The 230,686-nt window shown below is 48.6% G+C and carries 151 protein-coding genes, 4 tRNA genes, 1 pseudogene and 3 riboswitches (2 of these 159 only partly in view); of the genes and pseudogenes, 61 read left to right on the plus strand and 95 right to left on the minus strand.

What is annotated here, in order from left to right:
• The 3 genes in view from L6466_RS10985 to L6466_RS10995 are tightly spaced (at most 16 nt apart) and all read left to right on the plus strand, a layout consistent with a single transcriptional unit that may run on beyond the window.
• Positions 1-439, plus strand: partial view of a M6 family metalloprotease domain-containing protein gene (locus L6466_RS10985; protein WP_237812959.1) — the end only. Its footprint begins 1,769 nt before the window's first position; the window shows 439 of its 2,208 coding nt (coding positions 1,770-2,208); the start codon falls outside the window, past its left edge; the stop codon is at positions 437-439.
• Positions 440-455: 16 nt separating this feature from the next.
• Positions 456-1,265: an N-acetylmuramic acid 6-phosphate etherase gene (murQ, locus tag L6466_RS10990; RefSeq protein ID WP_237812961.1), complete on the plus strand. Its 810-nt coding sequence runs from the start codon at positions 456-458 to the stop codon at positions 1,263-1,265.
• A 4-nt stretch (positions 1,266-1,269) separates the two neighbouring features.
• Complete coding sequence (locus L6466_RS10995; RefSeq protein WP_237812963.1) at positions 1,270-1,797, plus strand: STM3941 family protein; 528 nt, start codon at positions 1,270-1,272, stop codon at positions 1,795-1,797.
• Between the two features lie 192 nt (positions 1,798-1,989).
• Here L6466_RS10995 and L6466_RS11000 read toward each other — a convergent pair whose 3' ends face one another.
• From L6466_RS11000 to L6466_RS11040, 9 genes are all read right to left on the minus strand, one after another.
• Positions 1,990-3,012, minus strand: coding sequence for an ORF6N domain-containing protein (locus tag L6466_RS11000; RefSeq protein ID WP_237812964.1), 1,023 nt, complete (start codon positions 3,010-3,012; stop codon positions 1,990-1,992).
• A 69-nt stretch (positions 3,013-3,081) separates the two neighbouring features.
• Positions 3,082-3,432: an MmcQ/YjbR family DNA-binding protein gene (locus L6466_RS11005; protein WP_237802880.1), complete on the minus strand. Its 351-nt coding sequence runs from the start codon at positions 3,430-3,432 to the stop codon at positions 3,082-3,084.
• Positions 3,429-4,724, minus strand: coding sequence for a hypothetical protein (locus tag L6466_RS11010; protein WP_237812966.1), 1,296 nt, complete (start codon positions 4,722-4,724; stop codon positions 3,429-3,431). Before L6466_RS11010 ends, L6466_RS11005 begins: the two co-directional genes overlap by 4 nt.
• A 420-nt stretch (positions 4,725-5,144) precedes the next feature.
• Positions 5,145-6,062, minus strand: coding sequence for a hypothetical protein (locus L6466_RS11015; RefSeq protein WP_237812968.1), 918 nt, complete (start codon positions 6,060-6,062; stop codon positions 5,145-5,147).
• Between the two features lie 163 nt (positions 6,063-6,225).
• Positions 6,226-7,809 (minus strand): glycoside hydrolase family 32 protein, encoded by a 1,584-nt coding sequence (locus tag L6466_RS11020; protein ID WP_091815136.1) that lies wholly within the window; start codon positions 7,807-7,809, stop codon positions 6,226-6,228.
• A 70-nt stretch (positions 7,810-7,879) separates the two neighbouring features.
• The gene (locus tag L6466_RS11025) at positions 7,880-9,289 is read right to left on the minus strand and encodes a DUF4960 domain-containing protein (protein ID WP_237795077.1); all 1,410 of its coding nucleotides are present in this window, start codon (positions 9,287-9,289) and stop codon (positions 7,880-7,882) included.
• Between the two features lie 23 nt (positions 9,290-9,312).
• On the minus strand, positions 9,313-11,073 hold the full coding sequence (locus L6466_RS11030; RefSeq protein ID WP_237812972.1) for a RagB/SusD family nutrient uptake outer membrane protein: 1,761 nt from the start codon (positions 11,071-11,073) through the stop codon (positions 9,313-9,315).
• 30 nt (positions 11,074-11,103) lie between these two features.
• Positions 11,104-14,223 carry a SusC/RagA family TonB-linked outer membrane protein gene (locus tag L6466_RS11035; protein ID WP_237812973.1) on the minus strand — a complete coding sequence of 1,040 codons (3,120 nt, stop codon included), beginning with the start codon at positions 14,221-14,223 and terminating at the stop codon, positions 11,104-11,106.
• Positions 14,224-14,391: 168 nt separating this feature from the next.
• Complete coding sequence (locus L6466_RS11040; RefSeq protein ID WP_237812974.1) at positions 14,392-15,936, minus strand: AraC family transcriptional regulator; 1,545 nt, start codon at positions 15,934-15,936, stop codon at positions 14,392-14,394.
• A 186-nt stretch (positions 15,937-16,122) separates the two neighbouring features.
• On the opposite strand from L6466_RS11040, the gene L6466_RS11045 reads away from it, so the two are divergent.
• The 3 genes from L6466_RS11045 (at position 16,123) to L6466_RS11055 (ending at position 19,900) form a co-directional block, all read left to right on the plus strand.
• Positions 16,123-17,784: a glycoside hydrolase family 32 protein gene (locus L6466_RS11045; RefSeq protein ID WP_091815150.1), complete on the plus strand. Its 1,662-nt coding sequence runs from the start codon at positions 16,123-16,125 to the stop codon at positions 17,782-17,784.
• Between the two features lie 63 nt (positions 17,785-17,847).
• A complete protein-coding gene (locus L6466_RS11050) occupies positions 17,848-19,011 on the plus strand; it encodes an MFS transporter (protein WP_091852344.1) in 1,164 nt (387 codons plus the stop codon).
• Positions 19,012-19,015: 4 nt separating this feature from the next.
• A complete protein-coding gene (locus L6466_RS11055) occupies positions 19,016-19,900 on the plus strand; it encodes a carbohydrate kinase family protein (protein ID WP_091815155.1) in 885 nt (294 codons plus the stop codon).
• 516 nt (positions 19,901-20,416) lie between these two features.
• On the opposite strand, the gene L6466_RS11060 is transcribed toward L6466_RS11055, so the two are convergent.
• From L6466_RS11060 to L6466_RS11070, 3 genes are all read right to left on the minus strand, one after another.
• On the minus strand, positions 20,417-20,734 hold the full coding sequence (locus L6466_RS11060) for a heavy metal-binding domain-containing protein (RefSeq protein WP_237802868.1): 318 nt from the start codon (positions 20,732-20,734) through the stop codon (positions 20,417-20,419).
• Positions 20,735-20,826: 92 nt separating this feature from the next.
• Positions 20,827-21,843, minus strand: coding sequence for a DUF4435 domain-containing protein (locus L6466_RS11065; RefSeq protein ID WP_237795062.1), 1,017 nt, complete (start codon positions 21,841-21,843; stop codon positions 20,827-20,829).
• Positions 21,836-22,678, minus strand: coding sequence for an AAA family ATPase (locus tag L6466_RS11070; protein WP_237795061.1), 843 nt, complete (start codon positions 22,676-22,678; stop codon positions 21,836-21,838). Before L6466_RS11070 ends, L6466_RS11065 begins: the two co-directional genes overlap by 8 nt.
• Positions 22,679-22,855: 177 nt before the next feature.
• Here L6466_RS11070 and L6466_RS11075 point away from each other — a divergent pair.
• Positions 22,856-22,929 (plus strand) — tRNA-Val (locus tag L6466_RS11075).
• A gap of 122 nt (positions 22,930-23,051) precedes the next feature.
• Here the strand turns inward: L6466_RS11075 and L6466_RS11080 are convergent.
• The 7 genes from L6466_RS11080 to L6466_RS11110 form a co-directional block, all read right to left on the minus strand.
• Positions 23,052-25,112, minus strand: coding sequence for a TlpA family protein disulfide reductase (locus tag L6466_RS11080; RefSeq protein WP_237802867.1), 2,061 nt, complete (start codon positions 25,110-25,112; stop codon positions 23,052-23,054).
• Positions 25,113-25,125: 13 nt separating this feature from the next.
• Positions 25,126-26,220, minus strand: a complete 1,095-nt coding sequence (locus L6466_RS11085) for a peroxiredoxin family protein (RefSeq protein ID WP_237795057.1) — start codon at positions 26,218-26,220, stop codon at positions 25,126-25,128.
• Between the two features lie 9 nt (positions 26,221-26,229).
• Complete coding sequence (locus L6466_RS11090; protein WP_237795055.1) at positions 26,230-27,456, minus strand: hypothetical protein; 1,227 nt, start codon at positions 27,454-27,456, stop codon at positions 26,230-26,232.
• 25 nt (positions 27,457-27,481) lie between these two features.
• On the minus strand, positions 27,482-28,099 hold the full coding sequence (locus L6466_RS11095) for a hypothetical protein (protein WP_237795054.1): 618 nt from the start codon (positions 28,097-28,099) through the stop codon (positions 27,482-27,484).
• Positions 28,086-28,643, minus strand: coding sequence for an RNA polymerase sigma factor (locus L6466_RS11100; protein ID WP_091852324.1), 558 nt, complete (start codon positions 28,641-28,643; stop codon positions 28,086-28,088). The genes L6466_RS11095 and L6466_RS11100 overlap by 14 nt, the downstream gene beginning before the upstream one ends.
• A 152-nt stretch (positions 28,644-28,795) precedes the next feature.
• Positions 28,796-29,395, minus strand: coding sequence for a BamJ family beta-barrel-assembly machinery protein (gene bamJ, locus L6466_RS11105; RefSeq protein WP_237802866.1), 600 nt, complete (start codon positions 29,393-29,395; stop codon positions 28,796-28,798).
• The gene (locus tag L6466_RS11110; protein WP_237802865.1) at positions 29,396-30,937 is read right to left on the minus strand and encodes a glycine--tRNA ligase; all 1,542 of its coding nucleotides are present in this window, start codon (positions 30,935-30,937) and stop codon (positions 29,396-29,398) included.
• 337 nt (positions 30,938-31,274) lie between these two features.
• Here L6466_RS11110 and L6466_RS11115 point away from each other — a divergent pair, with 337 nt between their 5' ends.
• From L6466_RS11115 to cbiD, 21 genes are all read left to right on the plus strand, one after another.
• On the plus strand, positions 31,275-34,208 hold the full coding sequence (locus tag L6466_RS11115) for a hypothetical protein (RefSeq protein ID WP_237802864.1): 2,934 nt from the start codon (positions 31,275-31,277) through the stop codon (positions 34,206-34,208).
• A 118-nt stretch (positions 34,209-34,326) separates the two neighbouring features.
• Positions 34,327-37,038 (plus strand): DNA gyrase/topoisomerase IV subunit A, encoded by a 2,712-nt coding sequence (locus L6466_RS11120; protein ID WP_237802862.1) that lies wholly within the window; start codon positions 34,327-34,329, stop codon positions 37,036-37,038.
• 3 nt (positions 37,039-37,041) lie between these two features.
• Positions 37,042-37,797 (plus strand): DUF3316 domain-containing protein, encoded by a 756-nt coding sequence (locus L6466_RS11125; protein WP_237802861.1) that lies wholly within the window; start codon positions 37,042-37,044, stop codon positions 37,795-37,797.
• Between the two features lie 3 nt (positions 37,798-37,800).
• Positions 37,801-38,805: a S41 family peptidase gene (locus L6466_RS11130; protein ID WP_237802860.1), complete on the plus strand. Its 1,005-nt coding sequence runs from the start codon at positions 37,801-37,803 to the stop codon at positions 38,803-38,805.
• A 605-nt stretch (positions 38,806-39,410) separates the two neighbouring features.
• Positions 39,411-39,595: riboswitch (cobalamin riboswitch) on the minus strand.
• 67 nt (positions 39,596-39,662) lie between these two features.
• A riboswitch (cobalamin riboswitch) is annotated at positions 39,663-39,850 on the plus strand.
• Positions 39,851-39,894: 44 nt separating this feature from the next.
• A complete protein-coding gene (locus L6466_RS11135; RefSeq protein ID WP_237812975.1) occupies positions 39,895-42,042 on the plus strand; it encodes a TonB-dependent receptor plug domain-containing protein in 2,148 nt (715 codons plus the stop codon).
• Between the two features lie 35 nt (positions 42,043-42,077).
• Positions 42,078-43,343: a hypothetical protein gene (locus L6466_RS11140; protein WP_237812976.1), complete on the plus strand. Its 1,266-nt coding sequence runs from the start codon at positions 42,078-42,080 to the stop codon at positions 43,341-43,343.
• Between the two features lie 5 nt (positions 43,344-43,348).
• Positions 43,349-44,047, plus strand: coding sequence for a precorrin-2 C(20)-methyltransferase (locus L6466_RS11145; protein WP_237812977.1), 699 nt, complete (start codon positions 43,349-43,351; stop codon positions 44,045-44,047).
• A gap of 33 nt (positions 44,048-44,080) precedes the next feature.
• Positions 44,081-45,337, plus strand: a complete 1,257-nt coding sequence (locus tag L6466_RS11150) for a cobyrinic acid a,c-diamide synthase CobB (protein ID WP_237802856.1) — start codon at positions 44,081-44,083, stop codon at positions 45,335-45,337.
• Positions 45,334-46,803, plus strand: coding sequence for a cobyric acid synthase (locus tag L6466_RS11155; protein ID WP_237812979.1), 1,470 nt, complete (start codon positions 45,334-45,336; stop codon positions 46,801-46,803). Before L6466_RS11150 ends, L6466_RS11155 begins: the two co-directional genes overlap by 4 nt.
• On the plus strand, positions 46,796-47,770 hold the full coding sequence (locus tag L6466_RS11160; RefSeq protein WP_237802853.1) for an aminotransferase class I/II-fold pyridoxal phosphate-dependent enzyme: 975 nt from the start codon (positions 46,796-46,798) through the stop codon (positions 47,768-47,770). The genes L6466_RS11155 and L6466_RS11160 overlap by 8 nt, the downstream gene beginning before the upstream one ends.
• On the plus strand, positions 47,763-48,680 hold the full coding sequence (cbiB, locus tag L6466_RS11165) for an adenosylcobinamide-phosphate synthase CbiB (RefSeq protein ID WP_237812981.1): 918 nt from the start codon (positions 47,763-47,765) through the stop codon (positions 48,678-48,680). The genes L6466_RS11160 and cbiB overlap by 8 nt, the downstream gene beginning before the upstream one ends.
• 12 nt (positions 48,681-48,692) lie before the next feature.
• Positions 48,693-50,108 (plus strand): precorrin-3B C(17)-methyltransferase, encoded by a 1,416-nt coding sequence (gene cobJ, locus L6466_RS11170; protein WP_237812982.1) that lies wholly within the window; start codon positions 48,693-48,695, stop codon positions 50,106-50,108.
• Positions 50,109-50,232: 124 nt separating this feature from the next.
• Positions 50,233-50,796: a DUF4252 domain-containing protein gene (locus tag L6466_RS11175; RefSeq protein WP_237812983.1), complete on the plus strand. Its 564-nt coding sequence runs from the start codon at positions 50,233-50,235 to the stop codon at positions 50,794-50,796.
• Positions 50,797-50,812: 16 nt separating this feature from the next.
• Positions 50,813-51,625, plus strand: a complete 813-nt coding sequence (locus tag L6466_RS11180; protein ID WP_237802849.1) for a hypothetical protein — start codon at positions 50,813-50,815, stop codon at positions 51,623-51,625.
• Positions 51,626-51,628: 3 nt separating this feature from the next.
• Positions 51,629-52,141, plus strand: a complete 513-nt coding sequence (locus L6466_RS11185; RefSeq protein WP_237802848.1) for an RNA polymerase sigma factor — start codon at positions 51,629-51,631, stop codon at positions 52,139-52,141.
• Positions 52,129-52,548, plus strand: a complete 420-nt coding sequence (locus L6466_RS11190; protein ID WP_237802847.1) for a hypothetical protein — start codon at positions 52,129-52,131, stop codon at positions 52,546-52,548. The genes L6466_RS11185 and L6466_RS11190 overlap by 13 nt, the downstream gene beginning before the upstream one ends.
• Positions 52,529-52,999: a DUF4252 domain-containing protein gene (locus L6466_RS11195; protein WP_237802846.1), complete on the plus strand. Its 471-nt coding sequence runs from the start codon at positions 52,529-52,531 to the stop codon at positions 52,997-52,999. Before L6466_RS11190 ends, L6466_RS11195 begins: the two co-directional genes overlap by 20 nt.
• Before the next feature lie 6 nt (positions 53,000-53,005).
• Positions 53,006-54,325, plus strand: coding sequence for a precorrin-6y C5,15-methyltransferase (decarboxylating) subunit CbiE (gene cbiE / locus L6466_RS11200; RefSeq protein WP_237802845.1), 1,320 nt, complete (start codon positions 53,006-53,008; stop codon positions 54,323-54,325).
• Positions 54,322-55,458: a hypothetical protein gene (locus L6466_RS11205; RefSeq protein ID WP_237802844.1), complete on the plus strand. Its 1,137-nt coding sequence runs from the start codon at positions 54,322-54,324 to the stop codon at positions 55,456-55,458. The genes cbiE and L6466_RS11205 overlap by 4 nt, the downstream gene beginning before the upstream one ends.
• A complete protein-coding gene (cobM, locus tag L6466_RS11210) occupies positions 55,455-57,233 on the plus strand; it encodes a precorrin-4 C(11)-methyltransferase (RefSeq protein ID WP_237812984.1) in 1,779 nt (592 codons plus the stop codon). Before L6466_RS11205 ends, cobM begins: the two co-directional genes overlap by 4 nt.
• Positions 57,234-57,252: 19 nt before the next feature.
• Entirely contained in the window at positions 57,253-59,070 is a 1,818-nt protein-coding gene (gene cbiD / locus L6466_RS11215) for a cobalt-precorrin-5B (C(1))-methyltransferase CbiD (protein WP_237802841.1), read from the plus strand.
• On the opposite strand, the gene L6466_RS11220 is transcribed toward cbiD, so the two are convergent.
• Both L6466_RS11220 and L6466_RS11225 read right to left on the minus strand, forming a co-directional pair.
• Positions 59,027-60,049, minus strand: coding sequence for an iron ABC transporter permease (locus L6466_RS11220; RefSeq protein WP_091815248.1), 1,023 nt, complete (start codon positions 60,047-60,049; stop codon positions 59,027-59,029). The genes cbiD and L6466_RS11220 overlap by 44 nt on opposite strands.
• Positions 60,046-61,221: an ABC transporter substrate-binding protein gene (locus L6466_RS11225; protein WP_237812985.1), complete on the minus strand. Its 1,176-nt coding sequence runs from the start codon at positions 61,219-61,221 to the stop codon at positions 60,046-60,048. Before L6466_RS11225 ends, L6466_RS11220 begins: the two co-directional genes overlap by 4 nt.
• A gap of 113 nt (positions 61,222-61,334) precedes the next feature.
• Here L6466_RS11225 and L6466_RS11230 point away from each other — a divergent pair.
• Positions 61,335-61,416, plus strand: a tRNA-Leu gene (locus L6466_RS11230).
• Between the two features lie 48 nt (positions 61,417-61,464).
• On the opposite strand, the gene L6466_RS11235 is transcribed toward L6466_RS11230, so the two are convergent.
• The 4 genes from L6466_RS11235 to L6466_RS11250 all read right to left on the minus strand — a co-directional run bounded on the left by L6466_RS11235 (position 61,465) and on the right by L6466_RS11250 (position 65,288).
• A complete protein-coding gene (locus tag L6466_RS11235) occupies positions 61,465-62,151 on the minus strand; it encodes an SIMPL domain-containing protein (protein WP_176756924.1) in 687 nt (228 codons plus the stop codon).
• Between the two features lie 35 nt (positions 62,152-62,186).
• A complete protein-coding gene (locus L6466_RS11240; protein WP_237802839.1) occupies positions 62,187-63,299 on the minus strand; it encodes a hypothetical protein in 1,113 nt (370 codons plus the stop codon).
• Between the two features lie 34 nt (positions 63,300-63,333).
• Positions 63,334-64,095, minus strand: coding sequence for a heavy-metal-associated domain-containing protein (locus tag L6466_RS11245; RefSeq protein ID WP_237794966.1), 762 nt, complete (start codon positions 64,093-64,095; stop codon positions 63,334-63,336).
• A gap of 179 nt (positions 64,096-64,274) precedes the next feature.
• Entirely contained in the window at positions 64,275-65,288 is a 1,014-nt protein-coding gene (locus L6466_RS11250; protein WP_091852251.1) for an aspartate-semialdehyde dehydrogenase, read from the minus strand.
• Positions 65,289-65,379: 91 nt separating this feature from the next.
• Here L6466_RS11250 and L6466_RS11255 point away from each other — a divergent pair, with 91 nt between their 5' ends.
• Genes L6466_RS11255 through L6466_RS11265 form a run of 3 tightly spaced genes read left to right on the plus strand, consistent with a single transcriptional unit; the run spans position 65,380 to position 69,170 of the window.
• A complete protein-coding gene (locus L6466_RS11255) occupies positions 65,380-67,527 on the plus strand; it encodes a cation:proton antiporter (protein ID WP_237794956.1) in 2,148 nt (715 codons plus the stop codon).
• A gap of 48 nt (positions 67,528-67,575) precedes the next feature.
• The gene (locus L6466_RS11260; RefSeq protein WP_091852246.1) at positions 67,576-68,259 is read left to right on the plus strand and encodes an ABC transporter ATP-binding protein; all 684 of its coding nucleotides are present in this window, start codon (positions 67,576-67,578) and stop codon (positions 68,257-68,259) included.
• Between the two features lie 14 nt (positions 68,260-68,273).
• The gene (locus L6466_RS11265) at positions 68,274-69,170 is read left to right on the plus strand and encodes a CvfB family protein (protein ID WP_091815269.1); all 897 of its coding nucleotides are present in this window, start codon (positions 68,274-68,276) and stop codon (positions 69,168-69,170) included.
• Between the two features lie 41 nt (positions 69,171-69,211).
• On the opposite strand, the gene asnS is transcribed toward L6466_RS11265, so the two are convergent.
• The 17 genes from asnS to lptB all read right to left on the minus strand — a co-directional run bounded on the left by asnS (position 69,212) and on the right by lptB (position 93,195).
• A complete protein-coding gene (gene asnS / locus L6466_RS11270; RefSeq protein ID WP_091815272.1) occupies positions 69,212-70,651 on the minus strand; it encodes an asparagine--tRNA ligase in 1,440 nt (479 codons plus the stop codon).
• 20 nt (positions 70,652-70,671) lie between these two features.
• Positions 70,672-72,057 (minus strand): pseudouridine synthase, encoded by a 1,386-nt coding sequence (locus L6466_RS11275; RefSeq protein WP_091815275.1) that lies wholly within the window; start codon positions 72,055-72,057, stop codon positions 70,672-70,674.
• 81 nt (positions 72,058-72,138) lie between these two features.
• The gene (purB, locus tag L6466_RS11280; RefSeq protein WP_091815279.1) at positions 72,139-73,485 is read right to left on the minus strand and encodes an adenylosuccinate lyase; all 1,347 of its coding nucleotides are present in this window, start codon (positions 73,483-73,485) and stop codon (positions 72,139-72,141) included.
• Between the two features lie 156 nt (positions 73,486-73,641).
• Positions 73,642-73,716, minus strand: a tRNA-Val gene (locus L6466_RS11285).
• Between the two features lie 227 nt (positions 73,717-73,943).
• Positions 73,944-75,080, minus strand: a complete 1,137-nt coding sequence (locus L6466_RS11290; RefSeq protein ID WP_237802838.1) for an OmpA family protein — start codon at positions 75,078-75,080, stop codon at positions 73,944-73,946.
• Positions 75,081-75,244: 164 nt separating this feature from the next.
• A complete protein-coding gene (gene mutL, locus L6466_RS11295) occupies positions 75,245-77,092 on the minus strand; it encodes a DNA mismatch repair endonuclease MutL (protein ID WP_237802837.1) in 1,848 nt (615 codons plus the stop codon).
• A complete protein-coding gene (locus L6466_RS11300; RefSeq protein WP_091815289.1) occupies positions 77,089-78,744 on the minus strand; it encodes an OstA-like protein in 1,656 nt (551 codons plus the stop codon). The genes mutL and L6466_RS11300 overlap by 4 nt, the downstream gene beginning before the upstream one ends.
• Positions 78,725-80,125, minus strand: a complete 1,401-nt coding sequence (locus tag L6466_RS11305) for a peptidylprolyl isomerase (RefSeq protein ID WP_237802836.1) — start codon at positions 80,123-80,125, stop codon at positions 78,725-78,727. Before L6466_RS11305 ends, L6466_RS11300 begins: the two co-directional genes overlap by 20 nt.
• Positions 80,125-81,543 (minus strand): peptidylprolyl isomerase, encoded by a 1,419-nt coding sequence (locus tag L6466_RS11310; RefSeq protein ID WP_237802835.1) that lies wholly within the window; start codon positions 81,541-81,543, stop codon positions 80,125-80,127. The genes L6466_RS11305 and L6466_RS11310 overlap by 1 nt, the downstream gene beginning before the upstream one ends.
• 10 nt (positions 81,544-81,553) lie before the next feature.
• Positions 81,554-83,035: an IMP dehydrogenase gene (gene guaB, locus L6466_RS11315; protein ID WP_091815299.1), complete on the minus strand. Its 1,482-nt coding sequence runs from the start codon at positions 83,033-83,035 to the stop codon at positions 81,554-81,556.
• 160 nt (positions 83,036-83,195) lie between these two features.
• Positions 83,196-84,710, minus strand: a complete 1,515-nt coding sequence (locus L6466_RS11320; protein ID WP_237802834.1) for a TolB family protein — start codon at positions 84,708-84,710, stop codon at positions 83,196-83,198.
• 40 nt (positions 84,711-84,750) lie between these two features.
• Positions 84,751-86,526, minus strand: a complete 1,776-nt coding sequence (locus tag L6466_RS11325; RefSeq protein WP_237802832.1) for a DUF6057 family protein — start codon at positions 86,524-86,526, stop codon at positions 84,751-84,753.
• Positions 86,527-86,652: 126 nt separating this feature from the next.
• Positions 86,653-88,839 (minus strand): DNA helicase RecQ, encoded by a 2,187-nt coding sequence (gene recQ, locus L6466_RS11330; protein ID WP_237802830.1) that lies wholly within the window; start codon positions 88,837-88,839, stop codon positions 86,653-86,655.
• A gap of 18 nt (positions 88,840-88,857) precedes the next feature.
• Complete coding sequence (clpX, locus tag L6466_RS11335) at positions 88,858-90,105, minus strand: ATP-dependent Clp protease ATP-binding subunit ClpX (RefSeq protein ID WP_237802829.1); 1,248 nt, start codon at positions 90,103-90,105, stop codon at positions 88,858-88,860.
• Between the two features lie 57 nt (positions 90,106-90,162).
• Positions 90,163-90,825, minus strand: coding sequence for an ATP-dependent Clp endopeptidase proteolytic subunit ClpP (clpP, locus tag L6466_RS11340; protein ID WP_237794925.1), 663 nt, complete (start codon positions 90,823-90,825; stop codon positions 90,163-90,165).
• Between the two features lie 106 nt (positions 90,826-90,931).
• Positions 90,932-92,290: a trigger factor gene (tig, locus tag L6466_RS11345; RefSeq protein WP_237794922.1), complete on the minus strand. Its 1,359-nt coding sequence runs from the start codon at positions 92,288-92,290 to the stop codon at positions 90,932-90,934.
• A 116-nt stretch (positions 92,291-92,406) separates the two neighbouring features.
• The gene (gene lptB / locus L6466_RS11350; RefSeq protein ID WP_091815321.1) at positions 92,407-93,195 is read right to left on the minus strand and encodes an LPS export ABC transporter ATP-binding protein; all 789 of its coding nucleotides are present in this window, start codon (positions 93,193-93,195) and stop codon (positions 92,407-92,409) included.
• A gap of 112 nt (positions 93,196-93,307) precedes the next feature.
• On the opposite strand from lptB, the gene L6466_RS11355 reads away from it, so the two are divergent.
• From L6466_RS11355 to L6466_RS11365, 3 genes are all read left to right on the plus strand, one after another.
• A complete protein-coding gene (locus tag L6466_RS11355; protein WP_091815325.1) occupies positions 93,308-94,054 on the plus strand; it encodes an MlaE family ABC transporter permease in 747 nt (248 codons plus the stop codon).
• Positions 94,051-94,818: an ABC transporter ATP-binding protein gene (locus tag L6466_RS11360; RefSeq protein WP_237802828.1), complete on the plus strand. Its 768-nt coding sequence runs from the start codon at positions 94,051-94,053 to the stop codon at positions 94,816-94,818. The genes L6466_RS11355 and L6466_RS11360 overlap by 4 nt, the downstream gene beginning before the upstream one ends.
• 80 nt (positions 94,819-94,898) lie before the next feature.
• Positions 94,899-95,540 (plus strand): cytidylate kinase-like family protein, encoded by a 642-nt coding sequence (locus tag L6466_RS11365; protein ID WP_237802827.1) that lies wholly within the window; start codon positions 94,899-94,901, stop codon positions 95,538-95,540.
• Positions 95,541-95,999: 459 nt separating this feature from the next.
• Here L6466_RS11365 and L6466_RS11370 read toward each other — a convergent pair whose 3' ends face one another.
• The 30 genes and pseudogenes from L6466_RS11370 to L6466_RS11515 all read right to left on the minus strand — a co-directional run bounded on the left by L6466_RS11370 (position 96,000) and on the right by L6466_RS11515 (position 157,420).
• On the minus strand, positions 96,000-97,352 hold the full coding sequence (locus tag L6466_RS11370; RefSeq protein WP_237802826.1) for a leucine-rich repeat domain-containing protein: 1,353 nt from the start codon (positions 97,350-97,352) through the stop codon (positions 96,000-96,002).
• Between the two features lie 550 nt (positions 97,353-97,902).
• Positions 97,903-99,405 (minus strand): leucine-rich repeat domain-containing protein, encoded by a 1,503-nt coding sequence (locus L6466_RS11375; protein WP_237802825.1) that lies wholly within the window; start codon positions 99,403-99,405, stop codon positions 97,903-97,905.
• A 111-nt stretch (positions 99,406-99,516) separates the two neighbouring features.
• On the minus strand, positions 99,517-100,269 hold the full coding sequence (locus tag L6466_RS11380) for a hypothetical protein (protein WP_237802823.1): 753 nt from the start codon (positions 100,267-100,269) through the stop codon (positions 99,517-99,519).
• Positions 100,270-100,324: 55 nt separating this feature from the next.
• The gene (locus tag L6466_RS11385; protein WP_237802821.1) at positions 100,325-101,959 is read right to left on the minus strand and encodes an O-antigen ligase family protein; all 1,635 of its coding nucleotides are present in this window, start codon (positions 101,957-101,959) and stop codon (positions 100,325-100,327) included.
• Positions 101,931-104,645 (minus strand): RICIN domain-containing protein, encoded by a 2,715-nt coding sequence (locus L6466_RS11390; protein ID WP_237802819.1) that lies wholly within the window; start codon positions 104,643-104,645, stop codon positions 101,931-101,933. The genes L6466_RS11385 and L6466_RS11390 overlap by 29 nt, the downstream gene beginning before the upstream one ends.
• A 133-nt stretch (positions 104,646-104,778) precedes the next feature.
• Positions 104,779-105,162: a hypothetical protein gene (locus tag L6466_RS11395; protein ID WP_237802817.1), complete on the minus strand. Its 384-nt coding sequence runs from the start codon at positions 105,160-105,162 to the stop codon at positions 104,779-104,781.
• Between the two features lie 117 nt (positions 105,163-105,279).
• The gene (locus tag L6466_RS11400) at positions 105,280-106,866 is read right to left on the minus strand and encodes a hypothetical protein (RefSeq protein WP_237802815.1); all 1,587 of its coding nucleotides are present in this window, start codon (positions 106,864-106,866) and stop codon (positions 105,280-105,282) included.
• A 1,090-nt stretch (positions 106,867-107,956) separates the two neighbouring features.
• Complete coding sequence (locus L6466_RS11405) at positions 107,957-110,035, minus strand: bifunctional carbohydrate acetyl esterase/feruloyl esterase (protein ID WP_237802811.1); 2,079 nt, start codon at positions 110,033-110,035, stop codon at positions 107,957-107,959.
• A gap of 29 nt (positions 110,036-110,064) precedes the next feature.
• Positions 110,065-111,465 carry a sialate O-acetylesterase gene (locus L6466_RS11410; protein ID WP_237802809.1) on the minus strand — a complete coding sequence of 467 codons (1,401 nt, stop codon included), beginning with the start codon at positions 111,463-111,465 and terminating at the stop codon, positions 110,065-110,067.
• A 69-nt stretch (positions 111,466-111,534) separates the two neighbouring features.
• A complete protein-coding gene (locus tag L6466_RS11415) occupies positions 111,535-112,986 on the minus strand; it encodes a family 43 glycosylhydrolase (RefSeq protein ID WP_431356522.1) in 1,452 nt (483 codons plus the stop codon).
• Positions 112,981-114,744 (minus strand): annotated as a pseudogene (locus L6466_RS11420) (glycoside hydrolase family 97 protein); the annotation flags it as partial. The pseudogene L6466_RS11420 and the gene L6466_RS11415, both read right to left, overlap by 6 nt.
• A gap of 4 nt (positions 114,745-114,748) precedes the next feature.
• Positions 114,749-117,298 (minus strand): endo-1,4-beta-xylanase, encoded by a 2,550-nt coding sequence (locus L6466_RS11425; RefSeq protein ID WP_237802807.1) that lies wholly within the window; start codon positions 117,296-117,298, stop codon positions 114,749-114,751.
• A gap of 107 nt (positions 117,299-117,405) precedes the next feature.
• Entirely contained in the window at positions 117,406-119,619 is a 2,214-nt protein-coding gene (locus L6466_RS11430; RefSeq protein WP_237802805.1) for a glycoside hydrolase family 43 protein, read from the minus strand.
• Positions 119,616-122,033, minus strand: coding sequence for a glycoside hydrolase family 31 protein (locus tag L6466_RS11435; RefSeq protein WP_237802803.1), 2,418 nt, complete (start codon positions 122,031-122,033; stop codon positions 119,616-119,618). The genes L6466_RS11430 and L6466_RS11435 overlap by 4 nt, the downstream gene beginning before the upstream one ends.
• A 32-nt stretch (positions 122,034-122,065) precedes the next feature.
• Entirely contained in the window at positions 122,066-124,042 is a 1,977-nt protein-coding gene (locus tag L6466_RS11440) for a glycoside hydrolase family 97 protein (protein WP_237802801.1), read from the minus strand.
• A gap of 2 nt (positions 124,043-124,044) precedes the next feature.
• Positions 124,045-127,725, minus strand: coding sequence for a family 43 glycosylhydrolase (locus L6466_RS11445; protein ID WP_237802800.1), 3,681 nt, complete (start codon positions 127,723-127,725; stop codon positions 124,045-124,047).
• Between the two features lie 30 nt (positions 127,726-127,755).
• Positions 127,756-129,375, minus strand: coding sequence for a glycoside hydrolase family 43 protein (locus L6466_RS11450; RefSeq protein ID WP_237802799.1), 1,620 nt, complete (start codon positions 129,373-129,375; stop codon positions 127,756-127,758).
• A gap of 168 nt (positions 129,376-129,543) precedes the next feature.
• Positions 129,544-133,389 carry a hypothetical protein gene (locus L6466_RS11455; RefSeq protein WP_237802798.1) on the minus strand — a complete coding sequence of 1,282 codons (3,846 nt, stop codon included), beginning with the start codon at positions 133,387-133,389 and terminating at the stop codon, positions 129,544-129,546.
• A 250-nt stretch (positions 133,390-133,639) separates the two neighbouring features.
• Positions 133,640-137,566 (minus strand): hybrid sensor histidine kinase/response regulator transcription factor, encoded by a 3,927-nt coding sequence (locus tag L6466_RS11460; protein ID WP_237802797.1) that lies wholly within the window; start codon positions 137,564-137,566, stop codon positions 133,640-133,642.
• Positions 137,567-138,006: 440 nt separating this feature from the next.
• Positions 138,007-139,722 (minus strand): RagB/SusD family nutrient uptake outer membrane protein, encoded by a 1,716-nt coding sequence (locus L6466_RS11465; protein WP_237802796.1) that lies wholly within the window; start codon positions 139,720-139,722, stop codon positions 138,007-138,009.
• A 37-nt stretch (positions 139,723-139,759) separates the two neighbouring features.
• Positions 139,760-142,975, minus strand: a complete 3,216-nt coding sequence (locus L6466_RS11470; RefSeq protein WP_237794862.1) for a SusC/RagA family TonB-linked outer membrane protein — start codon at positions 142,973-142,975, stop codon at positions 139,760-139,762.
• Between the two features lie 20 nt (positions 142,976-142,995).
• Complete coding sequence (locus L6466_RS11475) at positions 142,996-144,621, minus strand: hypothetical protein (protein WP_237802795.1); 1,626 nt, start codon at positions 144,619-144,621, stop codon at positions 142,996-142,998.
• A 30-nt stretch (positions 144,622-144,651) separates the two neighbouring features.
• Positions 144,652-146,634, minus strand: a complete 1,983-nt coding sequence (locus L6466_RS11480; RefSeq protein WP_237802793.1) for a fasciclin domain-containing protein — start codon at positions 146,632-146,634, stop codon at positions 144,652-144,654.
• A gap of 40 nt (positions 146,635-146,674) precedes the next feature.
• On the minus strand, positions 146,675-148,381 hold the full coding sequence (locus tag L6466_RS11485; protein ID WP_237802791.1) for a RagB/SusD family nutrient uptake outer membrane protein: 1,707 nt from the start codon (positions 148,379-148,381) through the stop codon (positions 146,675-146,677).
• Positions 148,382-148,401: 20 nt separating this feature from the next.
• Positions 148,402-151,713, minus strand: a complete 3,312-nt coding sequence (locus tag L6466_RS11490; RefSeq protein ID WP_237802789.1) for a SusC/RagA family TonB-linked outer membrane protein — start codon at positions 151,711-151,713, stop codon at positions 148,402-148,404.
• A gap of 14 nt (positions 151,714-151,727) precedes the next feature.
• On the minus strand, positions 151,728-154,391 hold the full coding sequence (locus tag L6466_RS11495) for a fasciclin domain-containing protein (RefSeq protein ID WP_237802788.1): 2,664 nt from the start codon (positions 154,389-154,391) through the stop codon (positions 151,728-151,730).
• A 361-nt stretch (positions 154,392-154,752) separates the two neighbouring features.
• A tRNA-Ser gene (locus L6466_RS11500) sits at positions 154,753-154,840 on the minus strand.
• A gap of 30 nt (positions 154,841-154,870) precedes the next feature.
• On the minus strand, positions 154,871-155,668 hold the full coding sequence (locus tag L6466_RS11505) for a TatD family hydrolase (protein WP_255780056.1): 798 nt from the start codon (positions 155,666-155,668) through the stop codon (positions 154,871-154,873).
• A 66-nt stretch (positions 155,669-155,734) separates the two neighbouring features.
• Positions 155,735-156,709 (minus strand): polyprenyl synthetase family protein, encoded by a 975-nt coding sequence (locus L6466_RS11510; protein ID WP_091853464.1) that lies wholly within the window; start codon positions 156,707-156,709, stop codon positions 155,735-155,737.
• A gap of 21 nt (positions 156,710-156,730) precedes the next feature.
• Positions 156,731-157,420, minus strand: a complete 690-nt coding sequence (locus L6466_RS11515; protein ID WP_091814303.1) for an energy transducer TonB — start codon at positions 157,418-157,420, stop codon at positions 156,731-156,733.
• A 120-nt stretch (positions 157,421-157,540) separates the two neighbouring features.
• On the opposite strand from L6466_RS11515, the gene porQ reads away from it, so the two are divergent.
• From porQ to L6466_RS11530, 3 genes are read left to right on the plus strand one after another with little or no spacing between them, the layout of a single operon-like run.
• Complete coding sequence (gene porQ, locus L6466_RS11520; protein WP_091853462.1) at positions 157,541-158,488, plus strand: type IX secretion system protein PorQ; 948 nt, start codon at positions 157,541-157,543, stop codon at positions 158,486-158,488.
• 50 nt (positions 158,489-158,538) lie between these two features.
• Entirely contained in the window at positions 158,539-159,222 is a 684-nt protein-coding gene (cmk, locus tag L6466_RS11525; RefSeq protein WP_237802787.1) for a (d)CMP kinase, read from the plus strand.
• A gap of 53 nt (positions 159,223-159,275) precedes the next feature.
• Positions 159,276-160,466 carry a transposase gene (locus L6466_RS11530; protein WP_237802786.1) on the plus strand — a complete coding sequence of 397 codons (1,191 nt, stop codon included), beginning with the start codon at positions 159,276-159,278 and terminating at the stop codon, positions 160,464-160,466.
• A 4-nt stretch (positions 160,467-160,470) separates the two neighbouring features.
• Here L6466_RS11530 and L6466_RS11535 read toward each other — a convergent pair whose 3' ends face one another.
• From L6466_RS11535 to L6466_RS11555, 5 genes are read right to left on the minus strand one after another with little or no spacing between them, the layout of a single operon-like run.
• On the minus strand, positions 160,471-162,675 hold the full coding sequence (locus tag L6466_RS11535) for a S8 family serine peptidase (protein ID WP_237802785.1): 2,205 nt from the start codon (positions 162,673-162,675) through the stop codon (positions 160,471-160,473).
• A 17-nt stretch (positions 162,676-162,692) separates the two neighbouring features.
• Entirely contained in the window at positions 162,693-163,553 is an 861-nt protein-coding gene (locus L6466_RS11540) for a 4-hydroxy-3-methylbut-2-enyl diphosphate reductase (protein ID WP_237794830.1), read from the minus strand.
• Positions 163,554-163,555: 2 nt separating this feature from the next.
• Positions 163,556-164,677, minus strand: a complete 1,122-nt coding sequence (gene meaB, locus L6466_RS11545; protein WP_237802784.1) for a methylmalonyl Co-A mutase-associated GTPase MeaB — start codon at positions 164,675-164,677, stop codon at positions 163,556-163,558.
• Between the two features lie 16 nt (positions 164,678-164,693).
• Positions 164,694-165,755 (minus strand): DUF1573 domain-containing protein, encoded by a 1,062-nt coding sequence (locus L6466_RS11550; RefSeq protein WP_237802782.1) that lies wholly within the window; start codon positions 165,753-165,755, stop codon positions 164,694-164,696.
• Entirely contained in the window at positions 165,752-171,283 is a 5,532-nt protein-coding gene (locus L6466_RS11555) for an alpha-2-macroglobulin family protein (RefSeq protein ID WP_237802781.1), read from the minus strand. The genes L6466_RS11550 and L6466_RS11555 overlap by 4 nt, the downstream gene beginning before the upstream one ends.
• A gap of 210 nt (positions 171,284-171,493) precedes the next feature.
• Here L6466_RS11555 and clpB point away from each other — a divergent pair, with 210 nt between their 5' ends.
• The 9 genes from clpB (at position 171,494) to thiD (ending at position 180,825) form a co-directional block, all read left to right on the plus strand.
• Entirely contained in the window at positions 171,494-174,040 is a 2,547-nt protein-coding gene (clpB, locus tag L6466_RS11560; RefSeq protein WP_237802780.1) for an ATP-dependent chaperone ClpB, read from the plus strand.
• Positions 174,041-174,271: 231 nt separating this feature from the next.
• Positions 174,272-174,374, plus strand: a riboswitch (TPP riboswitch).
• On the plus strand, positions 174,361-174,558 hold the full coding sequence (gene thiS, locus L6466_RS11565) for a sulfur carrier protein ThiS (RefSeq protein WP_091814326.1): 198 nt from the start codon (positions 174,361-174,363) through the stop codon (positions 174,556-174,558). It overlaps the preceding riboswitch by 14 nt.
• Positions 174,559-174,563: 5 nt before the next feature.
• Entirely contained in the window at positions 174,564-175,184 is a 621-nt protein-coding gene (locus L6466_RS11570; protein ID WP_237802779.1) for a thiamine phosphate synthase, read from the plus strand.
• Positions 175,177-175,950 carry a thiazole synthase gene (locus tag L6466_RS11575; protein WP_091814331.1) on the plus strand — a complete coding sequence of 258 codons (774 nt, stop codon included), beginning with the start codon at positions 175,177-175,179 and terminating at the stop codon, positions 175,948-175,950. Before L6466_RS11570 ends, L6466_RS11575 begins: the two co-directional genes overlap by 8 nt.
• A gap of 27 nt (positions 175,951-175,977) precedes the next feature.
• Positions 175,978-177,564, plus strand: a complete 1,587-nt coding sequence (thiC, locus tag L6466_RS11580) for a phosphomethylpyrimidine synthase ThiC (protein ID WP_237802778.1) — start codon at positions 175,978-175,980, stop codon at positions 177,562-177,564.
• A 48-nt stretch (positions 177,565-177,612) separates the two neighbouring features.
• Positions 177,613-178,413 (plus strand): HesA/MoeB/ThiF family protein, encoded by an 801-nt coding sequence (locus tag L6466_RS11585; protein ID WP_237802777.1) that lies wholly within the window; start codon positions 177,613-177,615, stop codon positions 178,411-178,413.
• Between the two features lie 5 nt (positions 178,414-178,418).
• Positions 178,419-179,552: a 2-iminoacetate synthase ThiH gene (gene thiH / locus L6466_RS11590; protein WP_237802776.1), complete on the plus strand. Its 1,134-nt coding sequence runs from the start codon at positions 178,419-178,421 to the stop codon at positions 179,550-179,552.
• Positions 179,549-180,085, plus strand: a complete 537-nt coding sequence (locus tag L6466_RS11595; RefSeq protein WP_237802775.1) for a thiamine phosphate synthase — start codon at positions 179,549-179,551, stop codon at positions 180,083-180,085. Before thiH ends, L6466_RS11595 begins: the two co-directional genes overlap by 4 nt.
• A complete protein-coding gene (gene thiD / locus L6466_RS11600; protein ID WP_237802774.1) occupies positions 180,076-180,825 on the plus strand; it encodes a bifunctional hydroxymethylpyrimidine kinase/phosphomethylpyrimidine kinase in 750 nt (249 codons plus the stop codon). Before L6466_RS11595 ends, thiD begins: the two co-directional genes overlap by 10 nt.
• On the opposite strand, the gene L6466_RS11605 is transcribed toward thiD, so the two are convergent.
• The 5 genes from L6466_RS11605 to L6466_RS11625 all read right to left on the minus strand — a co-directional run bounded on the left by L6466_RS11605 (position 180,812) and on the right by L6466_RS11625 (position 183,920).
• Positions 180,812-181,678 (minus strand): DUF4886 domain-containing protein, encoded by an 867-nt coding sequence (locus L6466_RS11605; RefSeq protein ID WP_237802773.1) that lies wholly within the window; start codon positions 181,676-181,678, stop codon positions 180,812-180,814. The two genes, thiD and L6466_RS11605, sit on opposite strands and share 14 nt — an antisense overlap.
• Before the next feature lie 168 nt (positions 181,679-181,846).
• Positions 181,847-182,341 (minus strand): DUF6169 family protein, encoded by a 495-nt coding sequence (locus tag L6466_RS11610; protein WP_237802772.1) that lies wholly within the window; start codon positions 182,339-182,341, stop codon positions 181,847-181,849.
• Positions 182,338-182,514, minus strand: coding sequence for a hypothetical protein (locus L6466_RS11615; RefSeq protein ID WP_237802771.1), 177 nt, complete (start codon positions 182,512-182,514; stop codon positions 182,338-182,340). Before L6466_RS11615 ends, L6466_RS11610 begins: the two co-directional genes overlap by 4 nt.
• Positions 182,515-182,587: 73 nt before the next feature.
• Positions 182,588-183,511, minus strand: coding sequence for a helix-turn-helix domain-containing protein (locus tag L6466_RS11620; protein WP_237802770.1), 924 nt, complete (start codon positions 183,509-183,511; stop codon positions 182,588-182,590).
• Between the two features lie 94 nt (positions 183,512-183,605).
• A complete protein-coding gene (locus L6466_RS11625; protein ID WP_237802769.1) occupies positions 183,606-183,920 on the minus strand; it encodes a hypothetical protein in 315 nt (104 codons plus the stop codon).
• A gap of 104 nt (positions 183,921-184,024) precedes the next feature.
• Here L6466_RS11625 and L6466_RS11630 point away from each other — a divergent pair, with 104 nt between their 5' ends.
• From L6466_RS11630 to L6466_RS11665, 8 genes are all read left to right on the plus strand, one after another.
• Positions 184,025-184,243, plus strand: coding sequence for a hypothetical protein (locus tag L6466_RS11630; RefSeq protein WP_237802768.1), 219 nt, complete (start codon positions 184,025-184,027; stop codon positions 184,241-184,243).
• 123 nt (positions 184,244-184,366) lie between these two features.
• Positions 184,367-185,110 (plus strand): hypothetical protein, encoded by a 744-nt coding sequence (locus L6466_RS11635; RefSeq protein ID WP_237802767.1) that lies wholly within the window; start codon positions 184,367-184,369, stop codon positions 185,108-185,110.
• Between the two features lie 48 nt (positions 185,111-185,158).
• Entirely contained in the window at positions 185,159-185,944 is a 786-nt protein-coding gene (locus L6466_RS11640; protein WP_237802766.1) for a hypothetical protein, read from the plus strand.
• 431 nt (positions 185,945-186,375) lie between these two features.
• Positions 186,376-187,944 carry a hypothetical protein gene (locus L6466_RS11645; protein ID WP_237802765.1) on the plus strand — a complete coding sequence of 523 codons (1,569 nt, stop codon included), beginning with the start codon at positions 186,376-186,378 and terminating at the stop codon, positions 187,942-187,944.
• A 658-nt stretch (positions 187,945-188,602) separates the two neighbouring features.
• Positions 188,603-189,562 (plus strand): hypothetical protein, encoded by a 960-nt coding sequence (locus L6466_RS11650; RefSeq protein WP_237802764.1) that lies wholly within the window; start codon positions 188,603-188,605, stop codon positions 189,560-189,562.
• A gap of 56 nt (positions 189,563-189,618) precedes the next feature.
• Positions 189,619-191,454, plus strand: a complete 1,836-nt coding sequence (locus L6466_RS11655) for an Lcl domain-containing protein (protein ID WP_237802763.1) — start codon at positions 189,619-189,621, stop codon at positions 191,452-191,454.
• 56 nt (positions 191,455-191,510) lie between these two features.
• Positions 191,511-192,929: a hypothetical protein gene (locus L6466_RS11660; RefSeq protein ID WP_237802762.1), complete on the plus strand. Its 1,419-nt coding sequence runs from the start codon at positions 191,511-191,513 to the stop codon at positions 192,927-192,929.
• Positions 192,930-193,119: 190 nt separating this feature from the next.
• Positions 193,120-195,237 carry an MBG domain-containing protein gene (locus L6466_RS11665; RefSeq protein ID WP_237802761.1) on the plus strand — a complete coding sequence of 706 codons (2,118 nt, stop codon included), beginning with the start codon at positions 193,120-193,122 and terminating at the stop codon, positions 195,235-195,237.
• 164 nt (positions 195,238-195,401) lie between these two features.
• On the opposite strand, the gene L6466_RS11670 is transcribed toward L6466_RS11665, so the two are convergent.
• Positions 195,402-196,307, minus strand: a complete 906-nt coding sequence (locus L6466_RS11670; protein WP_091850807.1) for an Abi family protein — start codon at positions 196,305-196,307, stop codon at positions 195,402-195,404.
• Positions 196,308-196,469: 162 nt separating this feature from the next.
• Positions 196,470-196,991: a TlpA family protein disulfide reductase gene (locus L6466_RS11675; protein WP_091850810.1), complete on the minus strand. Its 522-nt coding sequence runs from the start codon at positions 196,989-196,991 to the stop codon at positions 196,470-196,472.
• Between the two features lie 109 nt (positions 196,992-197,100).
• Here L6466_RS11675 and L6466_RS11680 point away from each other — a divergent pair, with 109 nt between their 5' ends.
• Positions 197,101-198,291, plus strand: a complete 1,191-nt coding sequence (locus tag L6466_RS11680; protein WP_237802760.1) for a phosphotransferase — start codon at positions 197,101-197,103, stop codon at positions 198,289-198,291.
• A 116-nt stretch (positions 198,292-198,407) separates the two neighbouring features.
• Here the strand turns inward: L6466_RS11680 and L6466_RS11685 are convergent, their stop codons facing one another.
• Positions 198,408-199,259, minus strand: coding sequence for an OmpA family protein (locus L6466_RS11685; protein WP_091850816.1), 852 nt, complete (start codon positions 199,257-199,259; stop codon positions 198,408-198,410).
• A gap of 310 nt (positions 199,260-199,569) precedes the next feature.
• On the opposite strand from L6466_RS11685, the gene der reads away from it, so the two are divergent.
• Both der and L6466_RS11695 read left to right on the plus strand, forming a co-directional pair.
• Positions 199,570-200,883 carry a ribosome biogenesis GTPase Der gene (gene der / locus L6466_RS11690; RefSeq protein WP_091814410.1) on the plus strand — a complete coding sequence of 438 codons (1,314 nt, stop codon included), beginning with the start codon at positions 199,570-199,572 and terminating at the stop codon, positions 200,881-200,883.
• The gene (locus tag L6466_RS11695; RefSeq protein WP_237794763.1) at positions 200,883-201,284 is read left to right on the plus strand and encodes a hypothetical protein; all 402 of its coding nucleotides are present in this window, start codon (positions 200,883-200,885) and stop codon (positions 201,282-201,284) included. The genes der and L6466_RS11695 overlap by 1 nt, the downstream gene beginning before the upstream one ends.
• A gap of 314 nt (positions 201,285-201,598) precedes the next feature.
• Here the strand turns inward: L6466_RS11695 and L6466_RS11700 are convergent, their stop codons facing one another.
• Entirely contained in the window at positions 201,599-203,572 is a 1,974-nt protein-coding gene (locus L6466_RS11700; RefSeq protein ID WP_431356497.1) for a glycoside hydrolase family 43 protein, read from the minus strand.
• 1,067 nt (positions 203,573-204,639) lie between these two features.
• On the opposite strand from L6466_RS11700, the gene L6466_RS11705 reads away from it, so the two are divergent.
• From L6466_RS11705 to L6466_RS11715, 3 genes are read left to right on the plus strand one after another with little or no spacing between them, the layout of a single operon-like run.
• A complete protein-coding gene (locus L6466_RS11705) occupies positions 204,640-205,914 on the plus strand; it encodes a glycosyltransferase family 4 protein (protein WP_237802759.1) in 1,275 nt (424 codons plus the stop codon).
• Entirely contained in the window at positions 205,911-206,696 is a 786-nt protein-coding gene (locus L6466_RS11710; protein WP_237802758.1) for a glycosyltransferase family 2 protein, read from the plus strand. The genes L6466_RS11705 and L6466_RS11710 overlap by 4 nt, the downstream gene beginning before the upstream one ends.
• 47 nt (positions 206,697-206,743) lie before the next feature.
• Positions 206,744-209,212 (plus strand): 4-alpha-glucanotransferase, encoded by a 2,469-nt coding sequence (locus L6466_RS11715; protein WP_237802757.1) that lies wholly within the window; start codon positions 206,744-206,746, stop codon positions 209,210-209,212.
• Here L6466_RS11715 and L6466_RS11720 read toward each other — a convergent pair.
• The 9 genes from L6466_RS11720 to L6466_RS11760 form a co-directional block, all read right to left on the minus strand.
• Positions 209,145-210,209 (minus strand): glycoside hydrolase family 43 protein, encoded by a 1,065-nt coding sequence (locus L6466_RS11720; protein ID WP_237803584.1) that lies wholly within the window; start codon positions 210,207-210,209, stop codon positions 209,145-209,147. The two genes, L6466_RS11715 and L6466_RS11720, sit on opposite strands and share 68 nt — an antisense overlap.
• Positions 210,210-210,335: 126 nt before the next feature.
• Positions 210,336-212,609: a COG1470 family protein gene (locus L6466_RS11725; RefSeq protein WP_237812986.1), complete on the minus strand. Its 2,274-nt coding sequence runs from the start codon at positions 212,607-212,609 to the stop codon at positions 210,336-210,338.
• A gap of 103 nt (positions 212,610-212,712) precedes the next feature.
• The gene (locus L6466_RS11730) at positions 212,713-220,281 is read right to left on the minus strand and encodes a hypothetical protein (protein ID WP_237802755.1); all 7,569 of its coding nucleotides are present in this window, start codon (positions 220,279-220,281) and stop codon (positions 212,713-212,715) included.
• Positions 220,282-220,554: 273 nt separating this feature from the next.
• The gene (locus tag L6466_RS11735; RefSeq protein WP_237794752.1) at positions 220,555-220,920 is read right to left on the minus strand and encodes a LytTR family DNA-binding domain-containing protein; all 366 of its coding nucleotides are present in this window, start codon (positions 220,918-220,920) and stop codon (positions 220,555-220,557) included.
• A gap of 100 nt (positions 220,921-221,020) precedes the next feature.
• Positions 221,021-222,952 (minus strand): fimbrillin family protein, encoded by a 1,932-nt coding sequence (locus L6466_RS11740; protein ID WP_237802754.1) that lies wholly within the window; start codon positions 222,950-222,952, stop codon positions 221,021-221,023.
• Entirely contained in the window at positions 222,949-223,992 is a 1,044-nt protein-coding gene (locus L6466_RS11745) for a fimbrillin family protein (protein WP_237802753.1), read from the minus strand. The genes L6466_RS11740 and L6466_RS11745 overlap by 4 nt, the downstream gene beginning before the upstream one ends.
• Positions 223,993-224,005: 13 nt before the next feature.
• Positions 224,006-226,621 carry a hypothetical protein gene (locus L6466_RS11750; RefSeq protein WP_237802752.1) on the minus strand — a complete coding sequence of 872 codons (2,616 nt, stop codon included), beginning with the start codon at positions 226,619-226,621 and terminating at the stop codon, positions 224,006-224,008.
• Positions 226,622-226,624: 3 nt separating this feature from the next.
• Complete coding sequence (locus L6466_RS11755; protein ID WP_237802751.1) at positions 226,625-228,289, minus strand: hypothetical protein; 1,665 nt, start codon at positions 228,287-228,289, stop codon at positions 226,625-226,627.
• 18 nt (positions 228,290-228,307) lie between these two features.
• Positions 228,308-230,686, minus strand: partial view of a fimbrillin family protein gene (locus tag L6466_RS11760; RefSeq protein ID WP_237802750.1) — the 3' portion only. The gene runs 336 nt beyond the window's last position; the window shows 2,379 of its 2,715 coding nt (coding positions 337-2,715); its start codon lies off the right edge, out of view; the stop codon is at positions 228,308-228,310.

Raw genomic sequence — 230,686 nt, forward strand, 5'->3', positions numbered from 1 at the left:
TACAAAGTTGACATTCTACTCTCACTGCAACGGTGGCAATGCTAAGCCAAAAGTTGCCCCCGTCTATATCATAGAAGTAAGCAGCGATGGCGGCAACACTTGGAACACAATCTTCGATGTACTCAAAGACTATCCACGTGACGAGCAAGGCAATACCGTCAAGGTACTGACATACACAAAGATTACGCTCGACCTCACCCCATATAGTTCTGAACATATGAAGATACGCTTCAACTGTTACGACACCACCAACGAGGGTCTGCAGTACTGGTGGCAGATTGACGATGTAGAGATTACGGGGGCAGCTGATGCTACTGGCATCACGCTAACCTCCACCACCCGTCAGTCAGCACCCATCTACGACCTGCAGGGACGCCGTCTCAGCAAGAAGCCGTCCAAGGGTGCCTATGTGAGCAATGGAAAGATATACCTGAGATAACTATTTCATATCAGCAATGAAGATAGAAAATAAAATCACCGAACAGCCTTCACGCTACGATCACCTGGAACAGATGTCGGTAGCTGAGTTGCTCCAACATATCAACGAAGAGGATATGCTGGTGGCAGAGGCTGTACACAAGGCTATGCCGCAGATTCAGGCTTTGGTGGAAGCTATTGAGCCAAGGATGAAACGCGGAGGCCGACTCTTCTATGTGGGCGCAGGCACCAGCGGCCGACTGGGTGTGCTCGATGCCAGCGAACTGCCTCCTACCTTTGGTGTGCCTGAAGACTGGGTGATTGGACTCATTGCTGGTGGCGACAAGGCGTTACGCCACGCCGTAGAAAACGCTGAAGATATTGCTGAACAAGGTTGGAAGGACCTCGCGTCTTTCCAGCCTACAGCAGACGACACCGTGATAGGCATTGCCGCTTCCGGCACCACGCCTTATGTCATAGGTGCCGTTCGTGAAGCCCGTCAGCACGGACTGCTTACCGGTTGCATCACCAGCAATCCAGAAACGCCCCTTGCCTCGGCTGTTGCTTTTCCCATTGAGACGATTGTAGGCCCTGAGTTCGTCACAGGCTCCAGTCGCATGAAAAGTGGCACGGCCCAGAAGATGGTGCTTAACATGATTTCCACCACGCTGATGATACGCATGGGACGTGTAGAGGGGAATCGTATGGTGAAGATGCAACTCACAAATGCCAAGCTCGTGGATCGCGGCACCCGCATGATTCAGGAGTCGCTTGGCATCTCCTATGAAGAAGCCGAACGCCGTCTGCTGGAGGCAGGCAGCGTGGATGACGTATTAAACAATAAATAAGAACATGCAAGAAATCAAGATTTATCATTCTGTCTGGAGAACGCTCCTCCTTACCCTTGTCTGTGCCGCGTTTGTAGCTATGGCCTTCATGATGATAGCCCATCCGTCATCAAGTCGCTGGAATCCCATATTCTTGCAGGTGGTAGGAGTTATAGGCATCCTATTCTTCGGATTCGGTCTCATTGTCATACCTTCTATGATGATCAGAGAGCGGATAACCGGTCAGGCCTATATCACCATCACGGACAAGAGTTTCATTGTTCGTGGTTCAAAAGCGTTTATAACTAATTTTTCAGATGTTGAGGCCTTTGAGATCGTGGAAATAGGAAAACAAAAGTGTATTTCCATTCATTACAAACCTAATATCGAGATTCAGAAACTGGAGGATGCCAGTTTTCTGGAGCGTCTCGCCCGTAGATTTAATACCAATCTTACAGGTGCCCAGGAACATCTGACGACTACAGGTACAAACATAAAAACAGAAGAACTGTTCGAGATACTGAACGAGCGACTGAACAATTCCCGTAATTAAGATGCCTTGTAAGATATTTTTAATATCCCTAAAATCCCCCAAAAACACCCCTAAAATTTTGAGTTAACTAAAATCATGATTTGATTTAACTCGATTGATGATTTTAGTTAACTCAAACGATTAAATTAGTTAACTGGCCATTTTTAAGGCCCGTTTTTTGTTTACTTTTTTGTTTACTTGATCTCATGGTCGTTACTTCAATAATTGCAATACAGTTTCTGGCGACACCTCCATCTTCGTAACAGCACACATGCCTGCGCCCATATCCTTCACGCTGGCACCAAGCAGATAGACATCATCGTCGATAATCAGAAATCTATCATGGTTCCTTTGTGGCAATTGTATGAACTTTATTTCACGATACTGCTCATTATGCTTCTTCAGATCCACCATGAACGGCTCGTAATAGCGGCTATAAATCATAGCTTCCACATCATCAGCTCGCTTATCCAAAAGCGAAAGCACTCGATCGTCTACATAGTTATCTATCAGCACTATGCGCTGCTTAGCACTCCTCACCAAGTCAGATACGTACGTCCACGCATCCCACACGCAACCAGTGGCAAATATCTGTTCTGGCAAAAGCTTGGGCGATTGTTTGTCCATCCTGTCGAAAAGCACATCCATCTTCTGGTCTGTTTCAAACTGGTGTTTTTCCAATTGCGCTATACGCATCAGAATACCTGCATTCTGAACCATAAAACGTCGCATAGCCACGAAAGCATTCATAATAGTAATGCTCCTTTCTATAGCAATTTTACTATGCACAACGCTTGAAAGTTGTCCTATTCCCTGCTCTGTAAAAGCATAAGGTAAGGTGGGACGAAACTTCAAAGACTGGAGGTGGTCACAATTTGCAACCACCTCGCCAACTTCTTCTTTTGTCAATTCAAAACGAAAAGACTCAGGAAACCTTTCAATATTACGCTTTGCCTGTTGATTAAGACGTTTTGTCGTTACTCCATAAAGCCTTGCAATATCTTGGTCTATAAGCACTTGCTCGCCTCTGACTGTAACTATTAGCTTTTCAATGTCGTATTGACTGAGATTAGTTTCTTGCAGGTTATCACAATTTGCAACAACCTCTTCAGGGTGATCACCGCTCGGCCCTACGGGACGCTTGTCCAAACAAGAATTTGCAACCACCTCCTTGGACTGGTCGCATTTTGCGACCGGTTCCTTTTTATTTTTCTTCTTATTTGTATTGTTTACCATTGATTAATCTATTTTCAAGTGCAAAAGCTGAAAGACTGGCCACAGTCAAAAATAAGGATAATAACAGTTTCATATCTTTTTTTTCGTATATTTCGCCTTGACTACCTTGTATGAGTTTCGAGTCAGTTCCTTCAGCAGATCATCAGGGGCTGTCGTTGGATTAATGCCTATCCAGTATTTGGGTGATTCGTTGTACGGGTTCCCGATACACTCATACTGTGCCTTAAGATCTTCAATGCGTTCTGGCTGGCATTTCAGCGAGATAACGGAGAAATCATTGCAATCGAAGAATGAGAACATGTGTCCTGCTACGTAAAACACCAATACTCCCTCTCCGTTCTTGAACTTCTGGAAAGGAAGTTTCTCTTCTATGTCTTCGCCTAACGACAGGCAGAACTCACGATAGTCTTCTATGTTCATTTCTGCTTAGCATTTCGATAATCGGCAATGGGGGCTATCTGTAGCGGATGACGGTCTGGAATCTCGTAAGTCAGCCCCTGCTGATGCAGCTCGTCGAGGAACGTATCAAGATATACATCGGTTGCAAAACGCTGCATGAAACTGATGCTGAAAACACCTGCGGCAGCACTTACTTCCACTACAATCATATAGGCAGAGTCTGTCTCTGTGCGCATCTCCCTGACATATTGTTCGGCAGCACCCAGACGGGCCTTCCCCACATAACTGAACATACACGAACCGTACTGCTGACTCAGTTGGTTTGTCGGAGCAAAGGCCTGATAGCGGGCTTGAAGCGTGGGCAGTTGTTCCACCCTTTCCATCCGGTCTTGGGTCTGCCAGAAATAGTCTTGCAGGTTGTCTGGATAAGTCTGCTCGGCTATCATCTTGCGGAAAGCTGCTATCTGAGTATCAAAGTCCGCCTGCTGCATATCTTGCCCCAGTGGCAGGAACAGTCCGCCTACTTGTGAATGGTGTGCCGCAGTGGTTCCGAGTGTCTTTCTCAAATCAACTGCTACTGTAACGGTTGGTGCCAGAGGCGCACTCTCTGGATGCAGACGGGCGATGGCTCTTGCCAGAAGCAGGGTTAGGAAAGAAGTAGGCGTGGCACCGCATGCCCGCACACGCTTCATCATCTGCTCCTCAGAGATGCGTATCTGTACCACTTCTTTCTTATCAGAAAGGGGTACGATGGCATCGGTGGCCAGATTGATAACCTTGGGACGCTCGGGCAGCTGCTGCGGGTGGATGCTCGTTGGTCTTGGCAGTGTGGCAGGATCTGTCCATTCTGCCTCGTCGATGATGTCACCTGCCACCCAGACTCCTGCAGGGTCTAACTCACTATCGTAGCGTCGCCGGCAGTATTCATAGAGCAATGTCCGGAGGATGCGATAGGCGGCAGTCCCGTCGATGAGCGCATGAAAGAAATCCAATGCCACGCAATCGTCCCACCATGAAAAAGCCATCAGATGTTCGTTGGCTTCTTCACTGCACAAACATACCGGCTGACGGCTGTTGGTTACTTTCCAGGGCAGTGGATTGTCATGGTAAACATAATGTTCGCTGCCGTCAGCATCGCGTTCGACACCAAGTTTGACACACAGGTAAGGGTATCTCGTCTGTACTGCTGCCACTGCTTCTTCGAGCAGATGCCTATCCACATCATCTTTCATCTGAAGAACGATGCGCACCGTCATAGGGTACTCGTCATCGGCCCTATTCAAGTAGAAACGCTCAATATATAATCTCTGCATCGGTCGGTTTAGATTTGTCAAAGTCTATTTGCTCTGCATGAACAGCCAGTCGCGAACTGCGGCAATTCACTCCTACTGCCAGCAAAAACATTACTTTCTTCATATTCTTAATCCCTGCATCATAGCCGTCCCTTATCAAGGGGCTCTAAACTACCAAGACCTTTTTACTTAAACGATGTTGCAAAATTAGTCATTTCTGATAAATTCTGAGGTTTTATGAGTAATTTTGTGGCTGTTTTTGAGAATAATTAAGGTATGCCGGAGCAGCAGCGGACAAGTACATAGGGGACGGGTGAGTGTCCCCAGGTGTTCTAAAAACTGCTCTGGCAATAAAAAACCGCCCGCAGTCTCTATAGACGCGGGCGGCACACTAACTAACTAACAATCTTTTCATCAAAAAAAACTACTAACCAATCCTAACTATTTAACAATAACCTTCTTTCCATTGACGATATACAGGCCTTTAGCAGGATGAGCAACGCGCTGACCAGCGATGTTGAAGTACTGGCTGTTGGCAGTTTGCTCTTGGCTCTTTGCTACATTGGCAATGCCAGTAGCATCGGTACGGATGACGATGCCAGGACACTTAGTCTGAATGGCTGTCCAGTCCTCGTCCCAACGGCCAGCTTCTGAGACGTCGAGAACTGTAGCTGTAGAAGCCAGTTTCTTAGCCAGCAGAGCATAGTCGTCGTAAGCCTCCGGATGCCAGTCGCCATCCCATGTACACTGATAGGTACCCTTGCCAATGACACCAGTCACCTTGACTTCACCTGTCAGCGAATTGTCGGCACATGCAAGAATACCCTTGCCATTCACCATCGTACCCTCAAATTTTATATCATCGACATAGAAGGTTTTACCTTCACCTTGAGGCGTCTTTTCAAAAGGCCAGATAGCCAGCACATTATTACCATTATCCGTAACCTTTTCGTTGTCAGGACCGGCAGCGAACTCATAAACCATAACTTGCCATCCGTCACCACCATTGTACCATGCTATACGCTCAGCATTATAGGCACCATCCTTACCCTCAAGCTGTACCAGCACATTGTGTGCATCAGTCATTTTCAGGCGCATGGTCAAACGGCGCAGTGCCTTGAAGTCTACATCGCCAACAGGCAGTGCTGCGTTGTGGTGCTCGTCGTTCCAGCCACCAGGGTTAGCCTTCAGCGTGAACTTCATTATCTTGTTGCCATCTTCTTCTACTACAGTAGGATCTGCACGGTTCCAGAAACCACCGTCCGAACCGACTTCCTTGTCCGTTCCGTCCCAGAGAACTACCTGTGCGTTACAAACTGTTGCTGCGAAGAGCATTGCGAGTAAAAATACTTTTTTCATAAGCGTTGTTGTTTTAGAATTAATATTGTTTTTGGTTGCTGCAAAATTAGTATCAAAATACAATAAGTACTATCAATAATGTTACATAGAATAAGAAAAAACGTTCAGGGTAACATTTTTACGCTACCTTGAACGTTTTTTCTTATTTGTCGCAAATAATCTCTTACTGCTGACTGATCTTCAAGTCGCTAATGGTGATGTTACCACCATAGTTGTTGATGCTCCAGCAGTTTTTCTGGATGCCATAGATGCGGTTGGTGTAGCAGACGTTGTCGTTGATGTACATCACACAAACGGAGTTGTCGGTGTAGATATCAATCTGATAGGTATTATCCTCAGGACGTGGAACCTCGTAGCCATCAATTGCCTCGATGAAGCCCTTGCCTTCCTCGCCCTCCTGCTCGAAGTTCACCTTGCGCTTTTCGCCACCGGCCTCGGGGTTTACCATCAGCGTATAGTACTTCTTGGCATCGACACTGCGAACCAGCGAGATGCCGAATCTGTCGGCATTGCCTTCGGTCTTCACCGTCATGCTGATGTGGTTGTGATAACCCAGTCGGCCGAACATCACATAGGCGCCTTCGCCAGTGAGCTGACTATTGGCGTAACCATTGCTAGCCACCACCTGAAGCGCCTGCTGCTTGTTGTACTTGGCTGCCATGGCAGGCACCTCGCCGAGTGAGATGGTACCGTCTTCGTGCTGGATAATCTTGTGGCAAACCAGCGCACCACCCCAGTTTGGCTCGCCGCCAGCACCCACATTGACATTCTTGGCATCGATATCTGCGCCAGAACGGTATGGGCACCATCCCCAAATATAACGGTCGGTGCCGTTTGAGGCCGTCTTGCCGGCATAGAAACCACGACTGTCGAGCACGCCTTCCTTATAGTCGGGCCACACCTTGGGGTCGTTGAGGCAAGTCTTCAGCTCGTCCCAGCTCTTGGCCTTGACATACTTCACCTTGCGGCTCCAGTTGACTGCCTGTCCCTCGCTGAACACGAGATACCACCAGTCGCCCATCTTAAACACATCGGGGCATTCGCACATGCGCTCCCACACCATGTTGAACTGACCGACGTGCTCCCAGTTCTTCATATCGGCAGACTTGAAGTCGGCGAACTTGGGATCGCCACCGTAGGAAGGTTTGGTAGAGATGACCATGTGATAGAGACCGTCGTCGGCCACGAAGATCTGTGGGTCGCGGAAGTCCCAGCCAGAATAGCCATAGTCGGAACCATGGAGCTGCCAAAGATTGTCGCGCGTCCAGGTCTTGAAGTCGGGTGATGTGGCACGCATTACCACCTGGCGATCCTTACAGTCGGCGTTCTCGCCAGTGTAGTAAATATAGTACAGACCTTCACTCTCGTTATAATAACAGCAGCCAGTGCCAAGCGCAGCATCCTGCTGATAGTCGTTGCTACCTACTGCCAGCACCTCGCCAATCGACTGATAGTTACATCCATCGGTGGTCTGAACGCCCCAATAGGGGTGGAAACAATACTTGGCATTGTCATCATAGTCTTGCAGATAGAGCACCTTGAAGTTGCCTGCCTTCTGGTCGTAGAACGGCATGGGGTCGCCTACGCGTCCAAGTGCGGGCTTAAAGTAGGTCAAAAAAGCATCTTCGTCAACAGGCGAATAACGCTCTTCGCTGCTATTCCAGTCCTTGCCGGGATCGCCTACAATCTTGTCGTCAGAGCAGGAAAAGAGTGCAATGGCCGCCAAGCAAAAACTCATCACTGTCATTGTGTGGGACAATTTATTTATGCTTTTAGTGTTCATATTGTTCTATTATATAAGGTTAGACAGTTATTGATTATTCACCGGTGAGATAATGATAGGCATTCATCAGAATCTTGCCCATGTTCTCATGGTAAACAGAGGTATAGTCGGTGGGAGAATACCAGTCGAGCAGACCGGCACCGAAACAGATGATACCACCCTTTCCGAAATTGCCATCGTAATTCTTCAACTCCCAAGAGGATATCTCGTTGCCATGTCCGGTCAGGCGACGAGCCTTACCACCAGTCACTTCGTCGAACTTCTGATAGAGGGCTTCGTCGGAAACGCCGTCCCAATGATACTGAGATGCTGAGTTACAGATGGTGTAATCCTTATCAAGCGTGTAAATGGCTTCGGGATTGGCAGGGTTGACAACAAGTCCTTGCCACAAAGCATGGTTCTTGTCGAAGACAGGCAACGTCCAGGGATCATCCCCCATCTGTGGACCACCTTCGCCATTGCCACCCCAACAGTTGTTAGGACAACCGTCTTGTGGCATAGCACCTAACGCTGCTGCCAGGTTAACACCCATGCGCTGCAGCACGAAAGCGCCACCCTTCTTCCAGTATTCCTTCAGTTTTGGCAGAGCATCCATGGCACTCTTCTCGCCTCCCTCAAATCCAGAGAAGGAGGTATAAGCACCTGTCTGGCGATGGAAGAAGATGAACTTACACTCGTCCAGCAGACCGTCGAAGTTGGCAATCTGTTCCCAAGAGACATAAGCCGAGCCCTGAATATTGCTGGTCAGCCATTTGGCAGCAGCCTTCTCTTCGTCTTTCAGTTCATCGACATTAGCTGCGTTGCCTGCGAAGATGGCTACAGGTTTATCGATCAGCACGATCTTCACGGTATATGTATTAGTAGCCGTACCATCGTTCAGCGTGAGCTGGAACGGATTGTTCGGATCGCTAAAATCGGCGGTCGAACCGCTGGCCGGGAAACTGACAGCATCCTCGCTATTATCTACAGTGAAGGAAGCATTGCTCAGGTCGATGCCACTGATGCCCAGCACATAGACGGTGATGGTTTTGTCTTCTTCGTTGATGGCACCTTTGATGCCTGAAAGGTAGAAGTTATAGAGCTTGGCCTCGTCATTGCGCACGGCAATGCGATATTCCATCATCAGGTCGCCATTGGTGATGCGCAAGGTCTGGTCGGCTTCCACATTGATATGGTCGCCCTGCTTGATATTGCTGGATGCTCCTGGCGAAACAATCATGCTGGTGACAACCATGTCGTTCTTAGCGGTAAAATCGACGGGCACCTTCACTTTGATCAACTTGGTGGCCATGTCGATGGTTGCTTCGTACTGGTCGTTAAGCACGAACTTCTGCACCAGACAATCGCCACCGACGCTGAGACTGCCTGTATGATCGTCTGAGCAGGCAGCAAACCCGCAGGCAACCATCAGTGCACAGATGATATTAAATATTTTAGTCTTCATAATATTCAGTTTAAATGTTCTTATTACCAATTACCACAGTTCTGAGTGTACTTTCCATTAGAGGCAGCCATCTGCTCGTGAGGCACAGGCAGGTATTCGTTCTTGTCGGCCACGAATTGTGCACCTTCAAGGAATTTGGCACTTTTGCTCTCGGTGGCATAGAAGTTATTGATCACGCTGGCTGCTTCGCCCCAACGCACTAAGTCGAAGAAGCGCTCGCACTCCATAGCCAGTTCCAGACGACGTTCCATCTTGACAATACTCAATGTCTTGGCTTTGTCGTAAGTGCCTTCGTAGGGCTTCACATTGTAACGTACGTTCAGCGTACTGGGATAGTTGGCCACAACACTGCTTGACTGCATGCTCTTGGCGCGATTGCGCAGCTTGTTCACCAGCTGAATAGCCTCGCCAGTCCGGTTCAGTTGTGCCAGTGCCTCTGCACGCATCAGCAGCACGTCGGCATAGCGGAACACGATGCGGTTCATTGATGTGGCCCACTGGTTGTCTGCATTGAAGATGTACTTATCTGTCAGGTCGGGGTCAACGCACTGCTTGAGGGAGATGAAATTGCCATAGTTGCCATTAGAACGACTCCAAGGCTTGCCCTCACCAATGGTAAGTTTGGGACTGGGATTGAACATAAACTGTGTACCGGGCATGCCCACGGTGATAAAGAGTCGTGGATCAACAGTCTGGCTGTTGCCGACGGTCTTGCCTACAAGCACAGCATAGTCTGTGGCATTAGCCTCATCAAACATGGGATGGCCCTCGAAGTCGGTCTTGTAGGCATTCACCAAATTGTGTGAGGGCTTGTAGAAGTCGCAACCGCCCAGGATACCTTCAAGCTCAGGTGGAATCAGACGGTTTGAGAAGTTCAGGTTACCGTAGTTCGTACCGTCGTTCTTTGAATACTGAATGGCCCAGATGCTCTCCTTGCCATTCTCGTAGGCTTCTTCAGGACGGAAGTTGTTGTGCAGGTCGCCCTCAAGGTCGTAGCCACGATACAGGGTGAGCTCGGTGTATTCCACCACTTTCTTCAGGTCGTCCTCATTGATGCTGGTTACCTGATTGCTGTTGGCATCGTCCTGGCGGTAGGCCTTGTAGAGATAAGCCTTGGCGAGGAAGGCAGCGGCAGCAGACTTGTTGGGGCGACCTTTGTCGGCCTGCGTCTGAGGCAGATGCTCGTAGGCGTAGTTCAAGTCCTCGATGATCTGCATCCAACCTTCGTCGTTGGTGTATTCGGTATTTGAGATATTCTTAATATCTTCTTCCTCCAGATTAGGCTTGTTGACAAAAGGAATCTTCTTGAACAAGCGCTTCAGCTGGAAGTGACCGTAGGCACGCAGGAAGCGCATCTCTGCTATGTGCTCCTGAACGGCTGCATCGTCCTGATTGCCATTCGACAGCACATTAAGACAAAGATTAACGCGCGACAAATACTTATAGAGTCTGGTCCAGATGGAACTGAAGTTCCAGTCGGTGGTCATCACACCGGTACATAGCTCCAGGTTATGGAAAGGAGTACCATCAGAATGGTCGGCACCACCAACATATGCATCGTCCGAGCGCGTGTCGTAGTTCCACAAGGAGAACGAGGCGTTCATATCCTCGATGGTTACCAGTCCGGCATATGCAGAGGTAAGGATGTTGTCTGCGTTAGCAGGATCCTTTGCTTGTTCCTCGGTCAGTGTAGCCTGTGGCAGTTGGTCGTCGAGGAAGTCAGAGCAAGAAGTTAAACCACCAAGCGCACAACATGCGAAAAATGCTTTATATATAGTCTTCATAATTATCATATTTCGATTGTCTGTTATCAATTAAAACGATACATTCATGCCGAATGTGAGGTTGAGAGGGATTGGATAGCCGAAGCCAGGATTCTCAGGATCGACACCCGTGAACTTGCTGCTCTTGATGGTCAGCAGGTTCTGGGCTGAAGCATAAAGACGTACACGTTCCATCTTCAACTTGTTGACAAGAGACTTGGGCAGGTTGTAGCCCAGCTGAATGGTACGAAGCTTAGCAAATGAGCCATCCTCTATGTAATATGAAGACAGACGGCCTTCGTTGGCAACATCTCTGGTGCTCAGCGCAGGGATATCGCTACCAGGATTGGCAGGGCTCCATGCGTCAAGTACTCGGGTGCCCTTATTCAAATAGGGAAGGTTCACCTTATCATAAGTATTGGTCCAGAAATCGGTCTGGGTCTTATAGTCGTAGCAGTTGACATCAACGCCCTGAACGCCCTGCCAGAACATGGACAGGTCCCAATCCTTATACTGCAGATAGATGTTCAGACCCCAGGTAAAGTCGGGTGTGGGGTCGTAGATCCATGCCTGGTCGCTCTCGTTGATAGTGCCGTCCTTAACCACATCGAGATAGCGAATACGGCCCAGTCCGGCAGCCTCCTGAGAGGCGTGGTTATTGATTTCTTCCTGCGTGCGGAACAAACCGTCTGCCACATAGCCAACCTCTGAATACATGGGGTGACCGATGATGCTGAACACGCCATTGCCACCGTAGGTACCGGCAGCAGCGACGGTCTCTGGCAGTTTCGTTACTTCGTTGGTGTACTTACTGATGTTTCCGGTGATGTCCCAAGAGAAGCCGTTGGCCTGTTTATGACGATAGCCCAACGAGAACTCCCAACCTACGTTCTTCACCTCGCCGGCATTGATCCACTGCGAAGAACCTTCACCCTGTGTGCCAAGTCCTTTCATCTCGACGAGGATGTCTGTCGTTTTCTTATTGAACCAATCAAACGAACCGTAAATCTCATTACCTTTCAATGCAAAGTCCAAACCGATGTTATGCTGCGTGGTGGTTTCCCATTTGATATTCTCGTTGCCAATCTGCTTGCGGATATAACCACTGGGGAGGTTGGTGCCACCATTGCTTCCGGTGATGTCGTAAACGGTGCCGGCAGGGGCCTCACCATTCCACAACTCGGTGGTAACGACGGGTGCATACATGGTGAACCGGGCTGTATTCGAGATTTCCTGGTTACCAGTCATACCCCAAGAATAACGTACCTTCAAATCATCGAGCCAACTTCTGGTGCCTTCCATGAATTTCTCCTGAGTGATACGCCAACCAGCTGATGCAGAGGGGAAGGTACCGTATCGGTTGTTCTTACCAAAACGGCTTGAACCATCGCGACGCAAGGTGAAAGATGCCATGTAAGTATCATTATAGGTATAGTTGGCTTTTCCGAAGAAAGAAACCAGCGAGAAGCCACCACCTGAGCCTTCGGCCACCTGACGACCAGAGCCTGCTGTGGGCCACATATAATCGGTAGTGAGTACTGCCATGCCATAGCGACGGGCATTACTCCAGTTGTCGTCCGTGCGGTTCAACTCTATACCAATCATTGCGTCTGCACGATGCTTGCCAATCTCCAAATTATAAGTAGCAATGGCATTCCACATCCAGCGCTGGGCATGCTCCTGACGCATCTCAGCAGCGGTCTCGGAGTTGGCAATCTTACCATTAGCCACGGGATACTGGAAATTGCGCTGTTGCTTCTGACTGTAGTCCAAGCCGACGGTAGAACGAATCATGAAGTTCTTAAACGGCGTAATGCTGATGTGGGCATCACCAAAGATACGCCACATCGTATATTCGTTGTCTTTCGTTCTTGAAAGCATACTCAGGGGATTCTCACGCTCTGGGAATGCTTCCACGGGCTGAGCGTACTCACCATTTTCGGCGTAGATGGGGAAATTGGGACTGAACTGCAAGGCGTTTCTGAGAATATCGCCAGGAGCATCGGTTCCCTTGGTGCGGTTCAGGGTAAAGTTCTCACCAATCGTTACAATGCCATCTAGCAACTTATATTCGGTATTGGCACGTGCCGACAGACGACTGAACTCTGACTCTTTGATCGTACCTTTATTATCGTAATAGCCCATAGAGAAGAACGAGCTACCCTTCTCCGAACCACTGCTCACAGAGAGGTTGTACTGCTGAACGATGCCTGTGCGAGTGACCTCGTCAAACCAGTCGGTGTCGCCAGCGTGCACTGTGCCGTTGGCGTCCAGATAGTTGTCCATGGTCACGCCATAGAGCTGCGGATGACCGTTCTGATCGTATCCCCAGTCAAAGTTATAGCCCACAATATTATTATTGGGATTCTTGCCATCGTTGATGTTTGCCTGCCAAAGTGCCTGACCAAACTGGCGGGCATTGAGGGTCTCAATCTTATGAGCGTAGAAAGAAGCAGCGACACTACCGTCAAAATCTACTCTCACCTTTCCTTCCTTGCCGCGCTTGGTCGTGATGATAATCACACCATTGGCAGCACGCGAACCATAGATAGAAGCCGAAGCGGCATCCTTCAGAACCTGAATAGACTCGATATCATTGCCGTTCAGCTCGTGCATGCCCGACTTGGTGGGCACACCATCTATAATATATAAAGGATCATTGTTGTTCAACGTACCCAAACCACGGATACGTACCGTGGCAGCTCCTGATGGATTACCATCGGCAGAGATGTTCATGCCCGGTACACGACCTTGCAGAGCCTTCATCGGGTTATTTTCATTCTGCTTGGCTATCTCGTCAATACTCACCGTTGAGATGGCACCTGTCAGATCAGCCTTGCGCTGGGTGGTATAACCCGTCACCACCACCTCCTGCAGCACTTTGTCATCGGGTTGCAATTGCACCTTCATACCGTTCTGCGCAGGAACATCCTGCGTCTGGTAGCCGACATAAGAGATGGAAAGGATAGCACCCGCCTTGACTTTAATCTTGAAGTTACCGACTAAGTCGGTCACCGTGCCATTGGCCGTGCCTTTCTCCTTCACCGTAGCTCCGATAACTCCGTCGCCGAAATCATCGATCACCGTTCCCGTAATCTCTGTTTGCGCGTACATTAAAGTACTCAGCATCAGAGTCAGGAAACTCAAAAACACTCGTTTCGATTGTTTCATTTGCTTTACGTTTTTAGTTAATACTCTCGTTTTAGATTCTGACGCAAAAGTAGTAATGATATAGTTATTGGTATGAAAAATATCGTTCATCCCATTCAAAAATTGTTGCAATGTAACAAAATTACAATGGAATGAACGAATAATCTTAGTATTACAAATATTTCCGTGCTATTTCCGGACGTCGCCAGGCACCATGCCGTACTCCTCTTTGAAACATTTGGAGAAGTAGCTGGGGGCAGTGAATCCGACAGCGTATGCCACCTCGCTGACACTCTTGTCGGTGGTGATCAGCATCTGATAGGCGCGCTTCAAGCGCGTGGTGCGCAGCAGTTCTACGGGTGAGGAACCGGTTATCGTCTTAATCTTACGATAGAGCTGTACACGACTGAGGCTCATCTCTGCTGCCAGGTCGTCGACACTGACCTCGCTATCTTCCATGCGAGCCTCAACGACCTCGCGGAACCGTGCCAGGAAGGCACTTTCGGCAACGACGGACGATTTCTCGTCTGCCGGGCTGTCTGCTGTCTGCTCCTTTGTTTCGTCAGCAACAGGTGCTGGCTCTATCTCCATATTCCACAGGGTACTGACGACACGCTCTTGCTGTAACTTCACGTTACGGAGATGATACAGATAGAACAACACGATGGTTACCACCAAGAGCAGAATGACACCCATCGACATCCAGTTGACGACATGCTGCGTAGCTAACTCTTTCAGATAGGTGTCTGCCCTGCTATGCAACTGGTCGAGATACTCAGCCTGGTGCATCATCTCTTCGCTTTGCATCAACAGCACCTTAGCATTGTCGCGAGTAACCAGTGCTGACTGCAGAAGAGCTTCCTTCTCGTAGGGTTTGCCTTCAAGGATGTTGATAGCCAACTCTATGATTTTGTCACCATGGGTAGGATAGATATAGGAAGCATCCAGGATGCTGTCGCGTACCAGACGGATGCCGCCATCTTCACCAGGCAGACCGTCAATGCCACAGTAGAGTGGCTGATGGCTGTCAGCTGTTAGCTGTTGGCTTTCTTGCAAGGCACGACGGGCCCCCATGGCCATGCGGTCGTTCTGACCAAAGACAAAGTCGATATGGTCCAGATTGCCAGGATAGGCTTTCACGGCCTTGACGGCACTCTCCTCTGTCCAGTCGCCTTGCAGGGTTGCAACGACAGTGATGTCTGGGTAATTCTTCAGGGCATCAGCGAAACCGTTGTGGCGCTCGATGGCTGGTGACGAGCCCTTGAGTCCCATGATTTCCATGACACGTCCTTTGCCATGCAGTCGACTGGCGATGTATTCACCCATGATGCGCCCCATCTCGTAGTTGTCGGCACTGATGAATGACGTATATTTCTGTGAATTGGTCTTTCGTTCAAAGACAATAACAGGAATGCCCTTATCGTAGGCGCGGTCGATGGCTGACGAGATGGTTTTCAGCTGGTTGGGAGCAACAATCAGCAGGTCAATGCCGCTGTCCACCAGCGAGTCTATCTGTTGTACCTGACGCTCGTCGCTATCGTGGGCTGCAGCAAAACGCAGCTCTACATTTTCCTGACAATAGGCTCCCATACGCAGCTCGGCATTCTGCTTCTCACGCCAGATATCTGCCGAACACTGAGATACACCTATTATATAATGAGGTTTAGGGTTGGCACATCCTAATATAGTCAGTAGCAACGCCAACAGCAAAGCCCCCAAAAGTTGTTTATGCATCATTTTAGAATTGTATTAACAGGTTTTGTTGGCAAAAATACGAAAAAAAATAGAAAATACGTTCATTGTCTGTCTTTTTTGTTGCAATGAACGTTTTTTATTAGCTTTTGTATCATAATTTATAGGAGCAAAAAGAGAAATCATGTATATTTGCAACAGATTTCTACACTAAAACATCAAACGACAATGAAGAAAAGATTTTTACTGACACTGATGACTGTCATGCTAACCTGTACGGTTGGAGCACAGGTGAAGCCTATCGTGCTGGGCGACAAGCACGCCATGTTGAAAATGGAGCAAAGCTCCCGCTATCTGCTATTGCCTGTACAGGAAACGGAAGACATCGCAGCCATCGCCGTGTTAGACAACTATAATAATATGGTACAACGCCTCAACGTGAAGCTGGCCGTTGACCGCGTAGACTATTATGTGCCTTACGAACTGAAGGGTGCTTGTCTGTTGGATATCGAATTCCACGGAGACCGCCGCCAGAAGGGCGCTGTGGGTGAGTTTGCTTGCTGGCGAGAGATGAAGTACTCCAATACTTTCGACACTCAGAACCGTGAGCACTTCCGTCCTGTCTACCACCATACCCCTCTCTATGGTTGGATGAACGATCCCAACGGAATGTTTTACAAGGACGGTGTGTGGCACCTCTACTACCAGTATAATCCTTACGGCAGTCAGTGGGAGAATATGACATGGGGGCACAGTACCTCGAAGGACTTAATACACTGGGAGGCTCAGCCACTGGCTATCGAGGCCGACTGGTTAGGTTCTATCTTCAGCGGCTCGTGTGTAACGAACGGCAGCGAGGTGGTGGCTTTCTACACCTCTGCAGGTCATCATCAAACACAATCCATGGCGGTATCAAAGGATGGCGGCCGCACCTTTAAGAAGTATAGCGGCAATCCTATCCTGACGACCAGCGACATTGCCGACTTCCGCGACCCCAAAGCATTCTGGAACGAGGATGCCAAGATGTGGAACCTCATCCTGGCTGCAGGCCAGGAGATGCGCATCTACTCGTCAAAGGACTTGAAGGCATGGAAGTATGAGTCGTCGTTTGGCAAGGAGTATGGCAACCACAGTGGTGTGTGGGAGTGTCCTGACCTGTTCAAGATAGACAACAAGTGGGTGCTCATCTGCAACATCAATCCTGGTGGCCCCTTTGGCGGTAGTGCTACGCAATATTTCGTAGGACAGTTCGATGGTCACAAGTTCACGTGCGAGTCGATGCCGAAGGTGACGAAGTGGCTGGACTACGGCAAAGACCACTATGCTACGGTGTCGTTCTACAATGCACCCGACAACCGCCGCACGGTACTGGCATGGATGTCCAACTGGCAGTATGCCAACCAAGTACCCACCAAGCAGTTCCGCTCAGCCAACTCCATACCCCGCGACCTAGGACTGTTCCGTCATGGTGAAGAGACTTACGTCAGCGTAATACCTTCCAAGGAGATGCTGGCCGTGCGTGGCGCAAAGATAAAGAATCCTACCGAGGCCTGCGAGATTCTCATCGACACAAAGAGCCAGACGGAGATAGTACTCTCCAACAACAAGGGCGAGAAGGTGACGATGAAATACGACGGCCAACAGCAGACGTTTATGATGGAGCGTGTGAAGAGTGGCGACGTCAGCTTCAGCGAGGCATTCCCTGCTGTGACGGTAGCCCCAACGTTTGGCACCGTCAAACAACTGCGCATCTTCATCGACCGCTGCAGCATCGAGGTGTTTGATGCAGAGGGCAAGATGGCTATGACCAACTTGGTATTCCCGTCAGAGCCCTACAACACCCTCAAGGTGAAAGGTGGAAAGGCTACGATCTATCAAGTTAAGAATTAAAAATTAAGAGTTAAGAAAGATAGTGAAGAGCTAACAGCTAAGAATTGATAATTATAAAATATTATGACTAAGCAAAACAAAACAATTTACCTGATTCCCGTGATGCTCTGCTTCTTCTGCATGGGCTTCGTGGACTTGGTGGGCATTGCCTCCAACTATGTAAAAGAAGACCTCGCACTGAGCGACTCGGTAGCCAACGTACTGCCATCGCTAGTATTCTTCTGGTTCCTCATCTTCAGCGTACCCACGGGCATGCTAATGAACAAGATTGGTCGTAAGAAGACTGTACTGCTGTCACTGGGGGTGACTGTCGTGTCGCTACTCTTGCCACTGTTTGGCGAGACGTTTACACTGATGCTTATCGCCTTCTCACTGCTGGGCATCGGCAACGCACTGATGCAGACCTCGCTGAACCCGCTGGTATCAACGGTGATGGGTGGCGGCAACCTGGCAGCAACGCTGACCTTCGGTCAGTTCATCAAGGCTATTGCCTCCTTCTCGGCACCTTATCTGGCTATGTGGGGCGCTACACTGGTCATTCCTGAGTTCGGACTGAACTGGCGCGTGCTCTTCGGCATCTTCTTCGTGGTGGGCATCCTGTCTACGGTGCTGCTCTTCGTAACACCTATCGAGGAGCCACCCATTGAGGGCAGGCCGTCGACCTTTGTAGAGTGTTTCAAACTGCTGGGAACACCTATCGTCCTCTTATCGTTCTTGGGAATCATGTGTCATGTGGGTATTGACGTAGGTACTAACACTACCGCACCGAAGATTCTGATGGAGCGCCTGGGAATGACGCTCAACGAGGCGGCATTTGCCACAAGTCTGTACTTCATCTTCCGTACTCTGGGCTGTCTGACGGGTTCGTTCTTCCTCCGCGTGCTGAAGATGCGCACCTTCTTCACCATCTCTATCGCCATGATGGCCCTGTCGATGTGCGGACTGTTCGTCGGCACTGAGCAGTGGATGCTCTATACTGCCATAGCCCTGGTGGGTTACGGCAACTCGAATGTCTTCTCCATGTGTTTCGCTACCGCTTTGGAGTCGATGCCTGAGAAACAGAACGAGGTGAGCGGTCTGATGATAATGGGACTGTTTGGTGGCACCATCTTCCCGCTGCTGATGGGCTTCATGAGCGACGCTATGGGACAGGCAGGAGCCGTGTTGGTCATGGCTGTTGGCGTCATCTACCTCTTTACGTATATCAAACAATTAAAAACCGCATAAGACAATGGAACAGAAACGATTTGTAGTAGGTCTCGGTGAGGCTTTATGGGATGTTCTTCCCGAAGGTAAGAAACTGGGTGGTGCACCCGCCAACTTTGCCTATCATGCTGGACAGTTTGGACTGCCGACAGTAGCTATCAGTGCCTTGGGTCAAGACGATTTGGCAGAAGAAACCATCGAAGCACTGAAGGAACATCACTTAAATTACCTGATGCCACGCGTGGCCTATCCTACCGGTACAGTACAGGTTACGCTATCAGGCGATGGCATTCCTGCCTATGAGATCAAGGAGAATGTGGCATGGGACAACATTCCCTACACACCAGAAATTGCAGAGATTGCCCGTCAGTGCCGTGCCGTTTGTTTCGGTTCGCTGGCTCAGCGCAATGTCACTTCATGGGCTACCATCCGCCAGTTCCTTGACAACACGCCAGAGGACTGCCTGAAGATTTTCGATATCAATCTGCGCCAGCAGTTCTATACCAAGGATGTCATTGAGGAGTCGCTGAAGCGCTGCAACATCCTGAAGATTAACGATGAAGAATTGGTTGTCATCAAGCGCATGTATGGCTATGACGATCTGGATATGCGTGGCATCTGCGAGAAGATGCTGGCAGAATATAAGCTGAAGATGCTGGTTCTGACGTGTGGCACCAATGGCTCGTACGTCTTTGCGCCTGGTCTGACGTCTTTCCAGGAGACGCCGAAGGTGACCGTTGCTGACACGGTAGGTGCTGGCGACTCGTTCACGGGCTCGTTCTGCGCAGCCATCCTCAACGGCAAACCCTTAGAGGCTGCTCACCGCATAGCTGTAGAGGTCAGTGCCTATGTCTGCACACAGAATGGCGCTATGCCCAAATACCCTGACACGCTGATTGCCAAGATATAACACATCAGTTCTAAACGACAGTCTGTCCTTTGAAGGTGACACCTTCCTGGGACAGATTTTAGGGAAAATAATTGCTTTTTTAAAAAAACGTTTCACTTTCACACCCAATGCTGGGAGTACATAGGGGACGGGTGAGTGTCTCGCTCCGATGTAAGAAGGAAGATGTCTGAGGGCTGAGGGCTGAGGGCTAATTTACCTAGAAACAAAAACGATATTACTGACTTTCAATCTGCCTTGTATATGATAGCAAGAAAATACTCTAGAGAATTATTCCCTGTATAACTAAGTTGCAAATGCTATATCACTTAGTAAGGACAAAATTCTCTAGAGAATTTCTTTATTACTTTACTGTTAAAAATGCTTTAGCCTGCTCTTAGGCAGCAATCACTCTGCTCCTAGGCTGCAATCACTCTGCTCCTAGGCTGCTCCGTGGAGCACTCACGAACGAGGCTAGAAGCAGGCTGCAGTATGGCTAAAACGAGGGAAGTACGGTTGATGAGAGCAAGGTGAAAAACATTAAATAACCACGGCTGTGCCGCTGGTGGCAACCATCAGCATAGAACCTGTAGAACCTATCGTCTCATAATCAATGTCGATGCCCACGATGGCATTGGCACCCATAGCCTGAGCACGCTGCATCATTTCACGCATTGATGTTTCCTTTGCCTCCTGAAGCACCTGCTCATAACTGGCAGCACGTCCGCCAACGATGTCACGTATGCCAGCAAAGAAATCCTTCACGAAGTTAGCACCAATAATCGTTTCACCAGTCACCACACCCTTGTATTCGCGGATGGTCTGACCTTCAATCTGTGGAGTTGTTGTTAGTATCATAATCGTATTCTTTAATTAGTTTCTATACATTAGACGTCCAGATGATGCAAAAAATTTCATCTTTTGTCATTTATTTCAAAAATGTGACACAGTTACTCTGTTGCCTCGCTGCTTTGGGGCTTTCCCAAGAAATCAGCTATGTCATCTTGCAACTGCAAGAACAGAGGACAGTGCTGATAGCCTACATTTTTCTTGAGCATTGACTTGACATCCTGCTGCGAGTTCTCGTAGCACGACATCTCATTGCGCTTCTGAGTGCGATGAGCCTGAGAATAGTATATCTCGTTCTGACGCTCCTGACGCAGGATATTACACACCTTGGTAAGGATAGGACTGACAACCGTATCAAAAAGATGATGGCCCTGCACATAGAGATAGGTAGTCTGAGGCGTGACGCCTAGAGCCTGGATATCATTCTTCACCTTCAGGTAAGCCTCCTTATTATTGGGATACTGGCGTTGCAGTTCACGTATCTTGGTACCCACCTTACGACGGATATTGGCAATGGACACACCCGGATTCTGAACCGTGAAGCCACCTGGGTCGATGACACGATTGAAATCAGACAGGGAGAAGCGTCCGTGATGCCCTGTGCGATAAGCCCAGACAGACCAGACAAAGAGCGGGAAACAGGCCTCGCTGAACTGGCGGAAATAGTCCTCGAAGTCAAAGATACGATGGTCATTGAGCGTCACAGCCACACAGACATCATGCAGCGAGGGCGCATAGCACTGGTAGTTCTCGATGGCATAGACATAGGTATGGAATACGTAAGGACTATTGATGACACGGCGCGACTGTTCCGTGGCGCCCTGCATCAGGTAGTCGAAGTCGGCATCCACACAGGCTATCATATCAGGCCCCACATGTTCGCCCACAAAATTCATCAGCACCGACTTCTTGCCTCGCGTCAGGTTCATCTTCGAAGGCAGCATCACCTCGAAATAGCGTTTCTCGTTCTCGAAACGACTGAGCACCGTACGCCAGAAATAGATATCATCATAGCTCTCGACATAAGCCACGATTCTACGTCGCGCCGACTTACCCCTCAAGGCATTGGCCGCCTCGAAGTAACGACTATCTATATTGTCTATCAGCCGGTTAGCCATTGACAGTAATCTCGCTCACTTCAGTTACACGATCTGCCCAACCGTTCATCACCACGGCAGGCGAATGGGTGGTCATGATAATCTGCACATTAGGATTCAGCTCCATGACCAGGTCAATCAACCGTTTCTGCCACTCCAGGTGCAGACTTACCTCTGGCTCGTCCATAAAGAGGACATAAGGCTGATCGTCCTGCACCAGGACGGTGAGCAGGATGGCCAGCATCTGCTTCTCGCCACTCGACAACTGATAAGGCACCAACACCTCGCCAATCTGCGTGAAGCGAATCTCGTTCTCTGTACGGACGATACGCTTGCCCGTCTCAGCAAAGAGTTCATCGACCATATCCTGGAAGCGCGTCTTCTTCTGCGACAGCTGCTGGGCCGCATCCGCATGCCCCTGCTGCAGCTGTTCGATGATACGATTGCCTATATTTACCTGATAATCCAGATATTTGCGTTGCAGATTATAGAGCTGGATATCGAGCAGCGAGCCGCCTCCTACCCCAGCCAAGGCAGTCAAGGCCTGACGCACGAAGCCATCGCTCTCCGTAAATGCCTGTGACAGATTCGAGTCAAGAGAACGAATCATATCATAGCGAATCCACTTGCATTCATCGGGCATCACTTCCAGACGGACACCCTTCAGCATGTGACTGGGAAACTCGCCACCAGCAGCAAGTCCCTTCACCACCTTATTCAGGATGGTGCTCTTACCAACGCCATTGATGCCACTCAGGATATTCACATGCGGATCCAGTTCCCACACGATGTGCTTCTTACCACTCCACAGCGAATCAATCTCAATCTTCTTGATATAATCTGCGTACTTCTGCATAGTCTTCAGATTTTTAATTATGTCGCAAATATACAACTATTTTCCGATACAGGCTCTATCAGCGCACAGATTTTTCTCAAAGAAATGTTAAATATCTTATTCAACGCGAAAAATCTCAAACCTCAAACCTCAAATCTCAATTTAAATTCGTACCTTTGCACCCGCTTTAGAAAAAAGGTCGGCATAGCTCAGTTGGTTAGAGTATCACCTTGACATGGTGGGGGTCCTTGGTTCGAATCCAAGTGTCGACACAAAACAAATCTCCAAGTCGTTGAAAAATCAACAATTTGGAGATTTTTCTTTTCCTGTTTTGGCGTCGTTTTGGCGTGATAAAAGATGAAAGTTTGACATAAAGTGATTGGGGCACGAATTGTTATTTGAGTTTCTCTTTTAGCCTTTGAAGTTTGTAATCGAAGTAGTCATATCCATCTATGCGGAGGTCGTCACGGACACGGCGGCAGTCGGGGGTAATGGTTTCGTAGTGAGGAATGCCGTTGAAGCGAAACAACTCTTGCAGGCGGGTGAAGTCGGCATTGGTTACACAGACGGTCTCTTCATTAGATAACCATTCGGCCACGTACTGCTTGTAGGCGTCGCTGCCATCGGCAGTGCGCTCCCCAGCAATGAATATAAGTTTCACATCGTCGCGTTTGGCTATCTCGGCACGTAGTTCCTTACTTGCTTGGATAGCACCACGGCAAGGGCCGCAACTCATACCCCAGAAGTCAATCATCAGAATCTTGCCTGGATATTTGGTGCAGAGTGAGCGGATAAGGTCGGCCATCGGCGCGTCAGGGAGGGGCGTAGCGAGGTTGGTCTGCGACTTCTTATAGGCACAGAACTGCTCGGCCTTCTGGTGGATATAGGGGTTGGTGAAGGTTGCGAGATAGAGCGACAGCATCTTGTTGCGTGTAGGCCAGTTCTCTATATATTCCTTTTTTCTAGCTTCGGTAATAGTCGTGTCATTGGGTTGCCATTGATTCAGAATTTCATCGTCAGCCCAGTTATCGAAGTCTGACAGCATATCCTTGTAGGCGCACAGCTGCACCATCATATTGTCCTTGTCAGTTCCCATAAGGTCGCGGAGGGCTGAGAGGTAGTTGCTGAGAGCTGCGGAGTAGTTCTTAAAGTTTGTCTCCATGCCGCCGTTCTCGTCCATAAGCCCCTTGTACTGGCGGTTTCTGACATAATTGGCAAACTGAATGTGGTTGAGCGTAAAGTGGAAATCCTGATTCGCGAGAAGCAGCGGATTATCAAAGTCGATGCGGTGCAGCGGGTAGTAGTTCTTGGCGTCGTAAATCTTCTCGTACTCCACGCTGTCAAGTATCTCTTCGCTCCATTTTCCGTCTCGCTCCTCATATTTTACCAAGTCACTTGCATAGTTGTCGACGTATGACAAATAACGTTCTATGAAGTTCGCCTGTATGTCGGCCAGTGCCAGTTGCATCTCCATCGGCGTGTAATGCTCGCGGCGGCTCACCGTCTGTAGGCGGTACATTGCATTCTGCCAGACGCTTTCGGCCTGGCTGTTAGCATCCTCCAACTTACCTTTAAAAGAAGAAAGCGGTCTGAATACATCGCTGTAGTCGTCGGTGTGCAACCACCGCTCCACGTCGTGGCTGCTGCCGCTGTTATAGACGCAAACGTACCTACCTTGATTGTCTTTCTTGACGGTGATGTCAATGGTCTCGCCCGGACGGGCGAAGAATGGAATTTCGTCGAACTGTGTTTTCGCTTCCTTGGTCCAGAACAGTTGCCGGAAGGGATAGCTGATTTTGAACTTCTTGCAGAATGTACCGTCGGGTGCAATGTTGAGTACCTGCACGGCATCCTCCTTTTCGAACTCATCCTCGTAGTAGCAGTGCAGCATGTCAAATCCTAACTGTTCAGCGTTGAAGTCCTCAATGCGCCCTTTAATAGTAATCGTGTCGGATTTAAACCAATCCTGTGGCACCGTCCACGGATTAGCGTCGGCGAGTTCCTGCATCGTTGGGAATTTGATTTTGTATTTCTTGTCGTGGATGCCTAACAGTTTGAATGCCCCAGAGCCATCGCCCTCGATGAAGTCGAATATCTGTATCTTCTTCGGTAATGGCGCGAAATGCATGGTAAACTCGGTGATTCCACTCTCTGGTGACTGCACCCATGTGTTGAGTTTCAGTCCCTCGGCAGAGTGCAACGGGTAGCGGTTGCCGTCCTCGTCCATGAGATAGGATGATGAGACAAATTGGAAACTCTGTCCCTTGGAGTACTCCATTGTGAAATGTACTGTGGTTGCTGTGTCTCTGAATATAACTTCGCGAGCTTTCAGCTCACCGTTCGCCACATTCACGCAGGCCATTGCCACGGGGTTCTTGATGGTCTTGAATGTCTTTGCCTGCCCCGCCAATGCGACGATAGCGAGGAGGATGGTGATGATGGTTTGCTTGTTCATTGTTCGATTTGGTTTATTTGTTGTTGGGGAAAATCTCTTCGAGCTTCGCTTTCAGTTCTTCTACACTGTTTGGCACGGCGATGATGGTGCCGTCGCGGTCGATGAGGAATAGGGCACTGTTTTGAGTGCCGTGCTTATGGAATACGCCGAACTCATCGTCAAGGTCAACGAGACAGGGCCAGGGGAAGGCGTGACGCTCGATGGCCTTGCGCATGGCATCGGTGGACTTGAATTCGTGAGCAAGGCTGAACACGTTCAGACCACGATTGCGGTATTCGTTGTAGATAGGGATGATGTCACAAGCGTCACGGATGCAGGGCGAGCACCATGAGGCCCAGCAGATGACGAGCGTCAACTTGCCCTTGTAGTATTCAGAGGCGCAGACTTGCTGGCCGTCCATTGTGCGCACATCGTAGTCATTGTACTTTCGCCCGCAAATCTGATAACCCACAGCCTCTTGCTTGGCGATACGCTGATGCACGGGGTGGTCAGGATAGAGCGTGGTGTATTGGCGGTGGTAAATGTCAAGCATAGCGGCAAGGCCCGTGTCATTGAAATGAAAGCCCTTGAGCTGCCCGTCGAGTTCGAACAGGAAACCGAGCATCGGGTGGGCTTTGTAGTAGTCGAGCGTCCATTCGTGGTATTCGTTCTCCAGTTCCGCCATCTTCTGCTTGTCGTTCTCGTCCAGTTTCTCATAGGCAGACATGAACTTCTCTTCGGCAGCTTGCTCCCTAGCGTGCCACGCCTGATACTCCTTGCCTGTGGATTGGATGTCGAATTTGTCGCCGTCGAGCTGGATGGTCACGGTCGCGCCGCCCTCCACGAAAAACTCTCCTGAGCGGAGGGTCATGCCCTTCTCCATCACCTCGCCGAAGTCCACGATGTGCCATCGCTCTATCTGTGCGTCCTCCACGTCGCACTCAAAGCGTCCGTTCTTTAACACGGGTCGTAACGTACTGTCCTTCGGGTCTTCACCGTCGCGGTATATCCTCAGTTCTACGGACGTTGTCCCTTCGGCCACCGTGCCAATGACGTGACACCTCACTTGCCCCTGCCCCGCCATTGCAGCGAGGGCGAGGAGGATGGTGATGATGGTTTGCTTGTTCATTGTTCTGCTTTAGTCGATGGGCTCGTATTGTCTGGTTTGAGTGAAGCGATGGCCGGAGGTGCTGTTCCTTGCCTGCTTGGGTGTCAGGGCCTTCATCCTTTTCTTGTCATAGACCACCTTGCCATTCTTCCAACTCTTCAGGATGAGCCACTCCATGGGCACTATCATGTCGCCCGTTCCCTCGACGACGACGATGTTGAACTCCTGGTCGTCGATGCAGTGAAGATAGATGTGGTAGAAGCCCAAAGCTCTACGGTAGTCGAGATTCTCGAACAGTTCGCTCATGGTTCTAAGTCCGTAAGTGGTGTGGGGCATAAATCGGAAGCAGATGCCTGGATTGTCCTCTAAGAACGCCCATGTCGTCTGTATCAGTTGGCTTAGCACCGAGTCGGCCAGTGCCCTGGAATGCATGGTATAGACGGTTCCCTTCGTCTCGCTCTTTGGCTGCAGGGGAGTGAGCGTTTTTTGGTGAATGACGAAGTCGTCGTTGTCATTCCATTTCACCTCTTTGAAAGTATAGGTGGTATCGCAATAGACATTGAACTGGCGGGTGGCGATGCCCTGCTGTTTTAGGATGGGCTGGAGCAAGGACGTGTAGGCCGCTTTATTGAAGGGCACCAACTCCTTCATCTGCCTACCCACGCTGTCGGGCGTGTACTCATAGCTGAAAAAACCTAACCCCTTGGGTATCCATGGGTTCTCGTTGTTGCCAGCCATAGGGTCATAGCGGAAGGTGATGATTTCGGGCGCACCGTCATACAGCACCTCTCTTTGGCGCTGCCAAGTCTTGAGGGTGTCGCCACTCTCATATTCTCCTAACGCGATGGTATAGCGCACACTGTCCACCCCGCCCCGGTGGTATTCCCATGTGTAGCTCTCCGTGGCGTCGTCGGTGATCGACTTACAGGTATTGCGTACAGCATTGTATATCCCGTTTGTCCGCTCGTTCTGCTCCTTTCGGATGCTGTCTATCTTAAGGTTCTGAGCGTCCTTTTTGGGGTCACCCGTAGGTGGCGTGGGCTGGAAGTCGTTCATCAGTCGGCAGGTGATGTGGACCGTCTTGTGGAGTCTCCCGTGGTAGTCATAGGAAACTTGTGCGCTGCCTCCCAGCGCCTGCACTACGCTCACAAGACTATCGATCTTCGGATTGCCTTGCATGCGCTCCTGAAGCGTCCCCTGAGCCATCGTGCTAAGGGCAATGAATGTGGCACAAAGTGTAAATGCGATTTTTTTCATATCTTGTTCGTCATTTAGTTACAAATTAATACTCCTCGTTATTGATTGCCATTTCCACTTGCTGGGTCATATGTTTACCGCGTTGGCGGATTTCTCTGGTCATCTTTTGGAAGTCGGTTTGAAGGCTGCCGTTTATTTGTACTGCCATTTCCATACGTCTCATTTCCTCAGCGATGGCTTTTTCCGCAAGTTCTGTTGCATCCATGAACTCAGGCTCTAGTGTGCTTTCTGTCGTTTCTGCTTTCGCCATGTAGTGTTTCGATGGTTTGGACATGTGAAGAATCTCTTTCACCCTTTTCACCGTGTCAGCCATCTCCTTACTTTCTTTCTTCTCCTGCGGAAGAGTCTCTACTTCCTTAGTCCCTGTTTGTGGACTGACAATCGTGGTGTCTGTTTGTACCACAAGGTTGTTTCCTTCATCATTTTGATTATTGGTAACGATGCCTAAAGAGATAAGCAGCAGGACACTGGCGGCTGCGGCTATTGCCGATGCGATGTAGAGCCTGATACGTCGTGCAGGCTTAGGCTGCTCAGTGGGTAAGTCTGGCAGACTGTCCATGATACGGTCAGTCCATTCGTCAGGGTTGCTGACGTCGGGCTGCTGCCCCTGCAATCCATTCAATATGTCGTCAATCTTCTTCATATCCTAAATCCTTTAGTCGTTTACGAATTGTCTGTCGGGCCACGTAGAGGTTACTCTTTATCTGTCGGGCATCCATGCCGGTAATCTGTTCTGCTTCCTCAGATGACAGTCCTTCCAGTTGGCAGAGCGTGAAGACCAGACGCTGCTTCTCGCTCAGTCCCTCAGCCAGTATCCTCACGATTGCCACCCACTCGCTGTTCTCGAGGATACGCTGGTTGTCATCATCAGAGGCAAACTGTCGCAACACGGTCATGTCTTCCGGCAGGGCAGCGACTTTCTTCACGGCTTTGAGCCTATTGAGACACAGTCGGGAGGCGATGGTGTAAAGCCACGAGGCGAAAGGCTGCTGTGGATTGTAGCTTCTGATAGCCGTCCAAGCCCGTACAAACGTATCCTGCACCACGTCCTTGGCTTCCTCCTCATCTGCCAGCATCTTCAGCGCAAGCGAGAACAGCATGCGCTGATAGGTCTGCACCACCCATCGGAAAGCGGCCTTGTCGCCGCCCTGGCATCGTGTGAGAATATCGTCCTCTATCTGTATCATTGTTTGTAGGTCCTTCTATTATAGCATACAACCAAGAAAGGCAAAAGTCAAAAAGAAAACGTAATATTTTTTGGTTTAGTCTATGGAAGTGCAAGAAAAAAAGGCAGTCACCAAGTAAAGTGATTGCCTTTTTCTTTTATCTCATATATGAATTACCTCCAAGGCTTCATAGCCTCACCAACAGGAGAAAAATCAAGCAGGGTCAGGTCGAACACCAGGACGCTGTAGCCAGGAATGGTGCTATAGTCCGATGTGCCATAGCCTAACTCACTGGGGATATAGACACGCCAGTAGTCGCCCTTATGCATATTCTGCAAAGCCGTGGCATAGCCTAAGATAGTATTCGACACCGCCTGGCGTTTTGTATAGGCGGTCTTGACAGAATACTCGCCAAAGACTGTACTGTCAAAGATAAAGCCCTTAGGATAAGACTTCGAGGGGATCAGGCGTCCACGATAGACCACGCGGACAGAATCCGTATAGATTGGCATCTCCGTACCTTCTCCATTTGAAATCTTCTTCACATAGATATAGTCAGAAGCTGCACCTTCCGTGTTAGGATCAAGAGAGAACAACTTAATGCGTTGCCAGTTAGACTGCTTCAGCGAGTCATTGGCCAAAGAAGCAAGGAACTGCTCGTTGCGATTCTTCCAGTTAGCGTACTCTTCCTCCTCAGAAGCCTCCTCGCTGCATGACGACAGGCCTACAAGACCTATCGCCATAGCGAAAAGATATAGGATATACTTTTTCATTTACTGCAATTTTTTCAGCAGAGAAGCAATGCTCACCTTATCTTCGATAATGCTGTTCAGATCGCTGATGTTCACGCGCTCCTGCTCCATGGTGTCGCGGAAGCGCAGCGTAACCTTGCCATCAACGAGCGAGTCGTGGTCGACGGTGACGCAGTATGGTGTACCAATAGCGTCCTGACGGCGATAGCGCTTACCGATAGAGTCCTTCTCGTCATACTGGCAGGCGAAGTGATACTTCAGCTGGTCAATAATCTCACGAGCCTTCTCGGGCAGACCGTCCTTCTTCACCAGTGGCATCACAGCACACTTGACAGGTGCCAGAGCGGCAGGCAGACGCAGTACGGTACGTGTCTCGCCATTCTCCAGCTTCTCCTCGTCAAAGGCATGGCACATGATGCTCAGGAACATACGGTCAACACCAATAGATGTCTCGATGACATACGGAGTGTAGCTCTCGTTGGTCTGAGGATCAAAGTACTTGATGCTCTTGCCAGAGTATTTCTCATGCTGTGAGAGGTCGAAGTTGGTACGAGAGTGAATACCCTCTACCTCCTTGAAGCCAAACGGCATCTTGAACTCGATATCAGTAGCAGCGTTAGCATAGTGAGCCAACTTTTCGTGGTCGTGGAAACGATAGTTCTCAGCGCCGAAGCCCAGTGCCAGGTGCCACTTCATACGGGTCTCCTTCCACTTGGGGAACCACTCCAGCTCCGTACCAGGCTGGACGAAGAACTGCATCTCCATCTGCTCGAACTCACGCATACGGAAGATGAACTGGCGAGCCACAATCTCGTTACGGAAAGCCTTACCGATCTGAGCGATACCAAAAGGAATCTTCATACGACCAGTCTTCTGTACGTTCAGGTAGTTCACAAAGATACCCTGAGCCGTCTCAGGACGCAGATAAACCTTCATTGAACCATCGGCACTGGCACCCATCTCCGTAGAGAACATCAGGTTGAACTGACGCACATCGGTCCAGTTCTTGGTACCACTGATGGGGTCCACGATTTCCTCATCAAGGATAATCTGCTTCAGAGCCTCCAGGTCTGGTCCCTGCATGGCAGCAGCATAGCGTGCGTGCAGGTTGTCGCGCTTCTCCTTAGCTTCCTTCACGCGCTCGCTGGTCTCCATATATTTTGCCTCGTCGAAAGAGTCGCCAAAGCGCTTGCGGGCCTTCTCTACCTCTTTCTGAATCTTCTCGTCGTATTTGGCAATCTGATCCTCGATCAGCACGTCAGCACGATAGCGCTTCTTTGAGTCGCGGTTGTCAATCAAGGGATCGTTGAAAGCATCCACGTGACCAGAAGCCTTCCATATTGTCGGGTGCATAAAGATGGCGCTGTCGATACCCACGATATTCTCGTGCAACATCGTCATAGCCTTCCACCAATACTGCTTAATGTTATTCTTCAACTCCACACCGTTCTGACCATAGTCGTAAACGGCTCCTAAGCCATCGTAAATCTCACTTGAGGGGAATACAAAACCATATTCCTTACAGTGCGATACAATCTTCTTAAATACGTCTTCTTGTGCCATAATTATTTGAAATTTCTAGAAATCTGCGTGCAAAGGTACAATATTTTGAGGAGTTAAAGGGATAACAAGTAGTTAAAGGGAGTTAAAGGGCTCAAAAAAGCCGTCAATAAGCCTCACCATCCTCACCTTCCCAATCCCAGAGACTATAAAACATCTTCATCACCACCAATCACCATACGTGCATTGGCACCATTAGGCAATGTTATAAATTTCTATAAATTTGGTTGCAAAAATACAAAATTATTTATAAAACTATGTTTTTTCATAATTAAAAGTGTATATTTGCAACTGTTTTTACAATATATAACTAAAATCAATAAACTAAAATCACATCAGCATGAAGAAAAACTACGCTAAACAGGCATTGCTGGCTTTGGCTCTTGTTACCTCAGTTTCAGCATCTGCCATTGAGTTTCCTGCCATCGGTGGAGCACCAGAGGATGGGAAGGTTTACATTTTGACAAGTCGTTCTAATCCCTCTAATTTTTGGACACGCACATCGTGGGACGGTGCATTCTATCTACAGCCCTACAATGCAGACAACATCAAGAATTCAGCTTTCAAGGCAGTTAAGAACGACGACAACACATGGTCGTTTACGATTGACGTCGATTCCAAAGGCGAAAATGAAGAGACAATCACCACCACTTATTTCGTGGGTATTCCAAGTGGCACAGACAACCTGAATGCCAACCTTGAGGAACCCGTGAAATGGGAAGTGACAGAAGGCGATTATCCCGGTTTCTACAAGTTGAAAGCTGGCGAGGGTCAAGGCAACGAAAAGACCATTGGCGGCTATCTGCACCTGAACAACGGCAATGAGTTTGCTGTTATCTCTGAGAGTTCCAACTACTGGTTCCCCGACTACTATGGAGGTGTTCAGAAGAACGAATACGATGAGCCTATTACAGATGAAAACGGCTACTTACCCGTACCACTGAACACCATTTCCCAGAACTGGGCTTTCGTTGAGACTACCACCAATCTGGCATCATTCAACCAAAAGGTTCGACTTTATTCACTTCTACAAGGCATTGAGGATAACTACCTTGAGGATGATATGTACAAAGAGGGCTTCCAAAATGCCATCAACGCTGCCCTGCCCTACTACCAGAAAGCAGAGTTTGACGAGACAGACTATGAGACCGCAGCAGCCATCATCAAACATTACACCGATCTTTATGATGAAATTCAGAAAGCCCTTGAGTTGCTGGGTAACGACAACGATGCCACCTTTACAGATGCTATCAACAACGCAGTAAGCAGCTTCAACAATGCCAATGTCGACCTCGATGCAGCAGTCAGCACGCTGAAGGCCGCCGAAGAGGCCTATGCCAAGGGCTCTGGCGATCTGACTGTCCTGGGAACAAACATGAGCTTCGAGGATCTGTCGGCACAAAATGGTTCACAGAGTTCAGGCATTGCTGCGCCTCCCACAGGATGGAACGTTTTTATCAAAGGTAAACAGGTAACCACAGTTGACGAGATAAAAGCTGCTGGCATTACCGCCTGGCATGGTGTGAACGATGACTCTGAAGGCGAAACCAAAGACGGAAATCTAGCTTTCGGAATCTGGAATGGCGGTATTCCGGAATACGAAATCTCACAGACCATCAGCGGATTGGAGAACGGAACATACATTGTTAGGGCCGCCCTGATGGTAGGCGCTAACGGCAGTGGCTCACGCCGTACCACACAGCGCATATTCGGTAACCTAAACTCTACCTACTTCGCATCTCAAGACGAATATGATGAGACACGCTTAGACCAGTCTGAGGTGTACCGTTTTGCAGAACTGGTAGAGCCTATTACCGACCGTCAGATGCAAGAGATGAGCGTCGAGGCACTGGTCTACGACGGCACCTTAACCTTCGGAGTGCGCACTAATGGTGACTATGCTGCAGCATTGCGCGACAATGGCAACGGCGCTGGTGGCGACGGATGGTTCAAAGTTGACAACTTCCGCATTGAAAAGACAGAATTCTCGTCCGACAATGCTGTTGCCATCTACGTACATTTCGCTGAAGCTCTGGAACAACTTCTCAGCAACAAGATGGGGACCTCGATTTACAAAGAAGCAAGAAATATACTGGAACAATACGAAATCGACAACAAAAGCACATTAGAGCAGATTATCACAGCTTTCACAGCCATCAAGAACATCTATGCCGAAGCAAAACGTTCTGCCGATGTGTATAGTGAGTTAAAAGCCGCTCTTGTGAAGAGTGAAGAGAACCTTAAGATCTATGAACATAGCGCAAGCGCTAACAGTTTTGAGGATCTCTTTTATGACATTTATGACATCTACGAGGATGGCAATGCCAACGAAGAGCAAATCAAGGCTTGTATCAAGCAATTGGAAGACGGCATTGAACAACTCAAAGCCACAGCTATCGCATTGGGTGATATCACGTTTGTTCTGAAAAACCCGAGTTTCGAGGATTTGAGTAACCAGAACGACATCCCAGACAGTGGTGCACAGAACGCTCCTAAGGGATGGAACCTATATGTTGACGGTGAGGCTGCCCAAACCGTAAGCGGCGGATGGTGCGCTATCAACAAGGGAGATAATATCAGTGTCACCCTTGACAACGGCACAGAAGCAACAAAGCAACCCACTGATGGCGAGTATCTTTGGGGCATCTGGAATGAAAACATACCTGAGGTAGAACTCAGTCAGACGTTTATGAATATGCCTCCAGGTACCTACACACTGAAAGCCGACGTGATGGTTGAATACAACTGGGCCAACGACAACACCACCACACAGCGTATCTTCGCCAACAACTGCGTACAGATGTGGGGCACGCCTGAAGCTTATAGCGAACTGAATATGCCTGCCGACGCAATCAATGCCGCTGAGTTAACTTATGCCGGATATACTTGCACAAACGGCTTGATGGGTGATGCTAATTCTTCTCTGCTTCATCCTATGTCAGTAACGTTTGGCGTAGGTCCCGACAGTACGATGACCATCGGTTTCCGCACCAACGGTATCAATATTAATGGTGTGAAGAACGGTGAGGATGACCCCAACGGCGACGGCAACCTTCGCGGCCAGGGATGGTTCAAGGTCGACAACTTCCGCTTGAGCTACGACAGCGAGGAGATTCCCACCAGCATTGCTTATATCAGAGAGAAGACCGTTACTACATCTGAAATCTACGACATCAACGGTATGCGCCAGACAAAACTCCGCAAAGGCATTAACATTGTCCGCTTGCCTCAGGCCGATGGCTCTCTGAAGATAAAGAAAGTGATTATCAAGTAATACGTGGAAGCTTCCTACGAGGCTTTTCTTAAAAAAAAACTGAATATCTCGGCATTTTGCGAAGATATTCAGTTTTTTTTTTGTACTTTTGCAGACAAACTGAAAACCATAATACACAATGGACGACGAAAAGAAAGACGACGAATTGATTGAAATTAATGACGAAGAGCAAGGGTCAGAGGGTCACTCTGATTACAAGCCCGTGAACCGTTTCGACGCTTCGGTGGTGCATCACCTGAGCGGTATGTATCAGAATTGGTTCCTGGATTATGCCTCGTATGTTATTCTGGAGCGTGCCGTGCCTCATATCGAGGACGGACTGAAACCTGTGCAGCGCCGTATCCTTCACTCAATGAAGCGTATGGACGACGGACGCTACAACAAGGTGGCCAACATCGTGGGTCACACCATGCAGTTTCACCCTCACGGTGATGCCTCTATTGGTGATGCCCTGGTGCAGCTGGGCCAGAAAGACCTGCTGGTTGACACGCAGGGTAACTGGGGTAACATCCTGACAGGCGACCGTGCCGCTGCTCCGCGATATATCGAGGCACGCTTGTCTAAGTTTGCCTTGGACACGGTGTTTAATCCCAAGACCACCGAGTGGCAGCTCAGTTACGACGGACGTAACAAGGAGCCTATCACGCTCCCTGTGAAATTCCCGTTGTTGCTATCGCAAGGTGCCGAAGGTATCGCCGTAGGTTTGTCGTCTAAGATCCTGCCACATAACTTCTGTGAAATCTGCGATGCAGCTATCAATTACCTGCATGGCGAGGAGTTCCATCTCTACCCTGACTTCCAGACGGGTGGCAGCATCGACGTATCAAAATACAATGACGGACAGCGTGGTGGCGTGGTCAAGGTTCGTGCCAAGATTGAGAAACTGGACCAGAAGACACTGGTCATCCGCGAACTGCCTTTCACCAAGACCGTGTCAACGCTTTGCGAAAGCATCACCAAAGCCATTGAGAAGGGTAAGATCAAGGCACGTCGTGTGGACGACCTGACATCGGCCGAAGTAGAGATATTGGTACATCTGGCTCCTGGTGTCAGCAGCGACAAGACCATCGATGCCCTGTATGCCTTCACGGATTGTGAGATTAACATCTCGCCCAACTGCTGTGTCATCAAAGATGATAAGCCTCAGTTCCTGACGGTGAGCGATGTGCTTATCCATAGCGTAGAGCGCACCAAGGACCTGATTCGTCAGGAACTGGAGATTCGCAAGAACGAACTGCTGGAGCAGTATCATTTCTGCTCTTTGGAAAAGATATTCATCGAAGAACGTATCTATAAGGACAAGAAATTCGAGGAGGCGCCCAACGTAGATAAGGTTTGTGAGCATATCGACAACCGACTCACGCCTTTCTATCCACAGTTGGTACGTGAGGTGACGAAAGACGATATCCTGCGCCTGCTGGAAATCAAGATGCAGCGCATCCTGAAGTTCAACAAGGAGAAGGCCGACGAACTGATGGCCCGTATCAAGGCCGAGATAGAGGAGATAGACCGCGACCTGGCTAACTTGGTAGAGGTAACGGCTTCATGGTTCCAGTTCCTGAAGGATAAATACGGAAAGACTCACCCACGACTCACGGAGATCCGCAATTTCGACACCATTGAGGCAAGCAAGGTGGCAGAAGCCAACCAGAAGCTCTACATCAACCGTAGCGAGGGTTTCATCGGAACGGGACTGAAGAAAGACGAGTTTGTATGCAACTGTTCTGACATCGACGATATCATCATCTTCTATCGTGACGGTAAGTTCAAGGTGGTGCGTGTAGCTGAAAAGCTCTTCGTAGGCAAGAACATCATCTGGCTGGGTGTGTTCAAGAAGAACGACAAGCGTACTATCTATAATATGATATACCGCGACGGAAAGGTGGGCACATGCTATATCAAGCGTTTCAACGTGACGGGTATCACACGCGACCGTGAGGTAGACCTGACAATGGGTACACCTGGCACACGCGTGCTCTACTTCACAGCCAACCCCAATGGTGAGGCCGAGGTCATCAAGGTGACGCTTGATGCCGCCGTGCTCAATGACCATCCTCGCATGAGTCTGTTCCTGGAGCGCTCGTTTGCCTCTATCGACATCAAGGGACGTACCTCTAAGGGTAATATCCTGACGAAGTTCCCCGTACATCGCATCACGCTAAAGAGTCAGGGACACTCCACGCTGGGTGGTCGCAAGGTATGGTTCGACCCAGACGTGAACCGCCTGAACTACGATGAGCACGGCAGACTGTTGGGTGAGTTCTTTGATGAAGACCAAATATTGGTTGTACTGAAGAACGGCGAGTTCTATCTGACCAACTTTGACCTGAACAACCACTACGAGGAGAATATCCTGCGCATCGAGAAGTTTAATGCCGACAAAGTATGGACCTGCGTACTTTTTGATGCCGACAATCAGGGCTATCCCTACCTGAAACGCTTCCAAATGGAGGCTACCAAACGAAAGCAGAACTATCTGGGCGAGAATGCACAATCACAGTTGGTACTGCTCACAGATGTAGTTTACCCACGTATTCAGGTGAACTATGGTGGTGCTGACGAGTTCCGTGGTTCAGAGGAGATTGATGCCGAGCAGTTTATTGCCGTCAAGGGCTTCAAAGCCAAGGGTAAGCGTATCAGTACCTATCAGATAGAGAGTATCGTAGAACTGGAGCCTACAAGATTCCCTGAAGAGCCAGAGGCTTCTGAAAATACAGACAATCAGGAAACCCAGGAAGAGCAAGACCTCGATCCGGATGCAGGTAAGAGTCAGCAGCAGGTTGTTGACGAAATGACGGGTCAGCTCAGGCTCTTTGATGATGAAGCGTAAGTAATGAATGTCAGGGGTTTCGTATTAGGTATTGCCTGCTGGGCATTGGGTGTTGGCTATGCCAATGCCCAAAGCAGTTACCAGGTTGGTATGGGTACGACCCACATTCTGGATACCTACCTGACACAAGAGAAATTCAAAGGCACAGGCCTGACATTCCTCAATGTCAACGAGCATGCCAAGCCTGATGCCAACTGGTCAACCATTTGGCAGCATCAGATAAACCTCTCGCATGTAAAAGACCGTTCAGAGGATTGTTCCGAACTGGAAGGTATCTACAACCTCTACATCGGTAGGTATCGCGCCTGGCATCTGCTTGACAATCGACTGAGACTACAGGCAGGTGTACTTGGTGACTTCGGACTGGGCTTTATCTACAACACCAAGAACTCAAATAACCCTGCTCAGGCCCGACTGGGGCTGCAGGCACGCCCGTCAGGTATTGCCACCTACAACATCAGCCGGTTCATATTCCGCTATGAACTGGACCTTCCCCTTGCGGGCATCGTATTCAGTCCTAACTACGGACAGTCGTACTACGAGATTTTCTCCTTGGGAAACTACGACCACAACGTTGTGCCAACCACATTTATTTCTGCACCTTCTTTTCGTCAGCAGTTTACTGTAGCTTGGCAATTCAACAAGAGAACGGCTCTGACTCTGGGGTATCTGGGCGACTATCAGCAACTGCAAGTCAACAACCTGAAGCAGCATGTTTACTCACATCGCCTCATGATAGGCATTGCCAAAGGATTCTAACGTATGCGAAAACTCTTGTATATACTCTGTTTGATACCGCTCTTCATTTCCTGCGTTGACGAAGAGGAGTTTGCCGACACACCCCAGGGCAACATGGAAGCTCTGTGGAAGATTATCGACGAGCATTACTGTTTCCTAGAATATAAACAACAGGAATACGGATTGAACTGGGATGCCGTACATGAGAAATACAAAGAGCGCGTAAAAGGAAAACTGACAAGGAAACAGCAGTTTGAAGTGCTATGCGACATGTTGGGCGAACTGCGCGACGGACATGTCAACCTCAGTGCAGCCCACGACTTCGGGCGCTATTGGTCATGGTTCGAGGACTACCCCACCAACTTCAGCGATACGTTGTTACGACGCTATATGGGTACCGACTATCAGATTGCCTCCGGTATCTCCTATAAGATACTGGACGACAACATCGGCTATATCCGCTACGAGAGTTTCAACGACCCCATAGGCGAGGGCAACCTGAACGAGGCTTTGTCGCACATGATTCTTTGCAGGGGCCTCATCATTGACATCAGGAGCAACGGTGGCGGCATGTTGACCAATGCCGAGAAACTGGCAGCACGCTTCTGTCAGGAGAAAACGCTCGTGGGCTACTATCAGCATAAGACCGGCCCCGGGCATCAGGATTTCTCCGACAAGGAGGCACGCTATCTGGAGCCATCAGCCAATGTACGCTGGAACAAGCCCGCTGTCGTACTGACCAACCGTCGTGTGTATAGCGCAGCCAACGAGTTTGCGGTCTATATGAAGACGCTTCCCAATGTCCGTCTGGTAGGTGATCATACAGGCGGTGGCGCAGGCATGCCCTTCAGCAGCAGCCTGCCATGTGGATGGAGCGTCAGGTTCTCAGCAGTACCTATGTATGATGCGCAGGGAGAATCTGCGGAATTTGGTATTGAGCCCGACTATAACGTCCAGCAAACTGATGAGGATTTTGCGAAGGGAAAAGATACGCTGATAGAGTTTGCCCGCCAGTTACTAGTCCAATAAAAGCACGCCTTGCAATTGATTTAAGTCACTATAACAGGCTTTTCTTACCGAAAAGTAGAACAAATTCTTGCCCACATCAAGAAAAAGTGATACTTTTGCAGTCTCAAACAAAGGATAACAGATTATTGATGCGCCTCTGACAAAGGGTCAGATGGATTTAAAAGAAAGGAAATGAAAATGAAAAAGATTGCAAAGAAGATGGTAAAGACCATCACAAAGAATTGGAACGAAGCAAATGAATTAATTGCAAGAGGTTCTATCTACAGTCTGTAAAAGACTGCCCCCCCAAAAAAGAAACATTAAAAGATAAAAAGGAATCGGGCCGAAAGCATCACTGCTTTTCGGCCCGAGTTCGTTGTAAAAATATATTATAGTTGATTATGTTATCTTAGTAATCCCAAAAGGAAGAATCCTGATATCATTAATTGCCTCATCAGCATCTTATTTTTACCTTAAAAAAGAGGACGTGCTATCTCCCGACAGGACGGCCTCCGTTTGAACTTATATAATAATACACGTATACACGTACAATGAAGGCCTGCGCCCTCGTTGATTCTACAAAAAACAAAACTTGCGTCGCACGCCCTTACATCGAGAGCATTTGACTTTTCTTCCTGTAAAAGGCTGGTCTTCAGACTTTCCTCCGCTCCCAAGCGCCTTCTCGTCCAAACGGGCAATGGCATGCTTGCTTAGGAGTCATAATGGAGTTCACTGCTGCGGGACAGTCGGAGATTCACACTCCAGTTCCCAATTAATCGCGGCTAAGCGAACCTTTCAGGGCAGTGTCACGTATGACATTGCGGGTGCAAAGATACAACTTTTTTTGAAAACCAAACATTATTTCAGGAAAAAGTTCGTATATTTGCACCCGATTTGGTGATTTCCCCGTGATCCACGGGGGAAGAGAGGGAATCAGGTGAAAGACCTGAACAGTGCCCGCTACTGTAATCTCCATTATGAAAAGCCTAAGATATCCACTGAGGCAATCGGGAAGGAAGGCTTTTTTGGAGAGAGTCAGGAAACCTGCCAGTCATTACGAACATTGACACGAACGCCCCGGGAATAGGGTTTCGGAAGAAAGTTAAGAAAGTGAGAAGAAAGAAACTATTGCTGATGCTTGCACTGTGGCTTATGGTCGCAGCGGTTTCCTTTGCCCAAAAGTCACGAAAGAACGCGATGCGCGACTCCGTGACACTTGACAACGTTACCGTTTTGGGTAAGAGCAAGACACAGCAACTGCGCGAAGGGGCTCTTACCGTGAATGCCATCGACGTACGTTCGATGATAAGCAGTATCAGCAACCTGAACAGTCTGATTGACCATACAGCAGGTGTGAAGATACGCGAGGAAGGTGGACTGGGCAGCGACTTCGACCTGAGCATCAACGGAATGTCTGGCAATGCCGTGAGATACTTCATCGATGGTGTGCCTCTCGACACAAAAGGCTCTGGCGTCACACTGGCCAATCTGCCCATCAGTATGATTGACCGTGTAGAGATATATAAAGGTGTAGTACCTACGTGGCTCAGTAGCGATGCCTTGGGAGGAGCCGTCAACGTGGTGACTAATCGCAAGAAGACCAATTACCTCGATGCGTCGTATGGCATGGGTTCCTTTCACACCCATAAAGCCGACCTCAACGCGCAGTATATCTTCAGGAACGGACTGACCATCCGCCCTACCCTTGGCGTCAACTACTCGAAGAACGACTATACGATGAAGGGTGTGGAACTTTGGGACGAGACGGCACGAAAGTTCCTGCCACAAGACCGCAAGCGTTTTCACGATGCCTACCTTTCATTGTTAGGACAGGTGGAAGTGGGCTTTACGGATAAATGGTGGACAGACGAGTTCTTTGTCAGCGCATCATACCATCAGACCGACAAAGAACTGCAGACAGGACAGGTGCAGACACGTGTCATCGGTATGGCAGATAAACAGACAAAAGCCTGGAGCGTTGGCGCCCGCTATCAGAAACGCGCGTTCCTGTTGGAAGGTCTCAATGCCAACTTCTCGTTCTCTCACACCTGGGACCATTCTATCACCACAGATACCGCCCACCGCCAGTACGACTGGAACGGCGACTATATAGTCAGCGGACATAACGAGTTGAACGGCAGAAACTTCAAACGGAGGCATATTAAGCGACCCATGACGAATGCGCGAGCCGAACTGAACTACCTATTCTCTGACGAACACATGCTGAACATCAGTTATGCGCTGTATCGTACAGGAAACAACCGCTGGGATGATGTGGACCAGGAGTTTGAGCCTGCCAATGATGTACTGGCCAAGCATATCATCGGACTGGCCTATAACCAGTCGTTAATGCAAGGGCGGTGGTACAACACCTTCTTTGTGAAAGACTATATCAATTATCTGTCAGTAGAACAGACAGACCTGGCTTTTCTGACCAACTCGCGAGACGTGGCAGGTTCCAACACCCAGAACAACATTGGTGGAGGCATAGGCAGCCGATTTGAAATTATCAGACCATTAGCCATCAAAGCCAGCTATGAACATAGCGTTCGACTGCCCCTGGCAAGAGAACTTTTGGGCAACGGTACTACTATCTACGCCAATATGGCATTAAAGCCTGAGTGTAGCGACAACCTAAACCTAGGTCTCTTTGGTACTTTGCAATACGGACAACACACCTTTTACTATGAAGCCAATGGCTTTCTGCGATTTGTGGACAACTATATCCAACCACAAATAGCCGAGAAAGAAGGTATGATGCAATACACCAACGAACCTGCCGTGCATATCAAAGGTATTGAGGGAGAGGTGCGTTACAACTGGGATAAGCGTCTGCAGATAGTGGGCAACATGAGTTGGCAAGATGCGCGCAACCGTCAGGAATACCTGACTAACGGGCAGCCCAATGCCACCTTCAACAATCGCGTGCCCAATCGTCCTTGGCTGTTCGCATCGACAGAAGCCCACTACTCGTTCTTCGACCTTTTCCAAGAAAAAGACCACCTGACCGTGAGTGCCGACTATCAATGGGTCCATTGGTTCTTCTTGTCGTGGGAAGCTTACGGCAGCAAGAGTACCAAAGCCCGCATTCCGACAAAGAATACCATAGGTGCTAATATCACCTATTCATGGTGCCGCAACAGATATAGCGTCTCGATAGACTGCGACAATCTGTTTGATGCAACGACCTACGACAACTACAAGTTGCAGAGACCTGGTCGCACTCTGTTCGCCAAGTTCAGGCTATTATTACAATAAACAATATAACAACTAATTTAAATTCAAAAGACAAAATGAAAAAACTAAGTTTCCTTCATTCGCTGATGGCAGTACTGATGATCACCGCTGCCTTTACAGCATGTTCTGAAGATGATGACAACGACACTTCCGGCTCATCAAAAGGTGCCCACTACGACCTGACTATTACAGTAGGAAAGCATGGTGGTATGGCAAAAACAGAGACCCACGTAACACTGAGCGTGGCTTCGCTGAGCGACCCCGACACAACTATCACGTTCGACGGCAAGGGTGTTGAGATTACCGACTACACAATTGAAAGCATCTACGACGACGAGTTCATGTATCAGGTGCCCTCTTCAATGGACCGTTTCTCTAAACTGCAGTTGAAGAACAACAATCTGACTGTCGTTCAGGAACAGAAGTTCGACAAGAACACCTACACACCACGTAACTACACCCACGCATGGCTAGACAAGAACACCCTGCTCATCATGTCAACAACAGAAGATCACACCAAGGTGATTTGGACGAAGTTGAACGTCAAGGACATGAGCATCATTAATGAGGGAACAGTGGACGGCATCAAAGTGGCCGAAGGCTATAACGTGCTGTCAACCAGCGGTCTGCTAGCCTATCGTAAGAGCGACAAAAAACTGTTCTACTTCTACAACAACAAGGGCTTGACCAGCGGAAGCAACAAGAGCACCAACGAACCCTTCTTCCGCATTGCCGTCATCAATCCTGAGACGATGGCCGTTGAGCAGGAGATTATCAACAGTGAGGCTGCTCAGATGCAGGGTTCTGCTTACGGCGAACTGCTCCAGGACTTCATCTTCTTTGATAAGGACGACAACCTCTATCTTACCGCCTTCAGCACCAAGAGCAAGAAGAACTACGGTCAGCTGCTGCGCATCAAGAATGGAGAGTACGACTTCGAAAAGGGTTACAACGCATTCCCCGACACCAAAGGTAAGATCCTGACCATTCAGTATCTGGGTGGCAACAAGGCACTTGTCTACTCTGGCGACAACGCAGTGGGCACAGGTATTCAGGATGTAGCATACTATTATTCTATCGTAGACCTCGACACCAAACAGGCCACCCGACTGCAGTATAACGGTGAGGATATCGCCTATAGCGCAGGCAGCTTCTCTCAGCGCTCTGTCTATAACGCCAAGGAGAACAAGGCCTACTTCGGTGTGAGCAACGATACAGAGAACCGTATCTATATCTACGATGTGGCTACTGGCAACGTGAGCCTTGGTTCAAAACTGGCCACCGGCGTTTATTTCGACCAGATCCGTTTCTTTGAAAAATAAGACGTATGACGCCAATCACTTTCCTATCGCTAGGCCCCGGCGAGCCTGAGTTGCTGACCATCAAAGCCCTGAAAACTTTGAAGGATGCTGATGTAGTGATGGTGCCTGCTACAAGGAATAATGAAGGAATATTGAAATCACGTGCCACAGACATTATCAGCGAGTGGCATTTAGAAAACCGTTTGATGGTCTATGAGCTACCTATGCTCAAAGACCGTCAAGCGGTATCTTTGGTTTATGACAGCATCTTTGCCGATTGCGTCAGGCTCTATCATGAAGGGCAACGCATCGTGGTGGCTGTTGAAGGCGACGTAAGCATCTATGCCTCTATCCATTATGTGATGGAACGCTTAGAGGAAGCAAGTATTCCTGTGGTACAATCGGCTGGCATCCCTTCGTTTATTGCCGCTGCAGCCTCAGCTGGACTCTCGCTTATCAGTCAGCAACAGCGACTCACCATTCTGCCTGGCGATGCTGACGCAGAGATGCTCCACCAGCTATTGAGCAGCAACCATGTGGTTGTCGTGATGAAACTATCACAATGTCAGGAGGCCGTGAAAGATTTTCTGCGTCGGAACCCACAAACAACTTGTCATTATTTCGAGAATGTAGGCACTCCCGAAGCCTACCATACCTCATTGTCTGACGAGATTTTGTCTCGTCATATTCCCTATTTCTCACTTTGCGTCATCTATCCTGCCTGATTTCGCAAAAAACTTTGTACCTTTGTCACCTGTATGAAGTCGGCATTTCTCATAGCAGCACCAACCAGCGGCAGTGGTAAGACGACCATTGCACGCGGCCTGATGGCTCTTCTCACACAGAAGGGCTATAGCGTGCAACCCTTCAAATGCGGACCCGACTATATAGACACGAAATTTCACAAGGCCGTATGTGGTCGCCCGAGCATCAACCTGGACTCCTTCATGGCAACCCCTGAGCATATCCACGACCTCTTTGAGCATTATGGCAAAGGGGCTGATGTATGTATCGTAGAGGGGATGATGGGACTCTTTGATGGTTACGACCGTGACAAAGGTTCTTCAGCAGAGATTGCCAGCATACTGCGACTACCCGTCATTCTGGTTGTCGATGCCAAGAGTGCTGCCTACTCTATGGCACCACTGCTGCAAGGCTTCATCAACTTCCGAAAGGACGTGCATATCGCAGGTGTGATATTCAACAAGGTGGGGTCATCAAGACATTTTGAGATGCTCCGTCAGGTATGCGACGATTTGCAGATTACCTGTTTTGGCTATCTTCCAAAAAAAAGTTCGCTGGAGCAAGGCTCACGCTACCTGGGACTGGACTTCTCTGAAAAAACAGAAAACGAGGAACTCATCAACTTGATAGAGTCACATATCGATTGGAAAAGCATCTGTTCCTCGTTAGTCCGAGAGCGACGGACTGTGCGTCCGAAGGCGACGGACTGTGCGTCCGAAGGCGACGGACTGAAAGTGAGCTGCGCACTCAATGCAGAAAGTTTCAGTTTCATTTATCAGGAAATCATCGACTCATTTGCCTCCGTCAGTTTCTTTGACCCAGAAAAAGACATACCCTCGCTGGAAGGTATCGACCTGCTCTATCTGCCAGGCGGCTACCCAGAGAAACATGTAGAAGCCTTAGTCAGGAACGAAGCCTGCAGAAAGGCAATCAGAGACTATGCTGAACAGGGAGGACGCATCATTGCGGAGTGCGGAGGGATGATGTACCTCTGTGAAAAAATTATCACCGACGAGGGTGAATATCCCATGTGCGGTGTTTTACCCTACACCATCACAGCACGCAAGGCAGACCGCAAATTATCCTTGGGTTATCGCCGCTTTATGCTCGACGGTCAGGAATATCGTGGACACGAATTCCATTACACCCAATTCGTAGAAGCACCAGAAAGCATCACGCAGGTCTATAATGCCAAAGGTGAACCAGTGCCAACGCCCATATTCAGATATAAAAACGTATTAGCCAGTTATACACATCTCTATCAAATATGAAACAAGCTCTCCACCCCATCATGTTCGCAGGTACAGGTAGCGATGTAGGCAAAAGCATCGTTGCAGCAGCATTCTGTCGCATATTCAAGCAGGATGGCTACGAGCCTGCACCCTTTAAGGCACAGAACATGGCGCTGAACTCATACGCCACGCCAGAGGGGCTGGAGATTGGACGTGCCCAGGCCGTACAGGCTGAGGCAGCAGGCATTCCCTGTCATACGGACATGAACCCGCTATTGCTGAAGCCCCAAAGTGACCACACCTCGCAGGTCATTCTTAATGGGCGTCCCATCGGCAATAAGGATGCGTACGATTATTGGCGTCCCACCCAAAAATCGCCCATTAATCCCACTAAGCCCAACACCCCCATCGACTTCCAATCAGAGGTCCATGCCGCTTTCGACCGTCTTGCCTCACGCTATAACCCTATCGTGATGGAGGGCGCAGGCAGTATTGCAGAGATAAACCTGAAGGACAGGGACCTGGTCAACATGTCGATGGCTCGCCATGCCAAGGCAGATGTCATCTTAGTAGGCGATATCGACCGAGGCGGTGTCTTCGCCAGCGTCTATGGCAGCATCATGCTTCAGTCGTCAGAGGACCGTAAACTTATCAAGGGTGTTATCATCAATAAGTTCAGGGGCGACATGCGTCTCTTCGATGAAGGCAGAAAGATGTTGGAAGACATCTGTGGGGTGCCAGTACTTGGTGTTATACCTTATTATAAGGACATCTATATCGAGGAGGAAGACAGCGTCAGTCTGGAGAAGAAACGCAAGCAACTGGCAGAGGGAAAGGTAAACATCGCCGTCGTCCTGCTACGCCATATCAGCAACTATACCGATTTCGACACGCTGGAGCGCGACCCACGTGTCAACCTCTTCTATACCAACAACACGCAAGACATCAGTCAGGCGGACATCATCATCCTGCCTGGCACGAAGTCAACCCTCGACGACCTTATGGAACTGCGTCGCAACGGATGTGCGCAGGCTATCCAGCGGGCCCATCGCGACGGAAAGATGGTCATCGGCATCTGCGGAGGTTATCAGATGTTGGGTCAGTCTATCGACGACCCGGAAGGTATAGAAGGTGACATCAAGCATCTGCCAGGACTTGGTCTGCTGCCTATCCACACCACCATGGGAGCTGACAAGACCACGAAGCAGGTCACGTTCCAATTCGACGGACAGACATGTCAGGGCTATGAGATTCATCAGGGTGTCAGCGATACCGATGAGGCCATCCTGCAGTCCGGCCATTGCATCGGCACCTACATCCACGGCTTCCTCGACAATGCAGCAGTTATTGAGTATGTGTTAAGAGGTAAGAAGTTAGAGGGAAGAGGTGAGAGGGCTGTTTCTTATCGCGATTTCAAGGAGCAGCAGTACGACAAATTGGCTGAGCACGTACGTCAGCATGTAGATATAGAACGCATCTATCAAATACTCTCAAGCAATGATTAAAGGACACGGTGACGATATATATGAGTATGAAGGCATCAAGAGCGACTTTTCGTCGAACATCTGCCAGAATCCAGCTGCCTGCCAGGCAGTAACAGACTATCTGTCAAAACGCCCAGAGTTGTTAGCGCATTATCCAGAGCCTGAGGCATGGTCACTGGAAGAAAAACTCGCTGAGCGTGAAAACGTCAGTCCTGAGAATATTATCGTCACCAGTGGTGCTACTGAGGCCATCTACCTTATAGCCCAGACTTTCCGCTATCAGCCGCACATACCGCAGCCAACATTCAGCGAATATGCCGATGCCTGCAAAATATTCTCCCCTTACACAAAGAGTAAGAATAGTATCTGGATATGCAATCCCAATAACCCCACAGGACTCATGCTTTCTACTGGGAAGCTGGATGACGCTCTGTTTTATTTTAATCTGGTCGTCATAGATCAATCGTACGAACACTACACCACCCAACCTCTCTTGACAGCAGCAGAAGCCATCAGGAGAAAGAAAATTATCCTGCTGCACTCCATGACAAAGACATACGCTGTACCAGGACTACGCTTAGGCTATATTGTTACTTCGAGGCAGTTGGCTGAAAAATTGCGAAAGAACCTGCGCCCATGGAGTGTATCCTCATTAGCTATTGAGGCTGGTAAGTTCCTGCTTCAGCATGACGAACTCATCTGTCGGCCCAACCTTGCAGAAGCTCAACGATTACGAGATATGCTCAGTCATATTGAAGGTATAAGTGTTGAAGCTACTCAGACCAATTTCATGCTCTGCCGCCTAGAAAAAGCTTCAGCTCATGACCTTAAAGAGTATCTGGCTCGTGAGCATCATATTCTCATTCGCGACTGTTCCAACTTCGAAGGTCTAACACCCAGCCATTTCCGCGTAGCATCACAGACACCTTCTGAGAATGATGCACTTGTAGATGTCATCAACCAATATATCGCATCAAGAAATGGATAACTGGATGATTGCCATATTGCCCCTGCTCCTCGGTTGGTTCCTCGACCTAATCTTTGGCGACCCAAGCAGACTGCCCCACCCCATTGTGTGGTTCGGCAAAGCCATCGCTTTTTTTGAACACAGACTGAACAAAGGTCATCATCGTAAACTTAAGGGAGCCGTTACGGCATTACTCCTTATTGCAATGACCTATGCCATAGGTCTGATTATCAATTGTCAATTATCAATTATCAATTTCATCCTCGTCTTTTTCTGCCTGGCCGGCACCACCCTCATCCGTGAAGTACGAGAAGTATTCCTGGCTGTGGATCGTTCTCTGGAAGAAGGCAGACAACAGGTGGCTCGTATCGTGGGACGCGACACCACAGAATTGTCGGCACAGGAGGTAAGAACGGCTGCTTTGGAAACACTCGCAGAGAACCTGAGCGACGGTGTCATCGCCCCTCTGTTCTGGTTTGCCATCCTTGGCGTTCCAGGCATGTTAACCTATAAGATGATTAACACCCTCGACTCGATGATTGGGTATAAGACAGAACGGTATAAGGACTTTGGCTGCTGGGCTGCCCATATCGACGATGTCGCCAACTATATCCCAGCCCGACTGACGGCACTTTTAATGGCAATCGCATCACCCCGGAAAGGCTTGCTCCGCTTCATCTGGAGAAACGGACGACGTCACGCCTCACCTAACAGCGGATACCCTGAAGCCGCCCTTGCAGGCATCCTGAATTGTCGTTTCGGAGGCCCCCACTATTACTTCGGACAACTCTTCCCCAAACCTTATATCGGCGAGAACGAGCGCGAACTGACCACCGCCGACATGAAGCATGCCGTTCGCATCAACCGCATCGCTGAGGTACTGATGGTTTTTCTCGTTATGATATGCCTCATTCTCAAAAATATTCTCTAACTTTGCAGCAGTATGAAGAAGATTATTATTGCAGGCTTAGGACCTGGTAGCCCAGAAGATATGACACCCGCTGTGATGGAGGCCGTGAAAGAAGCTGACATTGTGGTAGGCTATAAATACTATTTCCAGTTCATCAAACCATTCATCAAGCCTGAATGCGAATGCATTGACACAGGTATGAAGAAAGAACGCGAACGAGCTGAGATGGCATTTAAGCTGGCAGAGCAGGGAAATACTGTTGTCGTTATTTCAAGTGGCGACGCAGGTATCTACGGCATGGCCCCACTCATCTACGAAATGCAGCGAAATCGCGCAGCCAGCGGTTCCCCCGCTGACATCGAAGTAGTGTCTCTCCCTGGTATCTCCGCCTTTCAGAAAGCAGCATCCCTGCTTGGCGCCCCCATCGGGCATGACCTCTGTATCATTTCCCTTTCAGACCTCATGACACCGTGGGCCGTGATTGAACGCCGTATCAAGGCAGCTGCCGTGGGCGATTTCGTCACCGCCATCTATAACCCTAAGTCGCATGGTCGCTATTGGCAGCTATACCGTCTGCAAGAGCTTTTCCTACAGGAACGCAGTGCCGGCACACCCGTAGGCTATGTACGCCAGGCAGGACGTGAAGAACAGGAAGTGAAACTCACCACCCTCAGCGAGTTAGACCCTGAGGACATCGATATGTTTACCGTTGTACTGATTGGTAATTCCCAGTCATATATCAACGACGGGAAATTCATCACGCCTCGCGGCTACTATCGTGAGGAGAAGCAGGAGGACATAAAGCCCGGTCAGTCTATCATGATGGAAAGTTTCCGAACGATACGTTCCGAGATGCAGCATCCTGATGTGCCTGCATGGCGTCTATGGCCGTTGCTACACGCCATTCATACGACGGTAGACTTCGGCATGGAAGAGTGTCTTTGGATGGACGACCGTGCTACGGAGATATTATATAATAAGGTGGTTGACGGCAGTCTGAAACATATTGTCACCGACGTCACAATGGCTGCAAGCGGTATCCGTAAGGGTGCTTTGGAGCGACTGGGCATCGAGGTGCATTGTTACATCAACGACCCTCGTTCCAAGCAGATGGCAGACGAGAAAGGCATCACCCGCAGTCAGGCTTGCATGCAACTGGCAGCGGAGGAATATCCCGAGGCGCTCTATGTGGTAGGCAATGCGCCAACGGCACTTTTCGAGATTTGCGACTTGGTGCGTAAAGGCAAGATGCATCCCGTGGGAATCATTGCGGCACCAGTCGGTTTTGTGCATGTTTGCGAAAGTAAACATGCCGTCAAGACATTGAAGCAGATACCCAAGATGATTGTCGAGGGCCGCAAGGGCGGAAGCAATCTTGCCGCCACACTCTGCAACGCCATTCTGACCTTTGATGATGCCGCCCAACTGAAGCCTGGACGTGACCTGTAGAAAAAAACAAAAAAATATCAACTTCTTTGTAACAAGTTCTATGAAATACCCGTATGTATGATTAGAAGGGTCAATCAAAGAGGCCTTAAACATTAAAGATTAACAATTAAAAATTAAAAGAATTATGAAGTATTCATCTAAGACATTCAATCCTTTGAAGAGTATGAAGAAGTTGGCCATCTGCGTCATGTTGGTTCTCGTTTGCATCAATGCCAATGCTGAGTGCAAAGATTTCGACAAACTGGCTAAGATGGAAGGCGTGGAGTTCACACACATTAATAAAGATATCGTAAAACAAGCTTTTGAATCTGGCGAAGGCCTTCACCTTGGAGAAGCCATTAACATTGATGACGAAGATGGCATGATTCTTAAAAAAATAGCTGATGTCAAAGTGTTCAGACGCGAAGGAGCAGACAATATTGAATCGTTCAAGAAAGCAGCTCTGAAGGTGCTGAAAAGCAAGAAATGGAACTCACTGATGGATACGAAAAATGATGAAGGACAGATCGTAAAAATATATCAGGCAAAGAAAGGAGAACAATTCACAAACGTTGTACTGGCAATTCAAGATGGTGAAGCTGTACTGGTTGTCATCGACGGCACATTAGACCTGGCCAAGATGTTTAATGGAGGCTATGACGACGAAGAGGATGATGAGGATGAAGACGAAGAAGAAGATGAGGACTAATCCAAAAAGATGATATATGAAACAGGTTCTTTTATCAATCATGATGCTGCTCTGCGTAGGGAATGCCTTCGGGCAGACACCTGCCAAGTTGATAGAGAAATACAAGGCTGTGCCTGGTGCGGTGTATGAGAATACGACAAATGAGAGTCTCAAGGATCTTGAGAAGGGGGATACCATCCTGTCTGCCGATGAAATCGCCAAACTGAAGAAACACTTCAAGAAGAGCGAACAGGTGCAAATCCAGAATGTCAGCGAGGAACAGTTGGCAGAAATCAACAAGGACATCAAAGCCCTGAAGAACTACGAACTGCTGTTCGAAACAGTCCGCAACGCTGGCTCTAAGAGTTTAGGAGATTCTGCTAATGTGGTTAAGCAAATGATTTCTGATTTCCTGAATCCAACTGTCAAGATGCGATGCTACGGCAAGGTGGACGGCAAGATGGTCAGCGACCTGCTGATACGCCTCGACATTTGGAACACGGTAGCGCTCTCGTATATAGACACCAAGATCGACAGGGACGTCTGGATGAAGTTGCAGGAAAGAAGTAGTTTTTCTACTAGCGATGACGATGATGACGATGATGATAGCAGTGTGGACATGAAGGAGACCCTCAAAGATGTCGAAAAAGGTAACGTCCTCATTGTCATCAATGGCGAAGAGCATCCTGAACTTCACTCGACAAAGGAAGCTGAAGAATATATGAGACAGCAACAAATCTCGTTCAACAACCAGAATTGGATTGTGGGCAAAGCTGTCAAGGAGAAATATCCACATACTAAGAAGAACGTGGTGATAGAATTCTCTCGCAATGATAAAGAGCAGAAATAGCCAATGGACGCACGGGAGTTCAAACAGCGGTACATGCCCCATCATCAGGTGCTCTATCGGGTAGCCTATCACCTGACGGGCAATGAACAGGACGCCGAAGACCTGCTTCAGGACCTATACCTGAAACTCTGGCAGAAGCGCGACGACCTGCCCGATGAGGCGATGAAGGAAGCTTATCTCGTGACAATGATACGACATCTGTTCGTAGATCAACGGCGATTGAAACACCTGGATGCCTCGGCAGAACTGAAGAATGAGGACGGGCCACCCGATGAACGGAATCTCGATTATCAGATAGACGCCAGAGACGAGGCTCAAAAGATGGAGGGACTCATCAGTCAACTGCCTGAAAGGGAGGCACGAATCATTCAGATGCACCTGATGGACGACCGCTCATACGAGGAGATAGAGCAAGACACAGGACTCTCGCAAGGCAATATCCGCATCATCGTGATGCGAACAAAAAAGAAACTTAAGCAACAATTTCAAAATATCACGAAGACATGGACGAACTGAATCTGAAAACGTTAGAACAAATACCCATTCCCGAAGGATTGGAAGAGCGTCTGTCGGCTAAGATTGACGAATGGGAAAAAGAAGAGAAACAGCAGAAAGCCCAGCGCCGCACGCTGCGCCCCAACATTTTGCGCTATACGGCAGCAGCCGCCTGCATCGTCTTTGTCTTAGGAGTAGGCATACACCTGCTGAGTCAGGACAAATACATGAACCTGGCCGAACAGGATACTTACCAAGATCCGCTGCTGGCACAACAGGAGGCTCAGAAAGCCCTCACCCTGCTGGCCGTCAATCTGAACAAAGGCATGGGACAGTTGAAAAAAGCAAAGGCCCTGAGCGACAAGACGGAAAAAACATTCAACGAACAATTAAAGGTATTGAAACGATATGAAACAGACAATCATTAAGGCCCTCCTCTGCGTGGTGGTGACTCTGTGCAGCCTCAACGCCAGTGCTCAAGTCAAGGCATTCGAAAAATATGCCGACATGAAGAATGTCACGTATGTGTTCATCTCGAAATTTATGCTCGGCATGGCAGGCAAGAACACTGATTTCTCTGTACCTGGCATCAATGCGAAGTCTTTAAGCAATAAGCTCTCTGGCATCCAGATTATCACTACTGAGAACAAGAGTGCCCTGACAAAGCTAAAGAACGACGTCAAGGGTATCATCGCAAAAGACAAATATGAGCTGATGATGCAGATAAACGAGGACGACAGTAAAGTTAATATCTACCACCATATAGGTAAACAACAGTCAGCAGTCATCATGCTTATAGAGGAAGATAACGAACTGGTTACGATGGTCTTCTCGGGCAAGTTCACATTAGAAGACGTGATGAAGATGACCCAAAATTAGGATAGAATGGAGCAAGCGAGATTTGTCATCATTGGCATTACAGATCATCCGGCACCATGGTTTCCGCCAGAGGTGCTGGATGTTATACGTCATGGAAAAATCTTCTCAGGCGGCAAACGGCATCACGACATCGTGGCGTCATTGCTGCCTGAGGGTGCAGAATGGATCGACATCACCGTGCCGCTGGATACTGTATTTGAAGCCTATCACCATGCCGCTCACTTCTCCGAGGGGGCTCCCATCGTCGTCTTCGCCAGTGGCGACCCGCTTTTCTTTGGGTTCGCCAATACTGTCAAGCGAAAGATGCCTGACGCAGAGATAGTGGTCTATCCCACTTTCAACTCCCTGCAACTCCTCGCTCATCGTCTTGTAATGCCCTATCACGACATGCGCATCGTATCCTTGACAGGACGTCCCTGGCCAGAGTTCGACCGCGCTCTCATAGAGCGGGCAGAGAAGATTGGCATCCTGACCGACAAGGAGCATACACCTGCCGCTATCGCACAACGAATGCTGGAGTATGGCTACAGGGACTACATCATGCATATCGGCGAGCACCTGGGCAACCCGCAACAGGAGAAGGTTAGTACACTCACTCTTGAGGAGGCATCCCAGCGCGAATTTACCATGCCTAACTGCGTGATTCTCTGCGGAAAAACCGCAGAGCACACGAGGACCTTCGGTATTCCTGATGCCAGTTTCTCCCTCCTTGACGGTCGCGAGAAGATGATTACCAAGATGCCCATCCGTCTTCTGACCCTTCAGGCTCTCGACCTGCCCCATCGCCACGTTCTATGGGATATCGGTGCCTGCACGGGCAGCATCAGTATCGAGGCCCGCCTACTGTTCCCGCATCTTCAGATTGAAGCTTTCGAGATCCGTCCTGAATGTGAAGCCATCATCCAGGAAAACGCCCGCCGCTTTGGTGCTCCAGGCATCAACATCCATATCGGCGACTTCCTCGATGCCACCACTCCTGCCACCACTCCTGCCACCACTCCTGCCACCACTCCCATCGTATCTCCGATGGGTTCTCCGATGAGTTCTCCGATGAGTTCCCCGATGGGTTCTCCCGATGCAGTATTCATCGGCGGACATGGTGGTCACCTCAAGGAGATTATGGAAAAGGTGCTGACGGTACTTACAGATAACGGCATCATCGTCTTCAACAGCGTCACCTCTCCTAAAGTTCCCACCAATAGTCGTGCTCTATGGGACGAGGCCTGCCAAGACCTCGGACTCCAACAAGGGCGCCCCCTTCATATTCAACTCAACGACTATAATCCAATAGAGATACTAACAGCATTTAAATCAAATAAACTATGAAACAAGACATCGCCATCTATACCCTGACTTCCGAACTGCATGACGAGAAAGCTGTGACAACGATGACAACGGCTTTCCTTGAGAGTCTGGGAATAGAGTATCAGCTGAAAGGCACCGACTATAGCGACTATGGCAGTCACGCCCTCAACCTGATATATGTCCGCACTGGCGGCACCGAAGGAATCTTCCGTCGTCTGCTCCCTGAGTTACAAAACAAGAGTCAGCGTCCGTTCTACCTGCTGACATCTGGCAAGAGTAATTCACTCGCAGCCTCTATGGAGATTCTGTCTTTCCTGCGTCAAAACGACATCTGTGGTGAGATTATCCATGGCGACAGCGATTATATCACCCGTCGTATCCATCTGTTATCGAAGGTTGAAGAAGCCAAAAAGAAACTTTGCGGAACCCGTCTGGGTATCATCGGTGAACCTTCTGACTGGCTGATTTCCAGTCACGCAGACAGAGCAAAGGTAAAGGAGATGTTAGGAATAGAACTGATAGACATCCCCATGCAGGAACTGCTTGATGAAATTGGCGACACAAAGCAAATATACGAGTCACTGAAGGTACTCATCAACAGATACCAGTTGCAAGGATTTACCCTAAGATGCTTTGACCTGCTCACCACCGTAAAGGATACTGGCTGCATGGCTTTAGCCAAGCTGAACAGCGAGGGTTATGTAGCTGGTTGCGAGGGCGACGTCCCCGCCATGCTATCCATGATGATTGTCCGCTCATTGTTGGACATCTCCGGCTTCCAAGCCAACCCCTCACGTATCAATCCAGAGACCGGCGAGATGCTCTTTGCTCATTGCACCATACCTCTTGACATGGTAGAGCATTATGAACTCGATACCCATTTCGAGTCGGGCATTGGAACAGGCATACGTGGCTATATGAAAGAAGGTCCCGTCACCATCTTCAAGGTCGCAGGCAACCTCTCACGCTCTTTCATCGCCGAAGGTGAACTAGTCCGTAATGAGGCCAAGCCAGACCTCTGTCGCACCCAACAGGTGATACGACTCTCAGACAAGAGTCTCACCACCAGTTATTTTCTCACGAATCCAATAGGCAACCATCATATCATCATGCCTGGCCACTGCAAACAACTCTTAGAACACCTACTTAAATGAACAAAATAGCTATCATACAAATCAATGAGGCTGGTGAACCGATTACCACCCGCCTGCAAAAGAAATACCCCAAAGCCGAGATTATCAGTCGCGATTCCGTAGGGAGCAACTGGAAGGCATTCGACGCCTTCGTCTTCATCGGAGCCATGGGCATCTGCGTGCGAACCATTGCCCCGCTTATTGAGGACAAGCACAATGACCCTGCCGTGGTATGTATCGACAGTTTCGGTCAACATGTCATCGCTGTGCTATCCGGACATATAGGCGGGGCGAACGACCTGACACGAGACATCAGTGCTGCAATCGGTGGACAAGAGGTTATCACCACCCAGAGCGACAATGCAGGACTGTGGGCTCTCGACACATTTGAGAAACGTTTTAACTGGCCTATTGCCAGTGACATAGCAGACATGAACGACTGTATTTTTACATTTGTCAACCGTAAGCCTACAGCCTTACTACTTGAAATGCGTGACGAAGGCACCGACTATCTTGAACAGACCAAACCCGACCACGTGACCATCATCAATGATATCAGTGAAGCCGACCCGCAGAAATACGAACTTCTCATCATCGTATCTCCCTTCATCCACAAAACTCCCAACAACATGCTCGAACTGCATTTCGTACCAATGGTGGGGACAATAGGTTTTGGATTGGCTCATCACCCTGACAACTTCGAGTGCATCTACGACGAGATTGATGAAGCCCTTGCACAGCGCGGCATTTTGCCCTGTACCTATCGCTATTGCACCATCGACGTCAAAAAGGATGAAGAATTCTGTGAATTACTCAGAGAGGAATACAACGAAGAAGTCGAATTCTTTACAGCCGAGGAACTTGCTGCCATCAAGGTGCCTACCCCCAGTGCCACCGTCGAAAAACATGTAGGCACTCCAAGCGTGTGCGAAGCAGCAGCAATCTTAGGCTCCAATCATGGACAACTCATCATTCCAAAGATCAAAGGTAAGAATTGGACGGCGGCTTTAGCCATCGACGAGAAATATCTTAGGCATAAACAGGGCCACATCGAGATTGTCGGTGCCGGACCTGGCGACCCCGATCTGGTTAGCGTGCGCGGACGAAAGATGCTGGAACGTGCCGACCTGATTCTTTACGCTGGTTCGCTGGTGCCTAAGGCATTGACGGAATGTCATAAGCCAGGTGCCGTGGTGCGCTCGTCTGCCGATATGAACCTTGAAGAACAATGTGCCCTGATGAAGGAGCACTATGATAAGGGACACTCCATCGTTCGTCTGCATACGGGCGACCCCTGCATCTTCGGTGCCATACAGGAGCAGATGGCCTTCTTCGATGCCAACAATATGCACTATCATATCACCCCAGGTATCAGCAGTTTTTTGGCTGCAGCCGCAGAACTTAGGAGCCAGTTCACCATTCCTGAAAGGACGCAAACCATCATTCTGACCCGCGGCGAGGGGCGCACACCCATGCCTGAGAAGGAGCAGCTGCACCTCTTAGCAAAAAGCCAGAGCACCATGTGCATATTCCTCTCGGCCGCCATCGTGGACGACGTGCAAAAGGAGTTACTGCAGGAATACCCGGAGGATACCCCCGTGGCCGCCTGCTATCACCTGACGTGGCCCGACCAGAAAATCTATCGCGGAGTATTGAAAGATCTTGCGAAAATCGTGCACGACAATCACCTGACACTTACCACCATGCTCGTCGTCGGTGAGGCCATCGATAACCGTCAGGGACTATCGGAGTTATACAACAAGCATTTTACTCATTTATTTAGGAAAGGTAACTGAGCATCTTCTTCGTGCAGACATGATACTAATATTTGGAGGGACAACAGAAGGACGCAAAGCTGCAGAGGTGCTCGAAGAGAGCGGCTCAGCATTCTATTATAGTACAAAAACGGGCGAACAAGACATCACGCTCCATCATGGTACAGTCATCAGCGGTGCGATGGACAAGAAGACGATAACGGCGTTTGTCAGCAAGCACGAGATACGTCTGATTATAGATGCCGCCCATCCGTTTGCCTCTAAGTTACACGAAACGATAGGCAAAGTTTCCGCCGACTTACAAATACCCGTTGTGCGCTACGAGCGTATCTATCCGCCACGCGATTCCGACATCACATGGATTGACGACTACAGCGACCTCGACTATATACTCCCCTCCCTCAGCAGGGAGGGGCAGGGAGTGGGTCGGCTCCTCGCAACAACAGGCGTACAGAGCATCGGCAAGCTGAAACATCTGGAAGCTGAAGGGATAAAGGTCATTTATCGCATTCTTAACCGCGAAAGCAGCATCGTACTGGCTCACCAGCAAGGCGCCTCAGACAACCAGCTTTGCTATTACGATGACGGTGATATGCCCATTGCTGATACCATCCTGATGAAAGAGAGCGGTATCAGTGGTGGATTCATTGAGAAAGTAAATGAAGCACGTAGAAAAAACATGCGTATTATCGCCATCAAACGACCGGAGGGCTTCATGGCTCATGGGCTATGGTTCATGGTTAACGGTCCGCACGGACTAAGGAGAATGGTGGAAAAACTTCTGCCGGAGTTTTTCCCGCTGCACAGCGGACTAACCACAGGAACATGCGCCACAGCAGCCACCATCGCCGCCACCATTCGTCTCGTCAAAGGTGAGACACCTGCCGAGGTGCCCGTCCTGCTGCCCGATGGCGAGACCATCAACGTGTCCGTTGGTTATGCCGACGGCTACGCCTACTGCATCAAGGAGGCTGGCGATGACCCCGACGTTACAGACGGCATAGAGGTCCGCGCCAGTTGCCTACCCTACAGACCCACCCCCAGCCCCTCCCTGAATGGAGGGGAGTGGTTAGTCATTGAGGGCGGCGAGGGCATCGGTCGCTTCACCCTGCCTGGGTTTGATTTTCCCGTAGGCGAGCCTGCCATCAACAAGGGCCCGCGCGAGATGATTCGTCAGAACCTAGACAGTCTATTCACTCCCCTCCATTCAGGGAGGGGCTGGGGGTGGGTCTGTAGGCTTTCTGTCCCTGGCGGCGCCGAAATAGCCCGTCGTACCTTCAACCCGCGCCTTGGCATCGAGGGCGGTATCAGCATCATCGGTGTCAGCGGCATCGTCAAACCCTTCAGTGAAGAAGCTTTCATCGACAGTATCCGCAAGTGCATGACGGTAGCCAAAGCCAGCGGTTCCGACCGCGTGGTCATCAACAGCGGTGCCAAGAGTGAGCGCTTCCTCAAGGCCCTCTACCCCAGCCTGCCCCAACAAGCCTTTGTGCAATACGGAAACTATATCGGTGAGACGCTGCACATGGCCGCAGAGCTCACCATCCCCAACATCACCCTGGGCGTCATGCTGGGTAAAGCCATCAAACTGGCAGAAGGACAACTAGACACCCATAGTCGTAAAAGTACAATGAATATAGGCTTCATTCAGGAAATGCTGAACGAAGCCCATATAGAGATTTCTCTGGATAATATCACACTGGCAAGGGAGTTATGGGAAAGGATTCCTGAAGACCAGCTTCCGACCTTCTGCGATGTTGTCATCAGTCACTGTGAGACGTATTGCAGGCCCCTGCTACCCAACGGCAACCTCATCATCCTTCTGATTTCCGACGACGGAACAATACACTCGCGATGATAGGCGCACCCACCAGTGCCGTGACGGAATTAACGGGCAGGGCACCCTCGAATCCCGGCATACGCGCAATCAGGTTGCACAACAACGCCAATGCGGCACCAGCCAACATGGTGGCAGGCATCAGCACACGATGATCACTGGTACGGAAGATGGCACGCGCCAAATGGGGAACAGCCAATCCTATAAACATCACAGGACCGCAATAAGCCGTAACGATAGCCACAAGCGTGCCCGAGCATACAATCAGGAGCAGACGGGTACGACGGATATCCAGTCCCAAGTTACTGGCATAGGCATCGCCCAACATATACAGGTTCATGGCCTTCACAGTGAGCATACTCAACGGCAACAGGATACACATCAGTATCACGAAAAGCATCATCTGATCGCCAGACACACGGGCAAAGGAACCTAAGCCCCATACCACATAAGCACGGATATCCTCCTCGGCCGAGAAAAACTTCAGTACACCGATGATGGCTGTAGCCAGATAGCCAATCATCACACCAATAATCAGCAACGTCACACTGCTTCTCACCTTGGTTGCTACCCAAAGGATGAGACCCATCACAGCCAGGGCGCCAACAATTGCAGCTATACTGATAGCCACATCTCCCATGTAACCCAGTCGGCTCAAGGCTACGCCCCCAAGTGAACCAGACAGCAGTACCACACATGCTACGCCCAACGAGGCGCCATTGCTGATACCCAGCACCGAAGGGCCTGCCAGCGGATTGCGGAACACCGTCTGCATCTGCAGACCACTCACCGCCAATCCAGCACCTGCCACCAAAGCCGTCAAAGCTTGCGGCACACGCGAGGAGAATATAATATTTGTCCATATCTCATTGTCACCACCTCCCAGCAATATACGGCATACCTCTATCATGGGGATACGCACCGTACCCAACAGCAGGTTGAGCACGAAGAACAACACGATACTCAGCAGCAGGATAAGCAACAACAACGGACGTCTCATTTCAGCATACGATAAAAAGTCGGTTCATAGTCAGCAGGCATCAATTCCGGATGGAAAATAGCCACCAGGTCACTCAGCAACACATCAGGCATCACAGGCGACTTCTCATAATAGGGTGTCTGCTTCATGTTGCAATATATCACTTTCTTATCCTTGAAAGCCTTAAACAATTCATTACGAGGTTCACTGGCCTTCAGGGCATCATAGGAGAAGTCGCCCTCGTAACTATTCAGAATGCGCCAATAGTCAGCATTGGCAGCAGCGGCATACATCTCCTCAAACTCAATATTCACGCCGCCCGTATCATCATTGTCAAAGACATACCGTGCACCGGCGTCACGGAAAATCTGAGCCAGCGAGTTCTTACCTCCCACAGCATACCAGTTGCCGCCGTGCATCTCACCACTGAAAACAGTTGGAGAACCTTCCCCAGCACCTCCCTGTGAGGGATGGGAGTTATTTGCTACCTTCTCTTTCAAGTCGTTGTAACGATGTTCGATGCCGGCGAAGATTGAATCAGCCTCATGTTCCTTACCAATAAACAGTCCCACAAAACGAATCCATTCTGCCTGTCCTAGCGGGGTCAGTTCCTTATATCCCAGATGCGGAATAAGCGTGATACCCGTCTCCTTGATGGCATCATAGCCCCCACGCTTGAAGGGCGAGATAAAGATAACCTCCGGGTGAGCCGCAAGAATCAGTTCTGTGTCAAAGTTGCCCTCCATACCAATCTTCACCATGCGTCCATCCTTCACACGCTGACGAATATCCCGATTGAAGAGATTCTTCGTACCCGTGATGCCCCGTACAACATCAAGCGCATCAAGAGCCGTAAAGTTAGACAACTGCAACATGGTCATGACAAGTGTACGTTCAATGGGCACTTCCACTTTCGTATAGCCCTCCGGGACCTCGACATCCATACCCTTATCAACCAATGCAAAGTGATAACTCACAGGCATTTTTTCTTCATCATCCTGTGGGTCTGCCACATCAATCAGGCGGACGCCATTGTCAAGAACCTTGACGGAATAACCCTTTGCATAGCGGGGGGCCGCGCCCAGAGAATCTGCCTCCGTCAGTGCCAAGCCATTGGCACTATTCTTTCCACCGCCACAAGAAGAGGCGATGAGGGCAAAAACAATCACCAAAAAGGAAATATACGCTTTCATTATCATCAGTTTTTACAGAGCGCAAAGATACAACTTTTTTATGAATAATTTGGCTATCTCGACAAAAAGTATTACTTTTGCAGCCGCAAATACCACAAACACCACGAAAAAAAGCGCCTGTGGCGGAATTGGTAGACGCGCTAGACTTAGGATCTAGTGTCTCGCGACGTGCAGGTTCGAGTCCTGTCAGGCGCACAGAACAAAAAGAAAAAGGAATGTCACGGTGACATTCCTTTTTTCTTATTAGTCGTCGAGCGAGTAAGTAACCGTTGTTACCACACGGATTTTCTTGATATACGGTGTATTCTCATCACGGTTCTCAATTTCAAACTGTCCCTGACCAGCGGTCTGAATCTTTCCAAGTTTCGATTCACTGGCCTCAGCAAACTGCTCGGCCGTCTTCTGTGCATTCTTGATAGCCTCAGACATCATCTCGGGTTTCATCTGCTGGAACGAAGCATACTCATAGTTAGGATAGCTGCTATCGAGTGCCACGCCCTGCTTCAGCAGTTCTGCCTGCTTGAAGATAGCCTTATTCACAGCCTCAACTTTTGTCGTAGCCACCGTAATCGTTGTGTTGACGATATAGCGGAAAGGCTTCTGGTTATCGCCCCACTCACGAGCTTCAAGGTCTGATACAGAGGGCGGGTTCACCGTAATCTCACTTTCCTCCAAACCATTCTGTTTCAGGAAAGCCTTAATCTTACCGGCCTGCACATTGATACGTTCATAGAGCGTAGGCAGATCGTTGCCCGTTTCCTTGGTGCTGATACTCCACGTCACCTTATCTGCAGGCACCTCACGCTCAGCCAGACCCTTTACTGTGACCTTACGGTCTTTGTTGGTGAAATTGTCGATACCGGCCTTCACACACCATCCCATCACCATCACGCCGATGGCCAGGATAATAGATTCTTTTACTCTTCCCATAATATGATTAATTTTTATGGTCTGAAAGTGGTGAGTTATTTCATCACCACTTTCTTACCGTTGACGATATTCAAGCCTTTCTTCAACTTGTTCATACGAACGCCCTGCAAAGAATAGATATCTTCTGCAGACGAAGCCTCTGAAGGAATAGCCGAGATGGCGTTAACTGCATGGTAGTCACTAATCTTATTACCAGCCCACGATATCCATTTCTTGTCTTCAGTTTCCCATGTCCAGTTGCCAAAGAAGTGAGTGTCGGCACCATTGATGGTCAGATAGACCTCGTCTTTCGACTCCAGGTTGACATCAGTTGACTCATCACAGTTGCGCTCGAATCCCACCTTCTCGCCATTAGCAATGAAACGGTAATGATAACGCAATGCGTTATTCTTCATAGGAATGGTATTCACGCCAGCCTTCTCACCACCATTCAGTCCATTACTGTTAATCTGCTCGTAATAGCCAGCAGACAATACAAAATCATAGGTACCATCATAGGCCATCAACACCAAGGCCGTATTCTTATTCATAATATAGGTCTTGTCTGCCTCAGCACCATCATAATAGCCATAGGCTATAGTAGCGCCTTTTGCAGCGTTATAGTTTGAATTCACTCTGGCAGCCACAACATCTTTTGGTACCACATAGCAACTGGCAATATGGAATCCACGATAGCCATTCTTTATCTCCAAAGAAAGGGCACCATGAACTTCTGCTAATGAGAAGTGGGCATCGGTAACTGTTTTCGCCTCATAATCAGAAGCATATTGGGGATTTGCCGAATTTCCATAAGCATGCCCCGTGGTGCCATAGGTCAGACTAATCAGCAGATCCTTAGTATTCGTCAGATCTGTTAAATCCAGCTGTCCTAAGATCTGCCAACTATATGCCACGAATTCACCAGTAGCATCGCCAAAAAGGGCAGCACACTCATCACCACTATTCATCGTCTTTGAACCATCAACACCCAGTCCTTTCAGATCAGCTTTCACCCAGACCGTCTGAGCATTGGCAGTCAGTAACTCTTTCTGCGCATTCAGTTCACTCACAGTGAAGGGATTCTCTTTTGTTCCGTCGCCAGCCATCACGGATGTCGACACAAAAATTGTTGCAGCCACGAAGGCCATCATTCTCTTTGTTAATTTCATTTCTATCGTTTTTTTTTTTCGTTTTTCTGAATCATTATTTCTCGTCACACTCATGGGCAGGCGGCACCACGATATCAATGCCTGCGGCCTTGATGTCGGCAGCAAGTTTATCGGCAGTGGTCTCATCGGTGAAATAGGTCACGGCAAGCGCGTTCTGCCGGCTGTTGACATTGGCATCCTCTACCCCATCCACGATGATAACTTCATCTATCGTAGCCTGATTCACCTGACTGGCAGGGATATTATAATAGGCATAGGCCACCTTTGGACCACTGTAGTAATTCACTGGTGTGAAACCCAGTTCACCCAAAGCCCGACGAATCTCGCCCTTACTGGTACGATTGGCATCATAGCGCACAAAAACATACTGCTTGTCCAGATGAGGAGCCATACTGTCGATGCCAACCATCGTCTGCAGACGCTGACTGATGCGATTATAGCAGTTCTGACAATGCATATCAGCAATACGCAGGCCCATGCCACGAATGATGGTATCATTGGGACTGTAAGAAGAGGCCTTATAACGACCCGTGGCAGCCAGACGAGCTTGAATACTGTCTACGCAGGTCTGCGCACGGTCATAAGCGATAGTAGCCGTACGACGTTCAATATTGAAGGATACACCCTCAATACCAGGCAGTTTCTTCACCACATTCTTCACTTTATGCGCACACTCTTCACAGCGCATTCCCTTGACGCGCACTGTAATAGAGTCAGTCTGCGCCATCAAGTTACTGTTTATCAATAAAAGGAAAGCAATCTGGAAAAGCGTCCTCATAAACGTATTAGTCTTCATATATAAAAATCGTATTAAATTAAAATGCATTCTGCGGCGGCAAAGTTACGAAATCTTTTTCTATTCCACAATACTCAGTATCAAGTATTTCGATTTTATTGTCTTATTTTACCATAAATAAACTGCGTACTCTCCTTGTTTCTGAGAGCACGCAGTTCTATGGAAATAATTGGAAATGCTTACTTCACATTACCAACCTTAATCAGATACTCACCAATCTGGACTGCATTCAGGGCAGCACCCTTACGGATCTGGTCGCCAGAAAGCCAGAAGGTCAGTCCGTTCTCGTCAGAGATATCCTTACGTACACGACCTACATAGACATCATCCTTACCTGCTGTCTCAAGAGGCATGGGGTAAACGAGGTTAGCAGGATCGTCAACCAAAGTACAGCCAGGAGCTGCAGCGATAGCCTTCTGTGCCTCCTCTACACTGAGAGGACGCTCGGTCTCAATCCATACAGACTCAGAGTGAGAGCGCAAAGAAGATACACGAACACATGTAGCCGAGCACTTAGCATCGGTATGCATAATCTTCTGTGTCTCGTTGTACATCTTCATCTCCTCCTTGGTATAGCCATTGGGCTGGAACACGTCAATCTGAGGAATCACGTTATATGCCAACTGATGGGGGAACTTCTTGATGGTCTTCACCTCACCGCCCTCAACGATTTCCTTGTACTGCTGCTGTAATTCAGCCATAGCAGCGGCACCTGCACCTGAAGCACTCTGATAAGAAGAAACATGGATGCGCTTGATGTGGCTGAGGTTCTCCAAAGGCTGCAGTACGACAACCATCATAATCGTTGTGCAGTTAGGATTGGCAATAATGCCACGGGGACGCTTCAGGGCATCCTCTGCATTACACTCGGGCACAACCAAGGGTACGTCATCGTCCATACGGAAAGCGCTTGAGTTGTCAATCATCACACAGCCATACTTGGTGATATCCTCGGCAAACTCCTTACTTGTACCAGCACCGGCAGAGGTGAAGGCGATATCGATGTCCTTAAAGTCATCATTGTGCTGAAGAAGTTTCACTGTCAATTCCTTGCCACGGAAGGTATATTTGGTGCCTGCAGAACGCTCAGAACCAAACAACACCAATTCATCCATCGGGAAATTTCTCTCGTCGAGCAGTCTCAAGAACTCCTGCCCTACTGCGCCTGAGGCGCCAACAATTGCTACTTTCATATCACTCAAGTTTAAAATTGGGTGCAAATTTACAACTTTTCCGCCAATTATGTATCAAATTGACAGAAAATTTTGTACCTTTGCCAACAAAATGGAAGCACAAATCAAGATAGAGCCACTCATACAAGACCCAACCATGATATTTTTCGTGGTGCTGCTCATCATTCTCTTCGCGCCTATCGTGATGAGTAAGTTGCGCATCCCGCATATCATTGGCATGGTACTGGCAGGTGTGCTGATAGGTGAATACGGGTTCAACCTATTGTCACGCGACACGTCGTTTGAGGTTTTCGGACAGGTAGGACTCTATTACATTATGTTCCTTGCCGGTCTTGAGATGGACCTGGAAAGTATCAAGAAAAACTCCAACCGACTGGTCATCTTCGGACTTCTCACTTGTTTTGTACCACTAATCCTGACCTATGTGATGTCAATCAGCATCCTGGGCTATAGCGGACGGGCTTCATTCCTCTTAGGATGTATCATGGCGTCAAACACGCTGGTGGCCTACCCTATCATCGGGCGTTATGGCCTGCAGCGCAACTCCAGCGTAATGCTCAGCGTAGGTTCTTCCATGCTGTCGCTTTTCCTGGCACTGGTCATGTTAGCAGGACTGGTAGGTACATTCAGCGAGGATAGCGGGTGGCTGTTCTGGTTGCTGTTTGTGGCAAAATTTGCCGCCTTCTGTGCAGGCAGCATTCTGATTATCCCCCGTCTGACGCGCTATTTTCTGCGCCGCTATAGTGATGCGGTAATGCAGTATATCTTCGTCATGGCTGTGATGTTCATCAGTGCAGCACTGTCGGCACTCATCGGACTGGAGGGCATCTTTGGTGCTTTCTTCTCCGGATTGATTATCAACAGATACATCCCTCATGTATCACCCTTGATGAATCGTATCGAGTTCATCGGTAATGCCATCTTTATCCCCTATTTCCTGATTGGCGTAGGTATGCTTATCAACCTGCAGTCGTTGGCTGACGGTCTGGAGGTCTGGGGTATCATGTTCCTCATAGCGTTCTTCGGCACATTCGGAAAAGCATTGGCTGCATACATCTCAGCACTGATGTTCCGTCTGACGAAATCGGAGGGAAAAATGATGTTTGGACTGACATCTGCACATGCTGCCGGTGCCATCGCGATGGTGATGGTAGGTCGCAGACTGATGGTTGACGCAAACGTGGCATTGGCTGATGATCATATGCTGAATGGTGTAGTCATCATGATATTGGTCACTTGTATCATCTCAACACTGACTACAGAACGGGCTTCGCAAGAAATAACGGTGAGTAACTACGCTCCACCCTTGCAAGGAGGGGCCGGAGACGGGGCTGCATCTGATGATGAACGTATCATGGTATGCGTGAAATATCCTGAGATTGCACCGCAACTGCTGGAGTTGGCTCTTCTCACCCGCAACCAGAAACTGAAGCGTGAACTCGTAGCTCTCAATGTGGTGTATGACGGCGAGGGCAGCATTCAAGAACGGGAGAAGGGCATTCGGCTTTTGGAAAAACTGCAGCATCAGGCCAGCGCTTCAGAAGTGCAGGTACAGACGCAGGTCAGACTGGCCACTAACATCGCCAACGGCATCAAGCACGCCTTCCGCGAGAGTGGTTGTTCTGAGGTAGTCATGGGTATGCACGTCCATACTGAGGTAAGCAGCAAGTTCTGGGGTGAGTTCATACAGAGTCTCTACAATGGTCTGAACCGTCAGATTCTTCTTATGCGATTCACCCAGCCGCTCAGTACCCTTCGCCAGATTCAGGTAGCCGTACCAAGCAGGGCGGAATATGAGCCTGGCTTCCATCGCTGGCTGGAACGTCTGTGCCGGTTTGCTGGCCAGTTGGATTGTCGCATTCAGTTTCATGGCCGCAATGAATCCATGGAACTGATTCAGCAGTACATCAATAGTCAGCATCCCAACGTACGTGCCAAGTACACCTATATGGCACACTGGAATGAACTGCCTCAACTGGCCAGTCATATCGGTCCCGACAACTTGTTGGTAGTAGTTACAGCCCGTAAGGGAACCATCAGTTACAAGAACGCGCTCGACCGTCTGCCGGATGAGTTGACGAAATATTTCTCGGGTACAAATCTCATGATTATCTTCCCCGACCAGTATGGTAATACGAAGGAAGAGAAGATGAGCTTCACCGAGGCTCAGCACCATGAGGAGAATAGTATCTATGATACATTGCTACGCTGGATACACAAATCCAACAAAGCCCATTAAGCTCATCATCCCCATTAGACCCATTAGACCCATTAGACCCATAATAAAATGATAGACATAAAGAATATAACCAAGAGTTTCGGCTCATTACAGGTGCTAAAAGGCATCGACCTCCATATCGACAAAGGAGAGGTGGTAAGTATTGTAGGCCCCAGCGGTGCCGGAAAGACCACCCTGCTGCAAATCATCGGCACATTGGATAAACCAGATACTGGTTCTGTATGTGTCGATGGCATCGACACCACCGCCCTTTCCCAAAAAGCCCTTGCCGATTTCCGCAATCGTCACTTAGGCTTTGTGTTTCAGTTTCATCAATTGCTGCCTGAATTCACGGCTATCGAGAATATCATGATTCCAGCCTATATCGCTGGCACATCCAATAAGGCTGCCAAGGAGCGTGCTAAGGAACTGCTACAGTTCATGGGACTCACGGATCGTGCAAACCACAAGCCCAACGAGCTCTCCGGTGGTGAGAAGCAGCGTGTAGCCGTAGCCCGCGCCCTGGTGAACAGTCCTGCCGTCATCTTGGCTGACGAGCCCAGTGGTTCTCTTGACACAAAGAACAAGGAGGAGCTGCACCAGCTCTTCTTCGACCTACGTGATAAATTCGGCCAGACCTTCGTCATCGTCACACATGACGAACAACTGGCCACCATCACAGACCGCACGATTCACATGCGTGACGGTCTTCTGGATATACCTGTGGTCAGCGATCTTTCCGCTGACATATAATAAACATCTATTCTATGATAAAACTAGGAGATTACAACACACTTACAGCTATTCGCCGCGCCGACCAGGGCTTTTACCTGGAAGGTGACGAACGTAGCGGCGATATCCTGCTTCCCAACCGTTATGTGCCCGATGGTTTAGCCATCGGAAAAGAAATTGAAGTCTTCGTCTATCTCGACCAGGACGAACGCCTCATTGCCACCACAGAAAAACCTGCCGCCAAGGTGGGCGAGTTTGCCTGTCTGGAAGTAGCATGGATTAACCAATACGGCGCCTTCTTGAAATGGGGACTGATGAAAGACCTCTTCTGTCCTTTCCGTGAGCAGAAACAGCGCATGGAGGTTGGCAAGCATTATATCGTCTTTGTAAAAGAGGATGAAGAGTCGCATCGCCTGATGGCTACCGCAAAAGTGGAGCGTTATTTGGAACCTGCACCTGCCTCGACCAACGCCAGCACATCCAGTACTACTGATACTATACCCGTCGGGTCTGCTGTCGGGTCTCCCCTCAAGCACGGCGACACCTGCGATTGTCTCATCTGGCAGAAAACCGACCTTGGTTTCAAGACCATCATTAATAACCGCTATCAAGGTCAGATATATGACAACCAGATTTTCCAGCCGCTGCACACAGGCGACCGTCTTACGGCTTATATTGACCATGTGCGTCAGGACGGTAAGATTGACGTCACCTTGCAGCCTACCGGTCGTCAACACACGCTCGACTTTGCCGAAGTGCTCCTGCGCTATCTCTACGAGAACGACGGGCACTGCGACTTAGGCGATAAGAGCGATGCCGAACTAATCTACGACCGTTTCAAGGTATCAAAGAAAGCCTACAAAAAAGCCATCGGTGACCTGTATCGCCGACGCCTCATCGTGATAGAGGAAAATGGTATTCGCCTAGCATAAACGAAAAAGCCTCGCCAGTTGGCGAGGCTTTCATATTTAATTTAGAATTCTGCACTCTTCGGTGTACGTGGGAAAGGAATCACGTCACGAATGTTCTGCATACCTGTTACGAACAGGATGAGACGCTCGAAACCGAGACCGAAACCGGCGTGAGGGCAAGAACCCCAACGGCGGGTATCGATGTACCACCAGAGGTGTGTCTGATCCATCTCGCGGCGCTCAATCTCGCCCATCAACTTATCGTAGCTCTCCTCACGAACAGAACCACCAATAATCTCACCAATCTGTGGGAACAGCACGTCGGTACCCTGCATTGTAGGACCAGGAGCAATAGCACCCTTATAACCTACAGAACCACCATCAGTTGTATCCTGATTCTGCTTCATGTAGAATGACTTGAAGGCACGTGGGTAGTCAGTCATGATAACAGGCTTCTTGAAGTGCTCCTCAACGAGGTAGCGCTCGTGCTCAGAAGCAAGGTCATCACCCCAGTTGCAGGGGAACTCAAACTTCTTACCGTTCTTGATAGCCTCCTGCAGGATATTGATACCCTCAGTGTAAGGCAAGCGAACGAAGGTCTCCTTCAGTACGCCCTGCAGACGCTCGATAAGAGTCTTATCAATCATCTTATTGAGGAACTCAAGGTCATCTTTACAGTTATCCAGTGCCCACTTCACACAATACTTGATGAAGTCCTCTTCGAGGTCCATCAGCTCCTCCTGGTCGAGGAAAGCAACCTCAGGCTCTACCATCCAGAACTCAGCCAAGTGACGAGGCGTGTTACTGTTCTCTGCACGGAACGTAGGACCAAAGGTATAGATTGCGCCAAGAGCAGTAGCACCAAGCTCACCTTCCAGCTGACCAGACACCGTCAGAGAGGTCTGCTCACCAAAGAAGTCATCATCATAGATAATCTTTCCCTGTTCGTCCTTCTTCAGGTCATAGAGATTCTTGGTCGTTACCTGGAACATATTTCCTGCACCCTCACAGTCAGAAGCAGTAATCAGAGGTGTATGGAAATAATAGAAGCCATGCTCATGGAAATAGGTATGGATAGCCATTGCCATGTTATGACGGATACGCATCACAGCGCCAAAGGTATTGGTACGCAGACGCATATGGGCATTCTTACGCATAGCCTCAAAGCTCTGACCCTTCTTCTGCATAGGATAGTCATTGCCGCAGAGACCATAAACCACCAGATTGGTAGCCTGAATCTCACTGCTCTGACCTGCGCCCTGGCTCTCCACCAGTGTACCTTCTGCACAGATACAAGCACCTGTCGTGATATCCTTCAACAGTTGCTCATCAAACTTTGTGGGGTCCACCACAATCTGCACGTTATTGATGGTAGAACCATCGTTCAGTGCAATAAAGTCGACAGCCTTGGAAGAGCGGTGCGTACGCACCCAGCCCTTCACACAGACTTCTTTTCCATATTCTGTGCTTTTCAGCACATCTATTACCTTTATTCTTTTCATTGTCAATTATCAATTGTCAATTATTCATATGATCCCATGCGCAGACGGTCAACCTCTTCCTCTGTGAGGTAACGCCAGTCACCGCGACGCAGGTTCTTCTTGGTCAGACCGGCAAACTGTACGCGGTCAAGCTTCAATACCTTATAACCGAAGCTCTCGAAGATACGACGTACGATACGGTTCTTGCCAGAATGGATCTCAATGCCCACCTGCTTTTTGTCCACGGGATCAGCATATTCGATAGCGTCTGCCTTGATCTCGCCGTCATCAAGTGTGATACCCTCTGCAATCTGCTGCAAATCATGAGCAGTTACGTTGCGATCCAGGTACACATGATAGATCTTCTTCTTCAGGAACTTAGGATGAGTCAGCTTAGAAGCCATATCACCATCGTTGGTGAGCAGCAACACGCCAGTGGTATTGCGGTCCAGACGACCAACAGGATAGATACGCTCAGGACAAGCATTCTTCACAAGATCCATCACAGTCTTGCGCTGCTGAGGATCGTCACTGGTGGTCACATAGTCCTTGGGCTTATTAAGCAATACATACACCTTCTTCTCGAGCAATACGGGATCATCGTGGAACTTCACCACATCAGTGCGCATTACCTTGGTTCCCAATTCGGTAACTACCTCACCGTTAACGGTAACCACACCAGCCTGGATGAACTCATCAGCCTCACGACGGCTGCATACACCAGCATTAGCAAGGAACTTATTCAGACGGATAGGCTCCGTAGGATCGTAGTTCTGCTCCTTGTACTCAATACGTTTCTTCATGGAGTACTTTGCATTGGGATCATAATCGGCTGTACGCTGACGGAAGCCACCCTGAGGGCGCTGACCATAACCGCCACGCTGCTGATAACCGCCCTGCTGAGGACGCTGGCCATAACCGCCACGCTGCTGGTAACCACCCTGCTGAGAACGCTGACCATAACCGCCACGCTGCTGATAACCGCCCTGCTGAGGACGCTGGCCATAACCGCCACGCTGCTGGTAGCCACCCTGACGAGACTGATATCCCTGCTGGTCATCACCCTCCTGATTGTAACGAGGACGATAGCCACCCTGCTGGGGGCGCTGCTGGTAACCACCCTGCTGACGAGACTGGTAGCCACCACCATTGTTATTATAGTTATTTGTACGGGGACGATAACTACGCTGAGGTGCCTGACTCTGCAGACCTGCACCAAAGCCTTCTGGACGGAAGCCGCCCTCATCATCCTGACTGTGCTTGTTAAAACTTGGGCGCTCGAAGTTTGAGTTAACTGGGCGCTGACCCGTGTGAATACGTGGACGTGGTGAACGTCCTACCGGGCGATACTCTTTCTGGTAACCCTCACGGCTAGCAGCATTTTCCGTGAACTGCTGTTCGTCTTTCTTTTCGTTTTCAAAATCCATAATTCTCAAAAAATTCTAATGTTCTTAATGTTTCTTTCTCCGTCACACGACGTTAAAATAATGATTATATAAAAAAGTTAGTTAAACTCCAGTATAGTTCCAGGGAGTGATAGCCATCAACTCCTCCTTCACCTCATCACTGACCTCAAGGGTCTGGATGAAATCATGGATGGTCTTCTCATCCATCTTTTTATTAGTACGTGTCAAAGCCTTCAGCGTCTCATAAGGATTAGGATAGGCTTCGCGACGCAGGATAGTCTGAATCGCTTCTGCCACGACTGCCCATGTATTTTCAAGATCCTCGTGCAGTTTATCCTCATTCAGGATCAGCTTACGAAGTCCCTTCAGCGTACTCTGGAAAGCAATGAGCGAGTGTCCCATAGGTACACCGACATTACGCAGTACGGTAGAGTCGGTCAGGTCTCGCTGCAAACGACTTACAGGCAACTTCTGTGCCAGGAATCCCAGCACGGCATTAGCCATACCCAGGTTACCTTCTGAATTCTCATAATCGATGGGGTTCACCTTGTGAGGCATAGCGCTTGAACCTACCTCACCAGCCTTAATCTTCTGCTTGAAGTAATCCATTGAGATGTACATCCAGAAGTCACGATCCAAGTCGATGATGATGGTATTAATACGACGCATAGCATCAAAAATAGCAGCCAGCCAGTCGTAGTTGGAAATCTGTGTAGTATACTGCTCACGCTCCAATCCCAGTTTCTCGCTTACAAAACGATTACCGAACTCACGCCAGTCGTACTGGGGATAAGCCACATGGTGTGCATTGTAGTTACCTGTAGCACCGCCGAACTTTGCCGTCACGGGCACTTCCTTCAACGAGCGCAACTGTTCCTCAAGACGATAAACATAAACCATAATCTCCTTACCCAGGCGAGTAGGAGAAGCAGGCTGTCCATGCGTCTTGGCCAACATAGCCACACCTTTCCATTCCTCAGCATAGTCGTGCAACTGCTCAATGAGCTCTTCCAACAGGGGTACATAAACCTGCTCAATAGCTTCCTTAACAGAAAGGGGCACACTGGTATTGTTGATATCCTGAGAAGTTAAACCAAAATGAATGAACTCCTTGTATTTCTCAAAGCCGCCCATCTTATCCAGGCATTCTTTGATAAAATACTCCACAGCCTTTACATCATGGTTAGTAATCGCCTCAATATCCTTTACGCGCTGCGCATCTGCAGGCGTAAACTGGCGATAGATGTCACGCATGGCTTCAAATCGGTCATGATTGAAATCCTGAAGTTGGGGCAAGGGTAACTCGCAGAGTGCAATAAAATATTCAATCTCTACACGCACACGGTATCTCACCAACGCATACTCTGAAAAATACTCACTCAGCGGCTCTGTCTTCCCGCGATAGCGACCATCTATAGGCGAGATGGCCGTCAATAAGTTTAGTTCCATTTTTACTATCTAGATAATATACTCTTCAATTGAGGTTGCAAAGTTACAAAAAAGTTGAGAATTAAGAGTTAAGATTTAAAAGTTTTTTAGCGCAACAGATGTTTTTATGTTTTTTAAACAGAAAAAGGTTCTGAATTTCTTCAGAACCTTTTCTTGTGGGCGTTGACGGATTCGAACCGCCGACCCTCTGCTTGTAAGGCAGATGCTCTAAACCAACTGAGCTAAACGCCCTTTTTTGAACCGTTGTAACTTTGAGTGTTATCTTGTTCTTTTAAGCGAGTGCAAAGGTACGGACTTTTTTTGAAACCACCAAATATTTTTCGAACTTTTTTCAAATTTTCTCGAAAAAATTGCAGAAAGGGCTTATTTAGCCCCAAAAAAGGGGGGTAAAAGGGCAAAAAAAAAGACCGGTAAGCAAAAACTCACCGGTCATTTATTAATTTCGTTTTTAAGATCAATTACTTAATCTCAACAGTAGCACGACGGTTGTAAGAGATAGGAGTCAGGTCAGCAACGCCACCCTTAGCAACAATCTCAATGTTGTCACGGCTTACACCCATCTTAACCAACTCGTTAGCAACAGCCTCAGCACGCTTCTGGCTCAGCTTCTGGTTGTAAGAAGCGCTACCAGTCTTGCTATCAGCATAACCAGTTACAACGAACTTAGCATCCTTGTTAGTCTCAGTCATAGCCTTCACGTTCTGCAGATCCTTGCGAGAAGCGATCTTAGACTTACCAATGTTGAAGAATACAGATACAGGAGCTGTAGCAACTTCCTTCACAGTAACAGTCTTAGCCTCGGGGCACTTGTGGTTCTTGATCAGGTTGTTCAGACGATCGTTCTCAGCATTTGCATCAGCGAGCTGTGCATTGAGAGCGTCGAGCTGGCTCTGATGAAGAGCGTTGATAGCGTCAACATCGGGAACCTTGTTCCAAGTAGCCTTACCCAGATTGTAGGTCAAACCGATTTCGAGGTTCAGGTCACGATCCTTAGACTTGGGAGAACGTGTGCTTGCGTTTGCAATTGCATTACCGTCGAAGTCAGGCTCATGCATACCGAATGACAGATCGAGGTTCAGAGCGAACTTACGGCTCAGGCGGAATTCGTTCAGCAAACCAGCCTGCAGACCCATAGCATAAGAATTGTAAGTCATGTTACGACCAATACCACCACCAAGATAAGGAATGAAATTCCAAACACGGTCAGGATTGTAACCACACAGCATATTGCTCAAGTTGAACAATACCTGCTCGTTAGCCTGCCAGTACTTGCTAGCATTTGCCTTCTTGTCATCACCGTTTACAGTGCGACCCCAAACGCCGTTAACCTTTGTACGGAGACCGAGACCTGGAGTAAACCATTTACCGATAGCCACAGAAGCACCCAGGTTGTTACGGAAACCCTTCAGAGGGCTATTAGAAAGATTAAGATTATTTTCCTGGCTGCTATAGAAAGCAGTTCCAGCAACATTAGCCTGAATGAACCAGTTGCTCCAGAAAGAATTGGTAGCAACACTGTACTTTTCAGTTGTTTCCTGTGCCATTCCAGCAACAGATACGCTAGCAAGAGCCAGCACCATTAAAAACTTTTTCATACAATTTTTAATTTATAAATGAAAATTTAAATTCAAATTTGCTGCAAAAGTAGAAATTTTTTTTATAACCTCCAACAAAAATAGCAAAGAAAATGCATTTTATGTATAAAAAAAGTTCAAAAAAAGCCTTTTTCGTCGATTTTTGGGGAGTTTTTTCAAAATTATCATCCTAGAGATGCCTCTATTTCCTTTTGGGGCAATATATAGAGGATTGAGCGCCCATCTGGTGTATAGTTCACATTGGAACAAGAAAATAGATCATTCACCAGCAACTCCATCTCCTCATTACTCAACACCTGCCCTTGAGGAATAGCCGCATGTCGGGCCAGACTCAAAGCCAAAGCAGAATGTATTTCCTCCACATCACTACATCCCTTCTCTATGGCATCTGCCACCACCTGTCGTATCAGCCGGTCTGGACTAAGTCCCTCCAGTCCTGCCGGAATACCATTAATGACGTAGCTTCCACCTCCCAGAGAGTTGATATCAAACCCCATCGTCAACAAATCAGGCATAAACTTATCAACCATCACACTATCAGCCATGGAGAACTCCATAACCTCAGGAAACAGGACACGCTGTGTATTGGCTGTTTTCTGGCGGAACTGCTCCATATAACGCTCGTAACGTATACGGATATCAGCGCGCTGCTGGTCAATAATCATAAGACCAGACTTCACTGCCGTCATGATATAGCATCCCTTGAACTGGTAATGAACAGGAGATTTCTCTGAAATAAGTGTTTCACGTTCTTGTGCGGGTTCCTCTACTGGAAAGAGGTTCTCCTCTGCATAAGAAGGAATCTCCCTTGGCTCATATAGTTTCTCCCAGTCCTTCGCCACGCCACCTTCACGATAGAATGACGGTTCCCTGTATGATGAAGAGTTAGCAGAAGACTGTTTCTCGAAAGGATTAAAGTTGGGATTATACGAAACTTTAGGCAGTTCTATCGAGTCACGCTGCGGATCAAACACAGGGATATCCGGTTTACCCTCCGTATCAAAGTCAATAGTAGGCACATCACAGAATTTGCCGATAGCATCTTTCACGCCAGCCTGCAGAATCTGCCAGATACTCTGTTCGTTCTCAAACTTAATCTCTGTTTTCGTAGGATGGATATTCACATCGATATCAGCAGGATCCACTTCGAAATAGATAAAGTACGGCACTTGCATACCCACGGGCACCAATCGTTCGAAGGCGCCACATACCGCTTTATGGAAATAGGCATGTTTCATATAACGGCCGTTGACAAAGAAGTACTCATAACCAGCCTTCTTACGGGCTGCCTCTGGTTTTCCTACAAATCCAGAGATACGGCATAGTGACGTATCGACCTCTACAGGCAACAAGTCATGACTGGTCTTTTTGCCAAACACATCAGCAATACGCTGACGCAGATGACACGCCCTCAGGTTCATCAGTTCCTGTCCATTGCTGTACAGAATAAAATGGATATCCGGATATACCAGTACAATACGTTCGAAAGCCGTCAGGATATTATTCAGTTCCGTAGCGTTCGTCTTCAGGAATTTCCTTCGTGCCGGAACATTGAAGAACAAGTTCTCAACTTTGAAATTACAGCCGACAGGACATGCTACCGGTTCCTGGCTCACCACCTTTGAACCCTGCAGAGTCAGATGCGTTCCAATATCCTCGCCTGCCATACGTGTAGTCAACTCCACCACCGACACTGCGGCAATAGAAGGAAGAGCCTCACCACGGAAGCCCATCGTATGAAGCGCAAAGAGATCATCAGCCTGCCGGATCTTCGATGTCGCATGTCGTTCGAAAGCCAAACGGGCATCCGTCTCCGACATACCACAGCCATCATCAATGACCTGAATAGACGTACGTCCTGCATCAACGACCAGCACACGAATCGTCTTTGCCCCAGCATCCACAGCATTCTCTACCAGCTCCTTTATTACAGAAGCGGGTCGCTGGATTACCTCACCGGCAGCAATCTGGTTTGCCACCGAATCCGGCAGTAGTTGTATCACATCACTCATAATGCTAATGTTTTCTTTTCCTGGGTCATTTCACCTTTGCGTCGAGTAGGTCTGATTTCCGTTCCCGGTTTCTTCGGGCGCCAATCAAAGATATCATCTTTTGACATAGGCCTCACATAGTCAAACCAGTTGAAGCCTTCAAGGAACCGTTTCTCTGGTGGTATCTGCGTCATCGGATACATAATACCGTTAGCTTTGGGCGTCCATATACTGCTTAGTTTCTTCTTTTCCATGATAAGACGCATCTTCGATGTTTCCATTCTGACGAGTCCCTCATAGGTACTATCCGACTCATTCACCGGATAATAAGCCACCAGCACATTATCGACAGCCTGTCCCTCGTGCATTTCTCCATTTTGGAAGAAAGCAAACATCTCATTCGACGACACCTGGTTATACATCTTATCCTCCGGCAGTTTCTCTATGGAGAATGCCTGGTTGATAACATGTGCCCTATCCACGACAGAGTCCTTCATAAAGACCTGCACCATCTCGCCCAGCAACTGCTGATTGACATTCCAGAGGATAGGATCGGTGTACATCGTCATACAAGAGTCCTTTGAATTATACACCAGAGAGTCACAGACGGCCTGTATATCAATACGGTACGCGCGTACCTTATTATAACCATGCATCACACGATACACAGAATCAGTATCAATGTTATACGTAAACACCTTGAAAGTATCGGCATGCATGTAAAGCGTATCTTTCTGGGAATACTCCAGCGCCACCACACTATCCGTAGACATAGCATAGCCATTCAAGTCATCATAATAGCCATAGTTACAGCGCATGCCATTCTTATTCACTGAATCATTATAGATGACTTTCCTGAAAGCCTCGCTGACACCTGTGATACCATCATACCAGATACTGTCGGCCACAATAGTACGTCCTTCATTCCGCACCCTCGACCTGTTCAACAGCTCCGCTTGTTTCTTTGCTGTGTTATAATACCCCAGTTCCGAGTAGATATGACTCTTACCAGAGACGATATCCGACGGTCCAACGATATTAGCCAGCTTGCTTCGCGTGTTATACACCAGCGTATCAGTGGTCAGCGTAGAGTTACCATCCACCAGTTTGACCTTATCCATAAAGAAAGCATCCTTCGAATCAGTATGATATTCCCCATGCCAGGAAGTCAGCGTAGCCGTCTTATCCACAATTTTTCCGCCTTCATCATAATAGCCCATATTATCATTACGGTCGAAATAAAGCGTATCGGTATAAAGCGTTGTAGCCCGGTTACGGAGCACCACCTGCTTGCCACTGTCAAAGACCTTTGCGACCAGCAGTTTATTGTCACCGTCATAAAAGCCATAGTCACCAGTCAGCGAGAGGGTATCCCCCTGCACCATCTTCACATGCCCCCAGGCTTCAAAAGAATTACTTTGCTCAAAATAGTTGGCACTGTCGCAATACAGGTGGGCACCGTCATGCTCAAACTCCACCTGTCCGCGCAGCACCTGAGCATTATTATTCTTCCAAATATCAAAAAACAACTCATCGGCATGTACCAGGTACACCCTACTCTTCTCCGTTTTCTTCTTTGGAGTTGACGACGCTGCGCCATACACGACAAGGCATAGCGCACACAGAAGCACCAAACTGATGCTTCTGCGACTCTTACCTAATCCAACCTTCATATTCAAACTTGCAGTTGCGATAGTCATCACTGACGTGCACGTAGGTATTCTTTATCTTATTGACCACCCAGTCGTGCAACACCTTTTCGCGCCTTTTTTCCATCACGATATCCTTCATCACCTGGAAGTCCTCCGTGATAGTAGCCTTGTGTCCTTCCGTTCGGCTTTTCAACTTAGCGATGACACATACCGTCTTTCCCTGATCATTAATCATCGAGAACGCTTTCGACACATCACCCACCTGCATGCCATCCACGACACGTGCCACTTCAGAAGGCAGATCCTGCATCTGGAAGCGTGAGGTCTGTCCACGTTCCGAACGGTTAAACATCAAACCGCGGTTATTACGTGTATCCTTATCGTCAGAGAAAATCGTTGCAGCATCCTCGAAATTGAAGGTTCCTACATACAAGCCCTCCAATTGTTTGGGAGTCTCGCCATTACGGATATAATCCGCTATCGTATCAAGGAAGGCGATAGACGCATTGACAGCCGAATCCGAGACAACTGGTTTACGTAAGATATGACGAACCTTGATCTTATCGCCACGCTTATCAACCAACTGAATGATATGGAAACCGAATTCCGACTCCACTATCTTCGAAATCTTCTTAGGATCGGTCAGGTTAAAGGCCACTGCAGCAAAGGCAGGGTCAAGCATACCACGCCCCGTATAATCCAGTTCACCACCAGCACGACGCGAGCCGGGATCCTCAGAATACAGACGTGCCAATGTCTGGAAAGACGTCTCACCTTTATTGATACGATCCGTATAGTCACGCAGTTCATCCTTCACGCGGTTAATCTCCTCTATGGAGATTCGTGGCGTATTGGCAATAATCTGCACTTCCACCTCCGTGGGAACAAAAGGCACACTGTCAGCAGGCAACTCTCTAAAATAGCGACGCACCTCGGCAGGAGTCACATTGATATCCTTCACCAGTTTCTCCTTCATGCGCTGAATCAGCATCTGATCACGCAAGTCATCATGCATAGACTGACGTATCTGACTAAGACTCTGCTTTTTGTACTCCTCCAGTTTCTCGCGGGAGCCAGTCTGCTGAATCATATAATCAATACGCTGTTCTATATTAGAAGCGATCTCATTCTCAGTCACAGAGATACTGTCAATAGCTGCCTGATGCAGGAACAGTTTCTGTACAGCCAACTGTTCTGGGATAGCACAGTCAGGATCACCATTCCAGCGGATGCCCTCCATAGCAGCCTGGATACGAGTTACCTCCACCTCACTCTTTAAGATGGCCTCATCACCTACGACCCAGATGACCTCATCGACAACCGAGCCAATGCTGTCACGCTTATCGGCATAGGCCGAAGCAACAGCTACCAGCGACAGGAGTATAACAAAATATTTTTTCATCAATGCTTATTGACTGTTTTCAACACCTCTTCCTTGACTTCAAAAGCATATCTCTTACGCAGTTGAGCCACCCATTCCTTTTCCAGTGCCTCCTGATAATCAGCCACCACAAGACCACGCACATCGGTGTAGTCCTCCGGACCTTTCTTCAGCACCTTTCCATAAACAGCATCAAAGGGATAATCCTTCACCTTTGTCACAGTGGTATCCTTCTTAAACACCGCACTATCTACAAGCGCATTATCACCCTGTTTGAAGATACCTTTCTCTACACGGATACGAATCACAGAGTCAGCATTAAAGGTGGTACGCAGCGCCTCAGCCCACTTATCAAAAGGCAGTTTCTTCACGCAGTCAGCCACAGCTTTCACATCTTCCTTCACCTTCACATGATAAGCCATACCCTTGTAGCGAGGCTTGTCCCATGCATATTTCTTCTTATTCTTCTTGAAGAAACTAGCCAGTCCGGCCTCATCCTTAGCAGCCTTATCCCAAACCAGGTTATTGCTGATTTCATAAAGCAGCAGTCCGTCGTGATACTCCTGAATCAGGTATTTCATCTCCATATCCTGAGCCGACAGTTCTGCAGCCTTCTCATCCAGAAGCTCAGCTTCCGACTTATTCGTGCTCTTCACCAGTTCTCCAATCTTCTGCTCAGCAATCTGATCACGCATATTGCGCTGTTCGATGAACTTCAGAATGGCATCATGATGGAATTCGAAAGGCTCCAGCATCTTACGCTCCTTCATCAGGATGATGTGGTAGCCATAAGGTGACTGTACGATACCCGACATCTCACCTGGCTGCAAAGCATAAGCAGCATCTTCAAACTCCTTTACCAGCTGACCATGCTGTACAAAAGGCAGCAGACCACCCTGACGGGCAGAACCCGGGTCTTGTGACACCTTCTTAGCCAGTTCTGCAAAGTCAGCGCCATCTTTCAGAGCCTTATACACAGAGTCGATACGCACCTTGGCAGCATCCCACTCCGCCTGCGGTGCCTGTTGGTTGGCACGCAACAGGATATGGGCACACTGAATCAGTCCGTCTGGACCAATCTGCTCTACTGTCTGGTCGTAAATCTTACGAGCCTCTTTCTCGACATCAGCATCAGTCACAAAAGCGGGGCGTACCTGCTGGTTACGATACTGTGCAAACTCGTCCTTGAACGACTGCAGCGTATCATACTTTGCGTCAAGAGCAGCACAGACCTTCAATTTATAATTTATAAAGAGGTCCACATACTCCTCGATATTCTTCTTATCGATAACGCCCTCGGAGTTATTCTTGTTATACGAATATTCGAATTCCGAACGAAGCACAGGCTCTCCGTTCACAATCATGATTACAGGATCATCCGTCTGTGCACTCACAGAGGCACAAGCCAACAATCCGGCAAAAAGCATTTTCAGTTTCATATTTTTAGTTTCAATCGTTTGGTCTTGAATAGTTGGGAGCCTCGCTCGTGATAGTAATATCATGAGGATGACTCTCCATCACACCTGCATTTGTAATACGAGTGAATTTAGCGTCATGCAGCTTTTCGATAGAAGCGGCACCACAGTAACCCATACCTGAACGCAAGCCACCGGTCAACTGATAGATAACCTCCTGCACCGTTCCTTTGTAAGGCACACGACCGGCGATACCCTCTGGCACCAGTTTCTTCACATCCTTTGTATCAGCCTGGAAGTAGCGGTCCTTTGAACCGTGTTCCATAGCCTCAAGAGAACCCATGCCACGATAGCTCTTGAACTTACGGCCGTTATAGATAATGGTATCACCAGGACTCTCCTCGGTACCTGCCACCAGTGAACCAATCATGACGCATGAGCCACCTGCTGCCAATGCCTTGACAATATCACCAGAATAGCGCAAGCCACCATCAGCGATAAGGGGCACACCAGTACCCTTCAGGGCAGAGTATACATCATACACGGCGCTCAGCTGAGGTACACCGACACCAGCTACCACACGTGTTGTGCAGATAGAGCCCGGACCGATACCTACCTTCACTGCGTCTGCGCCATTCTCTACGAGCATACGGGCTGCAGCACCAGTAGCAATATTGCCTACTACGATGTCAATATCCTTAAAGGCATTCTTTGCTTCCTTCAACTTGTCAATCACACCCTTTGAGTGACCGTGAGCCGTATCGATGACAATCGCATCAGCACCAGCGTTCACCAGAGCCTGCATACGGTCCAGCGTATCCACAGTAACGCCGACACCGGCAGCTACACGCAGACGTCCCTTCTCATCCTTACAAGCCATGGGCTTATCCTTTGCCTTGGTAATATCCTTATAGGTAATCAGACCTACTAGGCGGTTATCCTTGTCCACAACGGGCAGTTTCTCAATCTTATTCTCCTGCAGAATCTTTGCAGCAGCAGCCAGGTCCGTCTGCTGATGTGTGGTCACCAGGTTCTCCTTTGACATCACATCATCCACGGGACGATCCAGACGACGTTCAAAACGCAGGTCACGGTTGGTCACGATACCTACCAGGTGATTATCCTCATCAACTACTGGGATACCACCAATATGATATTCTGCCATAATATCCAGAGCCTGTCCTACGGTAGAACCACGACGAATCGTTACGGGGTCATAGATCATACCATTCTCTGCACGCTTTACAATAGCCACTTCACGTGCCTGGTTCTCTATCGACATATTCTTATGAATCACGCCGATACCACCTTCACGGGCAATTGCAATTGCCATCTGGCTCTCTGTAACGGTGTCCATAGCAGCCGTCACAAAGGGGACATTCAACACGATGTTACGAGAGAAGCGTGTCTGCAACTCTACCGTTTTTGGCAATACTTCTGAATAAGCGGGAATCAACAGGACGTCGTCGAAAGTGAGGCCGTCCATCACAATCTTATCTGCAATAAATGATGACATAATTTTGGTACCTTAAATTTTTATTGCGTGCAAAGATACTCATTTTTTCCGACATAGCGAGTATTTTGCGACCTTTTTCTTGCATAATTTAACTTTCGCAAGTGCCATTTAACAGAGGACCGGCAGGAGTTCCCAGAGTGCGGAGGCAACAGGCAACAGGCTATTGCAGTCGTTGCACGTATTTCACGGGCTCTCCCTCACCCTTCAAGATATCCGCAAAGGTGTGCGGGTCAATATTCACAGGACCATACATAAACTCCGGGATATTATAACTGCGCAACAGCTGTCTGTGGTAGTCGGGATCTTCCTGAGGCAACTCAAAAGGCTTCCCCCACTTACCGTCCTTACTCATGTGTGCAATGAAAGGTCGCGTAAAGGTACCGTCATCCCTACGACTGCTAAACACCAGCCATCGGCCGTTGCTCGACCATGAATGGTAACTCTCCGTATCATCACTATTGATCCCTTTTATCGGATGAGCGGTTGCCAATTGTCCACTATTCACCTTTTCCCTTAAATCCATTATCCACAGGTCGGCCTCATGATGCCAGATATGGAAGTAGCCATATTCCGACATGGTGAAGACCAGCCATCGGCCATCAGGTGAGATACGTGGCAGTACCGCACTCATTCCCAGCGAGTCAGCAGCAAACACCAGTTCCCGCGGACCAAACTGTTTTGTCTCCGGATCAAAACGCTTCTTATAGATATTGTATTTCAGTTCCCCGCAACGGCTCACCAGTTCTGTTGCGTCCGACACCTGATAATTCTTCCGTTCGTAGTGGGCACTACAGTAATACAGTGTCTTACCGTCGGGAGCCCACGCCGGGAACACCTCAAACTCTGTCGTATCATTCTCCAAATTAGTAACCTCACCCTTGTCTATATCATAGGCGATGATATCACTTTCCAAATCATACACCTCAATCTTATTCGGGTCGGTGGTATGAAAACTCTGATGGGTCTTGTCTGTAGAATACACGATTAGCTTCAGCCAGGGATGCCAGGCAGGATAGACACCAGCCGAGAGGATGGAGTCGTTCTTCATATTCACCTTCTTAATCTTCCCATCGTAAGCAATAATCGTACCGCCATTCTTCTGACGGGCATGGAATTGCATCCTCTCCGGGTTGTATTGCTGATAGTGATGACAATTGATACACTGTCCCTCTACCTCGAAGCTGCACAACATATTATCATATATCACACTCTCGTCGTAGTTTTCCAGGCAACGCTGATTGATGGTCAGCGCCTCATAACTTACAAACGAGGCAGGTATCAGTCGGTAACTCAGATATGCATCAATACTATCACCAGCCACATGGATTTCAAACGGCTTGTGATGTATCCACTGGTCATCATGCTTCACATACACGTCCACACTGATATCACTACCCTGCTCCACCAGCCTGCGCCACTCTCCGATTGAGGGTTGCATCTTATCTTCACATACCACTTCCACATTTCCCGCCTTATAACGGGCAATCATGCCGTCGGCCTCATCATCATCCAGTTCAAAGGCCAGCGGAGCAATGTTCACCGGTATCGTCACATCCACGTAGTCAGGATAAATCCTTGGCAACTCTTCACTCTCTGTGAACACCTCAGGCACACTGGGACCACAAGAGAAGAGTAAAAAAGTAAAAAGGTAAAAAGGTAAAAAATATCTCTTCATAACTTTCAAATCTCAAATCTCAAATCTCAAACCTCAAATCTCAATATTCCGGCAACTGCCTCATCAGGTAATAATCATAGAAATACGTATGCCGGTACGCCTGCAGCGCACTACGTGCCACATCCACATCAGCATTATCATAACGCTCGGCAGCCATCGCAAAACTATTAAACGACTGTCTGATACTATCATCAAAAGGCATACGGTCCACGCCCTCTCGTCCTTCTATCATACAATAAAGGTAGGCCGCCTCCTGATAATAGCGTGGAATACGGGCCTTGGGATGCAATCTCACATAATCATTGAAGTGATACCAGAAGTTATTGATATCCTTTGTCCATAATGAGGCCAGCAGCGTCTGCTCTTGGAAATAGACATCCGTCGTATCCGTACATTCATCCAGGCGACTCATCAGGAAACTTTCAATATTTCCCTGGTCACCACTCAACACATTCTCATAATGCATCATTCGTTTCACCGACTGCAGTTCGGGCAATGACGGTGCCTTCCCGGCCCACTCCCCATAGAAAGTGGTATGCTTCAGCAGTCTCAGGTATTTACGTGCCTGTTGCTGTTCGTTACGCAGCAGCGCACATTTTGCCAGCATTTTCAGGTTTTCCACCCGCCAGCCGAACTCCACGCCCATTTCCGTGCTCAGGCGTGAACTATAGTTCAGCATACCATATTGATAATACATCAAAGGTCCTGCCACCAGCATCAAGCGCATGCCAAAAGGTGCCGCATACGCTTTCGAGCCGTTTTCATAGGTGTACATATCCTCGCCCTGACGTCCCAACCGGCTCAGAGCCAGGTTTCTCATCATGACGATGGCACGCGTCGGTTCGTTCTGCTGCTTAGCAGCCTCTTTCAGTACGCCGTTCCAGTCATTCTGCTCTATGCAGCGCTGCATCCTCAGTTCATGATGATAGTTCTCATCCCTGAACCAGGACAGCGCCACACCAACAACCAAAGCCACCAGCACGACGCCTTGTATGAGGATGCTCTTCAGCAGCTTCACCTGCCTCAGAGGCACCAATGCCATCACCACGAAGAACAGCGCCAACAGATAATAAGGTATATAATAAGCATGATGCTCCTCCGAAACATAATACAAAGGAAGTCCTGCGTAATAAATATTGGCCAGATTTATCTGATGATAGAGTTGTCTATAGCACATCAGGGGCACCGTGACAACAATCAATAGTGCCATCACGATATAGCCGACCTTTCTCCGTAACGACCACCGTTCCAATCGCCATGACCAGATACCCATCAGCAAGACAGCCGCTAGTCCGTAGATACCAAAAAGCGGATATCCCAGAGCACACGTGATTATCATCGTCATCACGCGGAAACTGAAATGCCAAGGCTGAACCCTGAAAAACCACAGCATCAGCATCACCGCGATAGTGCCAAGGGTTGCCACGAACACATGTCCCTGCAATTTCAGCATATACACCCAGTAGCCCATATCCACGATGGTAATCAATAAGAGTCCCACAGGTATCAGAGCCAATGCGCTCCACTGTACAGGCAACTGGAAAATGCGCATTACCAACCACATCAGCAACAACCATAATACACACAACAGCATCACTCCCATCCACGGGTAGTAGAAATACTGCGTCAGATACGTACCCAACCACGACAGCAGGCCGCCAGGCACCACCATCCTCTCCTTAAAGAACAAGGAAGTATCCAGGAAAAGGTTCTGTTCTTGCAACTTCCACAGGAAATCATTCTCCAGCCATAGCAATACGCCAGCTATCACGAGAAGCATCGCCCCCCATAGTGTCAAAGGTAAGTATCTCTTCATTTTTTTAGGTTTACTGAATGCAAAGATACATTATTTTTTATATAACGCCAAAAAACAAAGAAAAAAAATAAGCTCCCGAAAAAAAATCCGGGAGCCTATATCTTGTTTCAGATAGAATCAGACATATCAGTTTGCCATATCAGAGATAAACTTGATGCGAACCAGACGAATCTCGTCCTCCGAGAAATCAGAACCGAATTCCTCAAAGGCAGCCTCCAGGTCATCCGTCTCCTGCTCTGCAAAATAGTCACACATATCGCTCACATCATCCGGATCCATGATATCATTCAGGAAATAGTCGATATTAATCTTGTTACCACTATAGAGCACGATACCCTCCAGTTCATCAAGCAACTCCTCGAAGTCGATACCCAGCGCATTGGCAATATCATCCAGGGCGATACGGCGGTCGATATTCTGCAATATCTTCAGCTTACGCATAGAGTCCTTAGCCTTTGTGCGGATACGCAGGTCCGACTGACGCTCTATCTCGTTCTCCTCGCAGTAGCGCTTAATCAGATCCACGAACTCCTTCGCATAAGGCTGGCGCGTCTTACCATCACCCACACCCTGGATATTCTTCAGTTCCTCAAGGCTCACGGGATATTCAGTAGCCATCTGTTCCAGCGACACGTCCTGGAAGATGACATAAGGCGGACGTTCCAACTTACGTGACCATTTCTTACGCAGGTCATGCAGCATGGCCGAGAGCGTAGGATCCAGTGCACTTGCACCACCCTCGGGTACTGCCGGCTCCTCATCCTCACTAAACTCATGATCCTCAACCACCATAAAGGTTGTGGGGTTCTTGATAAACTTCTTGCCAGCCGCAGTCACCTTCAGCAGGCCGTAGTTCTCTACCTCCTTGAACAGATAGCCGGCAATCAGCGCCTGACGAATCACGGGATTCCATATCTTCTCATTCTCATCCTCACCAGAGCCAAACTCCTCCAGATTCTGGTGCTTGTGCGCCACAATCTCATTGGTGTCACGGCCCGTAATGAAATCAATGACATAGTCCGTGCGGAAATTCTCCTTGATAGCCAGGATAGCCTTCAGCGCAATGACCAACTGGTTCTTGGCATCAATCTTCTTGCCCGGATGCAGACAGTTGTCACAGTTGCCACAGTTGTCCTTATCATATTGCTCACCGAAATAATGCAGCAACATCTTTCTACGACAGACCGATGTCTCGGCATAGGCAGCCGTCTCCTGCAGCAGCTGGCGACCAATGTCCTGCTCAGCCACAGGTTTTCCTTCCATGAACTTCTCCAGTTTCTGTAAGTCCTTATAGCTGTAGAAAGCCAGACAGATACCCTCACCTCCGTCACGTCCGGCACGACCAGTCTCCTGGTAATAGCCCTCCAGAGATTTGGGGATATCATAGTGAATCACAAAACGCACGTCGGGTTTATCGATACCCATACCAAAGGCTATCGTAGCCACAATCACATCGATACGCTCCATCAGGAAGTCATCCTGTGTCTGCGAACGCGTACCACTATCCAGTCCTGCGTGATATGCTGCTGCCTTGATATCATTGGCACGCAATACGTCAGCCAGGTCCTCCACCTTCTTTCTTGAAAGACAATAGATGATACCGCTCTTTCCAGGATGCTGCTTGATAAAGCGTACAATATCCTTATCTATATCCTTGGTCTTGGGACGTACCTCGTAGTACAGGTTAGGACGGTTGAACGAACTCTTAAACTCAGTCGCATCAACAATACCCAAACTCTTCTTGATATCCGTACGTACCTTATCCGTTGCTGTTGCAGTCAGGGCAATAACAGGTGCCACACCAATCTCGTTGATGATCGGACGGATACGACGGTATTCCGGACGGAAGTCATGTCCCCATTCAGAGATACAGTGAGCCTCGTCAATTGCATAGAACGAGATCTTCACCGTTTTCAGGAACTCCACATTATCCTCCTTTGTGAGAGATTCAGGAGCCACATAGAGCAGTTTCGTCCTTCCCTCGCGGATATCCTTCTTCACCTGGTCGATCGCCGTCTTGTTCAGCGACGAGTTCAGGAAGTGAGCCGTTCCCTCATGCTCACTCAGGTTTGAGATGAAGTCCACCTGGTTCTTCATCAGGGCTATCAGTGGCGATATCACGATGGCCACGCCATCCATGAGCAGTGATGGCAACTGGTAGCAGAGCGACTTACCGCCACCTGTAGGCATCAGCACGAAGGTGTCACGACCTTCGAGCAGATTTTGTATGATGGCCCCTTGGTCTCCCTTGAAGGAGTCGAAGCCAAAATAACGCTTCAGCGCGTCTAACAGTTCACCTTTATCGTATGTCATAGGCTGTATTGTCAGGATTTAGTTCATGACAGCCAGTGAAGCACTCTTGTCAAGCTGCTCACGGGCATAGTCTTCTGTCACTTCAAACTTCTTCACTTTCTTTGAGGGCACCTCAAACATAGCATCCATCATCACGCTCTCTACGATAGAGCGCAGACCGCGGGCACCGAGTTTATACTCCACGGCCTTATCCACGATGAAGCGCAGGGCCTCAGGCGTAAACACCAGGTCAACCCCATCCATCTTAAACAGTTTGACATACTGCTTCACGATAGAGTTCTTGGGTTCCGTCAGGATACGTTCCAAGGCAGCACGGTCCAAGGGGTTCAGGTAAGTGAGCACTGGCAGACGACCAATTATCTCAGGAATCAGTCCGAAGGACTTCAAGTCCTGAGGCTGTACATATTTCATCAGATCATCCTTGTCAATCTTACGCACGTTCTGCACAGAGTTATAACCCACCGTGTGGGTATTCAGGCGCTGTGCAATCTTACGTTCGATACCATCGAAGGCGCCACCGCAGATAAACAGGATATTCCTTGTGTCCACGTGGATATACTCCTGATCAGGATGCTTCCTGCCGCCCTGAGGGGGCACATTGACCATCGTTCCCTCAAGCAGTTTCAAGAGTCCCTGCTGCACGCCCTCACCACTCACGTCACGCGTGATGGAAGGATTATCGGCCTTACGGGCAATCTTGTCAATCTCGTCAATGAACACGATACCACGCTCGGCAGCATCTACCTTATAGTCGGCCACCTGAAGCAGACGACTGAGGATGCTCTCCACATCCTCGCCTACATAACCGGCCTCTGTAAACACCGTAGCATCCACAATAGTAAAAGGCACGTCAAGCAGTTTGGCAATGGTACGGGCCAGAAGGGTCTTACCTGTACCCGTAGAGCCCACCATGATGATGTTCGACTTCTCAATCTCCACGCCATCCTTATCGTCCTTTTTCTGCTGCAGACGCTTATAGTGGTTATACACGGCCACAGACAGGAAGCGCTTAGCGTCGTCCTGACCGATAACATACTGGTCCAGATACTCCTTAATCTCACGAGGCTTAGGAATCTTCTTCTCTTTGGCAGCCTTTTTACTGTCGCTATCCCCACTTACCTCTTTATTGCTTTCAAGCAAGCCCGACTCTTTTACAATCTGATAGGCTTGGCGTGAGCAATCCTCACATATATAACCGTTGATACCCGTGATCAGCAAACGCACCTCACGTTCAGAACGGCCGCAAAAATTACATACTTTCTTCACTCTTAACTCTTAATTCTTCGCTCGGCTTCGCCGCTTGGCTCCGCCAAGAACTCTTAATTACTTTCTCGTCAGCACCTGGTCAATCATACCATACTCGCGTGCCTCCTCAGCCGTCATCCAGTAGTTACGGTCTGAATCATTCCACACTTTCTCATAATCGGTATGAGAGTGGTCGGCTATGATGGTATAGAGTTCCTTCTTCAACTTCTGGATCTCACGGGCCTCAATCTCGATATCAGAAGCCTGTCCCTGTACACCTCCCAGAGGCTGATGAATCATCACACGACTATGAGGCAGAGCCGAACGCTTTCCCTCCTGGCCAGCTACGAGCAGCACGGCAGCCATCGAAGCAGCCATACCCGTACAGATAGTAGCCACGTCACACGAGATAAACTGCATGGTGTCATAGATACCCAGTCCTGCATACACACTACCGCCAGGAGAATTGATATAGAGGTTGATATCCTTGCCAGGGTCGTTAGCATCGAGATAAAGCAACTGTGCCTGCAGCACATTAGCCGTATAGTCGTTCACCTCCGTACCAAGGAAAATCACGCGGTCCATCATCAAGCGCGAGAAGACATCCATCTGGGTCACGTTCAACTGGCGTTCCTCCAGGATATATGGGTTCATATACTGTGCCTGAGTCTTCATCACATCATCGAGCACCAAGCCATTCATGCCCAGGTGCTGAGTTGCATATTTTCTGAAATCGTTCATATCTATACCTATCTTTCGTGTTTTATAAATACAAAATTACAAAAAAAAGTCGAGACGCAAAACATCCCGACTTTATTTTTGGTTAAAGAATTAAAAAAATCTTCTTTTATGCTTCCTGCATCATTTTGTTGAACTCATCGAGAGTTACCTCTTTCTCTGTCAACTTCACGATACCCTTCAGGGCCTGAGTGAGTTTCACATCGATGGCACGTTCTACGAAGCTCTCCACATTCTCACGCTTCTTCAGCTGCTCCTCTGCATAGTTGTCCAGCACATCCTCGGGGATGTTGGTCATACCATACTGAGCGAACTGCGCGCGGATAGCATCCTTAGCCACAGCCTTCAGGTCGGCATCTTCCACCTTAATCCCAGTAGCAGCAACAAGCTGCTCCTTGATGAGGTGCCACTTCAACTCGTCGATAGAAGCCTTGAAGTTCTTCTCCACGAACTCCTCGCCCTTATCCTTATTGTTGTTCAGCATCACACGCTTCAGCAGAGCCTCGGGGAACTGCAGATCGCCTACCTTCTTCTCTACGTACGCGCGAACGTCACGCAGGAACTTGAAGTCGCTGTTCAGAACCAGCTGACCCTTCAGGCTGTCTGCGATGCGCTGACGGAAGTCAGCCTCATCCTTCACACCCTCACCAAACACTTTCTCGAAGAGCTTAGCGTCAACGGCAGCAGGCTGGAAGTGACGAATCTCAGTAATCTGGAAGCTGAAGTCTGCATCCAGGTCCTTCACAGCCTCCTTGTCGGTCTTCAGCAGGGCAGCAACCTCTGCATCGTTATCGGGATAAGCCTTCTTGGGGTTGAAGGTAATGATGTCGCCCAGCTTAGCGCCGTCGAACTTCTTCTTCTCGTCCTCACCCTTAACGTATGAAGGCATAATCATACCGCCTTCAACGGTGATACCACCCTCGAGGGTATTGCCCTTCTTATCCAGCTGACGGATGTCACCCTTCAGGGTATCGTTGCCGCTCCACTCCTTAGCCTCAACAAACTCACCAGCCTGAGAAGCATACATCTGAACCTGATCGTCAATCAGTTTATCGTCAACCTTGATGTTGTAGAAAGTCACTTTATCCTTGCCAGTCAGCTCAGCCTTGAATTCGGGAGCGACAGCAATGTCAAATACGAACTCAAAGGGACCGTCGCCAGCCAAATCCTGGGGCTGCTGTTTCTCCTCGTTAGGAAGAGGTTCGCCCAACATCTGAATCTTGTTCTCACGAACGTATTCGTAGAGCTTCTCGCCAAGAATGCGGTTTACCTCGTCAACCTTCACGGCTGTGCCATACTGCTTCTTGATCAAGCCCATGGGCACCATGCCAGGACGGAATCCGGGTACCTGAGCCTTCTTGCGATACTCTTTCAACTTCTTGTCAACAGCCTCCTGATAGTCTGCCTGCTCAATGCTGATAGTCATCAGACCATTGATTTTATCGGCACTTTCAAACTTAATGTTCATCTCTTTTTATACCTTATTTATTATATTATTCCATTTTGAGCGTGCAAAATTACTCATAATTGCCGTAAAAATAGCACAATTACGATTTTTTAACGCAGTTATAAAGAACGAAATACTTACTCTTCACGTTCCTTCATGCGCTCCTCTTCCAACTTTTGGAAGTCTTTCTGACGCAGCACGAACGAGTCTGTAAGGTAGTTCTTACGTACTATCTGATTAGCAGCCAGTTCCTCTGGAGTGCCGTGGAACAGAATGCGGCCTTCAAACAACAAGTAGGCACGGTCCGTGATACACAGCGTATCCTCCACATTATGGTCGGTAATCAGAATGCCGATATTTCTGTCCTTGAGCTTCCACACAATAAACTGGATATCCTCAACGGCGATAGGGTCCACACCGGCGAAAGGTTCATCAAGCATGATAAACTTCGGCTCAATAGCCAGACAGCGGGCAATCTCGCAACGACGGCGCTCACCACCCGACAACTGGTCACCTTTGTTCTTACGCACCTTTTGCAGACGGAACTCACTAATCAGACTTTCCAACTTCTCCATCTGGTAGTCACGGGGCTTTCCCGTCATCTCCAGCACAGAGAGGATGTTGTCCTCAACCGACATCTTACGGAAGACACTGGGCTCCTGAGCCAGATAGCCGATACCTGCCCTTGCACGCTTATACACGGGATAGTCGGTCACCTCATGGTCACCCAGATAGATATGACCACCATTAGGCAGCACCAGTCCGGTAGTCATGTAGAAAGAAGTGGTCTTACCAGCACCGTTAGGTCCCAGCAGTCCCACAATCTCACCTTGACGCACGTGGAAACTCACATCGCTCACCACCGTACGCTTACCATATCGCTTTACGAGGCCTTCGGTCCTCAATACAATACTTTCTTCTTCCATAATCGGGGACAAAGGTACTAAATTTCAGCGAAAAACAATAATCTTTTGATAATTAGTGACGCATTTCTATTTTTTTTTGTAATTTTGCATCCGTTCAAAACGACAGTAGAACATGTTTATTCAGAAGAAACTAACCACATTCGGACAATACATTATGCTGATGGGACGTACATTCTCCATGCCCGAGCGCATGCGAATGTTCCGTAAGCAATATGTTAAGGAGATGTCGCAATTGGGCATCGACTCTATCGGCATCGTACTGCTTATCTCGTTCTTCATTGGAGCCGTTATCTGCATCCAGATGAAGGTCAATATCGAGAGTCCCTGGATGCCGCGCTGGGTTGCCGGCTACACCACCCGCGAGATTATGCTGCTGGAGTTCTCAAGCAGTATCATGTGTTTGATACTGGCTGGTAAGGTAGGCTCCAACATCGCCTCAGAGATAGGTACTATGCGTGTCACCCAGCAGATTGATGCCTTGGAGATTATGGGCGTCAACTCCGCCTGCTATCTCATCCTGCCAAAGATTCTCGGTTTGCTCACCATCATGCCCATCCTGGTTATTTTCTCCAGTGGTATGGGTATCGTAGGAGCCTATGGTACAGCCTATATCGGACATATCATGCCGCCCGATGACCTCACCCTTGGTCTGCAGCACGATTTCATCCCCTGGTTCCTGTGGATGAGTATTATCAAGAGTCAGTTCTTTGCCTTCATCATCAGCAGTGTACCCGCCTTCTTTGGCTACACAGTCGAGGGCGGTTCCGTCAATGTGGGTAAGGCCTCTACGGATGCCGTTGTCTCATCAAGCATGCTGATTCTGTTTAGTGACATCTTCTTAACGCAGCTACTATCATGATCGAAGTAAAGAACCTATATAAATCATTTGACGACAAAGAGGTGCTCAAAGGCATCAGCACCGTGTTCGAGGATGGCAAGACCAACCTGATTATCGGCCAGAGCGGTAGCGGAAAGACCGTGCTGATGAAAAACCTCGTGGGCCTCTTCGAGCCTACCAGCGGACAAGTGCTCTACGACGGGCGCGATTTCGTGCAGATGTCGAAACAAGAGAAAGTACAGATGCGCCGCGAGATGGGCATGATCTTCCAGAGCGCCGCCCTCTTCGACTCCCTTTCCGTCCTTGAGAACGTGATGTTCCCGCTTGACATGTTCTCGTCTATGACCCTGCGTGAGCGCAAGGAGCGCGCCATGTATTGTCTGGACCGTGTAAACCTGATTGGCGCCGAACACAAATTCCCTGGCGAGATATCTGGAGGTATGCAGAAACGTGTGGCTATTGCCCGCGCCATCTCGCTGAACCCCAAATACCTGTTCTGCGACGAGCCCAACTCCGGCCTTGACCCTAAGACCTCGCTGGTCATCGACGACCTGCTGCATAGCATCACGCAGGAGTTCAACATGACCACGATTATCAATACCCACGACATGAACTCCGTAATGGGTATTGGCGAGAATATCGTCTTTATCTACGAAGGTCACAAAGAGTGGCAGGGCGTCTCATCAGAGATTATGAACAGCACCAACAAGCGCCTCACCGACTTCATCTTCGCCAGCGACCTGCTGAAAGAGATGCGCGAGGCAGTAACAGGACAGAAAGCATAGAGAAATGCCCCCGTCATCACGTTTTCCGTGATTGTCCTCTTTTAAAATAGAGTAAAACAAACTAAAAGTACTATAGCATTATGAATAGGAACGAGAATTTTGTGATTACTATTAATCGTGAGTTAGGTAGTGGTGGTCGCACCATTGGTGAAATCCTGGCCCACAAGCTAGGTGTGTCTTTCTACGATAAGGCCTTAATCAAGGCTTTAGAAGAGAAGTATAATCTCACAGCCGAAGAGATTGAGAAGATGAAGGGACGCGAGATCAGATGGTGGGAAGGCTTCAAGCGTGTTGTAGGTGTCGGCGATGGATTGATTGACAGCAAATTCTGTCTTACAGAATATGAAAAGGAGCCTGATGTGCTGACTACTGAAAACGTATTCAAGGCAGAGACGGAGATTCTGCATGAGATTGCTAAAGAGGAGTCGTGCGTCATTGCCGGCCGTTGCGGTTTCTTCGTGTTCAGAAACCATCCGAATCATTTAAGCGTTCTCATTCAGGCACCGATGGCCTACCGTGTAGCACGTGTCGCCACCAAACAGAATATCTCTGAAGACGAAGCCCGCAAGATTATCGAGAAGGTGGATAGGATGCGTGAGAATTACGTAACGCGATTTACTGGCACTTCCCGTTACGAGACCCGCAACTACGACCTCGTCTTCAATTCTGAAGGCAAGACTGAGGAACAGATTGCAAATCAGATTCTGATGTTCATTGAATAATTCTGGGATTGTGACTGATGGGGAATCATCGACTATCATCATTTCTTTCCACGCAATAACCAGAAAGGCTCCTCCTTGCCGTCAATCATAAAACATAGCTGAAAAGATCAGCAGGACTGGCCCTTACTTCAGAGGAGTAGCTTGCAAGTCCTGCCAATCCTAGGATTATCATTACGGCTTGGCGTAGCGTTTCAGTATCTCAGGTTCTAAATCTTCTACGTTGTAGCACTTCACAGTATATTCCATTTTACCTTTCTTCTTATTCATTATGGTTCTGTCATCACAGAGGAAGTGAACAATATAATGTTGATCCTGATGCGTTATCTCAAACACGCCAGCGAATATTACCCATAGCAAAAAAAGTAACAATGTATAGCATCCTCTAAACTATCAAGATGTCAGTAGAGGCAGTGACTGGCACCAGCATCCAATACCGTCACTCCGCCCTCTTACTGAACTTCACTTTTCCTTATGACCTACAAATAGACCGTATTCTATAACAGGAACATTTTCTCCAGAGATACTTATTGACATCAGACTTTTACAGGAAATATATGGTGAATTCATAAATGTCAGATCCTTCCTTGTCTTTATATATTTATTTTGGGGTTCATATATAACACTCGTCAAATACACACAACCATAGAAGGAATTATATTTCAGTTCTGTGTTGGCGGGAATAATCAGCTGATTAAGGCCATTACAGCCCCTAAAAGCAAATTCCTCCACTTTCAGTATATTATCCGGGATATGGAATACTGCAGGCATATTCATACCGCAAAACGCAAATTTTCCTATCGAGTTCACGCTCTTGGGAATTACAGCAACAGGACTACCACAGACAATCTTGTTTGACTGAGACTCAACGATGCAGTTACAGTCTTCGCGCGAATCATAGAACTTATTGTCTTTGTCAACAGATATGCTTACCAAATTTACGCAACCGGAAAAAGCATCAGCATCTATTTTTTCCACACATGCAGGGATAATCACTTTGGTCAGTCGTCTGCAACCCTTAAAGGCTGAAGCATATACTCTCTTTATATCATTACCGATGGTTGTATTGTAACAACCGGCAAACAGCACCGAGTCATCAATGCTTACCAGGGCATTCTTCTCCTTATTGGCACGATAGTCTTTATTCTTAGGAGAAACTGTAAAGGAAGAAAGATTCTCACAATTAGTGAAGGGATTCTGGAAAAAATAAAATTCTCCAGCAGGAAGGTTGAACGATGTAAGAGAGCAACAGCCATCGAATGTTGACTGACCGAATTGTAATGTGCCGTCCTCTGGCAAGACGATCTTTTCAAGTCGGAAGCAATCGGAAAACGCATAATCCTCAATAACCTCTATCCATTTAGGAATGCTAAGACTTATCAAGCCTGTACATCCACAGAAAGCTCCTTTAGATATCTGGGATATACTTTGGGGGAATGTAGTCCCTGCACAACCCAATTCAATGGCGTCATCAGACGTTCGGACAACAGCATTACACTGCTCACGGGAGTCGAAAACTGGATTTCCTTTATTTACTCCAATAATTTGTAATTCCGGGCAATTATAGAAGATGCATTCACCCAATGATGATATACTTGACGGGAAACTAACAGAACGGAGGTCAGAACATCCATAAAATGCCATTCCTCCAACCGTCTCTATGCCCTCATCTATCACCAATTCTTTTATAAAGCAACAGTTCACGAATCCTTTTGGTGCCACCTGAACAATTTTGTACGTTTTCCCTTTATCTTTAATTTCCGAAGGAATACGTAAGGTTTCATTTCCTTTATCTATAACTGCTTCCTTATTCATTGAGATGATATATTCCGATGGCTTATCAGAACATGGTGTTAAACAAAATTGACCTATAGCAACACTATTGTTCGAATAACAAACAATAGAGAAAACACAGGACACCATAAAAAAAATATTTCTCCGAATATCAGATATATTACTACACATATTGTATTTATTTTAGCTATTGACGGAAATAAAACATAGCTGAAAAGATCAGCAGGACTGGCTCTTACTTCAGAGGAGTAGCTTGCAAGTCCTGCCAATCCCAGGATTATCATTACGGCTTGGCGTAGCGTTTCAGTATCTCAGGTTCTAAATCTTCTACGTTGTAGCACTTCACAGTATATTCCATTTTACCTTTCTTCTTATTCATTATGGTTCTGTCATCACAGAGGAAGTGAACAATATAATGTTGATCCTGATGCGTTATCTCAAACACGCCAGCGAATATTACCCATAGCAAAAAAAGTAACAATGTATAGCATCCTCTAAACTATCAAGATGTCAGTAGAGGCAGTGACTGGAACCAGTATCCAATACCGTCACGTTGCCCTCTTACTGAACTTCACTTTTCCTTATGACCTACAAATAGACCGTATTCTATAGCAGGAACATTTTCTCCAGAGATACTTATTGACATCAGACTTTTACAGGAAATATATGGTGAATTCATAAATGTCAGATCCTTCCTTGTCTTTATATATTTATTTTGGGGTTCATATATAACACTCGTCAAATACGCACAACCATAGAAGGAATTATATTTCAGTTCTGTGTTGGCGGGAATAATCAGCTGATTAAGGCCATTACAGCCCCCAAAAGCAAATTCCTCCACTTTCAGTATATTATCCGGGATATGGAATACTGCAGGCATATTCATACCGCAAAACGCAAATTTTCCTATCGAGTTCACGCTCTTGGGAATTACAGCAACAGGACTACCACAGACAATCTTGTTTGACTGAGACTCAACGATGCAGTTACAGTCTTCGCGCGAATCATAGAACTTATTGTCTTTGTCAACAGATATGCTTACCAAATTTACGCAACCGGAAAAAGCATCAGCATCTATTTTTTCCACACATGCAGGGATAATCACTTTGGTCAGTCGTCTGCAACCCTTAAAGGCTGAAGCATATACTCTCTTTATATCATTACCGATGGTTGTATTGTAACAACCGGCAAACAGCACCGAGTCATCAATGCTTACCAAGGCATTCTTCTCCTTATTGGCACGATAGTCTTTATTCTTAGGAGAAACTGTAAAGGAAGAAAGATTCTCACAATTAGTGAAGGGATTCTGGAAAAAATAAAATTCTCCAGCAGGAAGGTTGAACGATGTAAGAGAGCAACAGCCATCGAATGTTGACTGACCGAATTGTAATGTGCCGTCCTCTGGCAAGACGATCTTTTCAAGTCGGAAGCAATCGGAAAACGCATAATCCTCAATAACCTCTATCCATTTAGGAATGCTAAGACTTATCAAGCCTGTACATCCACAGAAAGCTCCTTTAGATATCTGGGATATACTTTGGGGGAATGTAGTCCCTGCACAACCTATTTCAATGGCGTCATCAGACGTTCGAACAACAGCATTACACTGCTCACGGGAGTCGAAAACTGGATTTCCTTTATTTACTTCAATAATTTGTAATTCCGGGCAATTATAGAAGATGCATTCACCCAATGATGATATAGTAGACGGGAAACTAACAGAACGGAGGTCAGAACATCCATAAAATGCCATTCCTCCAACCGTCTCTATGCCCTCATCTATCACCAATTCTTTTATAAAGCAACAGTTCACGAATCCTTTTGGTGCCACCTGAACAATTTTGTACGTTTTCCCTTTATCTTTAATTTCCGAAGGAACATGCAAGGTTTCATTTCCTTTATCTATAACTGCTTCCTTATTCATTGAGATGATATATTCCGACGGATTATCAGAACATGGTGTCAGGCAAAATTGACCCACGATAACACCATCATCTGCATAGCCTGCAAATGAAACTACACAAAATAAGATAAGTGAAAAGACACTTCTTTGGATAAAAATATTACTATACATATTATTATTTCTATTGATACTAAAACTCATTTACAAACCAAAAAGGTCAAATAGCAACTTCTCCAAAGTATCAGGGACAATGCCCTGATACATATCTATACAGATAAAAGATCACTTCTTATAAAGAACACATTTTACACGAGAAACTGAGTAATTTGTTTTGTATCTATCGGAATACTGGGTATAGCCATAATGTTCACTGTTACGGTATTGCTGACTTGTAAGCTGATCTCTCACCTGCATATCTCCATTTTTTTCAAACCTATCCAATGAAATCCAATGATCCACTTTTTTCTTCTTTTCAGCATCCCAAACTTCAACTCCGACCATTACTCCTTTAATTTTTTTTCCATTGGAAGAATTCTTTAAACTATCAACAATTTGTTGAGCTTTTGTAGGATTATCTTCAAATGCGTCTGGCAATTTCTGGTCCAAGTTTGAGATTTTTTGGAATCCACTTGCATTATCATTAACTTCCCTCATCTTATTACAAACAGAAAGAATATCATTTCCCTTTAATGCACGAACATTATTCTTATTCTTCAAATTTTCCATATTCTCATTTTCATTCCAATCTATTGCCGACTTAGCAGCAGATAACACAGCACCTTGGTATGTATAATTATCTGCATCACCACACATCATAGCTACACTCCATAATCCACAATTAGAATACTGCAAGAATTTGCGATTCTCAGCACCTACCTCTGGATACATTACAGAACGAGTAACAGAAGCCAATGTGTAAGGTTGTTCGTCAAAAAACTCATAGTCATCATCGTTACTACAACTAACGACAACTGCCGTTACAGACATAACAGCGATTGCAGAACATAAACTGCGAACAAAAAAATTTTTTTTCATTTGATTAATAATTAATTTAAGTTAATAAAACATCTCGTTTTGTGAGACAATATGTTTACTTGCAAGTTTCCTTTATTCTTTCGACATCGTTTGATTCTACCTTGACGTATTTTGTAGCAATTAATTTAGCAATAGAATCTTTCTTAAAGTCGTTATCTGTCAAATCATATACTTTATACAATCCTTCAAGTGGTGCAAAACGCACAGGACACATAAAGTGTGCCTCGTTAAAATGTCCTGAAGCTTCTTCGTATTCATTCATATACAAACAAATATCTCCAGAAAGCAATTCTCTGGCATAACCATTCCAATATTGACCACATTCACTGATTACACGATGTGCTGTTTGCATATCACCACTCATAAAAGCAGCCATTGCATAACTATATAAGAAGAACCTATTGCCATGGAAATATTCATGTAAACTACCATACTTACTAAGGGCTTCTTGATGATAGCCTCTGAACGACAATTTCTCTGCCATCCCCCATTGATATTCATGATAGATGTCAACAGACAAATATAGAATAAATAATATTTCAACTAAAAATACAGAACATATTCGACTATTGAATGATATCGAAATTTTCTTACTAATAAGAAGAATTATCGGAGAATAAACCAATAACAGTACAAGCCATGATGACTGATAATGGAAAGGATAAGAAAAAAAACTAAACAACAATACAGGAATTAAAAGAAACAAACTCTTCTGTATCATTATTCCTTTCTTACAAAGAAAAAGAATTAATGGAAAAAGAAATACTGACACTAACAAGAGTAATCCACCTATTCCATAGTTTATCCATATATACACAAATTCATTCATTGGATATCGCACTTCATCTGCATTATTTTCATAGATACTATTTGGATTCTCTCTGAAGAATTTAGCTTGTTGTAGCATGTACTCACTTTGGAATCCATTAGAACCGTATCCTACAATAGGATGCTTCTCTATCATAGAAAATGATTGCTCAAGTATAAATCTACGTCCTATTGTAGAGTCTGACTTAATACTTGTTACATATGATACAACGGACAGGAATAATACTGCTGCTATTAGCAAGAAAAACACCTTACAAAAAGTCCTATAATTTAAGAATCGATGAATTAAGAACCAAAATAGAATTATAACATTTAATGCTAGACAAATAAGCCCCGTTCTTGAATTGGTTATTAGTAGAATAGAAACGACAGGAATACTCCCCACATAAAGCAGGAACTTTATCCTCCACTTATTTGTTTTAAATAAGAGAGTAATTATCATTGAGATGGCAATACTAAGCGTTAATGCAAGACCTGCAGGATTGTCAAATGTTCCAAATTCCCCAATTAAACTTCGGCCATAGATGAGTATTTTAGTCATAATGTATGCACACTCACATTCTGCCATAATTATAAAAATTATATAGATCTGACTTAAATAATCTGACAGACATTCAACAATTCCTTCTTTTGGTTCAATTAAAAATAACGAAATAAGAAAAAAAGATGCACCTATAACAAATAGATAAAATTTTGGCAAATAATAACTATCAGTAAAATAATACACTGGTGCGCAAAAACAGGACATGCAAATTATAGCAATTCCCATTTTTAAAATAATTCTAAAAAAAACATTCATAGACCTTGATTCCATAACGCCTTCCTTATTATCGTTACCACCATATCTGTTTCCCGTTCTCATACGTAAAAATACGTTCCTCGACACCCTTGGTTATATCTTTCAGGATGTAGAGTCCACCAGATGGGACATCAGAGAAAACAAGAGAGTTGCTTGTGGCCTTCTTTGAGCCAAGTAGCTCCCAGTCGCCACTAGCACTCCAATAATACAACTCATATTTATCGCCAACCTCAACACAGTTCCCGTCATTACGGCCAATATACTTTATTCGAGATATCTGAGCCGGTTTGTCTAATTGGAGTCCTACCCAGTTACCATCAGGGCTAATGCCGCCAAAGCCTGTCAGGATATTACCGTCAAAAACATTCTCCTTTCGTGCCCATCCTTCACCCTCTGTGCCAATAATCTGTCCTTCTATCTTTTTGCCCTCGGAATCATAGAATTCCAATTCATTGATATTGCAATGCGAGCCTTTTCCACCCATATAGCGCAGATACTTGAATCTCTGTTGCGAGGTGACAGGAATATCATACCAGTTACCATTGGTGATGCCCTTATGTGTATGTAACACCACACTATCCGAGAAATCCTGCTTGTTCGAAGCCTGAAACTGACCACCATTCATGCGGCTGTTAAAATAATCCTGAGCACCCATAAACGGATATTTTCTCAGCAATTTCATACTTATCGTCTTTTTCACATTGGAAACGATATCCGTTACCTTGCCATCCTTGTCTATAAGGAACGGATTGCCAAAAGGAACTATTATACCATCTTCATAAAAGCCAGCCATATATACGATGCCGCATCCCATGGATGTGAACGTCACTTTTCCGCCACATATCTTGCCGTAATGAACAGGCACCCAGTCTCGGTTGTCAAACACACAGATATATGCCACCTTCCTATCTTTAGATTTCTCAGGCACCTGACGCTCAACATCGACTGTCTTGCAATATTCATCTGTAACATCTGTATAGTGAGGACGCTCAAAGACTTGTGGGATTGACCGCTCATATTTCATGTCCTTCACCATCTGCTTATTGAGACTATAGCGATAGCGAAACACCTTCGGTTTGATATACGAATGGAAATAGTGGGCCGTATCACCTGGGAAGTTACCCATATAGAATGGTACGCCCTTTCCGTTTTTATCGATTAAGACACTCCAAGAATGACTGCTACTACGATTACCCCAGTGCGGAGTAAAGTCATAGGCAGCAGGAATGCCTAGATAGCGGCAGAGATAGATGGAGAAACTCGTCTCATCGGCGCACTTACCACTTTTAGTCCTAAACAGGGAACTTCCTTTTGTACCATATGGACTACCATAGATATAATATTCAAACTGGTGTGTCAGGTCAAACACTCGCATGGCCTCAGAAAAAGCAGATCTAGGCTTGAAGAATTCTTCAGCATATTCATTGGCTCCCTGCCTCTTGAGTATCCATTTCTGGGAGTCACGCTCCGAATAGGTACTCTGGACAAGAATCTCAACACCTGTTTCCTTATCTTTATGCATGTCAAGAAAGAAGCCCGTATGTTTGTTCATTATGCGATAGACATCACCACCAAGAGGTATAAAAAGCCACTGATCAATAGGTTTCTTTACATATTCACCAATGGTAACAGGTGTCCCGGAGCAGAGTGTGCGTGGGGTGCCAAATTCCATCTGAAAACAAAAATCTGTAGAATCCTTTTTGTAATAGCCTATTCTCCACAACGGATATCCAGAATAATCCAATCTGACAAGTTGTGTCTTATCCGATGAGGAATAAGGTTTCAGGTGTACGACATTGTTTGTTGAAACATTTGTCGTATCAAAGGAAATGCAACGTCCAGACTCCTTATTTAAAATATTGTAATAAGAAGTCGAGAAATCCTTCAGGTCCTCGTGACGGAATTTTTCCAAAGCTCCAAGTTGGATATAATCCACGCATATCGTATCTGAAGCGCTCATGATACGAATCACATTTTTACCTTTTCTGATTGATATCGCCTCGTTGAACCATTTCTCAGAGAATGACTCTATGTTGCGAGTTGGAGCCAGATGGAGGGTATCTACCGCAACATCATTAAGAGTGACTACGGCTGTCAGGTGATGAGCCGTTGAAGAATATCTCAATATCAGGCGTTTCTGAGTCTGTCGCTCCGATTCTATTGTGTAAGTCAGGGATGACTTTCCAGGATACATCATGTTTGCTTTACCATTTGATGCGCCGCCATACTCTTTTATGTCACATTCACTGGTTTGGGCATCTTCTGCTTCTAATTGTATTCCTCTTCTGGACATAACGATGTCCTTGTCAAACATTGGGAATGCATCAGTCACAGATGCACGCCAGTCACTAGGCTTCTCTTGGCACAGACGATACGGAAGGACATATTCAAAGAATAATGAACGGTCGTAATCGTCTTTCCATGTGGAACGCTCCCACATATCGCACGCTTCATTGATGGCCTTGATTAGATAGTCGGCCTTCATCTCTGAGATATCATAGGACATATCCGCTTGTGAAGCATGTATTTTCGATGCGGAATCATTGAAATACCTAGTCCGGACATTCTGACTTTCACCACTTGCACTGATGAATATGGAATCCATCATATCCACAGAAGCACCATCCATATAGCATTGAGACGGCATATTTTCAATCAGGAACTTTGCCGCTTCATATTTCAATGGATCTGGATCATCCTTGAAATATTCCAATACCTTTTCCAGTTCTGCACGATTTTTGCCTGACATGTCTAAGGCACGCTTAAGGCCATTGTCACATGATAGGGCAACAAACAGTAAAACAATTATAATAGTATGAATCTTTATTGTTTTCATCATAAACACGCAGGCAAGATCCAACAAACGAGGAACGCTAAATAATTTATAATATTACATTCGTATAGAAACAATACTCACCACGAACAAGTTGCAATTCGTACTCTCCTGAAAGATTTAATGGTAAGGTTATGGTTGATGTATTTTCTGGGACAAGAGCTTCGTACACTTCCTCGCCATCCTCACTTATAATATATAAGGTGTATTCGGCGTGAGAATCAAGAAAGTTTAAAACATTTTCTAAAAGTGTTGCCTCTGGAGGGGTTGGAAGCTTTGCAGGAGCCTTATGAACGGAGCCCCCTCCTTTTACAGGATTATCAGTCTTCTTAATTTGCCATTCTATTGGAGTGCCTCCTAGAGAAACAGATGACTGACAAAAAGCACTGAGGCTTAGCATGCACAGAAGCAATGCAAAAACAATCTTTTTCATATCTTTTTAGTTTTTAGTTATTATTTTTAGATGCAAAGATATAAAAAAGAAAGAAAAGAACCTCGGGAATCCGCCTCACAAAGTTCACAAAATCGCAAACTTCAAAATATCAATAAGTTACAAATGTGAAATTTGTGGAAAACTCAGAATTTTTTCATCAAACTCCTTTGCACTACCGTTAGAACCGAATAGTTTCCCATTGAGTCTTTTTCGGGTATTTGAGAGATTTGCAGACTTCGTACCCATGAGAATACATATCTCTTTTGGAGAGAAACGTGCAAAAACGAAAAGGCAGATATACTTTTCTTTTGTAGAAATACCCTTTTTTTTCATAAAAAGCGTAGTTAAAGTTTCAGGAAGAAACAATGAGACCTTATTACGAAACTCTACCAATTCCTGATCTGTGGGCTTTTCACCCTTTGCAGCTTTATCTCTTAAATGCCTCACGATGGAAGAATTCTGCAATACATCTGAAAGTCCCCAACAATCTTCTTCAGAATATTTATTCTGCGTATTCTCTATGTCTTTTTTGAAGTCTTCTAAATTTGACTGAGCCCGAATAGCAAGATGTTCGTGAAAAGCATTCTTGCCTTTAGCTTCTCGTAAAGCGTCTTTAACCACACTATACTCATGAATATCAGAGGCATATTTCGCACGGATTCTTTGTTTCACCAATCTTATGTATTTTCTAAGCCGATAGAATACGTATGCAGAAACTGTCAAGGCTATTAAGAGGAATAACAGCAGGATCACATTTCTTTGTTTTGACCTCATAACTTCTATGGCTTTACTTTCTGCTGCAGATTTATAGGAGTGATAGTTGTATAGATGTTGAATGCTCAGCAAGGCGGCAGTAGAAGAAGTATTTGTTTCTTTTTTAATATTTGAAGCATAAAGGAGGGCATACTTTGCAACAGAATCATTCTTATGCAACATGGCATAGGTCTCGTATAATCCTTTGCAAGCTAACGCCAGATTGTTGGGTGACTTACTTGTATAAAGGGTTTTATAATGATAGTATAGTGCAGAATCGCATTCTGCAATCCCTAGATAATAGACACCTTTATAATAATAAAGCAGTTTCCAGTTTTCATTCTGCTCAATTGTTTGTTTGTTAAGATGGGAGTGAAATTCATAACTATCTATATAGGCTTTTGCTTGTGAAAAGTTACCTTTCTTCGCTAAAAAGTATGAGACAGGCCCTTTTTCTGTATTTGCGGAAAGTGTATCGCCATACTCTTGAAACATGCGTATGGCATTGTTTTCGATTAGAAAGCTACTGTCAGGAAGGTTGAGGTCATAGTAACATCGAGCTTGTTGTGCATAATATTCTACTGCAACAGCCCCTTCACCGGCTTTAGATGAATAATGATATGCATCCTTGAAAACAGATATCGCATTTCTTGGAAGATTATTTTCAAAAAGTAACTGGGCCATTTGTCCACAGACCCTCGACAGTTTAGAGAAATCACAATCAGCAGCTGTAGTGTCCGCACTCTCTATTGACTTCATAAACTCTTCCAGCGCCTGCGGAGCTTCTCCTCTATCTGTATAGGTGCGTGCCAGCATATAGTGGGCACGCATGCGCTCGTTGGGAGTACCATGATTGTCGAAATAATCACAGAGGTTTATGGCCAACGAGTCGTTGGTCATCAGGGAGTCGGCAAGGTTTTGTCGTTCCAGTTCTTCAAGCTGGCTCAGCATCTGCTGATGGTCATTGCATGCCCAAACAGCTATGCAGAATAATATGATTAGGAGGTGATTAATCCGTTGCATGCTGCAAAGATAGGTAAAATCTTTTTATCATGCAAATGTAACTGAGACTTTTTTCAAAAAACATCAATTCCAGGTGAGTTAATTGACATCATGATTTGAGTTAACTCAATTCATCGTTTGAGTTAACTCAATCGACAAAATGAGTTAACTCAAATTTTGGGGGCTGTTTTTGCACAAAAAGAATATCCCAGCCACGGAAAATGTAGCTGGGATAAATTGTAAAGAAAAAATTAGTCAGTCGGGGACTGGCTTACGCCCACAGAACTGAACGTCTCATGAATGATTTCCAGTATCTGCACACAACTAATGGACTTCACCTGTGCATAGAGCTGGTCATAGTCTATCTCGCCAGCGTTGTCGATATACTGCCCCTTTGGTATCTGCAGACAGATATAGCGACGACATCATCGCTGTAGATACAAGAATCTTGGTAGAAAAATAGCACAAAAAACAGGTAATCTTACTATATATAGCTGAATTCATGAATTGACCCGGGTGATTTCATGAATTCAGCTCAATCGATGATTTCACTCGAGTGAGGTTTTTAAGGGTATTATAGTACTAATTCAGCTTCTAGCCTGCTCTTAGGCAGCAATCACTCTGCTCCTAGGCTGCTCCTAGGCTGCTCCTAGGCTGCTCCGTGGAGCACTCACGAAGCAGCCTAGAGTATGGCTAGAGTATGGCTAGGGTAAGGCTAGAAGCAGGCTAGAGTATGGCTAGAGTATGGCTGAGGGATGATGTAAGAAGGAAGAGGTAAGATGTAAGAGAGAAGAGGTCCGAAGGCTGAGTCAGTCGGGGACTGGTACCTGTCTCATGTTCTGCGGCGGGGCCTCGACGGATATCTTACTATATATAGCTCAAATCGTGAATTGAGCCGATTGATTTCATGAATTGAGTTAACTCAATCGATGAATTCACTCGAGTGAAGTTTTTGAGGGTATTATAGTTTTTTGCAAAAAAAATATCCCAGCCACGGAAAATGTAGCTGGGATAAATTGTAAAGAAAAAAAATAAACTCTTACTTCTTAAACAGATGAGGAATGAACTCATGGAGGCCGCGGCGCCAGGTGAGGAACTCATGACCTGTGCCCTGAGAGACAGAAGAGTCAACCTTGATGCCAAGCTGACGGAGGCCGTCAACGATTGACTGACTGTTGACGAAGTCGTCTGATCCCCAGTTCATATACATATAGTGCACCTTTTTATTGAACTCATCGGCATTGGCGAATACGCCATCGTAGGCGGTCTTCACATCGAGACCGAAGATAGCACCGCTGAAGGTACCAATCCATGCGAACTTATCCAGATTGGTCAGAGCCACATCGAAGGTCTGATGACCACCCCATGAGAGACCTGCCATAGCACGGTTGTCACGATCGGTCTTGGTGCGGAAGTTGGCATCGATATAAGGAATCAGGTCGTTGAGCAGTACGGGATAGAAAGAAGCACCATACTCGCTGCGACCAGCCTGGTTGTTGCCACCACCGAAGGGCTGCTTGATATCACCGCTCTCCATGACCACAATCATTGGCACGGCCTCGCCCTTGCCAATAGCATTGTCCATGATGTGCTGCATCTTACCCTGAAGCATCCAACTGGTCTCGCCCTCGCCCATGCCATGCTGCAGATAGAGCACAGGATAGCGCTTCTTGGCATTCTTTGCCAGTTCATACTCTGCTGGGGTATAAACCAGAGCGTGGCGCCACTCGCCTTTTGAGGTTTGAGATTTGAGGTTTGAGATTTGAGAATGCTCGCTGAAGTAGTAGATGCTGCGCACCTGACCATGGGCGATGCCCTGCTGCGGACGGTAGTAGTCGCCCTCAGGTCCCTCGGGTACCTCAAGACCACCGCATTCGCGATTGCAACCGAAATAGGTCTCAGAAGCGGGATCAATGAAGTTCACGCCATCGATATTCAGGAAATAATAGTGGAAGCCTACGGGCAGAGGATCGGTAACAGCCATGAAGACGCCATTGCCCTGAGGCTGCATGTCGTACTTCTTGCTGCAGATATCCACAACGACCTTCTTGGCCTGAGGTGCCTGGATGCGGAAATAAGCACGACGCTGACTGTCAACCTTGGGGAACTCGTTGCCAGGAATAGCATTCTCGGCTGTAATGGCATCGGCAGGGACCACCATTTTCTTAATAGCTACAGGCAGATTCTTGGGGCGCTTAGGCTCGAAACCGAGATGACGGGCTACGGCCTCACCATAACGGCAACCCAGCTCACGATAGCCGGCAGCATCGAAATGCAGACGGTCGGGACCATTAGAGCAGTCATCAGAAGAGATAACCTGAGAGGTATGGATAGTATTGGGCAGTTCGTCAATCTGCTTCTTGCAGCCGATGCAGACACCTTTACCACCAGCCTGCACGATATTTCCCACATAGAGGTTCACCTCCTCGGGCTTCAATTGCAAGTCGCCACAGAGGTTCTCGTACACCTGTTTCACCATGCCGGCCCACTTCGGGTCGCCTGTATTAGTCTCGCCCTGATGCATCAGGATACCCTTGATGACACCATCCTTCTGAGCCTTCTTGGCCAGCGTGACCAGACGCTCGTATGGATTGTTATCATAAGCAGCCAGCATGCCCTTCATCCACTGTGGAGCCTTATTCTTGGCATAGTTCTCAATGCTGTCGGGCAGGAAGCCCTTGATATCGATACCGCCAATAGCAACGTGGATCACACCGATCCTAATATTATCGGGCGTAGAAGCCACCATGGTACGACCGAACCAGTCGACAGGTGTCAAGCCAGTATTAGGACGGCACAAAGGCGCAGAAGCCTCGCACCACTCACCCATCTTGCGTCCCTTATTAGGGAAGTCAACAGCGGGCATCAGCAGAAAACGAGGACCTGGACTCTCCAGGTCAACAGCCTCTGGACGGGCATTTCCCTCCATGTTAGACTGTCCGAAACAAAGGAAGATGTAGAAATTAGGATCGGGCTGCGCCACCTTCTCGGCTGCAGCCTGACGAATGGTGCTCACCTTCGTCTTTTTCGCGACTGCCTTCTTTTGGGCAGACGCGCTACATGGCAGTGCCAACAGAAGGGCTGCCATCGTCAAGGTTTTTAGAGAATTAATCTTCATAATAGTTATTAATAAATGGTTTGAATGAATTATCTAACAAGAATTTTCCTGCCCTTATTGATATAGATGCCAGCCTTCAGTTTCCTGGGCTCAGCCAGACGTCCGTCGAGCGAATAGAGCGGTGCACGGAAAGCATTATCGTCGGTCTCTACACCATTGATGGCAGTAGGATTAGGATTGTATTGCTCATCATTGGAAAGGAAAATATCGTCAAACACAATCTTAGTTCCCTTTGGACAACGGAACAGCATCTTGGAAATCAGAGAGGGATCCAATTCCGTGGCGCTATATTTCGCATGATGAATATCGATGACAATCGTCTCACGGTCATTGAAAATCTCACGACAGCCAATACTGTTTTTCTTGTATATCCATACCTCAGCAGCAGGATCTGCCGGTTCCTTCAATTTGATGACAAGATACTTGAAAGCAGACCAATCGGCCAGATGCGGGTACTCCCAGTATGCAGAACCAACGCCTGTAGTCTTTGCCGTCAATGTACGGGAAGCATCATCGAAGGTACAATGCTTATTCAGCGTAAACATATAATTATGGAACGAGAAATACGGGAGATGCTGCTCCAAAGTATACAATGCCTCACCAGCATAGCGGGCACCCAGTTTACGATAGCCGTAGGCACTGAAATGCCATGGATCCGCATTATTACCTGGACAATCCTTTGCACTCACCACATGACCGGTAGGAATGACAGAGGGTATACGGGCCACCTGCGTGTTATGACTGGCACAGCCACCACTCTCGGCATTGGTACCAGCACCTGCATATTCAACCTCACCAACGAACAGGGGCACGCTATCAGCACCAAGGTTCAGGTCGGTCAGCATGTCATTATAGATTTTCTTCACCATGCCGGGCCAGTTGGGGTCGCCACAGTTAGAGCATCCCTGATGCAGCAGGATACCCTTGATGACACCCACCGTCTGTGCCTTCTTAGCCATCTCTATGATACGTCCGTAAGGATTACCACCATAATGGTTCTTGGCCAGCGTAGCCCACCAATCACCAGGATGAGCTTGCAACTGCTGCTGATACAAGTCCTTGTCAAACATCTGAATAGGACTACCACCCATAGCTACGGGAATCACACCGATACGGATACTGTCGGGCAGCGACTCGCACATCATACGTCCGAAATAATCGGTAGGACCAAGTCCACCATTAGGGCTGACCAATGGAGGCGTGGCCTTGTACCAGTTGCCTTTGGTACGTGAGGGATTGGAGAAGTTACAGGTGGCCAACAGGCGGAAACGATTGTCGATACCCGTCTTATCTATAGTCTCTGGTTGGGCATTTCCTTCCATGTTTGACTGTCCGAAACAGATATAGATATAGAAATTAGGATCTACCTCGGCCATCATCCGCAGAGCAGGAAGAGATATCAAAGCACATATAATGAATAAACGTTTCATTTTCTTCAAGTTTCGTATTTGATCACTCTCTTAGGAGTTAAGGAGTTAAGAAGTTAAGGAGTTAAGACATCAGTCTTTTCCCTTGAATTCCCAATAATCCAGGCGTACATCACCTGATGTCTTGCTGAAGCAGAGGTACAGGTCGTGAACACCAGCAGCCTTCTTTACCTTGGTGGCAAACGACTTATAGGTCTCTACAGAACCGGTAGCGCCAATCTTCACAGTACCGATAACAGGACCGTCCTGGCTATCCAGGCGCAACGTCAGTTCAACAAAACCTGTAGAGGCAGCGCTGATAGCAAACTGACGGGCACCGGTAGCGAAGTCAACGCCACGCAGGCGGATAAACTCACCATCATTGATATCGAAGACATACATATTCTTCTTACCAGTAGAGTAAGGCATATCCTTGATGACACCGGTATTCTCGATACCCATCTTAGCAGTCTTCAAACCATTACCCCAGTTCATGGTCTCGGCCTCAACACGCTTATAGGGGTTCAGCCACTCTATCTGCTTCAAAGGTTTCTGGTTCAGCCAGTAAGGTATCTCGGGAATAGTGCCATCAGCATCATACGTAATCTCCTGTGCCGACACCGTACGACGCTCGTGATGGATATAGGTATCCAGATGCATCAGGTCATAGTTCTGACCAAACACATACGAGTGTCCCTTATAGTCACAGATACCAGGATGGTTACCACGGTCGCGCTGTGTGGGACGCATGATATAGTTCTTCCACTCCCAAGGACCCATAGGCGAGTCGCTCATGGCATAGCCCAGTGCCTCAGGACAGCAAGTCGTGGCATAAGCCAGATAGTATTTACCATTACGCTTGTAGAACCAAGGACCTTCCTGGTAGTTCTTCACCTTCCAGGTAGCCTTCTCGCTCCATGAAGCACGGAGGTTAATCTTAGCACCCTCTTCCTTGACAGGACGCATCACGCCATCCTTCTGGTTGAGCACAAAGATATCGCCGCTGGTAGAGATCATGTCCTCATTGAGCTTGATACAATAGACATGCGGGTTGCCCCAATACATATAAGCCTGTCCGTCGTCATCAACAAACACAGAGGGGTCAATATCATCCCAGTGCTCCGTCTGCCACACCAGAGGCTTGCCAAGAGGATCCTTGAAAGGACCATAAGGCGAGTCGGCTACCAATACGCCGATGCCATGACCATGAAGCGGTGCATAAAGATAATACTTGCCATTGCGCTCTACGGTCTGGATGGCCCATGCACCATTGTCGCGGGTGCGCCAAGAGAACTCCTTCAATGAAGCCACAGCACCATGCTCGGTCCAGTTCACCATATCGGTGGTTGACCACAAGAGCCAGTCGTACATAAAGAAGCCCGCAGAATTTTTCTCATTAGCATCGGGGATATCCTCGGGAGAGGCATCGTGCGAGGTGAAAAGGAACAGGGTGTCGCCCACCACGATAGGTGACGGGTCGGCAGTAAATTTCGTCTGGAAAAGTGGCATATTAACGCTCAGCGGGTCGTTGACAGGATAGACCACCAAGACGAAACCGCCACGAGGACGCAGCTTCATAGAAGCAGGATAATCTTCCTGAAGAGCCACATGGAAGCCACGATCGCCAGCATCGCCATAAAGCATGATATCACCATGCTGTTTGCCCTGCTTCAGGAAAGAGAGGTCGAGAGGCAAAGTTTTCTCTTCGTCGGTACCATTGATACCTGCAATATACCATGTCTTGCCACTGCGGCGTGCCATGACCACCGACTCACCTGGATAGCCAGAGAGCAGACGGGTCTCGTCCCAAACGGTAGGCAGGGCCGAGAGGAACTGCTGCACGTCATGGGGCTGGGCCAGATAACTCTCGGGACGGTCGGCCAGATGTTGCAAACCACTCTCGAAAAGCACCGTCAGTGCCAGTTCATGGGCATGCGTAGTGATATGGGGATGCTGTGAGTCGCTGAAGGTACAAGGGGTATAGTCCATCGGACCGATGACATTACGGGTGAAAGGCAGTGTGGCATTATGGGCAGCCGCCTTCTTGGTGAAGGTAGGTACATTATTATACCACTCGGCACCATAGACACCCTCGGTACTCATCAGGTTGGGATAGGTGCGCTGCCAGCCACGAGGGATGGTGGCACCATGGAAATTAACCAGCAGATGGTGCTTGGCAGCACTCTCCAGCAGGTCGATGCAATAGTCCATATTCTGCTGGGTATCGCCAGAGAAGAAATCAATCTTCACACCAGCCACGCCAATCTTCTCGCACCAGGCAAACTCCTTCTCACGGTCCTCGGGATTGTTCAGACGGAACTTAGGACCGGGAGCACCATTTACCCAACCCACAGAGGAGTTGTACCAGATAAGGGGCTTTATACCCTTTGACTTGGCATAGTTCACGGCATCCTCAATGGTCTTGCCATCTTTCATCTCGTCCCACTCAGCATCAATCAGAACGTAGGGCAACTGCAACGCCACTGCCATATCCACGTATTTCTTGATGATGTTATAGTCGTTGGAACCATGATTATAGGCCCAATAGACCCATGACACGGTGCCTGGATGAATCCAACTGGTATCCTCAATCTTACTGGGTTCGGAGACATCCGTAATCAGCGTTGACTCCACCACATCAGCCAGTGAACCGATGATTGCGACACGCCAGGGAGATGGCTGATGGCTGATGGCTGATGGCTGATTTCCATCGGGCACTACCTGATAGAGGTCGCCCTTGCTATGCAGACTGGAAGCTGCCTGACCTTTGCAGATATTTGCCTCAGAAAGGAGTACGAATACACCATCGGCAGGCTCCAAGAGGGCGGGATAGCCCCAACGGCCGTCTGTTGCCTTGGTGGTCAGAGGAAAGAAGCCCTCATAGCCGTCGGACCATTTCTGCATCCACCGCTTGGTGCCCTGAGAAATCTTATAGGCCGTCTTCTCCTTGTCCGACAAGCCATCGTAACGGAAGGCGACACCATCATTATACAGACGCATCGTCAGACGGATATCCTTACTGAGTGTCAGCTGATACTCGTTGGCCTCGTTGATGCAATGCAGACGCTTACCTGTCAGCATCTGATAATCGGCCGCTACATGATGCGCCTTGCTCACCTTCTGAATCTGTGAGTTGCCATTTCCCAGTACAGGGATGTCAAGCACCTGTTGCTGCTGATAATAGACCTTACAGCCATTATTCGCTGTTACAACCTTTAACTTCGCATTGGGCGATACCATGTCGGCAGCATACATGCCGCATGTCATGCTCCACGTAAAAAGCAAGAAAAATACCTTTTTCATTATATTATTTCATTCTTAGTTTTCCTTCAACAATATAAATACCTTGTGGTAACTTAGGCCATATCTCCAACGAGCCGAGCTTAGTGCCCTTCGTCGTATAGACATGCGGCTTAGAACGATTGGTGTTCGCATCAATCTCAGGAACATCGGCAAGCAGTTTTTCCTGTTGGAGATAACGGTGGCGCAGAGCGGAACGCACCGCGAACCATGCCTTCTTCTTGCCGAGACCAGAGTTATACAGCAACGGATTGGAGTTGCTACGCCATGAGTCATTATCCTTGATACCCCAGACAACGAGGTTAGGACAATTGTCGTTATTCAGCACAATATCGGTTATCATACGGTAGTTACGTGCCTGTTCCTCCAGATTTGCAGTCGTCGTAGAGGGTACGCCCATATCCAGTTCCGTGATAATACATTTCAGACCGGCCTCGCCAAAAAGGCGGATGGTCTTCTCCAATTTCACGGAGTCCACATCACCGATAGAGAAGTGGCACTGCAGGCCGACACCGTCCAAAGGAACTTTTTCTGACTGCAGGTGCTTCACCAGATTAGAGAAAGCCACAGCCTTGGCCTTGCCCTGCATCTCCACATCATAATCGTTCAGATAGAGCTGGATATCAGGATCCGCCCTACGGGCATAAACGAAAGCTGAGTCGATATAATCATCACCAATAGCCTGCTGCCATACCGTAGGACGCAGTTTATAGCCATTCGGATTGGTGCGGATGATGCTTTGGTCATCGTCCAGACACTCGTTGACGACATCCCATTCCACCACCTTACCCTTGAAATGCTGGAGTACTGTGGTGATATGATTCTTCATAATGTCCAATGCCTGCTGGCGTGTCCATCCCTTATCGTTCTTCTTACCGTCGCTACTCAGCCAAGTAGGCTGTTGGGTATGCCATACCAGACAGTGACCACGAACCGTCATATTATTGTTCTTTGCCAACGAGACAAGACCATCGGCAGCACCCCAGCTGAAGCTTCCCTGCGAGGGCTGTAGCACATCCATCTTCATCTCGTTCTCTGCCACCATCATATTAAACTGGCGGGCAGCCTCAGAACGGTCGCTATCCAGTCCTTTATAGGTACAGAATGCCATACCAATCATCTTACCATTCTTCTCGGCATAGTAGCGCATCGTCTTGCTGTCGGTATTATCATTGATACCGTCATCATAGAGTGCCCCCATAGTGCTCTCAGGAATCTCCGGATTATTCGGATCTACAGGATTATTGGGGTCGGCATCGTCTGTAGAAGCCAGACGTAGCACCACCTTATAGCCCTCGTCATCTGTTACCTCTTCAAGAGCCCAGGTGCCCTTGCCCGGTTGCAATAAGTGGAACTGCCAGTTGCCAGACTTGCTCTTTGCCTTTAAGACGGTAATCTCCGTACCCACCTTAAAGGGCAGTTCTTCGAGGGCAAGCGTGATAACTGGAGCCACCTCGCTCGTAGAGAAATCCTCCGTCATATTACTATAATTGAGGCTACCTGCCACTACCAACTGGTCATAACTGTCGGCAGAAGCCACCTTGAAGCGCAATACCGAACCGGGATGCAGCGTGAGGTTGGCATTCTTCGTGGGTGCGGCATAGTTCTTGAGTGTCAGCACACCGGGTGCCTCATCACCAGGTTCGATGGTGCCATAGTTATCCACCATGCCACCAATGCTGCCTGTACCACCGAGGACACCATTGGTCAAGACGTAGGCCACAGGCGTTGACTCACTGCCCATCGCACCCAGCGCGCCACTATACTTCTTGCTTTCAGCCTCAGCACGGTCATTGTTGATCAGCACTTTACCAGCCTTCACACGCAGTGCGCCGGTGAGGTTATTCTGATTACCCGTGATGCGATAGGTTCCAGTGCCCTCCTTGATGAGTCCCAGGATGCTACCGCTATTAGGAGCTATCATACCTGCCAAGACGGCATCGGTGTTCAGGTTGCCAACTAAATAATAGGACTTACGATCCTTCTTCATATAGCCTTGCAAGGTAGAGCCGGCCTCCATCTGCAATTCGCCAATACGAAAACCGCCGGCATTGGCATTGTTGGCCTCATTGCAGAGAATGGCACCGCTATGCACCGTCACCTTACAGTTCTGCATGGCATTATTCAGTTTGCCACCCTTGATACAGTCGTCAATATTCTCAGGTGAAAATACCTTTCCACCATGCGCCAGGACGACATTGTAAGAACCTGCAGAGGGAGAATTCTCCTTGAACGGATAGATATGTGCATCGCCCGTGAAGTTGGTCCAGTTAGCCCATGAGGCCCCACTCTTGGTTCCCAGATAGCAGCGCTCACCACCAGCATAGAGATTGATAGTGCCCTTACCGCCGACAGCCGACGTGAGATAACAATAGCGGGCCAATTTCACATCGGTGGTCTTACCGGCAGCCACACTGACAGTGGTGCTATAGGTAATATAGCTATCAGATCTGTTATTACCGTTCCCGTTTCTAATATCAATTACTGTATTCTGTGCCTGAGCACCGAGTAACGGCAGAGCCGCTAAGAGAAATATAAGTCTTTTATGTTTCAGCATAAAAACAAATTCGTTACAACAAAATCAATTCGTATAATTCGTTAAATTCGTTGTTTCAATAAATTATAATTCGTGTAATTCGTTAAATTCGTTGTTTCAAATAGAAATTATTTCAGTTTGTCAAACTTCGCATTTTTCTCGATGGTCCAGCCTTGACGCTTTGACAAGCCGCAGTCCTTGCCTTTAAACATCTTAGCCGACTGCTTGTCGCCCTTCAACTGCCAGTTGAGCCAGTTCAGAGCTACCACAGAGAACTCGCCACCATGAGGCTGACGATAGGTGCCACCATGACCAACGGGGAAATTGGCAGCGCAGCAAGGCACGTGACTAATCAGATGGAAGTCGTCCATACCATTCTCGTAGGCAATATCCTCCTTGCCACCCAGGATATAGATAATGCTGGAGTGGATATCCTTCAGCTTAGACTTGTCGGGCATAGGCATACCACCAACAGCCTGATTGCGGTTGCTGTTCTTGAAGAGACCACTGTTGCAGATCATCAGCGTCTTGATGCGAGGGTCGGCACAGTTGTAGAGCGTCTGCAGACCACCGCACGACATGCCAGCCACACAGATATTCTTCACGTCAATCTTGTTATAATAAGGTGAGTTCTTATCCGCATTCTGCGCGATGATCCAGTCGATAGACTCAATCTGCTGCTGCGTGGTTGACATCGGGCCATTATAGGGTTTCTCCTCCATGGGGATATAACCCGTGGCCAGCACGATATAACCATGAGAGGCAATCTCGTTCAGGAACTTATAGTGCTCCCATGGAGAGTTGGTGCAGGCACCATTGCCCCATACCAGTACAGGGAGAGGGTTCTTCTTATTGAAAGCCGACAGATCCTGAGGCACGAAAATGGTGTGGGCCTCAAGGGTAGCCTCTTCCTTCATGACAGCCTTATACTTACCCAGACCGCCCTCTTCTACGACAAGTGACTGCAGACCTTTGATCTCCCACCAGTCGAAATTGAAGAGTTTTGGTCCCTTGCGACCAGTGAAGACGAAATACAGATCATGGGTACCCTCAGCCTTCTCGGCAAAGTCAACAGACAGCGTCTGCCATTTCTCCCAACCGCCAGTAGCGGGCACTTCCAGTGTGGCAAGGCGCTTACCTCTGAGACTGTCAATACGCACCTCAATCTTTCCGCCACGCAAGCCTGAGGCCACACGGGCGAAGAACTGCTTAGCCACATTTCCATCGAACTTCACGTTCTGCAGTTTGATATAGTCGCCATTATGAATATCGGTGACATAAACACCAATCTCATCATTCTGTTCGGTCTTCACGCCACGGCTGAAAGCCATGGTCTCGGCCTGTACCTTCTGATAAGGATTAAAGGTGGCAATAGGTTTCACGCCCTCATTGGTAGGCAGAATTTTGGGGAAAGAGCCATCAGCGTTATACTTGAACTCCTCAACAGCCACGCTACGTCCGAAACCGCCACCCTTCGGCAGTTTGCCAGTGTGGTAGAAGAAATATGAATGACCCTTGAAATCGGCCACACCACAGTGGTTGGTGAAAGAACCAGTATTGCTCAGTGGCATAATCTCGCCTGCATATTTCCAAGGACCTGTGGGCGAGGAAGCGGTACTGTAGGCGATATGTTCGGGCACGCCACCGGCAGCATAGAGCAACTGATATACACCATTACGCTTGGTGAGCCATGGCCCTTCTACATACGAATCCTTATACTGTTTTCCCTTCTCGCGCTTACTCATGATAGGACCACCAAAAGCCTCTTCGGTCATATCCAGGCGTCCCAGTTCACCGCTATAGGAAATCATGTCACGGTTCAACTTCAGGTAGTAGCACTGAGGATTACCCCACATCAGCCATGCCTGACCATCATCATCAATCATCACCGTGGGGTCGATATGATCCCATGAGCCATTCTCGAAGAGGGGCTTGCCAAGGGCATCCTTGAAAGGACCTGTCGGACTGTCGCTCACGGCCACGCCGATGGCCATACCACCAGAGAGTTTGCTGTGTGCACAGATATACCAATAGTACTTACCGTCGCGCTCTATCGTCTGACTGGCCCACGCACGGTCGTCAGCCCAAGAGAAACTCTCCAAAGCCAGTGGAGAACCATGGTCGGTCCAGTTCACCATATCCTCGGTAGAATAAACGCGCCACTCCTGCATCCAGAAGAAATCGGCATTATCCTCATCATGTCCAGTATAAACATACATGCGGTCACCGCATACCATTGGTGCGGGGTCGCTTGTAAACCAGGTCTGCACAAAGGGGTTCTGTGCTTGAGCAGCCATAGCAGTCAGTGCCATCATGGCTGCACTCATCATAGTCTTTTTCATTTTTTAGTATTGTGTATTGTTATTTTAAAATCATGTCCTTTCTGTCGGCTTGTCTTCAACTTGCCCTTAGCATCCTTCCACTGGAACGTGATGCGTGAGCACTGACCTTTCTGATAAGCCATCGTTGTGCCGTCGTCCTCATAAAGCGTAAAGGAAGCATCTGCACCAGCATAAACATGCAGTTCGTCATTACTCATGGGGATAATGCTTCCGGCACGCACAAAGACAGGAATGCGAGCTTTGGTAACGGTCGTCGTCACCGTCTGTCCGCCATCATAATGCTGACCGGTATGATAGTCGTACCAGCCGCCTTGCGTCTTAGGCAGGTAGGTCTTCCACGTCTTCACATCGGGTTCGGTGACCGGACTGATGAGCAGTGCCGGACCGAACATATACTCATATTTCTGATCCAAAGCCTCGGCATCATCGGCGAAATCGAATACCAAGGGGCGCATCAGCGTAGAACCGTCGAAAGTGATGTTGGCCGCTATACTATATATATAAGGTAAGAGGCGATAACGCTCCTGCAGACAATCAGAGATGATCTGCTTTGCCTCGGCACCATAGTTCCACGGCTCTGTATTACTCATATAACCATGCACACGCATCAGGGGCAGATAGACACTGGTCTCTATCCAGCGCAGCATCCTGTCGATATAAGCCTGGTCGGTATATTGATTGCCGGGACGGAAGAAACCGCCGGCATCATACGTCCACCAAGGAATACCGGCAGCCTGCATACCTAAGCCTGCCGTTATCTGACGGCGGAACGTCTCCCAGTCGTTACCCACATCACCACTCCACATGGCAGAGCCATAACGCTGGATACCAGGGAAGCCGCAACGGGTGAGAATCATTGGACGTTTAAGGGAAGAAGGAAGAGTGAAGAGTGAAGAATTTGCTACCGCACTTGCGCTCGTCAGTCCCTCATAAACCGTCTTATTCACCAACAGGGGATAGACATTACGTACCTCTTCCCCACTCCACTTGCCGTTGTTCACACGGCGTCCAAGGAGGTCGTCGTTCTCTGGTTCCGTGGCATCCTGCCACCAGGCATCAATACCCAGGGGAACAAGGCGGGTAGAGAAATTCTTCCAGTAGGCGGCTGCGGCATCGGGATTGAAGAAGTCTATCCAGTCGGTACCAGGGATATAATAGTTGTCGGCACCCATCTGCTTGCCAACCTCTGAATTCTTGTCAATCTTTGACCATACGCTGACCATCAGACGCATATTCATGGCATGCAGACTATCTGTCAGCGCCTTAGGATCGGGATAGAACTGCTCGTCAAAGCGCATGGAGTTCCAGCCATACTTTCCCCAGTATTGCCAGTCTTGCACGATAACATCCACAGGCATCTTCTCTTTGCGGAAGCGGTTGGCAGTCTGCAGGATCTCATCCGACGAATGGAAACGCTCACGACAATGGATATAGCCCAGTGCCCAACGGGGCATCAAGGGGGCATCGCCCGTCAGATGACGATAGGAAGCGATGATTTCATCGGGTGAACCGACGAACACGGTATAGTCAACAGCCTGGGCTACAGGAGAGCGGAGCACCGTCTCGTCCTGCACCTTATCATAATACAATACCGGATGATCACCTCTCGACAGTTCGGCCTTCACCACATGATGACCAGCCTTCAAACGCACGATTGTAGAGGCTGTAGGTGGCAGCCACGTATTCTGCATCTCAATGACCGTCTGACCATCGATAGTAAGGTTATGACGACGAGCCATCTTCTGACCTACATCGAGCAACAGCGAATAATCGCCATCCTCGGCAAGGTCGATACCGGCCTCAAAGATATTACGCTGACGCACCTCACGGCGTCCGCCCTCCGTCGTTGTAACATTTACCACCTCAGTGCCACCTTCTCCAGACTGTCCTAACTGCAGAGCTACGCGCTGACGGCACGGATTGAACTCCACCATACCGTAGTTGTTCCACAACACACCATAGCCCTTGCTCGACAAAAGCATGGGGATACTGATTTGGGTGTTGACCTGCGTCAGGCGGCGAGAGAGACCACGCACATCGTTAAAGCCATCCTGAAACTGACCCAATCCATAAAGATGTTCATCCTGCGGAGAATTAAAAGAAAGGGTTGCCTCGCTGCCTTGCATCTGGTGTGCTGTAGCTGAGAAGACCTCCTCTCCCTTTTTGTTTCTGATGACAACGCGTTGCCTACTGGCATCCACGTCAACAGTGATATCCTTAGACTTCACCTCTTCATCCTTGACATAGAGCCACTCTGGCAGACGCTGTTCTATCGGCTGCTCATAATATTGTATTCTCACCGCATTCCGTGCTATCTGGCGCACATTCAATGTTCCCTTACCAAACGACACCTTGCCTGCCATCGCAGGGATGGCAAGCAAGGTGACTATACCTATATAAAACAACCGTTTCATCTTTTCAATGCTTAATCTTTAATGATTAATGTTTAATTCATAATTACCACAGCGCCGTTCGTTGGGATGGTCACGGTAATCTGCTGTTTCTTATTCTGTTTCACTGTGCTTACGCTACCCTGCAACTGCGCATCATCGCTATAGACCTGCAGTTCGGTACCCTTAGCGAACATCGGCAATGTGATGGTCTTCTTCAGAGGCTGCTTGTCGGCACAGATACCAGCCACGAACCACTTATCACCATGACGGCGTGCCATGATACAGTACTTACCGGGATAGCCGTCGATGAACTTCACCTCGTCCCAGGTCGTTGGCACATGCTTCATGAAATCCACAGCCCAGGCAGGAGCATCCGTCAGGTTGTTGGGAGCCATGGCAAAATGCTGCACACTGCTCTGGAACAGGACGGCCGTTGCCAAGGCATAGACATCACTGGTCACACGGTGTGTGCCACGCTTATTGTCGGCATTATAGAACTTGTTCAGTGTAGAGCCACCAAAGTCCATTGAACCCACCGTGTTGCGGATGAAGGGATGGATACAGCCGTTGAAAGCCTCAGCATCGCATGAGCCCTGACCGAAGTGCAGGTTCTCTGATGCCAGCACAGCCTCTGAAGCCACATAGTTAGGATACATACGCTCCCATCCACGAGGCAGCGTGCAACCATGGAAGATACACTGAATGCCAAACTCGTTGGCATCGGTCAGGATATCCTCGTAGAGCTGCATCATAGCCTGTTTGTCACCACCGAAGAAGTCAACCTTGATACCCAGAATGCCATTCTCCTGCATCCATTTCATCTCCTGACGACGCGCAGTCGAACGGTTCATCTTGTTCAGGGGCGACTGAGGAGCATCATTCCAAGAGCCGTTAGAGTTGTACCACAGGAAGAGTCCCACGCCCTTTGACTTGGCATAACGAGACAGTTCTGCCATCTTCTCATAACCAATCTGCTTGTCCCACAGGGCATCAATCAGTACCGTGCGCCAGCCCATAGCAGCAGAGAAATCGATATAACGCTTCTGCTCGTCGAAGTTACAGCTGGAGTCCATACCAATGATCCATGACCACGAACCGGCGCCATAGGTATAGTCACGACTGGCCTTATACTTAGGCTTCACCAAGTCAAAAGGTACGGTGGTCTCCACCACATTCTGCAGAGTGTTTCCTACAGTAATCGTACGCCAAGGTGTCTGGGCAGGCAGACTGACAGAAGCTGTCGTGGTGCCCCAACCATTCATCTCGCCCTGCTGAGGGAAACCAATCTTATAGTTGGCACCACCGTCGTTGAGCAGACGGCAGGCCACGTAGTTGCCATCGGTACCGGTCTCAGAAATCAGTACCCAGCCCTGTCCAGAGGGTTGCGACTTGGTTGCAGCAACTGGCACCTTGAACAGACAAGGGAAAGAATAGCCCTCGCCCCAACCGTTCTTACCCATAGGCTCATCGAGTGTATAGGAAGTCTCGTAACTGGGAGATGTGCGGGCAAAGCCACCCATGGGCTTTGACTGCGGACAGAGGAAGGTGGTGGTACCGTCGGGCAATACAAAACCGCTGGCCTCATTCTCTACGATAGCCACCAGCGTCTCGCCACCACGACTCTTCCTTGAATACAACTTATATGAAAAAGCCACGTCACGGTTGCTCACACGAAAGATGATATCCATGGCATGACGACCATTCTTCTCAACTTGACAGACGGCCTCGGTAGCCTCATAGTGTACGGTGCTCTGCTTGATGGTCTTCAGCGAATAATCATCCGTCACCGTCTGTATAGGACAGTCTTTAATGACAAGGTCCTTTGTGAGATCCTCAAAGTTCAACACCAGTCCCAGTGGCGAGCGCAGCAGCATGGCTGTACCCTTGTAATCCACCTGATAACCAGGCTTTCCACCCTCATCATTGACAGTCACCACAAGATTACCGTCAGGACTTGTTATCTTTTTCTCAAAAGCCTGTGCTGACAAGCATGTCAGCAACAGGCTACTAAAAAACAAAACTTTTTTCATTATTATCTGATAATCACTTTCTTGTTTCCGATGACATAGATACCTGCAGGCAGACTCTTCACAGCCTCGCTGCGGCTGACACCTTCCTGCAGCAACTGACCGGCCAGAGTATAGACATTAACCTTACCGGTATGAGGCGTTACTTCCACCTCGTCAATACCTACAGGATTCTCATTGGTCAGGTACACCTCGCTCACATAGATCTTTGCCGTAGCAGTCGTACCGTCACTTGTCAGACTGATAGAAGCAATATTGGTGAGGTCAAGTGGCTGATTCTTCTTCACTGCCGTGGTATAGCGGGCCGACTGCAAATCAATCACAGTCACCTTGTTTCTTGCGAGTTCAGAAGCATACCATACATTACTTATCTTGGGACAGATGATAACACCGAAATTAGGCGTTGCTGTTGTCAACGAAATCAGTTTGATAACCAAATATCTGAACTCTGAGATATCAATAGGCGTATCATAAGACCAACCAATACGTCCGTTCTTATTTGGAACAAAGATATGGTTCTTCTCTGTATAGGTACCGCTACCTTTCAGGACCTTCACGTCTTCCTGTCCCAAGGGGAAGTAGGTGCCATTAGCCGTAAACGATGTTTCAAGATTATTGCCCAAAATATCTGTGTAAGAAGCTGTAATGACAGAAGAACCCTGTTTCAGTCCACGCAACTGACCATTAACAATCTCCACATTTTCTGGATTAGACGATTCGAAAGTAACCTGCGATGACACATTCTCCGTGTGCTTATCCTTGAAGGTAGCCGTGATACGGGGCGCATACAAGGCACCAATCTTCAGATACATAGAAGTAGCTGCAGGTGCCAACTGGGTAGCCGTGAACATCGACTCATCCAGCGGTCTGGTGAAAGGCTGATAGAGGGCATCCTCATCGAAATCTTCTTCGGTAGAGAACCAGTCAAAATCGGCAGAACCACCGCCAAGCGCACTGGTAGCATAACAGAACAGGCCGAAACGGGCACCGACAAATACACTCAGGTTGAATCCCATAGAGGTCTCACCACCAAAAGCTGTCCATGTCTTGTTGTCCAGCGAGTAGTAGAACTTCGTCTTACTGGTATTGTAGTTGAAAGAGGCGCGCAGATAGACAATATCTGTCACTGTGGCCGAAGCATACTGTTCCTTCGTTGAGGCAGCAGCACCATCCAAGGCATCCTGGCGCCAGTAGATCTTATATTCACCATTCTTCTTCTCCACACCAATCTGTGCGTAGGGATCCTGGAAGATGCAGATACCGGCACGGTCGCCGTCTGCCAGTTTGGTCACATCCAAACGAATAGTACCAATAGAAGGTTTATCACTGCGCATATAGATACGCTGTGTCAGCGTGTTCTGTGCCTGAGACAACAGGTTGGTGGTACTGGTAGCCTTCAGGCGAAGCCAACCGGCACGCTCAAAGAGGCTATAGCCATTTGCCTGTGGCAGGTGGTTCCACTCCCATTGCATGTCAAGAGGGAAATTGCGGAACACGTCGGTGGTAGTCATCTGTCTGGGATACTCATTGGTACCGGCAGGCTTGGTATAGGTCTGATAAGGCACACCGTTATTGCCGACGATAGGCCAACCATCCACCCATGTAACAGGCTGCAGGTTGGGGAAACGTCCCAGGGCACCAAGGTCTTGCTGCATAATGGTCCACCACTTACCTTCAGTATCTTCGATAAGGGCACCCTGATGGATGGTGTTCACCTGACCATTGATGGTTTTCTCCACCAGCATCTTCTCCTCGTAGGTGCCAAACGGATCGGTAGAACGGAAAGCAACCTGACCACTGGGCCAGCCACCGTATGTGGCATAGATATAATAGTAGTCGCCATGCTTATAGAGGTGGCAACCTTCGAGACCGGCATCATCACGTACCACGACGACCTTACTGCGTAGCTCGTTGAAATTCTCATCCAGTTCCACCATCGTGAGATGATTGATACCGCAAACGATATAGACCTTTCCATTATCGAAAAGCATGCCTGGGTCATAGTAGTTATGTGCCAGACGCTTCACCGTCCATTTGCCCTCGGGGTCGGTAGCCGTGAGCAACCATGCGCGGCTGTCGTTGCCATTAATCAGGATATAGAACTTACCGTCATGATATTTCATAGAGCAAGCCCACATACCCTTAGAGTAGAAGTTCTGACCATTGCGCAGGTTATACCTATCGTCATCGAGCAGTTTCTCCAGTGGGTTAGCACAATATTCCCAGTTCACCATATCCTTCGACTTCAGGATGGTAGCGCCAGGGAAATGAACCATCGTGGTAGATACCATATAATAGGTGTCGCCCACACGAATCACATCAGGATCGGGAATATCTGCCCTCACCACAGGGTTAGTATAAGTGCCGTTGCCATTGTCAGCAACGGGGATATCACACAGATAGTCGGCTACGGGTCTGTCCACCTTGATATAGTCGGCATACCACTCCCAGCAGGCACCACTACATGCCTCTGTATTACCATTGAAAGCGGGAACGGGATGCTTAGGGTCCTGCATCAGCTTGTCCAGGTCGATATAATCGTGGGGATGCGTCAGCGTCATGGACATATTGCCACAATAATCGAGCAGATTCTTGAAACACAGGCCCCACTTCGAGGTTGATGCCGTGGCCCAAGTGCCAAGATTCTTATAAGTAGGCTGTCCCATCTCGTTATAGTGGTCAATCTCCTTTGGTTCCTTCAACGGACTCCAGTCCACCTCAGTGATAATCACGGGATTGGTCTTGACCACAGGCACCGCATCCAGGAAGCTGTTCAGATTATCCTGCTTACTCTTTGTCAGACCGTCACGATCTACCTTCTCATCGCTACAGTTGTACCATCCGGGATAGTCGTGCACAGCATAACCGATGTTATCACCCTTGATAGGATATTTCTTATAGCCACGATAGTTTGACTGATAACCAGAACCTGGTATCCAAATAATACCCTTGAAGCCATTCTCACGAATCTTATCCACGATAGGCTGGAAGAAATCATGCAAGGTAGCATCGCTCTCGCTGCCATTAGCATTTTTCACACCAATAGGCTCATTGGCCAGTTCCAGACTAATCTGACCAGAGAAGTTCTGGATGGTCTTATCCTTTGACACGATATCCCATACCGTGAGCAAGTATTTCTGATAATAGCTATCAACACGAATCTCACCAGGGCACACACCCGGGGGACGTACCACGACATACATGCCATGGGCCATCGCCATCTTCATCAATGGCACATAGAGCACTTCCATGAAATGCTTCAGACGAGCCTCACTGAAATGATGTATGTTAGCTTCGCCGCCTACCTCCTGACCAAGCGGGTCCTTACTCTTGTCGCCACTGACCGTGGTGAATCCTGCAGCATTGACGCTGCCGTCATTTGTCCAAGCCGGATCAAGGTGCAGACGGAACACATCACAGTTAGCTGCCTGCAGTCCTGTATAGAGCTTCTCAAAGTAAGCCATACAGTTCCTGGCTCCGGTATCATTATAGCCACCGCCCCAGCGGTTACCATTAAACCACATACTTGGTGTATCCATACAGCCGTGCAACACCACATGATTACCATAGGTATCCACCAGCCATTTGCCTTCCACATGGAGTGAAGGCAGCGGTTTTACACTCTGTGCCCAACCTGCAAGGCTAAGCATCAATGCCACCGAAAAAACAATCAAACGATTCTTCATAGTGCTTTTCTTTCTAGTCATTGATATATATTATTTTTCACTCTTGCTATATACAAACGCATCCACGTCAACATAGCCGCCAGCTTTCTTGGTGGCATAATTGAAGATTCCGAACTTCGTGCCCATAAAGAAACGACGATAGTCGAAAATCATGCGATAGTTCTCTGTTCCAATCTTTGTCCAGTTCTCGCCATCCAGACTATAATAGAAATTAGCCACATCATGATGACCGGGCTGGAAATCGCCATCAAGGCGGAGGTAGATGATTTGAGACTTGCTTTTTGAGGTTTGAGATTTAAAGGCAGCAGACAGATCCACGGTCTCGATGACTTTAACCTCGACATTGGTCACAGCCTTCTCACGATCTGTGAGGCTCACTTTCTGCTCACTCATCTCAAGGACAGACTTCTTACCCTGCTTCTTGATGGTCAGCACACCGCTGTCGCCATTAAAGGCAGCCAGTCCGGCACAGTCGCCATCCTTCATCTTTGAGATATCCATGGCAATATAACCACTGCAGGTAGGACCCTCCATACGCTGCGTCAGCGTGTTGGGTGCCAAGTACAGGTTCTCCACCACGCGATTGGTCTTCAGACGCAGGAATCCAGGACGCTCCTTCAAGCTCCACGCATTATCGATGGGGTTATGATTCCATTCCCAATGCAAGCCTAACTTCTCACCTGAGAAATCGTCAGAACAAACGATGCCTTTCTCGGGCATTCCACTACGATAAGGACGCATCGTCTCAGGCACCTTTCCATTCTCATCGCCCAACTGTGGCCAACCGTCAATCCAGCGAACGGGACTCAGCGTCAGCACACGACCAACGCCACCACGATCCTGGAACATAATACCATACCAGTCGCCCTCCTCGGTATCCACGATGGTACCCTGTGCCAAATAAGAGAAACCACCGAAGTCAGACTCCAGCACGGTGTTCTTCTCCCATGTGCCATTCAGGTCCTTAGTGCGGTAGCACACCTCACGGCGATGACGGCCAGGGGCATAGACATGAGAAATAAGCAGAGCATAATAAGTTCCATTGTGCTTGATGACACGTGTACCCTCCAACAATCCACGCTCATCGGCCTCACGCTGGAAATAATGACGCAGCGAACCTTCCACAACACCTTTCAGGTCGCGTGTCAACTGACACATCTCGCCTGTTCCAAAGAAAACATAGGGTGTGCCATCCTCGTCGAAGAACAAAGTAGCATCATGGAAATGGCGCAGACGAGAATGGATAGTCCAAGGACCCTCCGCCTTCTCTGCCGTAAAAATATACGTGTCGCCCATAGAACCTGGCTCATTGGGAGCCAGTAAAGCCCAGAATTTCCCATCGTGATATTTCAGGGAAGTGGCCCACTGTCCGCGACCATATACAGTTCCTTCCTGTAGGTCATACTTGGGCGAGTCGGTAAGCTTATCGAAGATATAGCCCACGGTCTCCCAGTTCTTTAAATCTTTTGATGCCATGATAGGACCGCCAGGCATCAGATGCATGGTGGTAGATACAAGATAGAAAGTATCGCCTACACGGATGACATCTGGATCGGGCACGTCGGCCCAAAGCATAGGATTCTTAATTTGCGCTTGTGCGCCGGCTCCCAACAGGAGCGCTGCGGCTAAGGTAAGTAACAGTTTTTTCATTCGTTTTGGGTTTTTATTCTTTACTGCGTGCAAAGGTAAGAAAAAAGATTGTAAAATAACACCTACGTATGTTTCTTATCTGTTTCTATTTGTTGCATATATGCTACAAACACAAAAAGAGGTGCGCTATTTCTAGCACACCTCCTTGATATGAATTGTATCGAAGAATTACTTCACAACCTTCTCAACACGTACTGAACCATCGCTCATCTGCTTCTTCACAATCTGCAGACCCTTGTTAGCCTTGATGACGCGGCGTCCATTCAAGTCATAAACCAGGATAGAACGTACTGAAGGAGCAGCGGCTGTCTCGATGCTGGTCTCCTGGTCCTTCTTGTAGTCGTGACCAGCAAGAGGAGCAATCAGTTTCACAGATGTGATCTCCTCGAAGAATGCCTGAGAAGTACTACCATAGTAGAAGCCAACAGTCAGCTGACCATCCTCAATTGTAATTCCATCTTCTCCGCCGAAATCACCACTACCAGTAAGATAAGCAGCGAAATCTACCTCACGGTCAACTTCTGCACCAGATTCGATAGCAGGATTAGCAGATGTTCTTACGAAAGCACACGTTCCACTTCCAGGATTTTCGTCAGTAGCTGCATTCCAAGAATTGCCGTTGTCATTACACTTAACAGTAACAACATAGGTACCTACAGGCAGTTCAGTAACGGTCTGTTCAACCATTGCATAAGGATTGGGGTGCCAACCAGCGTGAATATCACAATCCTCAGGATATGGAGTGTTAGCGCTGTGGTTCTGTGCACCATCCCAAGAGCTCCATGCGAAGCCGTTACCAGCTACACTGGTCCAACCAGGAACCTCTGTAGAGTTAGCAGGTCCGTAGCAGTTCGGGTTCTTGAAGAATACACTCAGGTCGTAAGAAGGAGTTTCACCCTCATCACCGGCAGGAGCAAACAGTGTAGATTCTTCACCCTTAGCCAGGTCTTCCAGGATAATTGACTTAGCGCGGAATGCAATAGCGTCAGCAATTTCGTCGTTATCGCCAAGCTCAGCATCAGCCTGTACAATCAGAGGATCATCGTCAGCAACACCGAGGCTCTTCAGCAACTCAACACCGCGACGGATACGCTCGTGGAGTGCAGCATAACCAGTGGTAATCTGGTTCCAGCCCTTGGTTGAAGGACCTTCAGTGAGCCACTTGCTAGCCATGGTGATTACGTCAGACAGTTCCTTCTTAGCAGTATTCAGCTCAGCTGTTGTGTAGTACTTAACGAAATCTTTCAGAACAAGTGTGGTAACCTCTTCCTGAGTATCCTCATTGAATGTGGTTTCATCACCATAAGTACAGTACTTATTTACAATAGTAACCAGATTCTTGAAGTACTCAGTATCAATGAACTTAGACTCTTTCTTCTCTACCCAGAGGTCGAATGCCTGCTGAGGCAACTTGTCGTACTCGTCGCAAAGTGCAACGTGGTCTGTCAGAGCCTTTGCAGTTTCGTTAAGTTCCTCGGTCTTCTTAGCATAAGTAGAAGGAGCATAGTAAGAACCCATATTAGCCTCAACCTCCTTAATCAGGTTATCCAGAGCAGTGAAGGCCTCACCGGCATAACGCTCACCATTATTAGTATCGCGTGTGGTCTTAGCATCAGCAAGAGCAGTCTGCAGGGCCTTGGTCTCAACAATACCCATTACGTTAGGAATGTATTCAACCTTAACGTCACCGAAGCAAACAGGGTCATCGTATCCAGCAAAAGAACCATTCTCCTTACTTGGAACCAGACGAATCACGAAATTACCAGCCTCAGAAGGAGTAACGGCAAGGTCAAAGTTAACAGCCAGCTTAGAAGTCTTCTCAGGAGTAATTGCCTGGAAGTCCTCAGCCAAAATAGCTTCAGAATCAATCAAGCTACCATCCTCAGTACTTACAGCTGCCTCTGGAAGAACCTGAACACGCAAAGCAACATCAGATCTGTCATGACGGCAAGCCTTCAATGTGACGTGGTATGTCTTACCAGCCTCAAGAGCCAGCTTATAATCATCGTCGATACCATAAACAGCCACACCACCTTTGGCAGCATCACGCTGGGCAATGTATACGAGGTCTTCAGAGAATGCACCCTGATTGTGCATAATACGGCAACCAGAACCAGAGTTTGCAGGCTGCAGAGCTGCACCAGCATTTACATACCAACCAGCACCATTAGCGTCGACACCTTCAGTTGCGAAGTTAGAAGTATAGATAACTGCAGGCTGATCATCACCATCAAGAGAAACAGGACCAAAGCTGTACTCAACAGTGATAGGATTCTGCAAAGCGAAATCTTTACCATACTTGCCTTCAGCAGCTGAGATAACGAAATCATTAACACCATTCAAAGGAGTATCAGAAGCACGAGTAAACTTAACAACCTTAGCAAAACCGTCTTCCTCATTGACACCAGCAGCTGTAAGAGATTCACTACCCAACTTAGCGACTATAGAAGAAACCTGTACAAACTGATTAAAGGTTGCAGTAATTTCTTTAAAGTCAGCAGGCAGATTGAATGAACCAGCCTCAGGTGAAATCTCTATCAATTCAGGCTCACCATACAGATAAGAGGCATAACCTGCGTCAGCCAGTGCAGCAACGTAAGTAGCAACAAGACCACTAATCTCAGGAACGGCCTCGCCTTCCCATTTACCAGTAGCAAAAAGCAGACGATGAGCAGCGTCCTCTGGATTCTTGAAAGCAATCTTCACCTCATTATCGTCATAGATATCATCTTCAACGAAGATATACAGATTACCATCAGCAAAACCCTCAACAGATACAATATTAACAGGATCGCCATCAACTGTAACAGTAGCAACACTATTGTCATAGATCAAGGTAGTAGTTCCAGCAGCCTTCACCAATTCCTGCATATTGGTTGTACCACCGAAATCAACACGGATAACGTCCGCAGCAGCAGTAATATTAACAGCGCTCAAGGGATTAGAACCACCGAGGTCAGTACCGAACTCAATATTATCAAAGAAGAATTCCGTACCACCATTACCTGGTAGCCAACCATTGTCATCAGCATTACGCTCATCACCATTATTCAAGTCAAAGGCAATGCTCTGGAAATCGTCAACACCAATCTCACCAGACCATTCATAGTCAGTCCACTCAGTGCCTACGGTAAATTCATTGATCATGCCACCTTTCCATTGACGGGGCTGAGCCTGTGCAGAGGTAGTAACATGAGACTCCTTGCTAGCCTTAATAGCCATCTTCAACTTCCACTTAGTTCCCTTAGGCATTACTTCGTCAGCCTTGATATAGAACTGAGTATGCCAAGTCTGTGTAGGTTCTGCAAAAGCAGTCACCTTGAAGCACTTGCTACCATCAACGCCACCTTCAACAATCTCAGGTGAATCAGGAGCTGAATCACCATTGTTAGGACCATCCAGAGAAACAGGGAAACTTGAGAGATCTTCACCCTCAGCATCACCATTGTTAATCATACTGAGAATACCAGTAACAGGCTTAACAGTACCAATAAGTTCGATGTTCTTAACAACACCACCAGTACCGCCACCAGGCACCTTAATAGCATTCAGGTGAACATACTCGTAAGAAGACAAATCAAATTCGATTGTGCCATTCTCTTCAATGTTCTTAATCAATTCAACATACGCACCACCATCGGCATCACCAGTACCACCCTCAACGAATGGAACACGGTTCAACATCAGACGAATGCTCATACCAGGAGTACCAGTAACAATCATCTTCTGGGTACCTGTCAGGTCTGCGTACCACAGACAATAGACATTTGAACTACCAAAGATAGTTCCATAGGCAGCAACCTCCTTGTAGAGGTTTGACTCGCAGGCAAACGGATTGTTTGATTTGGGCTCTGGAGCGGGATCCGTGTCTTCGGTAGCCCCAGGCTGATCGCTTGTCCATGCCTTAAACATCGACTTATCGAGCTCTGCGCGATAAATCTTCTGAGCCATCGCATCAGAGACGCCCAACATCGTGAGCACCAGTGCGAGCAGCATCATGTAAGTTTTTCTCATGTGCATAAAGTTTTAAGTTAATAATTAAGTTAATAAAATGTGAATAATAAATGATAGTTTCGATTTTAAACGCCGCAAAGTTAATATGAATCGCGCGAACACTATTTGATTTTTGTCTCATAGACTTTGTTTTTTGTCCAAAAACATAAAAATACGCGTATTGCAAATACTTTTGCAACGATACATAGAAAGAAAAACGTGAGTATCTGAATCAGAAACTCACGTTTATATAAAATCAAAACGGGGTATTTTATGCATCTACCTCACCATTTTTCTCAGCATACTCCGACGGTGCGATACCGAAATGTTTACGGAAGATGGTGGAGAAATGAGCCAGATTTGAGAAGCCTACGGTATAAGCCACCTGCGTGACATTGATTTTTTGCTCACGCAGCAGACGGGCAGCCTGCTCCAATCGGATATTACGAATAAACTCTGAGGTAGAGATACCCGTCATCTCTTTCATCTTACGATGCAGCTGTGCACGACTGATACCAACTTCCTGTGTCAGCATATCCACATTGAAGTCGCTATTCGACAGGTTTTTGTTCACCGCCTTCATGATACGTTCCATGAGCAGTTCATCATTACCCTTCACCTCTGGCTGTTCCAGTTTATCCACCTGCTGCTGGGCACCGCTATACTTACCCTTCAGACGCTGGCGACCCTGGATCAGGTTCTCAATCACCATGTGGAGTTCTTCAAGGTCGAAAGGTTTGGCCAGGAAAGCATCTGCACCGCGCTCGAGACCCTCCAGGCGGTTGGCCACATCGGCCTTGGAAGTAAGCATCACCACGGGGATATGTGCGATATTGACATTGGTCTTAATCATGCGGAGCATAGTGAAGCCGTCCATCTCAGGCATCATCACATCGCTCACCACGACATCATATTCGCCTGTGAGCAGTTCTTTTATGCCTTCCTTACCATTAGGACTTGTGGTGAACTTATAGTAACGTCCTAGTTCAGTAGAGATATAACGGCAGATTTCCTCATCATCATCAACAACCAGCACACGATGTTTGTTGGATGTCAGGTGTTGGGTATTGGGAGACTGTTGAGCGTCAACTGTTTCCACGACAACCTCCTGCTCCGTCAGATGCTCCTTACCCAATGGCAGACAGACCTCAAAGACAGAACCCTTCTCACCCTGACGGTTACGAGCCTCGATAGTACCATGGTGCATATCGACAATCATCTTACAGAGGTTCAGCCCAATGCCCGTACCGTCAATATGCAGGCGATAAGAGTTGGTGCCCTGATAGAAGCGGTCAAAGATATGCTTCAGGCTGTCACCATCAAGTCCCACACCGGTATCAACGACCTGGAGCTTGAGATTCTTGTCATCGTGCGAGAGATTGACATCTATCGTACCGCCATCGAAACTGTACTTAAAGGCATTTGAAAGGAGATTGGTTACCACCTTATCAAACTGACTACGGTCAACCCAGGCCTCCAGGCGTTCGTCCTCATGATTGAAACGGAAGGTGATATGACGTTCGCTGGCATTATACTCGTACATCTTACAGATGCCATTGACGAATTTCACCATATCCGTCTGCTGACAATGCAACTGCAACTGCTGCTTGTCTATCTTACGTACATCCAGGATCTGATTCACCAGATTCAGGATACGTTTCGCATTATGCTCGATGGTATCGATATCGCGCAGGGCATCCGTCTGATCAGTGCCGGTAAGACGACGTTTCAGGTTGGCCAGCGGACTCATAATCAATGTCAGCGGCGAACGGATATCGTGCGTGGCATTAATCAGGAATTTCATCTTTTCTTCGTTCATCTGCTCGGCAGCACGACGACGATAGGTCACAAAGACATAGATACCTATGGACATCAGGATGGCGAAATAGATGAAATAGGCCAGCTTGGTGCGATACCAAGGAGCACGTATCTCCAATACGACCTCTTTCTCTGGCGTATATTCCCCACCCTGCTGGGCACGCACATGGATATGATAAGTACCGGGCTGCAGGTGGCTCAACGTAAATTCATTGACACCAACCGGATTACGAATCCAGTCACCATCATCAACACGATATTCGAAAATCACGTTCATGGGATTATCGAAATTCATCTGCGAGAAGCCCAGCGTAATCGTATGGTCCAGATAGCTCAGCGTGAAATGATCACTCTCGCTCACCGGCTTATCTGTAACAATGACACCATTCAGTTCGGTATTACAGGTCACAGCACGACCACCGACAAGCACACCTGTCAGTTGCAGAGGTGCCAAAGAGGCGATATCATCCTTAAGATCCTTGGGATTGAACACCGTGAGACCATCACTATGGGCGAAGAAGATACGGTCTTCATCCGTGTGCATACCAACACCATAAAGGAATTCCTTCTGGGTAAGGCCATTTCCTCCTACATAACCGATAAAATTATGCGAATTGACCTGATACTTCCAGATACCCTGTGAGGTAGAGCACCACAGGTTGTTATCATTTGACTGGACGATATAACAAACTGTCTTATTATTAAGCTGTTCACTGCCTGGGAAGCGTTCCACCTGATGTGCCCTGCGGTCGTAGAGATACAGTCCCTGTTCGGTACCAATGGCAATAAAGCCACGGAGAGAACGGCCGTCGGGCAACTGTCCGCCACGTAATTCGCAGACATCGAAGCATACGACACCTTCGAGCAATGTTTCCCATCCTTGCGAACGGAAACTGCCCGTACTGGGTTCGTAGCAAGACACGCCATAAGATGTGGCCATCCATATCAATCCTTGCGTATCGGACGACATGCCCATAATCCAGTTATTGCACAATCTGCCACGCACAGAGTCATTCTGATAGAAATTATAGTTGCGCAAATCACCTGTCTGAGGGTCATAGATACAGAAACCACGAGAATAGGTGGAGATATAGATACGGCCACTGGAATCACTGGTCATATCATTAAAGCGGTCACAGTCATATGTCACCTTCAGCTCTGAACGGCCTGTTACGGGGTCATAGGCAAACAAGCCATCGTCAGTACCCACCCAATAACGCTGCTGACGGTCACGGAAAATAAACTCCACGGCATCCGGTGATGCAGGATGGGCAACGACACGTCCCTCGGTATTAAAGCCGTAGATACCTACGCCCTGTACCGTACACCACACCATTCCATTGTCGCCTTCGCAAACGGAAGATATCGTAGAACCAAGGTTGACTCCCTGAGACAAGAAGTTCCAATTCTTAAACGGCATGGGACGCAGGGGCATCAACAGCAGGCCTTTGCGGTGACAGCCCAGCCACATATTACCGCTACGGTCAAAAAGAATGCTACTGACCTTTGCGGTGTTAGAGTCAATGCCATAGGCATCTATAGCAACACGCTCCAAACGGCGGGAATGGTCTGACGACAGGCGGTAAAGTCCCTGACCACGTGTACCTATATATATATTACCTCCTTCATCAATAGACACATTGGTGAAAACGGCCTCACGGGATACAGCCTGACTCACATCAATGTTGGCGACACCCATCTTGCCATTGCGGTATGACATGAAACCATGCAGACAAACGACAAGTACCTCGCCATCATGTTCTACGAAACCTTGCGGATTACCTACCTGCGACTTGAAACGGGTCACCTTTTTACCATCGTAAACCACAATGTCTTCATCAAAGCCGCTCTTCCATACCCAGCCGCGACTGTCCTCAAAGAGGCGACTGAAATACATCTCTCGACGACTGGCATTAACATCTTCCAACTTGCCACTTGGGCCTAATTTGAAGATGCCATAGCCCGATGTACCAACCAGGATACTGCCATCCTTGCTCTGGCACAGGCTGGACACACGAGGTTGGATATTATTGGGGAATGGATAATGTACAAATGTCTCCGTATCATGATCAAAACGATCCAGACCTCGGTTGGTACCTATCCACAGGCGTCCCTCACGATCATTGAGTAACGATACCACCACATTAACGGAAAGGGAACTGGGATCTTTATCATCATGAAGAAACGTCTGGAAACGGTAGCCATCAAAACGGTTCAAGCCATAGTCGGTACCAATCCATACAGAACCCTGGCGGTCCTGACACAAATCAGAAATAAGACTGCTGGAGAAGCGGTCGGATGAAATAAAATATCCTGCCTGAGCAAAAGACAGCCCAGAAAAGAGTACTGACAGGAGCAGTAATAATATGGTACGTTTCATACGTTCGTTATGGTAAAACATGCATTATCCGGATGCAAAGATACAAAAAAGAAAAGAAAACAAAACTTTTTATTAAGTTAATTTTTCTTTTGTTTTTGTTTCATGAGGCCAAAAACAGGCATTTATAACAATCTCAGGTTAAAAATGACAAAAACAAAACGGTCACCGATATTCTCATACAGGTGACCGTTTGCATTAGTTTTACCATAACTAATATACTACAAAACTAAAATCCAACTACTAACTATAACTATAAAATGAATCATTACTATTATCATCTAACATCACTTTGTCTTATCGACGATGCAAAAGTACGACCTTTTTCCGTTATAGACTATATCAAATGTTTCGTTTCTTTACGTTTTTGAACATTTATCACTTTTTCTGCGAAAATGCAACCATTTGACAACCGTTGGAAACAAATGAAGTATATAATCGCCTTACGGACGAGGTAAATACCAGTTCTTTTTGTCCATCAAGAGGGCTCTCAGGGCATCATCCGCCTTTCCATTCTGCTTGGAAATGGGGTCGGCAAGGTATTCTGGAGCGTTACGGCGGAGTGCCACACGCATCAAATCGTAATAACGATAGCCCTCGAAAGCACCCTCCAATGCCATTTCCTTGATAATCATGTCCTCAATCTTTGGAATCTGGTAGTTGATGGTATCCTGACGGGTGGCAGCCTCACCTGCGGCTGGCATCGGCATGCGGTAGAGCGTATCACACTCAGCGCTGCCAGAACCACGGGAATGTATGCCCTGGGTATTCTCGCTTGTAAACAATGTCACGTCAAAGTCGATAAGCGTGCCGGCTTTCACCTGCTCCAGGCTGTCCACATGCTTTGCGACCATATCAGGATAGAGTCCATACTTCAGAACTGCGAAAGCAGACTGAGGACAACCAGCACGGTTCAGGGCTTCAGCATAACGCAGGTAAACCATATTGGCGCGATAAAGAACTACCTCTTCAGAACTGAACTTATAGATATACTGATATTCATTTGAAACACGTCCGAAACGGTCTGCGCTAGTTACAACATTCGAGTAAAGAGCACCAAGGCGCAAGTCACCCAGATATTCCTTCTTCGTCAGATTCTCCCTGGGAGCATAAAGCGTATCAAGAGAACCATCTACTTTTGTCTGGATATAGCAATAGTCACATGATGCTGACAAATCGCGGAGCTGCTGGGTTGGCATCACCTGGGCATACTGCATATTCAAGCTTGTAGAATTGAAGATATTCACGAGTTCGCTATGGATACCGTAAAACTCATTAATCTCCATAGGGATAGCCCACAAGCACTCGTTACCGCCAAAAGAGAGGTTGTCGCTGACGAGACGGAACTCCTTGGTATCCGTATCATCCCAAAAGGCATGAGCCGTACCAGTAGTCACAGGACTTGTACGCAAGGCCAGATAGTCGTGATAATACATTGCAGCCTCATCATAACGACCAGCCCAGAGGCAAAGGTCGCCCAACAGGGCACGGATGGGGATGAAGAATTTCTTTGAAGGTCTTTCATCAATATTACCATAGCCAGGAACAGGTGTGTCCACATAGGGTTTCAAGTCATCAATGAAATATTTGCAGATTTCATCAATGCCCACAGGTGTCTGGTTCATCGCATTCTGGGCAGCCTCCTCAGTAAGCAGGGGCTCTGTTACCAGGGGAACTTCACCATAAATCTGTGCCAACTGCAGATAAGTCCATGCGCGGAAACCCTTGACGGCAGCGTACTCACGTTCAAAAACAGTACGGTCATGGCGTACCAGGTCCTTTTTGACGTTAGTCAGGAAATAGTTACAGTTATTGATAACAGCATAATAGTCACTAATACGGTTATATGCATTCTCCGTGTCAACAGTGAAGTTGGCTACAGCCTTCAGATCCTTGGAAGCAGCAGCCTGGACAGTCGTCAGGTCACCACGCACCTCACCCAGGATGACCGTACGGTCAGCAATGGTCTGAAGCTTATAGATAATACCCATCACGCTATAAACGCTGTCTGAGGGTGAATCCAAATGATTATCCTTTTCATACTCCACCAACTCGCTGTCGGTCTCCATCAAGTCAGCGCAGGAAGAAAACATCACACTGGTAGCCATCAACAAACAGCCAACGCCTATCATCCATTTATTATATACCTTGATATTCATAATTTTCAATTTTCAATTATCAATTTTCAATTTACACTTAGAGGTTCACCTTCACACCAAGAGCGAAAGAACGGGCGTTGGCCAGCAAGCCACGGTCGATACCCTGCAACAAGGCATTGCCACTTACGCCACAGTCGGGATCACTACCCAGATAACGGGTAATGGTGAAGAGGTTGTAGGCTCCACCCCAGAGTGTGATACCCTGCAGGTAAGTGCTGCGGATGGGGATAGAATAGCTCAGTGTGACATTGCTCAGGCGCAGATAGCTGCCATCCTCAATCCAACGGTCACTGAAACGACTGTTACCCATAGGATCACCATAGCTGATACGAGGCATATTGGTCTGCTGGTTCTCACCAGTCCAGCGAGTCAGCATGGCCGTGGTCTGGTTGTAGAAACGAGAGCCACCCTCGAGCAGTGAGCGCTGATAGTTGTACACATCATTACCGATAGAATAGCGGAATGTGGCATTCAGAGACCAGTTCTTCCAGTTGAAGCGAGTATAGATATTACCGTAGATATCGGGATTGGGGTCGCCAATAACAAAACGGTCGTCGTCATTAATGATACCATTATTATCCTTGTCGACGAAACGCATGTCACCAGCAGCGAAATACTGCTTCTCATCACGGTCGTTCACCAGATAATAGCCATCGGCATCGGCCTCAGCCTGAGTGGCATAGACGCCATTGGTCTTAAAGCCATAGAACACGCCGGCAGCAGTGCCTACCTGTGAGAGAATCGTAGCACCATAGGCCTCTGTCTCAAATGATCTGTTGTTATTGGGCAGTGCAGTAATCTTGTTCACATAGTGACCTGCAGATGCTCCCAGTTCCCATCCGAAGTCCTTCAGGTTGAGCACCTTCAGACTGGCACCTACCTCAAAACCTTCGTTTTCAAGCTTACCATCGTTGCTCCAGTTCTCTGCCAAGCCACTGGTCCAGGCCAACTGGCGCAGGGTAAGCAGGTTGCTGGTCCATCCCTTGAAATAATTGACATGGGCATTCAGGCGGTTATTGAAGAAATTACCCTCCAAACCAAGTGTCAGGCGATTGGTAGTTTCCCATTTCAGGGAAGTATTACCGATATTACCAATAGACTTTCCGTCAACCTTCTGAGTCAACATATTATTAGGAATGAAATAGGTCTCTGAAGCGATATAGTCAATATTATCATTACCTGTCACATCAAAACCGGCATTCAGACGCAGATAGTCAATACCCTTGACATTAGCCAGCCATTTCTCGTTGCTGAGCACCCATGCGGCATTCACGCTGGGGAAGAGGCCCCATACCACGCCACCGAGTTTCAGACCGTCGGCATCACTACCGAAACGTGAACTGGTCTCGGCAGAGAAACCAGCCTGGACATAGTATTTCTCAGCCCAGTTATAGTCGGCCTGAGCATACCATGTAAGATCGCGGCTCTTGTCATCTGCACCCCATGTAGACTTATAGTTACGGGTATTACCGGTGTTGGGGTATTTATCATTACCCGTATCGTAACCACGCTGGGCTGTCAGCTTGTACTTGCTGCTCTGGTAGCGTACGCCGCCAAAGACATCAATCTTATGAGCACCATAGCGGTTGTTCCACATCAGACGGGTGTCACTCACGATAGCATTCTGACGTGCAGCCATGCTCTGTGCCATATTCGTCACCTGGATATTGCTTGAAGTCATCAGGCGGAAAGGAGGCGTACCCTCAAGAGGCAGGTAATAGTTCTCGTTGGTATTTACCAGCGTGAAATTGAAATGCTCCTGCAGTGAGAGGTGGTCATTGAACTGATAATGCGGTGTGATGCTGAAAGTCACCATACGGTTACCAGACTCATTACGGTTCTCGCCATTACCCAGATTCAGGATAGCTGTGGGGTTAGCCAAGCGTACTGCATTGGCATAGATATTGCCATCATCCTCGAAAGCCTTGCTGGCATAATCGTCGGCAGCCGACAGATAATGACTCAGTCTGCCGTTGACGTCGTATGCATAAGGTGAAAGGAATGGCGACTTAATCAGTGAGAGGAAACCAGGTGCCGTTACCGTACCCACGGTCAGGTCGGCAGGCGCACCGTCATCACGCAAGTCACGGTTCACGTCACTATAGGCAGCATCGAAACGTACATCGAGTCCACGGAACACATGGATATCGGTGTTCAGTCGCATGTTGAAACGTGAAAAATCGTTTCCGCGCTGTGTAGCCTCGCCAAAAGAGTAGCCTACAGAGAGGTTATAGTTAGCCACCTCATCACCACCCTGCACATTGATACCGTAGTTCGACACAAAGGTGTTATGATAAACCTCCTTTGTCCAGTCGGTATTATTATGATAGGTCTTATAATAATAATTGCTGGGATCGGCATTGACAAACTCCATGCTCTGTACATTAGAGGTGAGTCCGCTCAACAACTCAGTAGCATAGAGGCGATAGTCCTCTGCACCCATCATCTTTGGCAGACGGGGCTGGAGCATAAACTGACCGTTGATATTCACATCAATCTTGGTAGCCATCGACTTATTGCGCTTGGTCTTGATGAGCAGGACGCCACCAGCTGCCTTGGCACCATAGATAGCCGTACCGTTCTTCAACACGGTGACACTCTCAATATCAGTAACGCTCAAGTTGGCCAACAGGTTATTATAGTAACCGGAATGCAACATCTCGCGGTCGTACTGCATGTCTGTGATGACACCATCAATCACAACCAGGGGCTGGGCATTTGTCTGAAGACTAGTCAGACCATTCATAAAAATGGTATTACCAATACCCAACTGGCCACTGCGGCCAACAGAATGGATATCAGCCCCCAACTGCTCTGCCACCAGGGGGTCGATGCTTACCTGAGCCGTATTCTCGAAACCTTCGGCACGACGACTGGATACAGATGTTGTAGAACGCTCATAGATAGGACTGAACGTATTAGGATAAAGCTCTGCGTTGGTCTTTTCCGTATTGGTACGGATAGCTTTCTGCAGGACCTGATAGCCCTCAACACGCATACTGACACTGCTCACGTACTCGGGCACCTTCAACTCATAGGCACCAGTCTCATCAGTCATGGCAGTAAAACGATGGTTACCATAGGCTTCAACGATGACACCGGCCAAAGGCTTGCCCGTGGCAGCATCCATCACATAACCGCTCACCTTCTTCATCTCCTGAGCTGTCACTGTCAAGGGCAAAAAGATAAAGAGGCAAGAAGGCAGAATACCTTTTACTATACCTTTTATATTATTATAGATTACTGTTTTCATATTCGTTCTATTTTTACTTTTTACTCTTCACTCTTCATTTTCTTGGGACGCAGGTAGATGCAGTCGAGCAACATCTCGCGTGAATAGTTTGGAGTATCCTTAGCCAGAATGCTACATCTCAGTTTAACCGTTACCTTGTTATTCGTCTGACCATAGTTGCAGACGGGGAACTTAAAGTCCTCGGCAACCACTACGGTATCAACGACCTCCGGACGGGTCTTGAACTTCTGCTTATTACCGCAGTCAAATGTCTTTGCATTACCATTCTCATCAACATAGTTGATTTCTGCCTGGAACTGACAAGGCTTCAGATTGGTCTTGGTGGGGTCATAGACCGTCTGAGGCAGTGTTACGATACAGATATCGTAGGTACCTGCCAACGTGTTGCTCAACTTAAAGGTCATCGTCCAGTTACTGGTGTTCTTCTCAGGAGAGATAACCAGGTACTCATTCTCCGACACGCTATCTGCCACATGATGAAGCGTGGTGTAACTTGACAAGGTATTATCAATAATCACGCCCTTAGCCTCACCCTCGCAGCGAATCTCGCGCTGATAGGTCATCTGTGGTGTGAACGGCCACTTGTCCGTGGTGTAGAGCGTACCATTACTGCAGGCAGACGGTGTAGCACCATAGAAGATACCACCTTCTTCAAACGGCTTATAGAACACATGATACTTGGGATACTTCTTATCATATGCCCGCGTTTTCAGTGAGTCTTCAGGACTGGCCTGAATGGTACGACTGAAAATGGCATCTGCCAACAGGGCCGAATTGGCATATAAACGCTGCAGAGAGTCACCGCCCTCAACCTTTGAGTCATAACGGAAATACGACATAGCCTCCTGCCATACGCGCTGCCATTCGTCATTTGAAGGCACAATCATATAATAGGTAGAGTCTTCATCGGCTATTCTGCCAACCTGTTCCAGCAATTTGTTACGTTCAATGAACACTGAATCCACATAGAGCTGCTCACCGTCAACCATGTCACCTTCCACGGAAAGTGAAGGACTGAACTCATCCTCCTCGTAACTGGTCAGCTGTTCACCAATCTTCGTATAACGGTCATCGTTTATCAGCACCTCGTAGAGGTTATGACGGTAAGGTAGCGTATTCTCCAAAACATGCAGGATGCCACCTTTAGCCCTCATATTCTTCTCTTTCAGATTAACGCCCATCACCTGTCCATTGCCAATAGACGCACGTTTGGTGTTAAGCAGGAAGAAATCCGTGGGCTGGTCTGTATCATTCGTCAGACTGAACGACAGGTGATTACCCACGAATGAGCGTACCACCATAGAGTCACCCTTATCTGTTTCCAACAGGGCAAGCACAGAGTCCTTATTGAATGTGCCATTGACGGGTGCCAGCACGGTATAGGTCTGCGAGCCATTTAGGAGATCAGCATAACTGATATCCGTCTTTTTATGCTGGCGCAGCACCATCGTCTTGCTGAGCACCTCACTGAAATCGCTCAATTCCGGGTTCTGCTGGATGGTCTGCCACAAAGACTGCTGACCACCGGCCTGCGCAACAGGATCCTCATAATGGTCGTCCCATTCGCTGCAGGCCGTTGTCAGAGACACGGCCCCGCAGCCTACGCAGAACGCTAAGAAATAATGTTTGATATTATTCGTTGTCATAATTATCAATTTTCTTTTTTCGATTGTCAATTAGAATGGATTTTCACCTTCCGGATCATCATAGACATCCTTGGGACAGAGTTCTACGTAGTCAAGAGACATATAGAGCGAGTTACCCGGCAGGATCTGGCGGAAACGCAGCCAGTAGTCCTGGTCGGCACGCATCGTCTGACGTACAAGGATACGGCGCAAACAGTTGCTCTGGTCACGCAGACTGGTACCATTACGTGTACCATAGCTGGCCATAGCCTTCATGAAACCACGGTTACGCATAGCCTTATCGTTTGCGCGGTCTTCCTCCACATCACCAGTATCGTCCACACGACCGGCATTACTATCAAGGATACGGAAGCTGACAGGGATACCGCAGGCCTCATTATTCAGGTAAACCTGGGCAATACCACGGTCATCACCCTGTGAGTAACCGATACGTACCTCATAAGTACCATCCATAGGCACAGAAGGCAGTTTGATAGAGGCATCGAAGCGCTCACCGGTGATACATACACCACTACCCTCATAGTGTACCCATCCTTCCTGCTCATTTCCACATCCCACGAAGGTATTTGCATTGTGCATCTTGAAGTTCATCAGATAACCATGCTTGTAGCCAATCATCATACGGTCCTTACCCATGTAATAGTAACGTGCATGAGAGTTCATGAACTCAGGACTCAGACAGCTGCTGTCGATACGGATACGGCGGTTGAGCACATTTGAGCGTACATCCTTGGAATAAACCAGGATACCGTCGATATAGTGATAGATACCGTTACTACACTCAGCGCCCTTTTCCTTCAGCACATGGATACCTTCCTGTTCCACCGTCTTCTTAGGTTTCGTCCATACACCATTCACAGAAGCATAAGTCTCCTTGCGGTTGATATAGACCTCTTCACCGGCAGGACTGCTGAAACGCATGATGGTATGAGGAGCCATTGTCTCGAAATATTCTTCAGGGTCGTAAGACTCTACCAGGAACTTGTTCTTCCAGAGTGCACCCTTACAGTGAACCCAGTAGTCACGGTCGCCCTTACATGGCATCAGGTGATAACTGATGAAACGGTTCAATGGGTTACGACGATCCTTGTAGTCGTTGTCGTAGTCCAAGTCATCGGGGTAAGACTCATGATAGATCGTGTTGGCAAACTGAATCAGTTCATCCAGGTTATGGATACCATTTGCCTCAAAGACAGAGTCGGTTTCCACAAAGGCCGTAAACATGAACTTACGTTCCTTGGGGTAATAGGTCGTTGTCTTCTGGCCAGAGCCGTCACCGGCCGTAGAGTTTACCACGCCAAAGCCTTTACCACCGATAGCAGAGTCGGGGTCTACTGTATAGGTCTGGTCGATATACTTCATCAGCGAGTCGGCCATGCCAGTCAGACGAAGAGCCTGATAGAAGATGCTCAGCTTGGGATTCTGTTCAATCAGGGCTGGCAGCAAGTCGTTGCTGGCCTTGATGACATGGTCAATGACATGAACTACGCCATTGGTCACCGAGTCGTCACGCTGAATCAGACGTGATTTCTCGTTGACATAGAATACCAGCGCATTATTATTGACCACATCACTGTCCGAGGTCATGTTGATATAGTTATCATTCATGTTGACTGGCGACACCTCATCACCCATATCGGTTGTGAAGTAAGCCTTGTCACTCACAATATGCGTGCGTGAGAGGGTGTCACAAATCTCCTTAGGAAGACTGTCAACACAAGGATAGCCTTTCTCTTTCAGATACAGCTGGATAGCTTCATTGGTTGGAGCGAAGACGGTATAGTGTCCGTAAGTCTTCAGCATACCAAGATAGTTACCCTTCTGGAGGATATACTTGAAGTCACTGAACTGCGCATCATCGGCCTCGATGAACTCTGCAGCAGTGAGACGTACCGAAGAATAGAAATTCAGAGGTGCGTCGCTGTCGTCGTCAGAACAAGAAGTCGTCACTGCGCCAACAGCCAACAGGCAACATGCAGCGGCCAGTTGCCATATATTTCTATATATTTTCATTATATTCATAATTTTCAATGTTCAATTGTCAATTATCGTCTTAGTTCTTCTGCAGATCGGCATCACCACCTGTATTATAGGCAGGATTCTGCGTCAAATAGGGGTTTACCTTCAGTTCTGAACGGCTATAAGGCATATAAAGCGCATTGGGGTCGGCCAGACGGATCTGGATACCACCGATATTCGTCAGCTGTTTCTTGGTAACAGTCTTAGCCAGTTCCCTGGTGCTGCCAGTGCGACGGGCCATACGTACCAGGTCAAACCAGCGCTTACCCTCGAACATGAACTCACGTTGACGTTCCTCCATCACAAGCTTTCTCATATCATCAAGGGTGTTCTTATAGTCATCAAATTTGAGCACCTCGCCACTACCGGGTGTCAACGAGTTGACAGCACGTCGGTTCACAGCATTAATCAGCGTGAAGGCATCCTCATAATTGTCACTACCCTGCTCTATCAGCGCCTCAGCCTTCATCAGCATCACGTCAGTAAGGCGATAGACAATCCAATTGGAGAAATTCTCCGAACGCCAGCTATAACTTGGTTTCCAGTTGGTCTTCGTATTATCCAGCTCAACCGTCTGGGCACCATACTTAGAAATCCAGTAGGCTGTTCCTCGCTCGTAGATTGACTCGTAGGCACGGCAATCCTTGGTATTGAAGAGTTCCGTATTCTTTGTGGGCAAGCCATCATAGAATCCATCATAAGCCACCAGATTACCGCTGGTAATTTGATTATTGTTCACGTGCGTAAAGAACGAACCAACATATGAATTCTGATTATCGGTATTGCTACTTACATAAGAAATCTCAAAGATACTCTCAAAAGAGTTACCTTCGCCAAAGATTGCATTATAGGCATTACCGGAAAGGCTACCTACCTTCTCAAGATAGAGAGGTATCTCGTTGAACAACTGCACATCATTCTGCAAACGACGTTTCAGCAGCTTGTCGAACTCATCTTTCTTGAAGTCAATCACATAGTCACAACATTCCACGCACTTCTTCCAGTCGCCCTGCCACAGATAGAGGTCGGCCAGGAGCGCATACATGGCAGGACGGGTGACGCGAGCCGTATTGTCACGCTCAGCATCACTGTCAATCCTGTCAGGACTCGGTTTGCGGAAATACATGGGTGCATCATCTTTCACCGATTCCATGTCGGCAATGATATTATTGAGCACCACATCAAATGAATCGGCAGGAATACGATACTCCTTCGTATCATCGATACTGGGTTCGCGTGTGAATGGTACATCACGGAAAGTGCGAATCAGGTAGAAGTAACACAGTGAACGGATGAATGTAGCCTCTGCAATATTGGCCTTCATCTCCGACTGCGTATAGTTTGGATCCAACTCCTGCACCTTGGGAGCATAGTGCATCAGAATATTACAACGATTGATAGTCTGATAAAAAGCCGTCCAGTTGCAGTAACCGTTTGTTGGCAGGATATTCTCCTTCAACATCTGCTCCAGGTCCTGTGCCGACGAGTTTCCCATCCTGATATTATCAGAGCGAACCTCACCCCACAGTCCCATACGGGTCACACAATCACCCGACTGAAGACTCTCGTAGCAACCCATCAGCACACTGGTGACGTCGCTCTCCTTGGTCCAGTAGTTCTCGAGCACCACATCATTCATGGGCAGCACATCGAGGAAATCATTGCAGCCTGCTGTAGTAAAGGCAACACCACAGCCCATTGCAAGAACGGCCAAGTTATGTTTTATGTTTTTGGTAATCATAATTTCCAGTTTTTTATCAATTAGAAAGAAATAGTAACGCCGCCGGTGAATGACTTGGCACGTGGTGTCTGTGCATTATCCGTCACGACACCATAGCCACCGTAACCCACCTCAGGATCGGCACCTGAATACTTAGTCAGTACAAACAAGTTGTTAGCCGATACATACAGACTCAACTGGTTCAGACCGAGCTTTTTCAGATGCTTCTGTGGTACAGCATAGCTCAGCTGTGTATAGTTCAGACGGATGAAAGAACCATCCTCCACGAAGCGGTCGCTACCCAACCAGTTATAACCATAATTATATAGCGCGCGCGGGATGGGGGCGATGTCACCCTCTACACGCCAGCGCCACAGCACGGCACGACTCTGGTTGTTGTTTGAATACATATTCTCTGCATTCATACGTGCCTTATTGATAATCTTGTTGCCATAACGGAAGTTAAACTGGTTGTTCAGTGTGAGACGGCCGAAGTGCAACTTAAAGCCGAAACCACCGGTAAACTTAGGCAGAGAAGAGCCGAGATATACGATATCCAACTCATTGATCTGTCCGTCGTGGTTGATATCCTCATAGATAGCGTCACCACCCTTGAACTCCTTCTCATCTTCCTCGATGCCGGTGTAGCAGAATCTCATAGGCTTCGTGCGACCGTAGTTGTCCACGATGACATTGCCATCCTTATCACGTGCCACAGGAGCATTTGGTCCGCTCACACCGGGAACCTCTACCTCAGAGTACTTGCTGTACTGGTATACACCCTTGTAGCGGAAGCCATAGATACCACCCAGAGGACGGTTCAGCTCCACACGTGAGAGGTAGCTGCCATTCTTCTTGTCAAAGTCATTATTCAGTGAAGCCAGCACGGTCTCATCCATCTCTGTCAACTTATTGCGGTTGTTGGCAAAAGTAACGTTGAAGTCAACCGAGAACTTACCGGCCTTGATGATACGGTTACCATTCAGGTTAAACTCCCAACCAACATTCTCCATGGCGCCAACATTCTGATAATCCAAAGAGGGGAAACCAGAACTTGAAGGCAGTGAGCGGTTACCCATCAGCAGATCGGTGGTCTTCTGACGATACACCTCCACATTACCACTAATCAACTCATTCCAGAAACCGAAGTCAAGACCGAAGTTGATGGTCTCCTTCTGTTCCCACTTCAGTTTCTTCAACTGGATATTCTTCTGGTACACAGAACCGTAGTTCATATAACCCTTACCACCGGTATACTTACTGTAGTAAAGACCTTCACCGCCTGGAGGGTTACCTACGATACCCCATCCCAAACGGGCGGCGAGCATCGACACGAAAGGAAGACCTTTCTTCATCCATGGCTCATCACTGACAATCCACTTACCTGACAAAGCAGGGAAGTTACCCCAGCGCTTGTCATTACCAAACTTGGTCGTACCGTCGCGACGTACAGAGAAGTCGGCTACGTAACGGCCCTTGTAAGCATAGTGGGCAGAATAGGTGAAATACAGACTACGCCACTGGCCAGGTGAAGCACTGAAGGCGTCAATGATACCTGCTGCACTGGTAGAACGGATAGTACCGGAAGGCAGACCGTACTCACTGGTATTCTGGTTGGTGCTTGTACCCTTTGTCAACTGCCCGCGCAGCAACATCATCAAAGAGTGATCCTTGTTACGGAACTGTGGTACGAAGGTCAGTGTATGTGTTGTGGTAACACCCAGACTCTTATTGGCAGTGCTGGTAGCCAGGTTGGCATCCTTACTTGTCCATCCGCCTGTACTCAGTTCCACAGGACGGAACATATCATTATAGCGGTTAGAGATATTGAACACAATCTTACCCTCGTAAGTGAGTCGGGTCTGTTCATTCTCAATACCCAACAGCTCATAGTTCAACTTGAACTCAGGTTCAATATTATAGCTACTCTCCTCGCTCTGAGCAAGATAAGCCAGAGCAATGGGGTTGTAGTCCTTATACTGGTTGTCCTCAAACACCTTATTGGAGCTGGGCAGCATGTTATAGAACTCACTCAGCGAGTTACCATTCTTATCCTCCTCGTAGATGCTCAGGTTAGGCATACGACGATAAGCAACAGACAGCAGGTCTGAATAGTTCTTATGGTTGTCGGTATAAGTCAGCGACACATTGGTCGCAATCTTGATACGGTCAGACACGAAATAGTCCAAAGCCACACGTGTGGTGAAACGGTCCAACTGCTGCTTGATGATAGAACCAGTCTCGTGGTCGTAACCGGCAGCAATACGGAAGTTAGCCTTCTCACCACCACCGCTCAGTGACACATAGTGGTTCTGGCGCCAACCAGTCTTCTTCACAGCATCTACCCAGTCGGTATTATTGTTATACATCTGATACTCAGAGAACTTACCACCAGAGACATAGTTAATCTCATTGATGTCATCACTGGCATTGGGATCCATGTGAGGATTGAAATACTCCTCTTTCAGCAGCATGGTGTACTCGTCACCGTTCAGCAGTTTCATACCGTTGGGCTGATAGGTTCCGGTCAGACGGAAGCTATAGGTTACGCGCGTATTACCACGTGCGCCACGCTTGGTCTTGATCTCGATAACACCATTACCACCCTGTGAACCCCAGATAGCGGTAGCAGCAGCATCTTTCAATACTGAGATACTCTCAATATCCTCGGGGTTGATGTTCAGCAGTTCTGCGAATTTCTCATCATTGGCCGACTGGAAGTCGAAGTCGGAAGGTGCACCACCCTGCAACACATTACCATCGACCACAATCAGAGGTTCGCTTGAACTGTTAATACTCGACACACCACGCAGACGCATTGAAGTACCGCTACCCAGGTTACCCGAGTTGGCCACGATATCCAGACCGGCGATACGACCCTGCAGAGCCTCATCAACGGTTGTCACTGACAGACCCTCGAACTCCTTCATGTCGATGCTCTGACGGGCAGACGAGATTTCCTTGACGGGAATCTGCAGACCTGAACCGCCGGCTTTCTTACTTGAAACGATTTCAACACCCGTCAGCGTGGTCTGGTCCACCAATTTAATATTATAGTGGGTCTTGTTGATAGGCAGAATCTGCGTCTTACATCCCACATAAGAGATTTTCAACTTATCCTTCGGATTCTTCAGCTTGAAGGAGAAGTTACCATTCATATCTGTTGTAGCAGCGGCCACGATACGGTTGGCGGCGTCTATCTCAATGACGTTGGCCTGCATCACAGGACCGAAGGCATCAGTCACTGTTCCGCTGATGATATCGCCCGCTTTCTGGGCATAGGAACTGATAATTGACAACTGACAACTGAAAATTATCAATCCTAAAATTCTAGCAAATCTTTTACTCATCATAATAATTATCAATATCAGTTCTTTTTCTTAGTCATTAACGGTCCGTCAATCAGGTGAACCACGGCCGATGAAGAGTTGTGGATAATACTTGCCTGACTCTTCTCGCTCTGTGCATACGTAAACTCACGAGCCATCAGGTTATAGAGTCCGGGAGTCTTCACAACCTTACGGGTATTGCCGCCGGCATCAATAATCCAGATATCAGAACCCTTCTCATTGGTCTTCACGTTCAACTTCTTGAAAGCCCTGATTTTACCGGTTGAGGTCTTCTCAGTTGCCAGGTAAGCCGTCTCATAAGGAGTTGTAAAATTGCCTTCACTATCCATTTTATCCATGCCAGTGGTGTTATCGGCATTGATCACAATGGCATTATCCTGGATGTGATAACGCAGGAAAGCGTCAATCTCGTTCACATACTGATGATACAATGTGTTCTGTTCGGCGATGGTCGTATCCAGGGCAGCCACATCATCCCAGGTATGCAGGTCACCATCGGCAATCAGCTGGTCGATACTCTCATTGGTAGGTACATAGACCGTATAATGGAAGTTATTGAACACACTGATACAGCTGTCACTGCAAGCAAACTTCTTATCATGCTTGGTCTCGATAAGTTCACTGGCCTCAAGCAGGTCATGGAAACGCTTGAATTCAGGATGCTGACCCAGGATATTGAATACGGTCTGACGTGTACCCAGCACAGGACCCTGCTCCAGGATATAGCTCTTACCGTTACCGCCCTGTGTCTCAGGTGTCTGGTCATAAATATAGCTGACAGGTAGTGATGGGGTCTCACCGTTGATCTGGCGGGTTCCTTCAACCAGCATAGAGCTCTGTCCTGCATTCTTCACGCGGAGTATTGAGCCTCCCTTCGTGCGGTAATACTCATGTCCGTCCTCCACATTACCAATCACCACGTGATCATCAAGAATGGTATACAATCGGTTCAGAATCGGGTTCAAGTCCAGATTCGTACCATTACTATTGGTATATACGCCAACAGAGTCACCGGCTACGCCTGTCTCAGGATCTATGTTATGAATACTTGCATAAACCTCATTACCCTTACGATCGGAATCGTAATGGAAGCGCAGCATCTGACGCTGTGGTTTTCCGTATGAACAGGGGTCAACATATTCCAGCAGTGCCTTGTTGGATGGCAAGAAGAAACTATAGCGGGCATTCAGTGAGTTCAGATAAGCCTGATAATTCAGTTTCTTGATAGCCCAAAGCATGATAGACATATTCTTATCCACCACAGTGGGGTACATCACACTGACGAATGAAGTAGGTGTGAACACACGGTTCGTCAGATAGATAGCACCGTTACAAGCGAGCCATACAGAGTCCACATCGGTAGTTTTAATACCCATGGGATCAGCTGCATCATTCAGGATGAACTGGAACTTACTGGGCACACTGCCTGAGAGTGACTCAAGCATATTGGCGCTCATAAACTCGGTCAGGGTGCTGTAAGGCACATTATCCCAAGAACCGAAGCTCTTACGCAAGGCAGCACCGGCACCTTCTTCCCAGTACTTGTTCAAAGCCTCATCAGAAGGAACCAGCATCACAGCCATATCCTGCTGCATAGCGGTACTTCCAGTAGAATTAGAAGGTACACTATAACTGTTCCATCCTGGATCATAAGGCAGTTCACCGAAGTCCTCACTCACCTGGTTATGCGACTTATTGAAGGCCTTACCCTGAGAACGCTCAGAGAAATAGCGCAACTGGAACACAGAGTCTACATGAGTACCTCTGCTGGCGTTGTAGGAATCCTTCGTCTCATCGTCCATACAATCCAGCACTGAATAGCGGTTCAGCAGATGTGCAAAGACTGTCGTGTTTGGCTTTGACATAATAATATCAGCCATATTGGGCAGAGGTGTCACCACCTCACTCATACGGTTGATAAAACCATTCAGGCAACGTATATTCTGTTCCACAATCTGGGCACCGTTCACAGAAGCGTCACCACTCTGGCGATGGGTTGTATGATTATACAGGAAGTCATAGTCTTCATTGGTAATCTGCTTGTTCACCATATAACGCTCAATGAAATGAATCATCGGCGTCTCGGTAGCATCATGCAGCACCACCAAAGAGTCTCTTCCCTGATACATGGACCAATAGTCAGCATTCGGGATATCTTTCTTTTCCAGAATCTGCACATTGTCGAAAGGCTCAAGTGCAGAACTGCGACGCATGGCATCACCCTCAACAGGAGTTCCACTGGCGTTGGGGGTACTTGAGAGTGCCTGTACCTGATAACTGTTGTTAATCATGGCACCGAAAAGCAGTTTACGCTTCTGGGCCACAGTCAGGTCCTCATACTTCTTGACGCCCCATGAATTGTTCTTAAAGAAACGGTCAAAGGCTTGGTCGTCGGCGGCAAACAGGGTTTTCGAACCCGTCTTTGCCAGCACATCACGGTAGTCCAGGTCATTAATCAACTTCACCATGGTGGTAAAGTCATCCTGTTCATCCAGCCAACTGTAGATGCTGCGATCCCACCCTGCGGGGGTGTTTTCATCCAAGTCGTACTCCGAACAAGAAACAAACCCTCCTGCACATGTCAGCGCTAAGCCAACAGCGATCAGATGACACCGGTTCCGTTTCCAGAAATCTTGCAATGCAAGCGACCTTTGCAGGTCAATCGGTTTTTTGATTTTCATTCGATTTTGTTTTTGGTTATTATTTTGTTTGCAATTATTTGCGGTTAGTTCGTAATCGGATGCAAAATTAAGTAATTTATGCTAAAATTACTTTTATTTACATCCCACGGGCTTTTTATTTCGTACAAACTTCAATGAAAAACGTTTCATGTGCTTTCTGATTTGTATCATCAACGAATAATAAAATTCTACTATTCATTAACTTACATCAAGAAAAGCATCATCTATCGATTCATATCACCAATCCATCGCAACAAAAGGGGAAAAAACAATAAAAACGCGGAACTATTCGACAGAAAATGGCTAATAAAGCGATTTCATAAAAAAGTTTCGGAAAAAAAATCCCGAAACCTAATTAATGCGGAGAGAACAGGATTCGAACCTGCGAACCGGTTTTGCCGGTTACACGCTTTCCAGGCGTGCCTCTTCAACCACTCGAGCACCTCTCCTAATTGTTTGCGGCTGCAAAGGTAATCAATTTATACCTGAATACCAAATACTTTTTTCACATTTTCATTCGTATGATGACAAATTTCCAATTCATCCACGCCATAGGCCTCTGCAAGACGGGTGATGACATGACGGATATACGACGACTCGTTACGCTGTCCCCGCATAGGCACAGGTGCCATATAGGGGGCATCCGTTTCCAGCACCAGGCGGTCAAGGGGCACACTAGTCGGAAGGACTTCGGGAAGATGACTCTTCTTAAATGTCAGCACACCGCCAACGCCAAGCACGAACCGGTCGAACTGCAATAGTTCTGCCGCCTCTTTGTCATTCCCCGTAAAGCAATGAAACACACCTCCAGGCAGTTTATCGGCATACCTCTTTATAATATGTACCATCTCGTTCTGGGCCTTTCTGCAATGAATCATCAGGGGTAACTGTGTCTCAACCGACCACTGCACCTGTACCTCGAAAGCCTCCAGTTGTTCCTTTTCGAACTCCCTGCTCCAATAGAAGTCTAGTCCCACCTCACCGATAGCAATAAGAGGGCTGACGGAAGAAGGGTGATGGATGAGAACTTTTATCTTCTCCAGCTGCTCACGCCAGTCGGCACGCACTTCCTCCGGGTGGAGTCCCACCATCGGATAGAGCCAGTCGGGGTATTGCTCAGAAAGGGTCAGAATACGCTGGGAAGTAGGAAAGTCGATAGCAGGCAGGAAGATAGCCTTGCAACCAGCCTCACGGGCCCGCTGCATCACCTCTGCCCTATCCAGGTCAAATTCCTCACCATCCAAATGGCAATGTGTATCTACGAAAGAAACTTCCACTGCGGTAGCCGCTCGACCTTTGGTCGCTTGCACGGCAAGAATTTTTTCACTCTTCACTCTTCCCTTTTACTTCTCCCTGTGCATCATGGCGTTCGTATACTGGCGAAGCACCTCCTTGCGCTCTGCAGGCACGTTCACCTTTTCGAGCAACTGCTTACCCTGCTCGAAATAGCAGTTTATCTTCTCTTCACAGAGTTGACGGATACCGATCTCGTCATACAGGCGGGTCACCGCAGCCACCTTCTCCGCACGGTCAAACTGCTTCGCCTCAATCCAGCGCATCAGTTCTGCACGCTGTTCGGCATTGGCACGATTCACGGCATTGATAAGCATATAAGTCTTCTTATTCGAAGTGATATCACCGCCGATAGCCTTACCAAAGACCTTCGGATCGCCATAGACATCAAGCAAGTCGTCCTGAAGCTGGAATGCCAGACCAATCTTCTCACCGAAGCGATAGAGCAGGTCAGCATCCTCCTGGGATGCATCGCCCAAGAGGGCACCCATCTTCAAGGCACAGGCCAGCAGCACACTGGTCTTCAGGCGGATCATCTCAATATATTCCTCCTCTTCCACGTCATTACGTGTCTCAAAGTCCATGTCAAACTGCTGACCTTCCCCAATCTCAAGGGCAGTCTCCGTAAACAGGTCAAGCACCTGGGCAAGATGGGCATTGTCACACTGAGCCACACGCTGATAGGCCAGCACCAGCATAGAGTCTCCTGAGAGGATAGCCGTATTGGCATCCCATTTCTTATGAACCGTGGGCTGACCGCGTCGCACATCGGCATTGTCCATCAGGTCGTCATGGAGCAGCGTATAGTTATGATAGGTCTCCAGACCCAGGGCCGGCATCAGAATCTCCTCGGGATGTTCCTTGAACAGGTTATAGCTCAGCAACATCAGTACAGGACGGATACGCTTACCGCCCAGTGACAGCACATAACGGATAGGCTCATAGAGCGATGCGGGCTTACGGTCATACGCAAGGGACTCCAATCCCTTATTAACAACTCTCAGAATCTCTTCAGATGTCATCATAACTATATCGGTTTTTATTGATTACAATTTAAATACAACGGGGATACACACTTTCGTACGGCAAGGTTCATCATTCTGGATACCAGCCGTCCAGCGGGGCATCATACGAAGTACGCGCAGCACCTCCCGGTCACAGAGCGGGTTCAGCGACTTCACCACTTTCACGTCAGTCACCGACCCGTCCTTGTTTACGATAAACTCAGCGATTACCTTTCCCTGAATTTTCCGTTCCTGTATGGTTGGGGGATATTTCAGATTACGCTGCAGCCATTTCATCATCTCAATGGCACCACCGGGGAATTGAGGCAGGTCCTCTACCACACGGAAACTGATTGCTTCCTCCTCGGGTTTCGGGGGCTCTTTCTCATCCTCATCCGTAGCACTCATGTCATCATCCATATCCGTCTCTACCGGTTCATTGTCCTTCAAAAGCTCGTGCTCCTGTTCTTCATCCTTCACCACCAGTTTCTTGGAAGGCTCCGGTTCCACCTTAGGCGCCAGGGCCAGTTCATTCTCCGGGCGCATCAGCGACGGCAGTTCTTCATCCATGGAGAACATGTCCAGCAAATCAGGATCATCAAGTGGGTCATCCTCTGGAAAAGGTATCATCAATGCGACAAAGAAACATACCAGGGAAATGACAAGTCCCAGCAGGAACCTGCGTATCCATCCATGCTCCAAATCAGCCTTTTTACTTTTCTTCTCTTCCATAATGCGGTGCAAAAATACTAAATAAAGCCGAAAGGGGGAAATAAAAATAAAAAATATTCGTTATAAAGTCAGATTTACGCGGCATATTTCGTACCTTTGTGCCCGAATAGTACCATTGGCATGAGATTTTTCATCATTTTCACCTGGCTTATGCTACTTGCGCTTCCCATCAAGGCGCAAGACAGTCAGACTGCGTTCAATTTCCTCAGACTGCCCACCAGCGCCCATGCTGCTGCCCTGGGTGGAGAGAATGTGACGCTCACAGACAATGATGCCGCCATGGTATTCCACAACCCTGCCCTTCTGAATTTCGTCAGTGACCGCACACTCGGTCTCAACATGATGACCTATATGCAGGGCTCGGTAACGGGAAGTGCCTCCTATTCACAGTTTGTCGGCGACCGCGGCTCCTGGGGCATCCAGGGACGTTTCATCAACTATGGTGAAATGAAGCAGACCACTGTCAGCAATGAGGAGACAGGAACCTTTCATGCCAGCGACTTTGCCGTAGGCGGCACCTTTGCCTATGGACTGACAGAACATATCAGCGGTGGTATCACCGCCAAGATGGTCGCCTCGTACATCGGCCATTATAATGCCATGGGCGCAGCCGTCGACCTGGGCCTCAACTATTTCGACGAAGAGAGCAACTGGAGCATCGGTGCCGTGGCCCGCAACCTGGGCGGGCAACTGAAAGCCTATGACGATGATTTCGAGCGAATGCCACTCGACGTGCAACTGGGTGTCAGCAAGCGCCTGGCCAGTTCACCACTGCGTTTCTCTGCCACGCTGGTACGTCTGAACAACTGGGAGTACGGCATCGGCAAGCACCTGGTGCTGGGAGCCGACCTCCTGCTGAGCGAGCAGTTCTATATCGCCGCCGGCTATAATGCCATGCGTGCCTCGGAGATGAAGATCAGTGCAGGAGAAAACGATGAGAGCAGTCACGGGGCAGCCCTTTCCATCGGTGCCGGTATGATGCTGGAGCGGATGCAGCTGCATGTGGCCTACGGGAAATACCATGTGAGCAGCACCTCCCTGATGATTAATTTCAGCTACGCCCTCTAGGCCCATTAGGCCCATAAAGCCCATCAGACCCATTACAAAAAAAACACCATATGAAAAAAATTACAATAGCTATTGACGGTCATTCTTCCTGCGGAAAGAGCACAATGGCCAAAGAACTTGCCCGCAAAGTGGGCTATGTATATGTAGACACAGGCGCTATGTATCGCTGTGTAACCCTTTATGCCCTGCGCCATCAGCTCTTCACTGCCGACGGCGCCGTCCTGGAGGAGCAGCTTCGCGAGGCCATGCCCCAGATTGACATCGACCAGCGTCTGATTGACGGCAAGACCACCACATTCCTGAATGGCGAGAATGTAGAACGCGAGATCCGCAACCTCGAAGTGAGCAATCATGTCAGTCCCATCGCCGCTATCCCCTTTGTACGCACTGCCCTTGTAGCACAACAGCAGAAGATGGGCCGTGAAGGCGGTATTGTGATGGACGGACGCGACATCGGCACTACCGTATTTCCTCATGCCGAACTCAAGATTTTCGTTACCGCCAGTGCCGAGGTACGTGCCCAGCGCCGCTACGACGAGTTGCAACAGAAAGGCATGCCCGCTGACTATGCCGATATCCTGAAGAACGTACAGGAGCGCGACTATATCGACTCACACCGTGAGGTATCACCCCTGCGACAGGCCGATGATGCCCTCCTGCTCGACAACAGTCACATGACAATCGACGAGCAGAACAAGTGGTTGATGGAACAGTTTGAGAAGGCTACGAAATAACGATACGTTTCCTTACTATTTCATAGGTATCAACCGTATCACCAAAAACCAATATGTCAAGAAGCAAAGAGGAAGCTATTGCTGCAGGTGTGCAGGTCAGAGAAACCCGGCACAAGATGAAACGCCGCAAACCCTGGCACGATTACCATCGCAAGGGCACATATATGGTGACACTGGTTGTTGAAGGAAGACGGCCTGTGCTGGGAAAACTAATCATGTCCGCTGGAGAACAAGATACATCCGTAGAATTGACGGCTCTCGGGAAGGCCATTCGAGATGAAGAGGTACAGAAGATATCAGCCATCTACAAGATGGTTGAAATATGGAAGCTCTGCATAATGCCCGATCATATTCACATGATAGTGAGAATAAAAGAGGATTTGCCTGAGGGCAAGCATTTAGGGCATATAGTGGCAGGCTTTAAAGGAGGATGCTCAAGGGCCTGGTGGAGGATGGATAGACCCTGCGCTGACGCGCAGGGAGTGGTGGCGGCTACCGACGCGCAGCGAGTAGTGGCGGCTACAGACGCGCAGGGAGTGGTGGCGGCTACTGACGCGCAGGGAGTGGTGGCGGCTACTGACGCGCAGGGAGTGGTGGCGGCTACTGACGCGCAGGGAGTGGTGGCGGCTACTGACGCGCAGCGAGTGGTGGCAGCCACCACTCCCGCCGCATCAGCGGCGGGAATGCCCTCCCTCTTCGAGCGCGGCTACAACGACCTCATCCTGCTTAACGATAGCCAGCTTGACAACTGGAAGCACTATCTCGATGACAATCCTCGCCGCTTAGCCATTAAACGGCTTCACCCTGATTTTTTCACTACCCTAAACTATATTGACATCGCAGAGTGGCATTGTCAGATAGTAGGTAATCGTTTCTTACTTGACATCCCGCAGAAAGTCGCAGTGATTGTGCATAGTGCTTATAGCGACAAAGAGTTTGCAGCATATAAAAAAGAATGGCTGGCATGCGGCGAGGCTGGCGGTATCTTGGTAAGCGCAGCCATTTCGCCACGTGAGAAGGAAGTGATGCGCGAAGCCATGAACCGGGGCTACCGTATCATTCTTGTAAGGGAGAATGGCTTTCCCCCCTTATATAAGCCTTCTGGAGAATCGTTCGACGCATGTTCCAATGGACGTCTCTTACAAATCTGCCCTTGGGAATATCACATGGAACGCCGAATTATCTCACGCGAGCAATGTCTGATGCTAAACAGATTGGCGGAAGAGATTGCTTATCACCAATAAGCCACTATTTCCTAATGAGTGTAGAGCCCTTAACGGATGAGGGTCCATCAAGTTGAACAGCATAGATGCCTGCAGGCAGAGAACCTAAAGAAAGGATTTGGGATGTTTGTCCTGCCTTAACAGTTGACGTATGAACAAGGCGTCCATTCATCGTATAGAGGCGCAAGCGGACAGAGGAAGACAGAGGGTGTTCGAAAGAAACAGACAACTGATTATCTGCATAACGAATACGAGCGGATGTATGCGTCTTTGACACCTCCTCTACACGGTCAACACCGAGGATATACAGCAGACCACGATAGACATCTATCTCCCCATAACCATATTTATTATTAGGATAAGTGAGCGACTTGTCATAATGACGACAAGTGAGACTCAGTACCTCTTTTATTTCCTGAGGTGTCAAATCGGGTTTAGCCTGAAGCCATAATGCTATCGCACCAGCCACGGCAGGACAGGATGCAGAGGTGCCACTACTGGACACCCAGGCATAGGAGCGGCCGTTAAACTCATATCTATCCAGGTCCCAGGTCAGGTCCGACGCATCCGGATGCGCCTCCATATAGAACGAGCTGAACGAAGAGATGATATTATTGCCCGGGGCCATCACGTCAGGTTTTATCCGTCCGTCGAATGTGGGACCAACAGACGAGAATGGTGCCCAGACGCCGCTATTTCCCAGCCAGTATTTTTTCCACTCCCCTCTCATATTCTGAATACTGTCACGATAGGAAGTGGACCCCACACTGATTACGCAAGGAGCGCTTGAGGGGGAATGGATACAACAGACGCTTTCGCCGGCATTCAGAGAAGGATTCAGTGTTGACGTATAGAGATTACCATTCACTCGAAAAAACTCCACATCAGCTTCCCTGCCCACCACTTCTACAGACAGTGGTCGCCTGGCGCCGATATCACCGGTAGTACGCAGCGTCACGTCATAGCACATCTCACTGGCGTCATAACAGGAAGGATAAGCCTCTGTGGTCACACTCAACTGATAATCGTCCAAATTCAATACCGCTGTCAGCAACGAGTCTTCCTGCGACAGCACGTCAGACGTCCGTACCAGTAAGGTATCGTTGGCATCAGAATAGGCCACGAGACGCAATTGGAAGTCCTGTGCCGACTTGAACGTCAGCAGCATCTCAGGACCGCTGTTTGACAGGAAGGCACCAGCCGATTCCTCACCTGCAGGTTTGCGGAACCAAGATTTCACCGCACCATTATTACCTGCAGCAGCCACCAAGATACGTCCAGGTCCAACCAAACTATCCAACATCTCATAATATAACTGGTCATAACCACGGAAATCCTGCACCGAACCTTCACTGAACGAAGCGACACAGGGTTTCCCCACGCTTTTAGCATAGTCAAACAGATACTTGAATCCCAGCGCATCGGTAGCAAAGGTATATTTATAGTAGTCGGCTGAGTCGATATAGACAATATCATCGGTCACGGCATTGGCAACCAGACAGAGGTCGGCTTCTGGCGCCATGCCCCGGTAAGGCGACCCCACGCCACTGCCTGCAGCAATGCCTGTAGTATATGTTCCGTGCGTCATATCCAGACCGTCACGGGAATGCCCCAGGGCCAACAGGTTCTCCCGTCCCTCGTAATCACGTCCTACATACAGTCCGCTGCCCACGGTATCCTGTGTCACCATATCCCAGAATTTCCTGATACGATACTGCGTAGTATCAGCAGAATAGAAATTCGGATGGGTCAGGTCAAAGCCTACATCCATCACGCCCACGACCACGCCCTTACCCGTGAAAGCCTGTGGCAGGTTCTGGCCGGCATAGACAGGCAAGGCATTCAAATGGGTAGCCATCTGATCGGTGGACAAGCAGTTTCCCTGACGCGCCTCCATACGCAGGATACGGGCATCAAGCGACAGGGCACCCAGTTGTCGTACGGGTATATCCGCAATACATACCTGTCCTATACGTGCCAGCACCTTGCAACCATGTTCCCGAAGTACCTCCTCACCGTTATCACCAACCTTCACGAAAGCGCAGACGGAAGAGGGATGATGGGAGAGGGAAGAAGGAAGATGTAAGATGGATGAGGGAAGATAGGGGATAGGAGATGAACTGCGTGCCAACTGACGCAACAGGGGTGACATCTTGCCATACTGAGGCCGCTGGGCAAGAACAGGGATGCTCAGCAGGCACAACAGTACTATGATCAGTTTAAACCTCAAACCTCCAACATCAAACATCAGACATCAAACATCAAAAGTTTATCCCTGCACTGTTCCATCAGCCATTTAGGCGTTGACGTGGCACCGCAGATGCCCACGGTATTGATGCCTTCCAGCCACTGAGACGCTATCTCCTCCGGGCCTTCCACCAAATGAGTATTAGAGTTCACGCGCAAGCACTCATTATAAAGCACCTTTCCATTACTACTCTTACGACCACAAACAAACAAGACAAGGTCATGCTTGGCGGCAAACTGTGAGATATTCGGCATTCGGTTGGCCACCGAACGACAGATGGTGTCAAAGCTCTGGAATTTCGCATTTGGTGATATATGTGCCTGAATATAGTCAATGATACGATGGAATTCATCGAGCGATTTCGTCGTCTGACTATACAAGTAGATATCACGCGAGAAATCCAGTTTCGTCACCTCATCGAAATTCTCAATGACGATAGCCGAAGACTGTGTCTGTCCAACCAGTCCCAACACCTCGGCATGACCCTTCTTGCCAAAGATAACGATCTGCGACTGGAGGTTTGCATCATACTGTTCCTTGATGCGCTTCTGCAGTTTCAGTACCACAGGACAGGTCGCATCAATAATCTCGATATTGTTCCGGCGCGCCAGTTCGTAGGTCTCAGGTGGTTCACCGTGGGCGCGCAGCAGTACCTTCACATCATGCAACTCTCGCATCTCCTCATGATTAATGGTGATGAGTCCCATCTGTCGCAGGCGCTCACACTCCATACCGTTATGCACAATATCTCCCAGACAATAGAGTTTCTCGCCCTGAGCCAGTTCCTCCTCCGCTTTCTTAATGGCCGTGGTCACGCCAAAACAGAAACCACTGCCGTTATCTATCTCTATCTGAATCATTATTACTCGTTATCTCGTTGTCTCGTTATGACGTTATCACGATAGTAAATCTCCAGCAAATCCTGTGCTGCTACAAAACTCGTCTTCTGTCCCTGCAGCACCGACTGCTCTGCCAACTGAAGCTGTTCACGAATCCGGGGATTATGATAGAAATTCAGCCTCAGCTGTTCGTTGATGGTCTCATACATCCAGTACTTCGATTGTTCGTTGCGCCGATAATCAAAATAACCGTTACTCTTCACGAAATCAAAATACTCGTAAATCATATCCCAGATTTCCTTTACACCCGTGCCATAGAAACCACTATAGCATAGCACCTTTGGTGTCCAGCCACTCTCTGGCATGGGGAAGAAATGCAGGGCATTACGGAAATTGGTTGCAGCCATCTGACAACGGTCCACATTATCACCATCACATTTATTGATGACGATGCCATCGGCTATCTCCATGATACCGCGTTTGATACCCTGCAACTCATCGCCTGTACCAGCAACCTGTATCAACAGGAAGAAGTCAACCATCGAGTGACAGGCCGTTTCGCTCTGACCAACACCTACCGTCTCTACGAATATCTTGTCGAACCCCGCAGCCTCACAAAGGATGATGGTCTCACGTGTCTTTCGTGCCACACCGCCCAAAGAGCCGGCCGACGGACTGGGACGGATAAACGAATCAGGATGTATGGCCAGTTTCTCCATACGTGTCTTATCTCCCAGGATACTTCCCTTGGTACGCTCACTGCTGGGGTCGATAGCCAATACCGCCAAGCGTCCGCCTTTCTCTTTCAGCAGATGAACGCCAAACTCATCAATAGAGGTCGACTTACCAGCTCCCGGCACGCCACTGATACCGATACGTACACTTTTCCCACTATAAGGCAGGCACTTATTGATCACCTCTTGCGCCTTAGCCTGGTGGTCAGGGTTCACACTCTCTATCAGCGTCACTGCCTGCGAGAGAATCGTCACATCACCCTTTACGATACCCTCAACCATCTCGCCGACGCTCAACTCACGCCTGCGGAAACGGTTACGCTTCAGGTAAGGGTTGATGATAGAAGGCTGCTCTACCCCACTATTCACCTGCAAGCCAGCATATTCAGCACTATTCTCGGGATGTTCCATTTGTTTGAATTGATAATTATTTCACACTCACTTTGATAACCACCTTGGAGTGGTCGGGGTCGTTGGTAATCATCAGCACACGCGGACGCTGACGAGCCTTCAGTACCTGATCCCTGTCTATCACGACCTTCAACTTCGTGGACTCACCAGGTTGCAGTTCACTCTTATCCAGCGTCACCTTCATGCCCTTTGTAAACATCTGTAGCGATGATATCTTCAAAGGCACGCGGCCCTTATTTGCCAAGGTGATAACCCCCTTCTTCACATTCCTTTTGCCCACCATTCCCAAAGCAATAGAGTCGGTGGAATACTCCAGTCGGGGCGCATACTGTTTGTTTTTTCCTTCGAAAAGCGTCGCATTAGGCAACAACACCACTGAGACAGGGAACTCCGTCTCACTGCTCACCTTGTCGCTCAGTTGCTCTGCCAGGTAAATCGTGGTCTGTGTCAGTCCGAAACTGTTCAGATGCTGCGAATTCAGTGTCAGTGTCAGCTTACCGGTCTTCCCCGGTTCCAACTTCTCCGGCACAGCAAAAGCCGAGAGATATGGCGGCAAATGAAGCATATTCGGCACCACCGTTTCCGTACCATTATTAATAATATTGATAACCATCTCCGGATGGTCACCCTTATTCACATCATCAAACTCCGCATTATCCACATCAGCCAGAATATTTCCGAACTTATAGGGATACATTTTAGTATAGTCTTTCCAGTCCTCAAGGACCACACCTTCCATGGTCAGCCATACAGGTTCCTTAGAGCCACGCACATAGACAGCAGCCTGTTTGCGGAAATGTCCCAACATACGGGCATCATAGGTCAACGAGATCTTAAAGGTCTCACCGCCACCCACACTTTTCCTTGGGTAGTCCACCTTGGTACATCCACAATCCGGTTTCACACTTGTAACAGTCAGATGACGTCCGCTTCTATTTTTCAGTTCAAACGTCGCCGTGACAGGCACCTCAAACCCCGTCTTTCCGACATTAACCGTTGACTTATCTACCTGCACGCGCTGTGCAGATACAACCAGAGAGGCCATACAAAGGCCCAATATAACTAAACTTCTATTCATTTCACGATGATAGTTTGCGATTTAGCGACACCACGGAACTCAGGACTATAGGCACAACTGGCAGTACAGGTGCCTGTCTCGTATGTTCCCGCGCGGTCGATATAATATTCCGTCTCTATGACATGCTTACCCTTAGCAAGCAAGTCGAAATAATAATTTGTAGCACAATCCTTCGGTGTTGTATAATAGCCCCAATGATAACCGCTCAACTGGTTCACCGGTTCCATGCAGGCAGCACGCTTGTCAACAACCTGCACAAAATCATAGTCACGGTCGGCCTCGATGGTGATGCGTACCTTGATGCGGTCACCGACGCTAAAGGAAGAGTGAATAGTGAAAAGTGAAGAATTTGCTGCCGCACTTAATATCTCGCGCTTCACCTTCAAACCGCTGTTCTGTGTCTCCACCTCGGCGGTGGGCTGCATGAACTGCATATAGACAGCACCCCATGAGGTTCCTGTAGAGGTTTTCTCGGCAGTGAAGGTCTGCTTGTTGTCACCACTCATTGTGGTCTTCACATAACCGATACCTGCCGTAGCCTTCGAGGTCTCAATCTCATTGCCATCGACCTTCAAGACGGTATGTGGGGCGGCAGCAAATTTTTCACTTTTCACTTTTCCTTTTTCACTTAAAAAGGCATAAATAGCATCGGCACTATTCACGGGCGTATCCCAAGCCTGCGTACGTTTCTCCTGCAACAGCCAACGCTGCATCTCCTCGATGGTCTTGGTATCCTCAGGCGTCAGTCGCTTGATAGCCTCGATAGCAGCCACCTGTGTGGGGATGCGGTAGTCACGCCAAGAGTAGAGGGCTCGGTTCGTGTCATAATAGCGTCCCATATCCTCACGATAAACCGTGTATTCCTTCAGGCTCTTGATATACGTCTTATTATTTAGAACAATAGCCGACATCGCCTTATCGTAGATGCTTTGATTAGTTGTTTCTTTCTTCAACAAACGGATGAGATAGTTATTAGCCTCTTTCACGTTGGCAGGTAACTGCCGACCGTCGAGCGCACAAATATAAAGCCACTGTAGTACCATGTGACTGGGGAAGGTTGGTTTCCATCCCTTCTTGGCATCCTTCTTCATCTCATCAACCATCTTCACCATCTCTTTCCCCATATAGTCGAAAGCCCTGGTGAGCATTTGTTTGGTAGCATCTTGAGTAGTGGTCATCTGGTTCAGACGTACCAGCATCTCGCTGACTTCAACCGTCATATATATTGACCCATCCATACCAGGCCACCAACTCCATGAGCCATCAGCAAGTTGCAAATGACGCAAGTTATCTAAAGAGCTATTCTGCCGTTGCTGTATCAGGTTTTCGTCAAAGAAATCAGCCAGTCGCTCTTTCTGCTCCTGTTCTCGATTAGCATCAGCCAGCCAAGGCGTCTCATCAAGCAACAAATCTTTCAGTTCCTGATTTTTCTGCAGACCGCTCTGTAAAGAAACCTCATCATGACTCCAAGCCTCAAAGATATGTTTTGTCTGCGGGTTCTGCTTCAGAATATGGCGCCCTATAGCATTGGCATAAAAAGCTGATACCTGACAGATAGCACAGTTATCGTGAGGATGACCCACCGTAGGCAATGCCTGAATCATCAGCCACACAGGGTTATTGGTATACTCTAACGTCAGTTGACTATTCGTTTTATCTTTCAAGGCAGACAAGTCTATCGTCTTTATCCCAGGCTCTGTCTGTGTAAAAGGTACCGTTACGGTGACACGCTCCCTATTAGGAAGTATTGGCAGATAGTGCTGTTCACCGTCACTAAAGCCCTCGCCACTAACCATGACCTTGGCCACCAGCAGACTATAAGAAGTGCTACGACTGTCATAAGTGAAGGTTACCGCACTAGTGCCATTAGCCGTCACTTGAACATTTTGCTCCTGAGCAGACACCACCTGCATGGTCTCTGGATCAAGCAATTCCAGACGAGCTTTACCGTTGACAGACTTCTCACTAGTATTCAGAATACGTGCAGAGATAGTGGCCATGTCACCCTCGCGCACAAAACGAGGCATATTAGGTATAATCATGACTTCTTTCCTAGCTACAGCATCGTCAGTCAATGTTCCTGTCTTCATATCCTGTGTATGAGCCAAGCCCATGAAGTGCCAGGTGGTCAGGCACTCTGGCAAAGTGAATTTCATCGACACCCGTCCTTCGCTATCAGCCAGCAGTTGCGGATAGAAGAATGCTGTCTCCTGCAGATTCTCTCGCATCTGCATCTGCTCAATTCCATTCTGCTTGTCAGACACGTTCATCCCAACAAGATTATCCGCTACCGTTTCCTTCGTTTCTAAGATATCCATCCCAGCAATACGACCTTGCAGACTTTCATCTACCGTTGCCATTGCCATACCAGCGAACTCCTTCGGAGCAGCCGTCTGTGTGCCATATGAGATTTCTGATGCTCTGCTTGCTAAGCTTCCCATCAACCGGGTGTTCCTTGTCATATAGACACCCCTTCTGAAACTTGAAGCATCAGGATAGATAGAATGATCGAAACGATTGAATGTCAGTTGACGCACCTTGAGTAGTGCCTCTGTCCAAGAAGCATTTGGAGTTTCAAATCTGCAATCATAGAAGAACCAACTTGTCTGAGGCAATGGCAATCGTCTATTGACACTCATAGACCATTCGTGGGGAGTCAACTGATCCAGGCTCTTATCATAAAGCGTAGCCAACAGCTGCGCCTTGACGGGTTTTCCGTCTGGGCCTAAGATGGTTAGCGTCCATTCTTCGTTTTGTCCAGGTTCCAATCGGTTGCGGAAAGTCTGCCATTGCAGTTTCAGATTCATATCCGGTTTTGGACGTTCAATAGAAATATCATGAACATAGGATTTACCTTCTTTCACCCATGCAAAACTTATCAGGATACCATTATCATAGTCCTCTTTGTATGTAAACTTACGATTCAATAGTTCATTTGTCAGGTCAACAGAACCACTTTCTACTAGTCTGTCGCCCGAAAGAATAGTATAAACCACATGTACATCGCTGGCTGACGATCCTACCTGTACGGTAACAGGCGTACCATCATTAGGGAAATAATTACTTGAAGCATAGAACCAATCGTCTGTCTCAGCAACAGGTCGTTTATCATCGAGCGAGAACACCACGAACTCACGTTTCAGGGAATCCTCACCACAGATAGCCTCCACGGTATGCTTACCCACCTTCAGTTGTCCCTTTGCAAAAGGGCATTTCGTCTTGGTCTTGACAGTATTCCATTTGCCACCATCCACACGATAGCGCACACTCGCATCCGTATCAACACCAGCAGAGTTCTGCATCATAAAGGTCATACTACCCCCATCCTCTTTCAGTATCTTTGTGGGTAAATCAATGAGAAACATCGATTTGCGGTTACCCAACGGCAACGACAGCTCGGCATAATGCGTCTCACCCGCCTGATCTGTCACATTCACATTGATATCGAAATTATAGAGCATGGCATATTTCGTCATGGGCAACACCATAGGGGTAGGAATCGTGAAGTTTCCATTAGCATCAGTAACGACCTCGCCCTCAGCCATCATGTGAGTACCGTCATCCTCCCCAATAGTGATCTGATTCCAATAATACGAATAGCGCCACCATAATTGATGCCTGGTACGCTCCACCGTGTATTTTACTTTGGCACCCTGTACTGGTGTTCCGGCATAAGTACGGGCTATACCTTTCACCTGTAGCGTATCACCATCTTTATAGTCAACCGTCACCTTTGGCATCTCCACCTCGAAAGTTGGGCGCTTATATTCTTCCACACGGAACCAGTTGCTTACACGATCCACTCGTACGCAGTATTGTCCTGTCAAGCCCTTGCGTGGCAGTGTAAACTGTGCGGAACAAGTACCATAATCATCAGAAGTTACATACTCTTCTCCAATCTCCTTTCCATTAGCATCTTCTAAGGTAATCTGTACTTTCTCACCTTTACGCACACTATGTTGGAAGCCCTTCTCTGTCTTATAAAGGATGACCGACACATGAACAACCTGCCCAGGACGATAGATGGAACGGTCAGTAAAGATTCTGGCTTCCTCTCTCATTTCCTGTTGTTTATAATACGTGAAATAGCCATAATGATTCATCTCTGCGCAAGCCTTATCATCGTCAGTAGTAACAAAGAGTTCTGTGACGCGCAAACTACCAGTCTCGCTAACAGCCTCACCCTTACTATCGGTGGTCAGGGTGACAATCTTTCCATTCGAATTAAAACGTAGTTTGGCACCACCCACGGGCTGTCCTGTGGTCGCATTTACAACCACATAGCGGGTCTTACTTTTGGAAAGATGCTGAGACAGCACACGCAGGTTGCTAACGTAATAGAAACTACGTTCCACCTTCTTCATACTTGGCAAGGTTTCAACCTCTACCATGTAGACACCCACGGGCAAAGCCGACAGTTTCAGGGTATCATTGAATTGTTCATAGGGAGCCTTGCCACCATAGGTTCGCACCTGTGTCAGTTCTGGTTTCTCCGTCAGTTTTCCTTTGATTTTCCGATAGTCATTTTCCTTGTTCGGATCAATATCTTTCAGATCCATTGCGGTGGCATTCACACGATAGACACGCATAGTAAGCTTAGAAATACCACGGATATCACCGATACCTACGGTTATTTCCCTATGAGGCAATACCGGTTCATGCGCCCAAGTATAATAATTCAAGGACTTTAGCTCCTTCTGCTTATTACGCAATTCATTCATTCGGTCCCATGTACCCCAGTGTTTCAAGGCAACATCTATATATTCCCATTTCTCTTTTGCCGAGACCTGAGCATTCTCCTCCATGAGTCCATAACGACGAATTGCCACCTCGCCCGTCTCCGGCAGGTCGGCATAAGCCTCAGCCAGCGAGTCTAGACGTGCAAAAAAAGGAGGCCAGCTTGACTTTTCGTCGTCATAAGGTGCTTGTAGCATGAGCCATTCCAAACTACTCATCATCGCTGCCACACGATTACCTTTCTTCAGATAATAATCACGCAACACATCATAATGCTTAGTTTCATAACCAATCACGCTAAGCAAGTCACCACTATAAATGCGGCTGTCTTCGCCTTCCTTCACAAATGGCCGGAAACTATCAGCTTTCACCGCAGCCAACTGCTCCGGATGCTGCAATGCCATATCATAATAATGCTTGGCAATCTCTCTGCGATTCTCGCCAAGAAAGTAGTTTCTTTCATAGATAGAACCCAGCACGGTCTGATAAACAGCACGCAACACAGGATCCTTTGCACGCTCCTCACGCTGCTGCAAACGCTCTACAATAGGCTTCAGCGAGTCACGGCTCACCGAAGTACATGCCTGACCGGCCTCCAACTCTGCTTTCAGTAATTGTCCGTAATTCTTTTCTTTCTCTGCCTTGGCTGCTATCTGGCGTAGCACCTGCTGTTCCGTCTGCGGCAGATCCTTGTTCAAGGCATCTTCCACTTGTTTCCACAAAGACTCATACGACTGTCCAAACAAAAACGCTGGAATCATCCATATAACGGCTAATGCAATCTTTTTCATATGCGAACATTGTTTTAGAAAGCAAAGATAACAAAAAAAATCAGACAACACCCACTCCATTGCCCTAAAATAGGAAAGTTTAACGCATTTTACGGATTTGCGCAACCGACGTTCTGTCATCACTTTCCGTCAAATTGTCATGTTTTTAGCAGACGGCACGCTGTTTGATGCCCTGTCAGCAGAAACAAACAAATAAGAAAGGAGTTAACTATGACAATCGACAAATTCACTATCAAGGCGCAGGAAACCGTACAGCAGGCCGTCAACATGGCCCGCCAGAACGGTCAGCAGTCCATTGAGCCCGTACATCTGTTCAAGGCCCTGATGGACAAGGCGCAAGACATTACCACATTTATTTTCCAGAAACTGGGTGTCAACGTCCAGCAACTCAACATGCTGGTCTCACAGGAGATGCAGCACCTGGCCCGTGTACAAGGCGGTGAACCCTATCTCTCAAACGACAGTCAGAAGGTTCTGCAGAAAGCCGAAGACCTTGCCCACGAGATGAACGACGAGTACGTTTCGTGTGAGCCAATTCTGTTGGCTCTCTTAGTCGTCAACACCACCGTGAGCCGTATGATGAAAGACGCGGGTGCCAACGAGAAAGATATGCGTCAGGCTATCCTCGAACTCCGTCAGGGGCAGCGTGTGCAGAGTCAGAGCGCTGACGACAACTATCAGTCGCTGGAGAAATATGCTAAAAACCTCGTTGACCTGGCCCGTCAAGGTAAGCTCGACCCCGTCATCGGACGTGATGACGAGATTCGTCGCGTGTTGCAGATTCTATCGCGCCGCACAAAGAACAACCCCATCCTGATTGGCGAGCCCGGTACAGGTAAGACAGCCATCGTTGAAGGTCTGGCCCAACGTATCGTACGTGGCGACGTGCCCGAGAATCTGAAGGACAAGCAACTCTTCTCGCTGGATATGGGCGCATTGGTGGCTGGTGCGAAATACAAGGGCGAGTTCGAGGAACGCCTGAAGAGCGTTATTAATGAGGTGACAGCTTCTGACGGACGTATCATCCTCTTCATCGACGAGATACACACGCTCGTTGGTGCCGGCAAGGGCGAGGGTGCCATGGATGCCGCCAACATCCTGAAACCTGCATTGGCACGAGGCGAGCTGCGCAGCATCGGTGCTACCACCCTCAACGAATATCAGAAATACTTCGAGAAGGACAAGGCCCTGGAACGCCGATTCCAGACTGTGATGGTTGACGAGCCTGATGAACTCTCTGCCATTTCCATCCTTCGTGGTTTGAAGGAGCGCTATGAAAACCACCACAAGGTACGTATTCAGGATGATGCCTGTATCGCTGCCGTGCAACTCTCCGAGCGCTATATCACCGAACGCTTCTTGCCCGACAAGGCCATCGACCTGATGGACGAGGCCGCCGCCAAGCTCCGCATGGAGCGCGACAGCGTGCCCGAGGAGCTCGATGAGATTATGCGCCGTCTGGCCCAACTTGAAATTGAGCGCGAGAGCATCAAGCGCGAAGCTTCCGTGCCCAGTGGTTCGGCCGCTGGGGATAAGCTCTCGCAGCTTGACCGCGAGATTGCCGAGCTCAAAGACCAGGAGCGCGATTTCCGCGCCAAGTGGGAGGGCGAACGCCAGCTCATCAACAAGATTCAGCAGGACAAGCAGGAGATTGAGAACCTGAAACTGGAAGCCGAGCGTGCCGAGCGCGAGGGCGATTACGGTAAGGTGGCTGAGATACGCTACTCCAAGCTAAAGGCCCTTGAAGACGATATCGCCGCCATCCAGCGCCAACTGGACAGCGCCACTACTCCCGACGGATCTCCGTCGGGTACCAGACTGGTCCGCGAGGAGGTCACTGCCGATGATATCGCCGAGGTGGTATCACGCTGGACAGGTATCCCCGTCACCCGCATGATGCAGAGCGAGCGCGAGAAACTGCTCCATCTCGAGGAGGAGCTCCATCGCCGCGTCATCGGCCAGAACGAGGCCATCACAGCCGTCTCTGATGCCGTGCGCCGCAGTCGCGCCGGTTTGCAAGACCCTAAGCGCCCTATCGCTTCATTTATCTTCTTAGGCACCACTGGTGTGGGTAAGACTGAGCTTGCCAAGACGCTGGCAGAATATCTCTTCAATGACGAGACTATGATGACGCGTATTGACATGTCGGAATACCAAGAGAAGCATACGGTCTCCCGCCTGATTGGTGCACCTCCGGGCTATGTAGGCTATGATGAGGGCGGTCAGCTCACCGAGGCTGTACGCCGCAAGCCCTATTCCGTGGTACTCTTCGATGAGATCGAGAAGGCACACCCCGATGTATTCAATATCCTCTTACAGGTATTGGACGACGGACGACTTACCGACAACAAGGGACGTACGGCCGACTTCAAGAACACGATCATCATCATGACCTCGAATGCCACACGCGAACAACTCCGCGCGACTATGCGCCCTGAGTTCCTGAACCGTATCGATGAGATTATCACCTTCACACCACTGTCAAAGGCGGAGATTGCCGATGTCGTCAAACTACAGTTGACACGTGTCCAGAAGATGCTTGAGCCACAGGGCTTCACCCTGGAGGTCACCCCACAGGCTATCGACTGGCTGGCACAGGAAGGCTACGATCCCGACTATGGTGCACGACCTGTGAAGCGTGCCATCCAGCAGTACCTGCTCAACGACCTGTCGAAGAAACTGCTGGCCGACGAGGTGAATCGCGAGAAGCCCATCATCGTGGATTCCTTCGGCGACGGCCTGGTCTTCAGGAATTAAATCATTATCACGACAAAACATCCTAGGGGTCCCGGAAAACTCGCCTCGAGTTTTCCGGGACCCCAAAATCTTCACTCGAGTGATTTCATCGATTGAGTTAGCTCAAATCATGAAATCACTCGAGTGAATTCATGATTTCAGCTATATGGCGATATTTTGCCAGTTTTCTCCATAAAAAAAGTTCCAGTTTTCTTTGTCAGATTAAAATAAAATCCGTACTTTTGCAGCGCAAAAAAATATTCGGGGTGCTGAGGCATGTGCCAAAGCTGAGAAAATACCCATAGAACCTGACGCGGGTAATGCCGTCGGAGGAAAGAAATATGAAAATTAATATTAACAACAAACAACACGAGACGCAAGCCTCTACTATATCAGAGCTTGCCACCCAACTGCAGTTGCCGCCCAAAGGTGTGGCAATAGCCATCGATAATCAGTTGAAACCACGTAGCACCTGGGACGACACACCTCTCCAGGAAGGCGCTTGTATCACTATTATCAAAGCAGCATGCGGGGGGTAAGGCCAATGATACAGTTTATTTCCCACTATTCCGAGCGTTACAGTTATCTGGACTCCATCCAACTGGCTCTTGAGGGCGGTTGTAGATGGATACAACTGCGCATGAAAGACGCTACCGATGATGAGGTACGCCCCATAGCTGTCGAAGCCCAAAAGCTTTGCCGTGCCTATGGAGCCAAATTTATCATCGACGATCGTGTGGCACTGGTACGCGAACTGGGGGCCGACGGCGTGCACCTGGGAAAGAACGACATGCCTATCCGTGAGGCCCGCCGACTATTAGGTTCCGGCTTCATCATCGGCGGCACAGCCAATACCTTTGAGGATGCCAAAGCCCACTACGAAGCCTCAGCCAATTATATCGGCTGCGGTCCTTTCCGTTTTACCACCACCAAACAGAAACTGGCCCCTGTCCTGGGACTGGAAGGCTATCGCAGCATCATCAGTAAGTTGCGTGCTGCCAACATCAACATCCCCATTGTTGCTATTGGCGGCATCACCAAAGACGACATCCCCGCCATCCTCCAGACAGGTATCACGGGCATTGCACTGAGTGGCACCGTATTGCGTGCCAACGACCCCATTGAAGAAATGAAACACATCATAAACATCATTAATCATGAGTAAACTAATTATTGCAGGGCGGGAGTTTAGCTCTCGCCTTTTTTTAGGCACAGGCAAGTTCAATAACAACGAACTGATGGCGCGCGCCATCGAGGCTTCTGCTACGGAGATGGTGACCGTAGCCATGAAGCGAGTAGAACTTGACGATCAGGATGACGAATTACTCACCCACATCACCCAATTCCCCAACATCCAGTTGCTGCCCAACACCTCTGGCGTGCGTAATGCCGAGGAGGCCGTCTTTGCCGCCCAGATGGCACGCGAGGCCTTCGGCACCAACTGGCTCAAGTTGGAGATTCACCCAGACCCACGCTATCTGCTGCCCGACTCTGTAGAGACGCTGAAAGCCACCGAGCAACTGGTAAAACTCGGTTTCGTGGTACTGCCCTATTGTCAGGCCGACCCCACACTGTGCAAGCATCTGGAAGAGGCCGGTGCTGCCACGGTGATGCCTCTTGCCGCCCCCATCGGCACCAATAAAGGTCTGCGCATGAAGGACTTCCTGCAGATTATCATCGACCAGGCCACCGTGCCCGTAGTCGTTGATGCCGGCATCGGAGCGCCTAGTCATGCTGCCGAGGCCATGGAGATGGGTGCCGACTGCGTGTTGGTGAACACCGCCATTGCCGTAGCAGGCGACCCCGTTAAGATGGCCGATGCCTTCCGTCAGGCCGTCATCGCCGGGCGCCAGGCTTACGAGGCTGGTCTTGGAGCCATTGCCGACAGTGCCGAGGCGTCAAGTCCCCTCACTGCGTTCTTAAATGTTTAATGTTTAATCTTTAATGTTTAATCTTTAATGATCAACGATCACAAGGCTTACGCTCAGCGTGAGAAATACTATATGCAGGGTAAGATATACCCTGATTTGAAGGTCGGTATGCTCAAGGTCAACCTCACCCCTACGGTGACGAAGGATGACAATGGCAAGACCCATACAGAGAAGAACGAACCGGTGTATATCTACGACACCAGTGGTCCCTACACAGACCCCAACTATCAGGTTGACCTCAAGAAAGGTCTGCCCCACCTGCGCCAGCAGTGGATTAACGACCGTGCGGCAAAGGGGCAGGGTATCACCCAGATGGCATGTGCCAAGGCCGGCATCATCACTCCCGAGATGGAGTATGTGGCTATCCGCGAAAACATGAACTGTGAGGCACTGGGCATCAAGAGCCACATCACCCCCGAGTTTGTGCGCGACGAGGTGGCTCGCGGCCGTGCCGTCATACCCGCCAATATCCATCACCCCGAGAGCGAACCGATGATTATCGGTCGAAACTTCGCGGTGAAGATCAACACCAATATAGGCAACTCAGCCACCACTTCCTCTATTGACGAAGAGGTGGACAAGGCCGTCTGGTCGTGCAAATGGGGAGGCGACACCTTGATGGACCTCTCCACTGGTAATAATATCCACGAGACACGCGAATGGATTCTGCGCAACTGTCCTGTTCCTGTGGGCACAGTCCCCATCTACCAAGCTTTGGAAAAAGTGGACGGCAAGGTAGAAGACCTCACCTGGGAAGTGTATCGCGACACGCTCATCGAACAGTGCGAGCAGGGCGTTGACTATTTCACCATCCATGCCGGCATCCGTCGCCACAACGTACATCTGGCCGACAGTCGTCTCTGCGGCATCGTGAGTCGCGGTGGCAGTATCATGAGTAAGTGGTGTCTCATCCACGACAAGGAGAGTTTCCTCTACGAGCACTTCGACGACATCTGTGATATCGTGGCGAAATACGATGTAGCCCTATCGCTTGGCGACGGACTGCGCCCTGGCTGTACTGCCGATGCCAACGATGCCGCTCAGTTTGCCGAGCTCGACACCATGGGCGAACTCGTGGGGCGTGCGTGGGAGAAAAATGTGCAGGCCTTTATCGAGGGACCTGGCCATGTACCCATGCACAAAATCAGCGAGAACATGGAGCGCCAGCTGGTGAAGTGTCACGAGGCACCTTTCTACACCCTCGGCCCCATCGTCACCGACATAGCCCCCGGCTACGACCATATTACCAGCGCCATCGGTGGCGCCCAGATAGCATGGTTGGGCACTGCGATGCTCTGCTATGTCACCCCCAAGGAGCACCTGGCCCTGCCTAATAAAGATGATGTACGCGCAGGTATCATTGCCTATAAGATAGCGGCCCATGCCGCCGACCTGGCCAAAGGACATCCCGGAGCCACCATCCGCGACAATGCCCTGTCGAAAGCCCGTTTCGATTTCCGCTGGCGCGACCAGTTTCACCTGTCGCTCGACCCCGAATTGGCTCTGCAGTATTTCACCGAGGCAGGCCACACCGATGGAGAGTATTGCACCATGTGCGGCCCCAACTTCTGCGCAGCCAAGCTCACTCACGACCTGAGGAAGATTAAACATTAAAGATTAAACATTAAAGATTAAACATTAAAGATTAAAGATTAAAGATTAATGGAACTTTCTCGTGAACAATGCAGGCGATACAATCGCCACCTCATTCTCGACGGTTTCGGCCTCGACGCGCAGGAGCGATTGTTGCAGTCGAAGGTGCTGCTGATAGGGGCAGGCGGACTGGGTTCACCAGTTGCCCTCTATCTGGCGGCTGCCGGTGTGGGTACCATCGGTGTTGTGGATGGCGATACCGTCAGCATCACCAACCTGCAGCGACAGGTACTTCACAGCACACCCGACGTAGGACGTCCCAAGGTGGAGGTAGCCCAAGAGCGCATGCAGGCCATCAATCCTGATGTCAAGGTTGAGACCTACGAGACCTATCTCAGTGAGGCCAATGCCCTCGAACTGATACGTCCCTACGACTTCATCATCGACGGCACCGATAATTTCGCCACGAAATATCTGGTCAACGACGCCTGCGTAATGTTAGGAAAGGCCTTTTCCATGGGCGGCATCAGTCGTTATAGCGGACAATTGATGACCCATGTGCCCGGCTCAGCCTGCTATCGTTGTCTGTTTCCCGAGCCACCCGCCAAAGAGGACGTAGAGACCTGCGCCACCGTTGGTGTGCTCGGCTCTATCGCCGGCATGCTGGGTACCGTTCAGGCCACCGAGTGTATCAAATATCTTGCTAACGTGGGCAATCTGCTCACCAATAGTCTTCTCACCTTCGATGCCCTCTCGATGCAGTGGCAGCGCTTCGACTTCGCCCAGCGTTCCGACTGTGCCCTCTGCGGCAAAGAGCCAACCATTCACAAACTGAAGGAATATGCCTTCCAACCCTGTAAATCAAAATAAGCAATATGTTTTCCGACGAACTAAAAAATATCAGTTGGAATGAGACCACCGAGCGTATCGCCTCAATGACCGATGCCGACGTGCGCCGCGCCTTAGGAAAGAGCCACTGTGACATCAACGATTTCATGGCTTTGCTCTCGCCTGCTGCCGAGCCATACCTGGAACAGATGGCACGCCTTTCGCGTAAATATACTGAGGAGCGCTTCGGCCGCACCATGTCGATGTTCATTCCCCTTTATATCACCAACTCCTGTTCCAACTCATGCGTCTATTGCGGTTTCCACCGCGAGAACCCCATGGCACGCACTATCCTCACCCCCGAGCAGATTGAGGACGAATATCGTGCCATCAAACAACTGGCACCCTTCGAGAATATCCTGCTCGTCACGGGCGAGAATCCCGCCAAGGCCGGTGTGCCCTATCTGGCTAAGGCCATTGATATTGCCAAGCGCTATTTCTCGAATATCAAGATAGAGGTGATGCCACTGAAGATGGAGGAATACAAGGAACTGACCCACCACGGCCTCAACGGTGTCATCTGTTTCCAGGAGACCTATAACCGCGAGCACTACCAGCTGTACCACCCACGTGGCATGAAGAGCCGCTTTGAGTGGCGTTGCGACGGATTCGACCGCATGGGTCAGGCCGGTGTCCATTCCATCGGCATGGGCGTGCTGATTGGATTAGAGAAAGAGTGGCGCACGGATGTCACCATGATGGCCCACCACCTGCGCTACTTGCAGAAGCACTACTGGCGCACCAAGTACTCCATCAATTTTCCCCGCATGCGCCCAGCGCAGAACGAAGGATTCCAGCCCAACTGCTTTATGACCGACCGCGAACTGGCGCAGGCCACGTTTGCCATGCGTATCTTTGACCACGACGTAGATATCTCCTACTCTACCCGTGAGCCGGCCTATATCCGCGACAACATGTGCACGCTGGGCGTCACCACCATGTCGGCCGAGAGCCACGTCAACCCCGGCGGCTATCACACCTATCCCCAGGCGCTGGAGCAGTTCTCTGTAAGCGACGAGCGCACCGCCAAGGTCATCAATGCCCGCCTCAAAGAACTGGGTCGTGAACCTGTGTGGAAAGACTGGGATGCCTCGTTCGACCTATTTAAGAAGTGCATATGATTATTGTTCTCACAAAACCCGACTTCTTTTCCGGCGAGGCCGAGCGTATCACCGCCCTGCTCACCAGTGGGAAGGCCGACCTGATACATATCCGTAAACCTCAATCCAGCCAGTATGAGGTAGAGCAATTGCTGTGCGACCTGCCGGCAGTGCTCTACCCTCGACTGGTGCTTCACGACCACCATCCCCTGGCGATGAGATACGGACTGAGAGGCGTGCATCTCAACAGACGCAATCCCAATCCGCCGGCAGACTGGACGGGCGCCGTGAGCATCTCATGCCACACGTTCAAGGAGTTGGCCGAAGCCAGAAAGCAGTCGTATGCCTATATGAGCCTGAGCCCCATCTTCGACAGCATCTCCAAGCAGGGCTACCACTCGGCATTCACCCGTGAACAGATTGAAGAAGCCCGCCTACAGGGTCTTATTGACGAGCGCGTGATGGCACTGGGGGGTGTCACATTCAGCAAGATAGAAAAAATAAAACAAATGGGCTTCGGAGGAGCCATGATCCTCGGCGACGCATGGAAATAGTACTGACCATAGCCGGTAGCGACCCCTCGGGCGGTGCTGGCATCCAACAAGACCTCAAGGTCATCACGGCCCATGGCTGCTATGGTGCCACCGTTATCACTGCCCTCACCTCGCAAAACACGCTGGGTGTGCAGTCGTCCATGTCTGTTCCACCCGACGTCGTAGCCTCACAGTTACACGCCGTCCTCAGCGACCTTCACCTCTCAGCCATCAAGATTGGCATGATACCCGATAAGGCCGTAGCTCAGGTCATAGTTGAAGCATTAAAAGAGGTTCAAGTGCCCATTATCTACGACCCCGTGATGATCTCCACCAGTGGCTATCAGCTCATGTCGTCCGATGCCATCAACTATATCGCAGAGCAGCTATTCCCCCTCTGCACACTCGTCACCCCCAATCTTCCCGAGGCCGAGCGACTGAAAGAGCAATTGGAACATCCCTGCACCGCTTTTCTGGTGAAGGGTGGCCATGCCCAGTCCACGCTGATGACAGACCGTCTCATAATGTCCGATGGCACCGTCAGCGAGTTCACCACAGAGAAGATTGCCAGCCGCAACCTCCACGGCACCGGTTGCACCCTGTCATCTGCCATAGCATCAAATATGGCCCTGGGCAACTCATTACCCAAGGCCATATCTCAAGCAAAGGATTTCATCACAGCAGCCATCCGCCGTTCTGCCGACATTTCCATCGGTCACGGCAACGGACCGTTGCACCCTTTCCTCATTAAATCGGTGTGACAGTCATGGGCGTGAGCACTGCAGCATGCGCTGCCTTCTGGGCAATTACAGCCAGTCCTTTTGCCAGTCCCTTCGGACGCGTCTTCATGCCCACGCAACTCTTTCCCGTGAGTTTCTCAAACCAAGTACAAGCAGCAATATAGCGTCCCATCGTCAGGTTCAGATGGTAACCGTCGCGTGTCAGGTCACGATTCACGATATTATCCTTTGTGCTTGCCGTGGCAAGCACCGTGGTTCTTGCGTTCTGTATGGCAGTGCCCGTAGGAATATAAAACTGCAGGTCATACTGATGGTTACGCATCATCTTCTCTACAGCAGCAGTGATGCTGGAATACATCACGAATTGGTTATAGTTATACTTCGCAAAACCCTTATGTTCAGAGTCTTCTGCATAGGCCCACGTCTGCTGGAAACCCAGTCGGACAGAGTCCACCGCCAGCGCTTTCACATAGCCTATCATCAGACTTAGTCCCGGCTCATAACTCTCCAGGCGACCAGCATCCTGACTCACCTGTTGCAGGGTAATCACATCCCATGGCTCATCAGTGATAATATCCCGTAGCGTATATTTTCCCCGGTTCACCTTCTTGCCGTCGGTCACCTTACGATATTCCGTGTTCACCGCCAGCGAACGGGCATCATTCCAATGCCCTATCAGGCTCCATCCCCCTCTATAGGCATTACCTATGATAAAGGTCACGCCGGCCTCCTTACCCAAGTCCCACAGATACTGCTCCACAGCATCCTCAGAGAATGAATTACCAATGGCCAGCACTCTCAGCGTATCCTTTACCTGCGCGCTCGCGGCCTCAACAATCAACGATAAAAGTAAAAATAAATATAGCCTTTTCATGTCTTTTCTTTATCCTTTTTCAAACAACGCTGCAAAGGTACTCCAAATTTTCGATTAAGCGAAGACTTTTCCAAAGGAATTCATGATAATCATAGAAAAAACTCGCCGAGCCCATCCTTTTGGATGTCTCGGCGAATATTATAAAGGGGAATGTCGTCGGGGAAAGCGCTATGGCTTGTTAGCGCGGAACATTGCAATTTCAGAATCGAATCGTTCTATGATGTCCTCCAGATAGGGATGGCTACGCGGCACGATGATGGCGATAAAATTCTCCATACCCTCGTCTATTACCATTTCGGTCTTGATGTAAAACAGTTTGCTCTGCTCGGCTCCCATAAACCATCGCAGGAACAGACGGTTGCGCTGTGCCTGTTGGTCGTTGGCACTATCGCACATATAGAGCATGATGTCGGGGTTGGCACGGAAGAACTCCACGATGATACGTATCACCGTCTCGCGTACCTTCGGGTCGCTGGGCGAGGCCTTACCGCTGCGATTCATAAGATCGAACCAATAGGCGGGTATCGGGTCGAAGAAAGACTCCTGCTTAAAACTCACGGCATAAACAATGTCGTGGTCTGTGCGGAAGATGTATTCGCCGTCGTCCAGTTTCACCGGATAGGGGCTGTCGTAGAACAGATGCTGTGGATCAAGTTCCTTCATACCGTCTCTATCTTGAAGAAGGGGTCTGACTTGGCACGTTTAATCTGCTCTTCCATTTCCGTCAACTTGACGTCCATACGAGCTCGCCACTCTTTCTTGTACTCACGATAAGCCCTGATGGAATCGATAAACGTTCCGGGCTTGGATGTGAACTGTAATTTCTTTGCTTCCATGATTGATTCTTTTTATTTCTGCGTGCAAATATACAACTTTTTCCCGATAATAACTCAAAAGATAACTCTTTTTTTATTCTAAGGAGTCTGGGAGGGAAGGAGTGGCGGCGCTGGCGCCGACAGAAAAACTCCCAGCCTCCTTATACATCCAGTTGGTGACACTGAAGCCCGTATACTGCTTGAAGGCCAGACTGAAGGTGCTGTAGCTGCGGTAGCCGCTGCGCCCGGCCAGGAGTTTGGCAGAGACGGGACGACCGGCAGAGACGGCCTCGCGATAGAGCCCGATGAAATGATTGATGCGGAGCTCGTTGATATAGGTGTTGTAAGTGGTCTTTTTGCGAGAGAAATACTGACTGAGGTAGAAGCGGTTGATGCCCAGCGCCTGCGCCAACTGACTGACGGTGAGGTCGTGCTGCAGGAAGAGCTGCTTGGCTTCGCAATGCTGGCGCAACAGGCAATCAATATCATCGGGCACGGGACCGGCAATCTCTTCGCTGAGCACGATCTGCGAGATGCTCAGGTCCTGCAGCGTCTCCACGCGCCACAGCAGATAGACAATAAGCACCAGGGCGCACACCTGGACGAGGAATTCGTAGTCCATGCCCCCGTCGCCGCAGGCGTAGATACCAAGCATCAGCATCACCACCGCCAGCACCACGAAGCTCTGCCACACCTCCTTGTGCTCCAGGTCGGCAAAGTTGTCGCGCAGCCAGTGGCCATACTGATACACGGCGCGCACCATATATACCATCAGTCCGATGCCCACCAGCAGCAGATAGCCACGCATCCACGGCAGCAGGTCGTAGCTGCGCATGCCCACGCTCACCGCCATCATGATGACCAGCGGCGCCACGGCCACCCACACCGGCCAGAGCGGTCGGCGCCTGTCCTGCAGCATGCAGAGCAGCACCACGATGGCCACGGGAATCGTCAGCAGACAGTCGAGCAGTCCGCCGATGAGCATCCACAGCGTGGCCGTTTCATTATCGGCAGTCATGCTCGCCGGCAGGTACCACAGATGCCCCGCCGCCACGATGCCGAAAAACGCCGCCGTCCACAGGCGCAGCCTGTCGGGCGTCTTTACGCGCCGCTCAAACGCGTTGCCCTGCCTCAGCAAGAGGTACAGGCAAGCGATGAATGCCGTCGCTGTTCCAGCAGCGTAGAGCATCAAAAGCAGCATGACGCCGAGCGATAATTGTCCGAACATGATTGTTTTCAGGTTTATATTTGCATGCAAAGATAACGTTTTTTTCTGAAACATTGTGATAAATGGCGAAAAAAAACGTTTTTTCCTCCCCAAAACCACCGCCACGCTGTTTCGTATTTGTCTCATTCCCATCCCCGCGGGCTTTTGTTTTCGTCTCATTTGGGGCATGGACTTTCAAAATATGCAAAAACAGTTTCAAAATCTGCAAAATCTTCGTCGGCGGACGAAAAACTATTGCAGGTTTCGCAGATTTTTATTATCTTTGCCAACAGAACATAATTCTTACCCGACATCTATAACCTAATGAGCATAACAAACATTATGATCTTTACACTCGTAGGGGTGGTGGCGCTGCTCACCATCCTCTGCTGCTGTTTATTTTACGCCCTCAGCAGACGCGACGAACGGCTGGACCGGCTCTCCGACGAGAACCGCGACCTGAAGGACGTGATCGAGGACATGGAGAGTGATATGAAGGGCCTCACCGCCGCCCCCTCTCAGGAAAGAGAGGGGAGTAGATAGAAACGAACAGGGAGCACGCGGATGAGACGGAGAGGAAGATGAATCCGAATAATCCGTGGGCGAGACAAAAAGAAAATATATATATAATTCACTTAATTATTAACATTTTTAAAACTTAAAGTTATGAGAAAAAACAAATTATTACTTCTGCTCGCGCTGCTCTTGACGGCGGCGACGGGCGCAAGAGCTGCCTGGACGGGAGGAACCTACACCGCCACAGCTAATGAAAACCTCGGTGCGATTACCGTCAACGGCGACGCCACGCTGACCATCAACTCAGACGTGACCGTCACCATCACCGGCGGCATCAACGTCGCCAGCGGCACACTCACCGTCACAGGCCCCGGCACGCTCGTGGTCACCGGCGCGAAAGGAAACAACGGCGCCAGCGCTTGGGAAGGCGGCAACGGCAGCAACGGCGGTGTAGCCATCAGTGGCAACATCATCGTACAGGGTGGCGCTACCGTGACTGCCACCGGCGGCACCGGCGGCACCGGCGGCACCGGTACATTTGTAGCCGGCACCGGCGGCAACGGCGGTGTAGCCTTCGCAGGCACACTGACCTACAAGAGCGGCACTGTGACTGCAAACGGCGGTTCAGCCGGCAGCGGCGGCTATATCGATGACGAGGAAGAATATGCCTCCAGCGGCTCTGCTGGAAAAGCCTTTGCCAACGACGTGGACTTCACCCAGACGACCGGGTACAGCGTGACGAACGGCACCAGTACAATCGGAAGTGTCTTAAACCAGACAAAGGTCGTCATCTCCGGGGGCACTGACCCCGCCGCCGCCACCACCTACACCGTCACGATGAAGGACGGCGTGAAGGATGCCGACAAGTGGACGGTGAAGGTTGGCGAGGGCTAGGCCCAGGCGCTGCCCATCGGCGGACTGAAGGGCGACGGCTCGGAGACCGTGACGCTGCAGTACAACGGACGACTGAAGGTGAAGGGCGTGAAGGCTACAAGCGAGGCTGCACCGGCGGCGGCGAAGGAACCGGCTACGGTGACGACGGCGCCGACGGGTGCGGCGGTTGTTGGCGTTGGCAAGACGACGGCGCTGGTTAGCGGTGGCGTGGCCGACGGCGGCACGCTGATGTATGCAGTGACCACGACGAACACGAAGCCTGCCTCGACGGATGGCTTCAGCGACGCGGTGCCCACGGCTGAGACCATCACCGCCAGTGGCACGGTATATGTTTGGTATTACGTGAAGGCCGACGACGGCACGCACAGCGACAGCGAGATTGCGGCTACGGCCATTGAGGTTCCCGTGGCCGACATCGTATGGGACGCTTCGAACGTCAAAGAACTTGATGTCTTCGGCAATCATGAACCCTGTACGATTGATGGCGTCACGCTGAGTGGTAATGCCGAAGAGGTTTATGCCAGGTGGTCTGGTTACGGAAATCCGGAAAAGGATGGCATCAGTTTCGAAACGATGGAATCAGGCGGCTTTACCTTCAAGGCACCGAACAGCAAGAAGTTCACAAAGATTGAGATGACGCTCACTGGCCCTGCTGGTTGGGATTATGCAAGTCTCGGCACTGGATGGTTGTATAGTGATGATCCTATGACAGAAATATTTAAAGTCACGTGGAAGGGCAGTGCCGCCTCGACGGTTGATCTGCTGAAGGATGCTGGTAATTTCAACGGCGAAAGGGTGAAAAGCATCGTGTTCTACCTGTCGGATGCAGAGTAACCCCCTCGCGCGCGTATATATATATAATGTATAGTATTCAAGGAGACGAGAAAACGAGGAGACAGGAATACAAGAATTCAAGTAAATGACGATGGAGACGATGATGAGCTTTGCAGTCGATACAGAGCACGCCCGGAGGCAAAAAAGTGGCTTTGTAGTCAATACAGAGCACGTTTCGGGGCAAAAAAGGGGCTTTGTAGTCTATACAGAGCACTCCCGGAGGCAAAAAAGTGGCTTTGCAGTCACTACAGAGCACTCCCAGAGGTAAAAAGTGGCTTTGTTGTCACTACAGAGCACTCCCGGAGGCAAAAAACACGCTTTGTAGTCACTACAGAGCACTCCCAGGGGAAAAAAACTCCATTTGTAGTCAATACAATCGATATTTAGAGTGAATAGAATCAAGAACAAAGAAACATTAAAACATTAAGATTATGATACAAATTAAAAAAACTATACTGACGCTCGCACTGCTAATCACGGCGGCGACGGGCGCGTGGGCAGAAGGTTATTATAATATTAATATAAATTTCGATCCTGTTTATAAACCTGAGTTTACATTCTTTATGTGTAATGTTATGGGACCCGATATGCCTAGTGGTACGCTCTACCTATCCGTCGATGGTGTGTCAAAGGGCAGTTTCGATGTTGATAATGGAATGTGTTCTCGTCAAATTTCCCCCGCTTTAGATGCGGGAGATCATACTTGGTATGCCGAGTTTATTCCTGAGGGTGGCGGTGAAAAGAGTACTGGACAGAGAAGTTTTACAATAGATCAGGACTTTGCCTATGTTTATATTGATGATCCTGAACAATCTTCAATTGAAATGGGCGTTGGTGAAAGTAGGAATTTTAGGGGTCATGTAGATGGTCCTGAATCAAGTGAGGTAAATATTTCATCAAGTAATGATAATGTTGCTAAATTTAGGGCTTCATCCAGTTACTCTTATGGATTTGAGGGCTATATTGATGCTGTTGGTGCAGGCACTGCCACAATTACAGTTTCATTTGCAGGCAATAAAAATTACAAGGCTGCCCAAAGTAAAACACTCACTGTTACAGTCTTAGCCCCCGCCGCCTCCGGCCCCGAGGTCGCCTGGAACAAGACGGCGAAGACCGGCACGTTCACCATGCCCGGCGGCAACGTGACACTGGAGCCCGAGTACTACCCGCAGGCCGCGCTCACCGCAGCCCCCACCGCCATCAATAACGTGCCCGCCACCACCGACGGCGCCATCGTCAAAGCCGGCACCGTGAAGAACATCGGCGAGACCGCGAACGCCCAGGGCACCGTGATGTACTACGTCAGCCAGACCGCCCTCGACGACGACGCCCTGCTGGCCCTCGCCGCCGACCAGTGGACTGCCGACGTGCCCACCGCCGAGAGCCTCGCCCAGGGCCAGGCCTACGTCTACTACTACGTGCGCGGCAACGACAGCGACACCGACGCTGAGAACTTCAGCGACGGCGACATCCTCGCCGCCAACGCCCTCACCGTCACCATCGCCGCCGAGCCCACCTACGCCGTCACCTTCGCCGAGGGCGTCAACCCCGAGCCTCCCGCCCAGCCTGAGTGGACCGCCAGCCCCGCCACCGGCGTGAAGAAGGGCGAGACCGTCACCGTCACCTACACCGGCTCGAAGAAAGTCATCGGCGTGAAGGCGGAGAAGAAGGCGAAGGCCTCGGCTGGCCCCGTCACCGTAACGTGGAACAACGATGATATAACCGGCAGTGATAATTCTTTCACCAAGGACGGTGTCACTATAACTGCCGGCGATATAGACTTCGATGAAAAGGATTTCAAAGGAGGCGGAACATTTACCACCACCCTCGGCAACTTCACCAAGATTGAAGTGACTACATCGCGTTGGCAAGCATCAGGCGAAGGCTGGTCGGGCAGCACCTGGACCGGCAATGCCTCCAGCGTATCGTTCAGCGGCGAAATTATGGATCGTGGCGAGGGCACTGTCAAGTTTGTGTTCACCATTGAGCCGACGAACTGACCGCCCCCCTCTCGCGCGTATATAATATAAAAGGTATAAACAACATAAAGAAATACAATATATGAAAACAATATCAAGATATATAATGACGCTCGCGCTGCTACTCACGGCAGTCACGGGCGCGTGGGCCGCAGACACGTACACCATTACGTTCAGCGGTTTCGGCAACGAGGCCTGTAACAAAACGGTCACTGATGCCGCGCTGGAATATTCCGAAACATTTACTGTTAATGATGTGGATGCAGACTATATGTCGTTAATCGACTTAGGCGGCTCTAATGAGTATGTCAGCATCAGTCAAGGTCAATATGATACACAAATTATCATCACCGTCAAAAGCGCCTTCGAGGGCACGGAAAAGGTCACGGTCTATTATGTGAATATGGATGGGGATGAAACTGCGCGTAATATCTCCGTGACCTGCGTGAAGAACGCCCCCGCCGAGCCCGCCGGTCCCAAGGTCGCTTGGAACGCCTCGACCAAGACCGGCACCTTCGCGATGCCCGGCAGCGACGTCGTGCTGACACCCATCTACGCCAAGGCAGCCGCATTCGCCACCACGGGCACCGAGCTCGATGTGAAGACCCTGCTGCCCGAAGCCGCTGAAGGCATCATCGCCGGCACCGACGCATCGCTCATCGCCGAGGGCACCGGCATCGTGGCCTTCGCCGGAACCAGCACCGAGGTCACGCAGGGCACGCTGATGTACGCCATCGGCACCTCAGCCACCGAGGCCCCCGCACTCACCGCCTTCAGCGCCACAGTGCCCACAGCCGAGGACATCGCTGACGACGGAGCAGACGTCTACGTATGGTACTACATCCAGGGCGCCGACACCCCCGACGGCCAGCAAGCCACCGAGGAGAACACCTTCAACGACACCGAGCCCGCCTGCCTCACCGTCCAGGTGCTCACCAACAAGTTCGACATCACCTTCAACGCCGCCAACGCCAACACCATCGAGGCCGGCAAGGCCACCGTCACCCTCGACGGCGCAGCCGCCACCGTCACCGACGGCAAGCTCCAGGGCGTGAAGATGGGCAGCGAGGTGAAGATCAAGGCCAACACCGGCTACAAGTTCCGCAAGGTGGAGGTGAAGAAGGCGGCCTCTGAGTCTCTCATCGTCAACCCCGTAGTGGGACAGATTATCGGCAGCGACGGCAAGAACTATAATGTTGCCGACGTGCCCACGGGCGTGGAGAAAGTGGCCATGATTACCTACGTAGGCAGCGAGACGGGCCATGACACCTACAAGCGCGGCCTGGCCATCGCCCTGAGAGACGAAGGCGAAATGGACTGGGCGACGGCCAAGAGCACCTGTGAGGCCAAGAGCACCTTTACCAATGCCGCATGGATGGTGCCCAGCGTGCCTCAGTGGATGGCTATGTGCACGGCCACTGGTAATTCTGGTAATACTTATTACGGCAGTATGAAATATGCCATGATTGCCGCCGCAGGCGAAGAAAGTAGTTTTAAGGAGGACGGCTACCAATACTGGTCATCGTCAGAGGGTAGTAGTAGCACCGCCTTTTGCTTTGGTCTCAAAGATGATAGTGCGAACATCCCAAGCGCCGACAAGAACAATATAAAAGGTGTTCGCGCCGTGCTCGCTTTCTAACCCCTCTCGCGCGTATATAATATAAAAGGTATAAACAACATAAAGAAATACAATATATGAAAACAATATCAAGATATATAATGACGCTCGCCCTGCTACTCACGGCAGTCACGGGCGCGTGGGCGCAGACACCTACAATCTACTTCCAACAGGACTACGCAACGGAAACTGTTGATTGGAGCACGGCTACTGGTGGACGGTTCACACCTATCGTTGAGAACGGTTATCTCACAGTTAACCAGAATCAACGTAACAACAATGGTACTACCCTTACTTGTACTGCGACACAAGGAAAAGTAGATGCCGGTAAGGACTTCACGATGACTTTCAATGTAAAGCTTGGAGCTTCTACTAACCAGTCTGCTACAGCTTTCAACATCTACGATGCTGCAAACTCTGCTCCAATCCTCTCTCTTGCTGAAGGTTCGGTAAATGCTACAGCATGGAAAATCAATCAGGGCACTCAGACTGCTACGGTATCAGCCGGTGGCGGAAAGTCCCTAGATGAACTCAGTTGGATTTTCGTTCAGGTAACATATATCGCAGGCGAGAATGCTAAGACTTATCTTACTCTGAAGGATGAACAGAACAACATTATCGACGGATTCGACGAAACGGAAATCCCAACGATTTCTGTGGCAGGCGGTCTTGGCAAGATGACCTTCGTAACATCCCGTTACTCCGCTAACTTTGCCATCGACAATGTCCTCGTTAGCGAGGTTGTGAACGACGCCGCTGCCTCCGAGCCCACCATCGACGTAACCACCAACGCCGCAAGCAAACAGGACCTCTTCACTGAGGCATCGTTCACCATGCCCCCCTTCGACGCAACGGTGAACTACATGCTGGTGCGCGACATGCAGGACAAGGCGAATCCCGTGGCCTTCAGCGGACTGCCCAGCTCTGGCAACATCGTCGTGAAGAAGGGCGACGACGGCAAGTATCAGCCCGCCGAGGCACTCACCATCCAGCTCATCGACCCCCTGGCCTCTGCTGAAGACGCAAAGAACATCATCGGTGCCGACGGCATCACCGTCAAGGTGCTCGTGGGCGACGACTCAAGCCTACCCATCGAGTACGATCATTACGAACCCATCACCCTCGAAGCCTTCCTTGCCGACATGAAGCCCGGCTACTACTGGATTAAGGCCGAGCCGACCGACGAGAACAGCCCCTACGACGGCACCGTTTACAGCAGCCAGTTCACCGTCGTAGAGAAGTACGACCTCGCTGTGAAGCCCGCCAACGACTTCTCGAAGGGTAAGGTTGAAAGCGTCACCGTAGGCAGCGGGTCCGTCACCATCGACGCCAACGGCAAAGCAAGCAAGACCGGCATCGACCCCGACACCGATGTGAAGATCAAAGCCAAGCGCGGCTACGTCATCGACAAGGTAGAGGCGAAGAAGAAGGCTGCGGCTGAAGGCCATGCACTCACATCAGCTAAGTTTGGCGAAATAGTAGGCAGCGACGGTAAGGCATACGCCGCCGACGACAAGGACAACCTGCCCAGCGGCGTGACCGCCGTGGCCATGATTTGCTACGTCAGCGGCAGCCACGGCCTGGCACTGGCGCTGACCGATGAAGGCAAGATGAACTGGAGCACCGCCCAGACTACCTGCGCCGCCCACACGCCGGCCATCACCGGCGGCACGTGGAAACTCGCCAGCAAGGACGAGTGGAACAGCATGATTTCCGCTGCCGGCAGCGACGCCGACCTGCGCGATGGCTTCGGCTTCGTCGGCGGAACGAATATGCAGTCGAGCTGGTACTGGTCGTCTACGGAGTACGAGGACAATTCCAGCCAAGCGTACTACTACGACTTCTACGGCGGCTACTTTAACGTCTTCTCTAAGGGCAACGCCGCCCGTGTTCGCGCCTGCCTCGCGTTCTAACCCCTCTCGCGCGTATATAATATAAAAGGTATAAACAACATAAAGAAATACAATATATGAAAACAATATCAAGATATATAATGACGCTCGCGCTGCTACTGACGGCAGTCGGCGGAGCGTGGGCAGCGGACTATTATGTTGTGGGCAACTTCACCAATTGGAGCACCAATCCCGCCTACAAGATGACGCTGAACACGGAATGCACATCTACCACAGAGTATATACTGACACTCGACTTAGCCGCTGATGCACAGTTTAAGGTGGTAAAGGATGATGGCCAAGACCAGACCTGGTATCCCGACGGTATGGGAAATAACTATGGCGAAAACGGTGAACTGAAAGGAGCCGGTAAGTACACGGTTTACTTCCGTCCCAACAAAGATGGTAACCAAGACTGGTTCTATGATGTTATAAACGTAGCAGCCGCCGAGTCTGCCCCCGCCGGTCCCGCAGTGACCATCAGCCAGGACACGGAAACCAAGCAGTATGAGGCATCGTTCAAGATGCCGCAGTACGACGTGACCGCCACCTACACCATCAAGCGCGACTTGACGGTGGACGTGACCGCACAGGTAGGCGACGGCACCCAGGAGCAGCCCCGCTACCGCGTGAAGAAAGACGGCAACAAGTTCATCCCCGCCGACATGGAGATGGCTGCCGTGCCCGCACTCTTCACCGTGAACGACGACATCGAGCAGAAAGCCCTCACACAGACCCAGGACTACATCGTGCAGATCTACGCCATCGACGCTGATGGACAGCCCACCGGCGACCCCATGACCTTCGCCACCTTCACCTTCGAGCCCGGCATCTACGCCGTGAAGGCAGTGGCAGCCGACGGTAGCGACTACGCCGGCGAGACCGACCTCTCCAACACCTTCCAGCTCTTCCAGGGCTACCAGGTAGAAGTGGCCGCCAAGGAGTTCATCACCTACTTTAAGGACGAGCCCCTCTACGCCGACACCGAGACATCCGCCGACGCTGAGCTCTACACCATCCAGAGCGTCAGCGCCGACCAGGCCACACTCAGCGCCGCCATCGAGACCGCGCCCAGCCGCACCCCGCTGCTCATCTTCAACAACAGCGACGAGGCCAAGACCTTCCTGCTGATCCCCGCCAACGAGGAGCCTAACCTGCAGCTCACCGTAGCACCCGAGTTCGTCGGCACCTTAGAGGCCAAGACCATCGCCGCCTCGACCGACGACCAGACCAACTATGCCCTCAACGGCAAGGCCTTCGTCTTCGTGAAGAACGACCTCCCCGTCGCCGCCAACAAGGCATGGCTGAGCATCAGCAACTCTAATGCCCGCGCAATCAACCTCGTATTCGACAGCGAAGCTACGGGAGTCGGTTCAATTGAAAATGGAAAATTGACAATTGACAATTGGTACGACCTGAACGGCCGCAAACTGAACGGAATGCCGACCAAGAAGGGCATCTACATCATGAATGGCAAAAAAGTCGTGGTGAAGTGAGAGTGAATAAGAAACGAAGGATATGTTTAAGAAACTAATTGCCATAATAAGCGTAATTTATTCATAATGGCCATAATAAAAAATTATAATATTAATTATGGAACAATTATGTTAATTACGGGAATTAGTTTCCAAATAAAAACAAAGCCTTCGTTTCAGAAGAAAAAAGAACATTAAAGTATTTATGTATATGAAGAAAAAGATATTTTCATTGCTCGTGCTGCTCATGGCAGCAGTGACGGGCGCGTGGGCGGATATCATTCCGACCTACGACCTCACCGTGGGCACCAACGACCACAGTACCATGAAGTTCTACGTGGGTCAGGATGAGGTGACAAAGGCCAAGGAAGGCGAGACCGTGACCATCGTGGTGACGCCTGATGACGGCTGGTCAATCGGTAATGTTACTGGTCAGTGGATTGCCGCCATGGCAAAGGCTCCCCGCCGTACAGCCGGCATCGGCCTGCTGCAGGATGTGGACGTGACCTTTGTTTCTGAGGACGCACAGACCCGCGCACATACCTACACCTTCGTGATGCAGCGCGCCAAGGCAGAGTTCAGCGTGGTGTACAAGAAGCATCTGGACCATCCGGACATCACCATCTCCAACATCCTGCCCGTGACCTACAACGCACAGGCACATACACCTTCCTTCACCGTGAAGGACGGCAGCACGGTGCTGGTACTGGGCACGGACTATACCGTGACCTACTCTGACAATGTGATGGCCTGCGACAAGGATGCTGCGGAGAATGCTCCTACCGTGACCATCAAGGCCGTGGAGGGACATAATTTCTATGTGGGTGAGAACTCCAAGACGTTCACCATCCGCAAGAAGACCCTGGAGGACGGCTTCATGAGCAAGGTGGCCGACCTGACCTACAACGGCAAGGCGCAGGAGCCTGCTCCCACACTGACCTACGACGGCATCACACTGGTGGAGGGCAAGGACTATGTCTTCTCGTATATCAACAACAAGGACGTGGCCAGCACTACGGATGCCAAGGCTCCTGTGGTAACGGCCAGCGCCGTGAAGAACAGTAACTTCACCGGTGCGGCTACGCAGAAGTTCAATATCAAGAAGGCACCGCTCACCGTCAAGGCTGCCGACGTGAACATCATCCATGGCAGCGAGGTGCCCGAGTACGAGGTATCCTACGAGGGCTTCGTGGCCGATGAGACAGTGGCCGTGCTGGAAGGCACGCTGGCCGTGGCCTGTGACTACACAGCAGAGAGTGCCGTGGGCAGCACCTACGACATCACCCCATCGGGTCTTACCGCCAAGAACTACAACATCACCTTCGTTCCCGGCAAGCTGACGGTCCTGGTGGACCAGGCTGCCGTTGACCAGGCTGCCGCCGACGATGCCATGGGTAAGATTACGGCTATCGGCGAGGTGGCTTACACGGAAGCCAGCAAGGCGCTGATCGACGCTGCCCGCGAGGCCTACAATGCCCTGACGGATGCACAGAAGGCACTGGTGACCAACCTAGAGACACTGACCACTGCCGAGACAACCTATGACAACCTGAAGGCCGCTGCTGAGAAAGCTGCTGCCGACCAGCTGGCTGCCGACGCTGTCATTGGTAAGATATCGGCTATCGGCGAGGTGGCTTACACCACTGAGAGCAAAGCTCTGATAGACGCTGCCCGTGAGGCCTACACGGCCCTGACCGAGGATCAGAAGGCTCTGGTTAACAACTATGAGGTGCTGACCACTGCTGAGACAACCTATGCCAACCTGAAGGCTGCCGCTGAGAAGGCTGCTGCCGACCAGGCTGCCGCTGGCGATGTGATCGACAAGATTGTGGCTATCGGCGAGGTGGCTTACACAGAGGACTGCAAGAACCTGATTGAGGCTGCCCGCAATGCCTATGATGCGCTGACTGCCGACCAGAAGGCACTCGTTACCAACTACGAGGTGCTGACGGTAGCTGAGACGACTTATGCCAACCTGAAGGCTGCCGCTGAGAAGGCCGCTGCCGACAAGCTAGCCGCTGATGATGTCATTGCGAAGATCAACGCCATCGGCGAGGTGGCCTACACCGAGGCCTGCAAGAACCTGATTGATGCTGCCCGCAATGCCTACACGGCACTGACCGAGGATCAGAAGGCACTGGTGACTAACCTTGAGGTGCTGACCGTTGCCGAGAAGACCTACGAGGAACTTGGTCAGATTGCTACTGGCATCAGCACCATCAAGGCTATTGCCGGTAAGACCATCTACGACATGAATGGCCGCAAGGTCACCGTTCCTAGCAAGAAGGGTATCTACGTTGTGAATGGCAAAAAGGTCGTGATTAAGTGAGAGAAAAAAAACAGAAAAAACACTTTTTGATGTTTGTAGCTCTTAATGAGCTCTAGTGATAAGTGGTATGTCTTTGGCTTTAAGAACAAGTTCTTACGCCAAACTCATACCACTTCTCGCATGTATAAGGGTCGCCTTCGGCTCAAAATTTGAAGAAAATTCTGCTAATGTATTTTGGGGGTCCACAGCGGCTCACTTTCCCATCCATGGGGAAATCCCATTCTCCTTAAGCTAACATTTGGGTAGTCTTTAAACAGTTCCAATAATTGTTGTTTAATGTTACTATTGGGTACTATATTTTGTTCTAGGTATAAAATCGTACAAAGTTGGGCGTATAACTTCATTGGTCTAATGTGACTGGTATCAACCCATGAAAGTGGAAGTCTTGATGGCAACTGAGGCATTGCTGGAAAACGTCTGTTCCATACACGTCCATGGTGAGCACAACAATTACGGAGTACTGTTAGGCTCCGCAGCCAACTCTCCATGTAATCATATTTGGGTAGTCCCATGCTTCTTGCCACTTCCTTTTTTACATTAGTATCTTTCATGTTTGCATACAACTTCGAGAGATTACCAAAAGAAACGACTTCCAAGGTTTTCCATACAGGAGGCATTGAAGGTGAGTCGTATTTTGCAAAATGTTCTTGCAGAAACTCCTCCTTTGAACGGTTAAGTTCGTTCTGTATGTTATCTATACAGGTCTGGAATATAGTTCGATTGGTGAATTTTGAGGCATCCATAAACCAGAATGCTCCATGATCCAAAGAGAAAAAATGAATGATACGTGTACGCAGAGCGACTTCTATGTCTTGAATTGCCGTAAATATAATAGTGCGGAGCTTTTTGTCGAAATTGTAAAGAGAAATAACGTCCTCGAGACGTGTGCCACTGACAAATTGATGATTCGTAGTATCAATCTCAAACAATCTCCAATAACTTGCTAGACGAAAGTAACTGATAGAAGCTAGTTGCTTCAATGCAGTGTCTTCATCATTAACAATGAGACCACGCTGTTTTAGCATAGCAAGTTGAGTGGTAATATCGGTTGGTTGCTTGTTATATCTCATACCTATATAAATAACGAAGTCCCGCCGTGGTACGCATTGTTAGGAGGCGTGGCGGGAACTGTTGCTGCAAAGGTACTCCTTTTTCCTTAAACTGCCAAAAAAAAAGCATAAAAACAGTCGCAAAGGGGTTACTTTTACAATGTTCGCTGCCTTTATCGCGCATTATATACGCAAAAAATATAAAATCTCCCCCAGCAGAGTCTTCAGCTTCTCTATCTCTACAGTAGCGAGCAGCACCTTGCCGTTGGGATCTATCAAGTAGATAGAGGGAATCCATCTAATGTGATAGGCCTGCGCCATCTTTGACTCTTTCATCTTTTTCAGTTCGGTGACCTGTGGCCATGCGATAGCCTCTTTCTTCAGGTAGTTGTCGAGGGCTTCGCGGGTGGTGTCGAAAGATATGCCGAGGAACTGCACTCCTTTCGTATGATATTGGGCATAGAGCTCCTTCATCTGAGGCATGTCTTTTCTGCAGTCAGGACACCAAGAAGCCCAGAAATCCAACACGATGTAATGGCCGCGGTATTTTTCCATTGAGATGGTATTTCCTTCGGCATCGGTCAGTTCTGGTGCCACTGTCCCTACTGTCAACAGGTCGCGGGCATACAGAGAGTCAAGGTCTTGGGCCATCAGCGTGGTGGCGATGCAAGATACAAATAATACGATTGCTAATACTTTCTTCATTGTCTAATCTGTTTTTATGGTGCAAAAATACGAAGAAACGCGTGAAAAGCAAAAGAATAATACTTTTTTCTTGCTATTCATCTGATTTTTTGTATATTTGCAAGCGAATATGACTACGCAACTAATTAATAACGAAGGAGAAGCCACGCTGACACTTTGCGGACGACTGGATACTGCTGTCTCATCCCAGGTGAGTAGTGACATCCAACAGTTACTGGATACAGCGGGCAACATCCAGCATCTCACCGTAGATGCTGGTCAGCTGAGCTATATCTCAAGTTCCGGTCTTCGCATCCTGCTGATGCTGGCTAAGCGCTTTAAGCCTTTTAGGATTATCGGTGTGAATCCAGAAGTTTACGATGTGCTGAATATGACTGGTTTCACCAAGATGATGACAGTAGAGCGTGCTCTGCGCCAACTGAGTGTTGAGGGCTGCGAGGTAATCGGTGTAGGCGGTGTGGGAACCGTCTTCCGACTCAACGACGACACCATCATCAAGGTGTTCCGTGAAGGCACGACCATGGACGAGGTTCTCAAGGAGATTACCATGTCGAAAGAAGCCTTTGTCATGGGTATGCCCACTGCTATCTCATTTGACGTGGTAAAGGTTGGTGAACAATACGGACTGGTGTATGAGTTGTTGCAAGCTCAAACGCTGAGTGCTTGTCTGAAACAGGCACCCGAACGGGTGGATGAACTGGCACGCAAATATGCCGATCTCTTCCGCCAACTGCATGCTATTCAGGTGCCTGCCGATAGCAGTGTGCCTGATGCTTTGGAACACGAGCGCAACCAGGTGATGCATATCCGTCGCTATTTCCCTCAGGAGAAGATAGACATCTTACTGCAAATCCTCGATACAGTTCCCGCCAGCAACCGTCTGTTGCATCTTGACCTGCAGGCCAAGAACGCGATGATTCAAAATGATGAGCTGATGCTGATAGATATGGGCGAGGTGGGCTATGGTCATCCGATACTCGATTTGGCACACTCCTACTCAGCCATGGTTACACTGGTGGGCGACTACGATAAAATCATTGGGATACCGCGCGAACTTGGTACTGAGCTATGGAACCGTGCTATTGACTATTATTTCGAGGGACTGCCGGCCGATGAGGTTGCTCTGCGTAAGGAGCAGATAAAAGCACTTTCGTGTGTCAGAAGCTTCAGTTGGCTGGCGCTTAGCGACTCGTTCCCCGAGGCTGTCGTTAACGAATGCCGTACGCTCTTCGACGAACGTGTCACGCGTCACAGCGATTATCTCCTTGACATCTGTCAAACCTTGAAGGACTGGGAATAAAGAAAGGACCACGGATTGCACGGATTTAACGGATTTCTTTAATCGTGGCTTTAGCCACTATCATCCGTGTTATCAGTGAAATCTGTGGTCCTTAAAATGATTCGTAGTCGAATAGATTACTTCGTCTCAGGAGCCTCACCAATCAACTCCATGAACTCGTCGAGTTTTGGCGTGATGATAATCTGGGTACGGCGGTTGCGCTGCTTGCCCAATTCGGTATCGTTGCTCTGCAAGGGGTTGTACTCGCCGCGTCCTCCAGCAGTAAGGCGCTTGGGGTCAACACCATATTTATTTTGCAGAGCCTGTACCACACTCGACGCACGCAGACAAGAGAGGTCCCAGTTGTTGCGGATGTTAGTCTTTGAGATGGGCACATTATCCGTGTTACCCTCGATCAGCACATCATAATCTTTGTAGTCGGTGATAATCTTGGCAATCTTCGACAGTGTCTCGGCAGCGCGGTCGTTAATCTCGTAAGAGCCACTCTTATAGAGCATATTGTCGGCCAGAGAGATATAGACAACACCTTTCAGTACCTGCACGTCAACCTCCTTCAGTTCCTCCTTAGACAGCGAACGGGTCAGGTTGTTTGAGAGCACCATATTCAGTGAGTCGCTCTTAGACTTCACCTCCACCAGATGGCGGATGTACTGGTTTGACTCGTTAATCTGGTCCACCAGTTTCTCAATAGAGATATTGTTCTGTGAGGCATTGCTCAGACTCTTGTCGAGCGACTCCTGCAGTTTGGCGTACTTCTGCTCTGAGGTCTTCAGTGCCTGCTGCATGCCGCGCAACTGTTCCTCCAGTGAGGTAATACGGGCGTTCTTGCCTGCCAGATCCTCCCTTGTTGACTGGAGGTTGGATGTCAGAGACTTGTTCTCATCGCGACAACTCATCAGTTCCTTTTTGCTGGCACAACTGCTCAGCAGTATGGCAGCCGTAGCTGCAAACAAAATAACTTTCTTCATACTCTTTCTTTTTTAGTTTATAATTAAGGTTTCTCTTTTTTTAGGAGTTAAGGAGTTATGGAGTTAAAGGAGTTAAGACGTCAGTCTTGTTCCTCGTATTCTCCGCGGAGTTTTCAGTGAAAGGAGTATCGTCTTAACTCCTTAACTTCTTTAACTCCTTAACTCCTGTGTTCCCACAAAAATCGGATGCAAATATACGGAGTTGATGTGTAAAACAATCAAAAGTAAAGCGGAATTATGGTATTTTAACCTCGCAGCATTGCTTTTTGCAGATTTTTTTGTACCTTTGTCGCCAAATATAATACGTATTATGGGAAATTTAGTAGCAATCGTAGGACGGCCTAACGTGGGCAAGTCCACACTTTTTAATCGATTGACCAATAGTCGTCAGGCCATCGTGAGCGATGAAGCCGGTACAACACGCGACCGCCAGTATGGTAAGTGCGAATGGACGGGGCATGAGTTCTCCGTGGTCGATACCGGCGGCTGGGTGGTCAATAGTGACGACATCTTTGAAGAAGAAATCCGCAAACAGGTGATTATAGCTACGGAGGAGGCCGACCTGGTGCTCTTCCTGTGTGATATCAAGAATGGTGTAACCGACTGGGATATGGACGTGGCGCAGATTCTGCGCCGTGCGAAGTTGCCCGTGTTGTTGGTGGCCAACAAGGCCGATGACAACAAGGATACTTACGGACAATATGAGTTCTATAAACTGGGTCTGGGCGATCCCTATTGTATCAGTGCCGCTACCGGTAGTGGTACGGGCGACTTGCTGGATAAGATTCTGGAATTGTTGCCTAAAAAGGAGAAGGACGACTTGGAAGATGGTATCCCCCGCTTTGCTGTGGTGGGACGTCCTAATGCTGGCAAGTCGAGCCTGATTAATGCTTTCATTGGTGAGGATCGTAACATCGTGACCGATATCGCCGGTACCACACGCGACAGTATTTACACCCGTTATGATAAGTTCGGCTTCGACTTCTATCTGGTTGACACCGCCGGCATACGCCGTAAGAACAAGGTCTCTGAGGACCTGGAGTTCTATAGCGTGATGCGCTCTATCCGTGCCATCGAGAATAGTGATGTGTGTGTGCTGATGATTGATGCCACCCGTGGTATCGAGGCGCAGGATATGAATATCTTCCAGCTGATACAGAAGAACAACAAGTCGCTGGTGGTTGTGGTGAATAAATGGGACCTCGTAGAGGATAAGTCGCAGATTGTTATCAAGACCTTCGAAGAGGCTATCCGCAAACGTATGGCTCCCTTCGTGGACTTCCCCATTATCTTCGCCTCAGCACTGACCAAGCAACGTATCTTCAAGGTACTCGAGACGGCTAAGGAGGTTTATCTGAACCGTAAGGCCCGTATTGGTACCAATAAGCTCAATGAGGTGATGCTGCCTATCATCGAGGCTACACCGCCCCCTTCAATCAAGGGAAAGTATATCAAGATTAAGTATGTATCGCAAGTGCCCGACACGCAGATTCCTACCTTCGTGTTCTATGCCAACCTGCCTCAATACATCAAAGAGCCGTATCGTCGTTTTCTGGAGAACCAGATTCGTCAGCACTGGACACTGACAGGTTCACCCATCAACGTGTTTATCCGCCAGAAGTGATGATGAGGAGGATTGTGGTGATGGGGCTGATGGGCTTGATGGGGCTAATGGGCTTCATAAGCTGTGGTGAGGCCTCGCGCGAGGACAAGGCAAAAGAGGCAGCACGGGAATACTATGCTGCCCTGCTCGAAGGCGACTATCAGGCATTCCTTAACGGACGTGCCCACATGGATAGTATCCCCGACAGTTTTCGCGAGCAGTTGCTTACAGCATTCAAACAGTTCATGCGGCAGCAGGAGGAGGCACACCAGGGGGTGGTGAGTTTCGTACCCACGCGTGCGGAGGACGACTCCCTGCTACAGGTGATGCAGGTCTTCATGATGGTCAACTACGGCGACAGCACACGCGAGGAGATTGTGGTGCCGATGGTGGAGTATCAAGGAAAATGGATGATGAAATAAAGAAAAAAACAGCAAAAACATCGGCTTTTTGCTGCTTTTTTCCACTATATAAAAGAGGGGCGTTTCAGAAACCATAGGTTAAGGGATTGGGAAATAAGGACTTTGAGGTCCTAAACCATAGGTTTACGATGCGTAAACCTATGAGTTACGACCCCTAAGTCTATGAGATAGGACCTCAAAATCAGTGAGTTTCAAAGGCACAAAAATAGCCTTCACCATATCTGCTTAATAATCAACAATTTGCAGAAAAGGTGAAGGCTAAATAAAAAAGTTATTTCTAACCTAAATTATTCATGGATTTTCTTCTTTGTCTTTTATTTCTTGACCGCCAACGGAGCGGGACCGTCGAGCGTAGGTATGACGGGAATGATACGTCCCTGCTTGTCGAACGTCATACGGTCTATACATACCTCGCGGTGGATGCCTGGCTCGTGATGAACGAAGTTCTTGTTGATGCGGTGATAGACGATGTACCACTCGTCCTTACCAGGAATCTGAAGCACAGAGTTGTGGGCCGTGCCATAAATTTTGTCCTCGGGTTTCTGCTTGATAACCATATAATTGTTCTCGTCGATGGTGATAGGACCGAGGGGCGACTTCGCCGTGCCGTAGCATACGTGATAGTTGGGAGAACCGGTATCGTCAACACTCCACATGAAGTAATAGGTGCCCTTCCGATAGAACACATAAGCACCCTCTCGGAAAGCCCATGTCTGCAGGTTGCCCCCCTTCGGTGTCAGATGTGTGATGGTCTCCTTCTTCACAGAAAGCATATCGGCATTGAGTTCGGCACCAGCCATGAAGCCATTACCCCAGTAGAGATAGCATTTGCCCGTCTTTGGATCCTGGAACACATCCACATCGATAGCCTGTCCGCCACGTGCCTCCTTGGGACGGTCGGCATCGGTGATGATAGGCGCACCACTGTCCACGAAAGGACCGGTGGGACTGTCGCTCACGGCCACACCAATCTCCTTGCGGTTGCTCTTGGGGTTATGGGCCGAGAAATAGAAGTAATACTTGTATGCCTTGCCCACCTTCTTCTCGATGATGCAAGGAGCCCAGGCATTACCGGTAGCCCATTTCACCTGATCACCCTTCACGTCGAGCATCTTGCCTTCGTCTTTCCAGTCGATGAGATTAGTGGAAGAGAACACGCTAAAGTCGTGACCGCCCCAGCCAGGAGTGCCGTCGGTGGTGCTATAGATATAGTATTTCTTAGTCTTATTGGAATAGAGCACCTCTGGGTCGGCATGGAAACCAGAGAGGATAGGCTGCTTATGATTGGGGAAAGCCTTCAAGAGGCGCTCCTTCTCGGCACGGGTAATAGGGATGATAGTGCCGTGACGAGGGGTGAACTTACCTCGCATCTCAGTGTTCTGCACAAACTGGAACGTCTTCAGGTCTTCCGACTTACAGAACTGATAGTGGCCATTGCCGTAGCAGTCGTACATGATAATCCATGACTTACCGTCGATAGCCTTGCAGACGCCAACACCCTCAACAGACTCCTTTGTCTGCTCCACATTACCACCAATCATCTGCCACTTATCGGTGAGTTCCTTGGCCACAGCCTGGTAGATACCCCTACCCGCCTCCTGCTTATAGAAGAGGTGGTACATCTGGTCGGCCTCATTATAGACAATGTCGCCATCGATGGTGGCGCAACCGGCATCAAAGAGCCATTTTGGCTCGCCTTCCAGATCGGTGAAGTCCTTATTGGCATACTGATAGTAGATCTTATCATAAGAGCCGCGGTCGCTGGAAGCCAGGGAATAGAACACCATGTACTTACCGGCCTTACGGTCGTAGATGGTCTCGGGAGCCCATACACGCTGCACATTCTTCCAGGTCTTGGTATAGCGTGTGGGGAAATTGATGGCAGTATGCTGCCAGTTAATCAGGTCGGTACTCTTGAGCAGCACCATACCACGGTTGCTGTTCCAACCCAGGTTTGACTTCATATCGGTGACCACCATATAGAAGGTCTTGCCATCCTCACAGCGCAAGATATGCGGGTCGCGCACACACTGTGTCAGAGCGATAGTATCACTGGAAATAACGGGCATACCGTCATTAATCGGTGTGTAGTTATAGCCATCCTCACTCAGGGCATAGCATATCTGCTCGTCCTTGGGGTCATTACTATTAAAATAAGTAAAGAGGTAAGCCACCATCTCGTTGGGATCCTGTGGCTGTGGGGTCACTTGTTTCTTTTTAGCGAAGGTAGCACTGGCGCTAACGGCTATCAGCACAGCAGTTAGCAAGGTCTTAGTCATCATCTTCATTTTATTGTATTAATTAGTTATGTTGTTTACTGAACACTATTATTTGGTACAAAGGTACAACATTTATTTGAATCCGTGGCTAATAATTTTGGAAAAAAACATTAAAACATAAAGAATCGCAAGCGATTCTAGAGGTTGGGGTCGCTACGCTCAAAATTATAAAAAAATTAATTTGAAAAATTATAGGGACCTAAAGGTCCTGAAATGGATGGAGTGTCCTTCGGATAGCGCTCGGCGACGAAGGAGACGCTTGCTACCAAAGGGACGCAAGAAATCGAACAAATCTTTCCAAATCAAACAAAAAATATATTTGAACATATAATTACCATATAATTTGAACATTAATTTTTCATTAATTATTTTTGATGCGTAGCAATTAATGACAATTAATGGTTTAATTAATGATAATTAATGTCGAAAAAAAAATGATTTTGGTAGATTTGGAAAGATTTGTTAGATTTCTCGCCGCAGGCGACTCCATCCATTTCTGGACCTTTAGGTCCTTATAATTTTTATTATAGATTTTCTTAACGCTCGAGCTCCGCTCGCTTGCTACCGTAGGGACGCAAGAATTTTGAGCCGAAGGCGACCACCTAATACAATACTTGGCTTGTCCAAGGATTATATGTTTTTGTCTTCAGACAAATAACTGCTGGTGACACAAAAAAAGTCCGCTGCAACTCTCTCGAGCAACAGCGGAACAAGCCTATGTTTAACTAAAAATCCTTTTTCTAAAAAGAAATTTTCAGTCCACAAGGACTAAAAATTTGAAAGTTTAAATGGGAGCTTCACAGCGACCACCTGTTATCCTACAGTTGAAAACTTTCTTTTTTACCAATAACTAAAAACCTAAAACTATAAATATTACTACTAACCTAAAACAATCTATTAACCTTTTGACGATGCAAAGGTACGACGATTTTCTGAACTACGCAATACTTTTTGTAGATTAAGTGTATAAATACCCATTGTTCTTGACCTAAATCAACGCTTTGTGTGCGCAAACACAACAAAAATATCGTTTTTATGAGTTTTATTCTTAATTTATTCGTACCTTTGTCCGTGCAATGAAAGTATTGATAGTAAATACAAGCGAACAGACGGGTGGCGCAGCCGTTGCAGCCAACCGTCTGATGGATGCGCTGAACAACCATGGCGTAAAGGCCAAGATGCTGGTACGCGACAAGCAAACAGGTGATATCTGCGTGGCAGGCCTGGAAGGAACAATTGGCAAGAAATGGCATTTCTTGTGGGAACGACTGGTCATCTTCCTTCACCTACACTTCAAGCGCGACCACCTCTTTGAACTGGATATCGCTAATAGTGGTACGGACATCACGAAACTACGTGAGTTTAAGGAAGCCGACATCATTCACCTGCATTGGATCAATCAGGGCATGTTGTCGCTGAAGGGCATCCGCAGGATTCTGCGCTCAGGCAAACCCGTGGTATGGACCATGCACGACATCTGGCCCGCAACGGGTATCTGTCATCTAACATTAGGCTGCACCGCTTTCCGCCAGTCATGCTGTCATTGCAAATATCTGCCTGGCAGCGGTTCTGCCAACGACCTCTCCACAAAGGTATGGCGCCACAAGCGTCAGATGCTCAGTGAGGGGAATATCTCCTTTGTTGCCTGCAGCAAATGGTTGGAACAGGAAGCCAAAAGTAGTGGTCTGCTGCAAGGGCAGACCATCACCAGTATTCCCAACCCCATAGAAACCCGTATATTTTGTCCTGGCGACAAGGCAAAAGCCCGCGAGGGTGAACAGTTGCCTGCCAACAAGCAACTGATTCTCTTTGTATGTCAGCGCGTGACGAATCCTAATAAAGGGATGTCGTACCTGATAGAAGCCTGCAGGCAGTTGGCCGAGCAGCATCCAGAGATGAAGGAAAAGACGGGTGTGGTCATCTTAGGCGGTCATGCCGACGAGGTGGCCGACCAGTTGCCCTTCGCTGCCTACCCCTTAGGCTATGTGTCGGACCCACAGCGCATGGCTACCATCTACAGGGCTTCCGATGTCTTCGTGTTGCCGTCGCTCAGCGAGAACCTGCCCAATACCATCATGGAGGCAATGGCCTGTGGCGTGCCCTGCATCGGTTTCCGTGTGGGCGGCATCCCCGAGGAGATTGACCATCAGAAGAATGGTTATGTAGCCGAGTATAAGTCGGCAGCCGACTTAGCCCGTGGCATCAACTGGATTCTGCATCAGGCCGACTATCAGGCACTGTCTGATGCCGCCATCACCAAGGTGCGCCAACACTACACAGGGCAGCAGGTGGCCATGCAATATACCGAGGTCTATCAGCAGGCTTTGGCACAAAAACATTTCATGTTATGATTCGATTTACAGTCATCACGATAACCTATAATGCCGAACAGGTGTTGGAGCGTACGCTGCAGAGTGTGCTGCACCAGACCTACGAAGGCGTGGAACACTTGATTATCGACGGTGCCTCAAAGGATGGCACGCTGGCTATGGCTGAAGCCTACAAACAACAGTCGGATGCCTCGGACAGCGGACATAAGGTGATTATCAAGTCGGAGCCCGACCACGGTATCTATGACGCCATGAACAAAGGACTGACACAGGCCTATGGCGACTACGTGGTCTATCTGAATGCCGGCGATTTTTTCCCGCAGAATGATACACTGGAACAGATAGTGCACCGCTGCAAACTGACGGAGTATCCCTCGGAAGCACTGCCGGGTGTGCTCTATGGCAATACGGACATCGTGGATAACGAGGGACGATTCCTGCATCCCCGCCGTCTGCAACCGCCGGCAAAACTGACATGGCGCTCATTCCGTCAGGGCATGCTGGTATGTCATCAGGCATTCTATGCCCGACTGGATATCGCGAAGAACCTGACGTACGACACGCGTTACCGTTTCTCGGCCGATGTGGACTGGTGTATCCGCGTGATGCGCGAGTCGGAACGCATGGGCTTACCTCTATATAATATAAATATGGTGGTGGCCAACTATACCGAGGAGGGAGCAACAACCAAGAATCACCGTGCCTCGCTGAAGGAACGCTTCGACGTGATGCGACGTCATTACGGGCTGCTGACAACGATTATGATGCATATTTGGTTTGTGATTAGGAGTTATAGGAGTTAAGGAGTTAAAGGAGTTAAAGGAGTTAAGACGATAGATAATATATATATATGAGACTACAGTTTAACCTGGAATACCGCACGGGATTCGGTGAGCATGTTGCACTGAATTTTCTGGAAGATAACGGACAAGTGGACAGGCATGCCATGCAAAGCCTCGACGGACTGCACTGGCAGGTGGAGATGAAATGCCTGAAAGATAGTGGTACCTATATGGACTACTATTATAGTGTGATGCGCGGCGAGAAAGAGATGCGCCATGAGTGGCTGACAGAGCCGCACCGACTGGAACTGGCAGCCGTGAAAGGGGCATACTATACCGTGAACGACCACTGGCTGGACATGCCAGAGGACAGTTATATGTATTCTTCGGCCTTCACGGACTGTGTGATGGCACGCAAACGCCAGTTGAGCACGAAGACAGAATACGACCACACCATCCGTTTGAAAGTACGTGCGCCACAGCTGCGCAACGGTGAGCGTCTGGCGCTGGTAGGCTCTGCGGATTACCTGGGTTGCTGGAACTGTGCAAAGGCGCTGCCCATGGCCGAGCATGAATGTCATGAGTGGGTGGTTAGTCTGGATGCCGACCGACTGCCGCAACGCACAGAATATAAATTTGTGATTCTCCCCTTAGACCGAAAACAGGCGTTGACGGTTATCTGGGAGAACTGCGAAAACCGCATACTTGAGAAACCCGAACTGGTACAGGGACAGGTAATGGTATATGAACTGCAACAAGCATGGTTCTCGATACCGATGTGGAAAGGTGCCGGCACCGTGATTCCCGTCTTCTCCCTGCGCAGTGAGGGCAGCTTCGGCGTGGGCGACTTCGGTGACTTGAAGATGATGGTGGACTGGTGTGCCAAGACGCATCAGAGCATCCTGCAGATTCTGCCTATCAACGATACCGTGATGTCGCGCACCTGGCAGGACTCCTATCCCTATAATGCCATCAGTATCTATGCCCTGCATCCGCAGTATATGGACCTGCGACAGTTGCCCAAGATAAAAGACGAGGCACTCAACAGGAAATATGAGGAGATACGACAGGAGCTCAACGCCCTGCCTCAGATAGACTATGAGCGCATGAGCGAGGCAAAGATGGCCTATCTGCAGATTATCTTCGAACAGGAGCGTGCGGGACTGAAGCGCCGCGCCAGTTATAAGCAGTTCTTCGAGGCCAACCGTGAGTGGCTGGAGCCCTATGCCCGCTTCTGCTACTACAGGGATAAATTTGGCACGGCGGTTTTCTCCACCTGGCCCGAGAAACTGCCTAAGCCCGAGCAAAAAGTGCTCGATTTCTGGTATTTCGTGCAGTACAACCTTGACAAACAGATGCACGACGTGCATGTCCACGCCCGTAAACAACGCGTAATTCTGAAGGGCGACATCCCCATTGGTATCAGTCGCGACGGTGTGGAGGCATGGGTAGAACCGCGCTATTTCAACCTCAACGGACAGGCGGGTGCCCCACCCGATGCTTTCTGTGAGGACGGACAGAACTGGGGATTCCCCACCTACAACTGGGAAGAGATGTTCAAGGACGGCTGTTCATGGTGGGTACGCCGTTTCCGCAAGATGGCTGAGTATTTCGATGCCTACCGTATAGACCATGTTCTGGGCTTCTTCCGCATCTGGGAGATTCCCGTGCCCGAGAAGAGCGGCCTCTACGGACAGTTCCAGCCGGCACTGCCAATGTCGCGTGAAGAGGTGGAAGCCTATGGCTTGCCCTTTGTGGAAGATCTATTTTTGGAGGATCATTATCGCAAGAATATGTGGCACCCACGTATCAACGCCACCAAACTGGAGGCATTCAAGCAACTCTCCGAAGGTGAGCAATGGCATTTCTGTCGGTTATATGACGACTATTTCTATCGCCGCAACAACCAGTTCTGGTATAACGAGGCCATGAAGAAACTGCCCCGATTGACGGAGGCCACCCGTATGCTGGTATGCGCAGAGGACCTGGGAATGGTGCCTGAATGCGTGGCATGGGTGATGAACGACCTGCGTATCCTTTCGCTTGAGATACAGACCATGCCCAAGGAGTATGGTGTGCGCTTCGGTCATCTGCAGCGCAACCCCTACCGTTCGGTATGTACCTTCTCTACGCACGACATGCCCACGCTGCGCCAATGGTGGGACGAGGATGAGGAGCGTGCCCAGGAATACTACGAGACCGTGCTCCACATGGATGGTGAGGCACCGCATCCCCTGCCCGGCAAACTGGCAAAGGAAGTTCTATCACGCCATCTGCTATCGCCCTCAATGCTCTGTCTGATGTCGTTCCAGGACTGGATTGCCATTGACGAGAAGCTGCGTCTGCCCGACCAGAATGCCGAGCGTATCAATATCCCTGCCAATCCGCGTCACTACTGGCGCTACCGCATGCACCTCAACATTGAACAACTGCTCAATGCCGATGACTTTAATCATGAGGTGATGCTGCTTATTCAGCAAGGGAACCGTTCGACCACTTCAGCAGCCGCTTGTATTCCTTCTTGGTTAGACGCATAAACGAACCGTGCTGTGGTGCCGTGACGCCCTCGATATCCACGGGGTCATGGAAATTGCGCAGGTTCTCGTCGGCCTTGCAGATGCGGTAGTGCTTAGGACGGTCGCTATACTGGATATAGGCCACGCGCCATGTCTTGTCGCCAATCAGTTGGAAGGCACTGGAGCCCTCGCATTTCTTCTTACCCTCAAACGACACGTAGTCGTCCTCGATGGGCTCGCCCCAGCCGTAGGTCAGGTGGTCGCTGGTAGCGGTATAGATGCCGGGCTTGCCGCCTTCTTTCTTAATCAGCATGTGATATTTGCCATCACTGAGCAGATTGATATCGGCATCGATGGTGGCATAACCCCAGTCAAACAGCAGTTTGGGCTGGGTTAACTTTGTGAAGCTCTTGTCGGCATACGAGTAGTACATACGGTCGTACTTCTCCTCGGCACGGTTCCACATGGAGTAATAAATCATATAGCCGCCCTTGTCGCCATTCTCCCATACGTAGTCGGGATCCCAGAAAATCTGCGGTGCCCACACACGGTTGATGGTGCTCCAGTCCTTATACACGCTCTCGGCCTCGGGATTAGAGAAGATGGTCACACCCTGGCGATAGTCGAAGCTCACGCTCTCCCAGTGGATCAGGTCCTTACTGGTGAGCAGGTCGATGCCGTAGTTGTCCCAGTCGTTCTGTTTCTTCAGTGCCTTGGTCATGGCATTGTTCATGTCGGTGGTGACCATGACGTAGCCCTTGCCGTTCCATGAGCGGCAGATATAGGCATCTCTCTGGCCGCCCTCGATACGGGCATGCTCTTTGGGGTCCATCACGGGATTGCCTCCCTTGATATCCTCATAGTGATAACCATCGCGACTTACGGCAAAAGCCGTCCATTGACCCTTATCACTCATGTGACAATACAAATAACCATAGTTGCCCTTCTGCGGATTCTGAGCCATTATGCCGAGCACTGCTGTCGTCAGCGCTACCAACGAGATATAAAGTCTTTTCATCATCATGATATTTTTTGATGCTGCAAAAATACAAATATTCCCCGGATTATGCAAACAATACCACAAAAAAAGCCCCCCGTTGTAAACTCGACAACAGGGGGCGGATCGTGTTAAGGCTTGATATTATTACTTAATAACGACCTTCTTACCATTGATGATGAATAGACCCTTCAGAGCCTTGCTCACCTTCTGACCGTTCAGATTATAGATAACACCATCATTGATGCTACTCTTCACGGTATTAATACTTGTCAGTGTCTGTTCATCCTGCTCTGCATCGATGAAATAGATGTGACAACCATTTGTATTCTTTACGACGATGTCGAAAGCGTTGCCTTCGGGAACAACCCAAGTCTGCTCGGTGTAAGTCTTTGGAGCTGCGACAGCATTGCCAGCGGCATCCTTCAACTCTGTCTCACCTGCGAACAGCTGTACGCCACGAGCATCAGTCAACTTGTGTGACTCAACACCCATCTTGATGGTGGTACCACCCTTGACAGCAGGGATAGTGAAGCACTCAAAGTTCTTACCACCCAGCCAGAGGTATGCAGGACCGGCGTAAGTTCCAAGACTTGTTGTAGGATAGTTCACAGCGATAGCCAGTGAACGGTTGCCTGCGAAGGTAGCACCAAACTGCAGACCCTTCAACTCCTCGATAACCTCACCATTAGCGGTCAACTCGCCACCCTCGGCAATAACTGCCCAGAAGCAGTTGTCCTTAGTAGCCTCAGGAGCATCGTTACCAGCTTCGGCATCAGCTTTCTTCTCTACATCGCTCCATCCGGCAACCTTACTAGCAGCAGCATCGGCCTTCAGATTGGCAACAGTAGCCTCGCTCCACTTGGTGAAGTTCCAAGTATGAACGGGTTCAACATGCTTGTAGATACCCTCAACCTTGGCTACAAGGGGAGCCTGGAAGCCACCGAAGAAGGTCATCATGCAGATTTGTGGCAGAATGCCATCTGCAGAAACACCGCACTTGGGATCATCGGCAAACACATACTTGAACTCGGTAGCACCGGCAGGAACATCAACCAGATCCTGGTTAGACCAGAATGCGAGATGCCATCCTGCAGCAACAGGCTCAGCAAACTTAATAACTATATAGTCGCAACCCTTTACATCGATATTCATCATCTTGATAGCAATGTTCAGATCGCCATTTACAGTATAGGTGTTATAGCCCTCACCCTCTACCAGTTCAGCACGTGTGAAGTCGTCGAGATCCTTACCCTGACTCTGGGCAATCTCTACGAGGCCATCGGCCAAGTTTGCCTTGTTGAACACAGATACAGCCTGTGCCAGTGCTTCCTTAGCAACGTCAACATCATCGATAGTTGTGGCATTAAGAGCAGCCTCAGCTTGACGGATAGCGGCAGCCAGTGCGTCAGCACCTTCCATGCCCTCTGTCTCGATAGCCTTCACCTTCTCAATAGCAGTGCTCAACTCGTACTTAGCAACACTCAGCTTGTTGATAACCACCTTAATCTCGATATCTGACATCGGAGCAGACTTACCATCTGTATCAGCAACACGGAGGTCGCTCAACTTGATAGCGGCGCCGGCAGCCAGAGAGGCATCAGCCTTTACCTTGAAAGAGAAGAGGACACCATCCGTACCAGTGATCACAGTGTTTCTATTAGAACTCAGTACAAAGTTAGTATAGCCATCAAACTCCTTTACCTTGAAGCTCAGAGGAGACTGGGCACGGTCAGAACGGATGAACTTACCCTCTTCGCCTGCGATAATCTCCAAGCCGGCAGGAACAGTAACAGTACCTGAAACAGCAGCAACATTATCAACGCCCTCATTGCTCAGGGTGACATCAATCTGATACTCCTTGTTTAATTCTGCCTCCAGCATAGCGGGAGCCTCCATCTTACAAGAACCCAGACTAAGCATCGTCACTGTGCTTGTGGATGCAGTAACATTGTTGAGCAGATTGGCATTCTCGTCAGAAACAACGATCTCAGTCAGTTTAATCTGATGATCACCGTCCTTCAGCGTGGCGTCGGGTCTTACATTGAAAGTGATCACAGCACCACTGCCAACAGCCACATTCACGTCTGTTCCCACAATAACCAGCTTACCAGTAGCGGTAGAAGCATCAATATATGCATCACCACTCTTAATACGGTCTGTCTTTTTTGCTGAGTTAGGAACATATTCCAGACCTTCAGGGAGGTCTATAGTCACTTGCAGCTGTGTGGCAACTGCATTATTGTCAAGTATCAGTGAAACAGCCTTGCCATTGGCACTTCCCATATCGGCTCTTGATACAGAAAAGTCCTCCAAATAAAGTTTCACTTGAGCGGATGAAATCACTGTCTGTGCCAAGAAGAGCAACATCAGCAGCATGCCTTTAGTCATCCGTTTTCTAATTGTCGTTATATTAATCATATTCATGAATTTTATTGATTAATGTATTAGAAATGAGGGTGGCAGCGATGCCGAGTGCAGCGAAGCTGCCACCCAACAATTACATTTTTAGAGAAGTACGTGCTTACTTCACCACCTTACCGGTAGTACCATCAGCACGACGGATGATATTAATACCCTTCTTCAGACCGTTCTTCACACGTCCGCCGAGGTCGTAAACCTTCTGCTTCAGTGATTCAAAGGTGCTAACAGTATCGATACCAGTAGCATCATTGCCAATAGCGAAGCTACGAGTTACGGCATTAGCGTCAGAGAAGAGGATGTTCAGCAGTTCTGGTGTGCCTGTGCCCTCAACCTCGAGGTAGAGCACTGCGCCCTCATTGCCACTGAAGGTCTCACCCTTCACAGAAGAAGCTACCATGCGGATGCTGCCATCCAACTGTGTACGGCTGTAGAGCTTGTGGCTCTCGCCAGCACGGTCGCTCAACTGAGCACCTACCAACTTCATACCCTCTGGCAGTACCAGATCCATCTGGAATGCGGTGTAGTCGGTAACGTTGGCCAGGTTGACAGCGATGCGGTTTGTTCCCTGTGTCATTGTCAGGCTCTCGCCCTCCATCTTCTCGGCACGAGCGGCAGCATAGCCATTCCAGTCGTGTGTCAGGATGTAGTTGACAATGGCGGTCAGGTCACCAACCTCAATCACCTCATTCTGGTTGATATCGACATTCTGGAACAAGTCGCTATCACCGGCAGGCTGAGCAGTAGGATCGAGAATCATGTTGAGTACCTTCTGGTAGTCGAGCACGTTCACAGCCTTATCCTCATTAGCATCACCAAGCAGGCTGAGGTTATCTATTGCATCTGCAAGGTCAGTAATCTCCTTAGCAATAGCAGCTACAGTCTTCATCTGTTCTGCAAAGTCGGCATCACTGGTGCAATCCTTATAGAAGAATTTTCCATCTTCATATTTGACGTAATAGTAACCAAGTCCAGAAACATTGAGGAAGTATTGTGCTTCAACGTCGAATGAACCAACATACGTTTGCATAGAAGTGTAATATTCCTTCCACAGAGCCGTAATATGTTTGACGATATTAACCTTCTCAGCAATCACTCTTGCCCAAAGTGCATTAGAGTATGTATTTGCCTTGTACTTAACATTGATAACATTTGTGAGATCATCAGACAGTGCCTGTCTCTGCGCATCAAGTTCTGAGTAGGCACTATTATTAAGATAGTTCTGAATCAGAGACTCAATGTTGGCCTTATTAGCCACTGCAGAATTTTCTGTCAAAGACTTTGTCTTATTAGCATCTTCAATGGCTTTTGCAGCATCATTCAAATACTTCTGAGCGCCACCGGTTAGTTCGGGTTCTTCAGCATCGTTATACTCCTCAATACTATAAAGATAGGCATCACCAACATACTCGTATGTACCAACCTTAGCCTTAGCATCATTGATTGCCTTCTGGAGATCGTCAATTTCCTTAGACAGCTTTTCATAAGCCGTAGCGTTAGTAGTAAACTGATCCTGGTAACCCTTAATAGCATTGGCAACAGGAGTCAGAGCTGTCTTGATAGCATCGAGCTTAGCCTGATACTGATCCTTGTAGAACGAGATGTTCTCCTCGCCCTGGATAGCAGCCTTGACATCAGCAATCTGTGCCTGGATCTCAGCGATAGCGTCAGAAATCTTCTTGTCGCCAACCTTCTGATCACCTACCCATGCATCGTTGCCTTCGAGTGAAGCAGTAGTCTCCAGAGTTCCAATCTGAGTATTGAAGTCAGCAAGTACGTCGGCATTAGCTGTGCTTGCATTAGCAGCGAGCAACTCAGTCTCCTTGTCGGCGATATCGTTCTGCAGCTTAACCAACTTAGCGGTAGCAGCCAAGATCTCGTCATACTGGATGTCATCTGCAGGCTTGTCGAGGTCCTCGATAGCGATAGCAGCAACAGCAGCCTCCAGATCGTCGATATCCTTCTTATAAGCAGTTGCTGTCTCGCCCAGACCATTAGCAGCCACATAAGCATTGTACTGGTTCTTCAGCTCGGTGATGTCGGCAGAAAGGCCTGTCTTCTCAGTACCAAAGGCAGTAGTCAGATATTCCTCGACATCGTTAGCATGACTTTCAATATAACCCAGTAATGTAGCTTTCTTTGCAACAGCAGTACCTGCCTCCTTATACTGTTTGGCAGCATCCTTACCCTGCTTTACCAAGCCTTCGAGTGTAGCGGACGAAGTGGCATACTTATAAGGAGCAATTGCAGCCTTAGCCTCAGTCAACTTATCCTCCAGAGGTTTAATTGCAGCCAGAATCTCTTCGTAAGCCTTGGCATTATCCTTATCGGCAGCAATAGCATTGTCAACTGCTTTCTGAGCATTGTCTGCAATTGTCAGGAATTCATCGAGGATACCAGCGGCTTCGTCACGATTTGCGAAATTCTTCTTCAAAGACTTTGCGTAAGCCACGTCGGTCTTCGTCTTATCATCCTTGTCGTCGTATGCCTTCTCAAGATTATCCAACTGAGTAGCCTTAACGTTGTTCACGTCGTCAGCAATAGTCTTCTTTTCGATGTCAGCCTTAATCTCTGCATACTTATCGTCAGCAGCCTTAATGCGCTTGTCGATATCCTTAGCAGCAGCAGCGTCCTTGTCGTCAGCCAGCATGTTGTCGATATCAGCCAAACCATCGATAGCAGCCTCAACGTCTGCGAGACTCCATTCATTCAGAGCTTTCTCACCAGCGGCAATCAAGTCCTCAACATCCTTGAAGGCATCCTTCTGGGCATCGGCATCGTATGCTTTGATAGCATTCTTAGCGGCAGACAGCTTGTCATTGAATGTATCCTTCTTGGGAGTCCATACATTGTCCTTAATAGCAGTCTTAACGGCATCCTTGAAGGTATTGAGAGCGGTTGTGATATTCTGCTGAATAGTGGTAGCCTGAGTGTTATAGTCGTCCACACTGAATACCTCAGGACTAACAGTAGCAACATAAGCAGCATTCTCTTTCTGTGTCAGAGTTGCAATGTCTGTCGGACAGCTATAGAGTGCTGCATCGAGATCAGCGGCAGCAGCATCTACAGCATCCTTGATGGCTGCATTGGTTGAGCTGTACTTAGCACGCTCCTCAACGGCTGTCTGATAAGCCTTTGTTGCCAGGTCAATAGTACCATCTACATGTTTACCATCCTTCTCGTAACCCATGAAGCTCTCGTGAGCAGCCTTATTGTCAGCAGTAACGAACTCGCTGTAAGATGCGTTCTGACGAGCCTTCACATCTTCGATACTTGCCTGGATAGCAGCGAAGTCCTTAGTACCGGCAACAGACTTACCTTCCTTATAGTTAGCCTCTACAGCCTCCTTATATCCAGTCAGTGTTACCTGGATAGAATCGAGTTCATTGAGCCAATCCTGCACCTTAGAACTAAGGTCGGTAGCAGCAATCTCTGTATAAGTATTGTTCCACAGAGTCTGAGTAGCATCGGCAGCTTTCTTCTGCTCGTCGTACTTCTTCTTATTGGCAATAGCATCGCTCTTAACAGCCTTCACCTTGGCGATAAGGTTAGTAATCTCTGTTACGAAGGCATCCTTAGTGCTTACAGACTTACGATCAGTCAGGTCTTTCTTCATGTTAGTGAGGATAGTAGCCTTCTTAGTAGCGTAGTCTTGCTGTAAACCTAAGTAGTAATCCTTGGCAGCTTCACCGCAAACTGCTGCAATCTCTGCTTCAGACAATGCAACGAGGTTATTTCCATCCGTCTTCGTGAAGATGGTGTCAGGCTGCAACTTAGCCATATTGTTGTCCACCAGAGCCTTGTAAGCCTCCCAGTTATCGCTCTCAGCCTTAGCTTCAGCCTTCAAGTTATTGATAGCCTGAGTGATTGTGGCGATAGAATAAACGGTGGTAACATCCTTATTATTTACCTTCTTGGTGACAGAGATGCTATTGTCCTTCCATGCACTACCCAGTGTTTCTGCAGCAGCAGAATCAGCGATTGCCGTGCTCATAGCTTCGATGTCGGCATCGATAGCGGCCTTCTTAGCAGTATAAGACTTGTCGGCAGCAAGTCCAGTCTCAAATACCTTGAAGTCTCCCTTCTTAGCTGTTGCATCATCGCTCACTGCAGTTTCGTTCGTTACATTCTTCAAGCTCTTCAGAGCAGCAAGTTCTGCAGCCTGCAAATCAGTAACAGCCTTTAATGCGGAAGTCTTAAGATTGCCATTAGCTTCCACCTTAGCCTTAATGGCAGGAGCAGCTTCCTCAAGAGCAGTCAGCTGAGCAGACAACTTAGTGTACTGAACGTTTAAACCAGGAGTCTTCTCGTCAGTATTGGTATAGACAAGGGTCTGGTCATTCTCGCGATAGGTCAAAGACTTGATTTGGATTGTGTGCCAGTTGGTACCAGCCTTAACCTTTTCAAGACCCAAGGTCAAAGTTCCATCCGTAACGAAGACATTATCAAACGTGAACTCTCCATTAGCGGCAGTTGAGCCGGCCTTCTTAGCTGTAATCCACTGCTTTTTATCGTTAGCGAAAACATATGCGACATCAGCTGCATCACTCTGAATTGCATGGTCATTATCCACATTATTTGCAGCCATCGCATTAGCACATACTACCACATTGTAAATACCGTTCTTAAGACCTGAAACGGTTTGTTTCAACATGGTTCCTGTCTGTTGACAACTAGAAGCATTATATGTTTCAACCATCTGCTTTCCGTTAACTGCAGGAGCAGCCCATGTGCCAGCAAGTCCACTAGCGCCTGTCCAAGCTGCGGCATCTGTACCAACAGAAGCAGTCTTATCTACATTTGTTACAGTAGTTGGAACAAAAGCACTATTGCTACCCTGCAGCGTGGTGAGAGCGGTCTCCAGATCACTAACCTCCTTTGCTACAGCACCACCGTCCTTACCAGTGTTACCCAGCGTTGATTTAGCAGTACCAATCTTATAGGTTGTCTTGAAATCATCGATTTTCTTCCACAAGCCTGTCTTTGGAGTGGCTTCATTATCACCAATGCTTGTAGCGAGATCGGCTTTTGCCTGAGCGTTAGCAGCAACCCTGTCCTCAACATTCTTTGCAAAGGTCTCAAGACCAGCCTGATCTGCAATGAGTTTAGTAACCTTTTCGCCCCAGCCCTGAAGCACAGAAGCGGTATTAGCCTTCAGAGACTCAATCTGAATGCTATGCCAGTTGGTTCCACCTTTTTCTTTGTTGATACCCCATTTCAGAGTACCATCTGTTACAGCAATAGATTCAATCGTATAAATAGTATTGGTAGCACCACCAGTTACTTTAACAGGCACTTTCTTGTTGTTTGCAAAAACAAAAGCGATATCTTCCTTATCAATATTGGTATTGCCTTGGTCAACGGCATTTACATAAGCCTTTAAAGTGTAAAGACCATTCGCAAGACCATTTACAGTCTGATACAATACATCACCAGTGGATTTATCCTTATTCGATGCATCACACCAATGCTCAACCATCGCAAGCCCATTGATAGTCTGATTCTGATAGTTAGTCCAATAGCCTGGATCTACAAAGGCCGTACTCCAACCAGACTTATCCTTATTTACTTTACCGGTATAGTCTATCGTCTCCGATTTAGCATCAATCTCATTCTTTGCGGCATTCTTTGCGGCAACAACTGCATCATAAGCGTCAGAGATTTCCTTCTCAACGCCTTTGAATGTAGCAACATCGTCACCAAGTTTAGAAGCGTCCTTAGCGGAGAATGCCGTAATCTTATCATTCAGGGCTGTAAGAGAATCTGTCAATGCAGTAGCGTCGAAGCTATTCTGGTCGGCCTGAACGTTAGTCAGCAAAGTTGCAATGTCGGTAGTGATAGCTTCATCAGCATTGATGTCGAGCATAGCTGCCCAGTGCTCTGCACCAACTTTTTCCTGAGCAGTCTTAATAGCCTTCTTAATGTCATTGATACGCTTTTGAATCAGGTCGAGTTTTGTCTTATAGTCATAACCCTCAGCAGTATAGATTGCAAGATCCTTCACCTGGTCGCGAGCAGCGTCGAGATCTGTCTTGTACTTAGCCATAGCTGTCTGCAAAGCATTATACTTAGCAACAGCCTGCTTAGGCATACCATCAACAGCAGGCTCTGTAGTACCAGCATAAGTATCAATCAAATCCTGAATATCTTTGGTTTTCAGTGCTTCATTGAAGGTGCGTGCGGTACCTGTACCGTCTGCCTTATAGGCCTTAGCAGCATCACTTGTGAGTTTTGAAATCTTATTCTGAATGTCATTTACGTATGCTTCATAGTAGTTCTTTGCCTCATACAGACCATCGGTAGATTTCAATGCGTTGACAGCGGTCTTAGCATTATTCAAGTTGGTCTGCAAAGTAGCGATAGCCTCAGTTGTAGCCTTGTTGGCATCAAACTCAGCATTAGCTGTTGCCACCTTACTCTCCAGGGTGCTAAGCTTTGTCTCAGCAGCTTTCTGCTCTGTTGTAATGTCAAGACCTACCTGAGCAGCAGAGTTCCTAGCATTCTCAATCTTGGTGTTGAGTGCGTTAATTGCGTTCTCAGCCTCAGTCTTAGGCCAAGCGGTTGAAATATCATTAGACTTAGGTTTAACATTATCAAGTCGGGTCTGGAAACCTGTCACAATGGCATGCAAATCATCGTAGGCCTTCTGATTATCTACTGCCTTACCCTTCCATTTTGCAACGATATCACTAATCTGCTCCTCTGTAGGAATCTTTCCCTTATTTGTAACTTCGTCAGCAGCAGCGGTCTTACCGGTATAAGAAGCATAGCTGGCCTGAGTTGCCTCAGTGATCTTCTTATTAATGTTTTCATTCAGATCATACTTGGCTGTGTTTTCTTTCTCAGCATTACCAAGCAGATATGCAGCCTCCTTAATAAGAGCCTGCTCCAATTCTGTAACAGCAGCGTTGTACTTACCCTTGATGGTTGTGATAACAGCATTTACACGGGCGTAAGCCTGCTCATTCAGATAAGCAGCCTCAGCAGCAGCAGTCTTAGCATCCAAATCCTCAATCTCTTTCTGGATAGTAGACTTCTCCGCATAAAGTTTGAAGTTCACATAGTCATCATAGCTGGCTTCTGCATTTGTCTTGATATTACCAATCTTCAGGTTAATCCTTTCAAGAGAATCAGCATCCTCTTTCTTAGCAGCATACTTCTTGCCTAATGACTCGAAAGCATCAGAATATGCATAGCCATTAATCTTGGCAGCTAAAGTGGAAGACTGGCCCTTCAGCGCTTCAACAGCACCAGCAAAATCGAATGTCAGATTGATAAAGGGGGCACCAAACGTGAAATCAGCACCAGACTCCTCAGGATCGGTACTTTCAAGAGAAATTGCAACCTCAGTGATGCCTGTCTTTTTGGTCAGATCGATGACAACATTATTTTCATCATTATCACCCAGTTCTACTGCTGATGGACCAGCAGAGATGCGGCACTTTTCTTCGCCATCAACCTTAATCTTAACATCATAAACATTTGTTGTAACTATGCCCTTCAAAGCATACATACCAGGAGCAAGCGCAAATTTGCCAAGATCCAATTTGCCATTAGCAGACTGGAGTACCTGAGCATTAATTTGTGTTGCCTTCACATTAACGTCGGCTGCATTTGCCATAACTGGAATTGCGCCTAAAGCAATTACCGAGTAAACAAATTCTGTTCTCATAAGTTAGTCGTTTTTAAGTTAATAATTTTATAATATATTTAACACGTATCTAAACGCTAGAATTCGATATTAGATGGTACAGTAAAATGGTTAGTAATTCAGTTAAAGTGTCATTAATATACACATAGCATTCACATGCTAACAAGCGCAAAGATACAAGAAAAAAACTTAAGGCATCTAAAAAGTACCGACATCTTTCGTGAAACATACAGAATTTTACGTGAAATTACAGAATTTGGCACATTTTCGCTTAATTTAAGGAAAAAGAACACTCTATAATCCTGAAAGCACGTCTATATTTTCACGTAAAGCAGCCTTTGAAACAGGGAGCGTAACAGCATTGCCAGCATCGTCGAGGAGAACAATGGCTGCCTTTACGGTGCTGATGCGCTGAAGTTTATTGATATTGATAATGTATTTGCGACTGAGGCGCAACATAAACGAGGTATCATCGTCCATCTCTTGCAAGAGGGTCTCGATCTTAGACAGTCCATAAGGCACCATGCAATGATAGCCGCTGGCGTAGTAAACGTGAGCGTAATGATCATCTGCAAGAAAATAGAGTACGTTGTTTAGGTCGATGAAGAATATTTCTTCGTGTCCTTTCAGAACTAACCTTGGTTGAAGAAGAGGTGCCATACCTTATTTATATATATTATACAACATTGGTGGCCACAAAGATACAAACTATTTTCGATTCTGCAAACTATTTAAGTTTTTTTTGCCTATACCATGAGGGTTACTGTTTCTGTACCGTAGGGTAGCTGGCAGTAAGATAGACGAAGAAGAACCGGGTATAGGCGTTATCCTTATACCATGCCGTGAGTTCATTATTCAGTCTTTCTACCAGGTTCACCAACAGGGACTCGTCAAAGGATGCGATATCTGCAGACTGATAGCAGCCAACCATTTTACCATTGTTAGTGCCTACCAACTGAGTGGTAACGGTCTCACCCGTATAATAGGAGGCATAGACCGTACCCGTATTGGTGCCGATAAGTGCACCACCGGTGGTGATGACATCATCTACCACCTTACAACCACCGATAACGCCTTCATTGGAATCGACCAGGGCTCCACCACCTGTGATACTACCAATAGATGTGATATAAAGCTGTTCGACAAGAGCAGCCGGGCCCAGTTTTGCAAACAGAGGGTTACCATTGAGACGGTTGATATAACGGTCGCCACCAAGGAAGGTGCCATTGAAAGCATGGTCGGCATCGCCGATGCTAATCCACTCGACGGCCTTGAGAGTGGCAGTAGAGTCTTCTGCACTCGTCTTGGCCGTACTCGACTGCATGGTGATGTCGGCATCCAGGCGGATAAACTTATCTTTGAAATCCACACCAGCCTTTACCTCCTTGGCAAACGACAGGAGTTGCGAGGCCGACGTGATGCGGTAAGGCGTCAGTCGGCTATCACCATTATTACCATAGATATCCATAAGCGCCCCACCTTTTTGATAAAGCCATGTGGCATCGTCAACGGTAGCGTTTGCATCGGTATGGATGGTCACAGTGCTATTGATATCCATGAAGGTGGACTTCTTGCGCAGGGCACCCAGGTCGGGCGTAGCCACGAAGTTCCAGTCACTATACTCAACATCCATGAACATCTGCTCATTCTGGTGGTTCAACGTGATGTTCAACGTGGTGCATACGCCAGAGTTGAAGTGAACCGTATCGCCAAATTCGCCCATATAGGTCTTTCTGACTGATTGGGTAGGATCCATCGCATCAGGATATTCCACCTCGAACGAGAACTTCAACGGCTGCTTGTTGGCATTGATTTCATGGAATGCAGCATTCTGCGGCGTTGTCAGACCATAGAAGGTAAAGGTCTTGCTCTGAGCCTTTCCCTCGCCTTCTGGTTTGGGGCACCAGAGGGTAATATCCTTGGTGGACTGCTGATCGGCATTGAAATCAAGGGCTGTGACATCATCCTTACTGTTGGCACCCCAGGTGTATTTGCAAGGCTGGTTGTGGAGCACAAAATGACTCACCTTGACCAGCGTATCCACGGCACTGGCACTGGCGGCAAAGTCCTTGATATTCACCACCACACGCACATTGCTCAAGGCATGCGTAAAATAGACCGTGGTGGTCAGTCCGCCATTATCGGCCTTGGTGGTGTCGCTGAAAAGAATCAGCGGGTCTTCCAGCTTTATATCATCATTGCTATTGTAAACGATAGCAGATTTACCTGAGCCCAGTTCTCCGGCATAAGTATCGCTACCCGTACCATTGGACTGCGTCGCCCACTGATAGCCTTCGGGCAGGTTATAGGCAATGAAGGTGTGATCATTATTGCCATCGGACCAGTATATTTTTTCAGGATCACTGGCAGTACCGTTAGGTGTGCGTTCCCAGTTGGTACCATTATAGAGATAGTGGATATTACTATAGGTGAAAGCCGCCAACGGACTATGGGTACGCTTAATCGTAGTGAACACTATCTTGTCTTCGTTGACGAACTGTGTACGTCCCACGCTGACTTTCAATGGGGCAACGGTAGCGGCACGAGAGATAGAGACATCCTCGCCGGCGATAGCAACCTGTATGCCTTTCAACTCCACGGCATCGCCAGTAGAGAATACATCCTCATCACTGCTGCAGGCAGCAAGAAGGGCCACCATAGCCAGAAACAGTATCTTATATGATTTCATCATAGCTTCATCGTTACTTTATAGAGTTTACCTGCCTCGAAGGTGGTCTGGGTGAGCTGCATGCTGTAGCGCTTCTCACCATCGCGCAACCAGAAGGTGGCTTTGCCTGAAAGCGTGCAGGGAGGCACTATCAACCGGTAGGTCTTGCTGCCTGCGTTATAAGCTGTATAGATGCCGTTTTGCTGGATGTTGCCGATAGGCGTGGTATAAGCCTTGGCCTGATTATCATCGACAACGGCCACACCAATCACGGTGCCGTTCTCGGCCTGGGTACAGCTGTGTTTATTCTTATAGCCATAATTACTAGAGTTCACCTTACTCCTGGCTGCATAGTAGTCGCCAACGATAACCTCTGCCTGGTCGATATCGGGCATGCCCTCGAGGGTAAGCACGGCATTGTCAGAGATACCAAGATTAGTACTGTCATTAATAGTGATGAGCAGCGCCGCCATCACGTGCTTGAAACTCAGGTGCACATTGTATGAACCCGTCTGCTGGATGGTCTGTGCCCACATCAGGTCACAGGCCTTATAATCGGCGGCCTTGGTCTGGTTAGCGTGGAACACATTACTGTATTGCTCTACACGCGTGCCATTGCCGGCAATAAAAATCTGCTCTTCGCTCCAGGTCTGCGCCGTATAGACATAAGGCGTCTGCTGGGCTTCATAGCGATCATAGATATTGGGCGATGCCGAAGGACTGTAGTCGCCATTGATATCGTAGCCATCTTTGGCCACGATATTGATCCACTGACTGGTATTCCACTTCAGCAACCAGAAAGCATCGAAACTATTACCATAGGTGGTCTCGCCAAACTCTGTACGCGACGAGAAGGGACAGATAATCTTCAACTTCACCTTGTCACCATTCTCGAAGGCATTGCCAGCGAAGTTGGTACGGGTTATATCCTCGCCCTCGAAGTTATTGATAGTAGTAGAGAACGACAGGATACCCGATGCCTGCTGCGCTTGCGGAGCCTCATCAGCAGTGCAGGCGGCCAGCAGTATGGCTAATCCCAGGATAAATATCTTGTTTATCTTCATAGAGTTGCGTGATTTAGTTGTTTTGCGTCAGCGGATTCCAGTTGCTCTCCACGGTAGGGACACCCGACTGCAGCGTGGGATAGAGATGCGTGTAGCCCACCGTTGACGCCTGATAATGCATCTGACAGGGATACTTGGCACCGACGGTAGAGCTGTTGTACTTCCAAATGGCATAGTTCATAGCCTTCCAGGGAGCCAATCCGTACATCTCGGCCTTCATATTATTTGGCAACGAGTAGTAATCAGCATCGTCACCAATGAGATAGTCGTTCTTGGCTTTCAGAATGTGCGACTTACTGCCACGGACATACTGCTGATAGGGATAACTGTCGGCGACGCTGCCCACGGCATTAGACTTAGGCGACTTCTCTATATCGTAGTAGTTACACATAAACGAACCCCACGTCACATTATTCTTCGACTGCGGCGCAAAGAAACTGGTGGTTCCGGCATAAGCGCCCAACAGTGCGCCCGTATTCTCAGGAATACCGGTGGCAGCCTGCATACAGCCCAGCATGGTGAGATTATCGGCCTTGCCCACCAACGCGCCACCAGCATTGCCCACATGGATGCATCCAACCACATAACTGGCCCCAGTCAGACTGTTGGCGATGGCGCACTCACTACTGTTGCACAGCAGTGAGATACCTGCGATATAACAGCCCCAGCCCGACTTGCCGCTGGCCACGGCGGTGTTGAGCAGACTGACGTCGTGGGTACTCTCTATACGCAGGTTGGTGATGGCACCGTCTTTCACGTGGTCGAAGAGATACTTCTTCGTCATATTCAGATTATAGAGCGTATTACCACCACCTTTGAAGTTGCCCCTGAAGGGTTTGGTGTTGTCCTCGCCGATGCTGGGCAGTTCCCAGTCGTAGAGGTCGAGGTCTTCTGTCAGTCTCACCTCATAGCGGTTACCGAAGTCGGTATCATAGAAATCCATGGGACCAGTGACATAGTCTTCGATAACATGTGCCTTCTGGGTGGAGACGGTGGGATAGAAATGGGGATAGAACACATAACCCATTGCCTCTGCCTCTTCCATCGTGATTTGTCTGGGGTTACCGTTTTCGTCGGTCTCGCCCTCCAGAATCCACCAATAGGTCTCGAAGCCATCCGTATCTTTGATGGTGTCGTTCTTCTCGTCAAGACGTACCTTGCCACGCTTCAGTCCACTCATTCTCTTGGCGGCAGTGCCGTTGACAAGATGGATAAACGTGCGGAACTCCCTCTGGTTCTTAATACTGAACGAGGGCAGAAAGTCGCCACCCTTAAGAGCGGTCTTTGCAGCCTCCCGATAGGCTTTGGTCCACCATGTGAAGTCGAAGTCTTTCTTTTCTTGCGCCTCATTCTGCCCAGTCAGTGTCCCAAGGTCCTGTTCCGTCCAGGAGAAATTGTCGACAGGCGTGATGGTCAGTTTCTCGTAGTGATAGCCAACGTTGAACAGATAGCTATAGCCGGCCTTCAGCGTCAGGCCATTGGGAAATGCAGCCTTATCACCATTCTTGATATCACTCAGGGCGAAGATGTGGTAGTTGCTCTCGCTGCCCGTAGAGCCATCGGTGTTGTGTCTGTCGCCATTGTTAACGTCGTAGAGCCACACCTTGAAACGGGTGCAGGCAGGCAGCACCAGCTCGTGCCCCTTCCCCTCACGACTCATATCAAAGGGGATAGACATCATATAGAGGCGGCCGTCGTTATGATTGAACACTGGGCGTTGTACGTCCTTACGGATGGAGACAGAATCCAGGGCGCCAATCCGCACGATACAGGTAGTATCTTTCTCGAAGTCCTTGAAGCTGGTGGTCTCGTTATAGCGTGCCTTGGTCATGGCCGTGAGCAGGAAGGTCTTGTCATCAACACCTGCGGGCATGCACATCTTGTTATAGACAGCCAGCACAGAATCGAGTTCCTTTTGGGCCTGCCCCTCGCTTTTGTTGCTCTCTGCCTCATCATGCGCTTTGGTGTCGGCATTGTCCTGGCGACGATAGTCCTCCAGGTCAGTACAGATGGTGGCACTGCCAAACTCGTTGCCAGCCTTGCAGGTCAAGCCGATTCGGCAGGTGATATGGCGCATGGTGAGGGGGATGCTCTTGGTAGGACCAGACACAGTGACCCAGTCGGACACCGTATAGTCGGGATAATAGCTGCCCTTGCTATCGGCATTCAGCACACCAGCCAGGTTACTGCGTCCCCAGGCACGGAAACGCACGACACGACCATTCTCCCATGTCAGCGAGTCGCCAGAGTCCTGATTGGATAGGTTTCCTTTTGAATCCGACTTCAACTTGCCGGCCATAGGTACCCAGTCGTCATTGAGCGACACGGAGGTGCCAGCGGCATAGTCCATCTTCAGATAATAGGTACGGAAGATGGTGGTATCCTCGAACGTGGTGCTGGAACCCTTCTCAGCATACTGACGGAAGATACGCATCTGGTCGCCCTCATTGAAGGAACCGTCATGGTGATAGGTGGTACGCGTGACAAAAGGATCGGCCATGGTAGCACTGAAGTTCACGGCATGGCCCATCAGCGACTGTTGCTCGTCGTTGAGCAACACATCGTCATCGGCTGTGCAGGCTGCGAGCACGATAGCCGTGAATAAGTATATGATATGTCTTATCTTCATCTTTTAATATGTTGGAATGGCGGGAATGTTGTTCTCCACAGAGCCATTAGTGTCCTTACAATTATTGACGTAGCCAGTGATATTGGTACGGTCCTTGAAAAGCATAGCACCTGAGATTTGTGCGTTTACGACTTCGGCACGCCAGCCTTTGGTGGGAACCCATGTAGTGCCCTCCAGATGGACATTCGCCTCCCATGTGGCGTTCTTGTCGCTCTCCTGGGCAGTGGTGTACTCGCCGTTCAAGCCGTCAAACAGATAAGCGCGTTTGCCTGTGATGGTAATCTTGTGGTCGAGGGCATCAAGATGGCCCGTGAAGGTAAAGTCTTTGGGGAAATGACAGGTATTTGTATTAATGGTGATATCGTTCTTCAGAATGAAGTAGTCACCATGATGCGCACCACCCTGATAGGCCTGCAGGAGCATATGGATCCATCGGGCATCGCTCACATACTGCACAGAATCGTCTTCTTCGTCAGCATTGTAGAAATGTCCGTCTGTAACTCCAATCTCCAGCGTGCTGTTGGTATAGGCACGCTGCCAACTGCTGCCTGCTACGGACAGGTTGTTGCCGTTCTGGTTGTTCACGCCGTAATAGTTATCAGGATAGCTGGTTTCCTTCCACAAGCGGGAACCGGCACTGTTATAGTCGATACGCTCGGGACTGACACGCAGATAGACCACCGTCTCGTCGTTGGCGTTGAGGTCGAAAGTAAAGGATTTCTCGTATTCCAGGTCATTACTCAGCGTGAGCTCGAAATCGATATTGTTCTCACCGCTGGCTGTCTGCACAGCCTCATCGAACATCACATTGGATTTATCCTTATTCACGGTATAAGTGGGACGGACAATGAGATCATAGTAGGGACACATGCCGTAATCCAGGCTGGTGTAGTTTTTGGTATCGGCAGCGGCATCCGCATAGTTGTCATCAATGGGGAAGACTAATTTGCCAGTTGCCTTTTCCTTATACAACTTCACGCTTTCCTGACCCAGATAATGCGGGATGGCCTTGCGCTCTGTTTTCCACACAGGTTTTTCGTTCTCGACATAATCAAGGGTCTGGACATTACAGAAACGCAGCATCGTATTCTCCACGTTCTTATTGTTATCATCGTTCTTGGTATCGAAACCTTTCAGTGTAGCAGCCATGTCCTTATCTATCAACACATAGGCCACCACACGCGCCAAGCGATGCTGGAGGGGTATGGTGATACGGCCTACGGTAGCAGCAATTTTTGTTGAAGGGGGAACGGCAGTATAATGACTCAGGGAGTCGTACACATGCGGCTCGTCCTTAGCCAAGCCTGCGGGAACATAAACGCCTTCGAAGACGTGGGCACCGTTGCCCAACCACTTTGCGTATTTCTTGTTGGCATCCGTCAGACTATAGATACCATTTTCATCAAGCCTCAGTTGCGCCTGCTGTTTGGCGTCGGCATCCTGATAGTAGCTAATGGTCATTCCTTTCTGCAAGCCCGCCTTCAGCCAATCGATGGTCTCGGCAGACACGGCAGCACGGGTTACGGCAGCCGTGGTAACCATATCGTCGGTACTCACACCGCCCACATGGATGATGTCGCTGTCATCAACAGAGGAAAGCGCCTCATCCTGCGAGTTGCATGCCGTTAAGAGCATGAAGCCCAGAACCAGTGGGATATATCTTATCATTCTCTTCATCATATTTGCTTAAAAATCCTTTTCCATTGGGGTGATGGCATTACGCTTACCAATCAGCGACTCATCACTACCTGTTGGTGTGCCCACACCATTGCTGTTGTCCTGCCACCAGTTACCCTGACAGGTCTTTGAGGTGGCAATCACACTACCTGCGCCCACATTAGCACTACCTAAGATACCTCCGTGCTTTTCATCCTGTGTCAAAATGATGAAGCTGGTACAGTCGGTGATGGTCAGCTCTGGTGTGTTATTTGAATTTGATTTGTTCTCTATACCACCCACGATACCACCGCAATAGATGACCGAAGCGCCAGTACCATTAAACGTACTGCCAGAATGGATGATGCATTGGGTAACTGTAGTCTTTGATGCTGTAGAGACAATACCACCTGTAAACTTACGTCCCTGCGTGACAGATGTACTCACATTGGCATAGAGATTTACCAGTACCTCGCAGTTCTTGACAGTGGCATTGTCGTAAGCCCATACCACCACACCTGCGGGGTTAGAGGCTTTGATGACCGTATTGTTGAGGGTCTTCACCTTGATATTACTGATTTCGGCCCCATCACCATGTACGGCAAAGGCTAAAGGTGCGATAGCATCTGTAGCTTGTGTCGCATCCTGAGTGGCTTCCAAATTGGCAATTACATCAACCGTTAAGTTGTGTATGATACCTGTGACCTCATCAAAGATCATGGCCTTGGTGGTGATGGTCTTACCGTTACCATCCAGTTCGTATTTCACATTGCCAGTGGTTGCCTGAACGGTGATATCCTTTGCCAGACGATAGCAGCTATCGGCTTTATTATATAAGCCGGTAGCAGAAGTAGATGACTGCAACTCTGCCTCACAGTCAATGATACCCGAATAGCGTTTGTCCGCAGCCACGGCATTGATAATTGCGGCACCCTCAACGCGGTTCTCGTCGAACGTAGGCCAGGCATTACCATCTGCCTTGAAGGTGGTGTGGCTCCCGTCTCTTTCGCCCACGATATTCTTGAACTGAGACTTACTCTGATTCAGGGTGATGCCATACTCAAAGGTGTTGTTGTTGATGTAGCCATTAGCCATACCCACGATACCACCACCCTTTTTGCTGCCACCATCCACACGATTGGTCACGGTGCAACCATCGATAATGGCAATCTTACTTTCTGCGGAAAGGGAAGTAGCGGCAATACCACCCACGTAATCGACAGTACCATCTGACACTCTCAAGGCGGAATGACATTTCGAGATGGTGCCAGTGTTGTTGACCACCACACCTGCGGCAGTGGCATGGGCTTCTGCATCTTTTGTTGTCACGCGGACATCCTCAATGGCGCCCTTGTTGGTTTCAGCTACAGCGGCATCGACAATATCACCAATCTGGATGGTGCCATTCTGCAGGGTAGCAGCATCCTCAAGGGTTGAGAGGAAACGGTGGTTACTGATAATCGACTTGCCACCCAGGTTCAGCGTACAATAGAGGTTGTAGTTGCTGTTCCAATCCTGCAGATCAATATTATTTGTAACCAGCGCCACATTACCGGGTTTATTCTTCTCGTTGGACGCAAGGAATTCGATAAGTTCAGTTCGGTTACTAATCTTGATAGGCTCGCCGGCATTACCATAGTCGTCGCAGATGGTATTGGTCACCTCTTCTGTCCAATCCTCGACATAGGCCGACATCAGGATCTTACGACTGTCACGACTCAGGGTGACGGTGATGACAAGACGCTTGCCAGGCTCCAGATTATAACTGGCTTTATTGGAATTATCCGGGTCAGCAAACAGATAATCGTTCTGGGCATAGAACGAGTAATGCTGACCAGAAAGACTGATTTTTGTAATGAGGTCGGTAGAGGGATTGGCAGAATAGTCGTAGGGCTGCACAATCGCATCATAGCGCGTGGTACTCACACTATCCTCTGCTCCACCGTTCTTATCTTTATCGTAATGTATCTTTTCCTCCTTAGCCAGCGGCATAATCTCTATAGGTGAACCCGCAGTGTCGTACGAGAAAATCTTAGCACTCAGGTCGTTCTCTGCCAAATCATAAGCCAGAGCTTTACGAGTCACACCCTCGCCAGCTTTCAGAATGATGCTGATAAGCGAGCGCTTATGCTGCAGATAGAGCGGTATCTTCTTTAAGTCGTTATTATCGCTCACCATCTTGGACTGATTGTTCAGCGCCATCCACTCCTTGGCTGTGTGATAATTCAGGGCATCCAGATTGTCTGTGGGGTTATTGTTATTCTCATCCCACAACTGCACATAGCCATAGCCTTCCAGACGGTCTTGCTGCAGCCAGTCTTTCTGAGTGTTCTGAACAGGTGAGAGGTTCTCCGTACCGGCAACGGCCTTAAAGGCATAGGGTACGGTGGTGCTGGACCAATATAGCGG

Source organism: Prevotella communis (assembly GCF_022024175.1).
GTDB classification, from domain to species: domain Bacteria; phylum Bacteroidota; class Bacteroidia; order Bacteroidales; family Bacteroidaceae; genus Prevotella; species Prevotella communis.

Coding starts and splice junctions, on each gene's coding strand:
- murQ (WP_237812961.1), top strand. CDS start 456: ATGAAGATAGAAAATAAAATCACCGAACAGCCTTCACGCTACGATCAC.
- L6466_RS10995 (WP_237812963.1), top strand. CDS start 1,270: ATGCAAGAAATCAAGATTTATCATTCTGTCTGGAGAACGCTCCTCCTT.
- L6466_RS11000 (WP_237812964.1), bottom strand. CDS start 3,012: ATGGTAAACAATACAAATAAGAAGAAAAATAAAAAGGAACCGGTCGCA.
- L6466_RS11005 (WP_237802880.1), bottom strand. CDS start 3,432: ATGAACATAGAAGACTATCGTGAGTTCTGCCTGTCGTTAGGCGAAGAC.
- L6466_RS11010 (WP_237812966.1), bottom strand. CDS start 4,724: ATGCAGAGATTATATATTGAGCGTTTCTACTTGAATAGGGCCGATGAC.
- L6466_RS11015 (WP_237812968.1), bottom strand. CDS start 6,062: ATGAAAAAAGTATTTTTACTCGCAATGCTCTTCGCAGCAACAGTTTGT.
- L6466_RS11020 (WP_091815136.1), bottom strand. CDS start 7,809: ATGACAGTGATGAGTTTTTGCTTGGCGGCCATTGCACTCTTTTCCTGC.
- L6466_RS11025 (WP_237795077.1), bottom strand. CDS start 9,289: ATGAAGACTAAAATATTTAATATCATCTGTGCACTGATGGTTGCCTGC.
- L6466_RS11030 (WP_237812972.1), bottom strand. CDS start 11,073: ATGAAGACTATATATAAAGCATTTTTCGCATGTTGTGCGCTTGGTGGT.
- L6466_RS11035 (WP_237812973.1), bottom strand. CDS start 14,223: ATGAAACAATCGAAACGAGTGTTTTTGAGTTTCCTGACTCTGATGCTG.
- L6466_RS11040 (WP_237812974.1), bottom strand. CDS start 15,936: ATGCATAAACAACTTTTGGGGGCTTTGCTGTTGGCGTTGCTACTGACT.
- L6466_RS11045 (WP_091815150.1), top strand. CDS start 16,123: ATGAAGAAAAGATTTTTACTGACACTGATGACTGTCATGCTAACCTGT.
- L6466_RS11050 (WP_091852344.1), top strand. CDS start 17,848: ATGACTAAGCAAAACAAAACAATTTACCTGATTCCCGTGATGCTCTGC.
- L6466_RS11055 (WP_091815155.1), top strand. CDS start 19,016: ATGGAACAGAAACGATTTGTAGTAGGTCTCGGTGAGGCTTTATGGGAT.
- L6466_RS11060 (WP_237802868.1), bottom strand. CDS start 20,734: ATGATACTAACAACAACTCCACAGATTGAAGGTCAGACCATCCGCGAA.
- L6466_RS11065 (WP_237795062.1), bottom strand. CDS start 21,843: ATGGCTAACCGGCTGATAGACAATATAGATAGTCGTTACTTCGAGGCG.
- L6466_RS11070 (WP_237795061.1), bottom strand. CDS start 22,678: ATGCAGAAGTACGCAGATTATATCAAGAAGATTGAGATTGATTCGCTG.
- L6466_RS11080 (WP_237802867.1), bottom strand. CDS start 25,112: ATGAACAAGCAAACCATCATCACCATCCTCCTCGCTATCGTCGCATTG.
- L6466_RS11085 (WP_237795057.1), bottom strand. CDS start 26,220: ATGAACAAGCAAACCATCATCACCATCCTCCTCGCCCTCGCTGCAATG.
- L6466_RS11090 (WP_237795055.1), bottom strand. CDS start 27,456: ATGAAAAAAATCGCATTTACACTTTGTGCCACATTCATTGCCCTTAGC.
- L6466_RS11095 (WP_237795054.1), bottom strand. CDS start 28,099: ATGAAGAAGATTGACGACATATTGAATGGATTGCAGGGGCAGCAGCCC.
- L6466_RS11100 (WP_091852324.1), bottom strand. CDS start 28,643: ATGATACAGATAGAGGACGATATTCTCACACGATGCCAGGGCGGCGAC.
- bamJ (WP_237802866.1), bottom strand. CDS start 29,395: ATGAAAAAGTATATCCTATATCTTTTCGCTATGGCGATAGGTCTTGTA.
- L6466_RS11110 (WP_237802865.1), bottom strand. CDS start 30,937: ATGGCACAAGAAGACGTATTTAAGAAGATTGTATCGCACTGTAAGGAA.
- L6466_RS11115 (WP_237802864.1), top strand. CDS start 31,275: ATGAAGAAAAACTACGCTAAACAGGCATTGCTGGCTTTGGCTCTTGTT.
- L6466_RS11120 (WP_237802862.1), top strand. CDS start 34,327: ATGGACGACGAAAAGAAAGACGACGAATTGATTGAAATTAATGACGAA.
- L6466_RS11125 (WP_237802861.1), top strand. CDS start 37,042: ATGAATGTCAGGGGTTTCGTATTAGGTATTGCCTGCTGGGCATTGGGT.
- L6466_RS11130 (WP_237802860.1), top strand. CDS start 37,801: ATGCGAAAACTCTTGTATATACTCTGTTTGATACCGCTCTTCATTTCC.
- L6466_RS11140 (WP_237812976.1), top strand. CDS start 42,078: ATGAAAAAACTAAGTTTCCTTCATTCGCTGATGGCAGTACTGATGATC.
- L6466_RS11145 (WP_237812977.1), top strand. CDS start 43,349: ATGACGCCAATCACTTTCCTATCGCTAGGCCCCGGCGAGCCTGAGTTG.
- L6466_RS11150 (WP_237802856.1), top strand. CDS start 44,081: ATGAAGTCGGCATTTCTCATAGCAGCACCAACCAGCGGCAGTGGTAAG.
- L6466_RS11155 (WP_237812979.1), top strand. CDS start 45,334: ATGAAACAAGCTCTCCACCCCATCATGTTCGCAGGTACAGGTAGCGAT.
- L6466_RS11160 (WP_237802853.1), top strand. CDS start 46,796: ATGATTAAAGGACACGGTGACGATATATATGAGTATGAAGGCATCAAG.
- cbiB (WP_237812981.1), top strand. CDS start 47,763: ATGGATAACTGGATGATTGCCATATTGCCCCTGCTCCTCGGTTGGTTC.
- cobJ (WP_237812982.1), top strand. CDS start 48,693: ATGAAGAAGATTATTATTGCAGGCTTAGGACCTGGTAGCCCAGAAGAT.
- L6466_RS11175 (WP_237812983.1), top strand. CDS start 50,233: ATGAAGTATTCATCTAAGACATTCAATCCTTTGAAGAGTATGAAGAAG.
- L6466_RS11180 (WP_237802849.1), top strand. CDS start 50,813: ATGAAACAGGTTCTTTTATCAATCATGATGCTGCTCTGCGTAGGGAAT.
- L6466_RS11185 (WP_237802848.1), top strand. CDS start 51,629: ATGGACGCACGGGAGTTCAAACAGCGGTACATGCCCCATCATCAGGTG.
- L6466_RS11190 (WP_237802847.1), top strand. CDS start 52,129: ATGGACGAACTGAATCTGAAAACGTTAGAACAAATACCCATTCCCGAA.
- L6466_RS11195 (WP_237802846.1), top strand. CDS start 52,529: ATGAAACAGACAATCATTAAGGCCCTCCTCTGCGTGGTGGTGACTCTG.
- cbiE (WP_237802845.1), top strand. CDS start 53,006: ATGGAGCAAGCGAGATTTGTCATCATTGGCATTACAGATCATCCGGCA.
- L6466_RS11205 (WP_237802844.1), top strand. CDS start 54,322: ATGAAACAAGACATCGCCATCTATACCCTGACTTCCGAACTGCATGAC.
- cobM (WP_237812984.1), top strand. CDS start 55,455: ATGAACAAAATAGCTATCATACAAATCAATGAGGCTGGTGAACCGATT.
- cbiD (WP_237802841.1), top strand. CDS start 57,253: ATGATACTAATATTTGGAGGGACAACAGAAGGACGCAAAGCTGCAGAG.
- L6466_RS11220 (WP_091815248.1), bottom strand. CDS start 60,049: ATGAGACGTCCGTTGTTGTTGCTTATCCTGCTGCTGAGTATCGTGTTG.
- L6466_RS11225 (WP_237812985.1), bottom strand. CDS start 61,221: ATGAAAGCGTATATTTCCTTTTTGGTGATTGTTTTTGCCCTCATCGCC.
- L6466_RS11235 (WP_176756924.1), bottom strand. CDS start 62,151: ATGGGAAGAGTAAAAGAATCTATTATCCTGGCCATCGGCGTGATGGTG.
- L6466_RS11240 (WP_237802839.1), bottom strand. CDS start 63,299: ATGAAATTAACAAAGAGAATGATGGCCTTCGTGGCTGCAACAATTTTT.
- L6466_RS11245 (WP_237794966.1), bottom strand. CDS start 64,095: ATGAAGACTAATACGTTTATGAGGACGCTTTTCCAGATTGCTTTCCTT.
- L6466_RS11250 (WP_091852251.1), bottom strand. CDS start 65,288: ATGAAAGTAGCAATTGTTGGCGCCTCAGGCGCAGTAGGGCAGGAGTTC.
- L6466_RS11255 (WP_237794956.1), top strand. CDS start 65,380: ATGGAAGCACAAATCAAGATAGAGCCACTCATACAAGACCCAACCATG.
- L6466_RS11260 (WP_091852246.1), top strand. CDS start 67,576: ATGATAGACATAAAGAATATAACCAAGAGTTTCGGCTCATTACAGGTG.
- L6466_RS11265 (WP_091815269.1), top strand. CDS start 68,274: ATGATAAAACTAGGAGATTACAACACACTTACAGCTATTCGCCGCGCC.
- asnS (WP_091815272.1), bottom strand. CDS start 70,651: ATGAAAAGAATAAAGGTAATAGATGTGCTGAAAAGCACAGAATATGGA.
- L6466_RS11275 (WP_091815275.1), bottom strand. CDS start 72,057: ATGGATTTTGAAAACGAAAAGAAAGACGAACAGCAGTTCACGGAAAAT.
- purB (WP_091815279.1), bottom strand. CDS start 73,485: ATGGAACTAAACTTATTGACGGCCATCTCGCCTATAGATGGTCGCTAT.
- L6466_RS11290 (WP_237802838.1), bottom strand. CDS start 75,080: ATGAAAAAGTTTTTAATGGTGCTGGCTCTTGCTAGCGTATCTGTTGCT.
- mutL (WP_237802837.1), bottom strand. CDS start 77,092: ATGAGTGATGTGATACAACTACTGCCGGATTCGGTGGCAAACCAGATT.
- L6466_RS11300 (WP_091815289.1), bottom strand. CDS start 78,744: ATGAAGGTTGGATTAGGTAAGAGTCGCAGAAGCATCAGTTTGGTGCTT.
- L6466_RS11305 (WP_237802836.1), bottom strand. CDS start 80,125: ATGAAAAAATATTTTGTTATACTCCTGTCGCTGGTAGCTGTTGCTTCG.
- L6466_RS11310 (WP_237802835.1), bottom strand. CDS start 81,543: ATGAAACTGAAAATGCTTTTTGCCGGATTGTTGGCTTGTGCCTCTGTG.
- guaB (WP_091815299.1), bottom strand. CDS start 83,035: ATGTCATCATTTATTGCAGATAAGATTGTGATGGACGGCCTCACTTTC.
- L6466_RS11320 (WP_237802834.1), bottom strand. CDS start 84,710: ATGAAGAGATATTTTTTACCTTTTTACCTTTTTACTTTTTTACTCTTC.
- L6466_RS11325 (WP_237802832.1), bottom strand. CDS start 86,526: ATGAAGAGATACTTACCTTTGACACTATGGGGGGCGATGCTTCTCGTG.
- recQ (WP_237802830.1), bottom strand. CDS start 88,839: ATGACATACGATAAAGGTGAACTGTTAGACGCGCTGAAGCGTTATTTT.
- clpP (WP_237794925.1), bottom strand. CDS start 90,825: ATGAACGATTTCAGAAAATATGCAACTCAGCACCTGGGCATGAATGGC.
- tig (WP_237794922.1), bottom strand. CDS start 92,290: ATGAACATTAAGTTTGAAAGTGCCGATAAAATCAATGGTCTGATGACT.
- lptB (WP_091815321.1), bottom strand. CDS start 93,195: ATGGAAGAAGAAAGTATTGTATTGAGGACCGAAGGCCTCGTAAAGCGA.
- L6466_RS11355 (WP_091815325.1), top strand. CDS start 93,308: ATGTTTATTCAGAAGAAACTAACCACATTCGGACAATACATTATGCTG.
- L6466_RS11360 (WP_237802828.1), top strand. CDS start 94,051: ATGATCGAAGTAAAGAACCTATATAAATCATTTGACGACAAAGAGGTG.
- L6466_RS11365 (WP_237802827.1), top strand. CDS start 94,899: ATGAATAGGAACGAGAATTTTGTGATTACTATTAATCGTGAGTTAGGT.
- L6466_RS11370 (WP_237802826.1), bottom strand. CDS start 97,352: ATGAATAAGGAAGCAGTTATAGATAAAGGAAATGAAACCTTACGTATT.
- L6466_RS11375 (WP_237802825.1), bottom strand. CDS start 99,405: ATGTATAGTAATATTTTTATCCAAAGAAGTGTCTTTTCACTTATCTTA.
- L6466_RS11380 (WP_237802823.1), bottom strand. CDS start 100,269: ATGAAAAAAAATTTTTTTGTTCGCAGTTTATGTTCTGCAATCGCTGTT.
- L6466_RS11385 (WP_237802821.1), bottom strand. CDS start 101,959: ATGAGAACGGGAAACAGATATGGTGGTAACGATAATAAGGAAGGCGTT.
- L6466_RS11390 (WP_237802819.1), bottom strand. CDS start 104,645: ATGTCAGGCAAAAATCGTGCAGAACTGGAAAAGGTATTGGAATATTTC.
- L6466_RS11395 (WP_237802817.1), bottom strand. CDS start 105,162: ATGAAAAAGATTGTTTTTGCATTGCTTCTGTGCATGCTAAGCCTCAGT.
- L6466_RS11400 (WP_237802815.1), bottom strand. CDS start 106,866: ATGCTGAGCCAGCTTGAAGAACTGGAACGACAAAACCTTGCCGACTCC.
- L6466_RS11405 (WP_237802811.1), bottom strand. CDS start 110,035: ATGAAGATTAATTCTCTAAAAACCTTGACGATGGCAGCCCTTCTGTTG.
- L6466_RS11410 (WP_237802809.1), bottom strand. CDS start 111,465: ATGAAACGTTTATTCATTATATGTGCTTTGATATCTCTTCCTGCTCTG.
- L6466_RS11425 (WP_237802807.1), bottom strand. CDS start 117,298: ATGCTGAAACATAAAAGACTTATATTTCTCTTAGCGGCTCTGCCGTTA.
- L6466_RS11430 (WP_237802805.1), bottom strand. CDS start 119,619: ATGAAAAAGACTATGATGAGTGCAGCCATGATGGCACTGACTGCTATG.
- L6466_RS11435 (WP_237802803.1), bottom strand. CDS start 122,033: ATGAAACGGTTGTTTTATATAGGTATAGTCACCTTGCTTGCCATCCCT.
- L6466_RS11440 (WP_237802801.1), bottom strand. CDS start 124,042: ATGAAAAAAGTTTTGTTTTTTAGTAGCCTGTTGCTGACATGCTTGTCA.
- L6466_RS11445 (WP_237802800.1), bottom strand. CDS start 127,725: ATGAAGAATCGTTTGATTGTTTTTTCGGTGGCATTGATGCTTAGCCTT.
- L6466_RS11450 (WP_237802799.1), bottom strand. CDS start 129,375: ATGAAAAAACTGTTACTTACCTTAGCCGCAGCGCTCCTGTTGGGAGCC.
- L6466_RS11455 (WP_237802798.1), bottom strand. CDS start 133,389: ATGAGAAAAACTTACATGATGCTGCTCGCACTGGTGCTCACGATGTTG.
- L6466_RS11460 (WP_237802797.1), bottom strand. CDS start 137,566: ATGAAACGTACCATATTATTACTGCTCCTGTCAGTACTCTTTTCTGGG.
- L6466_RS11465 (WP_237802796.1), bottom strand. CDS start 139,722: ATGAATATCAAGGTATATAATAAATGGATGATAGGCGTTGGCTGTTTG.
- L6466_RS11470 (WP_237794862.1), bottom strand. CDS start 142,975: ATGAAAACAGTAATCTATAATAATATAAAAGGTATAGTAAAAGGTATT.
- L6466_RS11475 (WP_237802795.1), bottom strand. CDS start 144,621: ATGACAACGAATAATATCAAACATTATTTCTTAGCGTTCTGCGTAGGC.
- L6466_RS11480 (WP_237802793.1), bottom strand. CDS start 146,634: ATGAAAATATATAGAAATATATGGCAACTGGCCGCTGCATGTTGCCTG.
- L6466_RS11485 (WP_237802791.1), bottom strand. CDS start 148,381: ATGATTACCAAAAACATAAAACATAACTTGGCCGTTCTTGCAATGGGC.
- L6466_RS11490 (WP_237802789.1), bottom strand. CDS start 151,713: ATGATGAGTAAAAGATTTGCTAGAATTTTAGGATTGATAATTTTCAGT.
- L6466_RS11495 (WP_237802788.1), bottom strand. CDS start 154,391: ATGAAAATCAAAAAACCGATTGACCTGCAAAGGTCGCTTGCATTGCAA.
- L6466_RS11510 (WP_091853464.1), bottom strand. CDS start 156,709: ATGATGACATCTGAAGAGATTCTGAGAGTTGTTAATAAGGGATTGGAG.
- L6466_RS11515 (WP_091814303.1), bottom strand. CDS start 157,420: ATGGAAGAGAAGAAAAGTAAAAAGGCTGATTTGGAGCATGGATGGATA.
- porQ (WP_091853462.1), top strand. CDS start 157,541: ATGAGATTTTTCATCATTTTCACCTGGCTTATGCTACTTGCGCTTCCC.
- cmk (WP_237802787.1), top strand. CDS start 158,539: ATGAAAAAAATTACAATAGCTATTGACGGTCATTCTTCCTGCGGAAAG.
- L6466_RS11530 (WP_237802786.1), top strand. CDS start 159,276: ATGTCAAGAAGCAAAGAGGAAGCTATTGCTGCAGGTGTGCAGGTCAGA.
- L6466_RS11540 (WP_237794830.1), bottom strand. CDS start 163,553: ATGATTCAGATAGAGATAGATAACGGCAGTGGTTTCTGTTTTGGCGTG.
- meaB (WP_237802784.1), bottom strand. CDS start 164,677: ATGGAACATCCCGAGAATAGTGCTGAATATGCTGGCTTGCAGGTGAAT.
- L6466_RS11550 (WP_237802782.1), bottom strand. CDS start 165,755: ATGAATAGAAGTTTAGTTATATTGGGCCTTTGTATGGCCTCTCTGGTT.
- L6466_RS11555 (WP_237802781.1), bottom strand. CDS start 171,283: ATGAAAAAGATTGCATTAGCCGTTATATGGATGATTCCAGCGTTTTTG.
- clpB (WP_237802780.1), top strand. CDS start 171,494: ATGACAATCGACAAATTCACTATCAAGGCGCAGGAAACCGTACAGCAG.
- thiS (WP_091814326.1), top strand. CDS start 174,361: ATGAAAATTAATATTAACAACAAACAACACGAGACGCAAGCCTCTACT.
- L6466_RS11570 (WP_237802779.1), top strand. CDS start 174,564: ATGATACAGTTTATTTCCCACTATTCCGAGCGTTACAGTTATCTGGAC.
- L6466_RS11575 (WP_091814331.1), top strand. CDS start 175,177: ATGAGTAAACTAATTATTGCAGGGCGGGAGTTTAGCTCTCGCCTTTTT.
- thiC (WP_237802778.1), top strand. CDS start 175,978: ATGATCAACGATCACAAGGCTTACGCTCAGCGTGAGAAATACTATATG.
- L6466_RS11585 (WP_237802777.1), top strand. CDS start 177,613: ATGGAACTTTCTCGTGAACAATGCAGGCGATACAATCGCCACCTCATT.
- thiH (WP_237802776.1), top strand. CDS start 178,419: ATGTTTTCCGACGAACTAAAAAATATCAGTTGGAATGAGACCACCGAG.
- L6466_RS11595 (WP_237802775.1), top strand. CDS start 179,549: ATGATTATTGTTCTCACAAAACCCGACTTCTTTTCCGGCGAGGCCGAG.
- thiD (WP_237802774.1), top strand. CDS start 180,076: ATGGAAATAGTACTGACCATAGCCGGTAGCGACCCCTCGGGCGGTGCT.
- L6466_RS11605 (WP_237802773.1), bottom strand. CDS start 181,678: ATGAAAAGGCTATATTTATTTTTACTTTTATCGTTGATTGTTGAGGCC.
- L6466_RS11610 (WP_237802772.1), bottom strand. CDS start 182,341: ATGAAGGAACTTGATCCACAGCATCTGTTCTACGACAGCCCCTATCCG.
- L6466_RS11615 (WP_237802771.1), bottom strand. CDS start 182,514: ATGGAAGCAAAGAAATTACAGTTCACATCCAAGCCCGGAACGTTTATC.
- L6466_RS11620 (WP_237802770.1), bottom strand. CDS start 183,511: ATGACTGCCGATAATGAAACGGCCACGCTGTGGATGCTCATCGGCGGA.
- L6466_RS11630 (WP_237802768.1), top strand. CDS start 184,025: ATGAGCATAACAAACATTATGATCTTTACACTCGTAGGGGTGGTGGCG.
- L6466_RS11635 (WP_237802767.1), top strand. CDS start 184,367: ATGAGAAAAAACAAATTATTACTTCTGCTCGCGCTGCTCTTGACGGCG.
- L6466_RS11645 (WP_237802765.1), top strand. CDS start 186,376: ATGATACAAATTAAAAAAACTATACTGACGCTCGCACTGCTAATCACG.
- L6466_RS11655 (WP_237802763.1), top strand. CDS start 189,619: ATGAAAACAATATCAAGATATATAATGACGCTCGCCCTGCTACTCACG.
- L6466_RS11660 (WP_237802762.1), top strand. CDS start 191,511: ATGAAAACAATATCAAGATATATAATGACGCTCGCGCTGCTACTGACG.
- L6466_RS11665 (WP_237802761.1), top strand. CDS start 193,120: ATGAAGAAAAAGATATTTTCATTGCTCGTGCTGCTCATGGCAGCAGTG.
- L6466_RS11670 (WP_091850807.1), bottom strand. CDS start 196,307: ATGAGATATAACAAGCAACCAACCGATATTACCACTCAACTTGCTATG.
- L6466_RS11675 (WP_091850810.1), bottom strand. CDS start 196,991: ATGAAGAAAGTATTAGCAATCGTATTATTTGTATCTTGCATCGCCACC.
- L6466_RS11680 (WP_237802760.1), top strand. CDS start 197,101: ATGACTACGCAACTAATTAATAACGAAGGAGAAGCCACGCTGACACTT.
- L6466_RS11685 (WP_091850816.1), bottom strand. CDS start 199,259: ATGAAGAAAGTTATTTTGTTTGCAGCTACGGCTGCCATACTGCTGAGC.
- der (WP_091814410.1), top strand. CDS start 199,570: ATGGGAAATTTAGTAGCAATCGTAGGACGGCCTAACGTGGGCAAGTCC.
- L6466_RS11695 (WP_237794763.1), top strand. CDS start 200,883: ATGATGAGGAGGATTGTGGTGATGGGGCTGATGGGCTTGATGGGGCTA.
- L6466_RS11700 (WP_431356497.1), bottom strand. CDS start 203,572: ATGAAGATGATGACTAAGACCTTGCTAACTGCTGTGCTGATAGCCGTT.
- L6466_RS11705 (WP_237802759.1), top strand. CDS start 204,640: ATGAAAGTATTGATAGTAAATACAAGCGAACAGACGGGTGGCGCAGCC.
- L6466_RS11710 (WP_237802758.1), top strand. CDS start 205,911: ATGATTCGATTTACAGTCATCACGATAACCTATAATGCCGAACAGGTG.
- L6466_RS11715 (WP_237802757.1), top strand. CDS start 206,744: ATGAGACTACAGTTTAACCTGGAATACCGCACGGGATTCGGTGAGCAT.
- L6466_RS11720 (WP_237803584.1), bottom strand. CDS start 210,209: ATGAAAAGACTTTATATCTCGTTGGTAGCGCTGACGACAGCAGTGCTC.
- L6466_RS11725 (WP_237812986.1), bottom strand. CDS start 212,609: ATGATTAATATAACGACAATTAGAAAACGGATGACTAAAGGCATGCTG.
- L6466_RS11730 (WP_237802755.1), bottom strand. CDS start 220,281: ATGAGAACAGAATTTGTTTACTCGGTAATTGCTTTAGGCGCAATTCCA.
- L6466_RS11735 (WP_237794752.1), bottom strand. CDS start 220,920: ATGGCACCTCTTCTTCAACCAAGGTTAGTTCTGAAAGGACACGAAGAA.
- L6466_RS11740 (WP_237802754.1), bottom strand. CDS start 222,952: ATGATGAAATCATATAAGATACTGTTTCTGGCTATGGTGGCCCTTCTT.
- L6466_RS11745 (WP_237802753.1), bottom strand. CDS start 223,992: ATGAAGATAAACAAGATATTTATCCTGGGATTAGCCATACTGCTGGCC.
- L6466_RS11750 (WP_237802752.1), bottom strand. CDS start 226,621: ATGAAGATAAGACATATCATATACTTATTCACGGCTATCGTGCTCGCA.
- L6466_RS11755 (WP_237802751.1), bottom strand. CDS start 228,289: ATGATAAGATATATCCCACTGGTTCTGGGCTTCATGCTCTTAACGGCA.